Raw genomic sequence first — 230,686 nt, 5'->3', positions numbered from 1 at the left:
CTGGGCTTCGGCCTCAACGCCCTGACCCTTTTCGGCCTCGTCCTGGCCATCGGCATCGTCGTCGATGACGCCATCGTCGTGGTCGAGAACGTCGAGCGCAATATCGCCAACGGGCTCGAACCGGCCGCGGCCACCCGCAAGGCCATGAGCGAGGTCACCGGACCGATCATCTCCACGGCCCTGGTGCTGTGCGCGGTGTTCATTCCGACCGCCTTCATCACCGGCCTGTCGGGCCAGTTCTATCGTCAGTTCGCCCTGACCATCGCCATCTCGACGGTGATCTCGGCCTTCAACTCCCTGACCCTGTCGCCGGCCCTGGCCGCCGTGCTCCTCAAGAGTCACGACGCCCCCAAGGACCGTTTCCAGAAGATGATCGACGCGGCCCTGGGCTGGCTGTTCAACCCGTTCAACCGCTTCTTCGCCAAGGCTTCCAACGGCTATGTCAACGGTGTGGCCAAGAGCCTGGGCAAGTCGACCGCCGGCCTGGTGGTCTACGGCATCCTGCTGATCCTGACGGTCTTCGCCTTCAGCAAGACCCCGGGCGGCTTCGTGCCCCAGCAGGACAAGGCCTATGTGGTCGCCGTCGTGCAATTGCCCGACGCGGCCTCACTGGACCGCACCGAAGCGGTCGTTCGGCAGATGGGCGACATCGCCTTGAAGGTTCCGGGTGTCAAGCATGCCATCGCCTTCCCCGGCCTGTCGGTGAACGGTCTGATCAACAGCCCCAACTCGGGCGCGATCTTCTTCGCCCTCGACGAGTTCAAGGACCGTCGCGGCAAGGCGGAATCGGCCGGCGCCATCGTCGGCGCGCTGAACCAGAAGTTCGGCGCCATCCCCGACGCGCAGATCGCGGTCTTCCCGCCGCCTTCGGTTCAGGGCCTGGGCACCATCGGCGGCTTCCGCATGCAGATCGTCGACAAGGCGGGCCTGGGTTCGGACGAGCTGTACAAGGCCACTCAGAACCTGATGGACAAGGCGCGGCAAGACCCCGCCCTGGCCGGCGTGTTCTCCAGCTATCAGGTCGGCGTGCCGAAGATCCAGGCCGACATCGACCGCGAAAAGGCCCGAGCCTCGGGCGTGTCGCTGACCGACCTCTTCGAGACCATGCAAGTCTATCTGGGCTCGCTGTACGTCAACGACTTCAACCGCTTTGGCCGCACCTACGAGGTCAACGTCCAGGCCGATCAGAAATTCCGTCTGCAACCGGAGCAGATGCTGCGCCTCCAGACGCGGAACAACGCCGGCCAGATGATCCCCTTGGGCAGCTTCGTCAGCTTCAAGGAGGCCACCGGTCCCGACCGCGAAAGCCACTACAACGGCATGCTGACCGCCGAGATCAACGGCGGCCCCTCGCCCGGCTTCTCGTCCGGCCAGGCCCAGAAGGCGCTGGAAGACCTGGCCAAGAAGGAGCTGCCCAACGGCATGGGCTATGAGTGGACCGAGCTGACCTACCAGCAGATCCTGGCCGGCAATTCGGCGGTCTACATCTTCCCGCTGTGCGTGCTGCTGGCCTTCCTGGTGCTGGTCGCCCAGTACGAAAGCTGGACCCTGCCGCTGGTGGTCATCCTGATCGTGCCGATGACCCTGCTGTCGGCCCTGGCCGGCGTGCTGCTGACCCATGGCGACAACAACATCTTCACCCAGATCGGGCTGATCGTGCTGGTGGGGCTGGCCTGCAAGAACGCCATCCTGATCGTCGAGTTCGCCAAAGAGCGAGAGGAACATGGCGACACGCCGCTGCAGGCGGTGCTGGAAGCCTGTCGTCTGCGCCTGCGGCCGATCCTGATGACATCGATCGCCTTCATCATGGGCGTGTGGCCGCTGGTCGTCAGCCACGGCGCGGGTTCGGAGATGCGCAAGGCGATGGGCGTGGCGGTGTTCTCCGGCATGCTGGGCGTCACGGTCTTCGGCCTGGTCCTGACCCCGATCTTCTACTTCGTCATCCGTCGCAACGCCGCCCGCAAGGCGGTCGAGACGACGCCCCCCCTTCCGACGACCACCGTGGAGGCGCACTGATGTCCGCCCTCGTTCAAACCCAACTGCAGAACACCGGCTATCCCCCGCGGAACGCGATGGACCCAAGCGGGGCCAAGTACAGCTCCTTTGGACCGCTTCACCTGGGTCGCCCGGCCCGGGCCCGCCATGACGGGAGGGGATCCAGAGCCATGCTCGCCCTGAAGGCGATCCTCGTCGCCGGCGTCTCGTTGCTGGCCGCCGCCTGCGCCGTCGGCCCCAACTACAAGACCCCGACCACCCCACCGGCGGTGTTCCAGAACGCCGCCGCCGACACCTTCATCGCCGCCAATCCCGAAGCCGAATGGTGGAAAGGCTTTGGCGACCCGGTGCTGGACCAGTTGGTGACCAAGGCCCTGGGCGACAATCTGGACATCGCCATCGCCGTCGCCCGGGTCGACGAGGCCCGCGCCCTGTTCAGGGACGCGCGCCTCGATCAGTTGCCCCGGGTTGCCGCCGGCGGGACCTACCAGACCAGCGACCAGCAACAGCCGGGCTCCGGCGGCCAGCGGGTCGAGAGCGACACCTACCAGGCCGGCTTCGACGCCGGCTGGGAGATCGACCTGTTCGGCCGGGTGCGGCGCGGCGTCGAGGCCGCCCGGGCCGAGAGCGGGGCGGCCCAGGCCGACCTGCGCGACGCCCAGGTGACCATCGCCGCCGAGGTGGCTCGGAACTACCTCGAACTGCGCGGCGCGCAGGCTCGCCTCGCCGTCGCGGAACGCAACCTCGGCACCCAGCGCGAGACCGTGCGCCTGACCCGCGTGCGGTTCGACGCCGGGGCCGGTAATCCCATCGACGTCGCCTCGGCGCAGGCGCGCCTCAACGCGACCGAGGCGGCAATTCCCGCTCTGATCACGGCCGAGAAGCGCGCCAACCACCGCCTGGCCGTGCTCACCGGTCAGCGGCCGGGCGCCCTGGACGCCCTCCTGGTGGCTCGCGAGACCGAGATCCGCCCCCGGATCGCGGCCCTGCCCATCGGCGACGCCGCCGATCTGCTTCGCCGCCGGCCCGACGTTCAGGCCGCCGAGCGTCGCCTGGCCGCCCAGACCGCCAGGGTGGGGGTGGCCACGGCCGACCTCTTCCCGCGTGTTCGAGTGACCGGCTTCGTCGGCTTCTTGTCGGGCTCATCCTCGACCTTCGGCGATAGCGCCAGCCAGGCCTGGTCGCTCGCGCCCAGCGTCACCTGGCCGGCTCTGGACCTCGGCGGCGCTCATGCGCGGCTCAAGGCGCAAGAGGCCCGCGGCGACGCCTCGCTGGCCGCCTATGACCAGACAGTGCTGCGGGCGCTGGAAGACCTGGAAAACGCCCTGGTTTCCTACCGTGAGCGGCAGGCCCAGCTGAAAAGCCTGGTCGACCAGTCCGCCGCCTCGCGCCGCGCGGCCGAACTGGCGCGCATCCAGTACAAGGAAGGCGGCATCGACTTCCTGGTGCTGCTGGACGCCGAACGCACCCTTCTGGCCGCCGAGGACGCCCTCAGCGTCGCCGAGACCAGCGTCAACACCGATGTAGTGGCCCTCTACAAGGCGCTGGGCGGCGGCTGGACGAAGGCGGCCGTGTAGAGAAAGCAGCGGCGGTTACGGTAACGCTCCGTTCACCGCCGCTGGCGCTCACTGTCCACGCGTCCATCCGTCGCAAGGGCTGCAGTATTGTGGCGGCGGAACAGCGGGACTAGGTTCAAGGTCAGGTCGGGGGACCTTTTCCATGAGTAAGTGTCGCGATGGCGTTTGATGTCTCCCAGACCGAAACTCTCGCTACGGCGGGAACCGAAGACCTCCAATTCTATCTCAATGCAGATGGCCGGGCCGGCGCGACCGTCAACGGCAAACCGAGCCTGACTGTTGAAACGGCAGGGCTGACCCTGGTCGGCTTCGCGCCTGGCTGGTCTGCGGCCCTCGGCCAGTCCTACACCCTGACCTATGGCTTCCGCTCGACGGCGCCTGACACCATGCCCGACGACGCAGCCGGGTTCTCGCGTTTCAACACCGCTCAGATCCAGCAGGCGGAACTGGCCCTGACGTCGTGGTCGGACGTCGCCAACATCACCTTCATCCGGGTCGGTGCGGGCTCGACCGGAGAGGCGGCCTATTCGAACCAGGCTTCGATCCTGTTCGGCAACTATTCCAGCGGCGTGGAGGGCGCTGTCGCCTTCGCCTACCTTCCGGGTAACCCGGCGGTCACAGCGCGCTCGGGCGATGTCTGGGTCAACACCACGCTGGACTACAACGTCACCCCCGCGGCCAGCAACTACGGCGGCTCGGTCCTTGTCCATGAGCTGGGCCACGCCATCGGCTTGAGCCACCCCTCCGACTATGACGCGGTCGACGGGGCCAGCTTCAGCTATGACGCGGACGCCGACTACTATCAGGACTCCCGCCAATATACGGTGATGAGCTATTTCAGCGAGCGCAACACCGGCGCCAGCTATGGCGGCCGCTTCGCGTCCGCTCCACAGCTCGACGACATAGCGGCCGCGCAGGCGGAGTACGGGGTCAACACGACCACCCGCACCGGCGACACGATCTACGGCTTCAACTCGAACGCCGGCCGATCCTGGTTTGAGGCCACGACAGCCTCCACCAAGGTGATCTTCGCCGTCTGGGACGCGGGCGGAAAGGACACCCTCGACTTCTCGGGCTACTCCAACAGCCAGATCATCGATCTTCGGCAAGGCCATTTCTCGGACGTGGGTGGTCTGGTCGGCAATGTCGCCGTGGCCATGGGCGCCGTCATCGAGGATGCGCGCGGCGGTTCCGGCGTCGACACCATAACCGGCAACGCCTCGGCCAACTGGCTGCGTGGCGAAGCGGGGAACGACACCCTCAACGGCCTGGCCGGCGACGATCGCCTGGACGGCAATGACGGCAACGACACGATCACGGGCGGTGATGGCTTCGACCAGATCAACGGCAATGTCGGCGCCGACTACGGCTATGGCGGCAATGGCGCGGACTGGGTTGTCGGCGGCCAAAACAACGACCAGCTGTTCGGCGACGCCGGCGATGACATCGTCTACGGCAACCTCGGCAACGATGTCTGCTATGGCGGCGTCGGGAATGACATCGTCCGCGGCGGCCAGGGTGACGATGTCCTGTCAGGCGACGAAGGCAATGACTGGCTGGCCGGCGACCGCGGCGCCGACAACATCACCGGCGGGGCCGGGGCGGATATCTTCTACAGCTTCTCCGGCGCCGGCTCTGATCTGATCACCGACTTCAACCGCGCCCAGGGTGACCGCATTCAGCTGGATGCCGGGCAGGCCCACAGCGTCTACCAGAGCGGGACGAGCGCCATCATCGACCTGGGCGGCGGCGACCTGATCATCCTTGCCGGGGTCAACATCTCGGCCCTGACCGGTGACTGGCTGATCGGCGGCTAGTAGGGCGCGTCGCCGACGATCGTCACGCGCTCGACGATCCGCTCCTGCGGCCAGTAGTCGAGGATGGCGTAGTGCTGGGTGGCGCGGTTATCCCAGAAGACGATCGCGTTCGGCGTCCAGCGGAAGCGGACCTGATATTCCGGCGTCTTCACACGATCCAGCAGGTCGGCCAGCAGGGTCCTGGCTTCGTCCTCGGGCAGGCCCAGGATGCGGGTCGTGAAGACCTTGTTGACGAACAGGTGCTTCTCGCCGGTCTCCGGATGGGTGCGGATCACCGGATGGACCATCAGCGGATAGGCGGCGCGCAGCTCGTCGCGCTTGGCCTGGTCGACGCGGTAGCCATAGCTCTGGATGATGTCGTGCTCGGCGGTCAGGTCGGCCAGCTTGTCCTTCAGGGCCTGAGGCAGATCGCGATAGATGGCGGCGGTGTCGGCGAACAGGGTGTCGCCGCCCAGCGGCGGCAGATGCCGCGCCCGCAGCACGCCGCCCATCGACGGTGCGGCGCGGAAGGTGACATCGGTGTGCCACTTGTTGGCGACCCGCACGAGCGGCACGATCTCCTCGCGCAGCTTCATGCCATCGGCGGCCTCGATGTGCAGGATTTCCGGAAAGCCCGGCACATGGCTGGTGACCGGATGGCCCTCCAGATCGCCGAAATACCGACCGAAGCGAACATGGTCCTCGTGGCTGATGTCCTGGTCGCGGAAGAATATCACCTTGTGGCGCAGCAGAGCGGCGCGGATCGCCGCGATAACCTCGAGCGTCAGTGGCTGGCGTAGATCGAGCCCGGAAATCTCGGCGCCCAGCACCGTGCTGACGGGGGTGACGGTCAGACCCGCATAGTCGGGGGTCTCATCGGCGACGATAGGCGCGTGCGCGTTCATGGCGTCCTCCCATTGGACAGGCATCAGGCGCCGTCCGTCCGCGCGGGCGGCTTTCATTGCCCCTACCCTACGCGCGAGGTTTTCAGGCTCAACGGAGTTTTTCTCCCGCCCCTGTCAGAGGCCCAGGACAGGCCGGCTTATGGCTGCGGGTGTGACAGGCGTTCCGAGGCGGTGCACCGGGCCGCCACTCTGGGCTATATCGGCGCCGTGCCTCACTAGTCGGCCGCTGACGGAAGCCCCACCATGATCCGCGTCTTTGTCAGCGCCTCGGCCGCCGAGCCCTTCGCCGCCGCGCCCCTGTCGCGACGGCTGGAACCCCTGCTGTCGGCAACCTTCGAGGGTGGCTTCATCCCCGGCGTCAACAGGTTCGACTGGAGCAGCCTGGGACCAGACGCCCGTATGGCGGGGCCGTTCATGTCGCCCGCCTGGCGGTCCGTCGCCGCGGCGGGACGGTTCGAGCGTCTGCCGACGACCTATCATGGCTTCGCCCGGCGGGTGGCCGCGGCGCGCTATGCGGCGGGGCTGTTCATGGTCACGCCACCAGACGCCGAAGGCCTCTGTTCGTTCGGCCCGACCATCGATTTTCCGCCGACGGCGCTGGAGCGGTGCGCGATCAGGATCGGCGTGATCAACCCGTCCCTGCCCCGGCTGCCTGGATCGCCGACGACGCCCGTCAGCGTCTTCGACGAACTCATCGAACTCGACACCCCGCTGGTGGAATATGTCGTGCGCGCGCCAGGGTCCGTCGAGACACGGATCATCGACCATGTCGCGGCGCTGATCCCCAACGGCGCGACGGTGCAGGCTGGCATCGGGCGACTAGGCGACGCCCTCTGGGCGGGTCTGGCCGGCAAGGAGGGCCTGTCGCTTCACAGCGGCATGATCTGCGATCCGGTCGCCGCGCTGATCCGCCAGGGCGTCTTTGCACGGGTGACCACGGGCAGCCTGCTGGGGTCGCGCGCCTTCTACGCCGAGGCCGCTGATCTCCCGGGCGTCGTCATGGCCCCCGCGCTGGAGACGCATGACGTCGCCCGCCTGGCCCTGATCCCGACCTTCGTCGCCGTCAATTCGGCCATCGAGGTTGATCTGCGGGGCCAGGTGAACGCCGAATGGGTGGATGGCGAAGCGATCTCGGGTCCCGGCGGCCTGCCCGACTTCATCGGCGGCGCGCGGCGCTCGCTTGGCGGGCTGCCGATCATAGCCCTGGGCTCCACCGCCAAAGGCGGCGCGATCAGCCGGATCGTTCCACACCTGGATGTTCCGCCGACCCTTCCCGCCTCTGAGGTCGGGATCGTGGTGACCGAACACGGCGCGGTCGACCTGCGAGCGCTACAAGGCGAGGCGCGCGCCATGGCGTTGATCGAGATCGCCGCCCCCGACCACCGGGCGGCCCTGCGTCAGACGTGGCGACGCGGCGTCTGACTACATGTCCAGCACGAAGGCGCCGTCATCGTCCGCATCGTTTGTCGCGACCTGGGCCGCCGAGCGCCTGGAGCCATGCAGGTCGGTGTTGGACAGATCCGTATCCCCCAGATCGACCTCGCGAAGATCGGCGTAGCGCAGATTGGCCTTGGCCAGTTGGGTGGGCTTTTCGCGATCGACCTTGAAGGGCAGCGCGCTCAGGAGCGCCCTTCGAAGATCGGCCTGTTTGAGGTTCGCGCCCAGAAGACTGGCGCCGCGCAGGTCGGCTTCGCGCAGGATGGCGCCGCGCAGATCGGCGCCGTCCAGCAGCGCCCCCTGCAGTGAAATCCGCCGAAGATCCATTCCGGCCAGACACGCATTTCTGGCGCTGACCGCCGTCAGGAAGGCGCCCGCCATGTCGGCGATGGGTCGCAGGTCCTCGCCGTCCAGCACGGCGGGTTCGCCCGACTTGCCGCCGCTGGTCACCCACTCTCGGTGCGCCGCCAGCTTGACGAAGATAAGGGCGGCGCGTGCGGCGGCGTCCGCTCCCGGGTCGCACAGGCAGCGATCCATGACCGCGCCCATCGTCCGGGCCTGGGCCAGATCCACGCGCGTCAGCACCGCATCGCTGAAGTCGGCGCTCTCCAGATTGGCGCCGCGCACGTCGACATCGTCGATCACAGCCCCGCGCAGACTGGCGTTCTTGAGATTGGCGCCGACAAGTTTCGCGCCGCGCATCGAGCATTCGGAAAAGTCCGCCGCCGCCGCGGACACGTCGTCCAGGCGAGACCTGTCGAGGACCGCGCCCGAGACATTGGCCCCGTCCAGCTGACCGGCCGAGACCTTGTGGCGAATGAGCGCGAACTTGGTTTCCTCATCAGAGATGGCGATCCGACCCGCCCTCAGATCGGCCTGGGTCATGTTGGCGTGAGAGAGGTTGGCCCCCTTCAGCCGCGCGCCCCGCATGTCGGCCTGGACCAGAGAGGCGCCGACGAAACTGCTGCCCTGCAGATCCGCGCCGAACAGACAGGCCCGGGCCAGCCGCGCCCGATCAAACTTGCAGCGAACCAGGGTGCTGCCGGTCAGATCTGCGTCAGCCAGATCGCGCCCGGAAAGATCGATATCCTCCATGATCGCAAAGCGCAGCACCAGTCGCCGACCACCCGGCTTTCGCGCGACGAACCACTCATGCGCGGCGACCATCAGATGGGCCTCACGCTGGTTGACGCGAATGCGCTCAAGCTGTTTGGCCGGCTTCAAAGCCACAGGTGCGGTCTCTCTCGAGCGGCGAAGGCCGGACTCGTCTGAGCCTCACAGTTAAGCTCAAACCGTTTATTTTCGGTCGACCGCAGGCATGTCCGCGGACCGGCGAAGGTTACGCGAAATCAACTGGCGCGGCGCCCGCTCAAACTGAGAACATGACCTCATGATTCTCGAAGGAAAAAACCAACCCCGGAAGAAGCGCCGCCAGCCGATCGGCGCGCGGATCAAGTCGCGTCGCAAGGCGTTGGGCCTAACCCTGCAGGAACTGGCCGATCGATCGGGCCTGTCCAAGCCCTTCCTGTCACAGGCAGAACGCGACCTCACCACGCCGTCGCTGATGTCGATGCTTGGCCTGGCCAAGGGTCTCCAGGTCGAGGTCTCCTATTTCATGGAAATCCCGCAGGCCCAGGACATGGTGCGCCGCGCCGACGAGCCGGCCGAAATCGCCGTGGACTCGCCGGTGGCCTATTTCGACCTCTCCTCAGCCCTCCCAGATCGCAAGCTGGACGCGGTTCTGATGCGCATTCCGCCCGGCCACTGCTTTCCGGTCGACACCCGCAATGGCGAGCACTTCCGCTATGTGCTGGAGGGCGAGCTCTATGCCCGGGCCGGCGACATCCACACCCTGCTCAAGGCCGGCGACAGCATGCACTTCGACGCCCGCGCGCCCCACACGGTGGAGAACCGCACGGACAAGGAAGCCGTCCTGCTCTATGTCGGCACGCCCAGCGTTTTGCAGCGGGGCGCGCCGGCAGAGCCAGCCTAGTCGATCCCCAGGTCAATATCCCCAATGGGCATGCCGGGCGGGGTTTCGGGCTTCAGCTTGGTCTCGCCCAACACGCGGGCCAGCTCGTCGCCGTCCTTGAGCAGGGCCGCCAGACGCAGATTCAGCGCGCGGTCGGAGGCGTCGCTACCCGGCGCTGCCTTGAGGCGCGCGGCCAGGTCCGAGAGCTTCAGATCGATCTCGGCCGCAGCCTGGGGCGAGCGTTTCACGTCACGCGCAGCGGCGACCAGGTTCAAAACCGTGCGCCACCGGACCCGGCGAGCGACCTCGGCCTGACGTCCCGGGGCCGGCGCGAAGACCGTCGCCAGCAGCGTATCGACCACCTCGCCAACACCGGGCTGGGCGGGATCTCGGCGATGCTGGTCGACCAGCCGCGTCAGGCGGTCGGGCGCTAGCAGCGGATCCAGGGTCACGCCGGCAGCCACATCGGCGGCCACCAGCGGATCGAACACCGGGCCGCCCATCCCAGCGAACAGCTCGATGACATGCTGGCGATCGGTCTCGCCCGATTGCCCGCCCGACAGCAGGGGGAGCAGGTTTTCCGGCGTGTCCAGCTCGGCCGGCGCCAGGGTCGCCATCAAGGCGGCCAGCGCCGCGCGCTGCCTGTCAGGCGCGACCAGCGGCGCAACCTGACCCGCGTCGCCCTTGACCGCATAGCTGAACTCGACGCCCGCCACCTGCTTGACCGCAGCTTCAACCTGATAGCGATGCAGCAGGTAGATCGGCACATATTTGCGCTTCAGGGTCTCGACCGTTTCGCCAGTCTTCAGGGCGTTCAGACCGAACTGGTCGATGGCCACCCGGCGCACGCCGATCATCCGCCGCAGTTCGGCGACCGAGTCCGCGCCATCATCCCACAGCGCGCCCCAGGGCTGGCCGGAATTGGGGCCCCGCGCGTCGCTGTCCGTGATGTAGCGGAGCTTTGCCGCCGCCGCCTTGGCCGCCAGGGTCTCCTTGGGCGCATCGCCATACAGCCAGTCGACCGTGAACATGTCCCAGGCGCCGACCCCCACGCCATAGGCGTCCGACAGGTCGATCCGGCCGTCCGTCACCTTCACGCGCGGCGCAGGATAGTCCATCACCGAGGCGCGGTCCTGGGTCGAGGCCGCGAAATTGTGCGCAAAGCCCAGCGAGTGGCCGACTTCGTGGGCCGACAGCTGCCGCAGACGCGCCAGTGAGACCTGGATCGGATCGTTGGGACCGCCCTGGCCGTTCTGGTCGGCCCCGACCAGACCTTCGAAGATCATCATGTCCTGGCGCACGCGCAGCGCGCCCAGGATCACCGAGCCCTTGAGGATCTCGCCGGTGCGCGGATCGGAAACCGACTGGCCCATCGACCAGCCCCGGGTGGCGCGGTCGACCCAGTTGATGACGCTGTAGCGCACGTCCAGAGGGTCGACACCTTCGGGCAGGACCTCGACGCGATAGGCGTCCTTGAAGCCCGCCGCCTCGAAGGCCTTGGCCCACCACGCCGCGCCCTCGACCAGAGCGGTGCGGATCGGCTCGGGCGCGGCGCGATCGACATAGAAGATGATGGGCTTCTTGACCGGCGAGAGCGCCGCCGTCGGATCGGTCTTTTCCAGACGGAACCGGCGCGCCCAGCGACCGACAATATCGTCGCCCAGCGGCACCGCGTAGTCGAGACCGATCACGCCCCAGGTGCCCGTGCGCGGATCGAAGGCGCGCGGGACGAAGCCGGGCTCGGGAAGCTTCACCAGCGAGTGCCGGACGATCAGCGTGATCTGCTTGGCGTCGGGGGCGATGTTGCGCGTTTCGGGACCGGGCGTATCCGAAGCGAAGGTCTGGCGAGCCTCGAACTCTATATTCTCGGGAAAGACCTTCACCGCCGAGGGGTCGGCGACGGAGAGATCAGAGACCAGCTTGAAGCCGTTCTCCCCAGCCTGCTTCAGGGCGTCGGCGGCGCCGATCACGTCGCGGGTCAGGAAGCTGGAGATATCCACGAGGATCCGGCCGTCCGACGTGTCGCTGACCACGTCTCCGGCCCAGACCGTCGAGACGGCGAAGGACTCGCGGGCCGCGATCTGTTCGGCGGCAGGCGCGCCGACAGCGGTGAACTTGGGGTTCTCGTACTCGGCGATGACCTTCTTGCCGATGCGGCGGAAGACCAGAACCTGGGTGTCACCCAGAGCCGCGCGGTCAAGGCCCACGGGAGCCGAACCCAGACCGGTTTTCAACGCCACGACATAAAGGAACCGGCCACTGACGCCATCGGCGTCAGGCTTTGGCAGGGACAACAGGATGCGACCCTTGGCCTTGTCGATATGCACGGGCAGCAGGCCGTCCTGGCGCGCGGTACCGGCCAGGGCGGCTTCGGAGGCCGGAGCCTTGTCCTTCGGGGCGGCTAGAACCGGCGTGGCGGCTGACAGAAGCAGAGCCGCCGCGAGCGCGGCGCGGCTGACGGTTCCAAGCATGTAAGACGCCCCCAAGCGTACTGGCCGGTCGCGCGGGCGACTCCCGCGCCATCTCCCGGCGGAGGCGACCTTTTCATCGGCTTTCGCAGAACGCCAGTGGGCGCGCCGATTTTTGACGCTCGCCCCGCACCTTCGCCCGGGATCGAGGCGGGGCGCCTACTGGGTGTCAGCCCGGCGCGCCCGCACGGCGCGCTGACCGTCGAGATTCATGAAATAGCTGCCCATCGACGCCTTGCGGATTTCGGCCCTGGAACCCTTCTTCGGATCCTTGGAAATCGACTGATCATCGACCTGCTTCCAGACGGCGCCGTCGGCCAGCACGACCGTCCAGCGCCCGTCGGGGCTCTGGCGCGCGCTGACAACCTCGCCAATAACCCGGTCAACCTCGGTCTTCTCTTCGCTGCGGTCGAGGATGGCCAGGGCCGACAGATCCAGACCAAAGGCCTGGCGACGCGCGGCGCGGGCCTCCTGACGGTCGACGATGATCACCTCGCCGGTCTTCTCGGCCTTGTTCACCTGACCGACGGCGGCGTCATAGCAGGCCAGTCGCTCGGCGTCGGTGGTGATGGCGCGGCAGTCGAAGAGGGCTTTCAGCACCGCAGGGGTGGCCGACTTGGGCGCGTCAGCTGCGGTCGCGGCCAAGGGAACGACGAGGGCCGCGACCCCGACAAGCTTGAACCAGGTTTTCATGCGACCCCACAATTTGAACTGCTGCATTGGAAGCGCCGACGGGACGCCCCGCAAGAGGGCGCTGGCATTTCAGGTCGTCTTGGCCGCCTCGCGCACCAGCCAGCCGGTCAGGGACAGCCGCTTGGCGGCGGCATAGGACGCGACCGGCGCCACCGAATGGGCGCGAGGCACGCGGAACAGGGTCAGGACGTTGAAGCCTGGCTTGAAGCCTCGCTCGATCTGACCGTCAGTGTCGTGGAACAGCAACTGCCCGCCCCAGTCCGGTCGCCAGTCACGGGTGAAGCCCAGGGTGAAGGCGGCCAGGCGATCGTCGCTCTTGTGGCTGTCGTCATGCAGGGTCAGGAAGTCGCCCGGCCGATAGTTGGACGCCTGGGCCCGGACCCCGCCGACCGGGTCGCCGCCGATCACCGCCTGGCCAAAGTCCAGAAAGGTCCGGCTCTGCAGGAATTCGGTCGCTCGGTGAATGGGCGCGGTCGGGTCGCGGCCATACTCGTCCTGCAAGGCATAGGACAGGTGGACGAACGAGAACCCCCTGGAGGCCCGTTTCAAGGCGCCTTGCAGGAACTGTCGGACCTGAGCCTCGCCGAATTTCTGGATCACCTGGGGACTGATCACCAGGGTTTCGGAAGTCTCGTCGGGCGCCACGACGTTCCAGGTCAGGCCCGCCATGATCCTGGCGATCCCCTCGGCGTCGACGGGATCCAGAAAGACCGGGATCTGGACGACCCCATCCCTTTCATAAACAGCCGCGAACGGCGCGGGATCGAGCGCCGGATTGATCCGGATCAGAGAGGGAGTCGTCATGGAACGAACCGGCGCAAAGCGGATCTCCGGCGCCGGAACGGGCCTGAACGCCCGTTTCGTAACAGATCGCCATTCTGCGGTTCAACCCGCGACATGCCGGAAGGGCGATCAAAAAGTTTGATCGATCAAGCTCAGCAACCGACAGAACTGCTCCTGCCAAAGCGCCCAATTGGCCTGCGGATCGAAGTTGGCTGAGATTCGACGTTAACAACCGCGGCCAGACCTTAACGAAAAGATTACAGAACTTTCAGACGCCGTGGATGATTTTAGCCTGAAACACCTGTTGGATCGCCGAAAACATGTCGGAATGGTGACGGTTTTTCATCATTGCCAATCTGTAATATTTAAGAATAGCGATAAGTATACTATTCCCCATTTCACGTCCGTTCAGGTAGAAATTCGGGCAGGATGCCCATTCACAGCAATCAGATGCGTCACTTTTGCTACACAGCCGACCAATTGTTGCTGCGCCGCATTGCGAAAGATTGACCAAGGTTCATCAACCGTCACTCTCACGTCCAACACGCACCGGCAGCGGTGCGCGTTGGGGGCGTCACGACTTGGCTCAAACCGAGACGGCGCAAAAATATGTTGGAGGTTTGATGTTTAACGCTTTGTCCACCAGGAAGCGCCTGCTGGCGACCACAGTGCTGTGCGGCGCGATCGCGCCGCTGGCGATGGCCATGCCCGCTTTCGCGCAGACCGCGCCTGCCACTGAAGAAGCCGCGCAGGTCGAAGAAATCGTCGTCACCGGCTCGCGCATCGCGCGTCCTGACCTGGTGTCGAGCAGCCCCGTCGCGACGGTCGGTGAGAAGGAGCTCGAGCAATCGGGCATCGTCAACACCGAGAACCTGCTGAACACCCTGCCGCAAGCCGTGCCCGGCATCACCTCGTCGGTGAACAACGGCAGCAACGGCACCGCCACGGTCAACCTGCGCGGCCTCGGCTCCAACCGCACCCTGGTGCTGGTTGACGGCAAGCGTCAGACCCCCACCACCCAGGCCGGCAGCGTCGACCTGAACCTGATCCCGCCCGCGCTGATCAAGCGCATCGAAGTGGTGTCGGGCGGCGGCTCGGCCGTTTACGGTTCGGACGCCGTGGCCGGCGTCGTCAACTTCATCCTGAAGAACGACTTCGAAGGCATGGAGCTGTCGGCTGGCTATCAGGCCACCGACGATGGCGAAGCCCCGGTCTACTCGGCCGACCTGACCTTCGGCGCCAACTTTGCTGATCGCAAGGGCAACGTGGTTCTGAGCCTCGGCTACAACAAGCGCGAAGCTCTGACCCAGGGCGAGCGCGGTGGCATGCTGGGCCGCGCCTGGGGCGACAACGCCACCCGCACCGGCCTGGTGCCCAGCGGTTCGGGCGCAATCGAGCCCGGCGCCGTCGGCGCATTTGTCTCAGGCAAGTTCCTGACCCTGCCGGGCGTCGCCAACAACGCCGCCAACACCGGTATCTTCCTGAACGATGGCAACATCCGCCTCTACAACGCGGCGAACGACTCCTACAACTTCGCGCCGGTCAACTATATGCAGACCCCGCAGGAGCGTTTCTCGGTCACGTCGCTGGCCAGCTACGAGATCAAGCCGGGCCTGACCGCCTTCGCCAAGGGTAACTTCGTCAGCAGCCGGGTCGTCACACAGCTGGCTCCGACGCCCGCCGGCAACCGGATCTTCCGCTTCAGCCTCGACAACAACCCCTTCCTGACCGCCGCGGCCAAGACCGCGCTGAACAGCCTGGGTTCGAGCACGGCCTATACGATCCCGACCAGCAGCGCCTGGACCGCCGGCACCTTCACGGACGCCGACGCTGACGGCGACGGCGTCTTCGACACCGTCACCGGCGTGTTCAACAAGCGCCTCAGCGACGTTGGCCCGCGTATCGCGGACTTCAACTTCACTGGCTTCCAGGTCCAGATGGGCCTTCGTGGCGACATTGAAGCCATCAACGGCGGCTTCGAAACCTACTTCCAGTATGGCAACACCCACGGCAGCCAGTCGCTGCTGGGCGACACCAGCCTGGCGCGCATCCAGCAGGGTCTGCTGCTGAACGCCGCTGGCACCGGCTGTCTGGATCCGTCGGGCGGTTGCGTTCCGGTCAACATCTTCGGCAACGGCACGATGTCGGCGGCTGCGGCCAACTTCATCAAGACCCGCATCAACTCGTCGCAGGACTACGAGCAACTGTACGCCGGCCTTACCTTCAACGGTGACACGGCCAACATGTTCTCGCTGCCGGCGGGCCCGATCGGCTTCGCCGTCGGCGCCGAGTATCGCGCCGAAGATTTCGTCTTCAACCCCAGCCAGGATCTGGCTGTCGGCAACCTGACCGGCTTCAACGCCAGCCCGCCCGTCTCCGGCCGCTTCGACGTGTACGAAGCCTATGCCGAAGTGCTGGTGCCGCTGCTGAAGGATCTGCCCTTCGTCCAGTCGCTGGACCTGGAACTGGCCGGCCGCGTGTCGGACTACACCACCCAGCCCTCGCCGGTTGAAACCTACAAGGTGGCCGGCACCTGGAAGCCCTTCGACGACCTGATGCTGCGCGCATCGTACAACAAGGCGATCCGCGCTCCGTCGGTCGGCGAACTGTACGCGCCGCAAAGCAACGGCTTCCCGACCGCGACGGATAACTGCTCGGCTCGCGCCGCGCCGAACGCCGCTACGCGTCAGGCCTGCATCAACTCGGGCGTCGCGGCCAACCTGGTCGGCGTGATCAACGCCAACCAGCAGACCCAGACGCTGAACGGCGGCAACCCGAACCTGGCGCCGGAAGAAGCCAAGACCTACACCTACGGCTTCGCCTATACGCCGTCGTGGCTGCCGAACTTCTCGGTCACGGGCGACTATTTCTCGATCGAGATCACGGACGCCATCGCCAGCTTCGGCGGTAGCGCCGCCAACGTCATGAACGTCTGCTACGGCGCGGTCGTTAACGGCAACCCGAGCTCGCCGTACTGCCAGGCCATCAACCGCCTCGCCAACGGCTCGATCGACTACATCTCGCTGACGGCCCAGAACGTCGCCACGATCAAGACCGAAGGCTTCGACATCGGCGTCACCTACCGCACCACCCTGGAAGACCTGGGTATGCCGGATTGGGGCTCGCTGTCGTTCCGCGCCCTGTACACCAACACCTGGGAGTACACGACGACCCCGGACGAGATCTCGGCTCCGATCAAGTGCGCCGACAAGTTCGGCACGCGTTGCGGCAACCCGATCCCGCGCCACAAGCTGCGTTCGGCTGTGAACTGGAAGATGAACCAGTTCGGCCTGAATCTGGTGTGGAGCCACCTGGACGATGTGAACGACGACGCCCCGGCGACCCGTTACACCGTCGAGCGTATCGGCGCGAAGAACTACTGGGACCTGTCGGCCGACTGGGAAGTCAGCGACAACCTCGCCTTCACCGGCGGCGTCAAGAACCTGACCCAGGAAGCCTACCCGATCCTGGGCGGCAACGCCTCGCCGTCGAACAGCGGCTATCCGGCCACCTACAACGTTTTCGGCCGCGAATTCTTCCTGAACGCGCGTCTGCGCTACTAAGACCTGACCCCGCCGAGCGTTTCGGCGCTCGGCGGGGAAAGCGCTGGAGAAGCAAGATCAGGCCCGTCCCGGCACGCCGGGGCGGGCCTTTTCGTCTGCGGAACCCGGTATGCGAAAAAACATCCTCCATTGATTGCGCGGACGGCGGATTTCCGGTCTGGCTTCGTCAGACATCATGAGCCGGCGCGGATCGGCCGCTTGTTCTGGACGGGAACCCCTTCGATGACTCGACATAAAGTGATGGCCAGCGCGGCTCTTGCGCTGGTGATGGCCGTCAGCGGCGCGACCTTCGCTTTCGCCGAGATCACCCCGCCCGCCAAGGCCTTCGCCCAGCCGGTCGGCAGCGACTATTTCCTGGCCGACTACACCGCCTACGAAGCCTATCTGAAGACCCTGGCCGGCCAGTCCGATCGCATGAAGCTGGTCGATATCGGCAAGACGGAAGAAGGCCGCACCCAGTGGATGGCGATCGTCTCGTCGCCCGCCAATCTGGCCAAGCTGGACCACTACCAGACCATCGCGCGCCGCCTGGCCAAGGCCGAGGGCGTCAATCGCGACGAGGCCGAGAAGCTGGCCGCGGAGGGCAAGGCCGTGGTCTGGATCGACGCGGGCATGCACGCCAACGAGACCGTGACCTCGCAGGGTCAGATCCAGGTGCTGCACAGGATGCTGACCCAGACCGATCCGGAGACGATGCGCCTGCTGGACGATGTCATCATCCTGTTCGCCCACGACAATCCGGACGGCATGGAGCTGATCTCGGACTGGTATATGCGGAGCGAGGATCCGAAGAAGCGCGAGTTCGGCTCGATCCCGCGCCTGTATCAGAAGTATATCGGCCACGATAACAACCGCGACAGCTTCATGGCCCAGATGGCCGAGACGACCAACGTCAACCGCCAGCTGTTCCGCGAGTGGTTCCCGCAGATCGTCTACAACCAGCACCAGACCGCGCCCAACGGCATGGTGGTGTTCGTGCCGCCGTTCCGCGATCCCGCCAATTACAACTACGACCCGCTGGTCATGACCACCCTGCAGGAGGTGGGCATGGCGATGCACAGCCGCCTGGTGGCCGAGGACAAGCCCGGCTCCAGCGCCCGCAGCGCCGCCCCCTACTCCACCTGGCACAACGGGATGGAGCGCTCGATCGCCTATTTCCACAACTCGGTGGGCCTGCTGACCGAGATCACCGGCGGGCCCACGCCCATGCCGCTGAACCTGGTGCCCGACGCCCAACTACCCAGCAACGACCGGCCCATGCCCGCCCCGCCGCAGATGTGGCATTTGCAGCAGACCCTGGACTACCAGTGGAGCCTGAACCGCGCGGTGCTGGACTACGCCTCACGCAACCGCGAAAGGCTGCTGTTCAACATCTGGAAGATGGGCGCCAACGGCATCGCCAAAGGCAGCCAGGACAGCTGGACGCTCAGCCCCAGCAAGATTGACGCCCTGAAGGACGCGGCCAAGGACAAGCCGTTCGAGGGCCGTGGCGGCTCGGTCGATCCGACGCTCTACAAGACCGTGCTGCAGGCCCCGGCCCTGCGCGATCCGCGCGGCTATATCCTGCCCGCCGACCAGGCCGACCTGCCCACGGTGGTGGCGTTCCTGAACGCCCTGATCAAGGCCGGCGTGGATGTCGAACAGGCCGACAAGGCTTTCACGGTGGCGGGCAAAACCTATCCGACGGGCTCCTATGTGGTGAAGACCGCCCAGGCCTATCGCCCGCACGTGATGGACATGTTCGAGCCCCAGGATCACCCGCACGACACCGAGTATCCCGGCGGCCCGCCCAAGGCCCCCTACGATGTCACGGGCTACACCCTGGCCTATCAGATGGGGGTGAAGTTCGACCGCATCCTCGACGGCTTCGAGGCGCCGACCACGCGCGTGCCCGACCTGATCACCGTCAAACCTGGCGCGATCCGGGGCTCGGGCAAGGCGGGCTGGCTGATCAGCCATGAGACCAACAACAGCTTCACCCTGACCAACCGCCTGCTGAAGGCCGGGGCCAGCGTCCAGTGGCTGAAGGATGGCGGCAAGGCCGGCAAGACCAGCTTTGGCCCCGGCGCGATCTGGGTGCCCGCCTCGCCCGCTGCTCAAGCCGTGCTGACCGCCAGCGTCAAGGATCTGGGCATCGACGCCTGGGCGGTCGGCTCCAAGCCCGCCAGCGCCGCACTGCCGCTCAAGCCTGTGCGGATCGGTCTGGTCGACGTCTATGGCGGCTCGATGCCGTCAGGCTGGAACCGCTGGATGTTCGAGAAGTTCGAGGCGCCCTTCACGGTCGTCTATCCGCAGCGCCTGGACGCCGGCGACCTGAACAAGGACTTCGACGTCCTGGTCTTCGCCGACGGCGTGTTCCCGGCGCCCGCGGGGGGACCATTCCGCGCCGGTCGCGGCGGGTCTCAGCCCAAGCCGGAAGATATTCCGGAAGAATACCGCGCCTGGCTGGGCCAGGTGACCGACGCCCGGACGTTGCCCCAGGTCGAGGCGTTCGCCAGGGCCGGCGGCACGGTAGTGGCCATCGGCGCCTCGACGCGTCTGGCCACGGCCCTGGGCGCGCCTGTCGATGTGGCCACGGCCCGAAGGGAGAACGGCGAACTGAAGGCCCTGCCCAACAAGGACCTCTACATCCCTGGCTCGGTGCTGCGCGCCCGGGTCGATAATCGCCAGCCCCTGGCCTATGGCCTGCCCGATCAGGTCGACTTGTTCTTCGACCGCAGCCCGACCTTCACGCTGAAGTCGGACGCGACGGGCGTATCGAGGGTGTCATGGTTCGACAGCGACGCCCCGCTGCGCAGCGGCTGGGCCGTGGGTCAGGAGAAGCTGAAGGGCTCGACCGCGATCCTTGATGTCGATGTGGGCCGAGGGAAGCTGTTCGCCATGGGGCCCGAGATCACCCAGCGCGCCCAGTCCTATGGGACCTTCAAGTTCCTGTTCAACGGCCTGCTCTATGGCCCGGCGATCGCCGCCACGCGCTGATGACGAGATGCCGGCGGCGCACGGCGCCGCCGGCATCTTTCCCTGTATTGCAATCCCGCTGCCGATTGATGCGCGGCGGTTACAAATTGGCGATGCGGCAGCCTTGTTCGCGCCACGACCATCCGCGACACCGGCTTACCGCCCAGCTTGACCGAGGCGGCCGCCGGATCGCCCCAAGATCACCCCATGAGCCACACCGTTCAGATCGCCCGGCCCGCCATTGTCCTGCTGGTCGAGGACGATCACGACCTTCGACGCGAGATGGCCGGCTATCTGCAAGCGCAGGGCTATGAGGTTCGCCAGGCCGCCACAGCGGCCCAGGCCCGCGACCTTCTCGAACGGCAGTCGGTCGACGTGGCGGTGCTGGACGTCAATCTGCCAGGCGAGGACGGCCTCTCGCTTTGCCGTCGCCTGGCCGTCGAGGGAGGTCCCGCGATCCTGATGCTCAGCGCCCTGGGCGATCCCGTGGATCGCATCCTGGGTCTGGAGATCGGAGCCGATGACTATGTGGTCAAGCCGATCCCGCCACGCGAACTGCTGGCCCGCGTCAAGGCGCTGATGCGCCGACGATCGGCCGGCGCGCAGGGGAGCAACCGATCGGCCTATGCCTTCGCCGGCTTTCGCCTGGATCTGGCGGCCCGTCAGCTGACCGCGCCCAACGGCATGCTGCTGCTGCTCACCCGGGGCGAACTGTCCATCCTGGCGACCCTGCTGGAAAACGCACGATCGGTGGTGACCCGCGAGGCGCTGCTGGGCGTCATCAAGGGCGAGGAGCCGGAGGTCGTCGGCCGCGGCGTCGACCTTCATATCAGCCGCCTGCGCCGCAAGATCGAGGCCCAGACCGACCACGAGATCATCAAGACGCATCGGGGCGTCGGCTATGTGCTGGACGCCATGGTGGTGCGACAATGAGGGTTCCGTTCAAGCTTCGCTGGCCCAGCCCTCCCCTGGCCGTGCAGATCGTGGCGCTGCTGCTGGCCGGGATCGTCGTCGCCCAGCTGGTCACCCTGGTCCTGACCCTGCTCCTGCCTCCAGCTCCGCCGGCGCAGCACAGCCTGGCCGACATCGCGGCCGGCCTGCGTGGCGCGCCTGTCGCGACCCAGGGCGCCAAGCCGCTGCTGCGCGCCAGCGACAGCCAGCCGCCCAGTCTGCAAAGTCCCGGATGGTTCGTGCCGGAGTCCGCTCAAGCCGACCTGGCCCGGATGATGAACGTCGACCCGGACGATGTGCGACTGCTGTTCTACGCCCCCCTGCCCTTCGCCGGTCCCCCGACCAGGACCCTGACCAACGTCGAGCGCGCTAAGCCGCCCGCCCCGCGATCCGGATTGGCCGACGCCCTGCGGTCAGCCATCGCGCCCCGCGCCGCCGCCCAGACCGCATCGCCGCCCCCCTTCGCCGCGCCGCCGCCCGGTTTCCCAGCCCGCTCGGCGGGCGGCGCTTTACCTATGATCGGCTTTCCCGCCAGAGCCATGCGTGCGCCGGTGGCCCTGCGTCATGGCGACAGGATCCCCGGCCCCTCTGGGCCAATGGGCCAGCGGCCGCCAGTCTGGGCTTCGCGCTTCCCCCCCGCCTCCGCAGGCGGTGTTCGCCCACGCCCGTTTACGATGGGCGGCCCGATGGCCCCCCCGCCAGCCCGTCCAAGGATGGTCATGCCGATGGCCGGACTGGCTCGCCCGTCCATGCCGGGCCTGATGGGTCCGGTGCGGTCACCCGGCGACGGCTTTGTCGCGGCCACGCCCATCTTGTTCAGTGTGTCGACGAACTTCCCGCCCACGCACAGCGACCCGGCGCCGGCGACAGGTCCCTCCATTCGACCGACCACCCGTGAGACGATAGCCGCGCCAGCCCCCCTGACGGCGCAAGCTGCGCCAGCAGCGGAAGTCACGATCACCCGCGCGCCGGTGGTGGCGGCGGCCGCCGCGGCCCGAGCCGCCCTTCCCAAGGCCGATCCCGGTCGCCCGATCGCCGCCCCGGAGCCGCGCGGCCTGTTCGGTCTCGCCCCGGCGCCCTATGTCGAGGGCGACTTCATCGCCGCCTATCGCGTCGCGCCTGATCGCTGGGTGACCCTGCGCACCCAGCCCGAGGCCTTCCCCAACAGCTGGCAGAAGCGGCTGATGCTGTGGTTTGCCCTGTCGTTTGCGATCGTCGCGCCACTAGGCTGGATCTTCGCCCGCCGCCTGGCCGCGCCGCTGACCGATTTCGCCCGCGCCGCCGAGCGCCTGGGTCGCGAGCCGACCGCCGATGTCGCAACCCTGAGCGGCCCGGCGGAGGTGGGCCAGGCCGCCCGCGCCTTCAACCAGATGCAGGGGCGGCTGCGGCGCTATGTCGAGGATCGCACCGGCATGATCGGCGCCATCTCGCATGACCTGCGCACGCCCCTGGCCCGCCTTCGCTTTCGCATCGAGCGCGCTTCGCCCACCTTGCGCCGGGAGATGGCCCGGGATCTGGATCAGATGGAGGCGATGATCACCTCGGTCCTGACCTTCATGCGCGACAACGCCGAAGCCGGCGAGCGCCAGCGGGTCGACCTGCGCTCCATTATCGAATGCGCCGTCGACGACGCCGAGGTCGTCGGCGCCCAGGTCAGTCTGGAACCGGGCGCGCCGGCCGAGGTGGAGGTCGATGTGCTGAGCGTGCAGCGCGTGTTCGCCAACCTGATCGACAACGCCATCAAGTACGGCGATCAGGCCCAGGTGCGACTGTTCGCTGAGCGCAGCGAGGTTGTCGCCGAAATCACCGACCGGGGTCCTGGTCTGGTCGACAGCGATCTGGACCGCGTGTTCCTGCCCTTCTACCGCAGCGCCGAGGCGCGCAACTCAACGCGGCAGGGCGTGGGGCTTGGCCTGTCGACCTCGCGTTCGACCATCCGCGCCCACGGCGGTGACATCCGCCTGCGTCGGGGTCAGACGGGTCTGGTCGCCGAGGTCCGCCTGCCGATGGCGGTAAAGGTTTCGTCCTAGAGCATTTTCCGACGAAGTGGACGCCGGTTCGTCGTCAGAAAATGCGTCAAAACAAAAGACTAGAGCATTTCACCGATCCAATTGGATCGGAAAATGCTCTAGGCGCTGCGCTTGAACGGCGCCGCCGGGCAATGCTGGGCCAGGAACTCGCCGTGGCTGGGCAGCGCGGCGACCTGAGCCTTCAGGATCGGCGCCGACTGGTCCAGCGTCTGCTTGATCACTGAATAGGGCGCGGCGTCGACCAGTTGCTGATAGCGGTCGGGACGGATGCCCATGCCTTCCATGATCGACTGCCAGCTGGGCGCGCGGAACATGTCGTCGACACCGTCGCGCAGGACGGCGCTGGACTTGAACAGCTCGACCCGCTCACGCAGGCTCTCGGGCGGGGTGAGCTTCTGGTAGTCGCGCCAGAACGGCGTGTCGTTCCGCTGGGTCGTGTAATAGTGCAGCACGATGAAGTCGCGGATCTCCTCGTAGTCCATCGCCATGCGCCGGTTGTATTCGGCGGCCAGGCCGGGATCGAAAGCCTTGTCCGGGAAATAGCGCAGCAGGAAGTCCATGCCGCGATAGATCAGGTGCAGGGCGGTCGATTCCAGCGGTTCGATGAAGCCCCCGGCCAGACCGATGGCCACGACGTTGTTGCGGAACAGGCGCTTTCGCATCCCGGTCTTGAACGGAATGATGTTGGGGCCCAGCAGCACATCGCCCTCGATCTGGCTAAGCAGGGTGGCGGTGGCTTCGTCTTCGCTGATGTACTTGCTGCAGAACACATAGCCATTGCCCGCCCGGTGCTGCAGCGGAATGCGCCAGCGCCAGCCGGCGTCCTGGGCCTGGGCCAGGGTGTAGGGATGCGGATCCTTGACGTTCTCGGTCTGGGCGACGACGGCGCGGTCGCACATCAGTACGTCCGACCAGTCCAGATATTCCTCGTCGAGGGTCTTGCCGATCAGCAGCGCCCGGAAGCCCGAACAGTCGATGAAGAGATCGCCCGAGACCTCGGTCCCGTTCTTCATGATCACCTTCTCGACGAAGCCGTCGGGACGGGAGACCACATCGGTGACGATGCCCTCGGTGCGCTTGACGCCCCGCGTCTCGGCAAAGTCGCGCAGGTACTGGGCGACCAGCTTGGCGTCGATATGAAGAGCGTAGCTGGCCCCGCTCAGCAGGGTCTTCTGGGCGCGGAACGGCGGGATGAACTTCCACTGGTCGGCCATCACCGTGGCCGGAGCGAAGTCCTGCAGGGCCGAAGGGTGGCCATTGGCCTTGGCGCGCAGCCAGCACTGGTAGAACTCGTGCCGGCCGATGGGCCCGCCGATCTGGCCGAAGGGGTGATAGTAGGTCTCGCCCTTGTTGCGCCAGTTCTCGAAGCGGATGGCCAGCTTGAAGCTGGCCTGGGTCTTCTGGATGAAGTCCTGCTCGTCGATCCCCAGGCTGCGGATCAACTGCAGGAACGGCGGGATGGTCGATTCCCCTACGCCAATCGTCCCGATCTCCTCGGACTCGATCAGCTCCACCTCGACGCCGGTCTTGTGGAAGTAGTGGCTGGCCATGGCCGCGCAGATCCAGCCGGCGCTGCCGCCGCCGACGATCACGACCTTGCGGATCCCGTTCTGATTGGCGTCCTGCATGTCCGTCCCCACTCTTTTCTTGTCTCTTACTGGGCCGCCATCGGGGCCGGCCTGGCATATTGCTCGAGGAAGGCCCCATGCGTCGGCGCGGCCTCGACCGCCGCCTTCACCGCCTTGCGCATCTCGGCCATGCCCCGACGCAGCGACTCGACGTCCAGGCCGTCGATGCTGGGATCCCAGGTCCTGGGCAGGATGTCGAAGCCCGTATAGATCGCCAGCCAGCTGGCCGGCTGGAACATTTCCCAGCGGTAGCGGATGAAGTGGCCGCGCTCGCGGAACATCTCGATCTTGTGCTTGAGGGTGTCCGGAATTTCCACCGCCTGGCAGTCGCGCCAGAACGCCGTGTCGTCCCTCTGGGTGGCCTTGTAGTGCAGGATGATGAAGTCGCGGACGCGCTCCATTTCCAGCTTCGACATGTCGTTGAACTCGTCGAGCACGCCCTGATTGAAGCCACGATCCGGGAAGAGCTGCTTGATCTTCTCGATGCCGGTCTCAATCAGGGCGATACTCGTGCTCTCCAGCGGCTCGAGAAATCCCGCCGCCAGGCCCAGGGCGACGCAGTTCTTGTTCCAGGCCTTCAGACGGCGGCCCGGCGTGAAGCGGATCTGACGCGGCTCATGCAGCAGCGGATCGGGCACGGCCCCCTTCAGCTCGGCCATGGCGTCGTCGTCGCTGATGTGGCGGCTGGAATAGACGTAGCCGTTGCCATAGCGGTGCTGCAGCGGGATCCGCCAGCGCCAGCCGGCGGTCTGGGCCGAGACATCAGTATAGGGCGGCGGCTCTCCGCTGCCCTCGCTCTGCACGGCCAGGGCGCGGTCGCACAGCAGCCACGGGCTCCAGTCCTCGTAGCCGGTGTGCAGCGCCTCTTCGATCAGCAGACCCCGGAACCCCGAGCAGTCGATGAACAGTTCGCCTTCAACCGTGGCGCCGTTGTCCAGATCGACCGAGGCGATGAAGCCGTCCTCGGGACGCAGATTGACCTTGTTGATCCGGGCGTCGATGCGTTTGACCCCGGCCTTCTCGGCGACCTCGCGCATCAGCTTGGCGAACAGGCTGGCGTCGAAATGCAGGGCCCAGTCGAAGACCGACAGGGTGGACGGCGGGCTGCGGGACGGCTGGGTGAACTTGCCGCCCTTGGCCAGCGAGACGCCCAGGGAATATTCGCCGATCGCGGCTGTCTCGCCCAGGGCCCTCAGGCGCAGCCAGTAATGATGGAACGGCACGCCCCGGAGGTCCTGACCGAACAGGCCGAACGGGTGGATAAAGGACGAGCCAGGCTTGAGCCAGTCCTTGAAGCGGATGCCCAGCTTGCAGGTGGCGCCGGTGGCCCGCATCACGTCGAGGTCACTGAGACCCAGATTCTGGTAGAAGTTTCGGATCGTCGGAATGGTCGCTTCGCCCACGCCGACCGTGCCGATTTCGGAGCTTTCGATCAGGGTGATCTTCAGGGGCGAGCCCTGGAAATGACGCTGCAGACTGGCCGCCGCCATCCAGCCGGCCGTACCGCCGCCAACGATCACGACGCTGCGAATACGGTTGTCAGTCATGGGCTGGTCCAAGATCGCCCTCCCGAAGCGCATTCAGATAAGTCCGGTGGATATTGAGGCTATCGCCTGGCATCCGTCTCGGACAGGTCCGCCTCCAAAAAAGAGCCGCCGTGACGCGGGGGGTCACGGCGGCCGCAGGAGGTGAGCCTAGAGGTTACCAGCGCGCCCGAAGGCCGACGGTGTAGCGGGGTTCAAACTCGTTCTGCTTGATGTATTGGGTCTTACCCGCCGCGAACTTGGCGTAGTAATCCTCAATCTCGCCGGTCACGTTCGAACCGTTGAAGTAAACCGTGACGTTGTCGCGAACATTGTAGCTGACATTCACATCAACATATCCCGTGCTGTCTTGATAGATCGGGATGTTGTTGCTCATCACTTCGGCCAGACGATCTGTACGATAGTTGTAGGCGACGCGCGCCTGCAGCTTCTCGTCCTGATACCAACCCACCAGGTTGAACTGGTGCTTGGAGTTGTCGACGAAGGTCAGCTTCTTGCCGTCGAGACCCGTCCGCGATTCCTTGCTGGGCGAGTTGGTGTAGTTGGTGTCCACGCCGAAGTTCGACAGGAAGCCAGCCTCGGGCAGGATATCGCTCATCGCCAGCTTGGCGCCGACTTCCAGACCCTTCACCTCGCCGCCATCGCCCTGGATAGGCAGGGTGACGTTGACGGTGCGACGGATCACGCCGTCCTGATCGGGGAAGCGGCCCGTGGTGGTGCCGCCGGTCACGAAGCTGTCGATCTTCAGCTTGAAGGCCGAGATGTTCAGCATCGAGGCGCGACCGAAATAGTACTCGACGGCGCCGTCGAAGTTCTGCGAGCGCCACGGATCCAGGTTCGGGTTGCCGTCGGCGTTGGCGCTGGTCACGCAACGGACGTTCGGCAGGGCCGCGCCACAGTCGGAGGTGTTGATCTTCAGACCGCCGCCATAGCTGCCCAGGTCGAGGGGCTGCATGGTCTTGGAGTAGGCGGCGCGGATCTTGAAGTGCTCACCCAGGTCGTAGGTGAGGTTCACCGAAGGCAGCCAGTCGGTGTACTTGCGCTTGGTGACATTGTCGCCCGCGTCGGCGTTGGTGTCGCCGTAGTTGCGGGTGTCGCCGGTGAGGTTCTGCTTCACCGTCAGTTCGGTCTCGATGACGCGCAGGCCGACATTGCCCGACAGGCCGCCCATTTCGAAGTTGGCGGCGCCGAAGGCGCTCTGCTCGCTGAGCGTCACGTCATAGGTCTGGCCGGGAATCTGGACGCGGATGGCGCCGCCGAAGACCTTCTTGTGGAAGGCTTCAGCATCGTCGAAGTCGCGTGGGTCGATCGCCCAGAAGCCGGGAATGCCGCTGGTGACACCACCCAGGTCATCGACCCAGATCACGTTGTTGTAGGTGTCCAGACGCGTCGGCTGGTTGACGGTATAACCTTGGAACACCTGCAGGCCGGTGACCGGATCGGGCACGAATTCGCCCGCCTGGCACTGGTTCTGGTTCATGACGACGTCGATGGCCTTCCACTGGGCCTCGCAGCCGCCGGCCGGAACCGGCAGGCCGTTGGCCTGGACCGCGCCGGGCGAGCCGCCGTAGAAGCCCGAGAAGAGGTGGAACTGCTCGACCTCGACCGAACGCTTGCTCTGGCGAACGCCGGCGTCGACCTTGGTGATGAAGCCCAGGAACTTGTCGTCGAACCGGTAGTGACCATCGGCGCGGAACACGTTCATGTCCGACTCGATTTCATTATTGCCTTCCGACGAGAAGGCCCCGATCGCATAGCTATCCTTGTTAGCCATGTAGTCCTTGAGGCTCTTGCCCGCGCCCAGACCACCGGCCAGCGGGCGGTCGAAGCCCGACCACACCGCCTTGTCGCCGCTGATGTTGTAGTGCAGCTGCGGGTTGGCGCCGTAGCCCAGCGGGTTCGGATCCAGATAGCAACCGCCGGCGCTGCCCGATATTGCGTTGGTGCGGCGTGAAACGGGGAACTTGTCGCAGATGGCCTTGGGATAGAACGTGCCCCGGGTGCGGTCAGCCGCATCGCGGAACAGGTTGAAGCGACCGTCACCATAGCGCCAGTTGCTCAGGTCGCCCTGGGCCTGGCCGTTCATGCTCAGACGATCGCCGTCCGCGCGAATGGCGCGCGCTTCGAAGCTGAACGGACCGTCGTTGTCGTAGTTGAGTTCGAGGTTGTAGTTTTTGGTCTTCGACTTGGTCGTGCGGTTGACGGTGAAGGAGTTCACCCACCACGCATTGATGTCGTATTCGTCGACCGCCACCCAGTTGCCGATGCCGACAGGCGACGAAGCCGTGGGCGTATTCCAGGTGCCGAAGGCGCCGCCGTCCCAGCGGTTGGAGATGTTGAGACCGACAGCGCGGTTGTATTCTTCAAGCTCGGCGTAGAAGCCCTCGGCGATCAGGGTGAAGCCCTCGCCCAGGTCGGCCTCGAAGGCGACATTGACGCCCAGGCGGTCGCGTTCGACCACGCGGTTGAAGCTCTCATAGCCGTGGGGCGAGATGTAGCTGTTGGGGAAGTTGCCGCCCCAATCGTTGTTGCCCGACAAGCCGACGGTGCCCGAATAGTTGTTGCCCAGGTTCGACTTGCTCTTGGCGGCCGAGACCATCAGGCCGACGCGGTCGTTGCGCCAGTTGAGGACGCCGTTGACCAGGTAGTCGTTTTCCTTGGTGCGATCACCACGCTGCGCTTCGGCCGCGCCGGTGAAGGTCAGGCCCTCGCCGAACTGGAACGGGCGACGCGTGCGCAGGTCGATCGTGCCCGAGATGCCCGAGAGAGCGTTGGTCGGGCTGGTGGACTTGTAGACCAGCACCTGGTTCATCAGCTGCGAGGGGACGTCCAACAGGTCCGGCTTGGCCTCGCCCATGTTGCCGGCGCTCAGATACTGCTCGCCGTTCAGCAGGGTGATGACCTGTTTGAGGCCGCGGATATTGACGTTCTTGCCTTCGCCCGCGTCGCGCTGGATCTGGATGCCCGAGATGCGCTGCAGGGAGTCGGCGATGGTGACGTCCGGCAGCTTGCCGATGTCTTCCGCCGAGATCGCATCGACGATCGACGCCTGCGTGCGCTTGACGTCCACCGATTTGATCTGAGATCCGCGAACCCCGGTGACGACCACTTCTTCGACGGTGGTGTCCTGGGCGAATGCGCCGGTGGTCAGAGCCACCTGCGAGGCGCCGGCCAGCAAGGCCACCGCCAGGCCGCGCGTAAGCACGGCTTTCCTACGTTGATTAGTCAAATTCCTAGCTCCCCAACTAACGTTTTTATTTGATCGTCCGCCCCGTTCCTGGGCGCGTCGTCTACGCGACGCATTCCAGGACCGATTGAGCGCTTTCAGGCCCGCGAACTGTCTGTCCGCGATGTCCGTTCTTGACGGCGACCCCCAGCGCCCGGGCTGTCGATTCCGGCCCAACGCCGTTATCGGTTGAGCCCAACATCATCAAATGTCCCGACCAAGTCAACAAGAATGTCAACGTTGTCATTCCTGCCGCACAAGGCTTTTACCCGCCCCGGGCCAACCTGCCCAAACGCGGTCCAGGCTCTGAAATGAGCCCGCCGACCGTCCCGCCACCTCGAATATCCAGGAAAAATCTCCGGATTTACCCCATTTACGCTTTCCGAAACCCCTTTTCGCGCCCCGATGGTAACGCTCCCAATGGCTTTTCAGGAACGACTCCCTCAAGGCTGAACGCCCCCGGAATCAGGCAATGGGACGCGAATTCATGTCCCAAAAATGTCTCGCAAAATGACCCGATATGACCTGATTTTGTCCTAGTGCATGACAAGCCGGACACCGTGAGCTATGGCTTGCATGACGCGTCGCCTTGCCCCTGCCACCTTCACCGTGGTGGAGTCTGGTCAGTAAGAACGCGGAACCGGGTGTAGAAACGTAATGGCGACGATCCACGATGTGGCCGAGCGGGCGGATGTCTCGCCCAAGACGGTCTCTCGCGTGCTCAACGATCATGAGAGCGTCAGCGCCAAGACGCGCGAGCGCGTCCGCGCGGCCATGCAGGACCTGGGCTACCAGCCCAGCGCCGTGGCGCGCAGCCTGCGCTCGCAGACCTCGTCCTCGGTGGGGGTGCTGATGGGCGATCCCAGCGGCGGCTATCACACCAAGGTTCACCACGCCCTGCTGCTGGCCTGCGTCGAGACCGGCCGCCACCTGACGGTCGACCTGTTCGACGGCCCGGTCGCCGGCTGGCAGGACCGGATCCGCGCCTTCGTCGCCGACGGCGGCGTGCGCGAGATGATCCTGCTGCCGCCCGAATGCGACTTTGGGCCGCTGAAAGAGCTGATGCGCGAGCTGGAGGTCCGCTGCGTGCTGATCTCGCCGACTAGCCCAGACCCGTTCTTTCCCGCCATCGCAATGGATGATCGCGCCGCCGCCCGCGAGGTGGTCGAGCACCTGTTCAGCCTGGGCCACACCCGGATCGGCCACATCTCGGGCCATCCCGACCACGCCGCCAGCACCCATCGCCGCAACGGCTTCTTCGAGGCCTATGCCGCTCGAGGCCTGCCCCGTCCCGCGCCGGAGCTGATCGCCGACGGCGAGTTCACCTTCAAGACCGGCGCCGAGGCGGCCAGGGTCCTGCTCGACATCGACGAGCCGCCAACCGCGATCTTCGCCGCCAATGACGACATGGCCGCCGCCACCTGCATGGAGGCCCAGCGCCGCGGCCTGCGCATTCCGGACGATATCTCGGTGGTCGGTTTCGACGACGCGCCGATCGCCGGGGTGATCTGGCCGACCCTGACCACTATTCGCCAGCCCTTCGAACAGATGGCGCTGCGGGCCCTGCAGACCTTCAGCGCCTGGAACGCCAACGAGGTCGCCGGCAAGGCCGCCGCGCCGTTCCTGGCCCAGCACAGCCTGGTCGTGCGCGAATCGACCGGCCCCGTGCGCAGCGACGGACCGCCGAAGCGAAAGACCTGATCCCCTTCGCCGCCGAGCCGACAACGGCCGGCGGCCCAGACAAACGAGTACGGAGGAAACATGAACCGGCAGACATTCCAGGGCCTGGCCCTGGCGCTGATGATCGGCGCGTCCGCGACGGCGCTGAACGCTCAGGCCCAGACGGCGGCTTCGGCGAGCGCCGCCGCCCAGCCCTGGCTCAACCCCAAGCTCGATCCCGACACGCGGGCCGACCTGGTGGTCAAGGCCATGACCCAGGACGAGAAGCTGACCCTGGTGTTCGGCTATTTCGGCGCCGACATGAAGCCGAAGTACGAGCGCATCGAGGGCGCCCTGCCCGGCTCGGCCGGTTACGTGAAGGGCATCCCCCGCCTGGGCATCCCCGAGCAGTGGGAGACCGACGCCGGCGTCGGCGTGGCCACGCAAGGCAGCGCCAAAGAGTTTCGCGAACGCACCGCCCTGCCCTCGGGCATGGCCACCACCGCAAGCTGGAACCCCGAGCTGGCCTATAAGGGCGGCGCGATGATCGGCTCGGAGGCCCGCAATTCCGGCTTCAACGTCATGCTGGCCGGCGGCGTCAATCTGGTTCGCGAGCCGCGCAACGGCCGCAACTTCGAGTATGGCGGCGAGGATCCGCTGCTGGCTGGCACGATGGTCGCCGCCCAGATCAAGGGCATCCAGTCCAACAATATCGTCTCGACGATCAAGCACTACGCCCTGAACAATCAGGAGACCGGCCGCTTCGTCCTCAGCGCCAATATCGACGAGCCCTCGGCCCGGATGTCCGACCTGCTGGCCTTCCAGTTCGCCATGGAGCAGTCCGATCCGCACTCGGTGATGTGCGCCTATAACCGCGTCAACAGCGTCTATGCCTGCGAGAACGACTGGCTGCTGAACACGGTCCTGAAGAAGGACTGGGGCTTCAAGGGCTATGTGATGAGCGACTGGGGCGCGGTGCATTCCGGCTCCAAGGCGGTCAATGCGGGCCTGGACCAGCAGTCCGCCGGCCGCGCCTTCGACAGGCAGGACTTCCTGGGCTCGGTGCTGAAGGCCGACCTGGCCAGCGGCGCCGTCAGCGGCGCGCGCCTGGACGACATGGCCCGCCGCATCACCCGCGCCCTGTTCGCCAGCGGCGCAGTCGACCATCCGGTCAAGATCGCGCCCATCGACCTGAAGGCCAACGGCCTGGTCAGCCAGGCCGACGCCGAGGAAGGCATGGTCCTGCTGAAGAACGAGGGCGGCCTCCTGCCCCTGGCCAAAACCGCGAAGACCATCGCCGTGATCGGCGCCCATGCCGATGTCGGCGTGCTGTCGGGCGGCGGCTCCTCGCAGGTCTATCCGGCCGGCGGCCGCGCCGTGCAGGGCCTGCTGCCCGCGACCTGGCCGGGCCCGGTGATCTATTACCCCTCCTCGCCGCTGAAGGCGCTGCAGGCCCGCTTCCCGAACGCCAAGGTGACCTTCGCCGACGGCAAGGACCCGGCCGCCGCCGCCAAGCTGGCCGCGGCCAGCGACCTGGCCATCGTCTTCGCCGACCAGTGGACCACCGAGTCCGAAGACGTCTGGACCCTGAACCTGCCCAAGGACCAGGACGCCACCATCGCCGCCGTCGCCAAGGCCAACGCCAAAACGGTGGTCGTGCTGGAAACCGGCGGCCCCGTGGTCATGCCCTGGCTGAACGAGGTCGGCGCCGTGCTGCAGGCCTGGTTCCCCGGCACGAACGGCGGCGAAGCCATCGCCCGCGTGCTGACCGGCGAGGTCGACGCCTCGGGCCGCCTGCCCGTGACCTTCCCCCGGGACGTCACCCAACTGCCCCGCCCGAAGCTGGACGGCGATCCCAAGACGCCCGACGCCCTGTTCGACGTCGACTACACGATCGAAGGCGCGGCGGTCGGCTACAAGTGGTTCGACCTCAAGAAGCACGACCCCCTGTTCCCGTTCGGCTACGGCCTGTCCTACACGCAGTTTGCCTATTCGAACCTGAAGACGGCCGACGCCAACGGTGTTCTGACCGTCAGCTTCGACGTCAAGAACGTCGGCGCGCGCACCGGCAAGGACGTGCCCCAGGTCTATGTCGCGCCCAAGGCCGGAGGCTGGGAAGCGCCCCAGCGTCTGGGCGGTTTCCGCAAGGTCGAGCTCGCGCCCGGCGCCAGCGCCTCGGTCACGGTGACGGTCGACCCGCGCCTGCTGTCGACGTGGGACGGCAAGGCCAACGGCTGGTCGATCGCCGCCGGCGACTATGCGGTCTCGGTCGGCGCCTCCTCGCGCGCCCAGTCGCTGACCTCGACCGTGTCGCTGAAGGCCCAGGCCCTGCCGGTCTCGCCGCTGGCGAAATAGACGGCGTCACTTGCTCTCTTCTCCCTTCCCCCTTTGATGGGGGAAGGGTTGGGGATGGGGGTGACAGCGGTTTAGGATGGGGCTCCGACGGTGTGAAATCGTCCGGCGGGGTCACCCCCATCCCCGCCCTTCCCCCCATCCAAGGGGGAAGGGAGAAGCACGGCTTCTCAGCCTCACGCGATTACTCGCTGAGTTTAGTGGGGAGGCGCGAAGCGGCCGGGGCGAACCCGGATGACCGTGATGTGTTGTGTGCGTTTCGGCTCGACCTGTCCGCTTCGCAGAAGCTGTTCTTGCGTGAGGATTGGGCCAAGCGAGCGTCTTTCAGCTCTGATACCCAAGAGCCCCCGTACGGGCGCGCACCAAGGTCGATCGGCTAACCGTCTCGACCCCCGACGATGCGCGATAGGCGGGTTTACGATCCCTCGCCCTGTTGCTCCGCGCTGTCTCTCCGACGAGCCTTCCGGTGGTCCCGGATCTATCCAACGAACAGACCACCTTCGTCCTCGCCGCGTGACCGCGCGGCCCCGCTCAGCTCCATCCCCATCGCCGCTGTTGGGCCGGATCCAGGCGCCTCCCCCTGCGACGGGGACAGCTGTGATTATGCGGGCGGTTTGAGCTCCGAGGATTGGCGCGATCAACTATTTTACAAGTGGTTGATTGGGCTGGAGTTTATTTCCGAAAGAACGGGGATATAGCGCCGCCAATCCCCACACCTTCCGTCATTCCCACCCTTGTGGCGGGAACCCCTCGTTCCGTTCGCACGTGAAGCGCCAGCGAAGTGCGCGCGCACTTCGCCCCTCCCGCACCTGCGGCGGACAGAGGGGTTCCCGCCACAAGGGCGGGAATGACGGTGATTTATTGGAGAGGCGTCCCGCCCGCCTTCGCGCCGAAGGGAGCCATCCTTAAATCTCACGGCGAGACGATCGCCGGTCTGTCCAGGTTGCTCAAGGACGGCCCTGCGGGCCGCCGCGGAGCGGCCGGTCGAAGACCGGTCCTTGACCAACCTGGTCAGACCGGCACGCTGCAGCCTCTAGGAGATTTAAGGATGAGCGGGACGCGGGGCGTCCGCTTGTTGGCAATGAGCCAGAGGCAGCTTTCGACCCCAGTCGGACCTTTGTGGTTCAAAGGTCGAGAAGGCGAGATGCGCCAGGAACGGACGCTAGCGCACCGACAGGTAAGCACCGAGTACCGCTCACCAACCCGTGCCCGGTCGCGCGTCGCAGATCGAGAACCGAGTCGATCAGTGCACCTGAAAACAGCGCGCCTAGAGCTCCCTCGGAACCTGCTGTGATTTTGCCTCGATGAGCGCTTCAGCAATGGGCGACGCATCCGCTGATGCCATGAGCATCGCCAAAACACTCTTCTGCTCATTTTCAGATAGTTTAAAAAATTTGTTTGCAATGTTTTTGAACTCGTAGAGAGAAAATTCCGGCCCGCCAGCTTTTTCTATAGCTACCAAGTCTATAATTTCATCTAACAATTCACTCCGCGCAGATTTTCCCAAACTAAGCTCGTAGGCGCCGGATAGCGCATTATCAGACATTAACGGGTTACCGCTCGACCGCCTTGCGCGCAGCACCGTTGGAGCATTCGCAGCCGCCCGCGCCCGCTGCTCAAGGCGGTCAACCTTCGCTGCTAGATCGTTCAACATCTGATCCCTGCTATCCTTACTTCCCACGAGCGCTTTCCGCCCTCGCGCGTGGGTCAGCGGATTGGACAGTTCATATCTGTCCCCAAGGATCACAGCGAACTGCAAGACCAGATATGCACGCAGAGCATCGACTGAGTGGTAATCGCCAGAGTCAAAGAAGTGAGCAACGTGCTGGCCGTTGTCGAACGGTAGGTCGGTGCCGTCTTGCGCGATGTGGATGACAGGCTTCTCAATGGCGTGTCGAATTCCAAGTTCGTAGAATACGTTCGGATTGAGAAAAGTTAGGTCGGCGATGCAGATGGTCGCCTCCTCGATCCCCTTAAAAATCGCCGCCGTGATCATCGGGTTCGTGACAATCTTGTCCGCGCGGTCAGGAGCGGCGAACCCTGCCTCTTCACAAGCCGGGATCACCGCGTTGTGGAAAACCCAATCAGCGTGGCGCCGCGCTGCCGAACCGGGTGCTCCAATGGGCGTGATGACGAAACACGTGGGCTTGGACTCGTCAGCCTTCTTGTCGATCATTACACCCTCATCCGCGCCAAACTTCACTATGACGGGAATTCGGAGCATGACAAACTCGTGGCGACAGCTCGACCACTGAGGCTATCCCTCCAAGGGGCGTCAAAACGCCGGTCTCTATAAAGTCCTACTGCAAGGCCTACGCGCTGGTAGTGGCATAGCGGTTGTTACCTCACTGGATGAGGTGAGCTCCCCTCCGCAGCCCCTACGCCCACCTACGCCTTCATCCCCGCCAGGATCGAGCGGTCGATCGAGGCGATGTCGCTGACCCCGGTCAGGGCCATGGCCACGCGCATCTCTTTCTCGATCAGGTCCAGCAATTGGCTCACGCCCGGCCCACCGCGCGCGGCCAGGGCATAGACATAGGCCCGGCCCAGCAGCACGCCCCTGGCGCCCAGGGCCAGCATCCGCACCACGTCGAGGCCCGAGCGCACGCCGCCGTCGGCCAGCACGGTCAGCCGGTCGCCCACCGCCTCGGCGATGGCCGGCAGGGCCCGGGTCGAGGACAGCACGCCGTCCAGCTGTCGGCCGCCGTGGTTGGAGACCACGATGCCGTCGGCTCCAATATCGGCGGCGGCCCTGGCGTCGTCGGGATCCAGCACGCCCTTGATGATCAGCGGGCCCTTCCAGAGCTCGCGGATCCATTCCAGATCCTTCCAGGTGATCGAGGGATCGAAATTGGCCCCCAGCCAGCCCATGAAGTCTTCCAGCCCCGACCGGTCGCCCAGCACCGGCGCGACATTGCCCAGAGTGTGGGGGCGGCCCATCACCCCGACGTCCCAGGCCCAGGCCGGCTTGCCCACTGCCTGCAGCATCCGCCGGGTGGCGGCGTTGGGGCCGCTCATGCCCGAATGGGCGTCGCGATAGCGCGCGCCGGGCACCGGCATGTCGACGGTGAAGACCAGGGCCGTGGCCCCGGCGTCGCGGGCCCGCACCAGCAGGTCGCGCATGAAGCCGCGATCGCGCAGCACATACAGCTGGAACCAGATCGGCGCGCTGGAGGCCCGGGCCACTTCGTCGACGTCGCAGACCGACACGGTGGACAGGCAGAACGGCACGCCCTTGGCGGCGGCGGCGCGGGCGGCCTGAACCTCGCCGCGACGGGCGTACATGCCGGTCAGGCCGACCGGGGCCAGGGCCACCGGCAGGGCCTGCCGCACGCCGAACAGGGTGGTCGAGGGATCGACGCCCGAGACGTCCTTCAGCACCCTTTGGCGCAGGCTGATCCGGGCAAGATCGGAGACATTGCGGGCCAGGGTGGTCTCGGCATAGGCGCCGCCGTCGACATAGTCGAACAGGAAACGCGGCAGCCGGCGGCGCGCCGCCTCGCGAAAGTCCGTGGTCGAGGAGACGATCATGGACGCGCCCTGCTGGAAGCCCACCGAGTCATGCTGGTCGCGCGCTGTCGCATATCGCCGATCATGATCCAAGCCGGCCGGTATGGCGACTCGGCGGACGCCAGCGTCTAGTAAGGGCGGTCGATCTCCATCCTGGCCCTGAAGGCGCAGTCATGAAACTTCTCCGTTACGGTCCGCGCGGCGCGGAAAAGCCTGGCCTGCTCGACGCCGATGGCCAGATCCGCGACCTGTCAGGCCATATCGCCGACATCACCGGCGCCGAACTGTCGCCGGCCCGCCTCAAGGCCCTGGCCGCCATTGATCCTGTCTCGCTGCCTCGGGTCGAGGGCTCGCCGCGCTATGGCGTGCCGGTCACGGGCGTCAGCAAGTTCATCGCCGTGGGCCTGAACTTCGCCGACCACGCCGCCGAGTCGAACCTGCCGATCCCCGAGGAGCCGGTGCTGTTCACCAAGGCCGTCAGCTGCCTGACCGGTCCCAATGATCCGGTGATGCTGCCGCGCGGTTCTGAAAAGACCGACTGGGAGGTCGAGCTGGGCGTCGTGATCGGCTCGCGCGCCCGCTACGTCGACGAGGCCTCGGCGCTGGACCATGTGGCCGGCTATGTGCTGATCAACGACGTGTCGGAACGCGCCTTCCAGCTCGAGCGCGGCGGCACCTGGGACAAGGGCAAGGGCTGCGACACCTTTGGTCCGGTCGGTCCGTGGCTGGTCACGTCGGACGAGGTCGGCGACCCGCAGGACCTGGCCATGTGGCTGGACGTCAACGGCCAGCGCAAGCAGGACGGCTCGTCGAAGACCATGATCTTTCCGGTCCGCAAGCTGGTCGCCTACATCAGCGAGTTCATGACGCTGGAACCCGGTGATCTCATCACCACCGGCACCCCGCCGGGCGTGGGCATGGGTCAAAAGCCGGAAGCGGTCTATCTGAAGGCCGGCGACGAGATCCGCCTGGGCATCGACAGGCTGGGCGAGCAGCGCCAGATCGTCGTGGCCTGGGCCCGGGACGGCGTCTCCTAGACGCTCGGGGACCCGCAGAACGCCGCCTGCGACATATTATCCACCCCATTGCGGTGAGGGCCGGCGCAAAGCAAAACTTGGTTATCGATAGGTCCCCACCGTCGATACCTGCTGGCCGGGGATGCCTGATTTCCCCGGCCGGCTCCCCCCTTCCCCCACTTCAGATCCTCGCCCCCGCCCTGTAAACGGCGATGGTGGTGACGGCGACTGTCGAAAAGGCTTGGCGCTCTCCATTTGTAGGATAATAGGTCGATAAAGAGTCAGGGAGCTGCGGCGTGAGCATCATCAGGGTCGGGATCGTCGGGGTCGGCAAGATCGCGCGCGACCAGCATATCCCCGCCATAGCGGCCGATCCGGGCCTGGAGCTGGTCGCCATCGCCAGCCGCAGCCGGCCGGATGTGGGCGTCCCCGCCTTCGAGACGCTGGAGGAGATGCTTCACAGCGGGATCGCCCTGGACGCCGTCGCCCTGTGCACCCCGCCCCAGGCGCGGCGCGAGACGGCGCTGACGGCCCTGCGGGCCGGCAAGCACGTCTTCCTGGAAAAGCCGCCCGGCGCGACCGTGGGCGAGGTCGGCGACCTCTCCGTCCTGGCCGCCGAGCGGGGCGTGACCCTGTTCGCCAGCTGGCACTCGCGCTTCGCCGCCGGGGTTCCGGCCGCCAAAGCCTGGCTGGCCGCCCGCACGATCCGCAGCGTCGATATCCAGTGGCGCGAGGATGTGCGCCGCTGGCACCCCGGCCAGACCTGGATCTGGGAAGCCGGCGGCCTGGGCGTCTTCGATCCCGGCATCAACGCCCTGTCGATCCTGACCGAGATCATGCCCCGCGAGGTGTTCGTCACCGACGCGCGGCTTCAGGTTCCGGAAAACGTCCAGTCGCCGGTCGCGGCGCACCTGGCCATGACCGATATCGACGGCACGGCGATCACCGCCGATTTCGACTTCCTGCAGACCGGCCCGCAGACCTGGGACATCACGGTCGTCGCCGATGAAGGCGTGCTGAAGCTGTCCAGCGGCGGGGCCGTCATCGAGATCGACGGCCAGCCGGTGGTCCAGGCGGCGGACGCGGAATATCCGGGGCTGTACGCGCGGTTCGGCGACCTGATCCGGGCAGGCCGTTCAGAGGCTGATGTGCGCCCGCTGGCCCTGGTGGCCGACGCCTTCCTGGTCGGGACGCGGGAGCTGGTCGAGGCGTTTATCGAATAGGCGTCGCGACCGGGACGCCGCTCAGTTCACCTGCCGCGCCCGACCCTCCCAGTACGGCGCGCGCAGTTCGCGGCGCAGGATTTTGCCCGACGGATTGCGCGGCAGGGCGTCGATGAAGTCGATGCTCTTGGGCGCCTTGAAGCCCGCGATGCGGGTGCGGGCGAACGCGATGATGCTGTCGGGATCGCGCGGCGCGCCGGGCTTGAGGGCCACCACCGCCTTGACCGCCTCGCCCCACTTGTCGTCGGGCACGCCGATGACGGCCACCTCGGCCACGTGCGGATGGCCATAGACGGCGCTTTCCACCTCGGCCGGATAGATGTTCTCGCCGCCCGAGATGATCATGTCCTTAACCCGGTCGTGGATGAACAGATAGCCGTCCTCGTCCAGATAGCCGGCGTCGCCGGTGCGCAGCCAGCCGTCGGCGTCGATGGTCTTGGCCGTGGCCTCCTCCAGCTTCCAGTAGCCGGCCATGTTGGCGCCGGAGCGTACAGCCACCTCGCCCACGGTGTTGGGCGGCAGGCTGGCGCCGGCCTCGTCGATGACCTTCAGCTCGACCCCCGGCATCGGCAGGCCGGCCGAGCGCATGCGCTTGTTGCCGGCCGGGTCATGGTCCTCAGGCGGCAGATAGACCACCGTGCCGGTGGTCTCGGTCATGCCGTACTGCTGGACAAAGCCGCAGCCGAACACCTCCATGCACTCGCGCAGCAGGTCCAGCGGGATGGGCGCGGCGCCGTACAGGATGTGTGAAAGCCGCGAATAGTCGACCTCGCGGGCCCGGGGCTGGCGCACCACGATCTGCAGGGCCGCAGGCACCATGAACATCTTCGAGATCCGGTCGTGCTCGATATAGTCCAGCACCTTGAACGGATCGAACTCGCGCGCCACCACGCCCTTGGCGCCGTTCAGCAGGCCGACCAGCCCCCAGCCGGTGCCGCCGATATGGGCCACAGGCATGGCCACCAGGCTGACGTCTTCCGGACCCCACTGGTTCCAGTCCAACGGGTTCTCGGCGGCCAGCTTGCGCATGGACAGCAGGTTGTCATGGGTCAGCATCGCGCCCTTGGGACGGCCCGTGGTGCCCGACGTATAGAGCTGGATGGCGATATCGGAGATCTTGATCGGGACGACCGGATCGCTGTCGGGCTGGGCGTCGCGCCAGGCTTCGAACGTGCGGTGGGCGTCGCCCGCGACGGGTTCCATGACCACCACCTCGGGTCGCCAGGCCAGTTCGGCGGCGACGCTCTCGATCTGGTCGACCAGTTCGGGGCCGACGAAAACCAGCCTGGCGTCGCTGTCGCCGACGATATAGGCGACCTCCGGCGGGGCCAGCCGCCAGCCGATGGGCGCGGTGACCACGCCGGCCTTGGCCGCGCCGAACAGAAGCTCGAAATAGAGGTCGCTGTTCTTGCCCACATAGGCGATCCGGTCGCCGGTCTTCAGGCCCGCCGCCAGCAGGGCGTTGGCGACCCGGCTGGTCTTGCGGTCGAAGTCGGCGAAGGTGGTGTCGCGGCCCTCGAAACTCAGGGCCACGGCGTCGGGCCGGGCCTCGGCGTGATAGCGGGCGACGTCGCCCAGGGTCGGCATGCGGTCAAAGTCTACGGCTGACATACGCCCTGATCTCCCTTTGGCCCGTCGCGCGGCGTGTGAATCCACCGCTTCCGATCAGGTCAAACAGATGTTGGGGCGTCTTTACGCGCAGGTAAAGCCATGCCGTTGCGGCAAGGGCTTCACAAAATCCTAGAACCAGGCCCTCACGCCGAACACCACGCTGGTCTGACCCGTCCGGTCGCCGGCCGCGCGGGCCAGATCAGCGGCGTCGCCGAAGGTGCGGTGGCGTAGCACACCGACATAGGGCGCGAACTCACGGCGGATCTCGTAGCGCAGGCGCAGCCCCAGTTCGGCGTCGCTCCCGCTCTCGGCCAGGCTGGTCTCGACCTTGGACTGCAGGATCAGCCGCGTGGTCAGGCGCAGGTCATGCGCAGCCTCGATCCGGGCCGAAAGGTCTCCGCGAGCAGACAGGAAGGCGGCCGCCCGGGTCTCGATCCAGTAGGGCGCGACGCCCTCGACGCCCAGGGTGGCGTAGGTTCGGCCCTTCGGTTCGACATCCACCCGCAAACCGGCCTCGAGATCGAAATAGGGACCGATCGGCCGGGCGCGCAGGGCCTGCAGCTCGGCGCTCTCCCAGCCATGGCCGTCGACATGCTCGCCGCGCGCCTTGACCACCCACTTGCCGAAGTCGTCGCCAAACCAGCCCTCGCCCTCGAAGGCCGTGGCGTCAGGGCCCTGGCCCGAGCGGCGCTCGGCCTGGTCGGCCAGGACCATCCAGTAGCTGCCCCCGCCATGCTCCTGGCGCAGCACCGCCCGGGCCGAGGCCATCCGGGCGGGATCGTAGAAGCGCTCGGCGGCGTGGTCGGTCGGGACCGGCGGCGCCGTGGCGGCGACGGCCGGCGCGGCCATGGCCGACATGTCGTGGCCCGCATGAGGATCGGCCATCTTTGACATGTCGTGACCCGCATGCGGATCGACCGGCGCAGCCTGCTCGACCTGCGCCGGCGGCGTCATCTGGTGATGCTCGTGTTGCATCAGGGCCAGGGCCATCAGAAGCGCCGCGCTCATGCCGGGACTCCGTCGAGCGGCCGCACCGTGACGACGTTGAACATCCCCGCATGCATGTGCATCAGCATGTGGCAGTGAAAGGCCCAGTCACCGGGCTCGTCGGCGGTCAGGTCAAAGGCCACCTTGCCGCCGGGCGCGACATTGACCGTGTGCTTGCGCGGCTGGTGACCGTCATGGCCGTTCACCACCTCAAAGAAGTGGCCGTGCAGATGGATCGGGTGGGCCATCATCGAGTCATTGACCAGCAGCACCCGCACCCGCTCGTCGCGGCGGAAAGCGATGGGCTTCTTCAGCGGGCCGAAGGCCTCGCCGTCAAAGGCCCACATGAAGCGCTCCATATTGCCGGTCAGGTGGATCTCGACCGTGCGGCAGGGCGGACGCAGATCGGGATTGGGGTCCAGCGCGAAGAGGTCGGTATAGAGCAGCACCTTGTGGCCGACGTCTTCCAGACCCTGCGGCGGCTCGCCCAGGCGATCCATCGGCATGGGCGAGAGCGTCTGGACACCGGGGCTGAGCTTTACGCCCGGCGCATTGGCGCCGTCGCGCATGTCCATGCTCATCCCCGACATGTCGTGGCCGGCGTGGGCGGACATGTCCATGCCCATATCCTTCATCGTCGCCAGCGGCCGCTGGCGCAGCGGCGGGACCGGCGCGCTCAGGCCCGGCTGCGGGGCCAGGGTCCCACGCGCCATCCCCGAGCGATCAGAAGCCTCGGCCACCAGGGTGAAGGCGCGATCCTCGGTCGGCTGGACGATCACGTCATAGGTCTCGGCCGGCGAGATCTGGAACTCCTCGACGCTGACCGGCCGCACGTTCTGGCCATCGGCCTGGACCACGCTCATCGTCAGGCCCGGGATGCGGACGTTGAAGATCGTCATCGCCCCGGCGTTGACGAACCTTAGCCGCACCCGCTCGCCGGGCGCGAACAGTCCTGTCCAGTTATCCGCCGAACCCTGGCCATTGATCAGGTAGCGATAGACCGAGCCCGTGACGTCGAGGATGTCGGTCGGGTCCATCCGCATCTTCGACCATTCGACGCGGTCCTTCAGCGACTGGTCGCGGCCGGCCAGCAGGCCCGCCACCGTCTGCTTGCGGTCATTGAAATAGCCGGCGTGAGCCTTCAGCTTTCGCATCAACTGGTGCGGATGCAGGAAACTGTAGTCCGACAGCACCACCACGTGCTCGCGGTCGTAGGCCACAGGATCGGACGCCGCCGGATCGATGACGATGGGGCCATAGACCCCCTCCTGCTCCTGCATGCCCGAATGGCTATGGTACCAGTAGGTCCCCGCCTGCCGGACCCTGAACTCGTAGACAAAAGTCTCGCCCGGCCTGATCCCCGGAAAGCTGACGCCCGGCACGCCGTCCATCTGGAACGGCACCAGCAGGCCGTGCCAGTGGATCGAGGTATCCTCGGAGAGCGCATTGGTCACCGACAGCCGGACGTGCTGGCCTTCCTTCAGGCGGATCAGCGGTCCCGGCACGGTTCCGTTAACGGCCATGGCATGGCCCGCCTTGCCGTCGACCGTCATGGGCGCATGGCCGATGGTCAGGCGGATGTCCTCGCCGCTCAGCACCTCGGGCGCCTTGCCGGTTCCGGCCCGCGCCCAGGTTGGCAGCAGCGCGCCAAGGCCTGCTCCCGTCGCGGCGGCGAGCATCTGGCGGCGGTCGAGGGCCTGCATAACGATCACGTCTCCGGTTTGGGGCCCAGACGGCGCGCGCCCGGCTCCCCACCTGCTGACACTTGGGATATCACCTGCGCCATGTCCAGAAGCACACCCGCCACCCTAGCCCTGGCCAAGGCCGGGGTCGCGTTCGACCTGACGACGTATGACTACGACCCCAGCTCGGAACGGGTCGGTCTGCAGGCCGCCGAAGCCCTGGGCGAGGATCCCGCACGCGTGCTCAAGACCCTGGTCGTGCTGCTCGACGGCAAGCCGGCCTGCGTGGTGCTGCCCTCAGACCGGGAGGTCAGCATGAAGAAGCTGGCCGCCGCCCTGGGCGGCAAGTCGGCGGCGATGATGCCCGTGCCCGACGCCGAGCGGATCACCGGTTACAAGGTCGGCGGCGTCAGCCCCTTCGGCCAGAAAAAGCGCCTGCCCACGGCGGTCGAGGAAGCGGCCCTGGCCCAGCCCTATGTGTTCGTGAACGGCGGCCAGCGCGGCCTGCAGATGCGTCTGGCGCCCGCCGATCTGGTCGCGGCGCTGGGGGCGAAGGCGGCGTCGATCGTGGCCTGAACGGGGTCGCTTGAAATCCCGCGCGCTTCTCGCCTATAAGCCCCGCTCCCGTCCTGGTGCGGTTGGGTAGCTCAGATGGTTAGAGCGGTGGATTCATAACCCACAGGTCGGCGGTTCGATCCCGCCTCCAACCACCAGGACGGAGTTCCACACACGCTGATTTTCTCGGGCCTTGTTCGCCCGTTGCGCTGGACGGCGCGGGCGCTCAGGTAGACCTGATGGGCCGGCGCCGATGTCGCGCAAAGTCGACTTTTTCGGGATTCATCCGTGAACGACCATCCCGATCTAGCCGCCCTCGACAAGCTCAAGACCCGAATCCAGGGGCTGCGCGCCAAGACCACCGACAACGGCTGCACCGAAGGCGAGGCTCTGTCAGCCGCCGCCAAGGTCGCCGAGTTGCTCGATCGCTACGACCTGTCGCTGACCGATGTCGAAATCCGTGAAGCGGCGTGTGAGCGGCGCGACTATGAGACCCATCGCAACAAGCGCATTCCGCTGGACGATTGCATCGGCGCGATCGCGGACTTCTGCGATTGCCGGGTCTGGCGCGAGAAAAACCCGGCCGGTGAGGCGCGATATGTCTTCTTTGGCCTGAGATCCGATATCGAGGCGGCGCACTACCTGACCGAACTGATCGATATCGCCGTCCGCTCCGAGCTTGGCCGCTACAAGACCAGCGCCGACTATCAGCGGTTCCGGCACAAGGAGCGACACATCGCCAACGCGTCCTTCACCCTGGGCATGGTCGCGTCCATCGCCGCCAAGCTGACGGCGATGAAGGCGCGGCGCGACCAGGCCAACCACGGCGCCGGGCGTGATCTTGCTGTCCTCAAGGCGTCGGTCGTCGACGCCGAACTCGACAAGCTCGATCTGAAGCTCAGGACCGTGCGCCGCGCGACCCGCATGGTGTCGCCAGAGGCCTACGACGCCGGCGGCGCGGCGGGCGCGTCCCTGGCCATCCCGCAATCCGGCAAACGCGACATCTCATAGCGACAGGCCGGAAACCCGCGAGAAGGCGCCTCGGCGATCACGGGCCCCGGGCGATGGCAGCGCAGGCGGGCTCGATGTCGAGTGACACCGAGCCCGGTCCATCGCGGCAACGCTAGAAGCTGTAGGACAGGCCGAACCGGTAGGATCGGCCGTAGGTTTCAGCCTCCGCGAAGCGGTTGCGGGTCTTGTAGTAATAGTAGTCGGTGGCGTCGTTGAGGTTGTTACCCTCGGCGAAAACCTCAACCTTGTTGAAGCGATAGGCCAGGCGGGCGCTGACAGTGCTGACCTCATCGAAGAAGATGTCGCTGTTGCCCGAAGCGTCGCCGGTGTTCAGTTCCAGCAGGTAGGCCGAGCGGTAGGTGTAGGCCACGCGGGCTGAGAAGCCGTACTTCTCGTAATAAACCTGAGCGCTGGCCAGCCGCTTGGACTGGTTGGGCAGCTGGATCTGAGCGGTGCGGCCAGGCACGTCCATCTTGCCATCGACCAGGGTGGCGTTGAAGTTCACACCCAGGCCGTCCATCGGTGACGGCAGGAAGGTCAGCGGCTTCTGGACGTTGAACTCCAGCCCCGTGACCTGAGCCTTGTCGCCATTGGTCACCTGGGTGACGTCGGCATTGACCAGGGCCACGCCGCCGAAGGTGCCGCTGCGGGTCACGGTCGACGAGAAGATCGGATTTTCGATGCGCTTGTGGAAGAAGCCCAGCGAAATGCCGCCTTCGCCCGGGAAATAGTATTCCAGCGAGGCGTCGAAGTTCAGCGCCTTCTGGGGCTGCAGGGCGGGATTGCCCAGCGACACTTCATTGTCGGCGGCGCTGACGGCCAGGGTCGGCGCCAGGTCGGCATAGTTGGGGCGGCCGAGCGCCGTGGTCACCGCGCCTCGCGCCATCAGGGTGGGCGCGAAATTGTACTTCACGTTCAGGCTCGGGAAGTAGTCCGTGTACTCGTATGCGCCGAACTGGTTGTAGGTATCGTTGATCGTGGTGGTCGGCGTGATGCCGATGGCGGCGGTCTTGCCCTCGGTATGCTCGACGCGCACGCCGGGAATGACCGTCAGGTCGCCGCGGGTGATGCTGGCCATGCCGTAGCCGGCGGTGATCTTCTCGACGACCTTGAAGTCAGACCCCAGCGTCTCGACCAACCGGTCCGAAGCGGAGTCGGTGAACAGGCCGCGGTTGGCTTCGAAATAGGCCTTGGCCAGCGCGTAGTCGATGTTGGGCCCGAACGTCAGGCGACCGTCGAAAATGGTGGGTATCGTCCGGCCGGTTTCACCGACCAGGGTCTCGCCATTGCCGCGCGTGAAGACGTGGCCGGTGGCGTCGGTGAACTTGTCGCGCTTCAGGTACTTTGCGCCGACCTTGAGGTAGCTGTCCTCGCCCCAGGCCTCGATCGGGAGCTTGTAGTCAGCCCGAACCTGATTGAGATCTTCCTCGGCGTTGCGGCTGACCTGTTTGTACTGGCGCAGGTTGTAGGTGCTGGGCGACAGGGCCGAAGCGCCCGCGACGAAGGTCCTCTGCAGGCCCGCCGTGCCAGTGAACACGCCGGTCAGGGCGCCGGTCGAGCGGTAGTCGAACTCGTCGCGGATCGGGTCCTTCTTGTGCGACAGGGCGTGCGTGCCCTGCAGGGTCAGGACGCCCTCGCCGACCTTGAAGTCGCCGCCAAGGGCCAGGGTGGTGGTGTCGGTGATCTCGTTGCGGGCGCGCACCAGATGGCGGGCCGTGGTGGAGATGATCGTCCCGCCGTCCGCGGTCAGGCCCGTGTAGTTGGCGGCCGCGCTGGGGAAGAAGAAGCGGAAGCGATCGCGCGTCTCGTTGTCGTCGAACTTCGAATACATGAAGCGGGCGTACAGCTTGACGTCATCGGTCGGACGCCAGTCGAAATTGGCCACCGCCCCGGTGCGCTTGCGGATGGCCGGGCTGTAGGAGCGCATGTCCAGCTCGGCGGGCAGATCGACGCCATTGACGATCTGGCGGCTGCTGGCCAGCACGTCGTCAGAGACAGACGGGCGCTTGGAATAGTTGCCGGCCAGGACCAGGCCGAACTGGCGGTCGGGACCAAACTTGCCGCCAACCGAGATATCGCCTTCGGTAGACTTGGCGTCGGTCGCCTCGAACGTGCCGCGCACGACCCGGGCGCTGAAGATGTTCTTGGACTTGTCGAAAGCCGTCAGGGTGTTGATGTCGACCTGGCCGGCGATGGCGTTGGCGTCCAGATCCGGCGTCAGCGACTTGATGACCGTCACCGAGCCGATCAGCGCCGAGGGGATGTCGTCCAGCTTGACGTTGCGCGATTCCGGCTCGGGCGCTGACGCGGTCTGGTTGTTGATCGTGACGTTGGCGAGGTTGGGCTCGATGCCGCGGATGATCAGGTAGCGACCTTCACCCTTGTCGGTGGCGACCGACACGCCCGACAGGCGGCGGACGGCTTCGGCGACATTCTGGTCGGGCAGCTTGCCCACGTCGTTGGCGGAGACAACTTCCACCGCGCTGACGGCGTCACGCTTCTTGAGAAGCGAGTCGCGGTCCGAAGCGCGCTGGCCGGTGACCACCACTTCTTCCACGGTCGTCGTCTGAGCGGCGGCCATGGACGGCGCCACGATGCAGGACGTCAGCAGCAGCGCGCCCAGCAGATTCCCGGATGCTTTGATCATCACCCTCCCCTTCCTAGTTCCCGACTCCGCAACGGCGCCATTGGGCGCTCTGGGTCGTTGAGGGGACATTACGAACGAATTTTCTAATTTGCAAACAAATTGGAAAATTCCGTGCAATGGCGGATTGGAAAGCAGCCTTCAGATCATGCGTCGCCGTCCGGGGGCCAGCCGATCTCGGCCCGCAGGCCGCCCAGGGCCGAGCGGTTCATCCGCAGCCCCCCGCCCGACGCCTCGGCCAGATCTCGGACGATCGCCAGGCCCAGTCCGTGCCCGGGCCCGGCCTCATCCAGCCGCCCGCCCCGCGCCAGCGCCGCTTCGGCGCGCCCGTCATCGATGCCGGGGCCGTCGTCCTCGACGCAGAGAACCACGCCCTGCGCCGTCGCCTCACCGCCGATGCGGACCTGACGGCGGCCGAAGCGGGCGGCGTTCTCGATCAGGGCGCCCAGCATCTCAGTGAGCATGTCCTCTGAGGCCGGAACCCGAAGGGCCCCGTCGATCTCGATGTCGAACATCAGCCGCTCGCCGTCGGCGGTGCGTTCGAGGACATCGACCAGACGCTCGACCACGGCCAGCGGCGCGGTCTCTTCCGCAAAGGCGGCCTCGCGGGCGGCGGCGGCGCGGGCGCGAGCCAGCTCGGCTTCGAGCGCCGCGCCAACGGCGGCGATGGCGGTATCGAGGCCGTCAGCGGCCTCGATGGCGCCGGCCGCCCGCGCCCGCCGGCTCTGGGCCGAGAGGGCCGAGAGCGGGGTCTTGAGGCTGTGGGCCAGATCGCCCGCCCGGCGGCGTGCGCGGGCCAGGTCGGCCTCCCGCGCCTCGGCCAGGGCGTTGATCGCGTCGGCCAGGGGCGCGATCTCGCGGGGATGATTATCGGAGAGCCTCGCCGAAGGACTGCGGCGCAGACGAGCCAGATCGTCCTTCACCCGCGCCAGCGGCGCCAGGCCAAGACCCACCTGCACGGCGGCGGCGGCCGAAAGCACGACCCACAGGCCCAGAAGGAACACCGCCAGGTCGCGACCAAACTCCCGACGGGCCAGTCGCAGGGCCTTCTCGTCGCTGGCCACCTGAATCAGCACCGCCGGCCCGTTGCGGTCGGGCCGGATACTGCGCTCCACCAGCAGGATGCGGTCATCGAACGGCCCGGCGGCAATGCGGGTCGACCAGGCGTCGGACTCCGAATGCGCCGGAGGCTTCAGGGTCTGGTCCCAGAGCGATATGGAGCGTTCCGCGCCTTTCGGCGTCGAGACCTGCCAGTAGAGCCCCCCGGCGGCCTTGCGCAGTCGGACGTCGCCGGGAGCCGTCTCGATCAGCGGCGCGCCGTCGACGCCGACGCTGACCTTGGCCGCCAGGGCCTGTCCCATCCGGGTCAGCTCCACGGTCTCGCGGCGCTCGATGTGGCGTTCGAACAGCCAGGTCATGGCCAGCCAGGACACCGCCAGCGCCGCCAGGATGGCCAGCATGCCACCGGCCATCAGCCGCCAGCGGAGCGAGCCGCCTTTCACGCCCCCCTCCTCATGCGGCAGCGCCGGATAGGATGTAGCCGAAGCCCCGACGGGTCTCGATCACGTCGGCCCCGACCTTGCGACGCAGGCGCGTGACCAGGGCCTCGATGGCGTTGGCGTCGCCACTCTCGGCCGCGCCATACAGCTGCTCGGCCAGCTCGCCCGCCGACACCGCGCGGCCAGGCTGGTGCGCCAGGCAGTCGAGCAGCCTGAACTCCAGGGGCGAGAGCCGGACCGGCGCGCCGTCCAGGGTGGCCGACATCCGGCGGGTGTCCAGCGCCAGCCGGCCGATTTCGATCAGCGGCGACACACGGCCTGCGGCCCGTCGCACCAGCCCCCGCGCGCGGGCCAGCAGCTCGCCCATCTCGAAGGGCTTGGCCAGATAGTCGTCGGCGCCGGCCTCGATGCCCTCGACCTTCTCGGTCCAGTCCCCGCGCGCCGACAGGATCAGCACCGGAAAGGCCAGACCCTCGGCCCGCCAGCGACGCAGCACCGACAGGCCGTCCAGGCGCGGCAGACCCAGGTCCAGCACGACGACGGCATAGTCCTCGACGCTGCCCTTGAACGAGGCCTCCTCGCCGTCCTTGGCCAAATCCACGACGAAGCCGCCCGCGCCGAGCGCGCGGGCCAGGTCGGGTCCAACGACCGGATCATCCTCGACGACGAGCGCGCGCAATCAGTCTTCCTCGAGCTTGAGGGTCGCGCCGGTCTTGGCGTCCAGTTCCAGTTCCAGCACCCGGCCGTTCCTGGCCAGGATCTTCAGGTCGTATTTCAGCTTGCCGTTGTCCTCTTCCAGCTCGACCTCGATCACCTCCCCCGGCGCGCGCTGCTCGGCGATGGCCAGGATCTTGGTCAGGGGCAGGACTTCGCCGCGCGCCAGAGCGGCGCGAGCGGCGTCGTGATCATGCTTCTTGTCGCCGGCCTGGGCCGCGCCGGCGAACATCGCCAGAGCAAGCGGCAGGGTCAGAAGTGTGAGGCGGAGCGGTTTGAGGGTCTGGGTCATGGGCCTGAAGATTCCATGGCCATCCTGACACGCCGCTGACGCACCGCAACGCCTCGTCGTCAGGACGCTTGCCCCAAAGGGGATCCGGCCCCACGCGGGACGGCGGGATGGCGGCGGATCGAGACGCGGAGGATGGATTATGCCCTAGGCCGCGATCCGCGCCGCCCCGCCCATGGCCCGCCAGCGCTCGCGCTTGGCCAGCGCCCGTTCCAGGGTGATGCGCTTGACGGGCAGCCCCTTGCGCAGCTTGACCCAGGTGGTCTCGCTGATGCCCAGCACGTCGAACAGGTAGCGGTCAGTGATGGCCGGCAGGCTGGCGCGGAGATCGGCGAACTCCTCGCGGGTGATGGTGATCAGATCAGGCATGGGCGAGGCGTCCTTTGGCGCGCGGGATCGCGATCCGCCCGAGCCAGGCGGATCGTTCGGTGTCGCAGAGCTTAAAGACGAAAAACGTCACAGGGATGCGACGGGACGCAGCTCGTGAAGCAAGGCCGTCTGAATCTGCGGTGTCACGGCCAGCACTGTACCGTTCATTATGTCCAGCCGATTGCCGAGTGTGTCTGTCACGACACCTCCGGCCTCGCGGACGATCACGGCGCCGGCCGCCATGTCCCAGGCGCTGACGCTCTGCTCCCAGTAGGCGTCGAACCGGCCGCAGGCCACATAGGCCATGTCGACGGCTCCGGCCCCCAGCCGGCGAACGCCCGAGACCTGGTGGGTCAGGCGTTGCATCTCGGCGTGAAACTGCTCCTGGCGCGGCTTGCCCATGAACGGGATGCCGACGCCGAGGATGGCCTGGGTGAGGCCTTCGCGTTTCGAAACCCTGATCGGCGCGTCGTTGAGAAAGGCGCCGCCGCCCAGCTCGGCCCGGAACAGCTCGTCCAGCATCGGCACATAGGTCACGCCGGCGACGATCTCGCCGTCGCGCTGCAGGGCGATGTTCACCGCCCAGATCGGCAGGCCGATCAGGAAGTTGGCGGTACCGTCCAGCGGGTCGCAGATCCAGGTGTTGGACGCGTCGGCGCCGACCGTCACCCCGCCCTCCTCGCCCAGGAAGCCATAGTCTGGATAGGCCTCGGCGAGGATCGACTTCACCGTCTGCTCGGCGCGGACGTCGGCGATGGTGAAGGGATCGGCGGGGCCGTTCTTGTGCTTGATCTCAAGCGTCGAGAGTTCGGCGAAGTCGAGCTTCAGGCGGTCTCCGGCGGCGCGGGCCGCGCGGATCATGGTCTGCATCAGTTCGGAAGGCTGGCTCACGCGATCAGTCTCTCAGCTTTGTGCGCCACAGGCTGGTGGCGAGGGTCAGGGACAGGACCGAGGCGCCGATCCAGAACAGGATGGCCGGTCCGAAGTCGTAGTGGCGCACGCCATCGACGACGCGCATGCCCTTGTCGATCAGCGCGCCGCTGACCTGCTCCTGGATGGCGGCGCCGATATAGCTGAACACCCCGATCAGCCCCATGGCCGCGCCGGCGACACGCTTTGGGCAGATGTCGGTGGCGAAGAGGCCGCCCAGCGAGGTGACCAACGCGGTCATGCCAAGCCCAAACAGGATCATCCCGGTGATCAGCACCGGCGCGGTGTTGGGGCCATAGAAGATCAGGCCTAGGCCGATCAACTCAAGCACGCCGAACAGCAGGTTGGCCGGCGGGCGACGGGCGTTGAACAGCTTGTCGGAGATGAAGCCGTAGCCGATCGCCCCGGCGATACCGGCCAGGGTGCTGAGCATCAGCATGCCGCCGGCCTGGGTCAGGGAGAATCCGCGCGCTTCCTGCAGGTACAGCACGCCCCAGCTGTTGATGGCGTAGCGGGTCACGTAGATCAGGGCGCTGGAGAGGGCGAGCGCCCAGACGGCGGGGATCTTCAGGATGGTCAGCTGGGTCTTGAAGACATTGCCGGCCTCGACTGTCTTCTCGACCCTGTCGCCCTGCCAGTGATCCTTGCGCCAGTCTGCGACGGGCGGCAGGCCCATGGTTTGCGGACGGTCCTGGATCCACAGATAACTGCCGGCCACCACCAGCATGCCGATAGCCGCCGGCCCCCAAAAGCCGTAGCGCCAGCCCAGCAGGCCGACCAGACCGCCGACCCCGACGAAGGTCAGGCCCTCGCCGATGGAATGGGCCGTGCTCCAGATACCGTAGTAGCGGCCTCGCTCGCGGTTGGAGAACCACTGGGTCATAGACACCACGCCGGCGGGCGCGCCGAAGCTCTGGAACCAGCCGTTCAGGCCCCACAGCACCGCCGACAGGGCGACCGTGGTCGAAAAGCCCATGCCGATATTGCAGATCGCCGAGATCAGGATGCTGAAGGCGAAGAACCGCTTCATGTTGGCGTGATCAGCCAGGAAGCCATTGGTCAACTTGCCAAAGGCATAGGTGTAGAACAGGGCCGAGCCGATCAAACCCAGCTCGGTGGGCGTGAAGACCCCCGCGTCGATCAGGGGCTTCTTCACCATCCCCAACGCCAGGCGGCAGGTATAGGACAGGCCGTAGCCGATGGTGATGGCCACCATGATCCGGAACCGGTGACGCTTGTAGAGCGTGTCGATGGCGCCCTGGTCGCTCAGAAGCGGCGCGTCAGGGCCGGGCGCGAAGAACTTGAGCATCGTCGGGTCGTCTCCCAGGTCCTCACCGCGCTCGAGGCGTGGCGATCGGCCGTTCTGGAACAGGCTATTTCATTTTGATTCTGATTGGAAGATTTTTTCTATATTGGGAGGAGTTTGGAATGCGTAGCGCGCAGCGCTACGGATTACTTGTCAAATGTAGCGACAGACACTACACTTCAGACATGATCCAAAGCTGGAAGGGCAAATACGCCGAGGCCGTCTTCACCGGTCATGCGCCGAAGGGCTTTCCCAGCGATCTGCTCAAAGCCGCTCGCCGTCGCCTCCAGGCCCTCGACGCAGCCACGACCGTAGAGGACTTGCGAACGCCGCCGGGCAACCGGCTGCATCAACTGACCGCCGACCGAAACGGCCAATGGTCGATCAGCATCAACGACCAGTTCCGCGTGTGCTTCGTATGGGGACCAAGCGGCCCCGAGACTGTGGAGATCGTCGATTATCACTGATGGCGTCGTGCCATCGGTTTCGGGCGTCGGGCCCACCGAGGATGAGATGACTGTTCGAGACTACACCACCTTCACCTCTCCCCTCCCCCACCCGGGGGAGCACCTGCGGGAGGACTATCTGCCGGCGTTCAACCTGTCAGCCGGGGCGCTCGCCAAGGCCATGGGTCTGAAGGACCGCAGCCGGATCGAACAGCTGGTGCGCGAGCAACGCGCCATCACCGCCGACACAGCGCTGCGTCTGGGCAAGGTTTTCGGCACCTCGGCCGAATACTGGATGAACCTGCAGGCCCAGCACGACCTGTCGCGCGACGCCATCGCGGCGCGCGAGGCCTTGGCCGCGATCAAACCGCTGGCCGCCGCATAAAAGAAGAGCCCCGGACGTCGTCGTCCGAGGCTCGAGTTGGCGCACGCAGGAGGCGCTGTGGTTCGGGGGAGGCCCGAAGGGATTACCGCATGGTCGGGATGACGAAGCTCTGGTCCAGCACCGCGCCGCCCTTGGGCCAGCGCTGGGTGACGGTCTTGGTGCGGGTGTAGAACCGCACGCCATCCATGCCGTACTGGTTCAGGTCGCCGAAGCCCGAGCGCTTCCAGCCGCCGAAGCTGTGATAGGCCACGGGCACCGGGATCGGCACGTTGATGCCGACCATCCCGACCTCGACCTGGTCGGCGAACTCGCGGGCGGCGTCGCCGTTGCGGGTGAAGATCGCCACGCCGTTGCCGTACTGGTGGCGGGAGGCAAGAGCGATGCCCTCCTCCAGGCTTTCGGCGCGGACCATCTGCAGCACGGGGCCGAAGATCTCGTCCCTGTAGGACTGCATGGTCGGCTTGACGTGATCGAACAGGGTCGGGCCGACGAAGAAGCCCTCTTCATGGCCTTGCAGCGTGAAGCCGCGACCGTCGACGACCAGCTCGGAGCCCTCGTCGACACCCATCTGGATGTAGCTTTCGATGCGGGCCTTATGGGCGGCGCTGACCACGGGGCCGTAGTGGGCGTCCTTGTCGGTGCTGACGCCGACGCGCAGGCCCCCGATCGCGGCGACCAGCTTTTCGCGGAGGGCCAGCGCGGTCTTGTCGCCGACCGGCACGATCACCGGCAGGGCCATGCAGCGCTCGCCGGCCGAGCCATAGGCCGCGCCGATGATGTCGGCTGTGGCCTGGTCGAGGTCGGCGTCGGGCAGGACGATCCCGTGGTTCTTGGCCCCGCCCATGGCCTGAACGCGCTTGCCGTTGGCGCCGGCCCGCTGGAACACCGACTGGGCGATGTCGGAGCTGCCGACGAAGCTGACGGCCTTGATGGTGGGGTGGTCGAGAATGGCCTCAACGCAGTCCTTGTCGCCGTGAACGACGTTGAGAATGCCGGCCGGCAGACCGGCTTCCATCATCAACTCGGCCAGGCGCACCGGCACGGACGGATCGCGCTCGGACGGCTTGAGGATGAAGGCGTTGCCGCAGGCGATGGCCGGACCCATCATCCACATCGGTATCATGGCCGGGAAGTTGAACGGGGTGATGCCCGCCACGACGCCCAGCGCCTGGCGCATCGAATAGACGTCGATGCCGGGGCCGGCGCCGGTGGTGTATTCGCCCTTCAGCAGATGCGGGATGCCACAGGCGAACTCGATGACTTCGAGGCCGCGCATGATGTCGCCCTTGCTGTCAGCGATGACCTTGCCGTGCTCGGCCGACAGCATTTCCGCCAGCTCGTCCATGTTGGCGTTGAGCAGCCGCACGAAGTCGAACATCACCCGCGCGCGGCGCTGGGGATTAGTCGCGGCCCAGGCCGGCTGCGCGGCCGCCGCGTTGGCGATGGCGGCGTCCAGCTCGTCCTTCGACGCCAGCGCCACCTTGGCCTGCACCTTGCCGGTGTTGGGATCGAAGACGTCGCCGAAACGGCCGGACGTACCCTCGACGGCGACGCCGCCGATGAAGTGGGGGATCGTGCGCATGACGCGCTCCTTCTCGGTGATGGGCGGATCAGGCCTTGCGGGCGATCCAGTCGTGGGCCGGGTCGTTGCGAAAGATCCACTGGCGGTGCGGACCAGCCATGACGTTGAGGTAGTAGAGGTCGTAGCCATGCGGGGCCCCGACCGGGTGGTAGCCGCGCGGCACCATCACCACGTCGCCGTCCTGCACGCAGACCGTCTCGTCGAGACTGCGGTCGTCAGTGTAGACGCGCTGGAAGGCAAAGCCCTGCGGCGGGTTCAGGCGGTGATAATAGGTCTCCTCCAGCGCGGTTTCCTCGCCTTCGGTCGCCGTATCGTGCTTGTGCGGCGGATAGCTGGACCAGTGGCCGCCGGGGGTGATGACCTCGACCACCAGCAGGCCGTCGGCCGGGGCGGTCTCGGGCAGGATGTTGCGCACGTGGCGGACATTGCTCCCCTTGCCCCGCACTTCGCGCGGCATGTCGGACGCCGCGATCAGCCGGGCCGCGCCGCCGGACTTGCCGGGGGCGGTACAGAGAGCCAGCTCGACATCGGTCACGGCCGTCACCGCGAACGGCGTCGCGGCGGGGACGTAGACGGCGCCGGGCGCGGCGTCCTCGAACACGCTGGCGCGGCCGCCGATCTGGCCGAACGACACGCTCCCGCCGGTAACCTCGGCCGCGCCGCTCATGATCACGATGCAGGTCTCGCGCGCGGGCTCGGAGCCGTCATGGGTCTGCCCGGCCGCCAGCTTGACGACCTGGAAGCCGACATGGCTCCAGCCGGCGGACTGGGGGGTGACTTCGAGGACGGAGCCGAGAGCGTCGGGCGCGTGCGGGCGGACGAGAAGGTTGGTCATCGCTAGGCCGCCTTCAGCCCAGCCGCCGCCGCTTCGCGTTTCAGGGTCGCCAGGCCGATCTCGCCATACTCGCGCGGGTTGGCGACCGCCGGATCCTGCTCGGCCTCGACGATGATCCAGCCCGAGTAATCGATCTCGGCCAGGGCCTGCATCACGGCCGCATAGTCCAGATAGCCGTCGCCGGGCACGGTGAACATGCCGGCCAGGACGCCGTCCAGGAAGCTGCCGCCCTGGCGCGAAATCACCTTGCGGAACACCTCGCTGCGGATGTCCTTGCAGTGCACGTGGGCGACGCGGTGCGGATAGCTTCGGATCATCTGCACCGGATCCAGCCCGCCCAGCGCCGCGTGGCCGGTGTCGACCGTCAGGCCCACGGACGGACCGGTATTGGCCAGGAAGGCTTCCAGGTCTTCGGGGCGTTCAACGACAGTACCCAGGTGATGGTGGTAGGCGAATTTGAGACCCTGGCTCTGGATGTAGTCGGCCACCTTGGTCAGGCGCGCGCCGAACTCCTTCCAGCCCGCCGCGTCGAGGCGCGGGGTGGCCGACAGGGCCGTGCCACGCTCGCCATGGATGGCGTTGCTGGTCTCGGCGTGGACAAAGACCGTCGAGCCCATGGCCTTGAGCAGGGCCAGGTGCTTCTGCAGCGCCGCGATCTCGTCGTCGGCCGACTGGACCAGCAGATTGCCGCTGTACCAACCGCCCACCAGGGCCAGGCCATAGCTGTCGAGCAGGGGTTTCAGCACCGCCGGATCGCGGGGGAAAACCCCGCCCAGTTCGACGCCGGCGAAGCCGATGGCCTGGCAGTCAGACAGCACCGTCTCCAGCGGGGTGTCGCCGCCCAGTTCGGGCATGTCGTCATTGATCCAGGCGATGGGGCTCACACCGAAACGGATGGTCATGGCGTCAGTCTCCCGTACGCTGTTGCTTGATCTTGTCTTCGTAGTCAGCGCGGGCCGCATTGACGGCCGGACGCACCGAGACTTCCGGCACCGCCACGTCCCACCAGGCGCCGCCTTGGGTGGTCGGCATCGGGTCGGTGTCGATGACGACGACATAGGTCCGGTCGCTGGCCTTGGCGCGTTGCAGCGCGGCCTCGAGTTCGGCCAGGTTCGCCACCTTCTCAGACCGCGCGCCCAGGCTCCTGGCATGGGCGGCGAAGTCGATGTCGGGCAGGGTCTGGTGAAGCGTATCGGCCAGCAGGTTGTTGAACGGCGCGCCGCCGGTCGCGGCCTGCAGCCGGTTGATGCAGGCGTAGCCGCGGTTATCCAGGACGGTGACGATCAGCTTGGTCCCGAGCATCACCGAGGTGGCGAGCTCGGAATTCATCATCAGATAGCTGCCGTCGCCGACCATGACGTGGGTCTCGCGATCGGGGGCGGCCATCTTGACGCCCACGGCGCCGGCGATCTCGTAGCCCATGCACGAGAAGCCGTATTCGACGTGGTAGCCACCCGCGACCCTGGTCCGCCAAAGCTTGTGCAGCTCGCCCGGCAGGCCGCCGGCGGCGCAGACCACGACCGCGTCGTCCGAGGCCGCGCGCCACACCGCGCCCAGCACCTGGGCGTCGGTCGGCAGGGGGCGAGCATCGGCCTTGGTGGCCTCGTCGAAGATGGCGTTCCAGCCGGCGATGCGGCCGGCGGTTTCGTCGGCCCAGGCGGTAGGAGCCTTCCAACCGTCGAGGCGCTCGGCGAGCGCCGCGATCACCGCGCCGGCGTCGCCGACCACGCTGGTCGCGCCGTGCTTGTGAGCGTCGTGCGGGGCCACATTGACCTGGACCAGCTTGCGGCCTTCGGCCCCGAACAGGGCCCGCGAGCCAGTAGTGAAATCCTGCAGGCGCGTGCCGATCCCGATGATAAGGTCGGCGGCCTCGGCGGCGGCATTGGCGGGCGAGGAGCCCGTCACGCCGACGCTGCCCAGGTTGCGCGGATGATCCCAGACCACAGCGCCCTTGCCGCCTTGGGTCTCGGCGACGGGAATGCCGGTGTCATAGGCCAATGCCGCCAAGGCTGTCTCGGCCCGGCTGTAGAGCACCCCGCCCCCGGCCACGATCAGCGGCCGCTGGACGGCCTTGATCATCGCGATCAGGTCGTTCAGCTCGCGCGGATCAGGTTGCGGCCGGCGAATGCGCCAGACACGCCTGTCGAAGAAGGCTTGCGGATAGTCGAAGGCTTCGGCCTGGACGTCCTGACAGAAGGCCAGGGTCGCCGGACCGCAAGTGGCCGGGTCCAGCATGGTCGCCAGGGCGCGCGGCAGGCAGTCCAGGAGCTGCTCGGGTCGGACGATGCGGTCGAAATAGCGCGACACCGGCTTGAAGCAGTCATTGGCGCTGATCGTGCCGTCGCCGAAGTCCTCGACCTGCTGCAGAACGGGATCAGGCCGGCGGCTGGCATAGACGTCGCCGGGCAGGAACAGCACCGGCAGGCGGTTCACATGGGCCAGGGCGGCGGCGGTGACCATGTTGGTCGCGCCGGGGCCGATCGAGCTGGTGCAGACCATGGCCCGCTCGCGCCGCGACTGCTTGGCGAAGGCGATGGCGGCGTGGGCCATGCCCTGCTCGTTGTGAGCGCGGTAGGTCGGCAGCACGTCGCGAACGCCGTGCAGGGCCTCGCCCAGACCGGCGACATTGCCGTGGCCGAAGATCGCCCAGACGCCGGCGAAGTATGGAACCTCGCCCGAGGCGGTCTCGACATACTGTTGCGAGAGCCAGCGGACAGTCGCCTGGGCGGCGGTGAGACGGTTGGTAGCCATTACGCGGCCTTCTCGACGGAACCCCGCAGGCGACGCCAGGCGTCGACCAGCACCTTGAACTTGCCGGCCAGGGCGGCGACAGCGGCGGCATCGTCCATCCGGTTGCTCAGCCACTCGCGAGCCACGTCGTAGAAGATGGTCCGGCCGACGGCGAAGCCCTTGATGATCGGGAACGGCGCAGCGACCTCGAACGAGGCCAAAAGCTCGGCTTCCGGCGCCGACAGGCCCAGCAACACCACGCCGCGACACAAGGGGTCGTTCTCGTTGACGGCGGCCGAGATCTCGCGCCAGGCGGCGGGGTCGGAAACCGGCTCCAGCTTCCACCAGTCGGGGCGGATGCCCAGCGAATAGAGCCGGCGAATGGCGCGCGCGACGGTGTGGATGTCGCTGTCCATGTCGCGCGGCAGGATGACCTCGACCAGCAGCTCATGGCGGGTCTTGCGGCAGGCGTCGAACAGGCGAAGCAGCTGGCGCTCCTGCTGCTCGCGCAGGCCCCGCTCATCGTCGGGATGGTAAAAGACCAGGCATTTGACGACGTGGTTCAGCGGCCACTCGGCCAGCTCTGTCGCCACGTCGGCCGAGCTCTCGAACGCCAGCGGCCGCGACTTGGGCAGCTCGATCGGGCGGCCGATCCAGTAGTCGTGCTCGGCGGCTTCCGCGAGCGCCTCGAAGCCGAAGCGGCCGTCCAGCAGCACGCCGAACCGGTCGCTGCCCCCACCTGTAGCAGAGGCCACGACCTCGACGGCCTTCAGCGCCAGGGTCTTGAAGTGGGGGATGCGCGTGGGGTCGGCGCCGGTCTCGGCGATCAGGTCCTCGAACTGGCTGCGGTGATCCATGGCCAGTACGGTCAGCTCGTCATAGACGCGCTCGCGGGTGGTGGCCCAGTGGGTGTGCTCCAGGTCCCTGTCCTCGCGCAGGCGGAACGGCCGCTCACGCTCGCCCAGGAACTGCTCCAGCTCGATCCAGGTCGGCATGGCCGGGGCGCAGCCGTGGCGCGAGACAACGATCGCCCCGCAGGCATTGCCCCATTCACAGCAGGTCTCGACGCTCTCGTGACGCAGCCAGCCGCGCAGAAAGCCGGCCATGAAGGCGTCCCCCGCCCCCAGCACGTTGAACACTTCGACCTTGAAGCCGCGGGCGCTGACGCCGTCATCCAGGTGATCGGGAATGGCGCCCGGGAAGGCCACGCAGCCCTCGGGGCCGCGCTTGCAGACCAGCAGGGCGTCGCTGCCTTTTCGGATCTCGCGCAGGGCGGCGATGGTGTCGGTCGAGCCGCCCAGGATGTGGATCTCTTCTTCCGTCCCGACGATCAGGTCGCAGAGGGTCAGCACCTCCTGCAGCTTGCGGGTGACGTCCTGGTTCTCGACGAAGCGGTTCTCGCCGGCGTCCTTGCCGGTCAGGCCCCACAGCACGGGGCGATAATCGATATCAAAGGCCACCCGGCCGCCGGCCGCCTTGACCACGCGCGCCGCCTTCAGGCTGGCGGCGTAGACATTGGGTTGCGACAGGTGGGTGCCGTTGATCAGCACGGCGCCGGCCCTGGCGAACCACGCCGGATCGACGTCGCCCTCCTCCAGCGCCATGTCGGCGCAGTTCTCGCGATAGAAGATCAGCGGGAAATTGACCCGGTCGCGGATGCCCAGAATAACCAGGGCCGTCAGGCGCTCGGGGTCCGACAGCACGCCGGCCACGTCGACGCCTTCGCGCTCCAGCTGCTCACGGATGAAACGGCCCATGTGATCGGCGCCCACCCGCGTCAGCAGGCCGGTCTTTAGGCCCAGACGCGCGCCGCCCGAGGCGGTGTTGGTCGGACTGCCGCCCAGATACTTGGCGAAGGACGCCATGTCCTCCAGCCGACCGCCGAGCTGCTGCCCGTACAGGTCGACGCTGGAACGGCCCACGGCGATCAGATCCAGAGATTTCGTGTCCTGAGCCATGCCGCTTCCACGTCACTGAGCCGATCTGCGCCGGCGATATGTAACGCATATTCCAACATTGGAACGGATGCAATATCCATTTCATTTTGTCGGAAAAATGGAACGGGCCGTTCACGCGCCCTTTTTGGCCCGTCCCTTTTGCCTTGAGCTTTCGAACGCAAAACCGATCACCAGGGCCTGGGCCAGGCAGATCGATGCGGCCAGCGAGCGGAAGGTCCGCACCTCTGATTCCCGCACATGCAGGACGATGGTGGCCGGCTTGGCGATGGGGCTGACGGGGCTGTCGCTGATCGACAGGATCGACGCGCCGCGCGCGGCCGCCATCTCGACCGCCTGGATCGTTTCCTCGGCATAGGGGTGATAGCTGACCGCGATCAGCACATCCTTGGGACCAATCGTCTGGACCTGCTGCTTGGTCAGACCCGCCACGCCGTCGATGAACAGGGTCCGCTTGTTCACCTGTTGCAGCGAGTAGGCCAGGTACGAGGCGACCGGGAACGAGCGCCGGAAGCCGACCACATAGACCGTCTCGGCCTTGTCGATCAGCTTCACGGCCCTGGCCATGTCGTCTTCGCTGACGGTCTGGGCCAGGTTCTGAAGGGCGATGGTGTTGCCTTCGACGAACTCGGCCAGCACGTCGGCGCCGCCGTCGGGCTTCCTGGCGACAGCTTCATTGAAATGCCGCACCCGCTCGCCATACCCCAGGGCCGCGTGGCCCGAGAGCAGGCCGTCGCGGAACAGGCGCTGCATCTGGCTGGCGCCGGGATAGCCGAAGGTCTTGGCGAAGCGGACGATGGCCGAGGGCTGCACGCCGCACCGCTCGGAAATCACCGCCAGGGTCTCCAGCGCCATCTCGTTGGGCTCGTCCAGCACATAGCGGGCGATCTGCTGCAGCCGCTTGCTGAGCAGATCATAGCGCTCGAGGATCGCGGCGCGCAGTTCCTCGACCGAAGTGGGGGCCGTCGTCATCGCTTCGCTCATTCGGTCCTCGATATGATCGCTTCGAGTTTAGAATATCCGTTCCGCGCCCGAACACAAACGCACGAGCCTTGTCCATTTGTTCCACTTTTCATCTGGAAGGAATTTTTGTTCCATATTAGACAGGGATGGAACACGGCCGTTCGCATGCGCCGTCGGGAGCGGGACGATGACCAAGGTGGCGCAGCTGGGCGCGGGACGAATGGGGGCGGTCCATGCCCGCAACGCCGCCGCCAATCCGAGGCTGAGCCTCGTCGCCCTGATTGATCCCCGCCCCGACGTCGCCGGCCCGCTGGCGAGCGAACTTGGCGCGAGACAGGCCAGCTTTGACGAGGTGCTGGCCGATCCCGAGATCGAAGGGATCATCGTGGCCAGCTCGACCGACGCACACCTGGATAACGCGCTTTCCGCCCTCCGGGCCGGCAAGGCGGTCTTCTGCGAGAAGCCGCTGGATCTGGACCTTGCCCGCCTGCTGGCCAATTCCGGGGCGCTGGAAAAAGCCGAGGGCAAGCTGTTCGTGGCTTTCAACCGCCGCTTCGACCCGCACTATCGGGCCCTGAAGGCCCGGATCGAAAGCGGCGCCATCGGCGTGCTGGAGAGCCTGCACATCGTCAACCACGACCCGGCCACGCCGCCGCCGGCCTTCATCCCGACCAGCGGCGGCCTGTTCAAGGACTTCACCATCCACGACTTCGACCTGGCCCCGTGGCTGATGGGCGAAGCGCCGGTGGAGGTGTTCGCCTGGGCCAGCTGCCTGATCGATCCCGAGATCGGCCGCCTGGGCGATGTCGACACCGCCAAGGTGATCCTGAAGACCGCCACCGGCCGCCTGTGCATGATCAGCAACAGCCGCCGCACCGGCTATGGCTATGACCAGCGCATCGAGGCCTTCGGCTCCAGGGGCGCGGCGCGGGTCGACAATGTCACCAACAGCGCCGTGTCGATATGGGGCGAGGCTGGGGCGCAGGCCGACCGGTTCCCCTTCGCCTTCATCGACCGCTATGCCGGGGCTTACGCCGCCGAGATGGACCACTTCGCCGACATCCTGGAAGGCAAGGCCCGGCCGGAAACTGGCTTCGCCGCCAGCGTCGCCTCCCTCGCCCTGGCCGAAGCCGCCGCCCGCTCGGCGGCGACCGGCGCGCCCGTCACACTCTGAGTCCCGAGGACACCATGCAAGACATCGCCATTTTGGGCGCCGGCCGCATCGGCCGCATCCACGCCAAGAACGCCGCCAGCCAGCCCGGCCTGCGCCTGAAGTATGTCGTCGACCCTGTCGCCGCGGCCGCCGAAAGCCTGGCCGCCGAGACCGGCGCCAGCGTCGTTGATCTCGACACCGCCCTGAACGACCCGTCGGTGGCCGGGGTCATCGTCGCCAGCTCGACCGACACCCATCTGGACTACAGTCTCAAGGCCATAGCCGCCGGCAAGGCGGTGTTCTGCGAGAAGCCGATCGACCAGGACCTGGCCCGCGCCCGCTCGGCAGTGGGCGAGTTGGGCGGCAAGGGCGTGAAGCTGTTTCTCGGCTTCAACCGCCGTTTCGACCCCAATTTCCAGAGCCTGAAAGCCCGCCTCAGCGGCGGCATCGTCGGCGCGCTGGAGACGGTGCACATCACCAGCCACGACCCGGCCCCGCCGCCGGTGGCCTACGTCAAGGTGTCGGGCGGCCTGTTCAAGGACATGGCCATCCACGACTTCGACATGGCCCGCTGGCTGCTCGACGAGCCGGTGACCGAGGTGTTCGCCGCCGCCAGCTGCCTGGTCGATCCCGAGATCGGCAAGGCTGGCGACATCGACACCGCCAAGATCCTGCTGCGCACCGGCTCGGGCAAGATCTGCATGATCAGCAACAGCCGCCGCAGCGGCTATGGCTATGACCAGCGCATCGAGGCCTTCGGCTCCAAAGGGCTGGTGCGGGCCGACAACGTGATGGAGAGCACGGTGTCGGTCTGGAGCGAAGCGGGCGCGTCCAGCGACGCCTTCCAGAACTTCTTCCTGGACCGCTACGCCGAAGCCTATCGCCGCGAGATGGCGCACTTCGCCGAGATCATCCGGGGCGAGGCCTTGCCGTCCGTGGGATATGTGGACGGGGTGGAGGCCCTGGCCCTGGCCGAGGCGGCCAGCCAGTCGGCCAAGAGCGGGGCGGTCGTGAAGCTCTAGAACCCTTCTCTCCGTTCCGCCGGGGGAGAGAAAGAAATACAAACGGCGGCTCTCTCGCGAGGGCCGCCGTTTTCACGTCCGGAAGGCTCCAGGTCTCAGCTCGCATCCGTCCCGTAATAACCCCGCCCCGCCTCGCGGCGCTTCAGCCGCTTCAGCTCGCCCGGATCGCTGAGCTTGTCCCAGGTCTTCACGCCGTTCTTCAGGTCGGCGGGACGCAGCACCAGCGGCGCCCATACCGCCTCGCCCAGCACGTCGTGCAGGGTGTAGGTCAGCACCGGATCGGCACCCATCTGGAAGCTCATCACCCCGACATTGACGCTGCGGGCCCAGACGTCGCGGACGCGGATCTCCGGCTCCTGACGCAGGAACTTCACCGCCGGCATCTGGGCCAAAGGCGAGCTGCAGAAGTCATAGATGTCGTAACCGCCGACGCCTGAGCGCGGCACGCAATTCAGCTCCCCCATGTGCGAATCGCCGGAGATGCAGACCACCCCGCCGATGGCCTGGTCGCGGATGAAGTCGAAGATCTCGTCGCGCTCGGTCATGTAGACGCCCCAGGAGTCGCCGCCGGACTCCTTCTCGGCGCTGGACCAGCCGCCGCCCGAGACGAGGATCTTGAACGGCGCCGTGCTGGCCTTCAGCTCGCGCTTCAGCCAGGCCTTCTGGTCGGCGCCCAGCATGGTCTTGCCGCGCCCGTCGGGCAGGGTGGTGGCGTCGCGGTGATAGCGGCCGTCGAGGAAGAAGAAGTCCACCCCGCCATAGGCCTGCCTGAAATAGATCCCCGGCTTGCCAGGCTCGCCATACGCCGGATTGGCCCAGTACGCCTTGAACAGCTCCAGCGACTGGACCTTGATCGGATTGGCGCCGTCGGAATCGTTGAAGCCGAAGTCGTGGTCGTCCCAGATGGCAAGCTGCGGGGTCGAACGCAGCAGCGGCTGCAGGGCCTCCACCGCCCGGCCGCGCCGGTAGAGGTCGGCGATGTTCTCGGGCTGGTCGCTGTCGGCGTAGATGTTGTCGCCCAGCCAGAAGAACAGGTCCGGCTCCAGCGCCTTGACCGTGGTGAAGATGCGCTGCTCGGGATCGAACTGCAGGCGGCAGCACGAACCAAAGGCGACGCGAAACTCGGCCGGGCCAGCGGGCGCCGTGCGGGCCCGGTGAGGGATCGGCTGGTGGCGGTCCAGTTCGCCCGCATAGCGTAGGCGGTAATAGTAAGCGGTGTCGGGATCCAGCCCCTCGGCCCGAAGGGTGACGCAGAAGTCGCCGTCCTTCGAAGCCGCCGCCCTGGCCGTCACCACCGCGCCCGTGAAGTCGCGGCGTTTGCAGACCTCCAGCACCACCTCGAAGGCGCCGCTGGCTCGCGTCCAGATCGTCAGGTGACCCGGCCCCGGCGCCCCGACCATCGGGCCCTCCAGAGCCCGGGGATAGCCCAGCACGGCGGCGAGAGCCGGGGCCGAGATTACGGCGAAGGCGGCGGCGGCCGTGCTGGCCAGCATCGAGCGACGGCTGAGGCGCGGGAGGGTCATGGAGCTTCCTAGTGCTGGATGGGCGAGGTCAGCTTGCCGCCGACGATCTTCTGGAAGGTCTCCAGCGGACAGACCGTGGGCTCGCCCTTAACCCCGCAACCGGGGATCGGAAAATAGGCATAGGCCGGCGGGTTCGAGGCCGTCAGAGGCTGCAGCTCGCGCAGCTGGTCCATGCTCTGGGCCGTATAGAAGGCCCGCACGAAAGCCTTGCCGCCGCCATCGCGCAGCAGTTCGAACCCCATGGCGCCGCCGGGGGGCGGATCGTCGCGGGGATAGTCGGCGATGGTGAAGTGAGCATCCAGGAAAGCGCGCAGGGCGGCGATGTTGGTGTCGTGGCCGACCAGCAGGGTCAGCTTGCCGGTTCCGGCCTCACCGTTCAGGGCCGACAGAATGCGCCTGGCCACCGGCGCGGCGTAGCGCTGGGCCACATAGGGCGAGCCGACCTCATAGTGGAACTTGACCGGGTGGAAGCGCAGCATCGCCTGGATGTCGGCCCTGGAGGCGCGGCCCCAGCCCACCTCTTCCATCGGCTTGCCCTCGACATATTCCAGCAGAACGGTCTGGCCGGCGGTCGAGGCGATGGACAGCGCGCCTTCCAGGTCGGCGCTGTCGCCGACATTGGCCTTCAGGCTCGAGGGGCGCTGGGCGATCCCGCAGCCGGCCTTGGTGGCGGGGTCGCAGCCCAGCACCTTCTGCAGGACCGCGAAATCGGCGGCGTGAATCCGGGCCTCGTTGGCGACGCCGGGCTTCAACCGCTGCGAGGCCTTCAGGGCCAGGTCGCCGTCCATGCCTTCGCTGGGATGGAAGACCGGGTCGTCGGCTTCGGTCTTGGGGTGATCGACGGCCAGGCCGCAGCCGGGCTGCAGACCATCGACAAAGGACTCGGCCGTACGGATCGCCCGCGACTTGCCGCTGGCCCAGATGACGATGTCGCCGGCCGACGCGCAGCCTTCGCGCGGTATCAGACCCCGCGCACCCAGGAAGGTGCGATTGTGGCGTCCCATGAGCCGCGCGCCATCGGCGCCGTGCTGGGTCAGCTCACCATAGGGCGTGGTCCAGTTGGACCAGGGCTGGGCCGTCGTGCCGGCTGGGGTGGCGGGAGACTTGGTCGGCGGGCGGACGCTGTGGCGCATCAACATGACCATGCGCTCCAGCTTCAGATCGCCCGTAGGACCGCCATTGGGCGCGGCCGCGACGGGGCTGGAGAAAACAGGCGCGGCGATCATCGCGGCCGCCATCAAAGCGTATCGAAGTGTCGCCATAAAGCCTCCCTCGCCGCTAACCCACGGCCTGCTGATTGACGAGACGATACGAACGAATATTCTATTTTACAACTCAAATGGAATTTTCAGTGCGAAATCGACCGAGAGCGGCCTGATCGTCAGCGTGGCGTCAGCGCCGCACCACTAGGCCAGTCGCACATCAAAGATGCGACACAGGGGGACACACCATGATCCATCGCCGCCAACATCTCGCCGCCGCCAGCATACTGGCGCTGATGGCCTTCGCCGGTCAGGCATCCGCCCAGACCGCCGCCGCGCCGGTCGCCAGCGTCGCCCCGATCGGCGCGACCGCGCCCACCGCTCAGGGCGGCGCCAATGCGGCCGCCCTGCTCTACAACAGGATTGACCCGAGCAAGAGCGTCATCGCCGCGACGGGCGAGCTGGGCGGGCTGGAGTTCCACGGCCTGGACGGCGCCCGCAAGGCCGCCCTGCCCGGCGGCGAAACCTATGGCGTCGATGTGCGCGACAACCTGATTGCTGTGCTGGACCGCAAGGAAGGCCGCATCCGCCTGTCGCGCTACGACTTCGCCACCGGCCAGGCCCGCGACGTCGAGGCGCGTCCGCTTATGCTGGGCTATGCCGGCGAAGGCCTGTGCCTGCATCAGAGCCCGCGCGACGGATCGCTGTACGCCTTCGCCCTGGGCGGCGACGGCCAGCTGGACCAGTGGCTGCTGTATCCGACCGCCGACGGCAAGCTGGACGGCCGCCTGGTGCGCCGCCTGCACCTGTCTTCGGAAGCCAAGTACTGCGTCGCCGACGACACCTCGGGCGCCCTCTATGTCGCCCAGCAGGCGGTCGGCATCTGGCGCTATGACGCCGATCCCGAAGCCGAGGCCGTGGCCACAGTGGTCGACATCAACCGCCTGGGCCGCATCAAGGGCGAGGTCGGCGGCCTGGCTATTCTGAACGGCGGGACCCAGGGCAACTATCTGGTCGCGGTCAATGCCGACGCCGGCGACTACAACGTCTATGACCGCAACGCCGACGACCGGTTCCTGGGCGCCTTCCGCATTCAGGCCAACGGCGCCGACGCCATCGAGGGCCCGTCTGGCCTGTTCGGCGTGCGCGCCCCCATTGGCCAGGGCCTGCCGGCCGGCGCCCTGCTGGTCACTGACGACCGCAAGGTCGGGGCCAACACCCAGGTGCTGTCCTGGCAGGACGTCGCCGCCGCCCTGAAGGTCTCGCCCGGCCAGGCGGCGCCCCAGGCGGCGCCCAGCAAGCTCGCCCTGGTCCAGGCCACCATGGAAACCCAGCCCGTCGAGCACGGCGGCGACGCCGCAGACGATCCGGCGATCTTCGTCCACCCTACCGATCCGACCAAGCACGCCATCATCGTCACCGACAAGAAGGGCGGACTGCTGGTCCATGACCTGTCAGGCAAGCCGCTGCAGTACCTGCCCGACGGCAAGATGAACAATGTCGACCTGCGCGGCGGCTTCAGGCTGGGCGGCAAGACCGTAACCCTGGTCGTGGCCAGCGACCGCACCCGCAAGGCCATCGCGATCTACACCATCGACCCCGACACCCGGCAGCTGACCAGCGTCGCCGACGGCGTGCAGGCGACCGGCCTCTCCGACCCCTATGGCCTGTGCATGTATCGCAACCGCAAGGGCGCGACCTTCGTGTTCATCAGCGATCCCGATGGCGGCGTGCGCCAGTGGAAGCTGGTCGCCACCCCCGCCGGCAAGGTCCGCGCCGAGCAGGTCCGCGACCTGAAGTTCGACACCCAGACCGAAGGCTGCGTCGCCGACGACGAGACCGGCGCCCTCTACATCGCCGAAGAGGACATCGCCCTGTGGAAGCTGGGCGCGGAACCCTCCACCGGAGCGGCCCGCAAGTCCGTCGTCCGCGTGGTCGACAACCCCGCCCTGAAGGACGACCTGGAAGGCGTGGGCCTGTACGCCCAGCCCGGCGGCAAGGGCTATCTGGTGGTCTCCAGCCAGGGCAACAACAGCTACGCGATCTTCAGGCGCGAGGGTGACAACGCCTATGTCGGCAGCTTCGCGGTGATCGCCGACGGCGCCACCGGCATCGACGGCGTCTCGGAAACCGACGGCCTGGAGGTGACCAGCGCCTCGCTGGGCACAGGCCTGGAAGCCGGGGCCTTCGTCGCCCAGGACGGCCGCAACGTCTCGCCGCCCGAGAAGCAGAACTTCAAGCTGGTGCCGTGGTCGGCGATCGCGGGCAAGCTGGGACTGCGCTGAACGGAGGCGTCCAGCGCGAGCTGACAACCAGGACTGTTGCAATCGAGTTTCGACCTTTGACCGGCCCAGTGGGTCAAAGGTCGAAACATCGTCTGCCAGGGACGCAACGCCCCGAGTTTCAAAGACCTATTCTCTGATGTGGCGCGTGCGCGTGAAAGCCACGATCCAGGCCCCGGCCGTAAAGACGAGAAGGGCAAGCAGCGGCGCTAGCGGTGTCGAGCCCGACGGGCTTCTCGGCTCAAAAACGGGCAGCCGGTCGAAATCGGCGCGCTGAAACGGTCGCTCGTTGAAAAGGTAGGGGTAGTAGAAGTCCTGCAGGCGACGATGGAACCTTGCGACGCTGTCCTGGTAAGCCAGATGCGCCGGAAGGTCGCTATCGGCGGCGCGGTGGACGAGGGTCTGGGCCGCGGCGGCCGGGGAAAGCCAGCCGAGGCGTTCCGTCCAGGTTTGGCGCGCGGCCAGACTCGACCGGTAGGCGGCGACCTGCCCGGCCACGCTGTCATCGCCCATCTCGTGCATGGCGTAGTACCATTTCCAGTGGAAGCGGCCGCTGACCGGCGGCGTGTCCTTCCACTCCGGATGCTTGGCCCTGAAGGGTCCCATGATCGCCTCGCGCGGAATGTCCCAGGCGCGGTGGACGGCCTCGCGCTGGGCCAGGGTCAGGTCGACGCCGCGACCGACCGGCACGGTCCGTGACAGCACCGCGTTGCCAAGGGCGGGAACCAGCAGGACCAGCACGATCCAGCATCCGACCAGGGTAGCGGCATTGAAGGCCGAGCGACGCCCCCAGGCTCCAACCAGCAGGCCAAGACCCGTCCAGAAGGCGACATAGAGCACGGCGACCAGGCCGAACGTCGCGACACCAGCAATGGGCGCCTGGGCGATCATCGCGCCGATCAGGAACGGCGCCAGCAGGGCCAAGAGCACCAGCCCCAGCCTCAGCCCGGCGCGCTGCAGCCAGAGCTTGCCAGGCTTGGCCGGCAAGGCGTTCAGCACGCGCAAACGGCCAGCCTCCCGCTCGCCGGAAACCAGGTCGTGCATCAGCGCAATCACCGCCAGCGGCGCCAGATAGATCAGCACGAAGGCGAAGTCGAACGGCCCTGGCAGGGCCAGTTCGGGATTGACCGTCTCGGTTTCGTACAGCTGGGCCTGGAGGCCAAGGAGACGGACTCGCAGCACATAGGGCTGGATATCGCGCTGACCCAGGGCGGCGAAGGCCAGACTGGGAGGACGGTCCGAGGTCAACAAGAACGTATAGTAGGCGGCATTGCCCGCCTCGCTGTCGGGCTTGCCATATTGCTTGGCGACGGCGGCGAGGTCGCGGTTTTGCGCGGCCGCCACCCTGTCGATGACGGCGTTCTGGCGCGCGGTGGCCGCAAGCCCCGCACAGACAGCCACCATGGAAAGGGTAAGCAGCAAAACCAGGGCGGCGGCGCTGACCCGCGACCGAAGCAGCAGCCGCAGTTCATATCGAAGACGGATCATCGGGCGTCCTTGCGAAGACGGCGGGCGACGGGCGCGCACAAGGCCAGCAGCACCGCCAGCCAGATGGCGAGAATGGCCAGATTGGCGGCCACGCGGCCGCCGGCGAGGCTCAGCCTGTCCGGCGCGACATAGGTGAAGCTGGGCACGCGCTTCCAGTTGTCGGCAGCGATGCGCGGATCCTCCCCGGCGTTCTGGTTGGGGATTTGCTCGACCTGCATGCGGTTGAGCGCCTGTACGAAGGCGTAGCGATAGCGCTCGACCTGATTGAGGAAGTCCTGGTGGCTCTCGGTGTCCGTACCCGCCAGACTCATGGAGGCCTGGCGCAGGGCGATCACGGGGCTGACCGCGCCGAAGCCGCGCACAAACCTGTTCTGCGCCTGCTCGCGCGCGAAGGCCTCGCGGGCGTAACGGTCGAAAAGCTGGCTGGTCAGGCGCTCGCCCTCCATGCCGACCAGACCGCCCCACTGCACCGGCAGATCCTCGACGCGCTGAACGCCGTACCTGGCCAAGGTCTTGGCCTTGAAGGCCGCGAAATAGGGGTCGTCGGGATTGTGGCTGTCGCCGATCTTTTTGAGATCCTCGTGGATGGCGACGTCCGTCTCGATCCTGGTCGGCGTCGCCAGGCGCGCCGCGACTTCCGGCAGGGTGCGGGGGAGCAGCACCACCAGAACCATCCAGATCGACACCAGAACGATCAGGGCGTCACGCGACCGGCGCGCCAGGGCCGAGATCAAGACTGCGGCCACCGCCCAGATCGCCAGATAGAGCCCATAGCCCAGCAACAGCAGCAGAGCCGGTCCGGGCGGCGCCCAGCCCACCAGCGCGGCGATCAGCAGCGCCAGGGCCGCCGGCGCCAGGATCAGTCCGACCACGCCCCCATAGGCCGCCAACTTGCCCATCAGCATCTCGCTTGGCGCCAGGCCCTGAGCGGCCATCAGGCGCAGCGTGCCGCGCTCGCGCTCGCCAGCCACCGCGCCATAGGCCAGAAAGATCACCAGCAGCGGCGCGAGGGTCTGCAACACGAAGGCCGGCGTCAGTTCGCCAAACCGCAGCAGCAGGGACGACTGCCGCGCCTCACTGAAATTGGCGCTGTTCTGCCGATGGCCTTCCAGGAAAACCGTGTGGCCCGTGAAGCTGTCGACGCCGCGGTCGAAGAAGGCCAGGGCCGACAGCGGCCGGAAAACGAACTGACCGTAGTGGACCATGCGATGCGGATGACGGTCGGGCTGCGCGTCGAACTGCTGGTCCGAACTGACCTGATGGTGTTGGCGGGTCGCCTCGATGGCGTTGCGCTGTTCAACCCCCAGGATGGCGGCGCTGACCAGCAACGCGGCCAGGATCGCTCCGGCCACCGTCGACACCCGGTTGCGGACCAGGGCGCGCCATTCCTCGCGCGCCACCCGCCCGATCAGACTTGGCCGCCCGCTCACGCCGCCGCCCCGACCTGGACATAGCGCTGGTGAAGGGCGCGAAGGTCGAAGCGATCAGGTCCCTCGGCGGTGAGCTCGACCTCGATATGCCCGTTGGCCAGGAAGCCGATGCGATCGGCAACCTCCGAGGCGCCCAGAAGGTCGTGGGTCACCATCAGGGTCGCCACGCCGCGCTCGCGCGCGGTCTGCAGCAGACGATTGAAGTCGGCGACGGCGCGCGGATCCAGGCCAGAGGTTGGCTCGTCCAGCAGCAGCACGGGCACGCGTCTGGCGATGGCCAGGGCGATGGCCACTTTCTGGCGCATCCCCTTGGAGAAGCCGCCCAGCCGGCGGTCCCAGGCGTCGCGGGTCAGACCGACGGCGTCGAGGGCCTCTTCGATCAAGGTCCGCTCGGTGTCGGCTCGCGCCAGGGTCAACAGATAGTCGATGTTTTCGCGCGCGGTCAGGTGCTCATAGAGCGCGACATTCTCAGGCACATAGGCGATGCGCGAGCGCGCCGCCGTCGGGTCCGCGCCGACCTCGACACCGCATACCCGGGCCGCTCCCGCCGTCGGACTAGCCAAGCCCAGAAACAGGTTGAGGGTCGTGGACTTGCCCGCGCCATTGCCGCCGAGCAGGGCGTAGATCTCTCCCGCCCGCACCGAGAAGGTCAGGTCCCGAAGGACCAGTTGGCTCCCATAGCGCTGCTCGAGGCCCACGGCCTCCAGCGCAGCGGCGGATGTCATGGTCAAGACTCGGACCCCCTCATTCAAAAACGCAAAGGCGCTTGCCAAGCCGCGCCCACCCGAATTAGTACGTTATAACGTAACATCACTATTGAGAGTCAATCGCGGATTGATGGGTTGGTGTGGTTTCGGGGGAACGACATGAGTTTCGTGGATTTTCGGGTCGCATTGCTCGCGGGTTGCGCGGCGGCCGCGCTGTCGACAACGCCCGCGGCGGCAGAGACTGATCCCGACAGCGCGCGCGTCGAGGACGTCACCGTCACGGCGCGGCGAGCCAATGCCAGCATCAATGGGCTGGACGTCTCGCCCCTGAAATTGCCGCAGAGCGTGCGCGTTCTGGATCGAGATCTGATCGATCAGACCGGCCTGGCCAACCTCTCGGATCTGTTCGATCTCGCCGGAGGGATGGCGCGCCAGAACAGCTTCGGCGGCGCCTGGGACGCCTATGCGATCCGGGGCTTCTCGGGCGACATCAACCAGGGACCCGACCTGCTGGTCAATCGTTTCACCGCCAATCGCGGCTTCAATCCGCGTCGCGACACCGCCACGGTCGAGACCTTCCAGGTGCTCAAGGGGCCGGCTTCGGCTCTGTCCGGCAAGGGCGAACCCGGCGGCTCGATCAACATCGTCACCAAGGCCCCGCTGCGCCACGCCCACACCTCGGCCGAGTTGGGCTATGGCAGCTTCGACACCCGGCGCGCGGCGGGTGATCTGGGTGGCCCGGTGAGCGACACGGTCTCGGTGCGGCTGGTCGGCGCTTATCAGACCACGGACGGCTTCCGCGACCATGTCGGCAGCGACCGACTGGTGCTGGCCCCGTCCCTCGCCTGGGATCCGACCGACAAGGCCCACCTCCTCTATCAGTTCGAAGCGATGGACGTGCATTTCGTCCACGACCGGGGCCTGGTGGCCGTGAACGGCGACGGCAAGGCCCTGCCCCGCGACCGCTTCCTAGGCGAGCCCAATGACGGCAAGATCCACCAGCAAAGCCTGCAGCATCAGGCTTCGGCCGCGTTCGACCTCGCCGAGGGCGTTTCGCTCGAGGGCGGCGTTCAGTATCGCGACGGCTTCTTCAAGGGCCAGTCGACCCACAACTCGGCCCTGGTCGGGACCCAGCTGCGACGTCAGCTGCGGGTTCACGACTATGACTGGCAGGACCTGTCGGGCCGCCTGGAGCTGAGCGTCAAGCGCCAGATGATGGGCGTCGAGCATCAGATGCGGCTGGGGGGCGACGCCTTCAGCTATGACCAGCGGCGGGTCTTCCTGCGCTTCAGCCCGACGGCGGCCACGCCCTACGCCATCGACATCTTCAATCCGGTCTATGGCCAGTCCAAGCCGGTGGCGACGATGAACCAGAACATGCTGGAGAAACTGCGCGGCCAGAGCCTCTATGCGCAGGATCTCATCACGGCGGGCCAGTTCACCGTCCTGGTGGGCCTGCGTCATGACTGGATCCAGCAAACCAACACCAACTATCGCAACAACACGGTCGGCAAGCAGAGCCCGTCGCGCACCTCGCCCCGCGCCGCCCTGACCTGGTCGCCGTCAGACACGATCTCGGCCTATGTCAGCTGGGGCCAATCCTTCCGCTACAATCAGGGGACCGACGCCACCAGCGCCGCCTTCGCATCTGAAGAGGGCGAGGCCTTCGAGGGCGGCGTCAAATACGCCCTGCTTGACGGCAGGCTCACCGGCACAGCCTCGGCCTTCCGCATCGACAAGAGCAATATCCTGGTCAACGACCCCGCCAATGCCGGCTTCTCGATCGCGGTCGGCGAGGCGCGCAGCCAGGGCGTGGAGTTCGACGCCAACCTGCGGGTCAACGACCAGCTGACGCTCACCGGGGTCTACGCCTTCACCGACACAGAGATCACCAAGGACACCCGCGCGGGTTTCGTTGGCAGCGCTCTGAGCAACATCCCGCGCCAGTCGGCGGCGGTCTATGCGCACTGGCAAACGGCCCAGCAGGGTCCTAGCGCGATCGGTGTCGGCGGCGGGCTGGTCTATGTCGGCAAGCGGCCGGGCGACGACGTCAATTCCGGCTTCAAACTGCCCGACTACGTCACCGCGCGGCTGAACCTGAGCTATCAGGCGACCCAAGGGCTGTCGCTGCACTTGAACGCCGAGAACCTGCTGGACGCGTACTATCTTGAAAGTTCCTACAGCAACCTCTGGATCACACCGGGCGCCCCGCGGACGGTCACGATCCAGGCGAAGTGGAAAATGTGACGCCGCCCTGAGTTCGCGGCGACCTTGATAGGCAGCCACGCGCCAGACTTGGCCCCCTTGGCGACGGACACCGCGTCCATCGCCAAGGGGGCCAAGGATTCAGGCCTCCCGAACCGCCACCATCACGAATTCCCCCACAGCCGAACGGCTGCGGACGCCGCTCAGCAGCCCCTCCGCCCAGAACTCGACCTCGACGGTCATCGAGCGCGTCCCTGTCCTGGTGACTCTGGGGACCAGCTCGACGAGATCGCCGCCGGCCACCGGCACGGCGAAGTCCACCCGTTGCGAGGCCGCCATCACCACGACCTTTCGGCTGTGCCGCGTGGCGGCGATGAAGGCGGCCTTGCCCATCATCGCCAGGGCTTCGCCACCAAACAGGGTGCCGTAGTGGTTCGTACGGTTTGGAAAGACCATCTCGACCATCCGCAGATCCTCACCCGTAGGTTCAGCGTCCGCCAGGGGCGGCAGGTCGCGCGACGGAAGATCTCCGTCGCGCAGCGCCACCATCTGGAACAGGCCCTTGGCGCACAGCCGGCGTTCCCCCGTCAGCAGCGCCTCGGCCAGCAGGCTGACCTCGACGGTGAGCGAGCGACGCCCCACCCGTGTGACGCGCCCTTCAGCTTCAACCATCTCGCCCTGGCGCGCCGGAGCGGCGAAGTCGATCCGCTCGCAGGACGCCGTGACGAAGGGCGCCCGCCCATGCCGTGAGGCGGCGATGAAGGCCACCTTGTCCATGTGCGCGAGCGCGACGCCGCCAAACAGCGTGCCGTGATGATTGACGTCGGTCGGGAAGACGATGTCCACAAGCCGGGTAACGGGGCCGGTCAAGCCGCCGCTTCCGTGGAACGGAACCGCCTGGCGGCCTCGACCATGTTCGCCACGGCCGTCCTGGTTTCGGGCCACTTGCGGGTCTTCAGACCGCAGTCAGGATTGACCCACAACTGCCCGCTCGACAGCCGCTCGCTCGCGGCCGAAAGCAGGGTGATCATCTCTTCGACCGTCGGCACGCGGGGGGAATGGATATCGTAGACGCCCGGGCCGATCTGGGCCGGGTACCGGTCGACCACAAAGGCGTCCAGCAGCTCCATCTTCGACCGCGCGGTCTCGATCGAGATCACGTCGGCGTCCATCGCCCCGATGGCGGCGATGATGTCGTTGAACTCGGAATAGCACATATGGGTGTGGATCTGGGTGTGATCGGCGACGCCCGAGGCGGTCAGGCGGAAGCATTCGACCGCCCAGGACAGATAGGTGTCCCAGTCGGCGCGGCGCAGCGGCAGGCCTTCGCGCAGGGCGGCTTCGTCGATCTGGATGATCCTGGCCCCGGCCGCTTCCAGGTCGACCACCTCGTCACGAATGGCCAGCGCGATCTGGCGACAGGCCAGGGCGCGCGGGACGTCGTCCCGGACGAACGACCAGTTCAAGATTGTCACCGGCCCGGTCAGCATGCCCTTCATCGGCCTGGACGTCAGGCCTTGCGCATAGGTCCACCAGCCGACGGTCATCGGCTTGGGACGCGAGACGTCGCCAAACAGGATCGGCGGCCGCACACAGCGCGAGCCGTAGGACTGCACCCAGCCATGCTGTGTGAAGACAAAGCCGGCCAATTGTTCGCCGAAATACTGCACCATGTCGTTGCGCTCGAACTCGCCATGGACGAGCACGTCGAGGCCGACCTCTTCCTGCCAGGCGATGGCCCGAGCGGTCTCCTCGCGAAGGAACGCTTGATAGCCGGCGTCGTCCAGGACGCCTTTGCCGTGGGCCGAGCGGGCCTTGCGCACCCCTTCGGTCTGCGGAAAGGAGCCGATGGTGGTGGTGGGCAGCGCCGGCAGGTTCAGACGATCCGCTTGCAAGGCCTGACGGTCGCCATAGTCCAGGCCTCGCCTTGCCATGGCGTCGGTCACTCCAGCCAGGCGCGCGGCGACGGCGGCGTCGTGGATCTTCGGTGAGGTGCGGCGCGCCTGGGCGGCCGTTGCGCTGGCTTCGAGTTGGGCGGCGACGACGGCGCGGCCGCCGTTCAGGGCCTGGGCCAGGACCGCCAGTTCCTCGATCTTCTGCACCGCGAAGGCCAGCCATTGGCGCACCTGCGGATCGATGGCGCTCTCAAGGGTCAGGTCGATGGGCGCGTGCAGCAGCGAACACGACGGGGCCAGGATGACCCGGTCAGAGCCGCGCTGGGCGACGGCAGGCTCCAGCCGATCCAGCAGGGCCGGAAGGTCGGCGCGCCACACGTTGCGGCCATCGACCACGCCCAGCGACAGGACCAGGCTCTCGCGGCTGGCGGCCAGGGCCGTCTCGAGTTCCTCCGGCGCGCGGACGAGGTCCAGATGCACGCCTTCGACCGGGAGGTTCAGGGCGGTGTGAAGGTTGTCGCCATAGCCGCCGAAATAGCTGGTCAGCATCAGGCGCAGGCTGGGGACCGCGTGGGTGAGGGCGCCATAGGCGCGGCGGATCTCGTTCCGCTCGAAAGCCGTCAGGTCCAGGGCCAGACACGGCTCGTCGAACTGCACCCAGTCAGCGCCGGCGGCGGCCAGGCCCTGAAGCACCTCGGCATAGATCGGCAGCAAGGCCGACAGGAGGGACAGCGGCGCGAAGCCCTCGTCCCTGGTCTTGGCCAACTTAAGGAAGGTGACGGGCCCCAGCAGGACCGGACGGGTCTGCACCCCGAGGGCCCTGGCCTCCAGGAACTCGTCGATGGGCTTGGTCGAGCTCAGGGCGAAGGTCTGCCCCCGTGATACCTCCGGAGCCAGATAGTGATAGTTGGTGTCGAACCATTTGGTCATCTCCAGCGCCGGGACGCCCCCCTCCCCTGGCCCGGCGTCATGACCGTGACCGCAGCCGGGGCCGCAGGCCTCCTGGGCGGTCGCGCCCTGCGCGCCGCGCGCCATGGCGAAGTAGGTGGCGGTGTCGACTTCGCCGCCGTCCCAGCCATAGGCGTCCGGGATCGCGCCGACCATCACGGCGGTGTCCAGCACGTGGTCGTAGAGCGAAAAGTCGTTGCTGGGCACGTGGGCCACACCCAGGGCGGCCTGGCGCATCCAGGCCTGGGCGCGCAAGGCCAGGGCGGTGTCCAGGAGCGCCCGGGCGTCGGTCTGGCCGGCCCAATGGCCCTCCAGGGCGAACTTCAGTTCGCGCTTGGCGCCGATGCGGGGAAAGCCAAGGTTGGCGACGGTAACGGTCATTTCAAAAGCCTCTGCCGGTGTTGTGGCGGAGGCTGGCCGGGACGCGCGCGAACGCGCGCACGGATCATCGCGGTCCGGACGCACCTTCCATGCGACCAGACCGGACACCCCGCCGGAGGACGTTATCTGTCGGGGCAGGTCTCCTGGCTCACGGGTCATCACCCCTGCCCTGGCCTTCCCGACACGCCACCGATCCAGCTCGGCGCGTCAGTGACACTCAATGGACAGCGGCTCACCGCTCACAGTTGCGGGGGCAGCGCCGGCCTCGGGGTTTCACGCCCTCACCGACTTCCCTCTTAGCTCCGGACGCGCGAACGCCCGCAGACCACGACACGCGTAAAGGACGCCCGAAGGCGATCGGCGTCAAGAGGGATATAAGGATATCCTTATATGTTTTTTCGCTAGCCGGGCGCGCCTGTTGTTCAGGGGCGCTGGAGACGTCGCCGACGATGGGATCGTGCGGTCCGCATCTTCCGGATCCAGCGGCGGCGCTATCCGTCGACCGCCTCAGGGATCCTGGCCGCCTGCTGCGCGGCATCCTTCTCGAACACAAAATCGGTGTAGCCGTTCTCGGCGGCCAGCCGACACGCTTCGGTGTAGCGCTGGAAGCCGCCGGTATACATGCTCAGCCCGCGCGGTTTGCCGCTGATGTTGCCGCCCACGTACCAGGTGTTGGCCTTGGAAACGAGCGTCAGCCCGGCGAGACCGTAGACGGTCTCCATCCACGCCTGCTCGGCCCCTTGGGTCGGCTCGATGCTGGCCAGGCCCTGCTGGCGCATGTGGGTGATCGCGTCGGCGATCCAGTCGATGTTCTGCTGGTCCAGAGTGATGATGTTGGCCAGCGCCGCCGGACCGTTCGGCCCGCAGACCAGGAACAGGTTCGGGAACGACGAGATCATCAGACCCAGGTACGACGTGGCGCCGTCGCGCCACTTGTCGCGCAGTTGCACCCCGCCCCGGCCCACCACGTCGAAGTTCAGGAGCGCGCCAGTCAGACCGTCATAGCCGGTGGCGAAGATCAGCGTGTCCAGCTCCACCTCGCCGGTGGCCGTGAGCAGGCCAGCCGGGGTGATCCTGATGATCGGGCTTTCCAGGCAGTCGTGCAGGGTCACGTGCGGTAGGTTGAAGGTCTCATAGTAGTGGGTGTCGAGACACGGACGGCGCGCGAAGATCGGGTAGCCACGCGGCTTCAGCTTCTCGGCGGTCACAGGATCGGCGACGACCTCGCTGATCTTTCCACGGACGAACTCGGCGACCTGTTCATTGGCCTCGGCATTGACCAGAAGGTCCGAGAACGTGCCCAGGAAGGACAGGCCGCCCCGCGCCCAGGAATCCTCCATGAGCGCGCGGCGCTGCTCGGAGGTGACGCTGAAGAACGGCCGGGTTGATTGCGGACGAACGCCGCCGAGCGGGCTGTTGCGGGCGACCTGGCGGATACCCGCATAGTTGCGCTTGAGTTCGGCGACGTAATCCGGCTCCAGAGCCACGTTGCGCATCGGCAGGGTGAAGCTGGGGGTGCGCTGGAAAACCGTCAGTGTTCCGGCGGTCCTGGCGACCTCCGGCACGATCTGAATGCCTGTCGACCCCGTGCCGACCAGGCCGACCCGCTTGCCTTCGAAGCTGACCGGCGTATGCGGCCACTTGGCCGCAAGCAGGATTTCGCCCTTGAAGTCCTCGGCGCCGTCGAACGGAACACCCTTGGGGATCGACAGCGGGCCGGACGCCATCACGCAGTAGGTCGCTTCGAAGACGCGGCCATCGTCGGTGGTGACGCGCCAGACATTGGCGTCCTCGTCATAGGCCGCGCCCGTGACCCAGGTCTCGAACAGGAAATGGCGACGCAGGTCCAGGCGATCGGCGACGAAGTTGGCGTACGCCAGGATTTCCGTCTGGGCGGCGAACTGTTCGCTCCATGTCCATTCCTGCTCGATTTCCGGAGAGAACGAGTAGCAGTAGTCCAGGCTCATCAGGTCGCAGCGAGCGCCCGGATAGCGGTTCCAGTACCAGACGCCGCCGACGTCGCCGCCGGCTTCGACGCCCCTGACGCTCAGGCCCATGCCGCTCAGCTTGTGCACGGCGTACATGCCGCCAAAGCCGGCGCCGATCACGAGCGCGTCGATGCGGGTCGGCTGTTGGCTTGGGGTCGGCTGCGGCAACGCGGTCATGGCGATCTCCCTGATGGACGTCACCTTGTTGCGGCCGTGACCCAAGCCGTGCCAGTGGCGGGGTCCTTGGCGCGCGAACATCACGGATGTGTCTGTTGGAAGGCTGTGCTCGCACGCCTTGATCTGAATCCCGGACCTGACGCATGGCTTGGCGCGCCGATCTGTGACCGCGGCCCAGGGGCGCCGCGAGAGGAGACACATGAACGACGAGACCACTGCGGCGACAGCCCTCAGCGAACCGCCTTCGCGCCTGACGCGCTTCGAGGCGCAGACGGGCTCTCCCCGCCAGACCCTGAAGGCCGACAGACGCCTGTGCGTCGGGCCGCCCGGCAATGTCTTCGTCTTCGGCGGCGTGCTTTTCGGCTCGGCCCTGGCGGCGCTGGAAGACCATCTCCAGCGCCCGGTCATCTGGTCGACGATCCAGTTCCTCGGTCCCCTCCGCCCCGGCGAAGTCCTGGAACTGAACGTCGAGGTCCCCGGGCCCGGACGGACGATCTCGCAGGCGCGCGTCGTCGGGCGCGTGGGCGATCGGGAAATCTTCCTGGCCTCGGCGGCGCTGGGCGTGCGCGACGAGCCGTTGGACCATGCCTGGGATCGCGCTCCGGAGGTTCCCCCGCCCGAGGCCTGCGAGACGGCGAAGCTTTGGCCTCATGGCCAGGAGTCCGGCACGCTTCTGGAAACCCTGGAGATGCGCATCGCGCCCGGCGCGTTCGCGGAAGCCGAGCCGACCGGAAGGCTGGCCGACAGCGGACGAGTGGTCTTCTGGATGCGGGCGCGCCAGGACCTTCCGATGGATATCAGCGTGCTGGCCCTGTTCGCGGACTTCACGCCCTATGCGCTCAGCAAGGCGCTCGGCGGCGGCCTGGGCGGCGTCAGTCTGGACAATACCTTGCGGGTGGTGCGTCGCGCCGAGACCGACTGGATCCTCTGCGACGCCAGGATCCAGGGCATCCGCTCGGGCTTCGCCCACGGCGACATCCGCCTGTTCGCCCGGACTGGCGAGCTCATGGCGATCGGCGGCCAGTCGATGAACGCCTGGCCGCCTCGCCCGCGCTGACGGCTAGGCGGTCTCGTCCGCCAGGGCGATAGCGGTTCGGTAGTCGGCCTTGCCGCTCTCGTGCCGAGGCACGGTGTCCACCAGAACGAAGCGCTTGGGGTGCTTGTAGGCCGACAGCGTCTGGGTCAAACCCGCCCTCACCCGGGCCTCGTCGAACAGGCCGTCCGGCTTGAGAATCGCCACGACGATCTTGCCCCACTTCTCGTCGGGTTGCCCGACGACAAGGACGTCGGCCACGCCCGGCTGAAGCTTCAGGGCCTCCTCAACCTCCTCGGGAAAGACCTTCTCGCCGCCGGTGTTGATCGACAGGTTGCCCCGTCCGATCAGGGTGAACTGGTTGGGCGGCATCCAGCGCGCGAAGTCTCCGGGCACGGCATAGCGCACGCCGTCGATCGTCCGGTAGGTGGCGGCGGTCTTCTCGGGATCGCCGAAATAGCCATTGGCCATCGCCCCGCTGCGGGCGATGAAGCCCTCGGACGGACGGTCCTTCGGCATCACCGTCCCCGTGTCGGGATCGATCAGCACCGTCAGGGGCGCGGCGTCGAAGACGCCGGTCTCCGGGATCTTGCCGGCCCTGGCGACCGAATAGCCGAGACCCGAGGCTTCCGACGCGCCCAGGATGTCGACGAGCGCGATGTTGGGCATGTGTCGCAACAGGCCCTCCTTGACCTCCTTTGACCAGGTCAGCCCTGCCGAACTGATCGCCCTCATGCTGGACAGGTCATAGACGCCCGGCGCATCGTCCAGCGCCTTGAGCATGGGCTTTGCGAAGACGTCGCCGACGATCGAGACCCGCGTGGCGCGATGCGTCTCGACCTCGCGCCAGAGCTGGGCGGCGTCGAACCGGTCGCCGGACAGGATGATCGCCGTCCCGCCGTTCAGCAGGTCGCCCATGGCCGAGTTGCTGCCCGATCCGTGCATCAGAGGACATGCCGGAATGATGCGGCTGTCGGTGGCGCGCACACCCTCGACATGCTCGTCCATCGACTGCGGCGCGCGCGCGATCAGCGGCGACTCCAGCTGAACGCGACGCGATTGGTCGGTCGACCAATGGACGCCCTTCGGCTTGCCGGTCGTGCCGCCCGTGTAGAGCAGATAGCCGTCGTCGCCCGAACGGGTGATGTCCAGCGGCTGGCCATCGCCCGTCCGCGCCAGGGTCTCGTAGGACAGCGCGCCTTCGGGGGCGGCCTCGGGTGACCGCTCGTTCTCGATGCGCACCCAGGCGCGAACGTCCGGCAGGCGGGCTTGCAGCGGCTCCAGCATCGCGTCGAAGTCCGACTGGTAGAACAACGCCTCCGCGTTGCAGTCATTCAGCACGTAGGCGATCTCGTCGGCCGTGTAGCGATAGTTGAGATTGACGGTGAGCAGGCGGGCCTTCACGCCGGCCACGAGGAACTCCAGATAGGCGGGATGGTTGCGGCACAGGATGCCGATCCGCGCATCGGGTTCGAGGCCCAGATCGACCATGGCTTTTGCCAGGTTGTTGGTGCGGCGATCGAACTCGCCCCATGTGACAACCACATCGCGCCAGATCAGGGCAGGACGATCGGCCGGGACGGCGCGCGCCACCGCGTCGAAGATGTCTCCATAGTTCCAGTGCACGGCGGCCTCCCGAGGTCTCTTTCCCCGAAGGTCTATGGGCCGGAGGGATCGCCGCCGCGCCGACCACCTCGCCCGGCCAATAAATCACGTGGGTGATGCGCGCGATCACGGCGCGAACTTTGATGCGCCCACCGATCGCCCACGACTAGTCGTTGCGAAAACCTGATCGGGCCCCCGAAACGCGATGCTTCGGGACGCCCCATTCGCATCCGGAGGATCGCAGTGTCCGCTTCCCTGCTCTTCGCGCCGACGACCGTTGCGGGCCTAGCGCTTCGAAATCGCGTGGTCATGTCACCGATGACCCGCCGCTTCTCGCCCGCCGGCGTCCCGACCCAGGCTGTCGGCGACTACTACCGCCGCCGCGCCGAGGCCGGCGTCGGCGTGATCATCACGGAAGGCGTCGCCATCGACCATCCGGCGGCCGTCGACCATCCGGACATCCCCAACTTCCATGGCGCGGCGCTTGAAGAATGGAAGACGATCGCGGCGTCGGTAAAGGCCGCGGGCGCGGCGTTCATCCCGCAGCTCTGGCACATGGGCGGCCACCGGTCGATGACGGCGGGCCCGCCCAATCCCGACACCCCCTCGCTCTCGCCTTCGGGCCTCTACGAGCCTGGAACCCGCTTCGGCGCGCCGGCGACGGAGGCCGAGATCGAGGCCGCGATCGAGGCCTATGCCCAGGCCGCGCGCGACGCCGTATCGATCGGGGCCAGCGGCGTCGAGATCCACGGCGCCCACGGCTATCTGATCGACCAGTTCCTGTGGGCGGCGACCAACCTGCGCGGCGACCGCTATGGCGGCGGCATGACCGATCGGCTGCGCTTCGCCCTTGACGTCATCAAGGCCTGCCGGACCGCGGTGGGACCGGACTTCCCGATCTTCTTTCGCTACTCCCAGTTCAAGCAGGTCGACTACAAGGCCCGACTTTGCCAGTCACCCGAAGAGCTGGCGGCCTTCCTCCAGCCCCTGGCCGACGCGGGGGTCGACGTCTTCGACTGCTCCCAGCGCCGCTTCTGGGAGCCGGAGTTCGAGGGCTCGCCGCTCAATCTGGCCGGCTGGACCAAGATGCTGACCGGCAAGCCGACCATGACCGTGGGCTCGGTCGGCCTGGACGGCGACGTCGTCGCCAGCTTGCGGGAAGGCGTCGATGTCATCGGCGCGTCCTCCCTCGACCAGCTCGACGGGATGCTGGAGCGCGGCGATTTCGATCTGGTCGGGGTGGGCCGCGCCCTGCTGGCCGACCCGCGATGGGTGGAAAAGGTCCGCGACGGCGAGACGAACGAACTGGTCGGCTTCACGCGCGCTGCGCTCGAGACCCTCGTCTGATCCATCACCCATGTGATTAGCGCCGTCGGCGACGATCAAATGCCCGCCCCTCCAGAGGGCTGGCGTTTGGTGCCCTGAGGAGGACTTCAATTCATGCCGCAACTGGCCATGGTCACCGGGGCCGCCCAAGGCATCGGGCGCGCCATCGTCGAGCGCCTCGGCGCTGACGGCTTTGACATTCTGGCGCTGGACGCGGACGAGACCCAGCTTGCGCGGTCCGCGAACGACTGGCGCGAGGCCGGGCTGACTGTCCGGACCGCCGTCGCCGACTGTTGTGATCGCGTCGCGGTCACCAAGGCGCTCGACGGCGTCGAGGCGCTAAGCGTCCTGGTCAACAACGCCGGGATCAGCGGCGCCCTTGACCCGATCGGCCAGGTGGATCGCGCCAGCTGCGACCGGGTGATGAGCATCAACCTGCTGGCGACGATCAAGGTCGCCCAGGAAGCCGTCCGCCGCATGCCGAACGGCGGCAGCATCATCAACATCGCCTCGCGCGGCTATCTCGGCGGGGCCGGCGCCGCCCACTACGTGGCGTCCAAGGCCGCCGTCGTGTCGCTGACCCGGGCGATGGCGATCGAGCTGCGCTGGCGCGGCGTCCGTGTGAACGCGGTCGCGCCCGGCATGGTCGACACCCGGATGATCGACGGCTTCGGGGACATGCTGGGCGCGCTGAAGAGGCTGGAACCGACCGGAGCTCCAGCCGATCCGGCCGAGATCGCCGCGATCGTCAGCGTCCTGGCCGGTCCCGATGCCAGCTTCGTCAATGGTCAGGTCCTGATGGCCGATGGCGGGAAATCCCTGGGGATGCCGCCGCTATGATGGCCTCGAACTCTCTCACCCTGGTCATTGGTCGCGGGCCGGTCGTCGACTCGATCGTCGAACGCCTGGACCGCGATACGCCGGGCGGTGTCGTGGCGCTGACCCGGCCGGACGCGGCGGCGGTTGTGGCCCTTGGGCATGGCCTGGCCGCTGCGGTCATCGTCGCGCCGCCGGGCCCGCCGCCTTGCCTGTTTCTGGACATCACTGACGAACGACTTGATGCCCAGCTGGCCGATTTTCTGGATGTCTTCGAATGCCTGGGCGCCCTGCTCGGCCGCCTGGACCCCGACGGCGCGATCGTGCTGGTCGGTGACCGGGGCTATCTCGGCGCCTGGGGGGCTGCAGACGCCCGCGCCTTCTCGGGGGCCCATGTCGCGCTGATGAGGTGCGTGACCCTCGAGGGATTTGGCGCGGGCCATCGCGCCAACTGCATCGCACTGGATCTGGCCGAAGACGGGACGAGCACGGCCCCGGGCGAGATCGCAAATCTGGCCGCCTATCTGGTCGCTCCCGAGAGCCAGGCCATCAACGGCGAGATCATTCTGGCCAATCGCGGTCGCAGCCTTCGCATACGCGAGGCCAAGGATCGCCGCGCGGACTTCGCCGCGACCGCCTCCAGCAAAGGATCCACCCTATGACCTTCACCGTCGAGATCATCGGCAAGGAACGCTGTCTGCTGGGCGAGTCGCCGCTGTGGGACGCCGAGGCGGGCCTGCTCTACTGGGTCGACAGCATCGCGCCGGCCATCTGGCGCTATGACCCGTTCACGGGCGAGCAGTCGTCGATCCCGGCGCCCAAGCCCATCGGCAGCGTGGTTCTGGGCCGCCCCGGTGAACTGATCGCCGGCCTCGCTGACGGGGTCTATCGGGTCCAGCTGGACACCGGCGTCTTCACGCCGATCGCCCTGCCCGACACCCTGGCGCCGATCGAACGCTTCAACGACGGCAAGGCCGATCGCCAGGGTCGCTTCGTCACCGGAACGATGGCGATGCACAACGAGACGGGACGGATCGGCAAGCTTTATCGCTTCTCGGCCGGCGGCTCCTGGGAGGTCCTCCCCACCGAGCCGATCGAGATCGCCAACAGCACCTGCTTCAGCCCCAGCGGCGACACGCTCTATTTCGCTGACAGCCTGCGCCACATGCTCTGGGCGTTCAGCTATGACGCCAAGACCGGCGCACTGGGTCAGAAGCGCGACTTCTTTGACACCACAGACTTCAGCAGCGCCCCGGACGGCGCAACGGTCGACGCCGAAGGCTATATCTGGCTGGCCCTGGTGCAGGCCCAGAAGCTGATCCGCATTTCGCCGGACGGCCGCCTGGATCGGGTCGTCGAAAGCCCCGCGCCCTTCTGCTCGTGCCCGGCCTTCGGCGGCGAAGACCTCGACATCCTCTACGTGACCTCGATCTCCGACAGCGGCGGACGCCTCAAGAGCGACGTCGACGCGTCCGGCCGACTGATGGCGTTCCACGGTCTTGGCGTGCGCGGCATCGCCGAGACCCGTTGTTTCCTCTGACCCGCGGTGAACCATGAACCTTGACCTGACCCCGGAGCAGTCCGCCTTCCGAGACGAGGTGCGCGCCTTCTTCGCCGAAAACGTCCCCGAGTCCTTCAAGAGCCGTGTCCGCGCGGGCATGCGCCTGGAACCCGAGGAGTTCACGCGGTGGCAGAAGCTTCTGCATGCGCGCGGCTGGGGCGCCCCATCCTGGCCGAAGGAATATGGCGGCACGGGCTGGGACCCGACGCAGCTCTACATCTTCGAAACCGAAGCCTCGCGCGCCGACGCCCCCGTACAATTCCACCAGGGCCTGGAACTGATCGGTCCGATCATCTTCACATTCGGCAGCTCCGAACAGAAGGCCAGGTACCTGCCGGCCATCGTGTCGGGCGACGACTGGTGGTGCCAGGGCTATTCCGAGCCCAACTCCGGCTCCGACCTGGCTTCGCTGTCGACCCGCGCCGTGCGGGACGGCAATGAGTATGTGATCAACGGCCAGAAGGCCTGGACCAGCTACGCCCATGTGGCCAACCGGATGTTCCTGCTGGCCCGCACCGACCCGGACGCCCGCAAGCAGGCCGGCATTTCGCTATTCCTGATCGATATCGACACGCCGGGCGTGACGATCCGTCCCGTCGTCACGATGGACGAGATCCACCACACCAACGAGGTCTTCCTCGACAATGTGCGTGTTCCGCCCTCGGCCCTGCTGGGCGAGGAAGGCATGGGCTGGAGCTACGGCAAGGTCCTGCTGGACCGCGAGCGCGGCGTCACCGCCGCAACCACCATGCGCCTGGCCCAACAGCTGCGCGGCGCCCGCAAGGTCGCGGCGGAGACCGTCGTCGGCGGGCGGAGCCTGCTCGACGATCCCCGCGTCGCCGACCGTCTGGCTCAGTTCGAGCTGGAAGTGATGGCCCTGGAAGCCATGGTCATGCGGACCATGGCCGAGGCGACCTCTGGCCAGGATTCCGGCCCCCGGGCCTCGATGATCAAGATCCGCTGGTCCGAACTCCTGCAGCAGATCACCGAGTATTGGGTCGAGTTACAGGGCTACGGCGCCATGGCCTTCGCGCCGCTCGGTCCGTTCGAGGCGCCCGAGGCCTGGCCGGCCAAGGGGATGATCTATTCCCGGGTCACCAGCATCTATGGCGGCTCGAACGAAATCCAACGCAACATCATCGCCCGTCGGGCGCTCGGTCTCTGAGGTCCCCATGAACTTCGATCTCTATGAAGAGCAGCAGCTCCTGAAGGATAGCGCCTGGCGCTACGGCGCCGACCACGGCGACTTTGCCGCCTGGCGCGCCCGGGCCGATCGCGGTGAGGCCTACGACGCGGCCAGCTGGCGGCGCATCGCCGATCTGGGCTGGCTGGCCCTGAACGTCCCCGAGGAGGACGGCGGCCTGGGCGCCGGCCCAGTGGAAACCATGGTCGTGGCCGAGGCGACGGGCCGCTACCTGATGCTCGAGCCGTTTGTCTCGACCGGCGTCATCGCGCCGGTCCTGCTCGCCGCCGCCAGCGAGGGCGTCCGCGCGGACCTGACGTCGAGACTGATCGAGGGCAAGGTGGTGGTCAGCCTGGCCGACGCGGAACCTGGCGGCCGCTTCGACCTCAACCGCATCGCCACCCGCGCTGAAGCGGTGGAAGGCGGCTTCCGGCTCACCGGCGAGAAAAGCCACGCCCTGGACGGCGGCTCGGCCGACTGGTTCATCGTTCCCGCCCGGACGGCCGGTGCGGACGACAGCGCGGACGGCGTGAGCCTCTTCCTGGTCCCGGCCGACGCGGCGGGCCTGACGGTCATGCGCAGCCGCGCCATGGATAACCGCCACAACGCCAGCCTGAAACTGGATGGCGTCCTGGCGCCCGTCGAAACCCTGATCGGCGGCCTGGGCGAGGGCTTCCCGCTGCTGCGTGACGCCCTCGACCGTGGCGTGGTCGCGCGTCTGGCCGAAGCTGTCGGGGCCATGGACGCCGTCCGCGAGATGACCCTGGAATACCTGAAGACCCGCAAGCAGTTCGGCCAGACGCTCGGCGCGTTTCAGGCGCTGCAGCATCGCGCGGTCGACATGGCGATCGCCTGCGAGGAAGCCCGCTCGATGATGTACCTGGCGACCATCGCCCTGTCAGGAGCCCCCGCCGACCGCCGCAAGGTGATCTCGGCGGCCAAGGCCCGCGTCGGCCAGACCAGCCTCTATGTGGGACGTCAGGCCGTGCAACTTCACGGTGGCGTCGGCTTTACCGAGGAGCTGGCGGTGGCCCACTACCTCAAGCGCCTGATCATGATCGACATGGCGTTCGGCAATGCCGACCACCATCGGACAGAACTGGCCACCCATCTGAAGCCGGGCGCGATCGCCGCCTGAATCGAAAGCGCGCCGGGGGCTTGATCCGCCCTCCCCCGGCGCGCGCCAAATCTGTGAGTGTGAGAGCCCTTGCCGGCGTCGGATGATCTCATCCGACGCCGTGGCTTTCAGGACAGCGCGGTGGCCAGACCGCCATCGACGGTGAGCATCTGGCCCGTGACGAAGTCGCTGTCGTCGCAAGCCAAGTAGCGGACCGCCTTGGCGATGTCCTCGGTCGTGCCCAGCCGCCCCAGCGGGGTCTGGCCGATCCGCATGGCGATGCGGTCCTCCGAAACCACCCGCCGCACACCCTCGGTGTCCACCGTGGACGGCGCCACGGCGTTGACGCGGATGTTGGAGGCTCCCAACTCGGCGGCCGCCGCGCGCGTGGCCCCCGCCACGGCGGCCTTGACGCCGCAGTAGGCGATGCCGTTCGGGATACCCAGAAGCGCGCTGACCGACGCGATGTTGATGATCGAGCCACCGCCCGAGGCGGCCATCAGCGGGGCCGCGGCCTGCATGCCCCAGATCACGCCCGAGAAGCCCACGCCGACCATGCGGTCCAGGCTTTCCGGCCGGATGGCGGCCAGGGGCTCATAGACGTTCCACATGGCGTTGTTCACCAGGACGTCGAAGCGGCCGTACTGCTCATGGATCGAGCCCAGGGTCGCGGTCACCGCCTCGCGATCGGAGACGTCGCAGCCCAGTCCCACGGCCTGCCCGCCAGCGGCGATGATCTCGTCGGCGGCCGCCTGGGCCCAGTGCGCCTTCAGATCCAGCAGGGCGACCACCGCCCCTTCGGCGGCGAGCATGGCTGCGGTCGCCCGTCCCAAGCCCCTCGAAGCGCCCGTCACCGCGGCGACCCGTCCTTTTAGGCGACCACCCATCGTTTCCTCCTGCAGCATTTTTCGACCGGCGAAGAGCCCGATCGGTCTTGGGCTTCATGACTAGCCCGCCCTTCCCCACCCGCCCGCGCCTGCGCCCCACGAACCGAAAACATCACCGACGTGATGCGCGCGCAAAAAAAGACGGCGGTCTTTCGACCGCCGCCAGGTGTCCGAGGAGTTTCAGGGAGGACTAGAAGGTTTTCTGGAGCGACACGCCGATGATGCGCGGCTCGGTGAAGACCGCGTTGGCGACCTGACCGAGCGCTTCGTCCATCAGGAACACGTCGGTGATCGAGCGCTTGTTGAAGACGTTTTTCACATAGCCCTCGATCTCCAGGCCGCGCTCATCATTGACCAGGCGGAGGGAGAGGTTGGCGTTCGCCCAGCCCTTGATCTGATCCACCGAGGTGTTGAAGACCCGGGCGTGGGACTTGCCCTGGCGGTAGTAGTCGCCACGCACGGTGCCTTCCCAGCCATCGAGGACGTCGAAGGAGTACTGAGCGCCGATCGAGGCCGTCCAGTTCGGCGAGCCCGGCAGTTCATTGCCTTTCAGCTTGGCCGCCACGCCGTCGGTGGGCGTCACGCCGAACGAAGTCGCGAAGCTGCCCGAGCAAGCGCCCAGTAGCGCCGCCGGGTTGCCAGAGACACCGGCGACGGTCGCCGCGCCCGGCGCCTGCTGGATAACCGCCAGCAGGTTGGCCAAGGCGGCCGTCGGCACCACGCAGCCTGCAGCGCCCGAGGTCTTGACCAGGGTCAGGTTCGGATTGCCGCCAGTGCGGTTCATCGGGTCTATCGATTCACCGTTCTTGATCTTGGTGTCGAGCAGACCCAGCGTGCCGTTCATCCGGAAGCGCTTGACCGGTTCCCAGACGGCTTCCAGTTCGACGCCCTTGATTTCGGCGTCGATGTTTTCGGTCACCGAGATCCGATTCACGAACTTCGAGATCTGATAGCCCTTGTAGTCGTAGAAGAAGGCCGAACCGTTCAGGATCAGAGCGCCGCCCAGCAGGGTGTTCTTCGCGCCCAGCTCGAAGGCGTTGACATATTCCGGCTCGTAGAAGGGCCGCAGGGTCGCGACCTGACCGATGTTGTTGGGACCACCGCCCTTATAGCCGCGCGAATAGAAGGCGTAGACCAGGGTGTCGTCGGTGAAGCCGAGCTCCGGCTTCCAGTCGAAACCCGCCCGACCGGTGAACTTCTTGAACCGCGCCGTCAGTTCAGACGGCGCGCCCGGCGTCAGTCCGCTGCCCGGCGTCAGGAGTTTGACGGGAAAGTTGTCCAGCGTCTTCTTGTCGTCGGTATAGCGCAGGCCGGCCGTGAACTTCAGCGCCGGCGTGGCCTCGTAATAGACCTCGCCGAACAGGGCGTTCGAGTTCAGGTGGTAGGGCTGGAAGCTCAGATAGTTGCCATGACCCTGGCCGGTCGGCACGCGGTTCGGATCGATATAGACGCAGGTCCCGCCCGGGGCGCAGGTCGCGCCGCCATTGGCCAAGTTCGCCGCATAGGTGAAGGCGTTCGACATGATGTAGAACGACTGGACCACGTCGTAGCGCAGGGCCAGGCCGCCGAGGCTGAAGTTCAGGGGGCCGTCAAAGCTGGACTGCAGGCGCAGCTCCTGACTCCACTGGCGCGAGGGCGTGGTGATGCGGTCCGACACCGACATCCGGTTGGAGGCCCCCAGCTGGGGATCGTTCACCAGGCCTCCGGGCGCCAGGGTGGTGTTGTTGAACACCGTCGAAGCCTGGAAGCGGTTCATCTCCTGGCGCGCGTCCAGTTCACCGTCGTAGTACGACGTCAGCGAGTTGAACTGCAGATTGTCATTGATGTCCCACGCGACGTTCAGCGTGAACACGTCTTCTTCGGCCCGGTAATAGGGGTTCATGGCAGAGTCGATGACGTCCAGGCCTTTGGGCTGGGTTCCGCCATAGACGTCGCCACTGGTCAGACCGCGCGCGAAGCCGATGATGCCGTACAGGGTGGCCAGCGAGTTGGGCGTGCCATAGGCGGCGGCATTGTACACCGAAGCGTCAGCGCAACCGGCGCTCAGGAACCCGCGAACCGTGGCGTTGGTGATCGCGGTATTGCCCACCGAGCTTGGGCCATTGTCGCGCGTGCAAAGACCCTTGCCCGTACGCAGACGGGAGTCCTGTTCCTTGAAGTGCTGCCAGACGAAGTTGGCGTCGACGGTCGAGGTCGGGCGCCAGCGCAGGCTGGCCCGGAAGGAGTAGAGGTCGCGATCATCGACCTTGTTGCCGGTCCCCAGGTTGTCGACGAAACCGCCGCGATTCAGGGTCGCGCCGGCCAGGCGCAGGTCCAGCTTGTCGGCGACCAGCGGGATGTTGATCATGCCTCTAAGCTTGCGGCCGTCATAGTTGCTGACGTCGGCCCGCAGCATGCCCTCGAACTCGCCGGTAGGCTTGGCGCTCAGGACGTTGACCACACCGCCGGTGGCGTTGCGCCCGTAGAGCGTGCCTTGCGGACCGCGCAGGACTTCCACGCGCTCGACATCGAAGAACTCGGCTTCGAACAAGCGGTTGGACGTCAGCGGCGCGCCATTGAAGTGGACGCCCGTGGAGCTGTCGCCCGTCACGGCCGTCTGCTTGGTGCCGATGCCGCGGATCTGGAAATTGTACCCGCTGTAGAAGCTCTTGGCGAAGGTGACATTCGGAATCGCCAACTGCAGGTTCGGGCCGCCGTCGATCTTCTGACGACGAAGCATGTCGCCCGAGAACGCCGAAACCGCGATCGGCACATCCTGCAGCTTTTCCTCGCGTCGCTGTGCGGTAACGACCAGTTCGTCAATGATCACGCCGTCCTGGGGCGGCGGCGCGGAGGCGGTCTGGGCCGCCACGGGCAGCGCCAAAACCAACGAGAGCGTCGAGGCGCCGGCCAGCAGGGCCGTACGCCGCAAGGTCTGCGAGATCACCATTTGTTTCCCCCAATAAGCTTCCGCGCGGCGCGGGCTCATCTGTGATTGTTGCGACGCGGCAGAAGCGTCGCCTTAGGGAGCCGCGACCAGCCCGATCCGACCAGCCTGGGAAGTCGTGACTTTCGAATATCGCAAACGAGATATTTGAATTCCAGGCCCGCCGGTGTTGAGCATGCGCCTTCAGACGAGAGCTCGCAGCTTTCAGATCCCGCGTCGATGGGGCTCAGACCCGACATGCCGGTTGGTGGCGAGAGATATCACATATGTGCTGGAAGGCTGGACGGCTGGGGAAGGCGGCGGTCTAAAGGCGAGTAGTGGCAGAGTTGGCCCATCGCGACCTGGAACCGTTCAATGCGCCGAGAACCGATCAAATCCGCCGCGCGCACCTTGGAAATCCTCGAGCTTTTCCAGGAGCAGCGTTCACCTCTGCGGCTGACCTACATATTCGAGAAGCTGGGCTATCCGCAGTCGAGCACGACCACCCTGCTCAAGAGCATGGTGGTTCTGGGCTACCTGAACTACGACCGCGCCTCTCGCACCTATTTTCCCACCCCGCGCGTCGCCGCCCTGGGCGACTGGGTCAACCATCACCTGTTCGGCTCGGGGGATCTTGAACGCCTGGTCGGGAGCATCTTCGAGCAGACCAACGAGACGGTGGTGATCTCGTCGCAAAACGACATCTTCATCCAGCATTTGCGGATCGTGCAGCCCAGTCATCCGCACAAGATCGCGATGACGGAGGGCAGCATGAGGGTGCTTCCGCACTCCGCGGCGGGCCTGGTCCTGATGAGCCGGATGCCCGGCAAAGCCGTCGACAAGCTGAGCCGGCATATCAACGCCTATCTCGGCGGAACGAGTGATCGGATCGACATCGGCCAGCTGCAGGAGCAATTGGCCTGGGTGCGGCGCGAAGGCTACAGCCTGCTGGCCGCATTCCCCTTTCCCAATGCGGCGGCGATCGCCATGCCGCTGCCGGCCGCGCCGCATGGCGTTCAGCTGACTCTGGGCGTCGGCGGCCTCAACAGTCGCATCGCCCGAAACAAGAGCGAGATCGTGGCGATCATGAACGCGGGCGTGGCCGAATACGCCGAAAGCCTCAGGCACTATTCAGCGCCCGAGGCTTGAGCCGCGCCCTAGACGACCTCGACGGACGGGTCGAGATGGTGACGATAGGTCTCGCGCAGCTTTGACTTCAGGAGCTTGCCCGTCGCGGTGTGCGGCAGGGAGTCGACGATCACCACGTCATCGGGCACCTGCCAGCGCGCCACGCGCGAGGCGAGGAACTTCAGGATGTCGTCCTTGTCGGGGACGGTCTCCGGAGCCGGCACCACGATCAGCAACGGACGCTCCTGCCATTTGGGATGCGGCACGCCGATGACCGCCGCTTCGCGAACGTCGGGGTGGGCGATGGCGACGTTCTCCAGATCGACCGACGAGATCCACTCGCCCCCCGACTTGATGACATCCTTCGAACGGTCGGTCAGCTGCAGGTAGCCATTGGGGTGGATCTTGGCCACATCGCCGGTGGCGAACCAGCCGTCCCCGGTAATGGCCGGCGTTTCGGCCTTGAAGTAGCTTCGCACGACCCAGGGCCCCCGAACCTGCAGGTCGCCCACCACCAGACCGTCATGCGGCGCGACCACGCCGTCGGCGTCGACGATCCTGAGCTCTACGCCATAGATGGCGCGCCCCTGCAGGGCCTGGACGTCGTAACGCGCCTGACGATCAAGGAAGGTGTGCTCGGGCAGCGGCGTCCCGATGGTCGCCAGCGGGCTGGTCTCGGTCATGCCCCAGGCGTGGATGACATAGACGCCCAGCATGTAGTCGAAGCGCTCGATCAGGCTGCGCGGCGCCGCCGAGCCGCCGACCAGGATCCGCTCCAGCGCCAGTCCCGCCAGGTCCAGATCCTCGCGATGGGCGGCCACATAGTCCAGGAAGCCCAGCCAGACAGTCGGCACCCCCAGGCTGAAGGTGCAGCGTTCCGCCCGCATCAAGTTGAACAGACTTTCGCCGTCGACCGCTGCGCCGGGCAGCACCAGCTTGGCGCCGCACATGGCCGCGCTGAACGGAATCCCCCAGGCGTTGACGTGGAACAGCGGCGTCACCAACAGGATGCTGTCGCGGCGCGAGATCGCCATGCCGTCCGCGCCGGTCGCCACGAAAGCGTGCAGCACCAGCGAGCGGTGGCTGTAGAGCACGCCCTTGGGATCGCCGGTGGTTCCCGAGGTGTAGCAGAGGATCGCGCCGGCGTTCTCGGGGACGACGGTCCAGGGCGCATCTTCGGGCTCGGACGCGAGAAGGTCCTCATAGGCGATCAGATTGGGCAGACGCAGGGGCGGCATGTCCTGCGCGCTGGACAGGCAGACATAGGCTTCAACCTGCGGCGCCTGGTCGACCAGGGTCTCCAGCAAGGCCCCGAACGCCGGGTCGAAGAACACGATGCGGTTTTCGGCGTGCCGAAGGATGAAGGCGATCTGCTCGGGGAAGAGCCGGGGATTGACGGTGTTCAGGATCCCGCCCGCGCCCGTCGCGCCGTAGTAGAGCTCAAGGTGAAGCGCGCTGTTGAGCGCCAGGCTGGCGACACGATCGCCTTCGTTCAACCCTCGGCGCCGCAGGGCGGAAGCCAGTTGGCGCGCCCGGACCGCAAGGCGCGCATAGTTGCTTCGGGTGACGCCTCCAGGCTCCCTGGAGATGATCTCGACCTCGCCATGAAAACGCGCCGCGTGATCAAGGAGCGAGGACAGCGTCAGAGGCGTATCCTGCATCAAGCCGAGCATGGCGTTTCCTGTGTCCGATGGTCTTTGCGGCGGACCTTAGGGACGGATGGCGCGTCGCCGGGACGCGGCCCGGTCCACAGGCGTCTTTTCACATACGCGATACTGGATGGAGCGATCGCAGCGCGGCTTTAACCTTTTCGCGGGGCATGCTGTTGTTGCCCATGGCGGACGCTTTGGCGTGCGTCGGACCGGAAAGAACCGCTCAAAGCGGACTGCGACACGCAACCGGTTGGAGGAAATATGGGAACGGGAACGACCCGCCGGCCGACGCACGCGCCGACGACCGGCCAAGCCATTGGCTCTGGATTGACGCTCCGGCGCGGCGTGGCGCAATTGAAGCTGGACTGTCCGCCGCCCTGCAGTTGGGACGCGGCGCACGCCCGCGCCTTCATCGAAAAAATCACCGCGTTCGGCGAGGACCCCGAGGTCTGCGCCATCGTTCTCCACGGCCGTCGCCTGTTCAACGACGTGCTCGCCGCCCAGACCGCGCCCGACGACGCCCGCTCGGCCGTCTATGCCGCAGTCTCGGGCTCGACCAAGCCGATCATCGCCGCCCTCTCGGGCCCTGTCACGGGCTCGGGCCTGGAACTGGCCCTGGCCTGCGCCGCGCGGGTCGCCTTGCCGAATGCCGCCTTCTCGAATCTGGCGCGCAGCGAAGGCCACCTTCCCGCAGCCGAGACCCTGATCCGTCTGGCGCGATTGATCCAGGTCGAACGCGCCGCCGACCTGGCCGTCTTCAACGCGGTCTGGGACAGCAAGGCTGCGGTCGAACACGGCCTGATCGATCTTGTGGCCGCCCGCGATCTCGTCCAGGTCGCCGAGAAGCTCGCCTCCAGCTTCGGGAGCGAACGCAGGATCGCGCTCACCGCCGAGCCGGAGGTCATCGCCGCCAAGATATACGGCCTTCGCGCCAAGGTGCGCCGCGAGGCTCCCCAGCAGACGGCGCCGATGACCTTGCTGCGCGCACTGGAACTGGCCTGGCAGACGCCCGCCCGCCGCGCGCGCGCCGAGATCGATCGTTTGGACGAGACCTTCGCGGCCTCCCCCGAAGCCCGGGCTCTGACCTATGCCGAACACGGCCAGTCCGCCCTGACGCGCCGCTCCCTACCGGCCGAACTCGCGCACGAGCTCGCCTGGCCTCTCTTGCGGGAAGCCATCCATCTGCTGGACGAGGGCGCCACGCCCGGCCAGATCGACCGCGAGCTTCAGAAGTTCGGCTTCCGCGTCGCTCCCTTCCTGCGTTCGGATCGCGAGGGACTGGAAACGGTGTTCCGGCGTCAGACCGGCCCGACCAATGGCGAGGACTGGATCACCTATTCGCCGACCCTCGATCTCATGATCGACGAAGGCCGTGTCGGTGGACCCGATGCGCCGGGCTGGTATCGCCACGGCAGCGATAACCGCTACACCTTTGAGCCAGAGGTCGAGCGGCTCCTGAAAGCCTCGGCGACCTTCCAGCGTTGCGCCCGCGCACCGGTCAGCGACGAGGTCGTGGTCGATCGCTGCCTGACCGCAGCGATCAACGGAACCGCCCATGCGCTCGAAGCGCATCCGGACCTTTCGCCCAACCTGGTCGACGCCATCTGGACCCAGCAGCTGGGCTTTCCGAAATGGCGCGGCGGTCCCCTCTATATGGCGCGGACCCAGGCCTGCGATCCGCTCGCCAGCCTTGAGCGCTGGGCCAGGGTGCGCAACACGGCGGGCGTCGCCGCTCCGCTGCTGCGTCGGATCATCGCCAACGCCTGAGGCGGTCACCAACGCAAAAGCAGCGTCACCGTGTGACGCTGCTTTCTTGTTCATGCGAATAGCTTGTGCGCCGGCGCCCGGCCTCGACCGGACGCCGATCTCCGTTAGCGCCCCTGGAACACCGGGGGTCGCTTCTCGATGAAGGCCTTGACCGCCTCCTTGGCGTCCTCGCTTTTAGACAGCTTGAGCGTGTTGCCCTGTTCGTAGCGATAGCCGTCGCGAAGGCTCAGATTGTCGATGACATTGAGACTGTCCTTGGCCGCGGCGACAGCCATAGGGCTCTTGCTGGCGATTTCCCTGGCGATCGCGCGGGCGTAGTCCAGATACTCCTCATGCGGCAGCGCCGCCTCGATCAGGCCCCGGCGATACATCTCCTCGGCCGGCACGCGCCAGCCCGTCAGCACCATGCGGCGCGCGAGGGAATGGGGAATGAAACGCAGCGCGTGCTTGGCGCCGCCGGCCAGACCCACGTCGATCTCGGGAAGACCGAAAACCGCCCGGTCAGAGGCCACGATGATGTCGCAGCTGGCCACGATGCCCAGGCCCGCGCCCAGCGCCGCGCCATTGACCGCCACGACGACGGGCTTGCTGCACTCGACCATCGACCAGCTCATTTCACGCGCCATGCGCTGGCGGGCGAACGCGGTGCCGGCCGGGGCGTCGGGACCAGGGCGGTTCTTCAGGTCGGCGCCCGCGCAGAAGGTCTTGCCCTCGCCCGTCAACAGAACCGCGCGAACATCAGCGCTCTCGTTGAACGCATCGAACGCCGCCGTAAGCTCCAGCATCATGTCGACACTCGCCGAATTGACCGGCGGATTGGCCAGCGTCACCGTCGCCACGAAGTCTTCGACCTCAATCTTCAAGCACGACATCATTTGCTCCTTGCCCAGTCATCGGTCACGGACCGTTTCCCGGACTTGGTAGCCCCTCTCGACTCCGGGCCTTAGTCCGGTCGGGCAGTGCGCATCACATCACATAGGCGATATTCGACAGGCGCGCGGACGCCGGCATGGCCCGCCGGAGGGCCCTGCTAGGCTTAGCCAAATCCGTTGCGGCGGCCCCTGCATGACACCGAGTACAGCATGAACTCCAAGACGCAGTCGCGAGTGGTTCTGGTCACCGGCGGCGCCGACGGGATCGGCTGGGCGGCTTGCCGGCGCTTCGCCCAGGCCGGCGACCGGGTGCTGATCGCCGACCGCAACCTCGACCGCGCCCTGGAACGCGCCGCGAGCCTGGGCGCGGACCACCACGCCATCGCGATGGACGTCTCCTCTGAAGCCCAGATTCGCGAGGGCTTCGAATGGGTGCGTCGTGAATTCGGGCGGCTCGACGTTCTGGTCAACAACGCCGGCGTGACCGACCCCCAGCCGACCGCGACCCTGGACCAGACGGCAGAAGAGGTCGCACGGCTGCAGTCGATCAATGTCACGGGCGCGTTCCTGGCCGCGCGGGAGGCGGGACGTCTCATGACCGCCCAGGGCCATGGCGCGATCATCAACCTGGCCTCCGGCGCGGGACTTGTCGCCCTGGCCAAGCGCACCAGCTACAGCGCCAGCAAGGCGGCCGTGATCTCGCTGACCCGCACCCTGGCCTGCGAATGGGCGGCTCAGGGTGTTCGCGTCAACGCGGTGCTGCCCGGCTACACGCGCACCCAGATGGTGCAGGACCAGATCGACGCCGGCCTTCTGGACCCGTCAACGGTGCTCGCCCGCATTCCTCTGGGGCGCATGGGCGAGCCCGAGGAGATGGCCGAGGGTGTCTTTTTTCTCGCCAGCGAGGCGGCCAGCTACATCGTGGGCGCGACACTGGTCGTGGACGGCGCCTACACGGTCTATGGCGGGGCCGGCCCGGCTTCGGGGTCGCCCGCGCCCAGCGCTCCGGCGCGGTCCCCCCGCGTCAGCGCGATCACCGGCGGCGGACGCGGGATCGGCCGCTGCGTCGTGGACCTGTTTCACGCCGCTGGGGATCGGCTGCTCGTGATCGAGCGCGACACTGAGAGCGCCAAGGCGCTGGCCGAAGCGCTGGGTGAGGGGCATCTCGTCGTCCAGGCCGACATCACCGACATCCCTGCGGTCGAGGCGGCCTTCGCCCGGGCCACGGCCCGCTGGGGACGCCTGGACGTTCTGGTCAACAACGCCGGCGCCGCCGACGTGTTCAAGCCCACCCTGGATCAGACCGTCGAGGACTTCACCAGCGTCTACGACCTCAATTTCAGCGGGCCCCTGGCGACGGCCAAGGCGGCGGCGCGCGCGATGGGTCAAGGTGGCGTCATCGTCAATCTCGGCTCGATCGCGGGCCTGGGCGCCCTGCCCCGCCGCAACGCCTACTGCGCGGCCAAGGCGGCCGTGACGATGATGACCCGCAGCCTGGCGTGCGAATGGGCCTCCGCCGGCATCCGTGTGAACACGGTCGCACCCGGCTATATCGAGACCCCCGCCGTTCTGGCCCTCAAGTCCGCGGGGCGAGCGCGGTTCGACTCCATCAAGCGCCGCGCGCCCATCGGTCGCCTCGGAGACCCCATGGAGGTCGCCCGGACCATCGCGTTCCTGGCCTCGCCCGCCGCCGGCTACGTCACGGGCGCCACGCTCAGCGTCGATGGCGGCTGGGCCGCTTTCGGCGACGCCGGCGACGCCAGCGACATCCCGTAACCGCCAGTTCATTTCACGAAAGTTCGTCATGTCAGACCAACCCAATCTCCAGCAACTCTGGGACAGCGAGCAGATCCGCCAGTGCCTGTATCGCTATTGCCGGGGAATCGATCGCATGGATGAGGCGGCCCTGCGCTCCGTGGCCTGGCCGGAAGGCCCTGACCAGCACGGCGCGTTCAAAGGCACGGCGTCGGAATTCGTCGACTGGGCGCTGACGGTCCTGCCTCACGTCGAGCGCGGGGTGCACCAGGTGCACAACGTCATGATCGCCTTCGAAGATGCGTCCACGGCCGCGGTCGAGTCCGTGTTCACCGCCCTGCACCGGCAGTCCGATGACGACGGGTCGCTGGTCGTCCTGCACATGTGCGGCCGCTACCTGGACCGGTTCGAAAAGCGTAATGGCGACTGGCGTATCGCCGCCCGTCAGGTCGTCTTCGACTGGATCGAAAAGTCCGCGCCGACACCCGGCGCTCATCCTGATCGGTTCGGCGCCCGCACGCCCGTGGGCGGCCGTTTCCCCGACGATCCCCTCTACGCGTTCCTGGGTCGAAACGGCTAGCGAGTGGCGAGCGCGGCTCTTGCCGCGCTCGCATTCCTGGCCCTAGCCCGGGTTGCGCGCCGTGAAGTGGCACCCTTCGTAGCCCGCCGCCGCGACCCCGGCGCAGACCTCGGCGTAGCGGTTGAGGCCGCCGGCGAAGACGAAGAAGCCGCGCGGCTTACCCTCGATATTCGTCCCGGTGTACCAGGTGTCCGCCTTCACATAGAGGGTGCGATCCGCGATCTCGCAGACGGTCTGGCCCCAACGCGCTTGCGCGTCGGCCGTGGCCTCCACGGTCGCCAGGCCCTGGCGGCGCATGTGCAGGATGCAGTCCACCACCCAGTCGACGTTCATCTCGTCCAGCCGAATGTAGTTGGCCAGAATCGACGGACCGCTTGGGCCGCCGATGATGAACAGGTTCGGGAAGCCGTGCATCAGAAGCGCCAGGTAGGATTTTGGCCCATCGCGCCAGGCTTCACTGAGCTTCAGCCCGTCGCGGCCCGTGATGTCGATGGCCAGCATCGGGCCGGTCAGGGCGTCATAGCCTGTGGCCATGATGATCACGTCCAGCGCGATCTCGCGCCTTGCCGTCCGCAAACCCGCCGGGGTGAATTCGACGATCGGTTCCTCGAAGCAGTCCACCAGCGAGACGTGCGGCGCGTTGAACGTCTCGTAATACTGGGTGTCGAGACAGGGTCTGCGCGCATAGATCGGATAGCCGCGCGGCTTGAGCTTCTCGGCCGTCACCGGGTCCTTGACCGTCTGGCCGATCTTGTCGCGCACGAAGTCGGCGACGATCTCGTTGGCCGCGGCGTTGGTCAGAAGATCAGAGAACAGGCCCAGAAACTGCAGTGCGCCCTTGGCCCAGGCCTCCTCCATGAGTTCATTGCGCTCCTCGACGGTGACGCTGAACAGCGGGCGGGTCGAGAGCGGCCGGACACCACCGGTGAAGGTGGTGCGCGCCACCGCCCGCAGGCCGGCCATGTTCGCCTTCAACTGCGCGGCGTAGTCCCCCGAAATGGCAGCGTTGCGCATGGGGAGCGTGAAGCTCGGCGTGCGCTGGAAGACCGTAAGCGACTGGCAGGTCTCGGCGACCACGGGCGCGATCTGGATGCCGGAAGAGCCGGTGCCCACCAGGCCCACCCGCTTGCCCCGGAAATCGACCTCGTGATGGGGCCATTTGCCCGAGCGATAGAGCTCGCCTTCGAACCGGTCGGAGCCTGGAATGTCGACGGGCTTGGGCAAGGACAGCGGCCCGGTGGCCATGATCAGGTATTCGGATTCGAACTGGTCGCCCTGCTGGGTGGTCAGGGTCCAGACGCGCCGCTCATCATCGAAGGCGATGGTTTCCACCCGCGTGTCGAAAAGGTAGGCGGGTCTGAGGTCCAGGTGATCGGCGACAAAGTTGGCGTAGGCCAGGATCTCGGAGCCGGCCGCGAAGGTTTCGCTCCAGGTCCAGGCTTGCTCGATCGCGTCGGAAAAGGCGTAGCTATAGTCGATGCTCGTGACGTCGCACCGGGCGCCCGGGTAGCGGTTCCAGTACCAGGTGCCGCCGACGTCGCCGCCCGCTTCCAGGCCAAGCACCGACAGGCCTTCGCTCCGGAGTCGATGAACCGCGTACAGCCCGCCAAAGCCGGCGCCCACGACAATGGCGTCGGTGCGGCGCGCCTGCGCCCGGCGTGGATCAGCGGTCGTGATGGTCATTGCGGAGCGGCCCTACCAGCGAGGAGGCTACTGGTCGGCGTGGCGCACTCCGTTCTCAAGCCCGGCGCGCGTGCATCGGAACAAGATCACATAGGCGATATTGAGCGGCTGCGGCGACGCCGGGGGCCCCGTGGTCTGACACCCCCATAGCCTAGCGACCTGGAAAGCAACGAGCAGGTCCATGGCTGAACAGACATCTATCGGATCCCCGTCCGAGCAACCGGCGTGGTCCGCAGGCTATCGACGCTACGCCCTGGTGCTGTTGATGCTGATTTACGCGCTCAACATGCTCGATCGGCAGATCGTCACGATCCTGGCCGAACCGATGAAGTCTGATCTGAACCTCGCCGACTGGCAGATCGGCGCGGTCAGCGGCCTGGCCTTCGCGCTCTTCTACTCGGCGGTAGGCCTGCCGGTGGCGCGCCTGGCCGACCGCGGGGACCGCGTTCGACTGATCGCTGTCTCCTTGGCCATCTGGAGCGCATTTACCGCCGTCTGCGGTCTGGCTCGCTCTTTCCCGCAACTCATTCTGGCGCGGATCGGGGTCGGGATCGGCGAGGCCGGCTGTACGCCAGCGGCCCATTCGCTGATTTCCGAGTTCACACCGCGCGCCAAACTGGCCTCGGCCCTGGCTTTCTATTCCCTGGGCATTCCCCTCGGCTCGCTGTTGGGCCTGGCGGTGGGCGGCCTCATCGTAGACAGCCTTGGCTGGCGCGCGGCCTTCATGGCCGCCGGATTGCCTGGGTTGGGTGTGGCGGTCATCGCCGTTGTCACCCTGCGCGAGCCGCGTCGCCTGCGCCCTGCGCTCGCCATGCAGACCAACGGTCTGCGGTCCTTCATGGACGCGTTCGCCGAGCTGAAGCGCAAGCCCGCGTTCTGGCTGATCGCCTTCGCCGCCGCGCTGACGTCGTTTTCCTACTACGGTCAGTCCACCTTCTTCGGATCGCTGTTTCTTCGCAATCACGGCGAGGCGCTTACGCAGCTGGGGGCGAAGCTTGGGCTGGGGCCTGCGGGCCTGGCCGGTCTGGCCCTCGGGCTCATCATCGGACTCGGCGCCGGCGCGGGTACGGTGATCGGCGGCCGGCTGGCCGACCGCGCCGCGCGCGGCGGCATCGCCGGCTATGCTCGACAGCCGATGTTTGTCCTGCTGGCGTCCACGCCGTTCCTGGGCCTGATGCCCTTCGCGCCAAACCTTGCGCTGGCGCTGGCCGCCCTGATGGTCGGCGTGTTCCTGCACGCGATGGCCTACGGGCCGACTTTCGCCTCGGTCCAGGTTCTGGCAAGCGCCAACGTCCGCGCGACCGCCTCGGCGATACTGTTTTTCCTGACAAGCTTGATTGGTCTGGGGCTTGGGCCTCTAGCCGTCGGATCGGCCAGTGATCTCCTCAGCCCGACATTCGGGCCGGTCCAAAGTCTGAACATCGCCTGCGCGGGCGCTTCGATCACCATGTTGGCGTCGGTCATCTGTTTTGGCCTGGCGGCGAAGCGCATGGCGGCCGAACCGGCGGTCGCGGCCACGCCGGCCATGGCCAAGGCCTGACCTAGCGTTGCGTTCAGCCGTGACCGGATGACTGCACGAGGCCGGGACGAAACGAAGCGCCTCAAGAGGCAAAGGCCGCTACCCGCCCGGGTGCAGCCCCGGCGCTTCCTGGCCCGTGCGGGTGACATATTCCGTGTAGCCGCCACCGTACTGGTGGACGCCCTCGGGCGTCAGTTCCAGCACGCGGTTGCTCAGGGCCGCCAGGAAATGGCGGTCGTGCGAGACGAACAGCATGGTGCCCTCGAAGTCAGCCAGGGCCGCGACCAGCATCTCCTTAGTGGCCATGTCGAGGTGGTTGGTCGGCTCGTCCAGCACCAGCAGGTTGGGCGGATCGAACAGCATCTTGGCCATGACCAGGCGCGCCTTTTCGCCGCCCGACAGGACGCGACAGGGCTTTTCGACATCGTCGCCGGAGAAACCGAAGCAGCCCGCCAGGGTGCGCAGCGCGCCCTGGCCCGCCTGCGGGAACGAGCTCTCCAGAGACTCGAAGATCGTCTCCTCGCCGTCCAGCAGGTCCATGGAGTGCTGGGCGAAATAGCCCATCCTGACGCTAGCGCCGATATTGACTACGCCCTGGTCGGGCTTGGTGTCGCCGGCCACGAGTTTCAACAGCGTCGATTTGCCGGCGCCGTTGGCGCCTAGCACGCACCACCGCTCCTTGCGGCGCACCAGGAAATCCAGGCCGTCATAGATCGGCTGGGCACCATAGCCCTTGTGGACATTGCGCAGGCTGATCACGTCCTCGCCTGACCGCGGCGGGTTCTTGAACTCGAACTGGACCGACTGGCGACGGCGCGGCGCCTCGACGCGGTCGATCTTGTCGAGCTTCTTGACCCGGCTCTGGACCTGGGCGGCGTGCGACGCGCGCGCCTTGAACTTCTCGATGAAGTTGATTTCCTTGGCCAGCATGGCCTGCTGGCGCTCGTACTGCGCCTGGCGTTGCGCCTCGCTGAGCGCGCGCTGCTGGTCATAGAAGTCGAGATCGCCCGAATAGGTGATCAGGGAGCCGGCGTCGATCTCCACCACCTTGCCGATGATGCGGTTCATGAACGCGCGGTCGTGCGAGGTCATCAGCAGCGCGCCGTCATAGTTCTTGAGGAAGGCCTCAAGCCAGATCAGGCTTTCCAGGTCCAGGTGGTTGCTGGGTTCGTCCAGCAGCATGCCGTCGGGCCGCATCAGCAGAATGCGGGCCAGCGCCACGCGCATCTTCCAGCCGCCCGACAGCAGACCGACATCGCCGTCCATGCGTTCCTGGCTGAAGCTCAGGCCGGCCAGCACCTCGCGCGCCCGCGCGTCCAGGGCATAGCCGTCCAGTTCCTGGAAGCGTTCCAGCACCTCGCCATAGCGCTCGAGGATCGTGTCCATTTCGTCGGCCTTGTCCGGATCGACCATGGCCGCCTCGAGCCTGGCCATTTCGCTGGCCAGCGCGCTGACGGGGCCGACGCCGTCCATCACCGCGGCGACCGCGCTCTGGCCCGACATCTCGCCGACATCCTGGCTGAAATAGCCGATCGTCATGCCGGCATCGATCGCGACCAGTCCGTCATCGGGCTGCTCCTGCCCGGTGATCATGCGGAACAGCGTTGTCTTCCCGGCGCCGTTGGGGCCGACAAGCCCGACCTTTTCACCCTTCTGGATGCCCATCGAGGCTTCGATGAACAGGAGCTGGTGGCCGTTCTGCTTGGAGATATTGTCGAGGCGGATCATGGGGGGCTGCTAACCCGAGCGGAAGGAGAACGCCAGCCCCATGCTGCGGACAATCGCCTGCAGCGTCACTATGGAACCGTTCCGGATTCCGGAGGTTCACCGCCGGCGGCGCGCATGCGTTCGGCGCATGACCAGGCCTCTTGCGCTCGGACCCGATGAGCCTCGTCCCGTCTTCGGATGATACGAACAGGCGGGCCGGGTGGTCGGCGTCGAAACACCATGGCGGGTCCCCCTCACGGAAGTTTGCTGGAAAATCGTATGGCGCTCATCCAGGACCTGGACATCCAAGGTTTGACCCGTGAAGCGGGTCGCCCCACTGTCCGCAGGTTGGCAGACTTGGTGGAAAACATGTCGGGGATGATTCAGGTCGTTTCGCCGCCGCGAAAACGTACGAACTCCACCAGACGCTGCTAGCGCCGCCCGCGCCATGCCAGAGCACGGCCAGCAGATCGGACAGACGCCAGACTGGCTTCCGCATGAGCGCCCGATGCTGCCGGGCTCGCCATCCACACCTGATTTCCCGACCGGCTTCCGGATCGTACACGGCCTGATCAGCCTGTTGATCGGCGTCACCGGCTCGCTGGGCGCGGCGCTCGTCCAGGTCAATCTGCCCGCCATCCAGGGCTCGCTAGGCCTGAGCCCCACCCAGGGCGCCTGGCTGACCACGATCTACCTGATGACCAACATCTCGATGAACCTCCTGCTGGTGAAGTACCGCCAGCAGTTCGGCATCCGCCGGTTCGCCCTGGTTTTCCTGGGCGTCTACACGGTAGCGGCGTTCGCCCATCTGGCGCTCGACAACTTCGCCATGGCCCTGGTTCTGCGGGCGATCAGCGGCGTGGGAGCCGCCGCCCTGACGGCGCTGGCCATGTTCTACATGCTGCAGGCCTTTCCGGCCTCGTTCCGCATCGGCGCCCTGGTTTTGGGTGTCGGTGTTTCACAGCTCGGCGCGCCGCTGGCGCGGGTGATTTCAACCGGATTGCTCGACGCGGCCTACTGGCAGGGACTCTACGCGCTGGAGGCCAGCCTGGCCGCCGCCTCTCTGGCCGCCGTCCTCCTGTTTCGTCTCCCCCAGGGCGTCCGTATCCATGTGTTCGAGGGCATCGACGCGCTGACCTTCGCCCTTCTGGGCGGAGGCCTCGGCCTGGTCGTCGCCATGCTGGGCCTGGGCCGCATCCTCTGGTGGTTCGAGACGCCATGGCTAGGCTGGTGTCTGGTGGTCGCCGTGATCATGCTGGTGGCGGGCAGCCTCATCGAGCACGGCCGGACGCACCCGCTGATCGACACGCGCTGGGTCGCCACGGGCGCCTTCCTGCGCTTCTGTCTGAACGTCGCCCTGGTGAGGGTGATCCTGTCGGAACAGACCGTCGGGGCTGCCGGCCTGATGCAGGCCCTGGGCCTGGCTCAGGAACAACAGCGCCTGCTCTACGGCGTCGTTCTTGCGGCGACGGCCGCAGGCATCGTGCTGAGCGCCATGACCCTCAATCAGAAGACCCTGGCGCCGCAGTTCCTGCTGTCGATCGTGCTGATCGCCGTCGCCGCCTTCATGGACGCGGGCTCTACGCTCCAGACAGGTCCTGGCCAGCTCTTCGTCAGTCAGGCCCTGCTGGCCTTCGCCGCGGCCATGTTCCTGGGTCCATCTTTCATGTTCGGCATCGGCCAGCTTCTGAACAGGGGCCTGGGCTCGATCATCACCTTCTCCGTCATGTTCGGCGTGGCCCAGAGCCTGGGCGGCCTGTTCGGCGCGGCCATGCTCGGGACCTTCCAGACCGTAAGGGCGCAACAACACGCCGTCGGGCTGGCAGAACGCCTGACCGGCGCCGATCCCACCGTCGCGGCGACACTGCAGAGCTACGCCGGGGTCTACGCCTCGACCCAGGCCGACCCCGCACTTCGCGCCGCCGACGCCGGCGCTCTGCTGACCCAGCAGGTGACACAGCAGGCCAACATCCTGGCCTTCAATGACGTCTTCCTGGTGATCGGCGTGATCGCCCTGGTCCAGTTCTTCTACGCCGGCTTCCTCTTCGCCCGACTGGCCATGCGCATGAAGGCCGCGGCAAACACCGCGCCCCAGACCGCCGGCCCCAACGTTCCCACCCGAGAGACCGCATGACCGACGCGCCCTCCCCGCCGCCAGGCCCCGCGACCCAACCCGCGCCTCAGCCGGAAGACCGCGCCGCCGCGGCCGCGCCGCCGCCCGTCAGGCCCAAGCCGCCCAGCGTACGGGCGATCATCGTCACCGTGATCGTTACCTTGGCGCTGGTGTCGCTGATCCTGTTCTTCTGGAAACTGCCGCCTTTCGCAGGGTCGGTCGAGCGAACCGACAACGCCTATATCCGTGGGCAGGTGACGGTGGTCGCGCCCCAACTCAGCGGCTACGTGGTCCGGGTCATGGCCCAGGACTTTCAGACGGTGGGCAAGGGGCAGCCGCTGTTCGAGATCGACAAGCGCATCTATGCCCAGCGCGTGGATCAGGCGCGCGCCACAGTGGCCGCCCGCGAAGCCGATCTGGCCAATTCGACCCAGGCCCGCGCCTCACGTGAAGCGGCCGTACTCAGCCGCGAGGCCGATATCGGCGCGGCCCAGGCGCAGGTCGAGCGGGCCCGCGCCGACCTGGATCGCGTCGCCGAACTCGCCACTGACGGCTCGGTTTCCCTGCGTGAGCGCGACCAGGCCCGCGCCGCCTTGCGGGCGGCCGAGGCGACCCTTTCGTCGGCCCGCGCCGGCCGTGAGATCGCCCGCCAGGACGTTCGGTCGGTCGGCGTTTCACGTCAGGGCCTGGAAGCGGCCGTCGCCGCCGCCCGGGCCGCGCTGCGGCTGGCCGAGATCGACATGACCAACACCGTCGTCGTCGCGCCCGCTGATGGCCAACTGGGCCAGGTCGGGGTTCGCCAGGGCCAGTGGGTCACCGCCGGCAGCCAGCTTGTCTCCCTGGTGCCGCCGCAGCGCTGGGTCATCGCCAACTTCAAGGAGCGCCAGTCAGGTCGCATGCGTCCCGGCCAGAAGGCCGAGATCACCGTCGACGCCCTGGGCGACCAGCGCTTCGCGGGCCGGGTCGAACAGGTCTCCCCCGCCACGGGCTCGGAATTCAGCATCCTGCCGCCCCAGAACGCGACGGGCAACTTCACCAAGATCGCCCAGCGCCTGCCGGTGCGCATCGTTCTGAATACCGGCCAACCCGACCTCGCCCGTCTGCGTCCGGGCATGTCGGTCCAGGCCGAGGTCGACACCAGCTCGAAAGACCGCCCGTGATGCGCCGCGCCCTGATCTGCATGGCCGGCGTGAGCGTCCTGGTGGCGTGCGCGACGCCCGGCCCCAGAACGTCATCGCCTGACGCGGCCGCCATCGTGCCGCCCGCAGGCTGGCGCGCCGAGGCGACCCTCTCGAACGATGCCGTCGCCGCCGATTGGTGGAAGACGTTCGGCGATCCCCATTTATCGGAACTTGTCGCGGCGGCCCTGGCGTACAACGCCGATCTTGGCGCGGCCGAGGCCCGGGTGCGCGAAGCCGAGGCTCAGAGCCGGCTGGCCAGCGCGGCGCTGCTGCCCTCCGTCAGCCTGACGGCGGGGGTTCAAAAGGCGCGCGACCTCAACGCCTTTGGCCAACCGTCCGTCACACTCGCGGCGCAGCCCCAGTTGCAGATCGCCTACGAGGTCGATCTGTGGGGCCGTCTGCGCGCCGCCGACGCCGCCGGCCGGGCCAATCTGCAGGCCAGCCGTGACGCTCGCGACGCCGCGCGACTTTCCGTATCGGCCGCCGTGGCGCGATCCTATGTGGCGCTGCTCTCGCTGGACGCTCAGTTGGCCACCGCGCGCGCAGCCCTGACCTCGCGCCAGGAGGCCGCCACCCGCGCGCGCCGACGAGCGCGCGAAGGCGTGACCTCCGACCTCGAACTGCGCCAGGCCGAAGGGGAGCTGGAAGCCTCCGCCCAGCGCGTCCCGGCTCTTGAACTGGCGATCCGGCGCCAGGAGTCGGCGCTGACCCTGCTTGTCGGGCAGACCTCCCAATCCGTGGCGCGGGGAACGCTGGGTGCGCTGTCCATCCCTCAGCCAACCGCACCATTGCCCTCCTCGCTTCTGGTCCGTCGCCCCGACATCGCCCAGGCCGAGGCCGTGCTCGCCGCGGCCGACGCCAACCTTGCCTCGGCGCGCGCGGCCTTCCTGCCTCAGGTGCGCCTTTCGGCGGCCGGTGGCGGCCTCTTTGTCGAGCATCTGGACCCCCTGACCGTCTGGAGCCTCGGCGCCAGCGCCCTGGCGCCGATCTTCGACGGTGGTCGTTTGCGCGCCCAGTCCAACGCGGCCACGGCCCGCCGCGACCAGGCCGCCTTCGGCTATCGCAAAGCCGCTCTCACCGCGTTTGGCGAGGTCGAGAGCGCGCTGGAGGGGACCGGCCGTCTGGCCGAACAGGAAGAAGCGGCCGTTCGACAGCGCGCCGCCGCCGCCTCGGCCCTGGATCATGCCCGCAAGCGCTACCAGGCCGGCTACGTCGCCTATCTGGAGGAGCTCGACGCCCAGCGCGGACTGCTTGCGACCGAGACAGTCCTGTCCCAGGTCCGTGAGGCGCGGCTGCAGAACGCCGTGGCGCTCTATCAGGCTCTCGGCGGCGGCTGGGCCGTTGGACCGCCCAAAGACTGACCGTCTCCTCTCCTCGACTGCCTGGCTGTGCTGCTCGGCGTCGAGCGAACGATGGTGACCCGCGCTGCCGCCTTCAGCCCCGGGGAACTTGTGGGGCCTCTAGGTTCCCGGTCCGAACCGCGCGATCAGGTCATAGGCCTCGCCCGGGAACACCTGCCGCACGCGTGTGACGTGTTCGCCGGCGCGCCAGGTGCGGCGGTCGACGACCAGGCAGGCGGCGCCTTCGTCAAGGTCGAGCAGGGCGGCGACGTCGGCGTCGGCGTTGACGGCGCTGATCCGGCTTTCGGCCTCGGTCCAGGCGACATGGTCCAACAGCCAGGCGCCCGGCGGGGTCGCCGACAGGTCGGCGGTCGCGGCGTCCGGCGCGGTCTTCAGGCTGATCAGGCGGCGCTCCAGCGCGAAGGGTCGGCCGCCGGCGTCGTGGACGCCTTCCAGCGCCAGAAGCTTGCCGCCCGCCGCGAGTTCGCGCTCGTCGGCGTTTCCGCGCTCGGCGCTGCGCACATGGCTCGACAGCAGGCGGAAGGCGTAGGTCTCGCCGCGCGACAGGATGGCCGACTGGATGTCGGGGATGTTCAGCACCGGCGCATGCACCCGGGGCCGGGCCACGAACGAGCCGGCCCGCTTGCGGCGCACGATCAGCCCGGCCTCGACCAGGGCCGCCATCGCCTTGCTGACCGTCATGCGGGCGCAGCCGTACTGGGCCATCAGCTCGGTCTCGAACGGCACGCGGTGGCCCGGCGGCCATTCGCCCGAGCGGATGCGGTCCTCGATATCGCCGCGGATGCGCTGGTGCAGCGGGGCCGAGCTCACGCCAGCAGAGCCTTCAGGGTCTGGCGATAGCGGGCGGCGACCGCTTCGCGGGCGTGGTGGCGACCGCCCTCGACCACCTGGCGGCCCTGGCGCCAGACGGTGTCGACGGCGCCGTGGCGGCCGGCGAAGACCAGGCTGTCGATCAGGGCATCGCCCTCGCGCCCGATCAGGGCGGGATGCTCAGCGTCCAGGGTGATGAAGTCGGCCGCCGCGCCGCGCTTCAGCCCGCCTCGCCCCGCGCCAAGCGCCTGGGCGCCGCCCGCGCAGGCGCCGCGCCACAGCTCGCCGCCGGTCGAGCGCCGAGGTCCGCCGGCCAGCACGTTGCGGGCGCGTCGGGTCAGGCGCTGGGCGTATTCAAGGGCCCGGACTTCCTCGGCAGCGTCGATCAGGATGTTGGAGTCGGTGCCCAGGCCGAAACTCCCGCCGGCCGCCAGATAATCGTGGGTCGGAAAAACGCCATCGCCCAGATTGGCCTCGGTGACCGGGCACAGGCCGGCCACGGCACCGCTCTTGGCCAGGCGCTCGGTCTCCATGGCGTTGATATGGGTGGCGTGGATCAGGCACCAGCGCTTGTCGACGGGCGTGTGGTTCATCAGCCAACGGACCGGACGCTGGCCGGTGGCGGCCAGGCAGTCGTCGACCTCTTTAGTCTGCTCGGCGACGTGCATGTGGATCGGGCCGTCGCCGGCCAGGGGCAGGATGGCGTCCAGCTCCTCAGCGGTCACCGCCCGCAGGCTGTGGGGCGCGATCCCGACCACCGCGTCAGGCGTTCCGGCGACGATCTCGCGGCAGCGCTCCACCAAGCGCGCGAAGCCGTCGACATCGTGGATGAAGCGTTTCTGCCCATCCGTGGGCGGCGCGCCGCCGAAGTTGGAATGGGCGTAGAACACCGGCAGCAGGGTCAGGCCGATGCCCGTCTCGTCCGCAGCCGCCGCGATGCGCACAGCCATCTCGGCAGGGTCGTCATAGAACCCGCCCGAAGGGTCGTGGTGCAGATAGTGGAACTCGCCCACGCGGGTGAAGCCGCCCTCCAGCATCTCGATCTGGCCCATGGCGGCGATGGTCTGGACGTCGTCGGGGGTGAGGCGTCCGAGGAAGCGGTACATCACCTCGCGCCAGGTCCAGAAGTTGTCGCCCGTGTCGCCCCGCGCCTCGGCCAGGCCCGCCATGGCCCGCTGGAAGGCGTGGCTGTGAACATTGCCCAGCCCCGGCAGGGCCGCGCCGACGCCGATGGCGTCGCCGGCCGGGACGTCGGTGTCGATGCGGGCGATGCGGCCTTCTAACAGGGTCAGCCTGACGCCGCGTGCCCAGCCGTCGGCCAACAGAGCGCTCTGGCACCACACCACCGTCGATCCCGCGCCCCCATGGGCTTGGGCGGGATTCTCCGCTTCGGTCACTGGACAAACCTCATCGTTCGCAAATATGTCTATACATATTGAAGCGCCCCGCAAGGTCCCGGCGCGCGTCCTGGGAGGGAGCTCATGCGCTGTGATCGGGTATGGATCAATGCCCGTCTCGCCACGCTGGATCCTGCCCACGAAGGCCTGGGGGAGGTCGACCATGGCGTGATCGCCGCGCTGGGCGGCCGCATCGCCTATGCCGGCGCAAAGGCCGACGCCCCCGCCTTTGAAGCCGCCGAAATCATCGACTGCGAGGGCCGCTGGATCACCCCCGGCCTGATCGATCCGCACACCCATCTGGTGTTCGCCGGCGACCGCGCCCACGAGTTCGAGCTGCGTCTGGCCGGCGCATCCTACGAAGAGATCGCCCGGGCCGGCGGCGGCATCGTCTCGACCATGACCGCCACCCGCGCGGCGTCTGAAGACGATCTGGTCCTCGCCGCCCTGCACCGCCTGGACGCCCTGATCGCCGAGGGCGTGACCACGGTCGAGATCAAGTCCGGCTATGGCCTGTCGCTGGAACATGAGCTGAAGAGCCTGCGCGCCGCCCGAGCCCTGGCCGACTGCCGTTCAATCGATATCCGCACCACCCTGCTGGGCGCCCACGCCCTGCCGCCGGAGTTCAAGGGCGACCCGGAGGCCTATATCGATCTCGTCTGCAAGCAGATGATCCCCGCCGTTGCGGACGCGAAGCTGGCCGAGGCGGTCGACGTGTTCTGCGAAGGCATCGGTTTCACCCCCGCCCAGACGCGGCGGGTGTTCCAGGCGGCCCACGCCCGGGGCCTGAAGATCAAGGTCCATGCCGAGCAGCTGTCCAACCAGAACGGCGCGGCCCTGGCCGCCGAGTTCTGGGCGCTGTCAGCCGACCATCTGGAGCACCTGGATCAGTCCGGCGTCGAGGCGATGGCCGCCGCCGGCATGGTCGCCACCCTGCTGCCGGGCGCCTTCTATTTCACGCGGGAACACAGGCTGCCGCCCATCGACGCCCTGCGCGCCGCCGGCGTGCCGATGGCTCTGGCCACCGACTGCAACCCCGGCACCTCGCCCCTGACCTCGCCGCTGCTTGTGATGAACATGGCCGCCACCCTGTTTCGCATGACGGTCGAGGAATGCGTCGCCGGCGCCACCCGCGAGGCCGCCCGGGCGCTGGGCCTGCTGGCCGACCGGGGGACCCTGCAGGCCGGCAAGGCCTGTGACCTCGCCATCTGGGACATCGAGCGTCCCGCCGAGCTTGTCTATCGCATGGGCTTCAACCCGCTCCATGCCCGCGTCTGGAAGGGTCATTGACCATGGTTGTGCTGCATCCCGGCGAAGTCTTCCTGATGGAGTGGAAGAAGGTCTATCGCGGCGCGCACGCCAGACTGCACGACGGCGCCTGGCCGGTGATCGAGGAAAGCGCCAGTGCGGTCGAACGCATCCTGGCCCGGGGCGAGCCGGTCTATGGGATCAATACCGGCTTTGGAAAACTGGCCAGCGTCCGCATCGGCGACGAGGACCTGGAGACGCTCCAGCGCAACATCGTCCTGTCCCACGCCGCCGGCACGGGCGAGCCGTCGCCGGTTCCCGTGATCCGGCTGATGATGGCCCTGAAGCTGGCGAGCCTGGCCCAGGGCGCCTCGGGCGTGCGGGCCGCGACGGTCAGGCTGCTGGAGGCGATGCTTGTCCAGAACCTGACGCCCGTGATCCCCTGCCAGGGCTCGGTCGGCGCCTCAGGCGATCTGGCGCCGCTGGCCCACATGGCCGCGACCATGATCGGGGTCGGCGAGATCTTCATCGACGGCGTCCGCGTCCCGGCCGCCCAGGCCCTGGAAGACGCCGGCCTGACGCCGCTGGTGCTGGGTCCCAAGGAGGGCCTGGCCCTGCTGAACGGCACCCAGTTCTCCAACGCCAACGCCCTGGCCGCCCTGTTCGAGGCCGAGCTGCTGTTCCAGTCCGCCCTGATCACCGGCGCCCTGTCGACCGAGGCCGCCAAGGGCTCGGACACCCCCTTCGATCCGCGCATCCACCTGCTGCGCCGCCATGTCGGCCAGATCGAGACGGCCGCCGCCCTGCGCGGCCTGATGGCCGGCTCGGCCATCCGCGCCTCGCATCTGAAGGAGGACGAGCGGGTCCAGGATCCCTACTGCCTGCGCTGCCAGCCCCAGGTGATGGGCGCGGCGCTGGACGTGCTGAAACAGGCGGCGACCACCCTGGCCACCGAGGCCAACGGCGTGTCGGACAATCCACTGATCTTCCCAAGCGACGTGGAGGGCGGCGACGAGGCCCTGTCCGGCGGCAACTTCCACGCCGAGCCGGTAGCCTTCGCGGCCGACATGATCGCCCTGGCCGTCTGCGAGATCGGCTCGATCGCCGAGCGTCGCATCGCCATGCTGGTCGACCCAGCCCTGTCGGGCCTGCCGGCCTTCCTGACGCCCAAGCCGGGCCTCAACTCCGGCTTCATGATCCCGCAGGTCACGGCGGCGGCCCTGGTGTCGGAGAACAAGCAGAAGGCCTATCCGGCCAGCGTCGACTCCATCCCCACCTCGGCCAATCAGGAAGACCACGTCTCGATGGCCGCCCACGGCGCGCGGCGCCTGCTGGCCATGGTCGAGAGCGCCACGGCGGTGATCGCCATCGAGCTGCTGGCGGCGGCCCAGGGCTGCGACTTCCATGCGCCGCTGAAGTCCAGCGAGGTGCTGGAGGCGGTGCGGGGGCTGGTGCGCAAGCAGGTTCCGCACCTGGACGACGACCGGCACTTTCACCCGGACATGGAGGCCGCCAACCGGCTGGTCCGCTCCGGCGCGGTGATCGCGGCGGCGAGCGATCTGCCGGGGGTGGTGTGATGTCCCGCCAATTCCCGCTCTCCCCGGCGAAGGCCGGGGCCCAGATTCAGCCTGAGCATTTGGGGATGACGCGCCTTCCGACCCAGCCAGAACAACTCCCGCTCGGGGTTCGATCTGGGCCCCGGCCTTCGCCGGGGAGAGCGGAGTTTTGGGCATGACAGCGCCAAGCTGGCTCGCCGTCCATAGCGGCCACGCCCCGCTGATCGTCAGCCTGCCGCACACCGGAACCGAGATCCCGCCGGAGATCGAGGCCCGCCTCGTCTCGCCCTGGCTGGCCCGCAAGGACGCCGACTGGTGGGTCGACCGGCTCTATGATTTCGCGACCGACCTGGGCGCCACCGTGATCCGCACGGCGATCTCGCGAACGGTGATCGACGTCAACCGCGACCCGTCCGGCGCCTCGCTCTATCCGGGCCAGACGACGACCGAGCTTTGCCCGACCACGACCTTCGACGGCGAGCCGCTGTATCGCGACGGCCTGGCGCCGGACGACGCCGAGATAAGCCGCCGACGCGTCGCCTATTTCGAGCCCTACCATGCGGCGCTGACTGACGAGATCGCCCGGCTGCGGCAAAGCCATGACCGCGTTGTGCTCTACGAGGCCCACTCGATCCGCTCGCTCGTGCCGCGCCTGTTCGACGGCCCGCTGCCGCAGTTCAATCTCGGGACCAACAGCGGCGGCAGCTGCGACCCCGCCCTGACGGCGGCGGTCGAGGCGGCTTGCGACGCATCAAGCCTGAGCCGCGTTACCAACGGTCGCTTCAAGGGCGGCTGGACCACGCGCCACTACGGCCAGCCGTCGGAGGGCGTCCACGCCCTCCAGATGGAGCTGGCCTGCCGGGGCTACATGGACGACCCGGCCGAAGCGCCGACGCCCAACACATGGCCCGCCCCTTATCGTCCCGACCAGGCCGCGCCGATGCGCGCGGTGCTGGGCGAGGTTCTTTCCGCCTGCATCGCCTTCGCCAGGGATCCCGCATGACCCGCATCGACAACAGCCGCGTCATCCGCGCCGCCACCGGAACCGAGCTGACCGCCAAGTCGTGGCTGACCGAAGCGCCCCTGCGTATGCTGATGAACAACCTGCATCCCGACGTCGCCGAGCGGCCCGAGGAGCTGGTGGTCTATGGCGGCATCGGCCGCGCCGCGCGCGACTGGGAAAGCTTCGACAGGATCGTCGAGACCCTGCGCCGGCTGGAGGACGACGAGACCCTGCTGGTCCAGTCGGGCAAGCCGGTCGGCGTGTTCAAGACCCATGCAGACGCGCCCCGGGTGCTGATCGCCAATTCCAACCTCGTCCCCCGCTGGGCGACCTGGGAGCATTTCAACGAACTGGATCGCAAGGGCCTGGCCATGTACGGCCAGATGACCGCCGGCTCGTGGATCTATATCGGCGCCCAGGGCATCGTTCAGGGCACCTATGAGACCTTCGTCGAGATGGGGCGCCAGCACCATGGCGGCGACCTGTCGGGCAAGTGGCTGCTGACGGCGGGCCTGGGCGGCATGGGCGGAGCCCAGCCGCTGGCCGCGGTGATGGCCGGAGCCTCGTGCCTGGCCATCGAGTGCCAGCCTTCGCGGATCGAGATGCGGCTGCGCACCGGCTATCTGGACCGGTCGACCGACAGCCTCGACGAGGCCCTGGCCTGGATCGCGCAGGCCAAGAGCCCGATCTCGGTCGGTCTGCTGGGCAACGCCGCCGAGCTGCTGCCGGCGATGTTCCAGCGCGGCGTCCGGCCCGACCTGCTGACCGACCAGACCAGCGCCCATGATCCGATCAACGGCTATCTGCCCGCCGGCTGGACGATCAAGCAGTGGGCGACCGCAAAGGAGCGCGACCCGGAAAGCGTCAACCGCGCCGCCCGCGCCTCGATGGCCGTGCACGTCCAGGCCATGCTCGACTTCCAGGCCGCCGGGGTCCCGACCGTCGACTATGGCAACAACATCCGCCAGATGGCGCTGGAGGAAGGCGTGACCAACGCCTTCGACTTCCCGGGCTTCGTGCCGGCCTATATCCGCCCGCTGTTCTGCCGGGGCATCGGCCCGTTCCGCTGGGCGGCGCTGTCGGGCGATCCGGAGGACATCGCCAGGACCGACGCCAAGGTCAAGGAACTGATCCCCGACAATCGCCACCTGCATCACTGGCTCGACATGGCGGCCGAGAGGATCAAGTTCCAGGGCCTGCCGGCGCGGATCTGCTGGGTGGGCCTGGGCGATCGCCATCGCCTCGGCCTGGCCTTCAACGCGATGGTCGCCAGCGGGGAGCTGAAGGCTCCCATCGTCATCGGCCGCGATCATCTGGATAGCGGTTCGGTCGCCTCGCCCAATCGCGAGACCGAGGCGATGCGCGATGGCTCGGACGCGGTGTCGGACTGGCCGCTGCTGAACGCCCTGCTCAACACCGCCTCGGGCGCCACCTGGGTGTCGCTGCACCATGGCGGCGGGGTGGGCATGGGCTTCTCGCAGCACGCCGGCATGGTCATCGTCGCCGACGGCACCGAGGCGGCGGCGCGGCGCTTGGCGCGGGTGCTGTGGAATGACCCGGCCAGCGGGGTCATGCGCCACGCCGACGCGGGGTATGAGATCGCAGTCGATTGCGCCCGGGAGAAGGGGTTGGACCTGCCGGGGATTCTGTAAATTGCAAACCCCGCTCTCCCCGGCGAAGGCCGGGGCCCAGATCGAACCCAGAGAGGCTGGTATTTGGGCTGGGGCAGAAGGCGCATCATCCCCAGACGCTCAGGCTGAATCTGGGCCCCGGCCTTCGCCGGGGAGAGCGGAGATTATTTGCCCCCCTCCAGCATCTTCGCCGCCTCCGCCGCGCTGAGCTTGTTCGCATCCCGGTCCACGGCGTAGTTGGCCGCCTGCATCCGCTTCACATCTATGCTTCCCGCCAGCGGCGACAGCGCTTCGGTCAGCCGCCGGTCCCCGGCCCGCTTGGGCGAGACCAGGATCACCGCGTCATAGGGCGGCAGAGCGCCCTTCGGATCGCCCAGCAGCACCAGGTCATCGGCCGCGATCCGGCCGTCGCTGGAAAAGGCCGAGATCACGTCGGCCTCGCCCGAGGCCAGGGCGCGGTACATGAAGGTGGGCTGGAACTGGCGGCGGGCCTTGAAGCTCAGGCCATAGGCGGTCTCGACGCTCTTCCATTCGGGGCGGGAGAAGAACTCCAGGTCGCCGCCCATGGTCAGGCCGCCGCCCTTGGCGGCGAGATCGGCCAGGGTCCTGATCCCCAGCCGCTCGGCGGTGTCGCGGCGCATGGCCAGGGCGTAGGCGTTCTCGAAGCCCAGAGGGGCCAGCAGCACGACGCCGTCCCTCTCCTTCAGACCGGTGCGCAGCTGGTCCAGCACCGCCTGCCGGCCGGGGTTGTCCTTGCGACCCAGCACATTGGCCCAGAGGGTGCCCGAATAGTCGACATAGGCGTCGATCTCGCCGGCCGCCAAAGCGCGATAGGCGACGGCCGAACCGAGGTTGATCCGTCGCTCAACCCGGGCGCCGCCCGCCTCCAGCCGGCCGGCCATCAGCTCGGCCAGCACATATTGCTCGGAGAAGTTCTTGGCCCCGATCACGTAGCTGGGCTGGCCCCGGCTCAACGCCACGCCGGCCAGGGGCGTCAGCGCTGCGACGAGGCCGAGGGCCAGACCGGCCAAGCCGGCGATCCAGCGACCAGGGGCCCGGCGGCCGACGCCGCTCTCGATAAGGCCCAGCAGTTGGTCGACCACCATGGCCAGAACCGCCGAAGCCGCGCAGCCGACCAGCACCGCCACCCAGTCCTCGGTCTGCAGGCCCGAGAAGATGTAGTCGCCCAGCGAGGTCTGGCCGACCGGGGTCGAGAGGGTGGCCGCGCCGATGGTCCACACCGCCGCCGTCCGCACCCCGGCCATGATCACCGGCAGGGCCAGGGGCAGCTCCACCCGCCAAAGCCGCTGGCGGTCGGTCATGCCGACGCCGCGCGCCGCCTCGACCACGGCCGGATCCACCCCGGTCAGGCCCGCCGCCGTGTTCCGCAGGATCGGCAGCATCGAATAGAGGGTCAGGGCCAGCAGCGACGGCAGGAAGCCCAGGGCCGAAAAACCGTGGCCCAGCATCCGCTCGCTCAGGCCCGACAGCAGCAGCAGCAGCGGGAAGAACAGGGCCAGCAGGGCCAGGCTGGGAATGGTCTGCACCAGCCCCGCCAGCGACAGCGACACCCAGCGCAGGCGGGGATGGCGCGCCGCCAGCACGCCCAGCGGCAGGGCGATCAGCAAGCCCAGGGCCAGGGCGGCGGCCGACAGGGCTACGTGCCAGCCCAGTCGCTCGGGCAGCAGGGTCAGGGCCTGATGCAGGCGATCATCCATGGGTCGCCCCCCCTTGCGAGAGCCTCGCCAACTTCTCGGCCTGACGGCGCGGGGCGTCGATCAGGGCGGCGACGCGGGGGTCGGCGTGACCGCCGGACAGCAGGGCGGCGGGTGTGTCGTCGGCGATGATCTCTCCGCCTCGCTTTCCGGCCGCCATGACCACGATCCGGTCGGCGGTCAGCAGGGCCTCGCCGACATCGTGGGTGACCATCACCGTGGTCAGGCCCAGCGCGTCATGCAGACGCCGGACATCTTCGGCCAAGGCGACGCGGGTCACGGGGTCGAGGGCGCCGAACGGCTCGTCCATCAACAGGATCGACGGCTCGGCGGCCAGGGCCCGGGCGACGCCCACCCGCTGGCGCTGACCGCCCGACAGCTCGGCCGGCAGACGCGCGACGATGTCGCGGGGCAGCGCGACCAGATCGAGCAGCGTGTCGACCCGCCCGGCGATCCTGTCGGCCGGCCAGTCGAGCAGGCTGGGGGTGATGCCGATATTCTGGGCCACCGTCATGTGGGGAAACAGGCCCACCTCCTGGAAGACATAGCCGATGCGGCGTCGCAGGGCCGGGCCGGGCTGCCCGGCCACATCCTGGCCGTCGATCAGCACGCGCCCGTTGGTCGGGACGATCAGGGCGTTGATGGTCTTGAGCAGGGTGGTCTTGCCCGCCCCCGATCCGCCGACCAGGGCCACGAACTGGCCCCGGGCGATCGACAGGCTGGCGCCCGTCAGCACCGGGGCGCCGTCGTAGGTCTTGCCGATCTGGTCAAGGGTGATGGTGGTCATGCGGTCTCCGGCGGCGCGCCCTACCCTCGCGCGGATCGGGGCCGAGGCAAAGCCCGGGTGCGACAAGGCGGCGCGCGGCGAATGTCGCAGTGGCGAGGAACCGACTCACTCTCGATCCTGTTGAGGGTTAATCGGAGATCACAGATGGCCTCGCCCCTGCAGTCCGCCCCCTTCGACGCCCGCCGCGCCAGGCGCCGCGCCAGCCATTGGCCGCTGGGCCTGTCGGTGCTGGTCATGACCGTGGCCAATGCGGCCCTGTGGTATGCGATCTACGCCCTGACCCACGGCGTGTTCGCCCTGGATCCGCGGTTCTTCGCAGGGCTTTGACCGTCACTGTCGGACACGGCTCGGCGCCCTCGCGCTTTCGCTACGATGGTGTGGGAAGGGTCGCGGAGCGTCCGGACGACGTCCGGATGAGAGATAGAGATTACCGTTTCGACGAAGCCGTCCGCTCCGCGTGGTCGTTATCCGTCAGCGTCCCGTCAGGTGGCCCTGTTCAGGCCTTACCGGGAGCTGTTCCGCCAGGTTTCCCGAGCAGAGCAGCGGTCGAGGCGGGCGAGCCAATCTAATGACTAATGAACACACCCGTCTGTCCTCATCCACGCCCACGGCGGGCGGGTCCGGCCAGCAACCAGATCCCCGGACCGGTCGAGTATCCCCCTCGACCCCAGTCCCGCTCGATCACCCCCCGCCGCCGCAATGGTCGCTGGCCTTGCGCCCTTCCCGTGCGACGAGGTGAGACAAGAATACGGGCGGTTTCAGCGCGTCTGATGGGCGCGCTCCGTTTACTTTCAGCGCGTTGATTTTGCTAGACTCTAGCCAGAACTGTTCGGGGACAGAGGACAGCCTATCCCCGTGCTCAAACCTTCGACCGCCGCTTCCTGAGATAGGCGTCGATTCGAGCCTCTTCCTCACGACTTGCCCAAAACGCATAGACAAAGGCGATACCGAGCCCTGCCGTTAGCAGCACGCCCAGCGACATCAGCGCAATGTGGAGCCAGACCGAGAACGGGTCATCAACGATGCGACCATGACTGCTGTAGGCGCCCGTGGTTATCGCGTGAAACGTCATCCGCGCGCCAAGGCCCGCAGCGCCAAGCGAAACGATAGCCCACAAGCCGGTTTGAAGGCGCTTTCTGGTCGATAAACTCATGCGGAAAACCCTGGGCCGTCGGCCTTAAGAACCCATTGCTCATGCTCACCCGAGCATCCACCCAGCCCCGCCCCAAACCTGGGCCTTGTTTTGGCCCAGCCGGGATGAGCCTATTGTCGCTCAGGGCTGAACGGTCCGATTTCTCGCATCGACCGGATCGGTGCGCGGCGGTGGAGGCGTAGGTGGCGTTCTGGAAACGGCGCAAGTCGATTTCCAATCTCGCGATCGACCAGGTGGCCGCGTTCTACGCGCAGCTGGCCGAGGGCGCGATGGTCGCCGACGCGAGCGGCCGCCTTCTGATGGTCAATGCCGAGGCCGCGCGCATTCACGGCGCGACGCACCTGAAGATCGGCCCCGAAGACTACGCCAGGGCCTATTCGCTGCGCACCCTGGACGGCGCGCCGCATCCGCCCGCCGACCTGCCGCTGGCCCGCGCCGTGCGGGGCGAGGTGGTCAGCGAGGCGCGCTGGCGCATCGTGCGGCCCGACGGGGTTTCGGTGCTGGCGATCGGCGGCGCCTCTCCGGTCCGTGACGAGGCCGGCGTCCAGATCGGCGCGGTGCTGACGGTCCGGGACGACACCGCCCGCGATGTGGCCGAGCAGGAGCTGCGCCGGCTGAACCTGGGCCTGCAGGCCGAGATCAAGGCCCGGGCCGCCGAGCTGAGCCGCGCCTGGGAACTGAGCGCCGACTTCCTGGCCATCTGCGGGCTGGACGGGCTGATGACCGCCTGCAATCCGGTCTGGAGCCGCCGCCTGGGCTTTGACGAGACGACACTGTTCATCACCCCCTTCTGGGACCTGGCGCCGCTGGAGGACCAGGAGCACGCGGCCGCCAACTTCGCCGTGACGCGGGGCCGCAAGGCGCCGGTGGACTTCACCAGTCGGGTGGTGGGCCTGGAGGGCCGGGTCTTCACCGTGCACTGGACCCTGGTGGCCGAGAAGGACCGCATCTACATCTCGGGCCGCGACGCCACGCTGGAAACCAGCACCGCCGCCGAGCTGGAAGACGCCCACGCCGCCCTGCGCCAGGCCCAGAAGATGGAGGCCATCGGCCAGCTGACCGGCGGGGTGGCCCACGATTTCAACAACCTGCTGACCGTGATCCGCTCCAGCGTCGACCTGCTGCGCCGTCCCGACCTGGATGAGCGCCGGCGACGGCGCTATATCGACGCGATCGGCGAGACGGCCGACCGAGCCGCGCAACTGACCGCCCAGCTGCTGGCCTTCGCCCGCCGCCAGCCCCTGAAGATGGACGTGTTCGACGCCGTCGACAGCGTCCAGCGGCTGCAGGCCATGCTGCAGACCCTGGTGGGGGCCAATATCGCGCTGGAGGTCGAGTCGGCGTGCGAGACCTGCGCGGTGGAGGCCGACCGCGGCCAGTACGAGACGGCCCTGATCAACATGGCGGTCAACGCCCGCGACGCCATGGGCGGGCGCGGCCGACTGTCGATCCAGGTGTCCACCTCCGACGTGATCCCCGGCGGGCGGGCCGCCTCGGCGGTGTCCGGGCGCTTCATCGTGGTGGCCCTGACCGACACCGGGCCCGGCATCGCCGCCAGCCAGATGGAGCGGATCTTCGAGCCGTTCTACACCACCAAGGCCGTCGGCAAGGGCACGGGCCTGGGGCTGAGCCAGGTCTATGGCTTCGCCAGGCAGTCGGGCGGCGACGTGCGGGTCGGCAGCCTGCCGGGCCAGGGGGCCACCTTCTCGCTCTACCTGCCGGCCACGGCCAAGCGCCTGGCCGAGAAGGCCGCCCCGTTGGAGTCTACCGAGACCGTGGCGCCCCAGCGCCATCGCGTGCTGATGGCCGAGGACAATGTCGAGGTCGGGGCCTTTGGCCATCAACTGCTGACCGACCTTGGCTACACCGTCACCCTGGCCCGCAGCGCCGTCCAGGCCCAGGCGCTGCTGGAGGTCGATCCCGACGCGTTCGACGTGGTGTTCACCGACGTGGTCATGCCCGGCGAGATCAACGGCCTGCAACTGGCCAAGCGGCTGCGCGAGACCCGTCCCGACCTGCCGGTCATCCTGACCAGCGGCTACAGTGACGCCCTGGCCAACAGCGAAGGCCAGGGGTTCGACCTGCTGCAGAAACCCTATTCGATGGAAGCCCTGTCGCGGATCATCCAGCAGGGCGGACGGCCGACGGGCGCGGAGTGAGGGCTGGCGCGCTGCGCCCAATCCGAGTCCGAGCCATTCCTCGGCCACGGCGAGGTCCTTGATAAAGGCGCTCATCCAGCATTGTGCGCCCCCCGCCAGAGCTCCGTCCTGGCGCCGGCGACGGGCTTGGTCGGCAAAGGGCTATTCCCGTCATTTCAGAGTGGGCTTTCACCGAGACCGGCAATGTCTCGCCGTCGCGATCTGAAGGCCACCGTGCTCGAACTGCTTCTCGACCGCGCGCGTCGCCGACGACGGTATCCTGCAAACCTACGCGCGGTCAGCCCCTTGAAATACGGTCGCCAGAACGCGAGACTCTCGCGCCTGCGCATGGAAACCGAGATGAGCCCTTCTGGAACGATGTTCGCGCGGCGGGCTTTGCTGATGGGATCCGCGGCGCTGACCGTCAGCAGCGGGTCGACGCCTGCCCTCGCCCGTCCGCGAGCCCGATCCTTGGACGGCGACGGCGCCTGGGTTCCGTCGGAAGACCTGGTTGAGGCGCTTCCACGCTTCATGCGCATCGCCGGGGTCCCCGGCGTCGCCATTGCCGTCATAGACCGCGGAAAGCTCGCCTGGAGCCGCGGCTTCGGCGTGAAAAACGTGCTCACCCGCGACCCGGTGCGGGAGGACACGTTGTTTGAAGCGGCGTCGATGACCAAGCCGGTCTTCGCCTATGTCGTGATGCGGCTGGTCGATGAAAAGCGCCTCGACCTCGACACGCCGCTCGTCGCCTACCGCCGGCCTGAGAATCTGGGGAATGACCCGAATCTGGAACGGATCACGGCCCGGCATGTGCTGGCGCATTCGACCGGCTTGCCCAACTGGGCTTCCGCGCCGCTCGTCACCAGTCAAACGCCTGGATCGCGTTACACCTATTCGGGCGAAGCCTTCATCTGGCTGCAGTTGGTGGTCGAGACGATCATGGGAATGGGCCTTGGCAGCGTGATGCAGGCCAGGCTGTTCGGCCCGGCGGGAATGTCTCACAGCACCTTCGGCTGGGACGAACAGATCGCCCGGTCGGCGGTCTTTGGCCATTCCGAGCCTCCGGAAGGCGAGCAGGCGCTTCCCCCCCAGCCCACGCGCGAGCTGGGCGACCGGCTGCTTCGGGTCGCGTCGCGGTGGCGCAAGCCGATCGCGTCATGGACCTATGAGGATTCGATCGCGGCGATGCGCGAGACCGCTCCAGAGACGGCGCCGTCGACCCACGACCTGCTGGTCAATTCGGCGGGCGGGCTCCTGACGACGGCGTCCGACTATGCGAAGTTCATGCTGCTGATGATGGACCGGCCGGGGCGGGCGGACTGGGAGATCAGCGATGCGACCCGGCGGGCGATGCTGACCCCCCAGCTCGACGTACGCGGGCGCGACATTTCGCGCGGCCTGGGTTGGGAGCTGGAACAATCCTCAGCGGGCCCGCTGTTCCAGCACAGCGGCAGCAATTACGGGATCTTCAAAACGCTGGGCGTCGGCGACGCACGCCGCGGGCGCGCGATCGTCGTCTTCACCAATGCCGCGAACGGAAATGCGCTTGCGGCCCTGATCGTTCGGCAGGCCACCGGGATCGACCGGCTGAAGTCCTTGATCTAGTCGGCGCTCTGAAATCCACTCTCGAACAGACCTGCAACCGGTCCGCTTTCGGCGCCGCAAATCTCATGGCCAGCAGCGATGCATCCCCTTGTTCCAGGGCGGGAATGACGGAGTGTTGGGGTAGAAACAGAAGCCAGACCAGACGCTCAGAGCCAATCCCTAGATCGGCATCCGCATGATCTCTTGATAGGCCGAGATCACCTGGTCGCGCACGGCCATCACCGTCTCAAGGCTGGCCTCGGCCGACGAGATGGCCGTGACCACGTCGATCAGTTCGGCCTTGCCGGCCACCTGCTCGGCGACCTTCATTTCGGCGGCCCGGGAGGTCTGGGTGACGTCGGTCATGGCCGACTTCAGCAGGTCGCCGAAGTCCATGCCCTTGGCGGCGGAAGCGCCGCCGCCGATCGAGCCGACCGACATGGCGCCTTGCGAAGCATAGGCCTTGGCGGCGGCGAGCGCGGTGATCATCGGTCAGCCCCTATTTGCGCAGCATGTCGAGGGTGCGCGACTGCATGGCGCGCGCGGTCTCGATGACATTGAGATTGGCTTCGTAGGCGCGCTGCGCCTCTTTCATGTCCAGCGCCTCGACCAGCGAATTGACGTTGGGCAGCTTGACATAGCCCTTGGCGTCGGCGGCCGGATTGCCCGGGTCGTACTCGTTCTTGAAAGCGCTCTGGTCGTCCTCGACGCGCAGCATCTGCACGCCCTCGGCGCCCTCGATCTTGGTCGGCTTGAACACCGGCACCTGGCGGCGGTACGGGTCGCCGCCGGGGGTGCGGGCGGTGGAATTGGCGTTGGCGATGTTCTCGGCGATGACCCGCATGCGACCCTGCTGGGCGCGCAGGGCCGAGGTGGCCACGGCCATGGTCGACAGCGAGTTGGACTTGATCTCGGGCATCTGATCCCTCCTCAGCCATTAACCTTGCGGGCGGCCATGCGCAGCATGGTCAGGGACTTCTGGTAGAAGCCGACGGCGGCGTCGTAGTTCATGCGCGCGTCGGACATCTTGAGCATCTGGTCCTCGAGGCTCACGGCGTTGCCGTCGAGGGTGGTTTCCGAATCGGCGCCCGCCGTGGCCCGCCAGGCGCTGGGGGCGTTGGACGGCCCCATGTGCGAGGCCGAGGTCGCGATCATCGCGACGCCGCCGGCCGGGACGGCCCGGCCGCCGCGATAGGGCTGCTGGCTGGCGCCCTGGTTCATCAGCGAGGCCTGAAAGCTGTAGGCCTTCAGGTCGCGCGGCTGATAGCCGGGCGTGCTGGCGTTGGCCACGTTCTGGGCGATGACCTTCTGCCGCTCGGACAGATAGCCAAGCCGGCTCTTGAGCATGCCAAAAAGGGGAATGTCATCGGGACCCATGGCGATCATGGTGAAGAAACAGGGTTAATCGGCCATTAAGGAGCCTCAGGCACACCAGTGACAGCGGGGTGTTTCGCCTGCGCCATCTTGTCTCGCATAGCGGATCGATCCGGGCGTCATGAACATCCTCGAATTCATCCGCGCCATCGCCGCCCTGGCCGTCACCCTGGGCCTGATCGGCCTGGCCGCCTACGCCCTGCGCCGCTTCGGGCCCGACGCCCTGACGCGGCTGGTCACCTCGCGCCAGATCCGCCGGCTGCGGGTGGTCGAGAGCCTGGCCCTGGACCCCACGCGACGCCTGGTGATCTTCAGCCTGGACGGCGAAGAGCGCCTGATGCTGCTGGGCGAAGGCAAGCTGCTGGACTGGGGCCCCAAGCCCGTCGCCGCCTCGCCCTCCCCCGCCGTTCCCGCCCCGGAGCCCGTGATCTGATGCGCGGCCTGATCAAGTCCGTCACCGGCGCCAATCCGCAGGACCTGCGCCGCGCCGCGATCATCTCGGTGCTGGTCGCCTTGGGCACGACGATCCTGCCGGCCGCCGCCTTCGCCTCGTCGGCGATCAATGTGAACCTGGGCACCGGCGCGGGCCTGTCCGAGCGCGTCGTCCAGATGGTCGGACTGCTGACGGTGCTGTCGCTGGCGCCGTCGATCGTGATCATGACCACCTCGTTCGTGCGCATCGTGGTGGTGCTGGGCTTGCTTCGCACCGCCATCGGCGTGCAGCAGAGCCCGCCCAATCCCGTGATCATCAGCCTGGCCCTGTTCCTGACGGCCATCGTCATGGGCCCGACCTTCGAGCGGTCCTACGACCTGGGCGTCAAGCCGCTGCTGGACAAGCAGATGGAGCTGCCCGAGGCCTTCGACGCCGCCGGTGGTCCGGTCAAGGAGTTCATGCTCAAGCAGGTGGATCGCGACGACCTGGCCCTGTTCGTGCGCTTGTCGAAGATCCCCACGCCCAAGACCGCCGCCGACACCCCGCTGAAGGTGGTGACCCCGGCCTTCATGATTTCCGAGCTGAAGCGGGCCTTCGAGATCGGCTTCCTGCTGTTCATCCCGTTCCTGGTCATCGACCTGGTGGTAGCCAGCGTGCTGATGAGCATGGGCATGATGATGCTGCCGCCCGCGACGATCAGTCTGCCGTTCAAGCTGATCTTCTTCGTGCTGGTGGACGGCTGGCGACTCGTTGCAGGCAGTCTTGTTGAGAGTTTCCAGCGCGGCGCTGGAGGTTAAGGTCCGGCTATGAGCGTTTTTGTCCTCGGTTCGATCAATCTGGACGCCGTCGCGCGGGTCGATGACCTGCCACGTCCGGGCGAGACGGTGGCCGGTCTGTCGCTGGAGCTGTTTCCCGGCGGCAAGGGCGGCAACCAGGCCGTGGCCGCCGCGCGGATGGGCGCTCCCACCCGGCTGATGGGCGCGGTGGGCCGTGAAGACGCCGGTCCCGGGCTGAAGACCAAGCTGGCCGGCTATGGCGTGCAGGTCGCCGATGTTCTGGAGTTGCAGGGCGTTCCCACCGGCCAGGCCCATGTCTGGGTGGCGACCAGCGGCGAGAACATGATCGTGGTGACCAGCGGCGCCAATGCCGCCATCACGCCGCAGCACGTGACCGCCAGCCCGCTGGAGGGCCAGCGGATCCTGCTCAGCCAGATGGAAACCCCGGCCCAGGCGATCGAGGCCCTGTTCCGGGCCGGCGCCGCCAAGGGCGCCCTGCGCATGCTGAACGCCGCCCCCGCCCTGCCCCAGGGCGCGGCGCTGTTTCCGCTGACCGACATCCTGATCCTCAACCAGACCGAACTGGCGACCTACGCCAAGCTCGACGCCGAGCCGGTGCGGCTGGAAGAGGTGTCGCGCGCGTCGCGCAAGCTGATGAGCCGTCCCGACCAGGTGGTGATCGTCACCCTGGGCGCGGCGGGCGTGGCCTGCATCCGACGCGACGAGGCCTTCCTGATCGAAGGACGCAAGGTCAAGGCCGTCGACACCACCGGCGCCGGCGACTGTTTCTGCGGCGCCCTGGCGGCCTGCCTGGCGATCAATATGGACCTGCGCGAAGCCGTCGAAATGGCCAACGCCGCCGCCGCCCTGTCGGTGCAGAAGTCAGGCGCCGCGCCGTCCATGCCCAGCAAGCGCGAGGTCGAGGCGTTTCTGGAGGGGTGAATTTTACGCCGCTCTCCCCGGCGAAAGCCGGGGCCCAGATTCAGCCTGAGCGTTTTGGAGTGACGCGCCTTCCGCCCTTGCCCGATCGCGCACCTCTCAGGGTTCGATCTGGGCCCCGGCCTTCGCCGGGGAGAGCGGGCTTTTAAGATCAGCCCCGCGCGGGTGTCACGCCTCAGCGAAAACCAAATGCCGCCCAGACCAACAAGATCAAAGCTGCCGGCGCCAAGGTGACGAGCGTGGAAAATGCCAGGCCCAGCCGAAAAACCAGCGGCCTGACCGGCGCGGTGTTTTCCACCCGTCCAGCCGACCAGAGCCATTCGCTGATCCAGCCCAAGGTGTAGGCCACATTGACCGCCACAGCATAGCCGCCGACGAGTACGAGCAAGAGCGTGGGCTCTAGAACATCCCCGCCAGGAGGTGTGAAACGGCCGCCGATGGCAAACATGACAGCGATCGAAGCGAAGCCGGCCACCGCCATGACGGCGTTGAAGGGAATTCTACGGAGCTCCCACCATATGATGGCTGACCAGGGCGACGACATGTTTTCTCCTAGTCACGCAGCAACTCGCGTGATGGAGGAAGACTAGCCGAGCTTGAACTAAAGGAAAATCTGCATGCGGCCTGAGACCAGATCCGCGACTAGGCCGCGCGGATGCCGCTGAAGCCATGATCCGACGCCGAGCCGATGACCGCGTCATAGCCGAGGATCATGTCGACGTCCTTGCCGTTGCTGGCCAGCGGCAGGCGCAGCCACAGGATCGACATGTGCGGCGCGCCGCGCCAGGCCATGCTGTGAACGCCGACGCCCGGACGGCGGCCGTCGACCACCTTGTCCAGTTCCTTGCGCCAGTAGTCGCCGGCGGCGGTGTTGTAGACTTCCGACAGGCCCTTGCCTGTGATCTCGCGGCCATACACGCCGTAGAGGCCCGTGCCGGCGAGACGCAGGCGATAGTCGCGCGGCTCATTGACCACGTCGATCAGGCTGACGGTCGGCAGCATGCGCTTGATGCCGAGCGGATTCAGATCCGCACGCGCCGGGAGGGCTGCCCCCCGTCGGAGTGACGCCCAGTAGGCGAACATCTCCTGGTGAGCGCGGGCCGCCGAGGCCGATGCGCTCAACTGCGCGTTCATCTTCAGATTCCTTAACAAGCCGTTGGAATCACGACGATTCACTATCGCTTAAGGAACGAATCGCGGGCAAGCGAAAACAGCGCCGCCAGCCAAGATTTCGGTGAAGAGTCAATCAACAAGCGAAGCGCCCGCTCTCCGGTCTGGAGAACGGGCGTCGATGATTTTCACGCCGCCGTGACGGCAAGCGCTTGATCCGACTCGGCTATTTGCCGCCGCGCGGCGGCTTGCGACCGCCCTGACCCAGGCCCATCGACTTGGCGAGCTCCGAGCGCGCCTTGGCGTAGTTGGGCGCGACCATCGGGTAGTCCTTGGGCAGGTTCCACTTGGCCCGGTACTCTTCGGGACTCATGTCGTACTTGGTGCGCAGGTGGCGCTTGAGCGACTTGAACTTGCGGCCGTCCTCCAAGCACACGAGGTGGTCGGGCGCGATCGAGCGCCGGACCGGCACCGCCGGCTCCTTGGGCGCGGCGGGCAGCGCCTCGGCGGGACCGCCGATCGCCGCCAGGGCGTCGTGAACCTGCCGGATCAGCGCCGGGACATCGGTTGCCGTCACGGTGTTGTTGCCGACATAGGCCGAGACGATGCCCGCCGTCATGTCGAGGAGGTCCGATTGGTCGTCCATATGATCTAACCCACCACGATTTGCTTGTTCTTTTCTGATTCCGAAATCAGTTGTCGCGTGAATATCGACAATAGCCGCCCACGGCAATATCCGGAAATGAACAATACACACCAATGCCTCTGTCGCGACGGCGCATTGGGGTTGAGCTCCTCAATGCGCGGCAACAATTGGGCGAATGCGTTCAATGATATTTGAGTTAACGACCAAAGTCGCGTGATAGCGCTAGCATTGCCGCACGCTGGGGCACCGAATATTCGTCCACGGCCGCCTCGTCACCCTCGCGGATCGCCTTCAGCAGGGCCGGCGTAAGGGCCGAGGACAGCGACCAGTTCCAGTAGCGCAGCACGGTCTGGGCGCGATCGACGGCGATCATGTCGAACACCGCCATCACCCGCTCCAGCGCTGGAACCATGGCGCCGGTCGAGTCGACCTCGGGGCGGCGCAGGCCGCGCCACAGGGCCTTGATCGCCGTGCGCGGCAGGCCGGTGGCCTTGCACAGGATCGCCAGCGGCTCGCCGCCCGGATCGGTGAAGATCTTGGCGCCAGTCATCGGCTTGAGGCCCGAGAGGTAGGAGATCTCTTCGGCCACGTCGCGGGTCATGCCGGTCTGGGCGGCGGCGACGGCGTCGTCGAGACTGTCGAACGGGCTCTTGGCGATGGCGGCGCGGTTGCGCTGGCGACGCTCGATGAACTGCAGGGCCTTGCGCGACATCGGGTCCTGCCAGCCCTCTTCCGAGGCCAGGGCGAAGAGGTCGCCGACCGCGTCCTGCAGGATCTCCCGCGAGACGGCGAAGCGCTGCAGGATCAGCTTGCGAGCGTCGGCGTCGGCCCACCAGAACATCACATAGGCATGGCTGGGCCGCAGCTCGGCCCGGCGCAGCAGCAGCGGGATCAGGCGCGGATTGTCGCGCGACATGGCCACCACCGTCTCGACGGTGTGATGGCCGAACTTCACCAGCTCGTTGCGCAGCAGCACCTCGACGACCGACGCCTCGCCGGCCTCGACCAGGGCGTCGGCGACCATCTCGCCCACGCCGCGGCGCTGGGCGATCATCCGGCGATGCTCGGTGGTCGCGTTGCGGGCGCAATCGATCAGGTCGGCGTCGCCCAGCGTCGGGGAGTTTTCCAGCAGCGCGCGAGCCACAGAGATCTCGTCGCGCAGGATAAGGCGGATCAGGGTGCCCGGCATCTCGACCAGATTGGCCAGGCGGCGCGCGACCTTCTCGCGCTCCTCGGTGACCGCGTCGCGCAGCATCTCGACCAGCAGGTCGGCGGTCATGGCCCGTTCAAAGGCGTTGACCCGGCTGGCGGGCAGACAGACCACGTCGGCCAGGCGCTTGAGCAGCGCCGCGCGCGAGCGCGCCGGGGGCCTGGGAGCCTCGGCTTGCGGAAACGGGGCGATGGGCGCGGGTTCGCTCATGGTGATCCTGACGGTCAAATCAGCCGTCATGCCGACCTGATCAGAACCTCATTAACGTCCGATGAGCAGGGCGGTTCGGCGTGCGCGCCACGATGACGCCGAACCGCGACCAAACTGCGTCAGCTAAAGGGATGCGGACCCCATTTGGGCCAGATATCGGGCAGGTCGGTCGAGACCTTGTCCGGATAGACCGGGGTGCGCTTCTCCAGGAACGAGGTCACCCCCTCCTTGGCGTCGGCGGCGGCGCCGCGCGCCTGGATGGCCCGGCTGTCGGCCTTGTGGGCCTCCATCGGATGGTCGGCGCCGGCCATGCGCCACAGCAGCTGGCGGGTCAGGGCGATAGAGACCGGCGCGCTGTTGTCCGCGATCTCGCGGGCCAGGGCCCGGGCGGCGGGCAGCAGGTCTTCGGGCGCGTGCAGCGAGCGGACGAGGCCGCGATCCAGCGCTTCCTGCGCGCCGAACACCCGGCCGGTATAGCACCACTCCAGCGCCGTCTGCATGCCGACCAGGCGCGGCAGGAACCAGGACGAGGCGGCCTCGGGATTGATGCCGCGCCGGGCGAACACGAAGCCGAACTTGGCGTCGGTCGAGGCCAGGCGGATGTCCATCGGCAGTTGCATGGTCACGCCCACGCCCACGGCCGCGCCGTTCACGGCGGCGATGATCGGCTTCAGGCTGTCATACATGCGCAGGGTGCAGCGGCCGCCGCCGTCGCGATAGATATCGCCGACCTTGCCCTCTTCCCGCTCCAGCGCCTGGGGCGAGGTGCGGTCGAAGGTGGCCCCGCCGGCGCCCAGGTCGGCCCCGGCGCAGAATGCCCTACCCGCTCCGGTGACGATCACCACCTTCACCGCGTCATCGGCGTCGGTGACGTCGAACACCTCGATCAGGTCCTTCATCATCCGGGCGGTGAAGGCGTTCATCCGCTCGGGCCGGTTCAGGGTGATCGTCGCGATCCCGTCCTCGACGTCATAGAGCAGGGTCTCGAAGGTGGGCTGCGACATGGGTGTTCCTCCTGATTTTCACGCAGTCAAACATGCGTATGAATTGGGGGCAACGCTCCTTCTCCCCAGACTTGCGCGCGACACGCCCGATCGCGCCTTGACGATATATAACAGTGCTTATACATCATCACGGATGTCATCGCCTTCACCCACGCTGGGCACCCTGCTGCACCACCTGATCGAACTGCTGGATGGCGACGTGCAGGCGGCCTACACCACCGCCGGCCTGGCCTGGCGACCGCGCTACACGCCGGTTCTGCGAGGCCTGATGAGCCTGGGGCCGGCGTCGATCAAGGCGCTGGCGCTGAAGATCGGCATCAGCCATTCGGCCGTCAGCCAGACGGTCGCGCAGATGGGCAAGGACGACCTGGTCGAGCTGAAGCCGGGCGCCGACGCCCGCGAGCGCATCGTGGCCCTGACGCCCAAGGCGCAGGCCATGGTCCCGGCCCTTCAACGCCAGTGGGCCGCAGTCAACGCCGCCGCCGACGCCCTGGACGCCGAGCTTTCGGCCCCGCTGTCCGGGGTCATCCGGGAAGCGATCACCGCCCTGAGCCACCAGCCGTTCAGCCAGCGAATCCTGGCGCAGGCACAGACGCTTTCCGCGCCGAACCACGCCTCGCCTCCCCCTTCAAGCACGCTTACCCTTGAGTACCCGACATCATGAAGATCGATATGACACGCTGGACCCATCCCCTCGAGCTGGGCGAGCGTCGGTTCCTGCACCCCGGACCGCTGCGCTGGCTCAGGGCCCTCGGCTGGGCCGTGGCGCTGTTCTTCCTGATCGCCCTGACGTCGCTGTCGACGGGCGAAGCCCTGGGCAAGGCCTTGCCCAAGACGTCCGGCGCGGCGCAGCTGGCGGCCAATATCGTGGCGGTGCTGGTGGGGCTGGGGGTCTACGCCCTGGCGGTGCGACTGGCCGAGGGACGCTGGCCGTCCGAGATCGCCTGGCGGCCCGCCCTGCCGCAACTGGGCTTGGGCCTGCTGATCGGCGCGGCGATGTTCGCCACCGTGATGGCCGTCATGGCCGCGTTCGGACTCTATGACATCCGGTCGCTCGGCGCCGCGCCCGCCTGGATCGCCATCGGCAAGGCCGTTCAGTCCGGCGTGGTCGAGGAGATCATGATCCGCGCCATCCTGCTGCGCCTGACCTGGCGGGCGTTCGGCCCCTGGGTGGCCTTCGCGATCTCCGCCGCCCTGTTCGGCTTTGGCCACCTTCCCAATCCGAACGCGACCGTGTTCGCGGCGATCGCCATCGCGCTGGAGGCCGGGATCATGCTGGGCGCCTTCTATGCGCTGACGGGTCGGGTCTGGATGTCGATCGGCGTGCACGCGGCCTGGAACTTCACCCAGGGCTATGTGTTCGGCGCCGCCGTGTCGGGAGGTGATTTCGGCCCGGCGATGGCGTCAAGCACGGCGCGCCCGGGTTTCCCCGAATGGCTGACCGGCGGCGCCTTTGGCCCCGAGGCCTCGCTGCCGGCCCTGGTGGTCTGCACCACCATCGGCCTGGGCGTCACCTGGATGGCCTGGCGCGCTGGCCAGTTCGCCAAGCCGGCGGCCGTCTAGCATCGCTCCCCTCCGGATGGCGCGACGCTATCCGGAGGGGCTGTGCTCTGCCCCCGCTTGACCCTCAGCTTGCTGATCGCATGCACGAAGGTGTTGGGCGCGATCGCTCGATCTGACGGCTGTCGACCGTCAGGTCTCTACAACGCCCGCTGGGCCATTGGCGCGAGTGACGGGCGGGCGGTCAGGCCGCCCGCGATGTCACCGCTGGAATTTGCTGTAGGGCACGAACTCGCCCAGGCCGACATAGGCGACCGGACGCCTCTGTGACCACCCGGCGGCCCAGAACACGGCGAGAGAGTCCTGCTTGCACAGCTGGGCGCTGGGCCCATGCCGGGTGACCATGTCTCGCGTCAGGACCTTTGCGCCGGCCTGGGGCCGGTTCACATAGAGCTGGCCGCTGGGCGTCCGATAGACGAGCGCGGTCTTGTCGACGATATCCGTCGCGACGACGCTGCGCGCATCAATGCAGTCGACGGGGCGACCGGCCTCGCGACCTTCGATCACCCTCGCCAGGCTGCGCTCTCCCCGCTGATCTGTCGCCTCACCGGCGAAGGCGTTGGAAGACGCCGCAAGAACCACGACCGCCAGCACACCATGAAGCCCTGAACGCATATCGACCGCTCCTCTTCCGCTACGGAGACCGGCGGCGTCCGCCGCCAGGAAGAGGTTACTTTCCCCCCGTTGCACGCAACGGTCAACGAGGGGAAAGCAGACGATCAATGGTAGAGCTTCGCGGCGCCTGACTTCAGCCCCGCTTGACCATCAGCTTGCTGATCGCATGCACAAAGTTGTTGGGCGCGATCTCGATCTCGCCGGTCGCCTTCAGGTCCGGGAAGCGGGCCAGGATCTGGCGATAGGCTTCCTCCAGCTGGATCTGGGCCACGCGCTTGCCGATGCAGGTGTGGGGGCCATAGCCGAAGGCGATGTGCTTGCCGGCGTTGGGACGGCGCACGTCCAGTTGGTCGGGATCGGGGAACACCTCCGGATCGCGATTGGCCGCGCCGTAATACATGATGACCTTCTCGCCTTCGCGGATCATCTGGCCGTTCAGCTCGACATCGGCCGTCGCCGTGCGGCGCATGTAGATCACCGGGCTGACCATGCGGATGAACTCGTCGACCGCGCCGCCCAGCAGGCCCGGATTGTCGATCAGCAGCTGCTTCTGGTCCGGGAACTCGGTCAGCAGCTTCATCGCGCCCGACAGGGTGTTGCGGGTGGTGTCATTGCCCGCGAAAACGATCAGCAGCCAGGAGCCATCGAGATACTCATCGGCCAGCAGGGCGCCGTCGACCTGGGCCCGGGCAATGGCGGTCAGCAGGTCTTCCTTGGGATCCTCGCGCCGCTTGAGCAGCATCATCCGGCCGTAGTCGAACATCTCCTCGACGTTGTTGTTGAAGTCCATGACGAACTGCATGAGCTCCAGCGTCGGGGTGATCGGGGCGGCGGCCTGCTGCACGGCCAGGTCCTGGGCGCGCTCCAGATAGTGCATCCACTTCAGGAACCGGGGGCGATCCTCGGGCGGCACGCCCAGGATCTCGCACAGGGTGAAGAGCGGCAGCACGCTGGAGAAATGCTCGACCATGTCGATGGTCGCCCCGCCTTCCAGCAGCGGCTCCATGGCGTCCAGCAGTCGGGTGACCTCGCCCTTCACGGCCTCGGTGATGCCGCGCAGATAGGACGGGGTGAAATAGGGCATGTGCTCGCGACGCAGCTGCAGGTGATGCGGCGCGTCCATGTTGATCATCGTGTCCATCGACGCCCGGAACAGCAGGGCGTGACGGCGGTCGGGCGGGCCCATGGCCATCAGGATGCCGCCGCGCTGCGAGGAATAGGTGGCAGGGTCGCCGTTGACCGCCATCACGTCCTCATGGCGCGTCACCGCCCAGAAGCCGGGGCCGCCATAGGGCTCGGGGTGCCACATCACTGGCGCCTCGACGCGCATCCGGGCGTAGTCGGCGAAGGGCTGACCCTTGGAGAAGCGGAAGATGTCGGCGAGGTCCACGTCCGGCAGGGTCGGATAGGTGGTTTCCGCTCCCGGGCCGGCCTTGCCGTCCACCACTGTCTGGCTGATCAGATCCACGCACATTCTCCCGGGAACATTGTTCTTCGAGCCAAAGATAGCGGTTAAACATGGCGCGCCAACGGCGCCGCGACGGCAACTGACGCAAGGTGAGGCTTTGCGTTCAGTCCAGACCCGCGCATGGTGAGTGAACGTCGATCATGCGGACACAAGCAGACGGCCCCGAGCCCTCCTGAATGGAGGGATCGAAACAAGAAAATGGAGCGCGCCCAAGCGCGCTCAGGGAGGAAGCGATGAGCGCGATCATCGAGGCGGACTATATCGTCGTCGGAGCCGGTTCAGCGGGCTGCGTGCTGGCCGCGCGGCTGTCGGAAAACGGTCGCTTCAAGGTGCTGCTGCTGGAAGCCGGCGGCGATGACCGGCCGACCAAGAACCTGTCGCAGTTCGCCTCCAACCTGATGATCCACATCCCGGTCGGCTACGCCCAGACCCTGAAGGATCCCAAGGTCAACTGGCTGTACACCACCGAGCCCGACCCCGGCACCGGCGGGCGCCAGCATGTGTGGCCGCGCGGCAAGGTGCTGGGCGGCTCGTCCTCGATCAACGCCATGCTGTATGTGCGCGGCCAGCAGGCCGACTATGATGGCTGGCGGCAGCTGGGCTGCGAGGGCTGGGCCTGGGATGACGTCCTGCCCTGGTTCCGCAAGTCGCAGAACCAGGAACGCGGCGCCTGCGACCTGCACGCCACGGGCGGTCCGCTCAACGTCTCGGACATGCGCGACGGCAATGTCATTTCCGAGGCCCTGATCGACGCCTGCGACCAGGCCGGCATCCCCCGCTATGACGACCTGAACGGCCAGGATCAGGAAGGCGTCACCTGGTACCAGGTGACCCAGAAGAACGGCGCGCGCTGCTCGGCCGCGGTCGCCTATCTGCATCCGGCCATGAAGCGCGCCAACCTGCGGGTCGAAACCAACGCCCTGGCCAGCCGGGTGATCTTCGAAGGCAAGCGCGCGGCCGGCGTTGAGTTCGTCCAGAACGGCGTCAAGCGCACGGCGACGGCGCGCGCCGAGGTGATCCTGGCAGGCGGGGCGGTGAACTCGCCGCAGCTGCTGCAACTGTCGGGCATCGGCAACGGCGAGCTGCTGCGCCAGCATGGGATCGCGGTGATCTCCAACGCGCCCGGCGTCGGCGAGAACCTGCAGGATCACTATCTGACCGGCGTTCGCTATCGCCTGAAAGCCGGCGCTCCGTCGATCAACGCTATGAGCAAGGGCGGTCCGCTGGCCGCCGAGGCCCTGAAATATGTGCTGTTCCGCAAGGGTCTGCTGACCCTGTCGGCGGCCCACGTCGCGGCGTTCTGCAAATCCCGCCCGGACCTCGCGGGACCCGACATCCAGTTCCACATCCTGCCAGCCACGATGGATCTGGAGAAACTGTTCAACGAGCAGAAGATGGAGCTGGAAGACGCGCCGGGCATGACCATCGCCCCCTGCCAGCTGCGTCCGGAAAGCCGGGGCTGGATCCGCATCAAGTCGGCCGATCCGTCGGACTATCCGGCGATCTTCGCCAACTACCTGTCCGATCCGCTGGACCAGGAAGTCGCCATCGCCGGCCTGAAATGGGCGCGCAAGATCGGCTCCCAGCCGGCCATCGCCAAATATGTGGACCACGAGATGAACCCGGGTCCGGGCTTCGAAACCGATGAGATGCTGCTGGAATACGCCCGCGCCTCGGGCTCGACCCTGTATCACCCGGTCGGCACCTGCGCGATGGGGACAGGGCCGATGGCCGTGGTCGACGCCCAGCTGCGCGTACGCGGCGTGGACGGCCTGAGGGTGGTCGACGCCTCGGTGATGCCGCGCCTGGTCTCGGGCAACACCAACGCCCCCACCATCATGATCGGCGAAAAGGGCGCGGCCATGATCCTGCAGGACGCCAAGACCCCGGTCGCGGCTTAAGGAAACTCCATCCCATGCACCCCTTTCTCCACGCCCAGACGCAACCGCAAAAGCCCGCCTACATCATGGCCGGTTCGGGCGAGGTCGTGACCTATGGCCAGCTGGACGCGCGCTCGAACCAGGGCGCCCAGCTGTTCCGGTCGCTGGGCCTGCAGGCCGGCGACGTCATCGCCATCCTGATGGACAACAACGCCCGCTTCTTCGAGATCACCTGGGCCGCCCAACGGGCCGGGCTCTATTATGTGTGCGTCTCGACCAAGCTGACGGCGGCCGAGACCCAGTACATTCTGCAGGACTGCGGGGCCAAGGTGTTCATCACCTCGACGGCCATGGGCGCGTTGATCGACGAGATACCCGCCCTGGTTCCGGGCCTTAGGCTCTATGCGGTGGGCGGCGTCCACGGCGCCTATGCCGACTTCGAGGCGGCCCGCGCGGCCATGCCCGACACGCCGATCAGCGACGAGAGCGCGGGGTCGGACATGCTGTATTCGTCGGGCACCACCGGTCGACCCAAGGGCGTCAAGCCGGCCCTGAACGGCGGGCCGATCGACGCGCCCAACGCCCTGCAGATGATGGCCCAGGGCCTGTTCGGCTTCAGTGGCGACAGCGTCTATCTGTCCCCCGCCCCGCTCTATCACGCAGCCCCGCTGCGCTGGTGCATGAGCGTGCACAAGCTGGGCGGCACGGTGATCGTGATGGAGAAGTTCGATCCCGAGACGGCGCTGGCCTTGATCGAAAAGTACAAGGTCACCTGCGGCCAGTTTGTGCCGACCCACTTCGTGCGGATGCTGAAACTGCCCGAAGAGACGCGCGCCAAGTACGACGTCTCGTCGATGAAGTCGGCCGTCCACGCCGCCGCGCCCTGCCCGGTCCCGGTCAAGGAACAGATGATCGCCTGGTGGGGTCCGGTGATCTTCGAATACTACGCCGGCACGGAAGGCAACGGCTTCTGCTGGATCAATTCGCAGAACTGGCTGACCCACAAGGGCAGCGTCGGCCAGGCCGTGCTGGGGGAGCTGCGCATCTGCGACGAGGACGGCAATCCCGTTCCGCCGCGCACCGAGGGCGCGGTCTATTTCGCCAACGGCCCGGCGGTCGCCTATCACAACGCCCCGGAAAAGACCGCCGAGAGCTACAACCAGCACGGCTGGACCACCCTGGGCGACGTGGGCTGGGTCGACGAGGAGGGCTATCTCTACCTCACCGACCGCAAGAGCTTCATGATCATCAGCGGCGGGGTGAACATCTATCCGCAGGAGATCGAGAACCTGCTGATCACCCACCCCAAGGTGGCCGACGCCGCCGTGGTGGGCGCGCCGTGCGACGAGATGGGCGAAAAGGTCGTGGCGGTGATCCAGCCCCTGGCCTGGACCGAGGATCACTCTGACCTCGCCGACGAACTGATGGCCTTCGCCCGCGCCAATCTCAGCCACGTGAAGTCACCCCGCCGGATCGACTTCATGCAGGAACTGCCCCGCCATGCGACCGGCAAGCTCTACAAGCGGCTGATCCGGGATGCGTACTGGGCCGATGGCGGGAAGCGGATCGCCTGAAGACGGCCTGTCGGAAAGTTATACGCAGATTTGAGATTTGCGTATAACTTGCCCTCATGATCGAGCGCCTGCCCCTTTCAGCCCACACCAGCTACGCGGAGCTGATGGAGCGGCTGCGTCTGGCGCGGTTTGGCGAGTATCCGTCTGGCTCGACCTTCACCTCGAAGACCGTGAAGGGGCGGCTCTACTGGTACGTCCAGATGCCGACAGGCGGCGCGCGCAGTCGGCGGCAGGTCTATGTCGGTCCCGACAATGAAGCCCTGCGTGAACGCATCGCCCGTCATGGCGAGCATCGCGCCGATGTGGACGACCGTCGTCGGCTGGTCGCGGCGATCATCGCGTCCGGCGCGCCCCGCCCTGACCGCACCAGCGCCGAGATCACCCAGGCTCTGGCGCAGGCCGGCGCCTTTCGCCTGCGCGCCATGCTGATCGGCACGGTGGCCTTCCAGACCTATTCGGCCCATCTGGGCGTTCGGTTGCCGATCTCCAGCCTGGCGACCATGGATCTGGATATCGCCCAGGACTTCGGGATAGCCTCCAACCTGGACGACACGCTGGACAAGCCCCTGCTGGAACTGTTGCGCGACCTTGATCCGCGCTTCGCGCCGGTCAGCTATGCGTTCGACGCCAGGAAGACGACCAGCTACTCGCTGGGCGAACGCTATCGGGTCGATGTCCTGACCACAAATCGCGGGGCTCCGCGGGACGCGCCGTCCTATCTGCCCACACTGGGCAGTGACGCCGTGCCCCTGCCCTATATGGACTTCCTGCTGCGTGACCCTGTCGAGACGGCAGTGCTGTATGGCGGCGGCGTCCTCGTGAACACGCCGGCTCCCGCGCGGTATGCCGTTCACAAGCTGATCGTCAGCCGTGACCGCAAGGTCAATCCGGAGAAGGGTCTCAAGGATCGCGTCCAGGCCACGCAACTGATCCACGCCCTCTCGGCCGACGATCCCTTCGCCCTGCGCGAGGCCTATGCCGAGGCGCGCGGACGGGGCGAGGCGTGGCGCAAGCTGCTGGATGAGGCCGTCAGCCTGTTGCCACAGACCGCCCGGGTCGCGCTCGACGCGTGACAGCCGCCGCGCGGGCCGCTACGACTTTCAAAACAACTGTTTGAAGGGAGCAAGCGATGCGTGAAGTCGCCTATGCGGATGTCACCAGCCTGGTCGGCCAGGAAATCGGTGTTTCGGACTGGGTCGAGATCAGCCAGGAGCGGGTCAACCAGTTCGCCGAAGCCACCGGCGACCACCAGTGGATCCATGTCGATGTCGAACGCGCCACCAGGGAGATCGGCGGCCCCATTGCCCACGGCTATCTGACCCTGTCACTGATCCCGCTGCTGGGCGCCGGCATTCTGCGGGTCACCGGCGTGACGCGCGGCATCAACTATGGCTGCGACAAGGTCCGCTTCACCGGCATGGTCCGGGTCGGCAAGCGCGTGCGCATGCGTCAGAAGCTGCTGAGCGCCGAGGCCAAGTCCGGCGGCCTGCAGATGAAGAACGAATGCACCATCGAGATCGAAGGCGAGGAGCGCCCCGCCTGCGTGGCCGAGACCATCTCGATCATCTACGGCTGACCCTGAGCTTGGCCGAAATCGAGGCTTAAACGTCATTTCCCTTGGCGGCCGCCCGCGATATCGGGCGGGGCCGCCGCCAGGGGATTTTTCATGCTCGAACTGCGTCCCAACTGCGAACTCTGTGATCGGGATCTGCCACCGGACTCCGGGGACGCCCTGATCTGCAGCTACGAATGCACCTACTGCTCGGACTGCGCCAACCGCGTCCTCGAGAATGTTTGCCCGACCTGCGGCGGCGGCCTGTCGCCGCGCCCTGTCCGCCCTAAACACGCCTACCGCGCGCCGGCGCTGTCGCTGGGCCTTGGCTTTCATCCGGCCAGCGAATCGCGCAGGCATACCCGCTGGAGCGGTGGCGAGATCGCCGCCATGACCGCGCGGCTCAAGGCCGTCCCGCCGAGGGAGCGCTGAACCATGACCAAGCAGCACGACTACACCAGCCTCGTCGAATGGACCGGCGACCGCGGCCAGGGCACCCGAACCTATCGCGGCTACGACCGCACCTGGGAAATCCGCACCCCGGGCAAGCCGGTGGTCGCCTGTTCCAACGACCCGTTGCTGGGAGGCGACCCAACCCTGCACAATCCCGAGGACCTGTTGCTGTCTTCGCTCAGCGCCTGCCACATGCTCTGGTATCTGCATCTGGCGTCCAGCGCGGGGATCGTCGTGCGCGGCTATCGCGATGCGCCGGTCGGAGTCGGCGAGAGCACGCCGGACGGGGCCGGCCGTTTCCTTCGCGCCACGCTGAAACCCCATATCATTGTCGAACAGGGCGCGGACCTCGCGCGGGCCGAGGCGATCCACCACGAGATCCACAAGGTCTGCTTCATCGCCCGCTCGGTGAGCTTTCCGGTCGATTATGCCGCGACCTATGAGCATGCGGACTAGGTCAATGACTGCGGTCTTCTAGCCCTGGCGCATCGCATGCAGTGCGGCGGCCGTGGCGGGATCGGCGGGCAGGAAGGTCTCGATCGTCAGCTCCGACACCGTGACGTCCAGCGGCCCGCTGAAGGTCATGGTGGTGGTGAGGAACGACAGCTCGCCCTGCGGCGTCATCAGCCTCAGCGGCGTGGCGATCATGCCCTCGCCGCCCCGCGGATGGGCCTCGCCGCCGGGATAGGCCGACAGTTCCCGGATCAGGTCGGCCAGCCCGGCGTCACCCGTGTCGGCCAGCTCACGGCGCAGACGCGACAGGATGTGGCCGCGCAGTTCAGCCAGATTGGCGATGCGGGGCGCGACGCCGTCCGGATGCAGGCTCAGCCGCAGCACATTGACGGGTCCTTGCAGCAGCCCGGGATCGACACCGTCCATCAACAGCCCCACCGACGCGTTGTGGGTCAGCAGGGTCCAGCGCCGATCGATGGCCAGGGCCGGAAACGGCATGTGAGCTTCCAGCAGCGCGTCGATGGCGACCTTCGCGGCCTCCAGCCCCGGATCATCCAGAGACCGCTCGGGAAAGACCGGCGCGAAGCCCGCGGCCAGCAGCAGGGCGTTGCGCTCGCGCAGCGGCACGCCCAATCCCTCGGCCAGACGTAGCACCATATCGCGACTGGGCGCGGCCCGACCGGTCTCCAGGAACGACAGGTGCCGCGTCGAGATCTCGGCCTCGCAGGCGAGGTCCAGTTGACTGAGCCGACGCTTCTGGCGCCAGTCGCGCAGCCGCTCGCCGATGGTGGGGACGGTGGTGGTCATCAGCGCAGGCTAGGTCGAGCCTGGCCGACGCGCCATTACCTCCGGCGTAATCAACCCCACACCGCAAACGAAAAACGGCCCCGGGATCGCTCCCGAGGCCGCTCGTCAGTCAGGTCGGAACCAGACCTTACTTCTTGATGGCGTCGCCGATCTTGTCCTGGGCCTGGCCGACCTTGTTCTGGACGTCGCCCTTGGCCTTCTGGGCCATGCCTTCGCCCTCGAGGCGTTCATTGCCGGTGGCCTTGCCGACGGCTTCCTTGGTTGCGCCGACGCCCTTGTCGATAGCGCCTTCAACACGATTGGTGCTCATGGCTGTGCTCCTGTTGGGGTGAATGTCACCACAAGAACGGGCCCGCGGACGTGAAGTTCCGAGGCTTCCGCTAACGCCCCACGCCCATGGCGGCGGCCGAGACCGCGGCCGAGGCGGCTGTCGCGCCCTGGACCATCGGTTCGATCCCGGTGGACTTCGCGGCCACGGTCAGGATCGACGGCCTGTCGAGCAGAGCGATGGTCTCGCGGATGTATTTGGCGTGGGTGACGATGCCGATTTCCAGCCGCTCGCCCGACAGCTCGACCTGCTGGGTCAGGATGCCGGCGATGAACTGCACTTCCTGCGACTCCGTCGCGCCCGGCCGGCGGCGCGCGCCTTCGGCCATGAATACCGGGCCGCCCGAATTGCCGGGGAACACCGAGAAATCCATCAGGAAGGTCGGAAAGGCCGTGGCCGGGGCCAGCGGATACGAGGCCACCCGGCCCGACCGCAGAATGGGAAAGCCGGCCGGATTGGCCGACAGGCCGCGCGGAAAACCCAGGGCCATCATCTCGTCGCCGGGACCCAGCTTGTACTGGCTGAAGGTGTCGTCCTTGGCCAGCCAGGCGAGCGGGATCGCCGCCTTGGCGAATTCCGGCGGCGCCTCGACCACGAGGGCGGCGACATCGCGGCCCGCGTGCTTGACCCACAGGGGATGGTCGCCGTCGCGGATCTTCAGGGTCTGGGGGTCGTAGCGCCAGACGCCGTCACTGGCCTGGAGGCGATAGCCGATCTTGGCCGAGAACGACGGCATGCGGTCGAAGACGTGAGCGGCGGTGATCAGGATGGTGCGGGGTTTGCCGTCGGGGTCGGTGTCGGCGATCAGGAAGCCGGTGCCGACCGTTCGCGAGCCGTCCTTGAGCGGCTGCTCAAGCTGGACCGTCGCCTGGATCAGATCGACGGACAGGTCGTAAACCATCGTCGCCCCTACTCTTTTACTACCCCCGCTCGGCGCACATCGGCGCGCTTCGCCAGATCAGTTTGACCAGACGGGGCATGGCCCGCAAGCTGGCGATCTGACGCAGAGATCGTTTACGAGTTGGTGGGGGAAATAAGCATCATGAACCGACGTCAGATGATGACGAGCGCGGCCGCCGTGCTTACTTCCAGTCCAGTTTTCATTCCCGGAATTTCCATGTCCGCTTCCAAAGCCGCTAGCCCCGTCCCGCCCGTCGCCAAGAAGGAGCCCAAGCGCATCGAGCAGCTGGGCCGGGTTCGGACCGACGACTATGCGTGGATGAAGGACGACAACTGGCAGAAGGTCCTGCGCGACCCGTCGCTGATCAAGGCCGACGTCAAGGAACACCTGACCGCCGAGAACGCCTACACCAAGGCCATGCTGGCCTCGACCGAGGCGCTGCAGACGGCGATGTTCGAGGAGATGAAGGGCCGCATCAAGCAGGATGACGCCTCCGTCCCCGCCCCCGACGGCCGGTGGGAATACTACACCCGCTTCGAGGCCGGCGCGCAGCACCCGATCCACGCCCGCAAGCCCAAGGGCGGCGGCGCAGAGCAGATCCTTCTGGACGAAGAGGCCGAGAGCAAGGGCAAGGCCTTCTATCAGGTCGGCGCCGCCAGCCATTCGCCCGACCACAAGCTCTACGCCTTCGCGGTCGATGAGCAGGGCTCGGAAGTCTATCGCATCCACGTCAAGGACCTGGCCACCGGCGCGGTGCTGGAGAGCCCGGTCGAAAGCACCACCGGCGACTTCTGCTTCTCGCCCGACAGCCAGTGGCTGTTCTGGACTTTCCGGGACGACAACGGCCGCCCCGCCCGCATCCACCGCCGCCCGGCGCGCGGCGGCGCCAAGGACGACGTGCTGATCTATGACGAGCCCGACGAAGGCTTCTTCATCGGCGTCGGCACGGTATCGTCGGAGAAGTTCATCGTCATCAGCTGCGGCAACCAGGAGACCAGCGAGACCCTGCTGATCCCGGCCAGCGACCCGACCGCCAAGCCCGCGGTGGTCGAGCCGCGCCAGGTGGGCCTGCGCTACGAGCTGGACCACTGGAACGACCACTTCGTGATCCGCACCAACGCCGACGGCGCCGTCGACTGGAAGCTGGTCACCGCGCCCGAGGCCACGCCCGGCAAGGCCCACTGGAAGGACTGGGTCGCTCACAAGCCCGGCGCCCTGATCGTGGGCATGATCGCCTTCAAGAACCACTTCGCGCGGCTGGAAAAGGTGGACGCGGTCAACCGCATCGTCATCACAGCGAAAGCGGGCCAAGAGCACGTCGTCGACTTCGACGAGGCGGCCTATGCGCTGAGCCTGGAGGGCGGCTACGAGTACGACACCGCCACGGTGCGCTTCGTCTACAACTCGATGACCACGCCCCGGCAGTGGTTCGACTATGACATGGCGACGCGCGAGCGGACCCTGCGCAAGACCCAGGAAATCCCCTCGGGCCACGATCCCAGCCAGTATGAAACCCGCCGCCTCAACGCCAGGGCGTCAGATGGCGCCGAAGTGCCGATCTTCATCCTGATGAAGAAGGGAACAAAGCTGGACGGCTCGGCCCCGCTGCTGCTGTACGGCTACGGCAGCTACGGCGTCTCGATGGAGGCCAGCTTCTCGATCCGCAATTTCAGCCTGGTCGACCGCGGCTGGATCTGGGCCACGGCCTGCCCGCGCGGCGGCTCGGAAAAGGGCTGGAGCTGGTTCCTGGACGGCAAGAAGGACAAGAAGAAGAACACCTTCACCGACTTCATCGCCTGCGCCGAACATCTGCATGGGGCCGGCTATGGCAAGCCCGCCAACACGGTGGCCTATGGCGGCTCGGCCGGCGGTCTGCTGATGGGGGCGATCACCAACATGCGGCCCGACCTGTTCGCCGGGATCATCGCGGCGGTGCCGTTCGTCGACGTGGTCAACACCATGAGCGACGTCACCCTGCCGCTGACCCCGCCCGAATGGCCCGAATGGGGCAATCCGCTGGAGGACGCGGCGGCCTATGACTACATCGCCAGCTACAGCCCCTATGACAATGTCGAGGCCAAGCCCTATCCGGCGGTGCTGGCCACGGGCGGCCTGTCGGACCCGCGCGTCACCTACTGGGAGCCCGAGAAGTGGGCGGCCAAGCTGCGGCCGGCCTCGACCAGCGGCAAGCCCGTCCTCTTGAAGATCAACATGGACGCCGGCCATGGCGGAGCCTCGGGCCGGTTCGACTTCCTCAAGGAGATCGCCCTGGACTACGCCTTCGCGGTCTGGGCCGTCGACAAGGGCTGGGAGGCCTGAACTTGCTCACCATCCGTCCCTCCACCGACGCCGACGTGCCGGCCATCACCGAGATCTATGGCTGGAACGTCCTGAACGGCCTGGGCACGTTCGAGGAAGACCCGCCGGCGCAGGATGAGATGGCGCGCCGCCGCGCGGCCTTCCTGGAGCGCGGCCTGCCCTATCTGGTCGCCGAGCAGGACGGCGTTGTGCTGGGCTATGCCTATGCCGGCCCGTTCCGCCTGCGCGCGGCCTATCGCTACACGGTCGAGGACAGCGTCTATGTCTCGCCCGACGCCGTGGGCAAGGGCGTGGGCAAGGCCCTGCTGGGCGCCCTGATCGCGCAGTGCGAGGCGATGGGCCTGCGTCAGATGGTCGCGGTGATCGGCGACAGTGGAAATGCCCCCTCCATCGGCCTGCACGCGGCGATGGGCTTCGAAAAGCAGGGGGTTTTCCCCGCAATGGGCTTCAAATTTGGCCGATGGGTCGATCTGGTGTGGATGCAGCGCCCTCTGAACGGCGGCGGAGCCCGAAATCCAGATGCGCAGGGATTGGCGCTGAGCGGTGTCTAGACCCTCGATCTGAGTAGTTCGCGCTCAGGCCTGCAAGCGGATTTAACTATTGTTCCGCTAAACCTCAGGACGGATAGGAACAGATAGAATCAGGGGTACGGCTTGGCTTCGCCGATCCATCCAGAATCGAGATCTGGCGGCACAGCCCTGATACAGGCCTACGTGCCGATCGCGCGCGGCTATCTGATCGCCTCGGGTATCTACTATTGCCTCATCAGCCTGTCGCACCCGTTCTTTGAAACCGGCGTCAATCTGATCATCATCGGCGGGCTGTCTGTTGTCGGGGCGATCTACGGACCGACCGCGTGGCGCATCCTGGCCAAGCCCGGGGTCAGCCCCCGGCGCCTGGAAGCGCTGGTGCTGGGCATGAACCTCATCTTCCTGGCCAATGTCACGATCTATCTGAGCATCCATTTCGAGCCGCAAAAGCTCGTCTATTTCGTGCTGATGGCCCTGGTGTTCGGCACCTCGTCCCCCACCCGCCGCGTGGCCTTTCTCAGCGTCAGCCTCTCGGTGGCCGGCCTGATCTGGATGGCGCGCGAAGCCCCCGGCGACCTGGTCAATCAATATGTGTTCGTGGGCCTGGCCGGCACCTTCGCCGCGATCGGCATGTCCAGCCTGATGCGCGGCGCGGTCAGTCGGGAAGTTCGCGCCCGACTCGCCAGCGACGCCCTGAACGCTGACCTTCAGCGGGAGCTGAACGAGAACCGGCGCTTGCAGGCCAAGGCCGAGGCCCTGGCGATCGCCGCACAGACCGCCAACCGCGCCAAGACCGACTTCCTGGCCACCATGAGCCACGAGATCCGCACCCCGCTGAACGGCGTCCTGGGCATGGCCCAGATCATGGAAGCCGGCGCGCTCGACCCGGAACAGCGCCGCCGCCTGGGCACCATCACCAACTCGGGCCAGTCCTTGCTGGGCGTGATCAACGCCATTCTCGACATTTCGCGCATCGAAGCGGGCCGGATGGAGATCATCCCCGCGCCGTTCGCGCTGGACGGCGTGCTGGCGGCCCTGCGGCAACTCTATGGCGGCCTGGCGCGGGAAAAGGGCCTGGACTTCTCACTGGACATCACGCCGACGGCCCGAGGCTGGCGCCTGGGCGACGCCGAGCGCCTGCGCCAGGTGCTGAGCAACCTGATCTCCAACGCCATCAAGTTCACCGAAAGCGGCCAAGTGCGCGTGGCGGTCGCCGGCGACGCCGACACCGTGACTTTTTGCATCGAAGACAGCGGTGTCGGAATCCCCGAAAGCCATCGCGACCTGGTCTTTGGCAAATTCGCCCAGCTGGACAGCTCCAGCACCCGTCGCGCCGGCGGCGCTGGCCTGGGTCTGGCGATCTGCAAGGAGCTGGTGGGGCTGATGGGCGGCGCAATCGACTTTGCCCCCCTCCCCGGCGGGGGCACGCGCTTCAGGTTCTCCACCGCCATGCCCGAGGTCGAGGCGGTCGCCAGCGCGCCAGCCAGCCTTCCCGCCACGGCCTACGTCGAAGAGGCCCCGCCCCGGATCCTGGTCGTCGACGACAACGACACCAACCGCACCGTTCTGCTGACCCTGCTGGGCCATCTGGGCGTCCATGGACAGTCCGCCGTCGATGGTCGCGAAGCGGTGGCCATGTGGGAGCTTGAGCCCTGGGACGCCATCCTGATGGACATCCACATGCCGGGCATGGACGGCATCGAGGCCAGCCGGGCGATCCGCGAGCGCGAGCGCCAGACGGGTCGCCCCCGCACGCCGATCATCGCCGTGACGGCCAGCGTGCTGACCCACGAGCGAACACTCTATGCCGATGCGGGCATGGACGGCCTGATCCCCAAGCCGATCGAAGTGGCGAAACTTGTCGAGACCATGACGCGGATCTTCGCGCAGCCCGCGCCGGAAGAAAACCGGGCCTCGGCCTAGACACGCTCCCGCGAGCGCTTTGGGCCGTCTTCGGCGGTCAGGCGGCCGGACAACGCGCAACAAAAAAGGGCCGGCCTCTCGGCCAGCCCTTCTTCAGTATATGTCGAAAGGCCTAGGCCTTGCGGGCGCGGGGCGCCTTGGCGGGGCTCTTGGCCTTGCGGCCGCCCTGACCCAGGCCCAGGGCCTTGGCCATGGCCGAGCGGGCTTCGCTGTAGGCCGGCGCGGTGGTGGGGTAGTCGTTGGGCAAGCCCCACTTGGCCTTGTATTCGGCGACGGTCATGCCGTGCGTGGTCAGGTGGCGCTTCAGCGTCTTGTAGGGCTTGCCGTCCTCGAAGCTGATCAGGGCGTCCGGCGTGATGCTCTTGCGAATCTGCGCCGAAGTAGCCTTCGTAACGGCCTCAACAACCGGAGCTTCCGGCGAACCAATACCAGCAAGGGCGTCATGCGTGGCGCGAATCAGAGCCGGAAGATCGGATACCGGCGTGATGTTATTCGCGACATAGTTGGCCACGATTTCCGCAGTCAACTCGATGAGCGAGGCTTTGTCTTCCACGATGACGTCTCCAATCAGGCTTTGATTTGGAAATACACCCCCTACGTTGGAATACAAGTAGTGATTGGATCAAACGGCGGTCGAGATCGCTTATTCAGACGGCCTTTTCTGTTCCGGTCCGCGAAATAAAGATCGATGGTCGGTAAATCGCGATCACGACCACCCCCACGACGGCCACGCTTGGCTCAAATGTAACAGAGTTCGAGCCAAGCTCTGGGCTAGACCAGTGACTCAACTTTCGACATTGAGAATCGATACATGCGCGCTTTGCGGGCAGGCCGGCTCCATCGCCCGCGACGGCGCAAGGCGGCGGAGGCCGCGATGCGTTTGACGTGATGAAGAAGTGGCTGGGGAACTAGGACTCGAACCTAGAACGACGGTACCAAAAACCGCTGTGTTACCATTACACCATTCCCCAGCAGGAACGGCGAAACCCTGTAGGGCTCGGCGAGGCGGTGGAGATAGCGCAGGAGTCGGATGGATGCAACGGCGCTTTCAACTTCTTTTTCGAGCGCCACAATTGACCCTTGCGAGGGGGCGATCCCGCCTCTATAAGCCGCCCTCCAAGTCGGAGTGTGGCTCAGTCTGGTAGAGCACTGCGTTCGGGACGCAGGGGTCGCAGGTTCAAATCCTGCCACTCCGACCATCTTCTCCCGTTTATAAATCCCTTTGTTTCCAACAGATTCGCGCTCAGCGCGGTCGGGTTGCATGCTGTTCATTTGTACGGCGACGCGACAGCCGTTAGCTTGCGCCTGAATTGGTGACGGGATCTTCGATGAAGCAGTTCTTCCTGACCGTGGCTGGCGTATTCGTCGGCCTGGTGTTGTTCGTGGTCGGCGTCCCCTTCCTGCTGATCGTGATGGCCGCCGGCGCCGCGCGCCCGGCGCCGGTTCCCGCCCATTCCGTGCTGCATCTGGACCTGCGCGGCGGCCTGACCGACCAGGCCGCCCAGAACCCCTTCGCGGCGTTCGGGGGCGGCGGAAACTCCGTCATGTCGGTGATCGAGACCCTGCGGCGCGCCGAGAACGACGACAAGGTCAAGGCCCTGCTGGTTCGCCTGCCCGAGGGCGGCATCGCGCCGGCCACCGCCGACGAACTTCGCCTGGCCTTCAAGCACTTCCGCTCGGTCGGCAAGAAGCCGATCTACGCCCACAGCCAGGGGCTGTATCCCTCGGGCATGGTGACTTCGACCTACATGCTGGGCGCGGCGTCCAGCGAGTACTGGATGCAGCCCGACAGCAGCTTCCAGGCCGTCGGCGTGGCCAGCGAGGCGATGTTCTTCAAGCGCTTCTTCGACAAGTACGGCGTCAAGGCCGACTATGAGCAGCGCTACGAGTACAAGAACGCGGTCAATCCCTACCTCTATAGTGACTACACGCCGGCGCACCGCGAGTCGTCGCTGTCATGGATGGGCTCGGTCTACCGCACCGCCCTGACCACGGCCGCCGCCGACCGCATGAAGAACCCCGCCGTGCTGATCCGCGACCTTGAGGCCGGCCCCTACAGCGCCCAGGAAGCCCAGGCCAAGGGCCTGATCGACCGGGTCGGCCAGGTCAACGATATCCAGACCCTGGCCCTGTCGCGCGCCGGCAAGGGCGCCAAGCTGATCGATTTCGACGACTACGCCACGCGCTCCAAGCGGCCGGCGTCCAAGACCGGACCGGCCATCGCCGTGATCGGCGCCGAGGGTCCGATCGTCACCGGAACCAGCGGCTCGGCCTCGCCCTTCGGCGGCGACTCCACCGTCTATTCCGACGACGTGGCCAAGGCGCTGTACGACGCCGCAGCCGACAAGGACGTCAAGGCCATCGTCTTCCGCGTCTCCTCCCCCGGCGGCTCCGACACCGCGTCGGAACAAATCCTGGCCGCCGTGAAGGCCGCCAAGGCCGCGGGCAAGCCGGTGGTGGTCAGCATGGGCACCTATGCCGCCTCGGGCGGCTACTGGATCAGCAGCGGCGCATCCTCGATCATCGCCGAGCCCACCACCCTGACCGGCTCGATCGGCGTCTATGGCGGCAAGTTCGCGATTGGCGAGGCCCTGTCACGCTTCGGCGTCGACACCCGCGAGGTGCATGTGGGCGGCGACTATGCCGGCGCCTTCGGTTCGGGCGACGGCTTCACCAACGAGCAGCGCGCCAAGTTCGCCGGCTGGATGGACCGTATCTATGCCGGCTTCATCACCCGCGTCGCCGAGGGCCGCAAGCTGCCGCCCGAGCGCGTGCGCGAGATCGCCAAGGGCCGGGTCTGGACCGGCGAGCAGGCCAAGCAACTGGGCCTGGTCGACGAACTGGGCGGCTTCTACCAGGCGGTCGACAAGGCCAAGAGCCTGGCCAATCTGACGGGCGACGTGCGCCTCAAGCGCATGGACGGCGGCCAGTCGCCGTTCGAGGCCATCGAGCGCGCCCTGGGCATCAGTTCGACCTCGATGCGCACCCTGGCGGCCTCGGCCTGGATCCTGGGCGATCCGCGCTCGCAGGCCATTCTCGACGAACTGGCCACGGCCCGGCTGCGCGCCGCGCCGGGCGGCGCCTCGGTGCTGGCCGACACGCCGATCCGGTAAGCCGCGGCCGACAAGGGACGAAACGAGGGCCGCCCGGCATCGCTGGGCGGCCCTTTTTCTTGGGCCGTCTTGAGCGGCTAAGGACACCGCAGGACCTGCTGTGGAGGCGGCGCTGCGCCTAGCCCGCCTCAGCGTCGCCGGATCCTGCTACCGGCGCGCTCCGCCAGGCATGGGCGACTTGCCGTTCGGGAACGCCTTCAGCACGACACGGCGCTGGCCCGCACGGCCCATGAAGGCCCCATACCTGCCCTCAGCGTCCACAGGCGCGCCGCAGTTGGCCCAGCGGCGGAGATTGGTTCCAGACCGTCGGCGGCGATCCGGGGCGTCCCCACACCGCCAGGACGGCGCGAGACCCCAGGATCAACATGCGGGGCGCCGTCAGGTCGGCCAGCCCGCGTGCCCAGGCGCATGGCCGTCAGTCTTAGCGGATGAACCCGCCCATGAGAGCGGCCCCAGGAGAAACGGCCAGGCTCCTTTTGAAGGCTGTCGCCAATTCTGGTCGAGGAACCGACAAAAAGAAAATGCCGGCGCTTTCGCGCCGGCATTCCCAAAGTCATCGAAGAGTAGAGCTTCGATTAGAAGGCGTAACGGACGCCGAGGTAAGCACGACGCGGTTGGACCCAGTTGTTGGCTTGACCAAACTTGTAGATGCCGTCGCCGGCTTCCAGCTTCATCTCGTCGGTTGCCGATTGCTTGTTCAGCACGTTGAAGACGTCGAGGAAGAACTCGGCCTTACCGATCGGCAGGTCGCGCACATACTTCAGACGCATGTCGAAGGTGTAGTACGACGGAGCCGTTTCGCTGCCGACCTTGCCGGCCTGCAGGTACGTGTCGGTGACGCCGCCGAAGTTATAGGCATCGTCCATCGGCGCGAAGTAACGGCCGCTGATCAGCTGCGACGGCGTATACAGGGTGCCGCTGTTCCAGTTGAACACGCCGCTGGCCTGCAGACCGAAGTCGAAGTCATACGAGCCATAAGCCTTGAACTGGTGCTTGATGTTGCCCGGCTGCTTTCCGTAGACGTTCGGAGCGCGCGGATCGAGCGCAACCCAGTCGCCCTGGAAGTCGGCGTTGCTGTCCGAGTTCGAGTTACCCTCGGCCTTGTTGTGGGTGTACGAAGCCTGACCTTGCCAGTTCGTGGTCTTGAACTTGGTGACGGTGAATTCGAAGCCCGTGTAGTTACGCTCGCCACCCGGCAGGGTGCCCAGGACGTAGTTCGCGTTCGGCTTGCTGGTGTAGCCGAAGTACGAATACGGCAGGTAGAACGCCGAACCCGGGGCGGCGTAGCCTTCGGGAGCGGTGGCGACCGTCAGGGTAGGATCCGAGTACAGCGCCAGGTCGAAGTCTTCGAGGATGTCGCGGGTCTCGCGGTGCGTCAGGGTCGCCGACACGCCGATGCTCGAACCGAAGGTCGTCGAACCACCGATCATGAACTCGTTCGTGTACGGGGTCTTGGTGTTCGGCGAGAACAGGGCGTCAGGCGTGGTCGCGCCACCGCGGGTGCGGAACGTGACCCATTGGCCGCCGATGAAGACCTGCTCTTCGTCGACAGGACCCGTCAGGGCGCCGGCGAAGTCCGACATGTTGTTACGAACGGGATCGTAATAACGGCCGGCGAAGGCGAACAGCTTGCTGCGGCCGTTGCCGAACAGGTCGTAAACGACGTTCACGCGGGGCGCGATTTCCCAGTCGAAGGTCGCCGACTTCGAACCGTCGGACGCGAAGTGTTCCCACTTCTCGGCGCGAACGCCGGCGCCGATGGTCAGTTGGTTCCAGGTCCAGGTGTCCTGGGCGTACAGGGTCTGGCCTTCGCTCTTCACCGAGTAGGGCGCGTTGACCGTGCGCAGGGCGCGGTAAACGTTGACGTTGCCGTAGGGGTTACCCGCGGTGCTGGTGAAGCGGTAGGCGTTCAGTTCCGCAACCGACACGGTGCCATCGGCGTTGGTGTCGACAGCCGCGCGAGCCGTGGCGTTGGCGTTGATCGCGGCGATAACGCGGGGGTTATCCGCCTGAACGATCGAACGGGCGGTCACGGCCGGAGGAGCAACGCCACCCTGGGAAAGACCGGTGTAGTCGGCATAGGACTTGCCGGCATAGGCCGAGGCCAGCGAGGCGTAGGTCGCGCCGCCCGGGACCGAGCCGTTTTCTTCGTAGGTGTTGGTCGAGTTGGTGTAGCCGGCCTTGAAGGTGTGGCTGCCGAACGACGTGTCCAGATAGTACTCGGCGGTCAGGCCGTACTCTTCACGGTCACGATGCTGTTCCAGGTTCGAACCGAAACCGCCCAGCTGGCGCTGCGCGAGCGTGGCGCCGGCATTGCTCTGGAAGGTGACGTTGTCGCGAACGGTCTGGTCAGCGGCGCTGCGGGTAAACTCGCCCTTGTGGTTGTAGTAATAGGCGTTGGTCTGCAGGTCGCCCCAGGTGCGAGCGTACTCGATCTTGTAGTTGTCGCCGCCCTGCTTGGTCGAACGGTCGCGATTGTTCAGGACCGCCGAATCCGACGAACCGGTGAGCTCGGTCGGGTCGTTGAAGAACGAGCCGGTCAGACGGTCGTTGTCGGTGATCTGCCAGGTGGCCTTGAAGAAGGCGTACTTGTCGTCGCGCTCGACCGAGCGGCGGACAGCGCCCGAGGTCGGGTCGAGGACTTCGTCTTCGCGGTGCTTCTTCTGGTACGAACCGAAGACCCACAGGCGATCCTTGATGACCGGGCCGCCGAGGGTGAAGGCGGTGTCATAGGTCTTGAAGCCGCCCGACGTGGCGTGCTTGTCCTTGGAGACCAGGCTGTCGTTCTGCAGGTAGTAGTTGACCGAACCGTGCCACTCGTTGGAGCCCGACTTGGTGACAACGCGCGAAACCAGGCCCGAACCACCAGCGAATTCGACCGGCACGCCGCCGACGATCACTTGTTGTTCCTGGATGATTTCCGAGTTGAAGTTGGCGCCGAAGGTGCCGGCGGTCGGGTCGGTGACGTCGACGCCGTCGAGGTAGTAGACGTTGTCGGTCGAAGCGCCGGTGGTGCCGCCGACGTCGGAGTAGTTGATGCCCGAACGCGACGAGGGGTTGCCGCCGGTCGAAGGCTTCACGCCCGGAACCAGTTGCAGGTAGCTCTGATAGTTACGGCCGGTCGGGAGCGATTCCACGACGTCCAGGGTCAGGGTGGTGCCGACGGTCGCCGAGGTGACGTCAACGGCGGCCAGCGAGACGCCGGTCACGATGATTTCTTCGACGGCGTTCGCATCGGCGACGGCGGCCAGGGCGTAACCGACGCTGAGGTCCTTGCCGCTGACAACGGCGACGTTGCTGGCGGTGTACTCGTTGAAGCCGGAGGCCGAAACGGTGACCGAATAGTTGGTCGACGGGTCCAGGCCGGCCAGGCGGGCGCGGCCGTCAGTGCCGGTCACGGCGGACTTGGACACCAGGCTGTCGGGCGAACGCACGACCACGGTGGCGCCCGACAGGGGCGCGCCATTGGAGCCGGTGACGGCGACGCGCAGCGCGCCGGTCTGTTGGGCGCTGGCGATGGTCGGAATGGCGGTGGCGACGGCCGTGATGGCCAGCGGCGTCGCGATCGACGCCAGACCTGCCAGCAGCGTCGACGTCAACAGACGTGCGCGAACGCTACCCTTCGTGGAATTCATGTTCATCTTATCCCCTCTAGCATGGTGCAGCGCTACGGCCGGACTGGCCCCTGAAGAAACGTTTCGTCCGGCGTGCGCGGAAATCCGCGCGAAGTGCACCACGAGATTACTGGTGTCCCGGAAAACATTTCCCCGGTTGGCGGGGACGTTAGGAGCCATGACAGTTTTGGGTCAATTGTCATTACAGGCCGGTAACCCACATCGCTCAACGCTGTCGCATAAACGCAACACGGGGGCCCCATTTTCGCCAAAGACGGTCGGGCCATTCGACGCACCAAGCTGAGCCGCAGACCAAGTCTCCCCTAAAAGCTTGGTTTTATGGATAAATTCAACCGGTCAGCGCTCAATGAACATTGCTATCCCAAGGTTGTAGAGGACGGTAAAATCCACCTCGCCAATCTTGACAATACAGAAACACATTCCAGATATCTGCCGAAATATCGGTGTTTTCCACCCCTCTATTCGTCAATTACCGGATATCGATTTCGGCTAATGATCGTTTCGAGGGCACGTTCGGGCCCCAATGCCCGTTGCCACGGCGCCCGGCTCTCGTGATGATGCCGCGCCGGCCGCGCGTTTCCGCGGCGGGCTGGTCAGCCAGTTGAGCGAGCACCCATGAGCGACTTCCGACGCGTCACAGAATCCCTTTCCGTCAGCCCGCAGGTCACGGAAGCCGATATCGCCCGGGCGGCGGATGAGGGATTCGTTCTGGTCATCAACAACCGGCCCGACGGCGAAGACCCCAGCCAGCCCTCCAGCGCCGTGATCGAGGCGGCGGCGCGCGCGGCGGGCATGGACTATGTCCACATCCCGGTGCGGGGCGGGCCCGGCCCCGACCAGGTCGAGGCCGTCCAGCGCGCCGTGGACGCCGCCGGCGGCCCTGTGCTGGCCTTCTGCCGTTCCGGGACGCGTTCGATCGTCACCTGGTCGATCGGTCAGGCGCTTTCCGGCGCGAGCGACCGCGAGACCCTGGTCCGCCAGGGCGCGGCGGCGGGTTACGATCTGTCGGGCGTCCTGCCCGGCTGACGCGACGCACAGGCGCGCTCAAGCTGCGCCATATAGAAGAGTGGCTAGAGCTGAACCCGCGCGGCCATGGGAGACTGTTCAGCCTCGCAGCTGGCCAGGACGAACTGGGCCATCACGAGACACAGCACGGCGAAGGCTGCCCGCTGAAGCCGTTTTGAGACAAAAATCGCCGCGTCCGCCACCATGGCTCGTCCTCCAAGGGTTACTGGAGGGCTCAACCGCAAGACCGGCGCCGGAGACAGCGATGATCCCCTATATTCGTGAGATCGAGTTCGAGTACGGCCGCTGCGATCAGGTTTCGCCGCTGATACGACGGGTGATCGCCCGTAATCCGGGGCCGTTCACCTTTACCGGCACCGGGGTCTATATCGTCGGCTCGGGCGAGGTGGCGGTGATCGATCCCGGCCCCGAGATCGCCGAGCATCTCGACGCCCTGCTGGCGGCGCTCAAGGGCGAGCGCGTGACCCATATCCTGGTCACACACCATCACCTGGACCACTCTCCCCTCGCCCGCCCCCTGGCCGACCTGACCGGCGCCACGATCTATGGCCGCGCCGCACCGTCCGACCATGGCGAAGCTCATGCCGGGCTCGAGGAAGGCGCCGACGGCCGCTTCAGGCCCGATGTCGAGCTGGTCGACGGCCAGGTCCTGTCCGGACCCGGCTGGACGCTGGAAGCCATCACCACGCCCGGCCACACGTCCAACCACGTCTGCTTTGGCCTGAAGGAAGAGAACGCCCTCTTCTGCGGCGATCACATCATGGGCTGGTCGACCACGGTCATCACCCCGCCCGATGGCGACATGGGCGATTATTTCGCCAGCCTGGACAAGGTGAAGGCCCGCGACTTCGACACCCTGTGGCCCACGCACGGCGCCCCGATCCGCGCGGTCACGCCCTTCATCGACGCCTATATCGCCCATCGGCGGGCGCGCGAGGCCCAGATCCTCGACGCCCTGGCCGCCGGCCACGGGCAGATCAAGGCGATGGTTCCGGTGCTGTATGCGGCGGTGGACCCGCGCCTCCACCCGGCCGCCGCCATGTCGGTGCTGGCCCACATCCAGCAGCTGGTCCGCGAAGGCCGCGTGGCCTGCGACGGGGCGCCGGATCTGGACGCCAACTACAAGCTGCGCGCCTAACCCCTGATGGCGGTCAGCAGGCCTTCGATCCGCCGGCAGTTGCGGCCCAGGTCGGCGCCGCCCTCGCGACTGATCGAACGCAGGTCGACCCGCGCGCCGGCGGCGTCGGGACGGACCCGCACCACCAGATCGTCGACCAGTCCGTACCAGTAGCTGCTGCCCGTGGCCTCCAGCCGTCCGTCCATCGGATCGTCGGTGATCAGGCTCAGACCCGAGGCCAGCACCGCCGCCTTGGCCGCCTCGTAGGCGTCGGCGGGGCTTCGCTCCATGACCAGCGGACGCGCCGCCGGGCAGGTCTCGGCATTGACGTCGGCGACGCGGCGGCCGGCGAAGACCATCGAGCCCACCGGCAGGCTGGGATCGTCCTCGACCGCCTGGGCCGAGCCCCCGCGCGCGGCCAGGGCCGCGTCGGAAAAGCCCAGGGGCGTCTTCCAGTCGGTGGCCACGTCGTGCACGGGCGGCGCCCGGCCGCCCACGGCATTGACGCCCAGCATGGCGGCGATGGTGGCGGCGGTGATCAGCAGGATCAGCAGGACCCGCTTCCACAGCTTTCCGAACCCGACCATCAGGGCGATGATCAGGCCCAGCACGCCGGTGGCGACGCTGAGATAGGCCACCTTCGGCGCCCAGTCCTGGGCCATCAGGGTGTAGCCCAGCGGCAGGTCCAGCAGGCCAAACTTCACCCCCAGCGCGCCCACGGCCACCAGCAGGCCGGGGACCAGGGCGATGACCAGGGCCAGGTCCAGATAGAGCGGCGCCCATCCAGGGGTCTGGCCGACCCTGGCGGCGGCCGCCCTGGCCTTGCGCTGATCGCGCGGCGTCAGCGGCATGGCGAAGGGCAGATCCCCGGCGACCGAGGCCACAGGCGTGGCGACGGGCGGCGCGGCGGCGTCGGGCTCGCGCAGTCTCAGGGGCTGGTCGTCCAGATCCTCGGCCGGCGGCAGGTCTTCCGCGGGCGGCAGGTCCTGGACGTCAGGCGCGACGACGAAGGTCGGCTCGATCTCGGCCGGGGCGGTTTCGACATGAACCTCCCCGGCCTCAAGCTCCCCCGCGGCGATCGCCTCCACATCGGGCGGCGTCTCCACGGGATCTGGCGCATAGATACGGGCGGCCTGCCCGCCATCAGCGGCGGCCAGGGTCGGCGCGGCGGCCACGGCGGTCGGCAGCACATAGTCCTTCAGCCGCTGGCGGATCAGCTTCTTGTCGATCTTGCCGGTGGCGCCCAGCGGGATGTCGTCGACGAACAGGACGTCGTCAGGCATCCACCACTTGGCGATCTTGCCCTGCAGGAACTCCAGGAACTCTTCCTTGGTGGCGGTCTCGCCCTCCTTCAGCTTGACCAGCAGGATCGGCCGTTCGTCCCACTTGGGATGGGGCACGCCGATCACCGCCGCCAGCGCCGCCTTGGGATGCCCCGCAGCGATATTCTCGATCTCGATGGTGCTGATCCACTCGCCGCCGGACTTCACGACGTCCTTGGCGCGGTCGGTGATCTGCATGAAGCCGTGATCGTCGATCGTGGCCACGTCACCGGTATCGAAGAACCCCTCGTCGTCGAGGATCTTGCCGCCGGCGCCGCGGAAATATTCGCCGGCGATGGTCGGCCCCTTGATCTTCAGATTGCCGAAGCTCTTGCCGTCGTGCGGCAGACGCTGGCCCGCGTCGTCCGTCAGCTTCAGCTCGACACCCAGCGGCGGCCGGCCCTGCTTGAGGCGATAGGGCATCTGCTCGTCATAGGGCAGCTTGGCCAGGTCGTCGGTCATCACCGACAGGGTCCCGACCGGCGAGGTCTCGGTCATGCCCCAGGCGTGGACCACCTCGACGTCATAGTCTTCCTGGAAGGCGCGAATGATATGCTCGGGGCAGGCCGCGCCGCCGATCACCACCTTCTTCAGGACGGGCAGTTTCAGGTCGTTGTCGCGCAGATGCTGCAGCAGCATCTGCCAGACCGTGGGCACGGCCGCCGAGAAGGTGACGCCCTCGGTCTCCAGCAGTTCGTAGATCGACGCGCCGTCCATCTTGGCGCCGGGCAGCACCATCTTGGCCCCGGTCGCGGGCGCCGAGAACGCCACGCCCCAGGCGTTGGCGTGGAACATCGGCACCACCGGCAGGATCACGTCGCGCTGCGACAGGCCCATCACGTCGGGCTGCAGGGTGATCAGGGTGTGCAGGAAGTTGGAGCGGTGCGAATACATCACCCCCTTGGGGTCGCCCGTCGTGCCCGAGGTGTAGCAGAGCCCCGCCGCCGTGCCTTCGTCGAAGCCGCCCCAGGCGCAGTCGGCGCCATGGCTGTCCAACAGGGTCTCGAAGCAGTGGACGCCCTTGAAGTGCGGGGCCTCGCCGGCGGGTTCGAAGGCCGGCATGTGTGCGCCGTCGGTGAAGACGACCACATGCTCGATGCTGGGAACCTTGGGCAGGATCGCCGCCACGATCGGCAGGAAGGTCAGGTCGGTGAACAGCACGCGGTCGCCCGCATGGTCGGCGATCCACGCGATCTGCTCGGGGAACAGGCGCGGGTTCAGGGTGTGGCAGACGGCGCCGATGCCCATGATCCCATACCAGGTCTCCATGTGGCGACCGGTGTTCCAGGCCAGGGTCGCGACCCGGTCGCCCGGCTTGATCCCCAAGGATAGCAGGGCGTTGGACACGCGCCGGGCCCGATCGCGGATGGCGCCATAGGTCGTACGCACGATCGGGCCCTCGACCGACCGCGTGACGACTTCGCGTTTACCGTGCCACTGGGCGGCGTGGTCGATGATCTTGTCGACCGTCAACGTCCCGTGCTGCATCAACCCCTGCATCGAACCCGCTCTCCCGAAGGCTTCTTGTTATGAGAATGGAAGCTACCGGGCGGGGCCCGTCGGCGCAACGCGCCGCGCGCGAAGAGCGAACGTCTTGACGCCCTCCCGGCAGCGCGCGGTTGCAACGCCCCGCCACTCGCCCCCGCGCTGATCCGTCGCAGCCCGACTCAAGGTCTGGTTTGGCTTAACAGGTTATCTTCAAGCCTTGGGCCGCTTCCCCGGCCTGGTCAGGATGATTCCTTGCGCTGGCTGCAATCCCCTTGGGCCGACGAACGGCTGGACGAGGTGGCGATGGACACCCATCGCCTGGTGCCCTCGCGCCTGATCTCGGCTGTGGTCGTCGCCTTCCTGCTGGGCCGGGCGCTGAATCCCGCGATGATGATGTCATGGCTGGCGGCTCTGGTTGTCGCCGAGGGCCTTGCCCGCCTGGTCACGCGCGGCTTCAAGCCGGGAGTCGCCGGAACGCCCGCCCGGCGCATGGGCTTTGTCCTGTGCGCTCTGCCCATCAACCTGATCTGGGGCTGGCTGGCGGCGATGCTGTGGCTGTCGCCCGGCGATATCCTGAAACTGGCGGCGGTCAGCGTCTGGGTCGGACAGATCGTCTTCACCCAGAACTATCGGCACCAGCCCTGGCCGCTGGTCGTGGTCAGCGCGGTCGTACCCCTGGCAAGCCTGTGGATCTTTCCGTTCTTCTTTTTTGACGCCCAGGGTCTTGCCGCCGACACCACGCGCTGGGGCCTGCTGCTCCTTGTGGCGAACACCATCAGCACCATGATCTCCAACCGCGCGGCCGCCCGGCGCATGGACCAGCTGACCCACGGCCTGCGTGAGGAGCGCGAGCGCGCGCTGGAGGCCACCCGCGCCAAGTCCACCTTCATCGCCGTCACCAGCCACGAACTGCGAACACCGATGAACGGCCTGCTGGGCATGGCCCACGCCCTAGCTCGCTCCGACCTCAACGCGACCCAGCGCGAGCAGATCCGCCTGATGATCAAGTCGGGCGACAATCTGATGCAGTTGCTCAACGACGTGCTGGACCTGTCGCGCATCGAGGCGGGCAAGGTCGAGCTTGTTCCAGAACCGTTCAATCTGGAGGAAGCCGTCACCGACATCGTCAACGCCTGGCGCGACGTCGCCGTGGTCAAGAACCTCGACCTGACGATCCGTTTCGACGCCGAGGTTCCAGCCTGGATCGAGGGGGACGCCCTGCGCGTGCGCCAGGTGCTGATGAACCTGATCTCAAACGCCCTGAAATTCACGGTCGAGGGAGGCGTCGACCTGCACATCTATTCGCCCCGGGCGCCGGCCAACGGCCTGCACGAGATCTTCTTCGCCGTGCGCGACACGGGGCCGGGCGTGCCGCCCGAGGCCGTGGGCCGGGTTTTCGAAAGCTTCACCCAGGCCGACGACACCATCTCGCGGCGTCATGGCGGCGCGGGCCTGGGCCTGACCATCTCGCGCGCCCTGGCCCGCCAGATGGGCGGCGACCTGACCCTGGCGCCCTGCGATACCGGCGCCTGCTTCGTCTTCAGCATCCGCGCGCCGGGCGCGGAGCCGCAGCTGGCGATCGAAGCCGCGCGCGACAACATCACCGCGATGGCCTCGGTCCGGGTGCTGATGGCCGAGGACAATGCGATCAACCAGCTGGTCGTGCAGACCATGCTGGAGGCCACCGGCCTGTCCCTGACCGTGGTCGAAAACGGCCAGGCGGCTCTGGACGCGATGACCGGCGGCAGTTTCGACTGCGTGCTGATGGACATCAACATGCCGGTGATGGACGGCATCACGGCGCTGGCGGCCATCCGCGCCGGCGCCGCGGGCGATCCCCACCTGCCGGTCATCGCCTTGACCGCTTCGACCATGGCGGGTGACCGCGAGCGCTTCCTCAAGATGGGCTTCAACGATCACCTGGGCAAACCGGTCAAACCCGAAGCCCTGATCACCGCCATCGCCCGGGCGACACGCGCCGACGCGTCCGCAACGGACGCGCTGCACGACGCGGCGTGACGTTAAGCTAGGGATTCCAAAACGTCCGCTCTCCCCGGCGAAAGCCGGGGCCCAGATTCAGCCAGAGCGTTTGGAGTTAGTGCGCCCACCGCTTCGGCCAAGATAGCCGCCTCTCCGGGTTCGATCTGGACCCCGGCTTTCGCCGGGGAGAGCGGAAGAAAGAAGAGCAAACGAGACGCGGCCCGCCAAACCTAGCCCATCGTCTCGGCCAGGGCCCGCGCCTCGTCCTCGAATGCGCTGACCGTGTCGACCCGGCGCCAGGCGATGTCGCCGGTCTGGCGCGTCAGCTGGGTCTCCAGAACCGCGACATCGGCGTCGGACGCGTCATTGACCCGGGCGGCGACCCGGGCGCGCAGCACTTCGGGCGGCGCTTCCAGCCAGACGCCCTGGAAGGCGACATCGGCGGAGGCGGCCAGCGCCTCGGCCCGCGCGCGCTCCTCGGGCTTCATGAAGACGGCGTCCAGCACCACCGAGCGGCGGGCCTTGAGGGCCAGGGCCGCGTCGCTGAACAGCTGGTCATAGACCCGCACGCTCATCTCCGGCGTATAGGCCTCGCGCGGCAGGCGCTCCAGCGACGGCACGCCCCACAGGCGCTTGCGGATCTCGTCCGTCCGAAGGACCACGGCGCCCGGAGCCGAGCCCAGGCCGGGCGCGCAGACGCGGGCGAAGGTCGACTTGCCCGAGCCCGACAGCCCCCCGGTCGCCACCAGGCTGACCGGCCTGGGCGCCAGATGTTCCAGGGCCGTGGCCAGATAGGCCCGCGCCGCTTCGTCGTCGCCGGTATAGGCCCAGACGTGGGTGCGTACGGCGGCGCGCACGCTGAGCATCAGCGGCAGGGCGGCCAGGCCGGTCCACAGGCCGTCGCCGAACGACCGCGCGGCCTCGTCGAGATAGGCGTTCAGCACCCGACCGGCCGCGTCGCGGCGACGGCGGAAATCCAGGTCCATCAGCAGGAAGGCCAGGTCGTACTGGATATCGATATCCGACAGGGTGTCGTTGAACTCGATGCAGTCGAACAGGATGGGCCGGCTGTCCTCGATCAGGATGTTCCCCAGATGCAGGTCGCCATGGCAGTGGCGGGCGAAGCCCTCGGTCGCGCGGGCGTCCAGCAGCGGGCCCAGACGCTCCAGCGCCAGATCGGTCTCGGCGATCAGGCGCTCGACGGCCAGCGCGCCCAGACGCGGGGCCAGGCCGCGCAGCAGGTTGGCGTTCGAGCGGATCGTATAGCCCAGGGCGTTCACCCCGCCGCCCTGCGGCCGCAGGGTCGCGCCAGCGTGAAAGCGCGCCACGGTGCGGCCAAGGGCGTCTTCCAGGGCGTCGTCAATGGCCCAGGGCTGGGTGGCCAGAACGCCCTGCTCGTCGAAGCGGCGCATTTCGAGAGCGTATTCGACGACCTCGCCGTCACCGTCGACCTCGATGCCGCCCCCGGCGTCACGGGTCAGTCGCCGGACGGTGCGGTAGATGTCGGGCGCGGCGGCGCGGTTGAACACCAGCTCGCGCTCCAGCGCCCAGCGCCGCAGTTCCAGGGTGGAATAGTCGAGAAAGCCGAAGTCGACGGGACGCTTCACCTTGAAGGCGGCGTCGCCGATCAGGAAAACCCGGGCGCACGAGGTTTCGATCGTGTTCTCGGCCCGCTGGGCGAACCAGGCCGCCACTTCCTGTTCGCGCGCGCTCTCAGCGTCCTTGTTCACGCCCAAAATCCTGTCGCTTCGCGCTCGCAGACCGGCGCCGGGCTCCCATAACCGAATCTCGAGCCCACGTCCTCGCCCATGGCTTGCGCCAATTCCGGATACTCGATTAACTTGCAGCCCAGTAGCGGATAGAGTTGTTGAAATGCTGATGGGCGCCGGCCTCAAGAGAGCCGAACACAAGAGAAGCGAGATCGTCGCCGCCGCGCGGACCCAGTTCCTGCTCGAAGGCTATCGCGACGCCGGCATGGAAGTGGTGGCCCGCGCCGCCAGCGTCTCGACCGCGACCCTCTATGCCTATTTCCCCGGCAAGGCCGACTTGTTCAAGGTCGTTGTTCTGGAAACCGCGCGCGACATCGCAGCCCCGGTCCGCGAAAGCGTGCTCACCCGGGGCGACGCCCGCACCCGCCTGCTGGCCTTCGCCAACGCCTATGCGGTCTTCATGACCCGTCCCCTGACCCGGGCGATGTTCCGTCTGGTGACGGCCGAGCGTCGGCGCTTCGACGAGGTGGCCGACCATTTCCTGCAGGGCGCCCGCGACGAGCTGGGCGGCGCGGCCATGGCGGTGATCGGCGATCTGGTCCAGACGCGCGAGATCGCCGTCGAAAAGCCCTCGTGGGCCGCCGGCCAGCTGATGGGCATGATCGATCACGCCACCCTGGTGCTCGGCCTCACCGCCGGCGACGAAACCCTGCCAAGCCGCCCCCTGAGCGACATCTGCGACGACGCGGTCGAGACCTTTCTGGCGCGCTACCGGGCGCCGGCGGATACTTTCACAGGCGCCGCTGCAGGCCCATTGTAAACCGTAAGCTTTGGCAATGCTGTTGAAAATTGGTGGCTGGATTCGGTGTCTTTAGAACCTGAACTACCATTCGAGTTCGTCATAAGAGGCACGGCGATAAGCCTTCAAGGCTCGTCCGATTCCAAGCGCACCTGGAAGGAAACCGTTCAAGCTGCGGCTAAGGCTGCGCTTCCAGAAGGAGCGTGGCTTCTAACGGACCCCTTGGCGGTCACCATCTACCTCTTTCCTGCAGCCGAAATGCAGGGCGATGTCGACAACCGGGTAAAGCCCATCCTGGATGCTATGGTGCGCTGCGTTTACAGCGATGACGAAATCGTTGAACGGGTTGTCGTGCAGAAGTTCGAGCCTGGGCATATATTTGCGTTTCAGGATCCGTCCGTCGCTTTGCTGGGGGCGCTCCAATCCGAAGAACCCGTCGTCTACATCAGAATTGCAGGCGACGTGCATGAGGAGCTTTCTTGATGGTATCCGCGCTAACCGAGGATGAGGTGCTTGATCGCCTTGAGCCGCGCTGGACCAACGAAGGCTATCGCTTGATCCGGCAGCCGAAGGTCGATCAGTTGCCGCCCTTTCTGCGCGGCTTCGCCCCGGACGCCATCGCCATCGGGCCGACGCAGTCTCTCGTGATCGAGATCATGCGGAGCCGCAGTCAATCAACCGATACCAAAGTGAGGCAAATCCAAAGCCTGTTCACGGGGCATCCCGATTGGCGCCTGGAAGTAATCTACGCCGCGCCCGAGGGCATTCCACTGACCACCGCGACTGACGATGAGGTTCGGTTGGCGCTGGAGGAAGCTCGACGGGTTTCAGAAATAGCGCCCCGCCCGGCGCTGCTGCTGGCCTGGTCAATCTTCGAGGCTATCGGTCGCCGGCTCGAGCCCGATCTTGCCGCTCGAAGCCTTACCCCTGGCTCGTTGATCGACGTGATGATCTCGAAAGGACGATTGCCCCAACAAGATGCGCTTTTTCTGCGTGAGATGGCCAAGGCGCGGAATGCCGTGGCTCATGGCCTGCTCGATGTGAACCCTGCGCAAGCGGATGTGCGCCGCTTGCTCGACCTTTGCGATCACTTGAGCCGCACTCAGGCAACGCAACTTTCGTGAGCGCGCGGCTCCCTACGGAAACAGCCGCTTGGTCGTCCAGCCCTCGCCGACGCGGTCATAGACCAGCCGTTCGTGCAGGCGGAACGGGCGGTCGCGCCAGAACTCGATGACCTGCGGAACCACGCGATAGCCCGACCAGTGCGGCGGGCGCGGCACCTTGCCGAGGCCAAACTTCAGGCCCATCTCGGCGACGCGCTTTTCCAGGGCCAGGCGATCGGGCAGAGGCCGCGACTGGTCGCTGGCCCAGGCGCCCAACTGGCTGTGACGGGCGCGGCTGGAGAAATAGGCGTCGGCCTCTGCCTGGGTGACCGGCTCGACCACGCCGCGGATCCGCACCTGCCGGCGCAGGGACTTCCAGTGAAACAGCAACGCCGCCTTGGGCTGGCCGGTCAGCTCCACGCCCTTGGCGCTCTGGGTGTTGGTGTAGAAGACAAAGCCCCGGGCGTCGAAATCCTTCAGCAGCACCATCCGCGAATCCGGCATGCCGTCGGCGTCGACCGTCGAGACCGCCACGGCGTTGGGATCGTTGGGCTCCTTCTTGCCGGCCTCGGCCAGCCATTCGGCGAACAAATCCAGCGGGTCGTTTTCCGGCAGCAGCGGCAGGGGCGCGGCCTGGGTCACCTGGCGGACATAGTCGTCTTCGCTGGGCGAGGCGGGGATCAGGGTCTCTTCGGTCATGGAGGGGATATAGACCCGCCCGCGCATCACGGCCACCGCCGCCGAAAGTCTTAACTTAACCCGGCGTTGACCAAGTCCCGGCAGGGTCGGCCCGATGTCTCCGCGGCCCGCCTCCTCCCTGACCCTTTCCGCCGCACGCGCCCTGCTGGGCGTCGCGCCCGGCGCGGGCGAGCGCGAGCTGCGCGGCGCCTATCGGGAAGCGGCCAAGCGGGCCCACCCCGATCGTCCCGGCGGCGACGCGGCCCTGTTCCGCGACGTGCTGGCCGCCTATCGCCTGCTGCAGGATCAGCCGCCGCCCCGACCGATCCATTTCCCGCCGGCCTGCGCGACGCCCGCCGCCGAGGTCTTCCAGCAGGCGACCCTGGAAATCGATGTCGCCACAGCGGTCGGCGGAGGGTCGATGGATCTGGCCATCGACGGTCGTCAGCTGCGCCTGAAACTGCCCGCCGGCCTGCGCGTCGACGACAAGGTCCGGGTCGACGGCGTCACCTTCGTGGTCCGCCACAAGGGCGCCCGCGAGGCCCTGATCCGGGGCGATGACCTGTGGCTGACCGGCAAGATCGACAAGCGCGTCCTGGCCGAGGGCGGCCGGGTCGAGCTCGACACCGCGCTGGGCCCCCGCCTGGCCTGGATCTCGACCAAGGCCGCCTCGCGCGGTCTGGTCCGCCTTCCCGGCCAGGGCCTGCCACCGCGCGGACCGCATGCGGCCGGCGACCTCTTCCTGCGCCTGGAGGCCGTCACCTCCAGCGCCGAAAGCGCGGCCCGTTCGCTGCTCAAGCGCTTCGCGGCCGCCTGGGCGGCCTGAGACCTCCCGAAGAAACACATCGCGCGCGATTTATTTCGGGCGACGGCCTTGAATTTATATCGTGCACGATTAAATCGTTTACATAGTCATTCGCAAGGAGCGACCCCATGAGCACTCTCTATGAAGCCCGCGCCACCGTCGTCGGCGGCCGTGAAGGCCATGTCCGCAGCGACGACGGCCTGCTGGACCTGCAGCTTTCGATGCCCAAGGCCCTGGGCGGCAAGGAAACCGGCTCCAATCCCGAGCAGCTTTTCGCCGCCGGCTACGCCGCCTGTTTCCAGAGCGCCATGGGTCTGGTGGCCCGCCAGCAGAAGCTTGCCATGACCGGCTCGCAGGTCACGGGCGTCGTGGGGCTGTTGCCGCAAGAGGTCGGCTTCAAGCTTGAAGTCACCCTGGAAGTCGAAACCCAGGGCCTGTCGCAGGCCGACGCCGAGACCCTGGTTGCGACGGCCCACAAGGTCTGCCCCTATTCCAACGCCACCCGTGGCAATATCGACGTCACCCTTGTCGTAAAGGCCGCATGAGCCAGACCAACACCAAGTCCGCATCCGCTCCGGTCGAGGCCCTGCGCCTCGACCGTCAGCTGTGCTTTGCCCTGTATGGCGCGGCCAACCGCGTCACGCGGCTTTACCGCCCGCTGCTCGACGCCCTGGGCCTGACCTATCCGCAGTATCTGGCCATGCTGGTGCTGTGGGAGGCCAGCCCGCGCACCGTCGGCGCCCTGGGCGAAGCGCTGGATCTCGACTCCAGCACCCTGACTCCGCTGCTGAAACGTCTGGAGGCCGGCGGCCTGATCGCCCGCGCCCGCGATCCCAAGGACGAGCGCCGCGTGATCGTGAGCTTGACCGAAGCGGGCCTGACCCTGCGCGACAGGGCCGTCTCGATCCCGGAACAGATCTTCTGCCAGGTTGGCCTGCCGCTCGACGAACTGACGGCCCTGCGCGACAAGCTGAAGACCGTGGCGGTCTAACGCCAACCAGGCTCGATCAGGGCTGGTCCGACAGGGCGTAGATGCGCTCACAGGCCACCCACTTCTCGCCGGGCGCCGCCCAGGGCAGGGCCTGCTGGAAGGTCCACATCAGCGTCTCCCAGGCCTGGACCTGCGGATCGGCCGCGTCGGCCGCCGCCTTGGCCGCCTCGGAAAACGCTTCCCCGACCTCCATGATCATGAAAAGCCGGTTGCCGGTCAGGAAGATCTCCAGCGTCTCGATCCCCGCCGCGCGGATCGAGGCGTTGATCGCCGGCGGCGGACCGCCCGGCGCGTGCCATTGGCGATAGCGGGCGATCAGGGCGGGGTCGTCCTTCAGATCGAGCGCATAGCAAAGCCGCCGGGTGGTCATCGCGCCTGATTCCAAGTGTTCATTTTCATATTTGACGACAATATTCATATATGATGTGCTGTCGCCAGACAAACGGGGCCCGGTCAACGGCGCGCCAGCGAGGAAACACCATGGAGACCGGTCCAAGATCCCGGGCGGCGCTGCCGCTCGTCCTGATCACCGCCCTGTTCTTCCTGTGGGGCGTCGCCAACAATCTCAACGACGTCCTGATCCCGCAATTCAAGAAGACCTTCACCCTGAACGATTGGCAATCGGGTCTGGTCCAGTCGGCCTTCTATATGGGCTATTTTGTCCTGGCCCTGCCGGCCGGCATGGTCATGCGCCGGTTTGGCTACAAGGCGGCCGTCGTGCTGGGTCTGGTACTGTATGGCTCCGGCGCGCTGCTGTTCTGGCCGGCCGCCGAGGCGCGGCAGTATTCCGGGTTCCTGGCCGCCCTGTTCGTGATCGCCAGCGGCCTGGCGTTCCTGGAGACCTCGGCCAATCCGCTGATGACGGTGCTGGGCGATCCGGCGAAGTCGGAGCAGCGCCTGAACTTCGTCCAGGCCTTCAACCCCGCCGGATCGATCGCAGGCATCTTCATCGGCCGCGAGTTCATCCTGTCGGGCCACGAGCCGACGGCGGCCGAGCTGGCGGCCATGAGTCCTTCGGCCCTGGAACAGTTCCGGGTCGCCGAGGCCCATTCGGTGCAGACGCCCTATCTGGTCCTGGCGGGCGTGGTGCTGATCCTGGCCGCCATCGTCGCCCTGGTCCGCTTTCCCGCCCAGGCCAACCGCCCGCCGGCCGACGCCGATGAAGGCTCGGTGGTGGGTGACTTCCCCCGGCTGCTGGCCCGCCCGCGCTTCGTATCCGGCGTCGCGGCCCAGTTCTTCTATGTCGGCGCCCAGGTCGGGGTGTGGAGCTACATGATCCGCTACGCCCAGATCGAGGCGCCCGGCATGGGGGAGAAGGCGGCGGCCGGCGTGCTGATCCTCTCACTGTGGGCGCTGCTGGCCGGGCGGTTCATCGGCACGGCGCTGATGAGCGTGGTCGCACCGTGGCGGCTGATGGCCCTCTATGCGGCGATCAATCTGGCGCTGGTCGCGGTGGCCGTGATGGTCGGCGGCAGGACGGGCCTCTACGCCCTGGCGGCGACCAGCTTCTTCATGTCGATCATGTATCCGACCATCTTCGCCACGGCGGTGAAGGGTCTGGGCCCGCTGACCAAGACCGGTTCGTCGTTCATGGTCATGGCCATCATCGGCGGCGCGGTGCTGACGCCGCTGATGGGCTGGATCGCGCACATCGCGTCGATGCGGATCGCCATGGGCGCGCCCGCCGTCTGCTTCCTGGTGGTCGGCCTCTACGCCCTGTCGGCCGGCAAGGCCGCCGCCGCGCGATGATCGACGCGCATCAGCATTTCTGGCGGATCGGCGACTGCGCCTGGCCGCCCCCTGACCTGGACGCAATCCATCGCGACGTCGCGCCGGCCGAGCTGAAGGCCGTCGGCCAGCCTCTGGGACTGGCGGGTTCGGTGCTGGTGCAATCCCAGCCCACCGACCGCGACACCGCGTGGCTGCTGGACCTGGCCGACGCCGAGCCTCTGGTGCTGGCCGTGGTCGGCTGGACCGATCTGGCGGCGCACGACGCCCCGGCCCGGATCGCGGCCCTGGCCGCCCGGCCCAAGCTTCGCGGCCTGCGGCCCATGCTGCAGGACCTGGCCGACGACTGGATCCTCGACCCCGCGCTGGAGCCGGCGATCGCGGCGATGGTCGGGCATGGCCTGACCTTCGACGCCCTGGTCCTGCCGCGCCACCTGCCCCAGCTGCTGACGTTCGCGCGGCGCTGGCCGGACTTGTCCATCGTCATCGACCATGGCGGCAAGCCCGCCATCGCCGTCGGCGGGCTGGATCCCTGGCGCGCCGACATGGCCGCCCTCGCCGCTCTTCCGAACGTCTTCTGCAAGCTGTCAGGCCTGCTGACCGAGGCGTCGCCCCGACAGCCGCCGGAAGCCCTGGCGCCCTATGTCGTCCATCTGATCGAGATCTTCGGACCGTCGCGCCTGATGTGGGGCAGCGACTGGCCCGTCCTGAATCTGGCTGGCGATTACGCCAACTGGCTCGCCCTTGCCCGCCGCCTGAGCGGCCTCACCCAGCCCGACGATCTGGCCGCCTTGTTCGGCGAGACGGCGCGGCGATTCTATCGTCTATAGAAACCCATGGCCGAGCCCGAAGACACCGACCGCAAGTACCGCGCCCCCGCCCTGGAAAAGGGCCTGGACGTGCTCGAACTGCTGGCGGCGCACCGCACGCCCCTGACCCTGTCGCAGATTTCCGCCGCCTTGGACCGCTCGGTCAGCGAGCTGTTCCGCATGGTGCAGGTGCTGGAGTTCCGCGGCTATGTCGGCCCCGCCCCGACCGGCGAAGGTCTGGTGCTGACCAACAAGCTGTTCGCCCTGGGCATGACCCGCGCGCCGGCCAAGGACCTGCTGGAAGCGGCCCTGCCGCAGATGCGCAAGCTGTCGGTCGTCATCGGCCAGTCGGTGCACATGGCCGTGGTCAGCGCGGACCAGATGGTGGTCGTCGCCCGTATCGAGGCGCCCGGCGACCTGGGCTTTTCCGTGCGCGTCGGCTACCGGCGGCCGCTGGTCGAGGCGACCTCGGGCCTGGTGCTCTACGCCTTCCAGCCCGACAAAATCCGGGCCGACTGGCGCGCGCGGCTGAAGCCCGCCGCCGGGGAACTCTGGAGTGATTTCGAGACCCGGGCGACCACCGCCCGCAAGGTCGGCTATGTCCGCGCCGACAGCGCCGTGGCCCGGCAGATCACCGACCTGTCCGCCCCGATCATGGGCGCCGAGGGCGTCGCCGCCGCCCTGACCGTACCCTACGCCCAGACCCCGACCGCCATCGCGATCCCCGACACCATCGCCGCCATCCAGGCGACGGCGCGCGACATCTCCGCCGAGCTTGGCTCTAGTTGAGCGGAAGCTCGAACGGCGTCGCCGGCAGGCGGTTGAAGCCATAGAGGTTGAGGATCGGGCTCTCGGCCCAGGCGAAGCGCACCTTGACCGGCGCGGGGCCGTCGGTCGCCGCGATCCTGATGTCGGCGCCCTGGACCGTCGCATCGACAAACCGGCAGGCCGCCGTCGCGTCACAAAGCTCGAAGCCGCCCGGTCGCCCCGCGCCAAACACCACCAGCGGCTGGTCGAAGGTCACCACCAGCGCCCCGCCGTCGCGGCGCGCCGACAGGGGCGCGGGACCGGCGGCGTTTAGGGCCGTCTCGCCATAGGCCAGCTTGCGGGCCAGCAGGGCCAGGCGCGCGCCGACCTGCTGCTTGTTGGTGGGATGGATGTCGTAGATGTCGCCCAGGTCGACCGCCGAGGCCATGCCCACCCTGGGATCGGCCGCCGTCGTGCGTCGCTGGACATCGCGCAGGGCCGCCCATCCGGACTCGACGGGAACCGACCTGTAGGCGCCGAAACTGGCCAGCTGCACCATCAGGAAGGGGGCTTCGGGCGCGCCAAATTCCCGTCGCCAGTCGGCGATCATGGCCGGCATCAGGCGGGCATATTCCGCTGCTTCGGTGACATTGGCCTCGCCCTGGTACCAGGCGAACCCCTTTAGGCCATAGGGCGCCAGCGGTGCGATCATGCCGTTGTGAAGGGTCGACAAGCCACTCGCCCCCAGCCACGGCGCGTGCGGCGGCAGGCCGCTTTTGTCCAGAGTCGTCGAGACCCTGTAGCGCCAGGCGCCGTCCAGCGGGACGAACTGGCCATCGGCCAGCTTCACGCCCTTCTGCGCCGCCGGCCCCCACGCCCCGCCCCCGCCGCCGGTGTCGACGACGCGCAGGGCGATCACATTGCGACCGGCCTTGAGCGCGCCCCGCGCCAGGGCATAGTCGCGCGGCGTATCCCAACCCTCTTTCGAACCGACCTGCCGGCCGTTGACGAAGGTGGTGTCGATGTCGTCCACCGGGCCCAGCGACAGGGTCGCGGCCTGCGCGGCCTGTTTGGCGGTCAAGGTGACGGCGCCCCGCAGCCAGATCACACCATCGAAAGTCGCCAGCTCGGGCGCGGCTTCCCAGAAGGCCTCGGCCGGCAGGCTGGACCAGGCGCGGTCGTCGAAATCGGGGCGTTTCCAGTCCTTGGCTTGCGGCTCAACACGCGCCGACCAGCGCTCCATCATCGCGGCCCAGCTGGCCATGCCGGCTTCGGGTGAGCGGGCATATTCCGACAGGATCGCCAGGCCGTCGTCATAGTTGCCCAGCGCCGTCAGGCCCTCGCGGCTGATCCAGTCCTGGATGATCGAACCGCCCCAGGTGGCGTCGATCAGGCCAACCGGCGCGCCGGTGGTCTTCTTGATGTCGCGGCCCATGAAGAAGCAGGCCGCGGCGAAATTGGCGGCGCTCTCCGGACTGGCGACCCGCCAGACGGCTTCCCTGGACAGGGTGGAGGTCGGGGCCGGCAGGCTGACGCGGCCGGTCTGCAACAGGCGAATGTTGGGATCGGTCGCGCCGGCGGTCTCGTTGTCGCCGTTCATGATCCGGCGCAGCGGCATCTCCATGTTCGACTGGCCCGAACACAGCCAGACGTCGCCCATCAGCAGGTCGGTGAGAGTCTGGCGCTCTTCACCGGATCGGACCATCAGGGTCAGGGGCGCGCCGGGCTCGCGGGCCGGCAGCGCGGCGGACCAGCGGCCCTGGGCGTCGGCCGTGGCCGAGGCTGTCGCGCCGGACAGATCGATCTCGACCCCGGCGCCGGGCTGGGCCGCGCCCCATACCCGGATCGGCTGGCCGCGTTGCAGGACCGCATGGTCGGTGAAGACCGGCGCCAGCAGGGGCGCGGCCGAGGCGGCGGTGGCCAGGGCGGCGAACGCGGCGGTCAGGAGGAAACGCTTCAAGTCCTGCATCCTATTCCTTGTCATCCCGGCCGTACCCCGGCGAAGGCCGGGGGAGCGCCGGGACCCAGGGGCCACTGCAACGCGGTTGCCCCTGGGTCCCGGACAGCCTCTGCGAGGCTTCCGGGATGACAAACTGTTTTTGCTGCTACTGCGCCTTCGCCGGACACACCGCCCCGGCCGGATCGGTCGTCAGCTTGACGCCCTGCAGGGTGACCGTCAGCGCCCCCGCCGTCGACAACGCGAACGGCTCGGCCACCTTGGTCACATCCGCGCCCGCCGCCGCGAAGCACTTGAGCGGCACCTTCAGGCTCCGCCACTCGCCCACGGACGCGGCGGCCAGCACCGGCGAGACGTCCAGTTTGCCCCCGCCGATGGACAGGCTGACCGGCGCGGAGGGCGCCGCATCGACGCGGTAGTCGATCAGCAGGCCCATCTCGGCATTGGTCTGGAATGTCAGGTCGATCGCGCCGTCGCCGGTGATCGCCGCCGTCGCCGGCGCGCTTCCGGAGAACACGATCTGGCGACCCGCCTCCTGCACGCCGCCGGCGTCCACCGGCCGGATCTGCACCGCCGTGGTCGGCGACAGCTTGAAGCCGAACGGCGCGGGCGTCTTGCCGGCCACGAAGTAGTTGGAGACGTTCAGCGAAGCCGCTGTGACGCCCGAGACTTCCGACAGTTTCGGCAGCCGCACCCTGTCGCGATAGGTCAGGCCAAAGCCATAGGCGAACAGCGGATCATAGCGTTTGTCGCCGCGATTGAGCGAGGTCTGGGCCGCGCTCTTGGGCCAGCTGAACGACAGCTTGCCGTGGAAGTCGGCGCGCGGCTTGCCGGCCGCATCACCCACGATCACGTCGGCGATCCCGCCGCCTTCCGAGCCCGGCAGCCAGGCGCTGACAAAGGCGTCCGAGGCGTTCAGCTCCGGGTTCACCCACAGCGGGCGGCCCGTCAGGAACACCGCCACCACCGGCACGCCGGCGGCCTTGAGGCGCTTGAGCAGGGCCAGATCGGTCTTATCGCCGGCCTGGTATTCCAGGGTCTTCAGGTCGCCCACGCCCTCGGCATAGGGCGTCTCGCCAAACACCACCACGGCCACATCGGGCTTGGTCTCGAACTTGCCGTCGACGTTCAGCGAGGCCTTGCCGCCGCCGGCCTCGACCGCCTCCTTCAGGCCCGACCAGATCGACTGGGCGTTGGGGAAGTCGCTGTTCTTGTTGTCGGTGCCTTGCCACGACAGGGTCCAGCCGCCCGACTGACGGCCGATGTCGTCGGCGCCCGAGCCCGCGACCAGCACACTGGCGCTCGACTTGATCGGCAGCACGCCGTTGTTCTTCAGCAGCACCAGCGACTTGCGCACCGCCTCGCGGGCCAGGGCCCGATGCTCGGCATTGCCCATCACCCCGTCGCGGTCTTCCCAAGGCCGGGCGGTCTGGAAGAGGCCCAGCTTGGCCTTGACCCGCAGGATGCGGCGCACGGCGTCGTCGACCCGGGCCTGCGAGATCTCGCCGGACTTGACCTGGGCCAGGGTGTTGTCGAACAGGGCCTTCCAGCTGTCGGGGGCCATGTACATGTCCAGGCCCGCATTGGCGGCCTGGGGGCAGTTGGTGGGGACGCAGCCGGCCACCTGGCCATGACCGTTCCAGTCACCGATCACGAAGCCGTCGAAGCCCATCCGGCCCTTCAGCACATCGGTCAGCAGGGTCTTGTTGCCGTGCATCTTGATCCCGTTCCAGCTGTTGAACGAGGCCATCACGGTCATGGCGCCGGCATTGATGGCCGGCACATAGCCCTGGGCGTGGACAGCGATCAGTTCGCTTTCCGGGATCTTCGCGTCGCCCTGATCGACACCCCTCTCGGTGCCGCCGTCGGCCAGGAAGTGCTTGGCGCTGGCCGCCACGTGGCCCTTCTGCAGCACCTGGCCTTCGCTGACCGCGCCCTGCAGGCCCAGGATCATCTGGTCGGCATACTGACGGACGATCTGCGGGTCCTCGGAATAGCCCTCATAGGTCCGGCCCCAGCGGTCGTCGCGCGGCACGGTCAGGGTGGGTCCGAAGGCCCAGTCAAAGCCTGACACCGCTGTCTCGCGCGCCGTAGCCAAGCCGATCCGGCGGATGAGCTCGGCGTCCCGGGTCGCGCCCAGGCCGATATTGTGCGGGAACAGGGTCGCGCCCACGACATTGCCGTTGCCGTGCACGGCGTCGATGCCGAACATCAGCGGGATGTTGGTCCCGCCGCGCGTGGCGGCCGCCTCGCGGAAGGCGCGGACCGTGGCCACCCACGGCTCCTTGGCCGAGCGGTCGGGCGCGTTCAGCGGCGGCGAGCTGCCGCCCGCCAGGATCGAGCCCAGGGGGTAGGTCTTCAGATCTTCAGGCTTGATGGCCGAGGTGTCGGCCTGGATCATCTGGCCGACCTTCTCCTCCAGCGTCATCTTCGCCAGCAGGCCGTCGACAAAGGCTTCGGTCGCCGCGTCCACCAGCCCCTGGCTCTTGGCCGCCGGCCACCGGGCGGGATCGGCGGTCGCCTTGTCGGTCGGGGCGAAGACGGGTTGGGCCACGGCCACGCCCGTCAGGAGGGTCGTCGCCATCAGAGCGACGATAAGGGTCCTGGTGTTCATGCTCCCGCTTCTCTTTTTCTGGCGTCGCGCGCCTATTGGTACCGGTATCGCAAAACTCGCCGGCGTTTTATACACGGACTAATTTATGCGATAAATCGATGAAAATGATTTCATGGGAGGAATCAATGGGGGTTACCAAACAAGCGCTGCTGGCTGGCGCGGTCTTTGCCACGGCCTTGGGCGGCGCCGGCGTCCGGGCGGAAACCCTCGTCCTTTCCTCGTCTGACAAGTCGCTGTTGATAACGCTGTCAGACGAGAATGGGCAACCCCGCTTCGCGGTGACCCATCGCGGCAAGGCCCTGCTGAAACCGTCTCCGCTGGGGCTTGTGCTCGACAAGGGCGGCGCGCTGTCGGCCGGCCTGACCATCAAGGCGTCGAGAACCGCCAGCGTTGATCAGACCTATGATCTGGTGGTCGGCAAGACCCGCACGGTGCGCGAGCGCTACAACGAACTGACGGTCGATTTCGCCGAGCCCGGCCCGGACGGCCGGAAGCTGACGGTGATCGCCCGCGCCTATGACGACGGCGTCGCCTTTCGCTATGCGCTGCCCGACCAGCCGGGCCTGGCCGGCGTGGTGATCCGCAACGAGGAGACCCGCTTCGACTTCGCCGCCGACGACCGCTGCTGGGCGCTGAACCTGGGCAAGTTCGGCTCATCGCACGAAGGCGAGTACGACCCGGTTCAGGCCAGCAGCTTCCGCGAGCACAACCTGCTGGAACTGCCCGTGGTCTGCCAGACGCCGGACGGCGCGACCTTCGCCCTCGCCGAGGCCGACCTGAAAAACTATGCCGGCCTCTATCTGACGGGCCGCGGCGACGGCGGGCTGGGTCTGAAAGCCAAGCTCTCGCCGCGCCTGGAGGATGGCGCGGTCGCGGTCCGCACCCGGATCGGGACCGACACCGTCTCGTCCTGGCGGGTGGTGATGGTCGGCGACCAGCCCGGCGACCTGGTCTCATCCAACCTGATGACCAGCCTCAACCCGCCGACCGCCCTGACCGACACCTCGTGGATCAAGCCGGGCAAGGCCGCCTGGGACTGGTGGAACGGCTCGGTGGTGGCGGGCGTCGACAAGCCCGGCATGGATACGGCGACGATGAAGGGCTTCATCGACTTCGCCGCCGCCAACAAGCTGGAATACATGCTGATCGACGACGGCTGGTACGTCGGCTCCGGCCAGGCGCCCGTGGTGCTGCCGGGCACGGATGTCACCCGGCCCATCCCCCGGATCGACATGCCGGGCCTGATCGCCTACGCGGCCGAACGCGGCGTCGGGATCATGCTCTGGGTTCACTGGAAGGCGCTGGACGACCAGATGGACGAGGCCCTGGCCACCTACGAAAAGTGGGGCGTCAAGGGGATCAAGGTCGACTTCATGGACCGCGACGACCAGGCCATGGTCGACTACTACCACCGCCTGCTGACCAAGACCGGCCAGCACCGCCTGATGCTCGACCTGCACGGCGCCTATCGCCCCACGGGGCTGGTCCGCACCTGGCCGCACTACATGACCCAGGAGGGTGTCATGGGGGCGGAGTTCAACAAGTGGAGCGGGCGTCTCACCGCCACCCACAATGTCACCCTGCCCTTCACCCGCATGCTGCTGGGACCGATGGACTACACGCCCGGCGGCTTCCGCAACGTGACGCCGCAAGCGTTCCAGCACCAGTTCATCCTGCCCGTGGTCAAGACCACCCGCGGCCAGGCCCTGGCCATGTACGTGGTCTATGACAGCCCGCTGTCGATGGTGTCGGACAGTCCCGTGACCTACGCCGCCTCGCCTGCGGGGCTGGACTTCATCAGCGCCACGCCCGCCAGTTGGGACGAGACGCGGGTGCTGTCGGGGCAGATCGGCCAGTCCATCGTCATGGCCCGCCGCAAGGGTCGCGAGTGGTGGGTCGGGGCCATGACCAATGAAGCTGGTCGCGCGGTGAAGGTCCCTCTGGACTTCATCGGCGCGGGCGCGTTCAGCGCCGACATCCGCGAGGACGGCGCCGCGCCGACCGAGCTGAAGCCGACCGTCCGCGTGGTTTCGGCCAGCAATGTCCTGACCCTGAAGCTGGCTCCCAGCGGCGGCGGCGTGATCCGCCTCAGCCCCGCCAACTAGGAGACCGACCATGGCCTTTACGCGACGTGGCGTCATCAGCGCCGCCGCCGGTCTCACGGCCTCACCCGCCCTCGCTGGCGCCAGGGGGCCTTTCACCGGCAGCTGGGAGTCCCTGGCCGGCGGCTATCAGACGCCCGACTGGTTCCGTGACGCCAAGCTGGGGATCTGGTCGCACTGGGGGCCGCAATGCGTGCCGGAGTTCGGCGACTGGTACGGCCGCCAGATGTATCAGCAGGGCAACCTCGTCTACGAGCACCACCTGAAGACCTGGGGCCACCCGACCGACTTCGGCTTCATGGAGTTCATCCCGCGCTGGAAGGCCGAGGCCTGGGATCCCGACGCCCTGATGAAGACCTATGTGAAGGCCGGGGCCCGCTACTTCATGTCGATGGCCAACCACCACGACAATCTCGACATGTTCGACAGCCGCCACCATGCCTGGAACACCACGCGGGTCGGCCCGAAACGCGACATCGTCGGGACCTGGGAGCGGGTGGCCCGCGAGCACGGCCTGAAGTTCGGCGTCTCCAACCACGGCGCCCATGCCTGGCACTGGTGGCAGACGGCCTATGGCTATGACGCCGAGGGACCCCGCAAGGGCCAGCGCTATGACGCCTTCCGCCTGACCAGGGCCAATGGCCACGGCAAGTGGTGGCAGGGGCTGGACCCGCAGGACCTCTATACCGGCCGAAACATGGTCATTCCCGATGGCGTCGACAGCATCGCCGCCGCCAATGCCTGGCATGACCGGCACGACGGGGAATGGATCGAGACACCGCCCGCCAACAACCCGGCCTTCACCCGCAACTGGCTGGACCGGCAGAACGATCTGGTCGACCGCTACCGGCCTGACCTCGTCTATTTCGACAACTATGGCCTGCCTCTGGGCCAGGCCGGGCTGGACGCCACGGCCCACTATTACAACCGCGCGGTCCAGTGGCATGGCGCCGCCGGCGTGGTGGCCACCGGCAAGAAGCTGTCGCCCCTGCAGCGGCGGGCCATTGTCGAGGACGTGGAGCGTGGCTTCTCCGACCGCCTGCGCGATGAGCCCTGGCAGACCGACACCTGCATCGGCAGCTGGCACTATGACCGCCCCCTGTACGAACGCGACGGCTACAAGTCGGGCCGCGAGGTGATCCAGCGACTGATCGACGTGGTCAGCAAGAACGGCTGCCTGCTGCTGTCCATCCCCCAGCGCGGCGACGGCTCGATCGACGACCGGGAAGAAAAGGTGCTGGCCGACATGGCCGGCTGGATCGCCGTCAATGGCGAGGCGATCTACGCCACCCGGCCCTGGCGGATCTTCGGCGAGGGTCCGACCAAGCTGGTCGAAGGCATGCAGAACGAGGGCGGCGCCAAGCCGTTCGAGGCGGCCGATATCCGCTTCACCGGGAAGGCGGGCGCGCTCTACGCCCTGCCGATGGCCTGGCCGGAGGCGCCGTTGCTGATCGCCAGCCTGGCGACCGGCGGGCCGACCAGCGCGGGTGACGTCCGGCGCGTGGAACTGCTGGGCGGCGGCGAGCCCCTGCCCTTCACGCGCGGCGCGTCAGGGCTGCGGGTGGACCTGCCGGACCGGCGGCCGACCTTCACGCCGGCGCTGAAGATCAGCGGACCCGGGCTGGTTTAGGCGGCTTGCGGGGCGTTGGCGGTCGGCGAGTCGACGTCGCGAGGGGCGGAGAAGGGTGGAAAGCGGGCGTAGACCCTCGGGCCAATATAGTAGGATAGTGGGCCTCTATTGGCGAAAGGCGCGGCGTTGAGTTCGGAGATTTCACATGAGAACAAGCGCCCGAGATGCGGCTTTTCTAGCGGCGCTTTCCGTCCTCGCTTTTGCAATCACGCTGGCGATTTTGACGGTCTACGCCCCGCGAGCGTATGGCCTGCTCCAGCTTTCTAGTTCGCTCTGGCTCTCTGGTGCAATTTCGGTTGTGCTTGGCCCACTGCTGACCCTGCTGAGCGTCATGCTGAGGCTATCGCCTTCAACTGCATCAAACGCAGTGCGCCGCCGTCAGCGTATCATTTTGCTGCATTTGGCGGTTGGCACCCTAGGCGTTGGTGGCGGCATTTGGATCTTGGTCGAGAGCTACGCCAAGGTAGCCAATCTTCTTTTTGAAGTAACCGCTGTGCACTACGCGGCAATCTCGCTGGTTCTCAGCGTATCGGCAATTAGTCTCGCCGTGTCTCTGGCCCTGCTGCCACGAAGGTCCGACTAGGGTCGAAAGCACCCTTTGGTATCCCTCCCGAAAGCGGACGCCCCGCGTCCCGCTCATCCTTAAATCTCTTGGAGGCTGCAGCGTGCCGGTCTGTCCAGGTTGGTCAAGGACCGGTCTTCGACCGGCCGCTCCGCGGCGGCGCGGAGCGCCGTCCTTGAACAACCTGGACAGACCGGCGATCGTCTCGCCGTGAGATTTAAGGATGGCCCCTTCGGCGCGAAGGGGGACGGGAGGCCCAGATCGAACCCTTCTCCCAGAGGGAGAAGGAGGGGCCCGCGCCTCAGGCGTGGGAGGATGAGGGGTTTGCGAAGCCCTTCCGGACAGGGCTGGGCCTTCGGGCGCCAGGACGGCTGACGGTGTAACCCCTCACCCTCCCACGCAAGCGTGGGTCCCTCACCCTCCCTCTGGGAGAGGGCTGGTCGTATGGGGATACGCCGCGCTCAACCCCCATTCTTCCCAGAGCAAACTCCAGCCCAATCAACCACTTGTGAAAAACTTGATCGCGCCAATCAGACGCGCCGAAACCGCCCGCATAATCAATCTCACCTGACAGCACGGGAAGGGCGCACGTACGGCGACCGTTGCGACTGTCAGGGGTGATCGAGCGGGCAGCTCAATCGATGGCGGGTGGAGTACATTGCGCTCTGGGCGCCAACCTCGTGGTGTTTCCTTGGCGGCGGTCGGCCTTGCAGCACAGAAACGACAGGAGCCACGAGGGTCGAAGCGGCGCGAGGCATGGGCTGAAATCGCCCGTGCGGTCCGGACGGAGCCAGCCAGCTCCTCCGCCCGCCGGAGGCCGAATGTCGGGAGCGGGTTAAAACCCCGCGCCTCGAAGGCTTCCGTCTGAAGATCACGCGGAGCGTTCGTCTTCGTCGAAACGGTATTCACGACTCACTCATCCGGGCGAGGCCCGGACGCTCCGCGACCCTTCCCACATCTTCAGCGGCGATCCGCGTGAAGCGGCGAAGCCGTGCGCGAAAGAGAACGCCCATGAAAAAAGGGGCGGACACGAAGTCCGCCCCCTCTCAGGTCGCGGCCGTTGACGCGCGCGGGACCAAAAGCGTCCCGCCGGTTCGGCCGTCGTCTTGGTTTAGCGGAACAGGCTGAGGATCGACGAGCTCGAGGAGTTCGCGATCGACAGCGCCTGGATGCCCAGCTGCTGCTTGGTTTGCAGCGACTGCAGCTTGGCGCTTTCCTTGGCCAGGTCGGCGTCAACCAGGTTGCCCACGCCGGCGTCGAGGCTGTCTTGCAGCTTGCCGACGAAGGTCAGGTGGGTGTCCAGGCCGGTCGAGCTGGTGCCCAGCGACGCCAGCTTGTTGGTCGCGGTGCCCAGGGCCGTCGAGACCGTGGTGATCATGGTCTTGGCGGCGGCGGCGTCGGCGAAGGTCGAGGTGGCCGACAGACCGATGCCGGCCAGGGTCAGGGTCTTGGCGCTGACCGTGAAGCCCGAACCGTCCGAGTTGGCCAGGAAGGTCAGCTTGGTGGTCGTGCCATCGGCGATGCTGACGCCATTGAACTTGGCGTTCGTGGCGGCCTTGGTCACCTGATCGCGCAGGGATTCAAAGTCGGCCTTCAGCGCGCTGAAGCTGGCGGTGTTCAGCGAGGTGTCGGAAGCGGCGAGAGCCTTTTCCTTCATCTTGCCGAGCAGGTCGGTGATGGTGTCACCGGCGGCCAGGGCCACGTCGATGGTCGACTGGCCGCGTTGCAGCGAGTCCTTCACCGAATTCATCGAAGAGGCGGTCGCGGACTGGTTCTTGGCGGTGGCCCAGATCGCGCCGTTGTCCTTGGCGCTCGCCACCTTCTTGCCGGTGGAGATGCGTTGTTGGACTTGGGCGGTTTCCTGGTTGGTGGAGTTCAGGTTCTGCAGAGCGATAAGAGCGCCCTGGTTCGTGTTGATGCTGTTCAGCGCCATTACGAAGATTCCTTTTCGGAGGTCTCCGGCGTCGTTTTGACTACCGGCGGGCATTTTGCCCGACGATTAGTATCCAACAGCAGTCTTTCCATTTGATTTAAGACATAGTGACGCATACTTAATACACGCGAGATATTCATTAATCCTAACAGGAAGATAATCTGCCCCTGAGAGTCATTTATGAGTCTAGTTAGACTCGCGAATTACCCAAACGGGCCGGGGAGTCTTGAGCCGGCGTTAAAGCGGGATTCACCAGAATCGACGTCTCAGCTTGGGGCGCGGCAATGCTCAGTTATGAACGCCACGAAGGCTCGACCGCCTGGGCGATGTGATTTTTCATTCCGGCCAGACGCCGCGCCACACCGGCGCGGTCGCCTCGTCTGCTCCCACCACCCTGATCGCCTCGGAGACGATCGGGGTGATGGGTCTGCAGGGCCCCTTCAGCCGCCGCGACAGGGCGACGGCGGCCCTATCGCTTGCGCATCACCACCACCGGCTGGCCGGCATAGTCCACGGTGGCGTCGACGGTCTCGAAGTCGGTCGGCTTGGCGCGGCCGCCGATGAAGCGGACCTTGATCACCCGCTTGTCGAGCATGCCCCTGAACGAGCCCGAACGCGCCCCGATGGTCAGGCGGCCGCTGGCGTCGTCATAGGCGATCGGAATGCGGCTCCAGGCGCCGCGCTCGTAGCCGTTGCTGAGGCCGTCGTCCTCATACAGTTCGAACTGGCCGTCCTTGCCCGCATAGACGACCAGGGTGATCGGCGCGTCCGGCTTCTCGCCGACATACTGCTGGACCACGGTGGTCGGCACGATCGAACCGGCCTTCACGAACAGCGGCATGCGCGACAGGGGCGCGGCGGCCTTGATGGTCTGGCCGCCGGCGTGGCGCTGGCCGGTCTCGAAGTCGTACCAGGTCGCCCCGGCCGGCAGATAGACCTCGCGCGAGCGGGCCTTGAACGACGTCACCGGGGCGACCAGGAACTCGCGGCCGAACAGGTACTGGTCGTCGATATTGCGGACCTTCAGGTCTGTCGGGAAATCCATGACCAGGCCGCGCATCAGGCTGCCGTCGCGGTGATAACTATCCGCTGCTAGCGTGTAGATATAGGGCATCAGCCGGTAGCGAAGCTCGTCGTACCAGGCCAGCGACTGATAGACCTCGGTGCCCTCGTCGGCGAGGTTGTAGATCTCGCGGAACGGAAACTCGCCGTGGCTGCGGAACAGCGGGCTGAAGGCGCCGAACTGGAACCAGCGCAGGTTCAGCTCCTGCCATTCGGCCCAGTGGGCGGGGTCCTTGTTTGTGTAGCGGTTCTCGACCGAGAAGCCGCCGATGTCGGTGGTCCAGTTGGGAATGCCCGACATCGACAGGTTCACGCCCGCCGAGATCTGGTCGCGGAAATCGTCCCAGCGCGCCACCACGTCGCCGCTCCACACCGCCGAGGCATGGCGTTGCAGGCCGCCAAAGCCCGAGCGGGTCAGGATGAACGGCCGCACATCGGGGTTCAGGGCGCGCTCGCCCTCATAGACGCCCTGGGTGTGAACCAGCGAATAGCTGTTGAAGTACTCCGCGCCGGGGCCAAGCGCCGTCGGGCTCATGCGCAAGGTGCGCTCGGCCACGTCGAGATTGGAGTGCATGTCCGGCTCGGAGGCGTCCATCCACCAGGCGTCGACGCCCAGCCCCTTCAGATTGTCCTTCACCTGCCGCCAGTAGATGGCGCGGGCCTCGGCCGGATAGGGATCATAGAACGAGTTCTTGAAGCCCGGTCCCACCCAGTCGATCGCGCCCTGTTCGACATTGCGGCGATACATGAAGCCCTTGGCGTCCAGCTCCTTGTAGTTCTCCGTCGTCGGATAGAACTTGGGCCAGATCGAGATCATGAAGTGGGCGTTCAGGCCATGGATCTCGTCGACCATGGCCTTGGGATCGGGAAAGCGCGTCTCGTCGAACCTGTGGGTGCCCCACTCCGGGTCCTTCCAGTAGCGCCAGTCCATGACGATGTTGTCGAGCGGCAGCTTGCGCTTGCGGTATTCCTTGACCACCCCGACGATCTGGTCGGCGGTCTCATAGCGCTGGCGGCTCTGCCAGAAGCCGTAAGCCCAGCGTGGCATCATCACCGACGCGCCGGTCAGGTCGCGATAGCCCGAGATCACCTGGTCCAGGTCATCCCCGCCCACGAAATAATAGTCGATCGCCTTGCCGACTTCCGACGTCAGGTACAGCGAGTGACGGTCGGCCTTGGCCATCGGATCATTGTGCAGCAGGCCGATATAGCCGCCGTCCGGGTTCCACTCGACCCGGACCTTGTGCTTCTTGCCCGGTGTCAGGGCGGCGCTGAAATTGTGGTACCAGGGGTTCCAGTTCTGCCGCCAGCGGTCGATCACCAGCTTGCCGTCGATGAACACCTTGGCGTAGTCGCTGGAATAGAGCTGGAAGGTGTGGACGCCGGCCTTGTCGGTCTGGATCTGGCCTTCCCAGACCACCTTCTGGTCCTTCATCGGGGCTTTGGTCGCCGGATCGACGGCTTCCGACGGCCAGTTGGGCAGGTCCTTCAGGAAGCGATAGTCGATGTCCTTCTCGACCCGGCTGACCATCAGCTTGCCGCCGACAGAGTAGCTGGCCGTAAAGCCGCCCGGCTTGCCGCTGGCGTCGAAGATCTTCAGGTCGCGCGAAGCCACGTCATAGGGGATCGGATTGCCGAACCGGGTGATCGCATTGTTGTCCCACAGCAGGCCGTAGCCCTTGCTGGACAGCAGCATCGGCACCGCCACGGCGCGGTTATACTGCAGCAGTTGCACGTCCTGGCCGTTATAGTTCATCTGGCCGTTCTGGTGCTGGCCCAGGCCGTAGAAGGCCTCGTCGGTGCCAGGATTGAACTGCTGGCGAACCTCGTAGAAGTCCTGCCCCTCGACCTTGACCGGGATGAAGGCGCCGCGGTCGCGTTCGCTGAGCACCAGCTTGCCGGCGGCGTCGCGGAAGTCGACCGTGCCGTCCCGCAGCGATATCGTGGCCGAGGCCTTGGCCGCCTTGAGCACCACGCTGTCGCCCGACTGGGTGACCGTGAAGCCGCCGGTCGCCGGGCTGGCCGTCACCATCAGGCTGGCCGGCGTGGCCAGGCTGTCGGTCGGGGTCGCGGTGACATGGATGATGCGGTCGCCCATCACCTGCAGCCGCACCTTTTTCGCCGGCCCAGAGGCGGGGCTGACGATCACGCCGTCGGCGGTCTTCTCGAATCCGGCCTCCAGCGCCAGGGCCGAGGTCGAGGCCGTCAGGGCCAGGGCGAAGGCTAGGCTTGCCGATGTCAGTTTGAATGCGCGCATCACTGGATTCCCCGTCTGGGCTTGTTCTTGTGTCATGGCTTAGTAGGTGGCGAGCTTGACCCGCAGCACCTGCGGCAGGGTCGTCAGGTTCAGGCCGTAGTCGGTCTGATCACCGTTCCACAGGCGTTCGAACACCCACTGGCCGTTCTCGTAGTGGCCCTCCTCGACCCGGGCCATCATCATCCGCTCGCCCTTGGCGGAGCCGAAGCTGACGCGCGCGCGGTAGCCGGTGACCAGGAATTCGTTGGGCGACAACTGGGCGATCAGGGCGCCGCCATCGGGAATCTCGCGCCCCGGCTGCTTCTCGGCCTTGCCCATCCAGGGCTGGTCCATCGAGCCGAACTGCCATTCGCCGTAGGAGACCGTGGCCGCCCACCGCTCGCCCAGCTTCAGAGTCTCGGCCTTGCGGTCATCGGCTTCGCCCACGCCCCAGACATTGCCCTCATAGGACAGCCTGGCCCATTCACGGACCATCGGGGCCAGCAGGCGGTAGTGAACGGCGAAGTTCTCCACCGCCACGGCGTCGACCGTCTTGGCGCCGAGCGGGTAGTTGGAATAGCCCGTGTAATCCAGGCCGAACGGCGCGAAGCCCAGGCCGTGAGCGCCCAGCACGTCGTAGAAGAAGCGCGCGAAGCCCTTGTCGTCACCGATCTCGGGCACGAACAGAGCGTTGTCGGGTCGGCCGTACTGTTCCAGCGTCTTTCGGACATTGGCGCTCTCGCGCATGTAGATATCCGGCGCCAGGGCGTCGATCGACGGCGCCGCCGCCTTCCAGATGTCCAGCACGTTCCAGGTCGGGCCGCCGCTCGAATAGGTCAGCGGATCCTGCCAGTTGAAGGGATCACGCAGCGCCGCATTGACGTACATCGGCAGGTCCAGCTCGCGCTTGCCGGCCTGGGCCACCTGATCGACGAAACGGCCGATGTGCCAGGCGTGGAAGAACTCGTCGGCGTCCTTGCCGAACACCGCCTTCCAGGTTCCCGGCTGCTTCTTCATCGCCTTGACCAGCGGCGCCGGCACGGGGCCGTCGAACAGCTTCTGGGCGGTCGGTGAAAAGTCGCGAACCGCGCCGTAGGTCCCGACCTCGTTCTCGGGCTGGACCATGATCACGGTGTGGTCGGGATCGGCGGTCTTCAGATGCCGCATCAGCGCCACGAACGCCTTGCGGTCGGCCTCCAGCGTGGCCGGGAAGTGCGGCGACAGCGAGTTCTTGACCTCGCCCTTGGCGTTGATCACCCGCGGGAAGCGCTTGTTGTCCAGCTTGACCCATTCAGGCGCGTAGCTGGGACCGTTGTTCTTCCAGGTTCCGAACCACAGGATGACCAGCTTCACGTCGTTGTCGCGGGCCTGCTTGAGCAGCAGGTCCAGATACGAGAAGTCGAACTGACCCTCGACCGCCTCGATCTGCTCCCAGGCGATCGGAACCTCGACGGTGTTGGCCCGCAGCGCTTTCACGGCCGGCCAGACCTTGGGCATCTGCGAGGGCCAGGCGCTGGAATTATTGACCTGCACGCCCAGCATCAGGAACGGCGCGCCGTCCACCATCAGGGCGTGGCGACCGTCCTTCTGCACCAGGCGCGGCAGGTCGCGATCGGCCGATTGGGCGACGCCGGACAGCGCGGTCGCGGCCAGCAGGGCGACGCCACAGACGGCGGCGCGGAGGGTGGTGAACCCGGTCATCGTTTCTTCCCTTGCCGGCCGATCGGCGCGCCTTTCGTTGAAGTGAAGGCCGCGATCTTGTTACCGCTATCAATCTTATGTGTCGGATAGGCGCTTCGACCACCGCCGAAAGCCATCTTCCCCAGAGGTGGAAAAATCCGCGCATCGCCGCAGGAGACGATGCGCGGAGAAAGGACCGCGCGGCTTCGGGGAGAATGAACCCACGCGTCACGCGACGGGTCCGCAGGAGCCCCCGCGCAACGCCCTTGAACGGAAGACCGTTCGAGAGCGCTACAGCCCAAAACTATAGTCATACAATTATACCCGACAAGCGAAATGATAGCGCTATCAATTGTGGCGGGACGGGTCAGGAAGGCGCTCATGCCAGCGGTTCCAGCGCCGGCGCACTGCAGTAGCGGGCGATGAACTCGGATTGCCGGGGCGCGGCTTCGACGGCCTGGCGCACCGCGTCGCGACGCCTGCGCAGGCCCTCGACAAGTTCAGCCTCCGGGATCAGATCGGCGCGCGGATCATGGGCGGTCGGCACGATCCCCTGCCCCAGATAGATCGCCAGCCAGCTGGGCTCCATGAACGAGGTGTCGGCGCCCAGCATCACCCTGCCGGTCTCACGAAACGTCTCGATCTGGCGCGCCAGGGTGTCGGGAACCTCGACCGACCGGCAGTAGCGCCAGAACTCGGAATCGTCGCGCTGGCTGGTGCGATAGTGCAGCACCAGGAAGTCGCGGATGTATTCCACCTCGTCGGCGCTCAGGCGATTGAACGTCTCGGCCAGGCCGGGGTCGAAGTCGCGGTCGGGGAAGTACTCCAGCAGCCGCCCGACGCCGTTCTGGATCAGGTGGATGCTGGTGCTCTCCAGTGGCTCCAGGAACCCCGACGACAGGCCGATGGCGACGCAGTTCCGGTTCCACACCTTGCGCCGCCGACCCGTGACGAAGCGCAGCGAATTCAGACCCGCCCGAGCCTTGCCGCCGATATTGGCCAGCAGGGTTTCTGCGGCCTGATCCTCGCTGATGAAGCTGTCGCAGAACACATAGCCATTGCCGGTGCGGTGCTGCAGCGGGATTTTCCACTGCCAGCCCGCCGCGCGAGCGGTGGCCGTGGTGTAGGGTTCCAGCCCGCCATCACTGTCGCAGGGGACGGCCAGGGCGCGATTGACCGGCAGCCAGTGCGACCAGTCCTCATAGCCGGTCTTCAGGGCGCCCTCGATCAGCAGCCCCCGGAAACCCGAGCAGTCGATGAACAGATCGCCCTCGACGACCTTGCCGCCTTCCAGCTGTACGGACTGGATGAAGCCGTCCGCCGGCCGCAGGGCGACATCGACGACCTTGCCCTCGGTGCGGACCACGCCCCGCGCTTCGGCGTAGCGCCGCAGGAAGCGGGCATAGAGGCCGGCGTCGAACTGGAAGGCGTAGGAGAAGCTCGAATAGATCGAGCGCGGATCGGGGATGGGCGGTCGAAACCGCCCCGCCATCGCCATCATGGCGGCCAGGGAATAGGCTTCGTGGCTGGTCGGATCCCCCGCCGCCCGCAACCGGCGCCAGTGATGATGCGGCGAGACGCCGTCTATCGCCGGGCCATAGTCGCCGAAGCCGTGGAAATAGCGCGCGCCGACCTGGCCCCAGTCCCGGAATTCGATGCCCAGCTTGAATGTCGCCTGGGTGGCCTTGATGAACTCGATCTCGTCGATGCCCAGCACGGCGTTGAACTGGCGGATCGGCGGAATGGTCGCCTCGCCCACGCCGACCGTGGCGATCTGGTCGCTCTCGATCAGCTCGATCTGCAGGGGGCGTTTCTCGAAGAAGCGCGCGATCCCCGCGGCCGCGATCCAGCCGGCCGTACCGCCACCGACGATGACGATCTTGCGGATGCGGTTGTCGGTCATTCAGGCTCCCCCGCAACGAAAGGCCCGCGCCCCGTGATCAAGGCGCGGGCGCTCCGAGATGAACGCTCGGGCCTTAGAAGGTCAAACGCAGTTGGGCGTTGTAGCGGCGACCCGTCACGAACCAGGCGCGGCCCTTGAAGCCGATGTTCTGCTGCATCAGCTGCTTGTACTGGGCGTCCGAGAGGTTCTGGGCCTCGACGCCCAGGCTGACCTGCTCGTTGAACTTGTAGAAGAACGACGCATCCAGCTGACCATAGTCGTCGGCCCAGGTGGGCAGGGCCCAGTTCTGATCGTAGTTACCCGTGGCCTTGTTGAAGCCGTTGCTGCCGCGAGTGCCGTTGACGTTGACGGCCTGCAGGTACTTCGAGCGCCAGTTGTAGGCGAGGCGAGCCGAGATCGGGCCTTTCTCGTACATCAGGGCGACGTTGTAGGTGTGCTTGGACAGGTTGGTCAGGGGCAACTCGCCATAGGTCGAGCCGTCGGTGTCGATGCCAAGCTGGTTCAGGGCCAGGGTGGCCTGCTGGCCGGTCGTGACATTGGACGGCAGCTTGTAGAGGGTCTGGCTGCTGTCGACGTAGGTGTAGTTGGCCTGCAGGCCCAACCCCGACAGCGCGCCCGGCAGGAAGTCGAAGAACTGGCTGTAGGCCACTTCGATACCGTCAGCCTTGCCCTTCGCGCCATTGACCGGGGCCGTGGTCGAGAACTGGTAGATCGTCCCGTTCGTGGCTGGGTAAGGCACGTTGTAGAGCGTGTTGGTGACCACATCGGACAGCTTCTTGTGGAACACCGCCGCGGTCAGCGAGCCGGTCGGAGCGAAGTACCATTCCAGCGTGGCGTCGAACTGGTCCGACTTGGTCGGCTCCAGATAGGGGTTGCCGCTGCCGGTGCCGGTCAGGTCGAAGCGCGCGGCCGCGCCCGTGCCCGAGACCGCGACGTCGAGCGTCGTATAGGCCTGAAGCTGGCTGAAGTCCGGACGGGCCAGGGCGCGGGCCGCCGCGAAGCGCGCCTGCAGATTGTCGCGAAGCTTCACCCGCAGGTTCAAGCTGGGCAGGACGTTGGTGTAGTCGTTCGAATAGGTTCCCTCGGCTGAGATCCGCACGAAGGTCGGAACGGCGCCGGCCGGGATCGAGGGATCCAGGGTCGGGGTCTGGGCGCCGACGAACGAGCCCGTGGCCTCGGCGCGGGTCTTGACCACGCGGACGCCGATCGTGCCGTCGATCGGATAGGCCAGATCATCCCAGCCGAACCGGGCCTGGGCGTAGCCGGCATAGGTGTTCTCGCCCTGCAGGTTGATCGCGCCGGCGCCGTAGCTGGCGGGCGACCACGTGTAGCCCTTGTCGCTGAAGCTGTTGTCGGCGCGGAAGGCGTGCAGCTTGGCGTAGCTGGCGGGCCAGCCGTTGGCCAGATCCAGCCCCGGGAACACCACCGGCGACGGGAGATCGGCCTGGCCGTTGAAGAAGTTGGGGAAGGTGTGAAGCGTGTTGCTGGCCTTGTAGTCGTTCAGATAGGCCAGATCGGGCATGTACCAGCCCAGCATCCAGGTCTGGCTGAGGGCCTGCCAGTTGTAGGGCGTGTTCTTGTTCTCGGCGTCGCGGTCGGTGAAGCGGGCGCCAAAGCGCAGCGACTTGATCACGCCGCCTTCGTCGAACGCATAGTCCACATCGCCGCGCCACGCCCACTCATGACCCACACTCTGGTCGAAGTGGTCCATGGTGAAGGCCCAGTAGTAGTTGCTGGGGTTGGACATATAGGCGTTGTCGACGCCGATCCGGGGCAGCTTGCCCGTCAGGTCGATCGTCTCGCTGGGGATCAGCAGGCCGGTCGCGACGGTCGAGTCGAAGCCCACCGTGGTGCTGCGCACATACTGCAGGTCGGTCTTGATCGTCAGCTTGTCGTCGGGGTTCCAGGTCGTGGACCACGACACGTCGGTGGTGCGCGACTTGCGGTTGGCGGCGCGGACGTCGTCATTGAACGGCATGCCGCCGTCGGCCGGGTCGGTCAGCACGCCCTTCTTCAGCACGCCCCTGTCGTCATACTGGCCGTTGGTGATCACCAGGTTCCCGGGCGAGCCGATCTGCGAGAAGATCGCGTTTTCGCCCCACGCCATGTCGTATTGCGAGTTGAACCAGGTCAGGGCGGTCTCGACCTTGTCGTTCGGGCGCCATTGCAGGGCGCCGTAAGCCCCCACGCGCTTGCGGTCGAAATTCAGCGTGCGCCACTGCAGGCCGTTGGGCGCCCACACCGTCTTGCCAGTGGTGTTCCAGGGATTGGACGCATCGGCCAGGTGCGGGAAATAGGGTTCCTGCTGGATGGCGTCGGTGCGGGTCGAGCTCTTGGAATAGGCGACGTCGAACAGGGCGCCGATCTCGCCGATCGGGGTGTCCCAGCGGTTGCTGAACAGCAGCGAGGCGGACGGCTTGCCCTTGCCCTTGCGCAGCTCGCCGTAGCCCAGGGCCGCGGACGCCGCCAGCTTCATGCCCTTGTGGTTGAACGGCATCTGGGTCCGCAGATTGACGAGACCGCCGATGGCGCCTTCGATCTGTTCGGCCGAGGGGTTCTTGTAGATGTCGACGCCGGCCATCAGCTCCGGCGGCACGTCCTCAAAGCTCAGGCTGCGACCGCCGTTGGCGGTGAAGCTGTCACGGCCGTTCAGCTCGGAGCGAACATAGGTCAGGCCGCGGATGTTGACGCCCGAGCCCTCGACCGAGAAGTGCTCGGGATCGCCGCGCGACATGGTGTGGTCGATAGTGACGCCGACGATGCGCTGCAGCACTTCGGTGACCGAGCGGTCGGGCAGCTTGCCGATGTCGTCGGCGCTGACGCCGTCGATGATTTCCAGCGCGTTTTGCTTGATCTTTTGCGCCGACATGATCGCCGCGCGCTGGCCGGTGACGACCACCTCCTCGACGGCCGTGTCCTGCGCGAACGCCGACGGCGCGGCCGCGCACAGAACCAGCGCCGAAGCGCCCGCGAGCATCAGATGGCGATGTGACTTGGTGAGGCTTTGCATGCCTGTTTCCTTCCCCCGTTTCCCGATCCGCCCCGGCCTTCTTGGCGCCGATGACGTGCGTTTCCTCAAGTCGGATCGCGCGATCTGATCCGACCTATAATCGTATAATTAGCACCTTCAAGTCGCACTTGATAGCGCTATCATTTCATCTGTAAACGAGGTTTCTGCGCCACACTCCAGCCAGACGGCGCTTTCGGACACATCAGCAGGGCAGCCGCGACGTGGGTTTGCGATAATCCAAATAATACTATAAATGAGCGCAAGAGGCGTTCGAGAGCCGAATCCAGCCGGCGATAGGGATGGTTATGAGTGATGGTAACGCGGGCAAGCGCCTGCGCAGCGGCGGGTCTTACGGCAAGCTGGATCGCGATGGCTTCATCCATCGAAGCTGGATGAAGAGCCAGGGACTGCCCGACGACGTGTTCGACGGCCGTCCCGTGATCGGTATCTGCAATACCTGGTCCGAGATCACCCCCTGCAACGCCGGCCTGCGCGACATCGCCGAGCACGTGAAGCGCGGCGTCTGGGAAGCCGGCGGCCTGCCGCTGGAGTTCCCGGCCATCAGCCTGGGCGAGACCCAGATGCGGCCGACGGCGATGCTGTTCCGCAACCTGCTGGCCATGGATGTCGAGGAGTCGATCCGGGGCAATCCGATCGACGGCGTCGTGCTGCTGGGCGGCTGCGACAAGACCACGCCGGGCCAGATGATGGGCGCGGCCAGCGTCGACCTGCCGACCATCGTCGTCTCGTCCGGTCCGATGCTGAACGGCAAGTTCCGCGGCAAGGACATCGGTTCGGGCACCGACGTCTGGAAGTTCTCCGAGGCCGTCAGGGCCGGCGAGATGACCCTGCCGGAATTCATGTCGGCCGAGAGCGGCATGAGCCGCTCGCCCGGCACCTGCATGACCATGGGCACCGCCTCGACCATGGCCTCGATCGTCGAAGCCATGGGCATGAGCCTGCCCTACAACGCCACCATCCCCGCCGTGGACGCCCGCCGCCGGGCCATGTCGCACGAGACCGGCCGCACCATCGTCCGCATGGTCCATGAGGGCCGGACCATGTCGCAGGTCGCCACCCGCGCTTCGTTCGAGAACGCCCTGCGCGTCCATGCCGCCATCGGCGGCTCGACCAACGCCGTCGTCCACCTGCTGGCCCTGGCCGGACGGCTGGGCGTGGAACTGACCCTAGAGGACTTTGACGTCCTGTCGCGGGATGTGCCGCTGCTGGTCGACCTGCAGCCCTCGGGGCGCTTCCTGATGGAAGACCTGCACTATGCCGGCGGCCTGCCCGCGGTGATGAAGGCGCTGGAGCCCTTCCTCGACCCGACCGCCCCCACGGTCGCCGGTGCCCCCATCGGCGCTCAGTACGAGAAAGCGGAGGTCTGGAACACCGAGGTGATCCGCCCGCTCGACGCGCCGGTGAAGGCCGACAGCGGCATCTGGGTGCTGCGCGGCAACCTGGCTCCCGGCGGCGCGGTCATGAAGCCCAGCGCGGCCAGCCCTCACCTGCTGAGCCATCGCGGCAAGGCGGTGGTCTTCGAGTCCATCGAAGACTTCCGCGCCCGTATCGACTCGCCCGACCTGGATGTCGACGAGACCTCGATCCTGGTTCTGAAGGGCTGTGGCCCCAAGGGCTATCCGGGCATGCCGGAAGTGGGCAACATGCCACTGCCGACGAAGCTGCTGGAGAAGGGCGTCAAGGACATGGTCCGCATCAGCGACGCCCGCATGAGCGGCACGGCCTTCGGCGCCGTCATCCTGCATGTCTCGCCCGAGGCCAATGCCGGCGGCCCCCTGGCCATCGTCCGCAACGGCGACGAGATCGTGTTCGACGGCCCCAGCCGCAGCCTGAACCTGCAGATCTCGGACGCCGAGATGGAAGCCCGACTGGCGGTCTGGCGCGCCAACCCGCCGCCGCCCGTGGCGACGCGCGGCTATGCCAAGCTCTATATCGACCACGTTCTTCAGGCCGACAAAGGCTGCGACCTGGACTTCCTGGTCGGGGCCTCCGGCTCGGTCGTCACCCGCGAAAGCCACTGATGGACCCGTCGATCTCCATCTTCGGCGACTGGGGCACCTCGCGGCTTCGGCTCTATCTTCGCCAGGGCAAGAGCGTGCTGGATCGCCGGGATGGCCCCGGGGTCAGCGCGCTGACGCAATCGCCGGAACAGACCTTCCTCGATCTGGTCGGCGACTGGCGCGAGGCGCGGCCCTCCGGTGCGATCCTGTGCGGTATGGTCGGCTCGCGCATCGGCTGGGAGGAAGCCCCCTACGCCCCCTGCCCGGCCACCGCCAATGACCTGCGCGAACGGGTGCTGAAGATCGAGGCCGACGGCCTGCCGGTGTCGATCATCCCGGGCCTGTCGTGCGTCAATCCGCTGGGTGGACCCGACGTGATGCGCGGCGAGGAGACCCAGATCCTGGGCGCCCTCGAACTGGATCCCACCCTGAAGACCGGCCGCCATCTGCTGGTCCTGCCCGGCACCCACAGCAAGTGGACCGTGGTCGAAGACGGCGCGATCACCGGCTTTCTTACGGCTCCGGTCGGCGAAGCCTTCGCCCTGCTGCGCCAGCACTCGACCCTGGCGGCCGGCGTCGCCGCCGATGTGCAGGGCTCGGCCGGGGGCTTCGCCATGGGTCTGGCGCGGATCACGGAAAAGGGCCCGGCCCTGCTGCCGCACCTCCTGTTCGAGACCCGCGCCCGGCAGTTGCTCGACGCCCTGCCCGCCGCCGACGCCATGGGTTTCCTGTCGGGCCTGCTGATCGGCGCCGACGCGGCCGCCGCCCGCCAGTGGTTCGGCGCGCTGGGGCAGGTGACCCTGGTCGGCGCCCCGACCCTGAATGATTTCTACGGTCAGGCCATAGCCGCCCAGGGCGGCCGCACCGTGGCCGTCGATGGCGACGCCGCCGTGCTGGCCGGCCTCTCCGCCTTGTCGCCCTCCAAGAGTAACGAGTCCCATGTCCTCGCCTGAAACGGTCACCGCTCCCCCGCCCATCGTGGCGATCCTGCGCGGCGTGAAGCCCGATGAGGTCGTGGCCATCGCCAAGGCCCTGGTCGACGCCGGCATTCGCGCCATCGAGGTGCCGCTCAACTCGCCCGAGCCGCTGGAGAGCATCAAGCGCCTGTGCGCCGCCTATGGCGATGTCGCCCTGTGCGGCGCCGGCACCGTGCTGACGCCCCGGGCGGTCGATGACGTGGCGGCGGCCGGCGGCAAGCTGATCGTCACGCCCAACACCGATCCCGAGGTTATCGCCCGAGCCGTCGCGCTGGGCCTGACCGCCATGCCCGGCTTCGCCACGCCGTCGGAAGCCTTCGCCGCCGTCAAGGCCGGCGCCAGGGCGCTGAAGCTCTATCCGGCCAGCAGCTTTGGCCCCAGCCACATCAAGGCGGTCAAGGACGTGCTGCCCAAGGAAATCCTGGTCTATGCCGTCGGCGGCGTGGGCGCGGCGAATCTGGAGCCCTGGCTGAAGGCCGGCGTTGCCGGCATCGGCGTCGGGGGGGAACTCTATCGGCCCGGCGATACGCCCGAGCAGGTCGGCCAGAAGGCCGCAGCCCTGATCGCGGCCTGGAATGCGCAGACCTAGTCGGAGCTCCGCCTGGCCAAGAACAACCGCCCCTCGAAAGGCGTCAATATCGTGAGCCGAGTGTCGTCGGCCGCACCGGGCGGCTGACGACAATTCAAGATTGGTCACACAACTGCGGGAGAGCCGTGTATTCGTTGACGCACCGACTGTTCCTGGCCTGAGCGAACCACGCTAAACAGGACCGATTCAGATCGCGCCGACTCACAGGAAAGAACACTAGCCGATGCGCACCCAGCCTGGCCTCAGTTTGACCTACGGTCTGGTCGAGGCGCTGGGTCAGGCTATTGTCACCGGCGAATATGTCACCGTTGGCTTCCCCACCGAGGGTGAGCTCTCCAAGCAGTTCGGGGCCAGCCGCACGGTCACCCGCGAAGCGGTCAAGATGCTGACCGCCAAGGGCCTGCTCAGCGCCCGTCCGCGCCACGGCACGGTGGTCGAGCCGGAGTCCGACTGGAACCTGCTGGACCCCGACGTCCTGCGCTGGCTGCTGGAACGCAAGTTCAGCCTTCGCCTGCTGGCCGAGTTCACCGAGATGCGCCTGGGTATCGAGCCCGCCGCCGCGGCGCTCGCCGCTCGCAACGCCGACGAGGCGGGGCTGGAGGAAATCCGCAAGGGCCTGCGCCGCATGAAGGCCGCCGCCCAGGGCGAGGACGACGCCCTGTCGGCCGACATCGCCTTCCACATCTCGATCCTGAACGCGACCAAGAACCCATTCTATCGCGAGCTGCACGAGCTGGTGAATACCGCCCTGCGCATCTCGATCCGGTTCACCAACCGCATCAAGGGCCGCACCGCCAGCATCCCCTCGCACGAGGACGTGGCCGAGGCGATCATAGCGCGCGACGCCGACCGCGCCTCGACCGCCATGCGGCTGATCATCGTCGACGTGCTGGAACTGATCCGCGCCGCATCGCCGTCCACCGAGTCCGAAGCCGCTCGCCGCGAGGCCTGAAGACCGGGCTTGCCGCCCTCGCAATGCGCGATAGATTGACAACGTTGTCAGAAACAGGACGGACCGGCCCCGAGCACGGACCGCCGATGAGGGACGCCCGCCTTGACCTATGTCGCCGCCGCCAATCGCTATGACGCCATGCCCTATCGCCGAACGGGCCGAAGCGGCCTGGATCTGCCGGCCATCTCGCTGGGCCTCTGGCAGAACTTCGGCGGCGAGGACGTGTTCGAGACCGGTCGCGCCATCCTGCGCCGCGCCTTCGATCTGGGCGTCACGCACTTCGATCTCGCCAACAATTACGGCCCGCCCTACGGCTCGGCGGAAGAGAACTTCGGCCGCGTCCTGGCGAGCGACTTCAAGGCCCACCGCGACGAGCTGGTCATCTCCACCAAGGCCGGCTGGGACATGTGGCCGGGCCCCTATGGCGGCATCGGCGGCTCGCGCAAATATCTGATCGCCAGCTGCGACCAGAGCCTCAAGCGCATGGGGCTGGACTATGTCGACATCTTCTATTCTCATCGGGTCGATCCGACGACGCCGCTGGAAGAGACCATGGGCGCGCTGGCCCATCTGCATCGCACCGGCAAGGCGCTCTATGTCGGCATCTCTTCGTACTCACCCGAACTGACCCGCCAGGCCCACGCCATCCTCAGGGCCGAGGGCGTGCCGCTGCTGATCCACCAGCCGTCCTATTCGATGCTCAATCGCTGGATCGAGGACGCCCTGCTGGACGAACTGGAAACCCTGGGCGTCGGCTGCATCGCCTTCTCGCCGCTGGCCCAGGGCCTGCTGACCAGCAAGTACCTGAACGGCGTGCCGTCCGACTCCCGCGTGGCGAAGGGCGGCTCGTTCGGCGATCACCTGCTGAGCGCCGACAACCTGGAGCGCATCAAGGGGCTGAACGCCATCGCCCAGGCGCGCGGCCAGACCCTGGCCCAGATGGCGATCGCCTGGGTGTTGCGCGACCCGCGCGTCACCTCGGCCCTGGTCGGCGCCCGCACGGTGGCGCAGCTGGAAGACTCGCTGGCCGCCCTCAACGCCCTGGCCTTCTCGACCGAGGAGCTGGCCGCCATCGACCGTCACGCCTCCGAGGGCGGGATCGATCTGTGGAAAGTCTCGTCAGGCCTCGAACCCGGCGATCTGCCCCCGAAATAGGGACAGCCTGGCCGATACGCTTGCTCGTGGCCGCGCCTTGCCTAAAGATCAAAGCATGGACAAGGGGGCGATCCTGTCGGTCGAGACGTCCATCGACCTGAGTCGACTCACCGAGCGTGAGCGCGAATGCCTGCGCCTCGTCGATCGCCACATGAGCTCCAAGGAGATCGCCCGCGAACTGGGCCTCTCCAAGCACACGGTGGACTGGCATCTGGACAAGGCCCGCAAGCGCCTGGGCGCGCCTGACCGCTACGCGGCCGCGCGCCTGGCCAGCGACCGGATCTCGCCGCCCGCCTCCGATACCCCCCCTCCGATCGGATCAGGGTCCCATCCGTCGCGGCTAGGCGACGCTCTCTCCTCGCGGTCAGCTGACCGCATCGAGGAAGGAGCGTTCAGTGACCGAGTTGAACCCACACCAGAAGGACGCGGTCGGCCGGGTGGCCTATCTGCACGAGGACATTCAGCGCTTCCGGCAGAGCTGGCCCGCGCTGAACTCGCCCCCGGACCAGACACCGCCGTTCACCTGGGGCCAGTTGGAGCGACAGCTTTGCAGCCTGTCGGCGACGCCGGACAGCGCGGCCATGGTTCGCGACCTGGTGACGGCGACCCGCAAGCAGGCGCCGTTCAAGCCGGCCGAGATGGTGCTGCGCGAGATCCTGTGCATCGCCAGCGCGGTGATGGACGAGACCTTCCCGTCCTCGGATCCCGAGGCTTCTTCTCCCTGTACGGAGGAGGGCCCAATGCGCTGACAGCCCTCCACCGACTGGGGTTCATCGTCGCCGTGATGATCGTGACCGCCCTGGCGTTCGGATCGATCCTGGCGGGCCTTAGAGCCCTCGAAGAACTGTTCTGAGCATCGCCTCGCCGTCGGCGAGGCCCGTCAATCCCGACAATCCCAATCCCGCAACGCGCCGACACCGCTCGGCGCGAGGAGACCGCTCATGCTCAAGCAACGCCGCCAGGCCGCCGAAACCGTCGCCGAGGCCCTGTTCGCCGCCGAAAAAGCCATCGACGCCGCGATCGCCCGCACCGCCAATCTCGCGGGCCTGATGCCGACCAGTCGTGAAGACGCCAATCTCTCGGCCCTGATCGGCCAGGACGCCCTGATGGGCGCCATCGACACCATGCAAGCCCTGGGCCTGGCCCGGCAGAACATCGTCGACACCCACAAGCGCCTGTCGGTCGCCCAGCGCGATATCGGCCTGGCCGCGGTGTCTTTCGGCAGCGGCGGCGAAAAGCCCCCGACGCCAGAGGGCCGACTGGCCGATGGCCGGCTGGAGGTCGTCAAGCCCGTCCGGGCCGCCTAGGGCCGCCGGCCCGGTCGCGCAGGGCGACCGGGCTAGCCTTCCGCGCTGCGGCGCCGCAGGTTCCATCGATGGAATTTCACGCGCTCTACCAGTGGGCCAGCCTTCTGGCCCTTGTCGTGTCGTGCGGCATCGCCGCCTGGCGGGGCGGCGGGCCGGAGCGGTGGGCGGCCGCCGCCATGGCCCTGGCCTGGCTGGGCAGCGCCTTCGCCCAGCGGAGCCTCCAGCTGTGGGGTCCCCAGACCGGAGTCATGATCATCGACGGGCTGCTGCTAGCGGCCCTGGTGGCGATCGCGCTGAGATCGGACCGCTGGTGGCCGATGTGGGCCAGCGGCTTCCATGGCCTGGGGGTGCTGCTGCATCTGGCCGTGATCATCGACGCGGACATCTGGGGCCGGGCCTATTATGTGGCCGGAGCGATCTTCAGCTATCTGACGATGCTGGCCCTGCTGCTGGGAAGTCTTTTCCGTTTGAAGCAGACCACCAAGGCGCGCTAGCCCGACTGACGCCGCGTCACGGAAGACAGTCCGGCGGTTTTCTGGTCCGCTCCCGTCAGCTTGGACCCCACAAGCTTGGACCCCACAAGCCTGGACCAGGGCCGACCGCGATGATCACCCTCTATCACTGCCGGGACGCCCGGTCCTTTCGCCCCCTCTGGGCGCTGGAAGAGCTTGGCCTCGCCTACGACCTCAAGCTCCTGCCCTTCCCGCCAAGGTTCCTGGGGCGGGAGTTCCTCGACGAAAACCCGCTGGGCACCATCCCGCTTCTGATCGACGGCGACACCCGGATGACCGAATCCGCGGCGATGATCGAATATCTGTCGATGCGCCACGGCGAGGGACGCCTGTCGGTGCGCCCCGAAGAGCCCGGCTATGGCGCCTATCTGAACGGCCTGCATTTCGGCGAGGCCACCCTGACCTTTCCCCAGACCCTGGTGCTGCGCTATTCGCGCCTCGAACCCGAGGAACGGCGCAATCCCCAGGTCGCCGCCGACTATGCCCGCTGGTTCCTGTCGCGACTGAAGGGGCTGGACCTGATCCTGAAGGACCACGCCTTCGCCGCCGCCGACCGCTTCACGGGCGCGGATATCTCGATCGCCTACGCCCTGCTGCTGGCCACATCCCTGGGTCTTGCGGAGGATTTCCCCCCGGATGTCGCGGCCTATTGGGCCCGGATGCGCGCTCGCGAAGGGTTCAATCGGGCCCTGGCCGCCCAGTCCGGCGCCGCGCCGACGCTCTAACCCGGCCCCCCATATCGTCTTACGATCATTTAACTCAGCGACCAGCGCTTTGTCGGCTAGAAGGCCTTGAAGGCTTTCTGGGACATCGGGGACGATCGTGGTTTACGGGATCAAGGGGCGCGTCATGCGTTCGAGCGCGCTGGTTTTGGTCCTGGGCATGGGCGCTCTGGCGCTTGCCGGCTGCGGCGGCGACAAGAAGCCCAAGGCGGCCAAGCCGCCCGCCGGGGCGACCGCGACCCAGACGGTCAGCATCGCCACCGTCGTCTCGCAGTCGGTGCCTCGCCAGATCAACGCCACCGGCACCATCTCGCCGTGGGAAGAGGTCGTTGTCGGCGCCGAAACGGGCGGCCTGACGGCCATCTCGGTCAATGCCGAGGAAGGCGACACCGTCCAGGCCGGCCAGGTCCTGGTCAAGCTCAACGACACCCTGCTCTCGGCCCAGCTGCGCCAGCAGGACGCCGGCGTCGCCAGCGCCAAAGCCACACTGGCCGAGGCCGAAGCCGCCCTGCGCCGCTCGCGCGAGCTCCAGGCCAAGGGCTACCTGTCGCAGGCCTCGCTGGACACCAGCCTGGCCAGGCAGCAGACCGCCGCCGCCCAGGTCGCCTCGGCCCAGGCCGCGCGTGGCGAGACCGCCGCCCGCTTGGCCCAGACCGCCATCCGCGCTCCGGTGGCGGGCCTGATCAGCCGTCGCAACGTGACCAAGGGCCAGATTGTCAGCACGGGCGCGGAAGTCTTCCGCATCGTGCGTGACAGCCGCCTGGAACTGGACGCCGAAATCCCCGAGACCGATCTGGCCCTGGTGAAGGCGGGCATGACCGCCACCATCATCTCCGACAAGGTCGGCCAGACCACGGGTCGCGTTCGCATCGTCACGCCAGAGGTGGATGGCCAGACCCGACTTGGCGTCGCGCGCGTGGCGCTGACCAGCATGGGTGGCTTCCGCACCGGCATGTTCGCCCGCGCCACCATTCAGGCCGGCGACCAGCCCGCCCTGACCGTTCCCAGCGCCGCGGTGCTGTATCGCGAGAATCGCCCCGGCGTGTTCGTGCTGGACGCCAAGAACCATGCCCGGTTCCGCCGCATCGCCATCGTGGCCGCCACCGCCGACAAGATCGCCGCCACCGGACTGACCGCCGGCGAGCGGGTCGTTGTCGAGGGCGCCGGCTTCCTGGGCGAGGGCGACGCGGTGCGGATCGGCAGCGCCGTTCCGACGGCCTCGGCCGCCGCCAAGTCGGCCCGCTAGGAGCCTGGCGCCATGAACAACATCTCCTCCTGGGCGATCCGAAACCCGATCCCCGTCATCCTGCTGTTCCTGCTGCTGACCATCGCCGGGATTTCCGGCTTCCGCAGCATGCGGATCAACAACAATCCCGACGTCGACCTGCCGTTCGTCGTCGTCACGGCCGCGCGCCCCGGCGCCGCGCCCAGCGAGCTGGAAACCCAGGTCACCCGCCTGATCGAGGACTCGGTCGCGGGCCTGGGCCAGGTTCGCCACATCAATTCCACCATCACCGACGGCGTCTCCTCGACCTTCATCGAGTTCGAGCTGGGCGTCGACCACGAGCGCGTCACCAACGACGTCCGCAACGCCATGTCCGGCCTGCGGGGCGACCTGCCCCAGGACATGCAGGAGCCCAACGTCACCCGGATCGACATCTCCGGCGATCCGCTGATCACCTATGTGGTCAAAGCCCCGACCCTGACGCCTGAACAGCGCAGCTGGTTCGTCGACAACGAGGTCAGCCGCACCCTGCTGGCGATCAAGGGCGTCGGCGAGGTCAATCGCCGGGGCGGCGTCGATCGCGAGATCGAGGTGGCCCTGGATCCCGACCGCCTGGCCGCGCGCGGAGTCACCGCCGCCCAGGTCAGCCAGGCCCTGGTGTCCAGCAACGCCGATCTGCCCGGCGGCCGGGTGACCATTTCGGGCTCCGAGCGCGCCATCCGCACCCTGGGCGCGGCCGGCTCGATCGATCAGCTGCGCGAAACCCGCGTGCCCTTGTCAGCCGGCGGAACCGTACGCCTGGGCGACCTGGGCACGGTCGAGGACCGCTGGGCCGAGCCCCGCTCGCGCGCCCGCTATGACGGTCAGGAAGTGGTGACCTTCAACATGGTCCGCTCGCGCGGCGCCAGCGAGGTCCAGACCGCGGAGAAAATCCGCAAGGCCGTCGAGAAGCTCGACAAAGCCCATCCGGAAGTCGAGATCGACGAGATCACTTCGGAAGTGAAATATATCGAGGACAGCTATCTGGCCTCGATGGAGGCGCTGATCCTCGGCGCCGTGCTGGCCGTTCTGGTGGTGCTGCTGTTCCTGCGCGACTGGCGGGCGACCTTCCTGGCGGCCGTCGCCATCCCGATGTCGCTGCTGCCGACCTTCGCCCTGATGGCGCCGCTGAACCAGTCGCTGAACAGCATCACCCTGCTGGCCCTGTCGCTGACCGTGGGCATCCTCGTCGACGACGCCATCGTCGAGATCGAGAACATGGTCCGCCACATGCGGGGCGGCAAGACGCCCTATGCGGCGGCCATGGAAGCGGCCGACGAGATCGGCCTGGCGGTCGTGGCCACCACCTTCACCATCGTGGCGGTGTTCGCGCCGGTCGGCTTCATGCCGGGCATCATCGGCCAGTTCTTCAAGGCCTTCGCCCTGGCCGCCTGTGTCTCGGTGCTCTTCTCGCTGGTCGTGGCCCGCCTGCTGACGCCGCTGATGGGCGCCTACATGCTCAAGGCCAACAGCAAGCACGAGGACGCCGACCCGTTCTGGATGGCGCCCTACCTGAAAAGCCTGACCTGGGGTCTGAACAATCGCTGGAAGGTCCTGGCGATGGGCGTGCCCATGATGCTGATCTCCGGCTTCCTGGCGACCAAGCTGCCGTTCGAGTTCTCGCCGGCCGCCGACCGGGGCCGTGCGCCGTTCTCGGTCCAGCTGCCGCCCGGCGCGACGCTGGATGAGACCGACGCCATCGTTCAGCGCATGACCCGCGAACTGCGGGCCCGTCCCGAAGTGGTCGGTGTCTATGCATCGATCGGCGGCAACAATGCCGTCAATACGGCCACCCTGAACGCCGATCTCGTTCCCAAGGGCAAGCGCATGGGCCAGCAGGAATTCAGCCGCCTGATGGTCGACCAGTTCGCCGCCATTCCGGGCGCGCGGATCGGCGCGGGCTCCAACAGCGGCGGCGGTCCCAGCGACGGCTCCAGCTTCACCCTGCGCCTGCTCAGCGACAACGGTCCCGCCCTCGAAGCCGCCGCCCGCAAGGTCGAGGCCGACATGCGCAACGTTCCGGGCCTGGCGCATGTGGTCAACACCGCCGCCATCGCCCGTCCCGAGATCGTGGTCTCGCCGCGCCCCGACCAGGCCGCCCGCGCCGGCGTCTCGGCCGGCGTGATCTCGCAGGCCGTGCGCGTCGCCACCATCGGCGACGTCGACCAGAACCTGCCCAAGTACAATCTGGGCGACCGGCAGGTGCCGATCCGTCTGCGCCTGACCCAGGACGCCCGCGAGGACATGGCCATTCTGCAGACCCTGCAGGTGCCCAGCGCCAACGGCGCCGTGCCGCTGAACGCCGTGGCGGACGTGCGCTTCGGCGCCGGCCCCTCGCAGATCAGCCGTCAGGACCGCTCGCGGGTCGCCACCATCACCGCCGAACTCGACGGCATCGTGGTGGGCGAGGCCAGCCAGCGCGTGCATGCCCTGGCCTCGGTCAAGAACCTGCCGACCGGCGTTACCGAGGTGGCCGCCGGCGACGCCGAGTTCATCCAGGAGATGGTCACCGGCTTCGCCGCCGCCCTGATCACCGGCATCCTGCTGATGTATGTGGTGCTGGTGCTGCTGTTCCGCAGTTTCGCCCACCCGATCACCATCATGGTCGCCCTGCCCCTGGCCATCGGCGGCGCCTTCGCCCTGCTGGTGCTGGTGGGGTCCAGCTTCTCGATCTCGACCCTGATCGGCATCCTGATGCTGATGGGGATCGCGGCCAAGAACTCGATCCTGCTGGTCGAGTACGCGATCGTGGCCATGCAGAACGGCATGACCAAGCGCGAGGCGATCATCGACGCGGCGCACAAGCGGGCCCGGCCCATCCTGATGACCACGGTCGCCATGGGCGTGGGCATGCTGCCGGTCGCGGTCGGGTTCGGAGCCGATGTCGAGTTCCGCGCCCCGATGGCGATCGCCGTCATCGGCGGCCTGATCACCTCGACCCTGCTGTCGCTGCTGTACGTGCCGGTCGTCTTCGTCCTGATGGACGGCCTGAAGGCGCGTTCCGAACGGTTGATGCATCGCGTGTTCGGCGGCAGCGCCCACACGGCTCACCCGCCGGCGGGCAAGTCCACCCTGATCGACGGCTAGGGACGATCCGCGCTGTGAACCTAGATCGCGGTTCGCAGCGCGGACGCCACCGTCGGCGCCAGCCGCTCGGCGATCACCCGCGCGCCGGCGGCGTTGGGATGGATGCCGTCGCGCTGCATCAGGCGCTGGGCCCCGACCACGCCGGTGACGAAGTCCGGATGGAAGACCACGCCGGTCTCGCGCGCCAGGGCCGGATAGAGGCCGGTGAAGTCGCGGGCATAGGACGCCCCGATCAGCGGCGGCGCCCGCACGCCGGCCAGCACCACGCGGATGCGGCGGGCCTTCAGCTTCTCGATGATGCGCTTCAGATTGGCCTTGGTCCGCGAGGGATCGGCGCCCTGCAGCAGGTCGTTGCCTCCCAGGGCCACCACGCAGACTGCGGTGTCGGCGCCGACGCTGAAGTCGACCCGCGCCAGACCGCCACCGCTGGTGTCGCCCGAGACACCCGCCCCGCGCACAGCCGCCCGCACGCCCATCCGGTCGAGGGCGCTCTGCAGCTGCGCCGGCAGGGCGTCGCGCGCGGGCAGGCCCAGGCCGGCGGTGATCGAGTCGCCCAGAACGGTGACGATCGGAGGCTTCTCCGCCGCATTCGCACCGGTCGAAACGGCGAGCATCGCGCCAAATCCAAAAATGGTCCCGCGTCGGCTGGGTCCAGGCCGTGTGAAGATCGTCATGAGTCCCTATGTGGGGTTGGGGTTCGCAAACTTAACGCACGAAACAAGGAAACTTCATGTCCGCCGATGTAGCGCCGCTCGCCCTTTCGTCGGTGACCCTGACCCTGCCCTCCTCCGCGGGCCCTGTGAATATCCTGCGCGGCGTCGATCTGCATGTGGCGGCAGGTGAGCGCGTGGCGATCATCGGGCCATCCGGTTCGGGCAAGTCGTCGCTGATTTCCGTGGCCGCCGGGCTTGAGCGCCCGACCTCGGGAACCGTCAATCTGTTCGGTCAGGATCTGGCAAAACTGGATGAAGACGGCCGCGCCCGCCTGCGCCGAGGCCGCGCGGCCCTGGTGTTCCAGAGCTTCCATCTGCTGCCCAACATGACCGCCGAGGAAAACGTCGCCGCGCCGCTGGAGATCGCCCGCGCGCCCAACGCCCTGCCCACGGCTCGCGACTGGCTGGCCAAGGTTGGGCTGTCCTCGCGCCTGACCCACTATCCCCACCAGTTGTCGGGCGGCGAGCAGCAGCGCGTGGCCCTGGCCCGGGCGCTGGCGGCGCGGCCTATCCTGCTGTTCGCCGACGAGCCCACCGGCAATCTCGACAGCCGCAACGCCGGCTCGGTGGTCGACCTGATGTTCGACCTGCTGGCCGAGTGCGGCGCGGCCCTGGTGATGGTCACCCATGACCCGGTGCTGGCCCAGCGCGCCGACCGCATCGTCCGCATGGCCGACGGCAAGGTTGTTGAGGCCGCTGCGTGAGCGCCCTTTCCTTCCGTCTCGCCGCCCGTGAACTGCGATCCGGCGTCCGGGGCTTTGGCATCTTCCTGGCCTGTCTGGCGCTGGGCGTCGCCGCCATCGCGGCGGCCAGCTCGACGGCCGAGGCCTTCCGCCGGGGCCTGGCCTCGCAGGCGCGCGAGATCCTGGGCGGCGATATTTCGACCTCGGTCGAGAACCGCGACTTCACCCCGCAGGAACGCGCCGCCTTCGCCCGGCTGGGCACGGTGTCCTACACCGCCCGCGTCCGGGTGATGGCCCAAGCGCCATCAGGGGAACGCCGGCTGGTCGACCTGCGCGGCGCCGACGCCGCCTATCCCCTGGCCGGCAAGGTCGAGCTGGAGGGCGCGGCTAGCCTGGCGCAGGCTCTTGCCGTGCGCGATGGCCTGCCGGGCGCGGCGGTCGAACCGGCCCTGCTGGATCGTCTGGGCCTGAAGATCGGCGACACATTCGAGGCCGGTCCCCTGACCCTGGTGGTTCGCGCCGTGATGATCCGCCAGCCCGACAGCGTGGCGCGCGGCTTCGTGCTGGGCCCGCGCGTGGTGGTGCGTCGCGACCTGCTGGACCCGACGGGCCTGCTGGCGCCGGGCCTGCCGTCCGATCAGGCCGCCCGCATCACGGTGCGCGACGGGGTCGATCCCGTCGTCGCCGGCAAGCAGCTGGAAAAGACCTTCGGCGAGGCCGGCCTTGGCGTGCGCGACCGCTCCAACGCCGCGCCCGGCGCGCGCAAGCTGATCGACCAGCTGGAATATTTCCTGGGCTTCATCGGTCTGGCCTCGCTGGTGGCCGGCGGCCTGGGCGTGGCGGGCGCGGTTTCGGCCTATCTGGCGACGCGCGAGCCCTCCATCGCGGTGCTCAAGGCGCTGGGCGCCGACGGGGCCCTGATCCGCAACACCTATCTGATCCAGATCGGCCTGCTGGCTGGCCTGGGCGTGCTGATCGGGCTGGTGATCGGCGCGATCGTGCCGCTGATCCTGGGCCAGATCGCCGGCAGCGCCCTGCCGATCCCGGCCCTGTTCGCGGTCTATCCCCTGCCCCTGGTCAAGGCCGGCGCCTTCGGCCTGCTGGCGGCGGCGGCCTTTTCGCTGATCCCCCTGGCCCGCGCCCGCGCCACCCCGCCCTCGGCCCTGTTCCGCCGCGCCCTGGGCGTCCGCGCGCCGTTCGGACTGGAGACGATCGGCGCCGCTGTCAGCGGCCTGGGCCTGGCCGCCCTGGCCGTCGCCACCGCCCCGACGCCCATCGCGGCCGGGATCATGATCGCCGGCGTCGCCGTCGCCTTCGCCGCCCTGTGGGCGCTTGGCCTGCTGGCCGCCTGGCTGGCCGGCAAGGTCCGGGGTCTGGCGCGCGGTCCGATCCGCATCGGCCTGGCCAATCTGGCCGGACCCCGCTCGGCCGCCCGCACCGCCACCCCGGCCATCGGCCTGGGTGTCGCCCTGCTGGCCTGCGTGGTGCTGATCCAGTCGGCCCTCTTGGCCCAGGTCCGCGAGGTCGCGCCTAAGAGCGCCCCGGCCATGGTCTTCACCGAGATCCCCGGCGACGAGGTCGCCGCCTTCGACGCCGAGGTGTTCCGCGCCGCGGGCCGTCTGGACGACCAGAGCTATCTGCGCATCCCGTTCGCCACCGGCCGCATCGTGGCCCTCAAGGGCAAGCCCATCGACCTGCAGGCCATCAAGGCCTCCGAACGCTGGGCCTTTGACAGCGACGTGAACCTGTCCGTCCTCGACGCCGAGCCGAAGGACGCCGGCATCGTCGAAGGCCGCTGGTGGCCGGCCGGCTATGCGGGCCCGCCGCAGGTGGCCATGGAGGTCGAACTGGCGCAGGGCGCGGGTCTGAAGGCCGGCGACACCATCACCCTGTCGGTGCTGGGCCGCGATCTGGAGGCCAGGGTCGCGGTGCTGCGCAAGGTCGAGTTCGGCGGCTTTGGCCCCAACTTCTCGATCATCCTGGACCCGAAAAGTCTGGAAGGCGCGGTGCTGCGCAATATCGCCATCGCCAAGATGGACCGGCCGGCCGAGGCCCGCCTGACCCGCGCCCTGGGCAAAAGCTTTCCGGCGGTCAACGTCATCAGCGTGCGCGAGCAGCTGGAGGCCGCCGCCGGCCTGTTCGACCGCCTGGCCCTGGCCATTCGCGGCGCGGCGGCCGTGGCCGGGCTGGCGGGCCTGCTGGTGCTGGCCGGCGCCATCGCGGCCGGAGCCAGGGCCCGGGCGCGCGAGGCGGCGACGCTGAAGGTGCTGGGCGGCACCCGCACCCAGATCCTGTCGGCCTATGTCGTCGAATATGGCGCGGTCGGCCTGATCGCCGGCGCGGCCGGGGTTCTGCTGGGCCTCTCGGCCGCCTGGCCCGTGGTGGTGCTGGTGTTCAAGGCGCAGTGGAGCATCGACTGGGCCGGCGTGATGGCCCTGCTGGCCGGAGCTGCGGGCCTATCGGCGGTCGGCGGCTTGCTGGCCGCGGCCCAGGCGCTGTCGCGGCGGCCCGCGCCCGTGCTGAGGGCCGACTGACCACGGGGAAGCTCGACCTGTCGCAACAATAGTCTAGCCTTGGGATCAGACCCGTCCGCCAAAGAACGCGGAACGCTTTCGAGCGTTACCGTCAGGTCCCTGGGAGAACTCCATGTCGCGCCTTCGTCACCCCGCAGCGCTTACGGTCCTCGCCCTCGCGGCGCTGGCCGCCTGTAGCCAGAGCGAGTCCCAGACCGCCGCCACCGGTTATGGCCCCAACCCAGCTCTGCCCGCGCCGACCAAGACGCTGTTTCCGACGGTCAAGGTCTCGCCCGTCAACCGCTGGGCCAATGGCGCGACGCCTGTCGCCGCCCAGGGCTTCCAGGTGCAGGCCTTCGCCTCGGGCCTGGATCATCCGCGCTGGCTGCTGGTGCTGCCCAATGGCGATGTGCTGGTCGCCGAAACCAACGGCCCGCCCAAGGAAAAGAAGAAGGGCTTCGATATCCGGGCCTGGGCCGAAAAGCAGATCATGGGCAAGGCCGGCGCCACCGTGCCCAGCGCCAATCGCATCTCCCTGCTGCGCGACGCTGACGGCGACGGCGTGGCCGAGATCAAGACGCCGTTCCTGACCGGCCTGAACTCGCCCTTCGGCATGGCCCTGGTCGGCGACACGCTCTACGTGGCCAATACCGACGCCGTGGTCGCCTTCCCCTATCAGACCGGCGCGACCAGCATCGCCGCTCCGGCGCGCAAGATCGCCGACCTGCCCGCCGGGCCGATCAACCACCATTGGACCAAGAGCCTGATCGCCAGTCCGGACGGCTCGAAGCTGTATGCGGGCGTCGGCTCCAACAGCAATGTCGGAGAGAACGGCATGGCGGCCGAGGAGCGCCGCGCGGGTATTCTTGAGGTCGATATCGCCACCGGCGCCAGCCGGGTCTATGCCTCGGGCATTCGTAATCCTGTCGGCGTCGGCTGGAACCCGGTCACCGGCCAGCTCTGGACCGCCGTCAACGAGCGCGACGAGATCGGCAACGACCTGGTGCCCGACTACATGACCTCGGTGCAGGACGGCGGCTTCTATGGCTGGCCCTACAGCTATTACGGCCAGACGGTGGACACCCGCGTGAAGCCGCCTCGCCCCGACCTCGTCGCCAAGGCGATCAAGCCCGACTACGCCCTGGGCGCCCACACCGCCTCGCTGGGCCTGACCTTCTATGAGGGCGCGACCTTCCCCGAGCGCTATCGCGGCGGCGTGTTCATCGGCCAGCACGGCTCATGGAACCGCAAGCCCCAGTCCGGCTACAAGGTGGTGTTCATCCCCTTCCAGAACGGCAAGCCGGCTGGCCAACCCGAGGACTTCCTGACCGGCTTCCTCAACGCCAAGGGCGAAGCTCAGGGACGTCCGGTCGGTGTGGAGGTCGACAAGGCCGGCGCCCTGCTCCTGGCTGACGATGTGGGCAATGTGATCTGGCGGGTCAGCGCGGCGCGCTAAGTCGGCCTTACTTGCACAACAAGACTGACTGGCGGTAAGCTGGCCTATCTCTGATGAGGTCTGCCATGAAGATCGAACGCCTGCCGCCCGTCGTCACTTCGCTGGGTCACACCAATCACCCCTATATGACCGGGGCCTGGACGCCGCAGCACGAGGAGGTCAACGCTTGGGACCTGGAGGTGCTGGAGGGCGCGATCCCGACCGACATCGACGGCGTCTATCTGCGCAATACCGAGAACCCCGTCCACGCCCCGCTGGGCCGCTATCACCCGTTCGACGGTGACGGCATGGTCCACCAGATCGAATTCAAAGGTGGCCAGGCGACCTATCGCAACCGCTTCATCCGCACGCGCGGCTTCCAGGCCGAGCAGGAAGTCGGAGAGAGCCTGTGGGGCGGGCTCGCCGACGGGCCCGGAACCTCCAAGCGCCCCGGCTTCGGCGCGCATGGCGGCCTGAAAGATACGGCCAGCACCGACATCGTCGTCCATGGTGGCGAGGCCATCGCCACCTTCTACCAGTGCGGCGAGGCTTACCGCCTGGATCCGCTGACCCTGGAAAATCTCGGCGTCGCCGCCTGGGCGCCGCTGGACGGCGTTTCGGCCCACCCCAAGGTCGACGAAGAGACCGGCGAGCTGCTGTTCTTCAACTACTCCAAGCACGCGCCCTACATGCACTACGGGGTGGTCGACTCTTCCGGCAAGCGGACGACCTATCAGGCCATCGACCTGCCCGGCCCGCGCCTGCCGCACGACATGGCCTTCACCAAGAACTATTCGATCCTCAACGACCTGCCGGTGTTCTGGGATCAGAACCTGCTGGAGCGCGACATCCATGCCGTGCGCCTGCACAAGGGTGTGCCCTCGCGGTTCGGGATCGTGCCGCGCCATGGCGGCCCGGTGCAATGGTTCGAGGCCGCGCCGACCTATGTGCTGCACTGGCTCAATGCGTATGAGGACGGCGACGAGATCGTCCTCGACGGCTACTTCCAGGAAAACCCCACCCCGCGCCCGCTGGAAGACGCCCCCGACGGTCACGGCCACCTGATGGCCTATCTGGACGAGCACAGCTTCCGGCCCAAGCTGCACCGCTGGCGTTTCAACCTGAAAACCGGCGAGACCACCGAGGGCCATCTGGACGAACGCATCCTCGAGTTCGGGATGTTCAACCAGCAATATGCCGGCAAGCCCTATCGCTATGCCTATTCCACCACCGCCAAGCCCGGCTGGTTCCTGTTCAACGGCTTCGTCAAGCACGACCTGGAAACCGGCGAGAGCTGGTCGATCCAGCTGCCTGAAGGCCGCTACGCCAGCGAGGCCCCGTTCGCGCCGCGCGTCGGGGCGACCTCGGAAGATGATGGCTACCTGGTCAGCTTCATCATCGACGAGAACCGGGGCACGTCAGAGTGCGTGCTGGTCGACGCCAAGCGCTTCGAGGTCGTCTGCCGGATCGCCCTGCCGCACAAGCTGAGCAGCGGGACGCATAGCGTCTGGGCGGGGCGGGCGATGCTGCGGGCGTAACCATTCTTGTCATCCCGGCCGTAGCGCAGCGGAGAGCCGGGACCCAGGGGCCAACGCAATGCGGCTGCCCCTGGGTCCCAGATAGCCTCTGCGAGGCTTCCGGGATGACAAGCTATTTTGCAGGTTCGATTTTCTTCGGAAACCACGGAACGAACCCCGACGTCCGCTGCACATAGGCCTCGTAGTCCGGCCGCTTGCGGCGCATCCGGCCCTCGACCGTCGGCACGCCGCTCCACTTGGTCAGCAAGAAGGTCATCAGCACCGGGGCCGGCAGGGTCCAGGCGCCCAGGCCTGTGCCGGCGGCGATCAGGTAGAGACCCCACCAGACGCAGGCGTCACCAAAATAGTTGGGATGGCGGGTATAGCGCCACAGGCCCTTGTCCATGACCTTGCCGGCGTTTTCCGGCTTGGCCTTGAAGGCGGTCAGCTGGGCGTCGCCGATGGTCTCGAACAGGATGCCGACCACCGCGATGGCGCCGCCCACAAAGGCCAGCGGCCCCAGCGGCGCGGCCGAGCCGTGGCCCAGCTGCACCGGCAGGGCGATCACGAACTGCAGGGCGTATTGCAGGGCGAAGACCAGCAGCAGGGACGCCTTGGCGAAGCTCCATTTCCGCTCGCTCTCGGCATGGGCCATCATCGTCACATAGCGACGATCCGGTCCGTTCTTGCGCCAGCGCCACAGCAGGTAGCCGCCCAGCCGCAGCGCCCAGACGGCGCAAAGGATCAGCAGCAGGTTGCCGTGCGGCGTCGGCCCCATCTGCAGCCACGAGGTCAGGGCGATCAGGCCCATGCCCAGGCCCCACCAGCTGTCGACGAAACTGACATCCTTCAGCTTCAGGCCGATCAGCCACAGCACGACGAAGGCGGCGGCCGAGACGGCGGCGTTGATGGCGAGAAGTTGGAGGATCGGGTTCATGGACGTCCGGATGTTGTGTTCGAACAGATACGAAAGGCGGCGGCGAAAAGATCCTCCCCCTGAAGGGGGAGGACTTGAGATCTAGGTCCCCACCACGAAACTCACCGTGGTGGTCGTGGATCCGCCGATGTTCAGGGTCTGCACCGTCTTGGCGCCCTCGACCTGGCAGTCGCCGGCCGTGCCAGTCACCTGCTTGAAGGCGTCCAGGGTCATGCGCACGCCGGTCGCGCCGACCGGATGGCCCGCGCCGATCAGACCGCCGGACGGATTGATCGGCAGCCTGCCGCCCATGGCGATATCGCCGGCCTCGATGGCCTTCCAGCTTTCGCCGGGCGCGGTCAGGCCCAGATGGTCGATGGCCATGTATTCGGTGGCGGTGAAGCAGTCGTGGGTCTCGACAGCGTCGACGCCCGAAACGTCCGGCGCGATCCCGGCCCGGGCGCGGGCGTCGAGGATGGCGCGCCGAACCTGCGGAAAGACGTAAGGCTCATTGCGGCTGTTCTCGATCTTGCGGGCATAGCTGATCGGGGCCGAGCGATGGCCCCAGCCCTTGATCCGGGGGATGCTGTCCAGCGCGATCCCGCGCTTGTCGGCATAGGCCCTGGCGCGTTCGGCCGAGGCCAGGAACACCACCGCCGTGCCATCCGTGACCTGGCCGCAGTCCTGCTTGCGGGTGCGCCCCTCGACCACCGGGTTGGTCTCGTCGTTCTCGGTAAAGGCCTCGGGCCCGAACCGCCAGTCGCGGGTTTGGGCGTTGGGATTGCGGCGGCCGTTGGCGAAATTGATCTCCGAGATCGCCATCAGGTGCTCGTACTTCAGCCCGTAGCGGCGGTCATATTCCTCGGCGAGGTCCGAAAAGGCCGCCGGCCACAGGAAGCGGGCGTCCTGGAACTCGTGCCCCGCCCAGGCGGCGCTGCCCAGGTTCTCGGCCGCCTTCTGGCCTGGAACATTGCGCATCTGCTCGATGCCGACCACGCAGGCCAGATCATAGCGCCCGGCCTCGATCTCGGCGGTGGCGGCCAGAATGGCCACGCTGCCCGAGGCGCAGGCAGCCTCGTGGCGGGCCGTCGGCAGGCCGTCAAACGCTGGATGCACCTGACCGAACATGCCACCCAGCAGACCCTGCCCCGCGAACAGCTCGCCGGCGAAATTGCCGACATGGCCGGTCTCGATCTCCTCGGGGTCCAGCTGCGTGGCGGCCAGCCCCTCGCCCACCGCCTCGGCGAAGGCGTCGGCCATGTCGCGGCCCTGACGGCTCCAATTGGTTGAGAAGTCGCTCTGCCACCCGCCCAGAACATAGACCAAGGCCGCCTCCCATGCCGCTCGCCAGTCAGTCTGACTATACAAGTGACTTCGGCGGAGTCCATGCCCGGCGTTGACAGCCCGCCGCGCGGCGCCGCACCAAGCGCCATGGTCTCAACCGCACCAGCCGCCCCCCGGCTCCCGACGCTCGTCCGCAAGAGCTCGGCGGCCCGTGCGCTGAACCTGATCGGCGACCGCTGGACCCTGCTGCTGCTCTATGCCGCCTTCATGGGCGTCAAGCGCTTCGACGGCTTCATCGCCATGACCGGCATGGCCCGCTCGCTGCTGGTCGACCGTCTGGGACGGCTGGAGGCGGCCGGCGTGCTGGAAAAGCGCCCTTACCAGCTTCGACCCGTTCGCCACGAGTACTGCCTGACCGCCATGGGCAAGGACCTCTATGACTCGGCCCTGATGCTGCTGGGCTGGGAGATGCGCTGGCGGCTCGACCCGGACTGCCCCTCGCACCAGATTATCCACACACCCTGCGGACAGCCCCTGCGCCCGGTCCTGGTCTGCCAGGCCTGCGCCGCCCCGGTGAAGGTGCGCGACATCGCCCTAACGCCCGGTCCGGGCGCCGGTCTGGAGCCCGCGCCCCGCGCCCGTCACTCACGGCGGGCCAGCGACACCCAGGGCGCCGGCGGCGCGCCGCTGCATCCGATGCTGGAACGTTCGATCGAGGTGCTGGGCGACCGCTGGACCGCCCATCTGGTCGCCGCCAGCTTCTATGGTCTGACCCGGTTCAAGGACCTGCAGGCCGAACTGAAGGTGGCCAGCAATATCCTCACCGACCGGCTGTCACGCCTGGTCGAGCGCGGCATGCTGGAAAAGCGCCTGTACCAGACCCGTCCCGAACGCTGGGAATACCGGCTGACCCAGGAGGGACGCGACTTCTTCCCCCTGATCGCCGCCCTGATGGCCTGGGGCGACCGCTGGCTGTCGGGCGAAGCCGGCCCGCCGGAAATCCTGACCCATACCTGCGGCGCCCGCCTGGTTCCCGTCGTGCGTTGCGGGGCCTGTGACGGCGCGGTGAACGTCAGGACGACCACGATTGCGAGGCTTTCGCCCCCCTAGCGCCGCAACAGGCCGCGGATCAGGAACCGAGTTTCACCAGGCCGAGCTTGTAGAGCCACATCAAGGCGCGAACCCGGGTCGGGTCGATGCCCTGGGCCCCCCTGATGAGGGCGCTGACCGTGCCGGGCTGCGCGGCCGCCTGCCGGAGAAGCTCGACGATGGTGTCTCGCGGCAGGGTCACGGGATCGACAACATAGCGCGCCACGCCGAGCTCGAGGAAGGTCTCGATCGCTTCAGCCCGCTCCAGATGCACCTCGACGGTCAAGGTCTCGTCCAGGCTGCCGGTGGGATAGTGGGCGAACAGATCAAAGGGGTCGGGCCGGCCCGGCCACGGCGCTGGCGGCCGCGAGCCCGCCGCCCGACGGAGCTCCCCCAGACCATCAATCATCTCGACATAGCGCCCCAGGATGACCGGCCAGTCATAGCTTTCTCGCGCCCCCGCCGCCCCGGCCGCCCCAAGCTTTTCCCTCAGGTCGCGGCTGTCAGCCAGGGCGATCACCCGATCGGTCAGCACCGCCAGGTCCACGACCGTCGCCATGCTCACCCGGCCGATATAGTAGTCGTAGGTGTCGCGATCCAAGGCATAGTTCAACGCCAGGTCCGCCCCGGCTCCGGCAGCGGGCAAGGTCACAGGAACACGATAGCCGTCGATCCCGTCGCGGACCGTGTCCTTGTAGCCATCCCAGTCGCTGACCAGCACCGGAATACCGGCGGCCATCGCCTCGATCGGCGTCAGGCCGAACGTTTCCTGGATATTGTCGGAAAGGGACACGAAGACATCCGCCGCCTTCCAGGCCTTGTCATACAGATCGCTGTCCTGGCCATCGATCTGGAGAAACCTGACGCTCGGCGCCAGGAACCGCCGGGCCTGCTCAAAGGCTTTGGCCACACCCGGCGTAGGATAGACGCCCGCCTCAATGCACACCAGACTCTTGCCTGTTCGTCGGCAGCCTTCTTCCAGGGCCTGATAAAAGACAGCGGGATTGGCCTTGGCGTGGAAGGTCATGCGCCCGGCGAAAAGGAACGTCACCTCGTCTGGGGAAAGACCCAGAATGTTACGGCCAACGGAGCGCTGGATATCGTCTCGTGCGAAATCCGCAACGTTCACGCCAAGCGGAATGACCGGCAGCGCCACTGGATTGAACCGTGTGGCGCCGGTCTGCTCCGAGAACCAGGCCCTGAGTTCATCCTGGAGTTTTCTGACAACAGAGAGGGCAGCTGCGGACGTACAGATTAGCGCGTCCCAGGGCTGAAACGGCGGCAGGATCAGTTGCGCGATCTGGTCCATAGCGCCTGCCGAGGACAAGCTATGCGTCACTCCAATCAAGCTGTAGGCGGCTGGACCTTGCGTATTTCGCGCATGGGCAAAAGGCGCTGTTGGCGGCGTTGGAACATAGACGGCGCCAAGCTCTTGCAGAGCTCGATCTCCCGGCGGAGACGTCCAATGCAAGGCCCCCTCGAAGCCATCGCCACGAAGCTGCTGTTGCATTGTGGGGCCAATTGTCCGCGCGCCGAAGCCATAGACCTCGTCAGCCTTCCAACGCCGCGCCACGCCCTTCATGAACGTTTTGCCGGCGCTTTGCCGCCCCATGATCTTGGTGTCGGTCGAATAGCTGTCGCCCGCGAAATAGATCGCGAAATTCATCTTGCTCATCGAAGACCACCGCTACGACCGGACCCAAGGCGGCGCACCCCAAGCCGGTAGCTGAAGGCGCAACGCCCGGCCTAACTAGGAAAAGTCGCTGTCCCTGTCGATGGACTCGCGCGCGCCTACCGTCCCACCATCGCCAGCCCCGCCTCGCTGTAGCGCGCGCCCTCGACAGCCGTTTCGGGCACGGCGGCGGCGATGCGCGACAGGTCCTCGGCCGACAGGGTCACGTCGACCGCGCCGACATTCTCTTCGACGCGGGAGATCTTGGTGGTGCCGGGGATCGGGGCGATGTCCGGTCCCTGATGCAGCAGCCACGCCAGGGCCAGTTGGGCGGGGGTGATCCCCTTTTCGCCGGCGATCAGGGTCAGGGCCTCGACCAGTGACAGGTTCCTGGCCAGGGCCTCGCCCTGGAAGCGCGGCAGGCCGCGACGGAAATCGTCCCTGGCCAGGCCCGCGTCGGTGGTGAGCGTCCCGGTCAGGAAACCGCGACCCAGCGGGCTGTAGGGCACAAGCCCGATGCCCAGTTCGCGGATCGTCGGCAGGATCTCGGCCTCGACGCCGCGCGTCCACAGCGAATACTCGCTCTGCAGGGCCGCGACAGGCTGCACGGCGTGGGCCTTGCGGATGGTGTCGGCGCCCGCTTCCGAGAGGCCGAAGTGCTTGACCTTGCCCTCCGCAATCAGGTCCCTGACCGTGCCGGCGACATCTTCGATGGGCACATTGGGGTCGACGCGGTGCTGGTAGAGCAGGTCGATGACCTCGACGCCCAGGCGCTTCAGCGAGGCCTCGGCGACCTCCCGGATATGTTCAGGACGGCTGTCGACGCCGACCATCCGGGCCGTGCCGCCGGCCGCTTCCGGGGCGGCGATCTTGAAACCGAACTTGGTGGCGATCACGACCTTGTCGCGAAAGGGCTTCAGCCCCTCGCCGACCAGCTCTTCGTTGACGAAGGGGCCATAGACCTCGGCCGTGTCGAAGAAGGTGACGCCCAGTTCGACCGCGCGCGCCAGCACCTTGAAGGTCTCGGCCTTTTCCGGGGCCGGGCCATAGGCCCAGCTCATCCCCATGCAGCCCAGGCCGATGGCCGAGACTTCCAGACCGTCGCCGAGTTTCCGAGTCTTCATGAGGCTGCTCCTGATGTCGTGGGTTCTCCAACATAGGCAGCCGACACCCCCTTGAGGAGGCCCCTTCCCGCGTTACCGCCCCCCCGCGGCGCGGCGTCCGTCAGCGCCGATCGATCAGGCCCCGCGCATCGCCCCAGAACCGCGCCGCGGCGTTCGGATCGAAGTGATGCTCGGCGGCCTCGGCGTCGACGCCCTCGGTCTGCGCCCTCGTCGCGGTCGGGACCCAGCCATGAGCCAGCAGCAGAACCAGGAAGCCCGCCACATAGCCGACCGGCACGAACCAGCCCTGTTTCAGCCAGCCGCCCACAGAGCGCGCCTCGGGAAACAGGTTGGACACCGCTACACCGGCCGAGGAGCCAAACCACATCATCGACCCGCCAAAGCCGACGGCAAAGGCCAGAACCCCCCAGTCATAGCCGCCCTGCTTGAGCGCCAGGGCCGTCAGCGGGATATTGTCGAACACCGCCGACAGGAAACCGAGCCCCAGCGCGCTGGGCCAGGAGGCCGGCGGCAGCGAGTCGACCGGCATCAGCGAGGCCAGGCCGACCAGACACACCAGGAAGGCCGCGCCGCGTCCCGCCTCGGGCATGACCGACCAATCGGGTTTGCGAAGGATCTGGGTGATCAGGATCGCGCCCCACAGGCCCAGGCCCAGCCAGGGCGCGACGCCCTGCTGGCTTGGGAAATAGGCGTTGCCGACGAAATTGGTCCCCAGCAGCGCGGCCAGCAGCAGCAACACGACCAGCATCCGCAAGCCATCGATGGGCGGGGCGTCACCCGGAACATGGGCGGTGATCGGCTGATGCCGATGCTGGGCCGCCGCCGCGAAGCCCGCGACGACGACGAAGGCCACGCCGGACGCGATGAAGGCCTTGAGCACCGCCAGCGGCGAAACGCCCGCGATCCACATCATGGTGGTGGTGGTGTCGCCGATCACGCTGCCGGCGCCGCCCGCGTTCGAACAGGCGACGATGGCCGCCAGGAAGCCCAGGCTGACCCGCCCGGCATAGACCTTGCGGGCGATCACCGCCCCGATCACGGCGGCGGCGATATTGTCGAGGATCGTCGACATCACGAAGACGATCAGCAGCAGCGCCGCGCCACCCAGCCAGTTGTCCGGCAGCAGCCGCGGCATGAAGTCCGGGACGCGGCTCAGCTCGAACTGATTGGCGAGCACCGCAAAGCCCAGCAACAGCAGTAGCAGATTGCTGAGAATGACCCACTCATGGCCCAGGTGCAGACCAAGGCCCGCCCAGCCGACCCCGTGCGCGAAACCCGAATAGGCCAGCTTGTAGGCGATCGTCGCCAGCAGCCCCGTCACCGCCACCATCAGCGTACGCTTGTGAAGCAGGGCGACCCCCGCCAGCGTCAGGCCAAAGATATAGAACTCAACCGGCGTGTTCAGCATCAGCTTTCCCCCAAAAGCGTGAATAGCCGGGAGACCTAGCAGAGCTTGGTGACGCGCATGAGACTGAGCCGAGACGGTCTTGTGAGTCCTGATCTATATTTGCCGAAGCTCTGGGCAAATTGGCCGGAAGCCTGCCCGGAACGCATCAGGCCTTCTTGACGAACTCGACGCGCAGGACGAGGCCGCGCACCTTTTCGACATTGGCCTCGATCTCGTCGGTGTCGCCGGTCAGGCGGATGTTCTTGACCAGCGTGCCGCGCTTCAGGGTGACGCCGCCCGAGCCCTTGACCTTGAGGTCCTTGATCAGGGTCACGTTGTCGCCGTCGGCCAGGATCGTGCCGTTGCTGTCGCGGGTTTCGTCCGACATGGGGAAGTCCTTACATTGGATAGGGGCTTCCTAAAGAGCCCGGCCATCCGGCGCAAGGCAGAGCTAACCCTTGCGGCCCAGCGGGTGCTTGGATTTGACCACCCGGGCCAGATGGTCGCCCGCCACGTGGGTGTAGATCTGGGTCGTGCCGATATCGGCATGGCCCAGCAGGGTCTGGATCACCCGCAGGTCGGCGCCGCCCTCTAGCAGATGGGTGGCGAAGGCGTGGCGCAGAACGTGAGGACTGACCTTCTCGCGGTCGATGCCGGCGGCGATGGCGGCGTCTTCCAGCAGTTGCGAGACCCGCCTGGCGGTCAGTCGGCCCGACGCGCCGCGCGAGGGGAACAGCCACGGACTGTCTTTGACGCCTTTTGGCAGAAATTGCGGCCTTACCTCCAAATACGCCTTCACCGCCGTTCGTGCGGGAGGATTCAGCGGGGCCAGCCTTTCCTTGCCGCCCTTGCCCTTGACGGTCAGGAAGGCCGGATCGCGGGCTAGGGCGTTGAGCGGCAGGGACAGCAGTTCCGAGATGCGCAGACCCGAGGCGTAGAGCAGCTCGATCATGCAGGCGAGGCGCAGCCCCTGACCGCCGTCCTTGCCGGCCGCCGCCGCGATCAGGGCGTCGACCTCGCCGCGTGACAGCACCTTGGGCAGGGGGCGGCCGGCCTTGGGCGCCGCCACCCGGCGCGAAGGATCGTCGGTTCGCCAACCCTCTTCCAGCACGAAGCGATAGAACTGCCGCACGGCCGAGCGCCGACGGGCGGCGGTGGCAGGCGACAGGCCCCTCATGCCCAGGTCCTGGAAATAGGCCTCGATGGTCTCGGCCGAGGCGACGTCGAGATCGCCGCCGACGCGGGACAGGTAGCCCCGCGCGTCCTCCAGATCCTTGCCGTAGGCCGTCAGGGTGTTGCGCGCGGCGGCCCGCTCGACGGCCATCATCTCGAGGAAGGCGTCGACCCAGCCGGCGGCGCTCATTTGGTCAGCTGCAGGATCAGAAGGCCCTCGACCACCACGGCGCGGGCGTCCGCCATCAGGCCGACGCGGGCCAGGCCGCGCGCGATCCGGGCGCGGTCGGCGGGCGCCGGACCCGCCGCGCCGGCCTCAGCGGCGACCGACAGGGCCAGCAGCGCGGTCTCGCCCTTGAGGCCAGCCGCCGCCGCGTCGTCGATCAGCACCAGTCTGGCCGTCGAGCCGGCGGACTTGCCCACATCGAAATTGGCGAACTGGCCGCGCGCCTCGGGGCTCATCGCGCCGCCCAGCGAGGCCAGCAGCAGGGCCGCCGGCTGGGCCGGCGACTTGGCGCCGTTCTGGGCCCCGCGCTCGACCAGTCGGTCCAGGGTCTGGCTGTCGGGCTTGCCCGAGGCGGCCGAGATCATGGCGTCCAGCAAAGCCAGGTCGGTGATCGTCGCGCCGGGGATCTGGTCCTGGGTCAGGCGCGAGCGGATCAGCTGGGCCGTGGCCAGATCGCCCGCCGCCAGGGCCGCCCGGGCGAACAGCACGGGGTCGCGCAGCGGCGCATCGGCGCGGGCCAGGATGGTGATCGACGGCGCAGCGGTCCTGGCGGAGTCGACAAAGGCGAGCAGCCCCTTGGCCTGGCGCAGGAAGGCCAGGTCCGAGGTCTCCTGCGCCGTCAGGTCCAGCCCGGCCAGGGGCGGCGGCGGACCGGGGGGCTTGATCGCCGGTTTCACGGCGGGCGACGCCGTGGCCGAGGCCGCCGCGATATCCAGCCCCAGCTTGCGCGACACTGCGTAATTGATCCCGTTGCGCAGGTTGGCCGCGCCCGGCGCCGTACCGCTCAGCAACGCGCCCATCAGGCGCGCATAGTCGGCGTCCCCCCCACCTTGCTTTGGGGTCTGTTGCTGGGCCAGGGAGAAGGTCAGCTGGGCGGCGTCGGCCTGGTCGGCGCGCGCCTGGCAGAAGGCGCGAAGCCGCAGCCAGTAGCCAGCCCCGCGATCCACGGTCAGGGCCTCGCCGATCCGGCACGCCTTGTCGTCATCGCTCCGGATCAGGGCCGCCTCCGCCGCCGCCAGGGACAGAGCGGCGCTGTTGGCTACGCCGGGCGCGCGGTCGAGCACCGCGTCGGCGCCGGTCGCCTCGCCCAGGGAGATCAAAGCCATGGCCCGCGCCGCGCCGAGATCGGGGTCATTGCCCACGCCCGTCGGCCCGTTGGCGCCGGTCGCCAGCACCCGACGCGCCAGGTCGGCGAAGGCGGGCGACAGCGGCTTGGCGGCCAGTCTGGGCAACACATCGCGGGCGATGTCGGGGGCGGTGTCCTTCCAGAGGTCGGGACCCAGGTCGGTCTGGGCGGCGGCGGTCGAGAACAGGTCCGGCGGCGCAAGGGACTGCACCTGAACCTGGGCCAGGGCCGGAACGGCGACTCCTGTCAGCGGGGCGGCCAGAAGCACGGCGAAGAACGGGGCGACTGCCCGGCGAGGAAACGAACGCATGCGAGAGATCATGCTCCAGTTATGACGCAACGCCATCTTCAGCGAAACTTGGGTTCAGCGAAACTTGGCGCTTGGGCCGAGCCTCGTGTAAACCCGCGTCCGCATCATGACCGTCGATCACGCCGCCTCGATTGAGCCCCTGCGCCACCGCACCATCGTGCTGGTCGGCCTGATGGGCGTTGGGAAGTCCAGCGTGGGCCGCCGCCTGGCCCAGGCGCTGGACATGCCGTTCCGCGACGCCGACAACGAGGTCGAGGACGCCGCCGGCCGCTCGATCCCCGAAATCTTCGCCGAACTGGGCGAGGCGGCCTTTCGCGACGGCGAGCGCCGCGTGATCGCCCGCCTGCTGGAAGAGCCGCCGCACGTGCTGGCCACCGGCGGCGGGGCCTTCATCAATGACGAGACCCGGTCGCTGATCAACGAGCATGCCATCTCGGTATGGCTGAAAGCCGATATCGAGCTTCTGGCCCGTCGCGTGGGCCGCAAGGACAGCCGGCCCCTGCTCAAGAACCGAGATCCGGTCGAGGTGCTGACCGAACTGGCGCAAGTCCGCTATCCGGCCTACGCCCAGGCCCATGTTCATGTTCAGACCGGCGACACGCCGCACGCCGTGGCGGTGGAAGCCGTGATCAGCGCCCTGCGCGATCGTCTGGACCAGGAGTCTTTCAAACCATGATCCGCACCGTTCCCGTGGGCCTGGGCGATCGCGCCTATGACGTGCGGATCGGCACGGGCCTGATCGACCGCGCCGGCGACCACATCGCGCCGCTGCTCAAGCGCAAGCGCACCGCCATCGTCACCGACTCCATCGTCGGCGAGCACCATGGCGAGCGGCTGTCGGTGTCGCTGGAAAAGGCCGGTATCGCGGTCGACATGATCGTCATGCCGCCCGGCGAGGAGACCAAGAGCTTCGAGGGCCTGGCCGATCTCTCTGACCGCCTGCTGCATCTGGGCCTCGAGCGCGGCGACATGATCGTGGCGTTCGGCGGCGGCGTGATCGGCGATCTAGCCGGCTTCGCGGCCTCGATCTACAAGCGCGGCATCGACTTCATCCAGGTCCCGACGACGCTGCTGGCCCAGGTCGACAGCTCGGTGGGCGGCAAGACCGCCATCGACACCCCGCGCGGCAAGAACCTGATCGGCGCGTTCCACCAGCCGCGCCTGGTGCTGGCCGACCTCGACGTGCTGGCCACCCTGCCCGCCCGCGAAATGGCCTGCGGCTATGCCGAGGTGATCAAGTACGGCCTGCTGGGCGACTTCGCCTTCTTCGAATGGCTGGAAGCCAATGTCCACGCCGTGCTGGAGCGCGACACCGCCGCCCTGGTTCGCGCCGTAGGGCGCTCGGTCGAAATGAAAGCCGAGATCGTCGCCGAGGACGAGAAAGAAGCCGGCCGGCGCGCTCTGCTGAACCTGGGGCACACGTTCGGCCACGCGATCGAGGCCGAGATGGGCTTTGGCGATGCGCTGAAACACGGCGAGGCCGTCGGCGTGGGCATGGCCCAGGCCTTCCGGTTCTCGGCGCGGCAAGGCCTGTGCCCCAGCCAGGACGCCCTCCGCGCCGAAGCCGCCATCAAGGCCGCCGGCCTGCCGACGCGGATGAGCGATGTGCGCGCAGAGCCCTTCAACGCCGACGCCCTGGTCGCCCATTGCGGCCAGGACAAGAAGGCCGAAGGCGGGACCCTGACCTTCATTCTCGTGCGCGGGATCGGCGACGCGTTCGTGGCCAAGGACGTGGACCGCGCGGCGCTGAAGACGTTTTTGATCGAGGACGGCGCGGCGGGTTAGCGCTTCACGATCTCCAGCAACGCCTCATTGATCCGGCTCTGCCAGCCGGGCCCCTGAGCCTTGAAGTGATCTACGACAGCTTGGTCCAGTCGAATGGAAACCGGGGCCTTGGTCTGAGCCTTCTGAGGCCCGCGCACCTTCGCCGCCGTCTTGGGAAATGCGGCCAGGACGTGGGCAGGCAGGCTTTCCGGACCCTTGGCCCGCCCGAAATCTGCAGCCGTCCATTCGGGGTTTTCGAGGTCGGTCGGCTTACGCGACATAACGCTTCATCTCCTTGCGATGCGCGCGACGCAGGCTAATGGCCCGCAATACGCCCTCGCGATCGGTAAACACCAGACAGTGGGCCACCGCGTCGATCAGGCCAAAGGCTCGATAGCGGATTTCGCCATAGTCTTGGCGATCGTCCTCGATGACGGCCTGGATCATCATCTCGTCGGCCCCCTCAAGAGAAACCCCATGCTTGGCAAGGTTGGCTTCGTTCTTGGCAGGGTCGAACTGCATGTTTTTCGTATATACGATTTAAGGCGACACCTCAACCTGATCGTATATACAGTAGTTGAGGAGCGCGGCTCTGGTGACCGTTGTCATTGACATCCGCCCCTCGCCTCCCCATCTCCCAGTCACCAGAGACGGCCAGACCGCCGCTGGACGCCTGAACGCAGGCCTCTAGACCCCGACGCTGACACAGCCCGGGGCGACGTTGAAAATCCCCGCAACGCCTCTTTCCACGACGAGCCCCTGAAGGGTTCGCGGCAAGAGCGCCGGGGCTTTCCCAAGAGATCCGCGTCTGACGACGCTCGCGCCACACGGCGCGTCCCATCGAGCCCCCGGTCATCGCCTCACAACTGATGGCGCCGGAAGAGGCTCAAATCCCCCAGAAAGCTACCATGACTACGACCACCCAAACCCAGACCCTGCCCACCGTCACCGCTCTGCCCACCGTCTACGTGACCGAGGCCGACCACGAGATCCTGTCCAACCTGGCGCAGGCCCTCGCCGGCCGCGCCGCCGGCAGCCGCGTACTGGCCGGCGAGATGGCCCGCGCCGTGATCGTCGACGCCGGCGAAGCGCCCTACCCGTTCGCTGGCCTCGGCTCGACCGTCGAGTATCAGGATCTCGCCAGCGGCCAGGTTCGCCGCCTACGCCTGAGCCTGCCGCGCGACGCCAGTATCGACGAGGGCCGGATCTCGGTGCTGACCCCGGTCGGCGCCGCCCTGATCGGCATGACCGCCGGCGAAACCTTCCACTGGACCGATAGCGAAGGCCGCCCGCGCGGGGTGCGAGTCATTGGTGTCGAGGACGGCGCCGGCGCTTAGGCCTTCAGCGTGAAACGATGAACTGTTCCAGCTTGCCCAGGGTTTGCAGCCCCAGCTCCACGGCGCCGAAACCCTTGGCCTCCTGGAACTCGGCGGTCGTGCTGAACACCATGCCCAGCGTGACCTTTGTGGCCCCGTCCTGATCCTCGAACGCGGCCCAGGCGTCGGCATGTTTGGGGCCGTTTTCACCCCAGAGAAGCGCGTAGCCGATCCGCGTCTCGGGCTGGACGGCGACATAGCGATGGTGGTTCGGAAAGACCGTGCCATCGGGCGCGATCATGTCAAACAGCCACTCTCCGCCGGCGCGCAGATCGATCCTTGCGGTGCGGCAGGAAAATCCGTCAGGCCCCCACCATTGCGGCAGGGTTTCAGGGTTCATCCAGGCGCCCCAGACGACAAATCGCGGCGCCTTTATCACCCGTTGCAGCACCATGGTTCGCTCGGCTACGCCCGCCAGATTGTCGAGACCGGCGCTGAACCCCTGGCGGTAGCCGGCCTCCATATCCTCGGCCAGCGAGGAGAGCTGCACAGTAACCCTCAGCCGGCTATGCGGGCCGGCGGCCGACACCTCGGCGGTGACCAGCGCCGCAGACAGGGTCACGCCTTCCGACGAGATGACCTCGTAGTTCACGCTGCGCGTCTCGGACTGCAGGACCAGCCAGCCGTTCTCGCAGCGGATGTCCGGCTGGCCTTCAACCTTGCATAACGAGATTTCGCGGCCGCCCACCCGGGTGTCGGCCTCCAGGAACTCCACCGTCACCGAGGGCGCGGGCGGCGCCCATACGGCCCGCGCCGCCGGGTCGGTCCAGACCTTCCAAAGCACCGAGGCCGGAGCGGCCACCTCCCGCTCGAAGGTCAGGGTGGCGAAGCGGCCTTGGCGGTCATCCCGCACCGCGCCGATCATCCCGTCGGCCGCAAGATTCTGTGTCACGTCTCATTCTCCTTCATCACAGCCATCACAAAGGCGTCCAGGCGGTCGAGCCGGCCCTCCCAACTGGCCCGCTGCTCGTCCATCCAGGTCCGCAAAGGGTCCATCGCCTCGGGCACGAAAGCGCAGGTGCGTATCCGTCCGTCCTTCGACGTGGCGATCAGTCCGGCCGCCTCCAGCACGGAAAGGTGCCGCATCACCGTGGGCAAGCGCAGCCCGGTGGGACCGGCCAGATCCGTCACCTTGGCCGGCCCTGCGGCGAGCCGGGTCAGGATCAACCGACGGGTCGGATCAGCCAGCGCGTGGAAGCGCCGTGAAAGATCGGGGTCATGCTTAGCCATTCAGCTAACTATGGCGTCATGCGCGGATTTGAAAAGCGAAAACTTCGTCGATTCACTAAGTTTTCCATTGGACCGCCCTGGCGTAGAACACCGCCATGATCACCGCCCTCCTCGGCCTCGCGCCCATCGTCATCGGCCTGCTGGCGATCTCGGCCCTGTTTTCGGCGGCCGAGACCTCGCTCACCGCCGCCAGCCGGGCGCGGATGCACCAGCTGGAGCGCGAGGGCGACAAGCCCGCCAAGCGGGTCAACAAGTTGCTCTCCGACCAGGAGACGATGATCGGGGCGGTGCTGCTGGGCAACAACCTGGTCAACATCCTGGCCTCGGCCCTGGCGACCACGGTGCTGACCACCGCCATCCCCGGCCCCTGGGGCGTGGCCGTGGCCACCGCGACCATGACCGTGCTGGTGCTGGTCTTCGCCGAGGTGCTGCCCAAGACCCTGGCGATCCTGAAGTCCGACGACGTGGCGCGGTTCCTGTCGGGGCCCACCCTGCTGGTCGTGCGCCTGTTTGGCCCGATCATCTACGCCATCCAGTGGATCGTGCGGCGCACCCTGCGCCTGTTCGGCGTCAAGCTGGACATGGCCGTCGACGTGCTGGCCGCCCACGAGGAAATCCGCGGCGCGGTCGAGTACCACCACTCCGAAGGCCTGGTCGAAAGCGGCGACCGGCGGATGCTGGGCGGGGTGCTGGACCTGTCGGACATGGACGTCTCCGAGATCATGGTCCACCGCAAGTCGATGGTCATGTGCGACGCCGACCTGCCGCCGCGCGAGCTGGTGGCCGAGGCGCTGGAGGCCCAGCACACGCGAATCCCGCTGTATCGCGACGATCCGGACAACATCATCGGCGTGCTGCACGCCCGCGATCTGCTGCGCGCCCTGGCCGTGTCGGAAGGCGGGATCGACGCCCTCGACATCGCCGCCATCCTGCGCGAGCCGTGGTTCATTCCCGACACCACCAACCTGAAGGACCAGCTCAACGCCTTCCTCAAGCGCAAGAGCCACTTCGCCCTGGTCGTCGACGAATACGGCGCCCTGCAGGGCCTGGTGACCCTGGAAGACATCCTGGAAGAGATCGTCGGCGAGATCGACGACGAGCACGACACCAGCGTCGAGGGCGTGCGCGCCCAGGTGGACGGTTCGGTGCATGTCGACGGCGACGTGACGGTGCGCGACCTGAACCGCGCCATGGACTGGGACCTGCCGGAAGACGAGGCGGTCACCATCGCCGGCCTGGTGATCCACGAGGCCCAGACCATTCCCGAGCCGGGCCAGACCTTCATCTTCTACCAGCACCGCTTCCAGATCCTGCGTCGCCAGAGGAATCAGGTCACGGCCCTGCGCATCAGCGCCAAGCTGGACGAAGGCGTGAATTTCTGACCGCCAACAGGAACCAGCGCCGACCGCGCGCGTTTCAAGCCCCGTTCGGGCGTGGGCGGGAGAGCCAGTTGCAACACTTGGTTTGGACGGCGCTCGCGGGCTCGGCGAAAAGTCGGCTGATCGCCCAAGGGTTGCGCGACGGCGGCTTAACCTGTGATAGCGTGAGCTCAAGCCCTTGCGCGGGGCCTTCCATGCGCCTTTCGGAGCTCACGATATGAAGTCCTTGTCCGCCCTGAAGGTCCTGGTGGTCGAAGACGAGGCTCTGGTCTCCATGCTGGTCGAGGACATGCTCAGCGACCTGGGCTGTACGGTCATCGGCCCCGCGGCCGAGATCGAGGAAGCCCTGCGTCTGGCCGGTTCGTCCGATATCGATGCGGCCCTGCTGGACGTCAATCTGGGCGGCCGTCCGATCTTCCCGGTCGCCGACGCCCTGAAGGCGCGCGGCGTGCCCTTCGCCTTCGCCAGCGGCTACGGCGAGGCGGGCCTGTCGGAAGGCCATCGCGGCGCGCTTGTCCTGCAAAAGCCCTTCCGCGAAGCCGACCTGCGCCGCGTGCTCGAAGAACTGGCCGCCCAGACGGCTTGATGGCTACAGCCTAGTCCAGGTCGCGCGGTCCGAAGCTGTCGGGCAGCAGGCTCCAGAACGGCGCGCGCTTCGTCGCAACGCCGTCCTGAACCGACACGATCTCGCAATCCTCTGCGGCGAACTCGGCGATTCGCTGCCGACAGGCGCCGCAAGGCTGCACCACCGCATTCGAGCCGGCGGCGATCAGCACCCTGGCGATTCGCCGTGAGCCGGCTGTGACCATGGCGCCGATCGCGGTCTGCTCGGCGCAGGTGCCCGACGGGTAGGCCGCGTTCTCGACATTGACGCCCAGATGCACGGCCCCATGCTCGTCGATCACGGCGGCGGCGACGGTAAAGTTCGAATAGCGGGCATAGGACCGCGCCAGCAGCGCCGGCAGGGCGGCGGCGGTCTCGGTTTCGATCGTCCGGGCGGTGTCGTCGGCGCTCATGCCATCCCTCTTTCGGGAGCGCGACGCCGAAGAGAGGACCAGACTCCGGCCCCGCCACGCTCCAAACCGTGAATCAGGGCTCAAAAACCCTGCCCGACCTGATCGCGCCGGGGGCAGAGGCAATCAGTCGCGGGGCCGTCGCGCAAGCCCCGTCGTGACGATTGGCGTCAGCTTTCGCCCGGCGCCGTCGCGATGATCGAAAGGGCGTGCACCTGCCCGGCCATTTCCTCGGCCAGCACGTGGTAGACCATGCGCTGTCGGGCCACGCGGGCCTTGCCCGCAAAGGCCTGGGCCTCGATCACGAGGTTGAAATGGCTCTCGCCCGCGCCGGTGTGACCGGCATGGCCCTGGTGGCGGTCGCTCTCGTCCTTCAGGTCCAGCCTGGAAGGCGAAAAAGCCGCTTCGAGCTTGCCTCGAATGATGTCTGATACGCTGCCCATGCCCCTCTCTCGCATGTCAATCCTTGAACGGAAATAGCTGCGGCTTACTCTAGGGGGCATGGCCCAAGAGTTTGAATACCGCCCCAAGTTTTTCGACATCCGCGTTCGCCCCCCCAAGGAGGGCGAGAGCGCGCAGCCTGACGTGCTGGGCCTCAAGCCGGGCGAAAAGCGTTGCGACCATCCCGACTGCCGGCTGGCCGGATCGGCCAGGGCGCCCAAGGCGCGCAACATGCCCAACGAGCACTACTGGTTCTGCCAGAAGCACGCGGCTGAATATAACAAGAACTGGAACTTCTTCGCCGGCATGAACGAAGCCCAGATCCGCGCCGAGCAGGAGACCGAAAAGGTCACCGGCGGCCGCCCGACCTGGAGCTTCAAGGCCGACAGCCGTTCGCGCGAGGCCGCCGCCATGGCCGCCCGCGACGCCCGCCACATCGCCGACCCCTTCGGCCTGTTCCGGGCCCAGCAGCGCAAGGCCGAGGCCGACCGCGCCGCCGCCGACCGCCATCTGGGCAAGCTGGAACGCGTGGCCCTGGCCGACCTCGACCTGGACGGCGGCGCCGACGCTGCCACGATCCGCGCCAAGTACAAGGAACTGCTCAAGCGCTGCCACCCCGACGTGAACGGCGGCGACCGCAGCGCCGAGCACAAGCTGCAGCGGGTGATCAAGGCCTACAAGACGCTGCAAAAAGCCGGTCTGACCACCTGAAGCCTGCCTCTTGCGGCAGACCCCGGCTGCCGCCATTCTCCGCCCCGCGCTCGCCGGGACGGGCGCGAGGGACAGCCGCATCATGACCGACCCCGATTCGGGGCCCAGCCTCGCCACCGCGCCGACGCCGGTGACGCCGACGCCGTTCGGCAAGCCCTGGAGCATCTGGTTCTGGGGCAATCTGACCTCGGCCGCCGGCGCGGCCCTGGCCCTGGCGCCCTTCCATACCGCCCAGGCCTTCAGGTCGCCGCTTGATCCGTC

181 protein-coding genes, 3 tRNA genes, 6 pseudogenes and 1 riboswitch (2 of these 191 only partly in view) are annotated in these 230,686 nt (G+C 67.2%); of the genes and pseudogenes, 101 read left to right on the top strand and 89 right to left on the bottom strand.

Annotation, left to right across the window (positions count from 1 at the left end):
- The 3 genes from ACW17V_RS05045 to ACW17V_RS05035 all read left to right on the top strand — a co-directional run.
- Window positions 1–2,016, top strand: the 3' portion of a protein-coding gene (locus tag ACW17V_RS05045; protein WP_492107782.1) for an efflux RND transporter permease subunit. The gene continues 1,164 nt to the left of window position 1, outside the view; the window shows 2,016 of its 3,180 coding nt (coding positions 1,165–3,180); the start codon falls outside the window, past its left edge; its stop codon occupies window positions 2,014–2,016.
- Window positions 2,017–2,165: 149 nt separating this feature from the next.
- On the top strand, window positions 2,166–3,572 hold the full coding sequence (locus tag ACW17V_RS05040; protein ID WP_492107781.1) for an efflux transporter outer membrane subunit: 1,407 nt from the start codon (window positions 2,166–2,168) through the stop codon (window positions 3,570–3,572).
- 158 nt (window positions 3,573–3,730) lie between these two features.
- Window positions 3,731–5,389, top strand: coding sequence for a M10 family metallopeptidase C-terminal domain-containing protein (locus ACW17V_RS05035; protein ID WP_492107780.1), 1,659 nt, complete (start codon window positions 3,731–3,733; stop codon window positions 5,387–5,389).
- Here the strand turns inward: ACW17V_RS05035 and ACW17V_RS05030 are convergent.
- Window positions 5,386–6,273 (bottom strand): TauD/TfdA dioxygenase family protein, encoded by an 888-nt coding sequence (locus ACW17V_RS05030; RefSeq protein WP_492107779.1) that lies wholly within the window; start codon window positions 6,271–6,273, stop codon window positions 5,386–5,388. The genes ACW17V_RS05035 and ACW17V_RS05030 overlap by 4 nt on opposite strands.
- A 243-nt stretch (window positions 6,274–6,516) precedes the next feature.
- Here ACW17V_RS05030 and ACW17V_RS05025 point away from each other — a divergent pair, with 243 nt between their 5' ends.
- Window positions 6,517–7,695 carry an acetyl-CoA hydrolase/transferase family protein gene (locus tag ACW17V_RS05025; protein WP_492107778.1) on the top strand — a complete coding sequence of 393 codons (1,179 nt, stop codon included), beginning with the start codon at window positions 6,517–6,519 and terminating at the stop codon, window positions 7,693–7,695.
- On the opposite strand, the gene ACW17V_RS05020 is transcribed toward ACW17V_RS05025, so the two are convergent.
- Window positions 7,696–8,940: a pentapeptide repeat-containing protein gene (locus ACW17V_RS05020; protein WP_492107777.1), complete on the bottom strand. Its 1,245-nt coding sequence runs from the start codon at window positions 8,938–8,940 to the stop codon at window positions 7,696–7,698.
- Between the two features lie 160 nt (window positions 8,941–9,100).
- Between ACW17V_RS05020 and ACW17V_RS05015 the strand changes: the two genes are divergently transcribed.
- The gene (locus ACW17V_RS05015) at window positions 9,101–9,703 is read left to right on the top strand and encodes a helix-turn-helix domain-containing protein (protein WP_492107776.1); all 603 of its coding nucleotides are present in this window, start codon (window positions 9,101–9,103) and stop codon (window positions 9,701–9,703) included.
- On the opposite strand, the gene ACW17V_RS05010 is transcribed toward ACW17V_RS05015, so the two are convergent.
- The 3 genes from ACW17V_RS05010 to ACW17V_RS05000 all read right to left on the bottom strand — a co-directional run bounded on the left by ACW17V_RS05010 (window position 9,700) and on the right by ACW17V_RS05000 (window position 13,647).
- A complete protein-coding gene (locus ACW17V_RS05010; protein WP_492107775.1) occupies window positions 9,700–12,153 on the bottom strand; it encodes a zinc-dependent metalloprotease in 2,454 nt (817 codons plus the stop codon). The genes ACW17V_RS05015 and ACW17V_RS05010 overlap by 4 nt on opposite strands.
- 156 nt (window positions 12,154–12,309) lie before the next feature.
- Complete coding sequence (locus ACW17V_RS05005) at window positions 12,310–12,870, bottom strand: hypothetical protein (protein WP_492107774.1); 561 nt, start codon at window positions 12,868–12,870, stop codon at window positions 12,310–12,312.
- A 42-nt stretch (window positions 12,871–12,912) separates the two neighbouring features.
- Window positions 12,913–13,647: a 2OG-Fe(II) oxygenase family protein gene (locus ACW17V_RS05000; RefSeq protein WP_492107773.1), complete on the bottom strand. Its 735-nt coding sequence runs from the start codon at window positions 13,645–13,647 to the stop codon at window positions 12,913–12,915.
- Between the two features lie 602 nt (window positions 13,648–14,249).
- On the opposite strand from ACW17V_RS05000, the gene ACW17V_RS04995 reads away from it, so the two are divergent.
- From ACW17V_RS04995 to ACW17V_RS04980, 4 genes are all read left to right on the top strand, one after another.
- The gene (locus tag ACW17V_RS04995; protein ID WP_492107772.1) at window positions 14,250–17,189 is read left to right on the top strand and encodes a TonB-dependent receptor domain-containing protein; all 2,940 of its coding nucleotides are present in this window, start codon (window positions 14,250–14,252) and stop codon (window positions 17,187–17,189) included.
- A 222-nt stretch (window positions 17,190–17,411) separates the two neighbouring features.
- On the top strand, window positions 17,412–20,168 hold the full coding sequence (locus ACW17V_RS04990; protein ID WP_492107771.1) for a M14 family metallopeptidase: 2,757 nt from the start codon (window positions 17,412–17,414) through the stop codon (window positions 20,166–20,168).
- 186 nt (window positions 20,169–20,354) lie between these two features.
- A complete protein-coding gene (locus tag ACW17V_RS04985) occupies window positions 20,355–21,080 on the top strand; it encodes a response regulator (protein WP_492107770.1) in 726 nt (241 codons plus the stop codon).
- The gene (locus tag ACW17V_RS04980) at window positions 21,077–23,128 is read left to right on the top strand and encodes an ATP-binding protein (RefSeq protein ID WP_492107769.1); all 2,052 of its coding nucleotides are present in this window, start codon (window positions 21,077–21,079) and stop codon (window positions 23,126–23,128) included. Before ACW17V_RS04985 ends, ACW17V_RS04980 begins: the two co-directional genes overlap by 4 nt.
- Window positions 23,129–23,226: 98 nt before the next feature.
- Here the strand turns inward: ACW17V_RS04980 and ACW17V_RS04975 are convergent, their stop codons facing one another.
- From ACW17V_RS04975 to ACW17V_RS04965, 3 genes are all read right to left on the bottom strand, one after another.
- Entirely contained in the window at window positions 23,227–24,756 is a 1,530-nt protein-coding gene (locus ACW17V_RS04975; protein WP_492107768.1) for a tryptophan halogenase family protein, read from the bottom strand.
- Between the two features lie 26 nt (window positions 24,757–24,782).
- Entirely contained in the window at window positions 24,783–26,303 is a 1,521-nt protein-coding gene (locus tag ACW17V_RS04970; protein ID WP_492107767.1) for a tryptophan halogenase family protein, read from the bottom strand.
- Window positions 26,304–26,457: 154 nt separating this feature from the next.
- Complete coding sequence (locus ACW17V_RS04965; RefSeq protein ID WP_492107766.1) at window positions 26,458–29,529, bottom strand: TonB-dependent receptor; 3,072 nt, start codon at window positions 29,527–29,529, stop codon at window positions 26,458–26,460.
- Between the two features lie 654 nt (window positions 29,530–30,183).
- Here ACW17V_RS04965 and ACW17V_RS04960 point away from each other — a divergent pair.
- Together ACW17V_RS04960 and ACW17V_RS04955 are read left to right on the top strand one after the other, a co-directional pair.
- Complete coding sequence (locus ACW17V_RS04960; protein WP_492107765.1) at window positions 30,184–31,227, top strand: LacI family DNA-binding transcriptional regulator; 1,044 nt, start codon at window positions 30,184–30,186, stop codon at window positions 31,225–31,227.
- Between the two features lie 60 nt (window positions 31,228–31,287).
- Window positions 31,288–33,540 (top strand): glycoside hydrolase family 3 C-terminal domain-containing protein, encoded by a 2,253-nt coding sequence (locus ACW17V_RS04955; RefSeq protein ID WP_492107764.1) that lies wholly within the window; start codon window positions 31,288–31,290, stop codon window positions 33,538–33,540.
- 1,264 nt (window positions 33,541–34,804) lie between these two features.
- On the opposite strand, the gene ACW17V_RS04950 is transcribed toward ACW17V_RS04955, so the two are convergent.
- Entirely contained in the window at window positions 34,805–35,713 is a 909-nt protein-coding gene (locus tag ACW17V_RS04950; protein WP_492107763.1) for a hypothetical protein, read from the bottom strand.
- Between the two features lie 212 nt (window positions 35,714–35,925).
- Complete coding sequence (gene lldD / locus ACW17V_RS04945; protein ID WP_492107762.1) at window positions 35,926–37,068, bottom strand: FMN-dependent L-lactate dehydrogenase LldD; 1,143 nt, start codon at window positions 37,066–37,068, stop codon at window positions 35,926–35,928.
- A gap of 152 nt (window positions 37,069–37,220) precedes the next feature.
- Between lldD and ACW17V_RS04940 the strand changes: the two genes are divergently transcribed.
- Both ACW17V_RS04940 and ACW17V_RS04935 read left to right on the top strand, forming a co-directional pair.
- A complete protein-coding gene (locus tag ACW17V_RS04940) occupies window positions 37,221–38,084 on the top strand; it encodes a 2,4-didehydro-3-deoxy-L-rhamnonate hydrolase (RefSeq protein WP_492107761.1) in 864 nt (287 codons plus the stop codon).
- 281 nt (window positions 38,085–38,365) lie between these two features.
- Window positions 38,366–39,286, top strand: coding sequence for a Gfo/Idh/MocA family protein (locus tag ACW17V_RS04935; protein ID WP_492108739.1), 921 nt, complete (start codon window positions 38,366–38,368; stop codon window positions 39,284–39,286).
- A 21-nt stretch (window positions 39,287–39,307) separates the two neighbouring features.
- Here ACW17V_RS04935 and ACW17V_RS04930 read toward each other — a convergent pair whose 3' ends face one another.
- The 3 genes from ACW17V_RS04930 to ACW17V_RS04920 all read right to left on the bottom strand — a co-directional run bounded on the left by ACW17V_RS04930 (window position 39,308) and on the right by ACW17V_RS04920 (window position 43,587).
- Complete coding sequence (locus ACW17V_RS04930; protein WP_492107760.1) at window positions 39,308–40,897, bottom strand: fatty acid--CoA ligase; 1,590 nt, start codon at window positions 40,895–40,897, stop codon at window positions 39,308–39,310.
- Between the two features lie 129 nt (window positions 40,898–41,026).
- The gene (locus ACW17V_RS04925; protein WP_492107759.1) at window positions 41,027–41,905 is read right to left on the bottom strand and encodes a copper resistance protein B; all 879 of its coding nucleotides are present in this window, start codon (window positions 41,903–41,905) and stop codon (window positions 41,027–41,029) included.
- A complete protein-coding gene (locus ACW17V_RS04920; RefSeq protein ID WP_492107758.1) occupies window positions 41,902–43,587 on the bottom strand; it encodes a copper resistance system multicopper oxidase in 1,686 nt (561 codons plus the stop codon). The genes ACW17V_RS04925 and ACW17V_RS04920 overlap by 4 nt, the downstream gene beginning before the upstream one ends.
- 81 nt (window positions 43,588–43,668) lie before the next feature.
- On the opposite strand from ACW17V_RS04920, the gene ybaK reads away from it, so the two are divergent.
- From ybaK to ACW17V_RS04905, 3 genes are all read left to right on the top strand, one after another.
- The gene (gene ybaK / locus ACW17V_RS04915; RefSeq protein ID WP_492107757.1) at window positions 43,669–44,142 is read left to right on the top strand and encodes a Cys-tRNA(Pro) deacylase; all 474 of its coding nucleotides are present in this window, start codon (window positions 43,669–43,671) and stop codon (window positions 44,140–44,142) included.
- Window positions 44,143–44,202: 60 nt separating this feature from the next.
- Window positions 44,203–44,279 (top strand) — tRNA-Met (locus ACW17V_RS04910).
- Between the two features lie 130 nt (window positions 44,280–44,409).
- Window positions 44,410–45,132 (top strand): DUF2786 domain-containing protein, encoded by a 723-nt coding sequence (locus ACW17V_RS04905; protein ID WP_492107756.1) that lies wholly within the window; start codon window positions 44,410–44,412, stop codon window positions 45,130–45,132.
- A gap of 112 nt (window positions 45,133–45,244) precedes the next feature.
- On the opposite strand, the gene ACW17V_RS04900 is transcribed toward ACW17V_RS04905, so the two are convergent.
- The 7 genes from ACW17V_RS04900 to ACW17V_RS04870 all read right to left on the bottom strand — a co-directional run bounded on the left by ACW17V_RS04900 (window position 45,245) and on the right by ACW17V_RS04870 (window position 52,886).
- Window positions 45,245–47,779, bottom strand: a complete 2,535-nt coding sequence (locus ACW17V_RS04900; RefSeq protein WP_492107755.1) for a TonB-dependent receptor — start codon at window positions 47,777–47,779, stop codon at window positions 45,245–45,247.
- A 143-nt stretch (window positions 47,780–47,922) separates the two neighbouring features.
- Window positions 47,923–49,278, bottom strand: coding sequence for an ATP-binding protein (locus ACW17V_RS04895; RefSeq protein ID WP_492107754.1), 1,356 nt, complete (start codon window positions 49,276–49,278; stop codon window positions 47,923–47,925).
- 10 nt (window positions 49,279–49,288) lie between these two features.
- Window positions 49,289–49,954, bottom strand: a complete 666-nt coding sequence (locus tag ACW17V_RS04890; protein ID WP_492107753.1) for a response regulator transcription factor — start codon at window positions 49,952–49,954, stop codon at window positions 49,289–49,291.
- On the bottom strand, window positions 49,955–50,281 hold the full coding sequence (locus ACW17V_RS04885; protein WP_492107752.1) for a PepSY domain-containing protein: 327 nt from the start codon (window positions 50,279–50,281) through the stop codon (window positions 49,955–49,957).
- Between the two features lie 144 nt (window positions 50,282–50,425).
- Entirely contained in the window at window positions 50,426–50,647 is a 222-nt protein-coding gene (locus tag ACW17V_RS04880) for a hypothetical protein (protein ID WP_492107751.1), read from the bottom strand.
- Window positions 50,648–50,734: 87 nt separating this feature from the next.
- A complete protein-coding gene (locus ACW17V_RS04875) occupies window positions 50,735–51,538 on the bottom strand; it encodes an inositol monophosphatase family protein (protein ID WP_492107750.1) in 804 nt (267 codons plus the stop codon).
- 4 nt (window positions 51,539–51,542) lie between these two features.
- The gene (locus tag ACW17V_RS04870) at window positions 51,543–52,886 is read right to left on the bottom strand and encodes an MFS transporter (protein ID WP_492107749.1); all 1,344 of its coding nucleotides are present in this window, start codon (window positions 52,884–52,886) and stop codon (window positions 51,543–51,545) included.
- Window positions 52,887–53,005: 119 nt separating this feature from the next.
- Here ACW17V_RS04870 and ACW17V_RS04865 point away from each other — a divergent pair, with 119 nt between their 5' ends.
- Both ACW17V_RS04865 and ACW17V_RS04860 read left to right on the top strand, forming a co-directional pair.
- Window positions 53,006–53,350, top strand: coding sequence for a type II toxin-antitoxin system RelE/ParE family toxin (locus ACW17V_RS04865; protein WP_492107748.1), 345 nt, complete (start codon window positions 53,006–53,008; stop codon window positions 53,348–53,350).
- A 46-nt stretch (window positions 53,351–53,396) separates the two neighbouring features.
- Window positions 53,397–53,714, top strand: a complete 318-nt coding sequence (locus ACW17V_RS04860) for a HigA family addiction module antitoxin (RefSeq protein ID WP_492107747.1) — start codon at window positions 53,397–53,399, stop codon at window positions 53,712–53,714.
- A gap of 82 nt (window positions 53,715–53,796) precedes the next feature.
- Here ACW17V_RS04860 and ACW17V_RS04855 read toward each other — a convergent pair whose 3' ends face one another.
- The 6 genes from ACW17V_RS04855 to ACW17V_RS04830 all read right to left on the bottom strand — a co-directional run bounded on the left by ACW17V_RS04855 (window position 53,797) and on the right by ACW17V_RS04830 (window position 61,800).
- The gene (locus tag ACW17V_RS04855) at window positions 53,797–55,296 is read right to left on the bottom strand and encodes a CoA-acylating methylmalonate-semialdehyde dehydrogenase (protein ID WP_492107746.1); all 1,500 of its coding nucleotides are present in this window, start codon (window positions 55,294–55,296) and stop codon (window positions 53,797–53,799) included.
- A 28-nt stretch (window positions 55,297–55,324) separates the two neighbouring features.
- On the bottom strand, window positions 55,325–56,131 hold the full coding sequence (gene iolB, locus ACW17V_RS04850; RefSeq protein ID WP_492107745.1) for a 5-deoxy-glucuronate isomerase: 807 nt from the start codon (window positions 56,129–56,131) through the stop codon (window positions 55,325–55,327).
- Between the two features lie 2 nt (window positions 56,132–56,133).
- Window positions 56,134–57,033 carry a myo-inosose-2 dehydratase gene (iolE, locus tag ACW17V_RS04845; RefSeq protein ID WP_492107744.1) on the bottom strand — a complete coding sequence of 300 codons (900 nt, stop codon included), beginning with the start codon at window positions 57,031–57,033 and terminating at the stop codon, window positions 56,134–56,136.
- Between the two features lie 4 nt (window positions 57,034–57,037).
- On the bottom strand, window positions 57,038–58,882 hold the full coding sequence (gene iolD / locus ACW17V_RS04840) for a 3D-(3,5/4)-trihydroxycyclohexane-1,2-dione acylhydrolase (decyclizing) (RefSeq protein WP_492107743.1): 1,845 nt from the start codon (window positions 58,880–58,882) through the stop codon (window positions 57,038–57,040).
- On the bottom strand, window positions 58,882–60,819 hold the full coding sequence (locus tag ACW17V_RS04835) for a bifunctional 5-dehydro-2-deoxygluconokinase/5-dehydro-2-deoxyphosphogluconate aldolase (protein WP_492107742.1): 1,938 nt from the start codon (window positions 60,817–60,819) through the stop codon (window positions 58,882–58,884). Before ACW17V_RS04835 ends, iolD begins: the two co-directional genes overlap by 1 nt.
- A 111-nt stretch (window positions 60,820–60,930) precedes the next feature.
- Window positions 60,931–61,800, bottom strand: coding sequence for a MurR/RpiR family transcriptional regulator (locus ACW17V_RS04830; RefSeq protein ID WP_492107741.1), 870 nt, complete (start codon window positions 61,798–61,800; stop codon window positions 60,931–60,933).
- Window positions 61,801–61,966: 166 nt separating this feature from the next.
- On the opposite strand from ACW17V_RS04830, the gene iolG (ACW17V_RS04825) reads away from it, so the two are divergent.
- The gene (gene iolG / locus ACW17V_RS04825; RefSeq protein ID WP_492107740.1) at window positions 61,967–62,953 is read left to right on the top strand and encodes an inositol 2-dehydrogenase; all 987 of its coding nucleotides are present in this window, start codon (window positions 61,967–61,969) and stop codon (window positions 62,951–62,953) included.
- Between the two features lie 14 nt (window positions 62,954–62,967).
- Window positions 62,968–63,954: an inositol 2-dehydrogenase gene (gene iolG, locus ACW17V_RS04820; RefSeq protein ID WP_492107739.1), complete on the top strand. Its 987-nt coding sequence runs from the start codon at window positions 62,968–62,970 to the stop codon at window positions 63,952–63,954.
- A gap of 95 nt (window positions 63,955–64,049) precedes the next feature.
- Here iolG (ACW17V_RS04820) and ACW17V_RS04815 read toward each other — a convergent pair whose 3' ends face one another.
- Entirely contained in the window at window positions 64,050–65,477 is a 1,428-nt protein-coding gene (locus ACW17V_RS04815) for an alkaline phosphatase D family protein (protein WP_492107738.1), read from the bottom strand.
- Window positions 65,478–65,485: 8 nt separating this feature from the next.
- Window positions 65,486–66,715: a histidine-type phosphatase gene (locus ACW17V_RS04810; protein WP_492107737.1), complete on the bottom strand. Its 1,230-nt coding sequence runs from the start codon at window positions 66,713–66,715 to the stop codon at window positions 65,486–65,488.
- Between the two features lie 212 nt (window positions 66,716–66,927).
- On the opposite strand from ACW17V_RS04810, the gene ACW17V_RS04805 reads away from it, so the two are divergent.
- Window positions 66,928–68,964, top strand: a complete 2,037-nt coding sequence (locus tag ACW17V_RS04805) for a phytase (protein WP_492107736.1) — start codon at window positions 66,928–66,930, stop codon at window positions 68,962–68,964.
- Between the two features lie 126 nt (window positions 68,965–69,090).
- Here the strand turns inward: ACW17V_RS04805 and ACW17V_RS04800 are convergent, their stop codons facing one another.
- Genes ACW17V_RS04800 through ACW17V_RS04790 form a run of 3 tightly spaced genes read right to left on the bottom strand, consistent with a single transcriptional unit; the run spans window position 69,091 to window position 72,604 of the window.
- The gene (locus ACW17V_RS04800; protein ID WP_492107735.1) at window positions 69,091–70,449 is read right to left on the bottom strand and encodes an ABC transporter permease; all 1,359 of its coding nucleotides are present in this window, start codon (window positions 70,447–70,449) and stop codon (window positions 69,091–69,093) included.
- Window positions 70,446–71,879 carry an ABC transporter permease gene (locus ACW17V_RS04795; protein ID WP_492107734.1) on the bottom strand — a complete coding sequence of 478 codons (1,434 nt, stop codon included), beginning with the start codon at window positions 71,877–71,879 and terminating at the stop codon, window positions 70,446–70,448. The genes ACW17V_RS04800 and ACW17V_RS04795 overlap by 4 nt, the downstream gene beginning before the upstream one ends.
- Window positions 71,876–72,604: an ABC transporter ATP-binding protein gene (locus ACW17V_RS04790; RefSeq protein ID WP_492107733.1), complete on the bottom strand. Its 729-nt coding sequence runs from the start codon at window positions 72,602–72,604 to the stop codon at window positions 71,876–71,878. The genes ACW17V_RS04795 and ACW17V_RS04790 overlap by 4 nt, the downstream gene beginning before the upstream one ends.
- A 141-nt stretch (window positions 72,605–72,745) precedes the next feature.
- Between ACW17V_RS04790 and ACW17V_RS04785 the strand changes: the two genes are divergently transcribed.
- Entirely contained in the window at window positions 72,746–74,833 is a 2,088-nt protein-coding gene (locus ACW17V_RS04785) for a TonB-dependent siderophore receptor (RefSeq protein ID WP_492107732.1), read from the top strand.
- Window positions 74,834–74,932: 99 nt separating this feature from the next.
- On the opposite strand, the gene ACW17V_RS04780 is transcribed toward ACW17V_RS04785, so the two are convergent.
- From ACW17V_RS04780 to ACW17V_RS04770, 3 genes are all read right to left on the bottom strand, one after another.
- The gene (locus ACW17V_RS04780) at window positions 74,933–75,661 is read right to left on the bottom strand and encodes an acyl-CoA thioesterase (RefSeq protein ID WP_492107731.1); all 729 of its coding nucleotides are present in this window, start codon (window positions 75,659–75,661) and stop codon (window positions 74,933–74,935) included.
- Window positions 75,658–78,015 carry a 5-methyltetrahydropteroyltriglutamate--homocysteine S-methyltransferase gene (gene metE, locus ACW17V_RS04775; RefSeq protein ID WP_492107730.1) on the bottom strand — a complete coding sequence of 786 codons (2,358 nt, stop codon included), beginning with the start codon at window positions 78,013–78,015 and terminating at the stop codon, window positions 75,658–75,660. The genes ACW17V_RS04780 and metE overlap by 4 nt, the downstream gene beginning before the upstream one ends.
- A gap of 116 nt (window positions 78,016–78,131) precedes the next feature.
- A riboswitch (cobalamin riboswitch) is annotated at window positions 78,132–78,360 on the bottom strand.
- Window positions 78,361–78,506: 146 nt separating this feature from the next.
- Window positions 78,507–80,180, bottom strand: coding sequence for a flavin-containing monooxygenase (locus ACW17V_RS04770; protein WP_492107729.1), 1,674 nt, complete (start codon window positions 80,178–80,180; stop codon window positions 78,507–78,509).
- Between the two features lie 199 nt (window positions 80,181–80,379).
- Here ACW17V_RS04770 and ACW17V_RS04765 point away from each other — a divergent pair, with 199 nt between their 5' ends.
- Window positions 80,380–81,237 (top strand): acyl-CoA thioesterase, encoded by an 858-nt coding sequence (locus ACW17V_RS04765; protein WP_492107728.1) that lies wholly within the window; start codon window positions 80,380–80,382, stop codon window positions 81,235–81,237.
- 3 nt (window positions 81,238–81,240) lie between these two features.
- On the opposite strand, the gene ACW17V_RS04760 is transcribed toward ACW17V_RS04765, so the two are convergent.
- Window positions 81,241–82,839 (bottom strand): acyl-CoA synthetase, encoded by a 1,599-nt coding sequence (locus tag ACW17V_RS04760; protein WP_492107727.1) that lies wholly within the window; start codon window positions 82,837–82,839, stop codon window positions 81,241–81,243.
- Between the two features lie 222 nt (window positions 82,840–83,061).
- On the opposite strand from ACW17V_RS04760, the gene ACW17V_RS04755 reads away from it, so the two are divergent.
- The 6 genes and pseudogenes from ACW17V_RS04755 to ACW17V_RS04730 all read left to right on the top strand — a co-directional run bounded on the left by ACW17V_RS04755 (window position 83,062) and on the right by ACW17V_RS04730 (window position 88,842).
- Window positions 83,062–84,165 carry an NADH:flavin oxidoreductase gene (locus ACW17V_RS04755; RefSeq protein WP_492107726.1) on the top strand — a complete coding sequence of 368 codons (1,104 nt, stop codon included), beginning with the start codon at window positions 83,062–83,064 and terminating at the stop codon, window positions 84,163–84,165.
- 74 nt (window positions 84,166–84,239) lie between these two features.
- Window positions 84,240–84,984: pseudogene (locus tag ACW17V_RS04750) on the top strand (SDR family NAD(P)-dependent oxidoreductase).
- Window positions 84,981–85,622 carry an SDR family oxidoreductase gene (locus ACW17V_RS04745; protein WP_492107725.1) on the top strand — a complete coding sequence of 214 codons (642 nt, stop codon included), beginning with the start codon at window positions 84,981–84,983 and terminating at the stop codon, window positions 85,620–85,622. Before ACW17V_RS04750 ends, ACW17V_RS04745 begins: the two are co-directional and overlap by 4 nt.
- Complete coding sequence (locus ACW17V_RS04740; protein ID WP_492107724.1) at window positions 85,619–86,500, top strand: SMP-30/gluconolactonase/LRE family protein; 882 nt, start codon at window positions 85,619–85,621, stop codon at window positions 86,498–86,500. Before ACW17V_RS04745 ends, ACW17V_RS04740 begins: the two co-directional genes overlap by 4 nt.
- Window positions 86,501–86,513: 13 nt before the next feature.
- Window positions 86,514–87,686, top strand: a complete 1,173-nt coding sequence (locus tag ACW17V_RS04735; protein ID WP_492107723.1) for an acyl-CoA dehydrogenase family protein — start codon at window positions 86,514–86,516, stop codon at window positions 87,684–87,686.
- 7 nt (window positions 87,687–87,693) lie between these two features.
- Window positions 87,694–88,842 carry an acyl-CoA dehydrogenase family protein gene (locus ACW17V_RS04730; RefSeq protein WP_492107722.1) on the top strand — a complete coding sequence of 383 codons (1,149 nt, stop codon included), beginning with the start codon at window positions 87,694–87,696 and terminating at the stop codon, window positions 88,840–88,842.
- A 107-nt stretch (window positions 88,843–88,949) separates the two neighbouring features.
- On the opposite strand, the gene ACW17V_RS04725 is transcribed toward ACW17V_RS04730, so the two are convergent.
- On the bottom strand, window positions 88,950–89,726 hold the full coding sequence (locus tag ACW17V_RS04725) for an SDR family NAD(P)-dependent oxidoreductase (RefSeq protein ID WP_492107721.1): 777 nt from the start codon (window positions 89,724–89,726) through the stop codon (window positions 88,950–88,952).
- 172 nt (window positions 89,727–89,898) lie between these two features.
- Window positions 89,899–92,792: pseudogene (locus ACW17V_RS04720) on the bottom strand (TonB-dependent receptor).
- A 196-nt stretch (window positions 92,793–92,988) separates the two neighbouring features.
- On the opposite strand from ACW17V_RS04720, the gene ACW17V_RS04715 reads away from it, so the two are divergent.
- On the top strand, window positions 92,989–93,762 hold the full coding sequence (locus ACW17V_RS04715) for an IclR family transcriptional regulator (RefSeq protein ID WP_492107720.1): 774 nt from the start codon (window positions 92,989–92,991) through the stop codon (window positions 93,760–93,762).
- Between the two features lie 8 nt (window positions 93,763–93,770).
- On the opposite strand, the gene ACW17V_RS04710 is transcribed toward ACW17V_RS04715, so the two are convergent.
- Window positions 93,771–95,414 carry a long-chain fatty acid--CoA ligase gene (locus ACW17V_RS04710; RefSeq protein WP_492107719.1) on the bottom strand — a complete coding sequence of 548 codons (1,644 nt, stop codon included), beginning with the start codon at window positions 95,412–95,414 and terminating at the stop codon, window positions 93,771–93,773.
- Between the two features lie 240 nt (window positions 95,415–95,654).
- Between ACW17V_RS04710 and ACW17V_RS04705 the strand changes: the two genes are divergently transcribed.
- Window positions 95,655–97,160 (top strand): enoyl-CoA hydratase/isomerase family protein, encoded by a 1,506-nt coding sequence (locus ACW17V_RS04705; protein ID WP_492107718.1) that lies wholly within the window; start codon window positions 95,655–95,657, stop codon window positions 97,158–97,160.
- Window positions 97,161–97,264: 104 nt separating this feature from the next.
- Here the strand turns inward: ACW17V_RS04705 and ACW17V_RS04700 are convergent, their stop codons facing one another.
- The gene (locus ACW17V_RS04700; protein WP_492107717.1) at window positions 97,265–98,035 is read right to left on the bottom strand and encodes an enoyl-CoA hydratase/isomerase family protein; all 771 of its coding nucleotides are present in this window, start codon (window positions 98,033–98,035) and stop codon (window positions 97,265–97,267) included.
- A gap of 207 nt (window positions 98,036–98,242) precedes the next feature.
- On the opposite strand from ACW17V_RS04700, the gene ACW17V_RS04695 reads away from it, so the two are divergent.
- Complete coding sequence (locus ACW17V_RS04695) at window positions 98,243–99,808, top strand: glucose 1-dehydrogenase (RefSeq protein ID WP_492107716.1); 1,566 nt, start codon at window positions 98,243–98,245, stop codon at window positions 99,806–99,808.
- 28 nt (window positions 99,809–99,836) lie between these two features.
- On the top strand, window positions 99,837–100,367 hold the full coding sequence (locus ACW17V_RS04690; RefSeq protein ID WP_492107715.1) for a nuclear transport factor 2 family protein: 531 nt from the start codon (window positions 99,837–99,839) through the stop codon (window positions 100,365–100,367).
- Window positions 100,368–100,409: 42 nt separating this feature from the next.
- Here ACW17V_RS04690 and ACW17V_RS04685 read toward each other — a convergent pair whose 3' ends face one another.
- Window positions 100,410–102,050: a flavin-containing monooxygenase gene (locus ACW17V_RS04685; RefSeq protein ID WP_492107714.1), complete on the bottom strand. Its 1,641-nt coding sequence runs from the start codon at window positions 102,048–102,050 to the stop codon at window positions 100,410–100,412.
- A gap of 220 nt (window positions 102,051–102,270) precedes the next feature.
- On the opposite strand from ACW17V_RS04685, the pseudogene ACW17V_RS04680 reads away from it, so the two are divergent.
- A pseudogene (locus ACW17V_RS04680) lies at window positions 102,271–103,590 on the top strand (spinster family MFS transporter); the annotation flags it as partial.
- Between the two features lie 78 nt (window positions 103,591–103,668).
- On the opposite strand, the gene ACW17V_RS04675 reads toward ACW17V_RS04680, so the two are convergent.
- The gene (locus ACW17V_RS04675; protein ID WP_492107713.1) at window positions 103,669–105,297 is read right to left on the bottom strand and encodes an ABC-F family ATP-binding cassette domain-containing protein; all 1,629 of its coding nucleotides are present in this window, start codon (window positions 105,295–105,297) and stop codon (window positions 103,669–103,671) included.
- A gap of 427 nt (window positions 105,298–105,724) precedes the next feature.
- Between ACW17V_RS04675 and ACW17V_RS04670 the strand changes: the two genes are divergently transcribed.
- From ACW17V_RS04670 to ACW17V_RS04660, 3 genes are read left to right on the top strand one after another with little or no spacing between them, the layout of a single operon-like run.
- Complete coding sequence (locus ACW17V_RS04670; protein ID WP_492107712.1) at window positions 105,725–107,410, top strand: MFS transporter; 1,686 nt, start codon at window positions 105,725–105,727, stop codon at window positions 107,408–107,410.
- The gene (locus tag ACW17V_RS04665; RefSeq protein ID WP_492107711.1) at window positions 107,407–108,549 is read left to right on the top strand and encodes an HlyD family secretion protein; all 1,143 of its coding nucleotides are present in this window, start codon (window positions 107,407–107,409) and stop codon (window positions 108,547–108,549) included. Before ACW17V_RS04670 ends, ACW17V_RS04665 begins: the two co-directional genes overlap by 4 nt.
- Window positions 108,549–109,931 carry an efflux transporter outer membrane subunit gene (locus ACW17V_RS04660; protein WP_492107710.1) on the top strand — a complete coding sequence of 461 codons (1,383 nt, stop codon included), beginning with the start codon at window positions 108,549–108,551 and terminating at the stop codon, window positions 109,929–109,931. The genes ACW17V_RS04665 and ACW17V_RS04660 overlap by 1 nt, the downstream gene beginning before the upstream one ends.
- A 99-nt stretch (window positions 109,932–110,030) precedes the next feature.
- Here the strand turns inward: ACW17V_RS04660 and hutC are convergent, their stop codons facing one another.
- Together hutC and ACW17V_RS04650 are read right to left on the bottom strand one after the other, a co-directional pair.
- On the bottom strand, window positions 110,031–110,741 hold the full coding sequence (gene hutC / locus ACW17V_RS04655) for a histidine utilization transcriptional repressor HutC (protein WP_492107709.1): 711 nt from the start codon (window positions 110,739–110,741) through the stop codon (window positions 110,031–110,033).
- A complete protein-coding gene (locus tag ACW17V_RS04650; RefSeq protein WP_492107708.1) occupies window positions 110,738–112,138 on the bottom strand; it encodes a formimidoylglutamate deiminase in 1,401 nt (466 codons plus the stop codon). The genes hutC and ACW17V_RS04650 overlap by 4 nt, the downstream gene beginning before the upstream one ends.
- An 84-nt stretch (window positions 112,139–112,222) precedes the next feature.
- On the opposite strand from ACW17V_RS04650, the gene hutI reads away from it, so the two are divergent.
- From hutI to hutU, 4 genes are all read left to right on the top strand, one after another.
- Entirely contained in the window at window positions 112,223–113,428 is a 1,206-nt protein-coding gene (hutI, locus tag ACW17V_RS04645) for an imidazolonepropionase (RefSeq protein ID WP_492107707.1), read from the top strand.
- 2 nt (window positions 113,429–113,430) lie between these two features.
- The gene (gene hutH / locus ACW17V_RS04640) at window positions 113,431–114,963 is read left to right on the top strand and encodes a histidine ammonia-lyase (protein ID WP_492108738.1); all 1,533 of its coding nucleotides are present in this window, start codon (window positions 113,431–113,433) and stop codon (window positions 114,961–114,963) included.
- A 154-nt stretch (window positions 114,964–115,117) separates the two neighbouring features.
- Complete coding sequence (gene hutG / locus ACW17V_RS04635) at window positions 115,118–115,945, top strand: N-formylglutamate deformylase (protein WP_492107706.1); 828 nt, start codon at window positions 115,118–115,120, stop codon at window positions 115,943–115,945.
- Complete coding sequence (gene hutU, locus ACW17V_RS04630) at window positions 115,942–117,597, top strand: urocanate hydratase (protein WP_492107705.1); 1,656 nt, start codon at window positions 115,942–115,944, stop codon at window positions 117,595–117,597. Before hutG ends, hutU begins: the two co-directional genes overlap by 4 nt.
- Window positions 117,598–117,740: 143 nt before the next feature.
- Here the strand turns inward: hutU and ACW17V_RS04625 are convergent, their stop codons facing one another.
- Complete coding sequence (locus ACW17V_RS04625; protein ID WP_492107704.1) at window positions 117,741–119,294, bottom strand: glycine betaine ABC transporter substrate-binding protein; 1,554 nt, start codon at window positions 119,292–119,294, stop codon at window positions 117,741–117,743.
- Window positions 119,287–120,078: an ATP-binding cassette domain-containing protein gene (locus tag ACW17V_RS04620; RefSeq protein ID WP_492107703.1), complete on the bottom strand. Its 792-nt coding sequence runs from the start codon at window positions 120,076–120,078 to the stop codon at window positions 119,287–119,289. The genes ACW17V_RS04625 and ACW17V_RS04620 overlap by 8 nt, the downstream gene beginning before the upstream one ends.
- A 144-nt stretch (window positions 120,079–120,222) precedes the next feature.
- On the opposite strand from ACW17V_RS04620, the gene ACW17V_RS04615 reads away from it, so the two are divergent.
- On the top strand, window positions 120,223–120,405 hold the full coding sequence (locus ACW17V_RS04615; RefSeq protein WP_492107702.1) for a hypothetical protein: 183 nt from the start codon (window positions 120,223–120,225) through the stop codon (window positions 120,403–120,405).
- Window positions 120,406–120,937: 532 nt separating this feature from the next.
- On the opposite strand, the gene ACW17V_RS04610 is transcribed toward ACW17V_RS04615, so the two are convergent.
- A complete protein-coding gene (locus ACW17V_RS04610) occupies window positions 120,938–121,231 on the bottom strand; it encodes a hypothetical protein (RefSeq protein ID WP_492107701.1) in 294 nt (97 codons plus the stop codon).
- A 1,019-nt stretch (window positions 121,232–122,250) separates the two neighbouring features.
- Between ACW17V_RS04610 and ACW17V_RS04605 the strand changes: the two are divergent.
- From ACW17V_RS04605 to ACW17V_RS04595, 3 genes and pseudogenes are all read left to right on the top strand, one after another.
- Window positions 122,251–122,335 (top strand): annotated as a pseudogene (locus ACW17V_RS04605) (hypothetical protein); the annotation flags it as partial.
- Window positions 122,329–123,390 (top strand): ATP-binding protein, encoded by a 1,062-nt coding sequence (locus tag ACW17V_RS04600; protein WP_492108737.1) that lies wholly within the window; start codon window positions 122,329–122,331, stop codon window positions 123,388–123,390. The pseudogene ACW17V_RS04605 and the gene ACW17V_RS04600, both read left to right, overlap by 7 nt.
- Before the next feature lie 183 nt (window positions 123,391–123,573).
- Window positions 123,574–124,974 (top strand): serine hydrolase domain-containing protein, encoded by a 1,401-nt coding sequence (locus tag ACW17V_RS04595; RefSeq protein WP_492107700.1) that lies wholly within the window; start codon window positions 123,574–123,576, stop codon window positions 124,972–124,974.
- Between the two features lie 159 nt (window positions 124,975–125,133).
- Here the strand turns inward: ACW17V_RS04595 and fliE are convergent, their stop codons facing one another.
- Genes fliE through flgB form a run of 3 tightly spaced genes read right to left on the bottom strand, consistent with a single transcriptional unit; the run spans window position 125,134 to window position 126,330 of the window.
- On the bottom strand, window positions 125,134–125,442 hold the full coding sequence (gene fliE / locus ACW17V_RS04590) for a flagellar hook-basal body complex protein FliE (protein WP_492107699.1): 309 nt from the start codon (window positions 125,440–125,442) through the stop codon (window positions 125,134–125,136).
- 10 nt (window positions 125,443–125,452) lie between these two features.
- Window positions 125,453–125,872, bottom strand: a complete 420-nt coding sequence (gene flgC, locus ACW17V_RS04585) for a flagellar basal body rod protein FlgC (protein WP_492107698.1) — start codon at window positions 125,870–125,872, stop codon at window positions 125,453–125,455.
- Window positions 125,873–125,883: 11 nt separating this feature from the next.
- The gene (flgB, locus tag ACW17V_RS04580; protein WP_492107697.1) at window positions 125,884–126,330 is read right to left on the bottom strand and encodes a flagellar basal body rod protein FlgB; all 447 of its coding nucleotides are present in this window, start codon (window positions 126,328–126,330) and stop codon (window positions 125,884–125,886) included.
- A 118-nt stretch (window positions 126,331–126,448) separates the two neighbouring features.
- On the opposite strand from flgB, the gene ACW17V_RS04575 reads away from it, so the two are divergent.
- The 3 genes from ACW17V_RS04575 to ACW17V_RS04565 are packed head-to-tail and all read left to right on the top strand — an operon-like array spanning window position 126,449 to window position 128,478.
- Window positions 126,449–126,760, top strand: coding sequence for a hypothetical protein (locus ACW17V_RS04575; RefSeq protein WP_492108736.1), 312 nt, complete (start codon window positions 126,449–126,451; stop codon window positions 126,758–126,760).
- Complete coding sequence (fliP, locus tag ACW17V_RS04570; protein WP_492108735.1) at window positions 126,757–127,557, top strand: flagellar type III secretion system pore protein FliP; 801 nt, start codon at window positions 126,757–126,759, stop codon at window positions 127,555–127,557. The genes ACW17V_RS04575 and fliP overlap by 4 nt, the downstream gene beginning before the upstream one ends.
- Before the next feature lie 9 nt (window positions 127,558–127,566).
- Window positions 127,567–128,478, top strand: a complete 912-nt coding sequence (locus tag ACW17V_RS04565; protein WP_492107696.1) for a ribokinase — start codon at window positions 127,567–127,569, stop codon at window positions 128,476–128,478.
- Between the two features lie 172 nt (window positions 128,479–128,650).
- Here the strand turns inward: ACW17V_RS04565 and ACW17V_RS04560 are convergent, their stop codons facing one another.
- The 5 genes from ACW17V_RS04560 to ACW17V_RS04540 all read right to left on the bottom strand — a co-directional run bounded on the left by ACW17V_RS04560 (window position 128,651) and on the right by ACW17V_RS04540 (window position 132,655).
- A complete protein-coding gene (locus ACW17V_RS04560) occupies window positions 128,651–129,019 on the bottom strand; it encodes a hypothetical protein (RefSeq protein WP_492107695.1) in 369 nt (122 codons plus the stop codon).
- 98 nt (window positions 129,020–129,117) lie between these two features.
- Entirely contained in the window at window positions 129,118–129,615 is a 498-nt protein-coding gene (gene mopJ / locus ACW17V_RS04555; RefSeq protein WP_492108734.1) for a motility/cell cycle regulatory protein MopJ, read from the bottom strand.
- Window positions 129,616–129,811: 196 nt separating this feature from the next.
- Entirely contained in the window at window positions 129,812–130,231 is a 420-nt protein-coding gene (locus tag ACW17V_RS04550) for a Ros/MucR family transcriptional regulator (RefSeq protein ID WP_492107694.1), read from the bottom strand.
- Between the two features lie 196 nt (window positions 130,232–130,427).
- On the bottom strand, window positions 130,428–131,651 hold the full coding sequence (locus tag ACW17V_RS04545) for a DUF2336 domain-containing protein (protein ID WP_492107693.1): 1,224 nt from the start codon (window positions 131,649–131,651) through the stop codon (window positions 130,428–130,430).
- A gap of 119 nt (window positions 131,652–131,770) precedes the next feature.
- The gene (locus ACW17V_RS04540) at window positions 131,771–132,655 is read right to left on the bottom strand and encodes a crotonase/enoyl-CoA hydratase family protein (RefSeq protein ID WP_492107692.1); all 885 of its coding nucleotides are present in this window, start codon (window positions 132,653–132,655) and stop codon (window positions 131,771–131,773) included.
- A gap of 133 nt (window positions 132,656–132,788) precedes the next feature.
- Between ACW17V_RS04540 and ACW17V_RS04535 the strand changes: the two genes are divergently transcribed.
- Together ACW17V_RS04535 and ACW17V_RS04530 are read left to right on the top strand one after the other, a co-directional pair.
- A complete protein-coding gene (locus ACW17V_RS04535) occupies window positions 132,789–133,319 on the top strand; it encodes a MarR family winged helix-turn-helix transcriptional regulator (RefSeq protein ID WP_492107691.1) in 531 nt (176 codons plus the stop codon).
- A gap of 8 nt (window positions 133,320–133,327) precedes the next feature.
- Window positions 133,328–134,218 (top strand): CPBP family intramembrane glutamic endopeptidase, encoded by an 891-nt coding sequence (locus ACW17V_RS04530; protein WP_492107690.1) that lies wholly within the window; start codon window positions 133,328–133,330, stop codon window positions 134,216–134,218.
- 198 nt (window positions 134,219–134,416) lie between these two features.
- Here the strand turns inward: ACW17V_RS04530 and ACW17V_RS04525 are convergent, their stop codons facing one another.
- Complete coding sequence (locus tag ACW17V_RS04525; protein WP_492107689.1) at window positions 134,417–134,830, bottom strand: hypothetical protein; 414 nt, start codon at window positions 134,828–134,830, stop codon at window positions 134,417–134,419.
- 133 nt (window positions 134,831–134,963) lie between these two features.
- A complete protein-coding gene (locus ACW17V_RS04520; RefSeq protein ID WP_492107688.1) occupies window positions 134,964–136,298 on the bottom strand; it encodes a cytochrome P450 in 1,335 nt (444 codons plus the stop codon).
- A gap of 233 nt (window positions 136,299–136,531) precedes the next feature.
- Here ACW17V_RS04520 and ACW17V_RS04515 point away from each other — a divergent pair, with 233 nt between their 5' ends.
- From ACW17V_RS04515 to ACW17V_RS04490, 6 genes are all read left to right on the top strand, one after another.
- The gene (locus ACW17V_RS04515; protein ID WP_492107687.1) at window positions 136,532–138,199 is read left to right on the top strand and encodes a GMC family oxidoreductase; all 1,668 of its coding nucleotides are present in this window, start codon (window positions 136,532–136,534) and stop codon (window positions 138,197–138,199) included.
- A 14-nt stretch (window positions 138,200–138,213) separates the two neighbouring features.
- A complete protein-coding gene (locus ACW17V_RS04510; protein WP_492107686.1) occupies window positions 138,214–139,752 on the top strand; it encodes an acyl-CoA synthetase in 1,539 nt (512 codons plus the stop codon).
- A gap of 56 nt (window positions 139,753–139,808) precedes the next feature.
- The gene (locus tag ACW17V_RS04505) at window positions 139,809–140,825 is read left to right on the top strand and encodes a nucleotidyltransferase family protein (RefSeq protein WP_492107685.1); all 1,017 of its coding nucleotides are present in this window, start codon (window positions 139,809–139,811) and stop codon (window positions 140,823–140,825) included.
- 56 nt (window positions 140,826–140,881) lie between these two features.
- On the top strand, window positions 140,882–141,328 hold the full coding sequence (locus tag ACW17V_RS04500; RefSeq protein ID WP_492107684.1) for a MaoC family dehydratase: 447 nt from the start codon (window positions 140,882–140,884) through the stop codon (window positions 141,326–141,328).
- 90 nt (window positions 141,329–141,418) lie between these two features.
- The gene (locus tag ACW17V_RS04495) at window positions 141,419–141,736 is read left to right on the top strand and encodes a DUF1272 domain-containing protein (protein WP_492107683.1); all 318 of its coding nucleotides are present in this window, start codon (window positions 141,419–141,421) and stop codon (window positions 141,734–141,736) included.
- A 3-nt stretch (window positions 141,737–141,739) separates the two neighbouring features.
- The gene (locus ACW17V_RS04490; RefSeq protein WP_492107682.1) at window positions 141,740–142,213 is read left to right on the top strand and encodes an OsmC family protein; all 474 of its coding nucleotides are present in this window, start codon (window positions 141,740–141,742) and stop codon (window positions 142,211–142,213) included.
- 18 nt (window positions 142,214–142,231) lie between these two features.
- Here ACW17V_RS04490 and ACW17V_RS04485 read toward each other — a convergent pair whose 3' ends face one another.
- The 3 genes from ACW17V_RS04485 to ACW17V_RS04475 form a co-directional block, all read right to left on the bottom strand.
- Entirely contained in the window at window positions 142,232–143,017 is a 786-nt protein-coding gene (locus ACW17V_RS04485) for a helix-turn-helix domain-containing protein (RefSeq protein ID WP_492107681.1), read from the bottom strand.
- Between the two features lie 127 nt (window positions 143,018–143,144).
- A complete protein-coding gene (locus tag ACW17V_RS04480; RefSeq protein ID WP_492107680.1) occupies window positions 143,145–143,327 on the bottom strand; it encodes a CsbD family protein in 183 nt (60 codons plus the stop codon).
- Between the two features lie 70 nt (window positions 143,328–143,397).
- A complete protein-coding gene (locus ACW17V_RS04475; RefSeq protein WP_492107679.1) occupies window positions 143,398–144,246 on the bottom strand; it encodes a trypsin-like serine peptidase in 849 nt (282 codons plus the stop codon).
- A 141-nt stretch (window positions 144,247–144,387) separates the two neighbouring features.
- On the opposite strand from ACW17V_RS04475, the gene ACW17V_RS04470 reads away from it, so the two are divergent.
- The 3 genes from ACW17V_RS04470 (at window position 144,388) to ACW17V_RS04460 (ending at window position 149,018) form a co-directional block, all read left to right on the top strand.
- A complete protein-coding gene (locus ACW17V_RS04470; RefSeq protein WP_492107678.1) occupies window positions 144,388–146,565 on the top strand; it encodes a S9 family peptidase in 2,178 nt (725 codons plus the stop codon).
- 2 nt (window positions 146,566–146,567) lie between these two features.
- Window positions 146,568–147,116, top strand: a complete 549-nt coding sequence (locus ACW17V_RS04465; RefSeq protein WP_492107677.1) for a GNAT family N-acetyltransferase — start codon at window positions 146,568–146,570, stop codon at window positions 147,114–147,116.
- A 102-nt stretch (window positions 147,117–147,218) separates the two neighbouring features.
- Window positions 147,219–149,018: an ATP-binding protein gene (locus ACW17V_RS04460; protein WP_492107676.1), complete on the top strand. Its 1,800-nt coding sequence runs from the start codon at window positions 147,219–147,221 to the stop codon at window positions 149,016–149,018.
- Window positions 149,019–149,130: 112 nt separating this feature from the next.
- Here ACW17V_RS04460 and ACW17V_RS04455 read toward each other — a convergent pair whose 3' ends face one another.
- Together ACW17V_RS04455 and ACW17V_RS04450 are read right to left on the bottom strand one after the other, a co-directional pair.
- Window positions 149,131–149,571, bottom strand: a complete 441-nt coding sequence (locus ACW17V_RS04455) for a Ros/MucR family transcriptional regulator (protein ID WP_419320360.1) — start codon at window positions 149,569–149,571, stop codon at window positions 149,131–149,133.
- Between the two features lie 344 nt (window positions 149,572–149,915).
- Window positions 149,916–149,989 (bottom strand) — tRNA-Gln (locus ACW17V_RS04450).
- 151 nt (window positions 149,990–150,140) lie between these two features.
- Between ACW17V_RS04450 and ACW17V_RS04445 the strand changes: the two genes are divergently transcribed.
- Both ACW17V_RS04445 and sppA read left to right on the top strand, forming a co-directional pair.
- Window positions 150,141–150,217 (top strand) — tRNA-Pro (locus ACW17V_RS04445).
- A gap of 129 nt (window positions 150,218–150,346) precedes the next feature.
- Window positions 150,347–152,131 carry a signal peptide peptidase SppA gene (sppA, locus tag ACW17V_RS04440; RefSeq protein ID WP_492107675.1) on the top strand — a complete coding sequence of 595 codons (1,785 nt, stop codon included), beginning with the start codon at window positions 150,347–150,349 and terminating at the stop codon, window positions 152,129–152,131.
- A 575-nt stretch (window positions 152,132–152,706) separates the two neighbouring features.
- Here sppA and ACW17V_RS04435 read toward each other — a convergent pair.
- Window positions 152,707–155,730 carry a TonB-dependent receptor domain-containing protein gene (locus tag ACW17V_RS04435; protein ID WP_492107674.1) on the bottom strand — a complete coding sequence of 1,008 codons (3,024 nt, stop codon included), beginning with the start codon at window positions 155,728–155,730 and terminating at the stop codon, window positions 152,707–152,709.
- Window positions 155,731–156,381: 651 nt separating this feature from the next.
- On the opposite strand from ACW17V_RS04435, the gene ACW17V_RS04430 reads away from it, so the two are divergent.
- Window positions 156,382–156,792 (top strand): TIGR01244 family sulfur transferase, encoded by a 411-nt coding sequence (locus ACW17V_RS04430; protein WP_492107673.1) that lies wholly within the window; start codon window positions 156,382–156,384, stop codon window positions 156,790–156,792.
- A 44-nt stretch (window positions 156,793–156,836) separates the two neighbouring features.
- Here the strand turns inward: ACW17V_RS04430 and ACW17V_RS04425 are convergent, their stop codons facing one another.
- On the bottom strand, window positions 156,837–156,977 hold the full coding sequence (locus ACW17V_RS04425; RefSeq protein WP_492107672.1) for a hypothetical protein: 141 nt from the start codon (window positions 156,975–156,977) through the stop codon (window positions 156,837–156,839).
- 59 nt (window positions 156,978–157,036) lie between these two features.
- Here ACW17V_RS04425 and ACW17V_RS04420 point away from each other — a divergent pair, with 59 nt between their 5' ends.
- The gene (locus ACW17V_RS04420; RefSeq protein WP_492107671.1) at window positions 157,037–157,930 is read left to right on the top strand and encodes an MBL fold metallo-hydrolase; all 894 of its coding nucleotides are present in this window, start codon (window positions 157,037–157,039) and stop codon (window positions 157,928–157,930) included.
- Here ACW17V_RS04420 and ACW17V_RS04415 read toward each other — a convergent pair.
- On the bottom strand, window positions 157,927–160,731 hold the full coding sequence (locus tag ACW17V_RS04415; RefSeq protein WP_492107670.1) for a long-chain-fatty-acid--CoA ligase: 2,805 nt from the start codon (window positions 160,729–160,731) through the stop codon (window positions 157,927–157,929). The two genes, ACW17V_RS04420 and ACW17V_RS04415, sit on opposite strands and share 4 nt — an antisense overlap.
- Window positions 160,732–160,971: 240 nt before the next feature.
- On the opposite strand from ACW17V_RS04415, the gene ACW17V_RS04410 reads away from it, so the two are divergent.
- On the top strand, window positions 160,972–162,738 hold the full coding sequence (locus ACW17V_RS04410; protein WP_492107669.1) for a response regulator: 1,767 nt from the start codon (window positions 160,972–160,974) through the stop codon (window positions 162,736–162,738).
- A gap of 191 nt (window positions 162,739–162,929) precedes the next feature.
- Here ACW17V_RS04410 and ACW17V_RS04405 read toward each other — a convergent pair whose 3' ends face one another.
- Window positions 162,930–164,429, bottom strand: coding sequence for a bifunctional aminoglycoside phosphotransferase/ATP-binding protein (locus ACW17V_RS04405; RefSeq protein WP_492107668.1), 1,500 nt, complete (start codon window positions 164,427–164,429; stop codon window positions 162,930–162,932).
- A 142-nt stretch (window positions 164,430–164,571) separates the two neighbouring features.
- Between ACW17V_RS04405 and ACW17V_RS04400 the strand changes: the two genes are divergently transcribed.
- From ACW17V_RS04400 to ACW17V_RS04390, 3 genes are read left to right on the top strand one after another with little or no spacing between them, the layout of a single operon-like run.
- Window positions 164,572–165,228, top strand: coding sequence for a TetR/AcrR family transcriptional regulator (locus ACW17V_RS04400; RefSeq protein ID WP_492107667.1), 657 nt, complete (start codon window positions 164,572–164,574; stop codon window positions 165,226–165,228).
- Window positions 165,229–165,273: 45 nt separating this feature from the next.
- Window positions 165,274–165,690 (top strand): RusA family crossover junction endodeoxyribonuclease, encoded by a 417-nt coding sequence (locus tag ACW17V_RS04395; protein ID WP_492107666.1) that lies wholly within the window; start codon window positions 165,274–165,276, stop codon window positions 165,688–165,690.
- Window positions 165,690–166,331 (top strand): hypothetical protein, encoded by a 642-nt coding sequence (locus tag ACW17V_RS04390; protein WP_492108733.1) that lies wholly within the window; start codon window positions 165,690–165,692, stop codon window positions 166,329–166,331. Before ACW17V_RS04395 ends, ACW17V_RS04390 begins: the two co-directional genes overlap by 1 nt.
- Before the next feature lie 12 nt (window positions 166,332–166,343).
- Here the strand turns inward: ACW17V_RS04390 and pdxH are convergent, their stop codons facing one another.
- Complete coding sequence (gene pdxH, locus ACW17V_RS04385; protein ID WP_492107665.1) at window positions 166,344–167,009, bottom strand: pyridoxamine 5'-phosphate oxidase; 666 nt, start codon at window positions 167,007–167,009, stop codon at window positions 166,344–166,346.
- A gap of 94 nt (window positions 167,010–167,103) precedes the next feature.
- On the opposite strand from pdxH, the gene ACW17V_RS04380 reads away from it, so the two are divergent.
- The 3 genes from ACW17V_RS04380 (at window position 167,104) to ACW17V_RS04370 (ending at window position 168,784) form a co-directional block, all read left to right on the top strand.
- Entirely contained in the window at window positions 167,104–167,814 is a 711-nt protein-coding gene (locus tag ACW17V_RS04380) for a DnaJ domain-containing protein (RefSeq protein ID WP_492107664.1), read from the top strand.
- Window positions 167,815–167,921: 107 nt separating this feature from the next.
- Complete coding sequence (locus ACW17V_RS04375) at window positions 167,922–168,338, top strand: organic hydroperoxide resistance protein (RefSeq protein ID WP_492107663.1); 417 nt, start codon at window positions 167,922–167,924, stop codon at window positions 168,336–168,338.
- Window positions 168,335–168,784: a MarR family winged helix-turn-helix transcriptional regulator gene (locus ACW17V_RS04370; protein ID WP_492107662.1), complete on the top strand. Its 450-nt coding sequence runs from the start codon at window positions 168,335–168,337 to the stop codon at window positions 168,782–168,784. Before ACW17V_RS04375 ends, ACW17V_RS04370 begins: the two co-directional genes overlap by 4 nt.
- A gap of 16 nt (window positions 168,785–168,800) precedes the next feature.
- On the opposite strand, the gene ACW17V_RS04365 is transcribed toward ACW17V_RS04370, so the two are convergent.
- Entirely contained in the window at window positions 168,801–169,154 is a 354-nt protein-coding gene (locus ACW17V_RS04365) for an L-rhamnose mutarotase (protein ID WP_492107661.1), read from the bottom strand.
- Window positions 169,155–169,264: 110 nt separating this feature from the next.
- On the opposite strand from ACW17V_RS04365, the gene fucP reads away from it, so the two are divergent.
- Genes fucP through ACW17V_RS04350 form a run of 3 tightly spaced genes read left to right on the top strand, consistent with a single transcriptional unit; the run spans window position 169,265 to window position 172,110 of the window.
- Window positions 169,265–170,533 carry an L-fucose:H+ symporter permease gene (gene fucP / locus ACW17V_RS04360; RefSeq protein WP_492107660.1) on the top strand — a complete coding sequence of 423 codons (1,269 nt, stop codon included), beginning with the start codon at window positions 169,265–169,267 and terminating at the stop codon, window positions 170,531–170,533.
- Window positions 170,530–171,342, top strand: a complete 813-nt coding sequence (locus ACW17V_RS04355; protein ID WP_492107659.1) for an amidohydrolase family protein — start codon at window positions 170,530–170,532, stop codon at window positions 171,340–171,342. Before fucP ends, ACW17V_RS04355 begins: the two co-directional genes overlap by 4 nt.
- Before the next feature lie 6 nt (window positions 171,343–171,348).
- The gene (locus tag ACW17V_RS04350) at window positions 171,349–172,110 is read left to right on the top strand and encodes an IclR family transcriptional regulator (protein ID WP_492107658.1); all 762 of its coding nucleotides are present in this window, start codon (window positions 171,349–171,351) and stop codon (window positions 172,108–172,110) included.
- Here ACW17V_RS04350 and ACW17V_RS04345 read toward each other — a convergent pair.
- Complete coding sequence (locus ACW17V_RS04345; RefSeq protein ID WP_492107657.1) at window positions 172,103–174,028, bottom strand: sialate O-acetylesterase; 1,926 nt, start codon at window positions 174,026–174,028, stop codon at window positions 172,103–172,105. The two genes, ACW17V_RS04350 and ACW17V_RS04345, sit on opposite strands and share 8 nt — an antisense overlap.
- A gap of 145 nt (window positions 174,029–174,173) precedes the next feature.
- The gene (locus ACW17V_RS04340; RefSeq protein ID WP_492107656.1) at window positions 174,174–176,639 is read right to left on the bottom strand and encodes a glycoside hydrolase family 3 protein; all 2,466 of its coding nucleotides are present in this window, start codon (window positions 176,637–176,639) and stop codon (window positions 174,174–174,176) included.
- A 125-nt stretch (window positions 176,640–176,764) separates the two neighbouring features.
- Between ACW17V_RS04340 and ACW17V_RS04335 the strand changes: the two genes are divergently transcribed.
- The 3 genes from ACW17V_RS04335 to ACW17V_RS04325 all read left to right on the top strand — a co-directional run bounded on the left by ACW17V_RS04335 (window position 176,765) and on the right by ACW17V_RS04325 (window position 180,954).
- Window positions 176,765–178,744 carry a glycoside hydrolase family 97 protein gene (locus tag ACW17V_RS04335; protein ID WP_492107655.1) on the top strand — a complete coding sequence of 660 codons (1,980 nt, stop codon included), beginning with the start codon at window positions 176,765–176,767 and terminating at the stop codon, window positions 178,742–178,744.
- Between the two features lie 10 nt (window positions 178,745–178,754).
- Window positions 178,755–180,371 (top strand): alpha-L-fucosidase, encoded by a 1,617-nt coding sequence (locus tag ACW17V_RS04330; RefSeq protein ID WP_492107654.1) that lies wholly within the window; start codon window positions 178,755–178,757, stop codon window positions 180,369–180,371.
- Between the two features lie 145 nt (window positions 180,372–180,516).
- On the top strand, window positions 180,517–180,954 hold the full coding sequence (locus ACW17V_RS04325; protein ID WP_492107653.1) for a hypothetical protein: 438 nt from the start codon (window positions 180,517–180,519) through the stop codon (window positions 180,952–180,954).
- Between the two features lie 1,090 nt (window positions 180,955–182,044).
- Here ACW17V_RS04325 and ACW17V_RS04320 read toward each other — a convergent pair.
- The 5 genes from ACW17V_RS04320 to ACW17V_RS04300 all read right to left on the bottom strand — a co-directional run bounded on the left by ACW17V_RS04320 (window position 182,045) and on the right by ACW17V_RS04300 (window position 192,757).
- Window positions 182,045–182,866 carry a flagellin gene (locus ACW17V_RS04320; RefSeq protein WP_492107652.1) on the bottom strand — a complete coding sequence of 274 codons (822 nt, stop codon included), beginning with the start codon at window positions 182,864–182,866 and terminating at the stop codon, window positions 182,045–182,047.
- A gap of 469 nt (window positions 182,867–183,335) precedes the next feature.
- Complete coding sequence (locus tag ACW17V_RS04315; protein WP_492107651.1) at window positions 183,336–186,185, bottom strand: TIM-barrel domain-containing protein; 2,850 nt, start codon at window positions 186,183–186,185, stop codon at window positions 183,336–183,338.
- 39 nt (window positions 186,186–186,224) lie between these two features.
- The gene (locus tag ACW17V_RS04310) at window positions 186,225–187,865 is read right to left on the bottom strand and encodes a DUF5597 domain-containing protein (RefSeq protein WP_492107650.1); all 1,641 of its coding nucleotides are present in this window, start codon (window positions 187,863–187,865) and stop codon (window positions 186,225–186,227) included.
- A 358-nt stretch (window positions 187,866–188,223) separates the two neighbouring features.
- A complete protein-coding gene (locus ACW17V_RS04305) occupies window positions 188,224–189,747 on the bottom strand; it encodes a tryptophan halogenase family protein (protein WP_492107649.1) in 1,524 nt (507 codons plus the stop codon).
- A gap of 73 nt (window positions 189,748–189,820) precedes the next feature.
- The gene (locus ACW17V_RS04300; protein WP_492107648.1) at window positions 189,821–192,757 is read right to left on the bottom strand and encodes a TonB-dependent receptor; all 2,937 of its coding nucleotides are present in this window, start codon (window positions 192,755–192,757) and stop codon (window positions 189,821–189,823) included.
- Between the two features lie 305 nt (window positions 192,758–193,062).
- Between ACW17V_RS04300 and ACW17V_RS04295 the strand changes: the two genes are divergently transcribed.
- The 12 genes and pseudogenes from ACW17V_RS04295 (at window position 193,063) to ACW17V_RS04240 (ending at window position 205,343) form a co-directional block, all read left to right on the top strand.
- Complete coding sequence (locus ACW17V_RS04295; protein ID WP_492107647.1) at window positions 193,063–194,799, top strand: IlvD/Edd family dehydratase; 1,737 nt, start codon at window positions 193,063–193,065, stop codon at window positions 194,797–194,799.
- Window positions 194,799–195,731: a 2-dehydro-3-deoxygalactonokinase gene (locus ACW17V_RS04290; RefSeq protein ID WP_492107646.1), complete on the top strand. Its 933-nt coding sequence runs from the start codon at window positions 194,799–194,801 to the stop codon at window positions 195,729–195,731. The genes ACW17V_RS04295 and ACW17V_RS04290 overlap by 1 nt, the downstream gene beginning before the upstream one ends.
- Window positions 195,718–196,344, top strand: a complete 627-nt coding sequence (locus tag ACW17V_RS04285) for a 2-dehydro-3-deoxy-6-phosphogalactonate aldolase (protein WP_492107645.1) — start codon at window positions 195,718–195,720, stop codon at window positions 196,342–196,344. Before ACW17V_RS04290 ends, ACW17V_RS04285 begins: the two co-directional genes overlap by 14 nt.
- A 223-nt stretch (window positions 196,345–196,567) precedes the next feature.
- Window positions 196,568–197,296 carry a FadR/GntR family transcriptional regulator gene (locus ACW17V_RS04280; RefSeq protein WP_492107644.1) on the top strand — a complete coding sequence of 243 codons (729 nt, stop codon included), beginning with the start codon at window positions 196,568–196,570 and terminating at the stop codon, window positions 197,294–197,296.
- A gap of 138 nt (window positions 197,297–197,434) precedes the next feature.
- Entirely contained in the window at window positions 197,435–198,451 is a 1,017-nt protein-coding gene (gene mgrA, locus ACW17V_RS04275) for an L-glyceraldehyde 3-phosphate reductase (RefSeq protein WP_492108732.1), read from the top strand.
- A gap of 55 nt (window positions 198,452–198,506) precedes the next feature.
- Window positions 198,507–198,662: pseudogene (locus ACW17V_RS04270) on the top strand (helix-turn-helix domain-containing protein); the annotation flags it as partial.
- Window positions 198,663–198,846: 184 nt separating this feature from the next.
- A complete protein-coding gene (locus ACW17V_RS04265; protein ID WP_492107643.1) occupies window positions 198,847–199,200 on the top strand; it encodes a hypothetical protein in 354 nt (117 codons plus the stop codon).
- A 192-nt stretch (window positions 199,201–199,392) separates the two neighbouring features.
- Complete coding sequence (locus ACW17V_RS04260) at window positions 199,393–199,758, top strand: hypothetical protein (protein WP_492107642.1); 366 nt, start codon at window positions 199,393–199,395, stop codon at window positions 199,756–199,758.
- A 68-nt stretch (window positions 199,759–199,826) separates the two neighbouring features.
- The gene (locus ACW17V_RS04255; protein ID WP_492107641.1) at window positions 199,827–200,252 is read left to right on the top strand and encodes a hypothetical protein; all 426 of its coding nucleotides are present in this window, start codon (window positions 199,827–199,829) and stop codon (window positions 200,250–200,252) included.
- Window positions 200,253–200,362: 110 nt separating this feature from the next.
- Window positions 200,363–200,995 carry a glutathione S-transferase family protein gene (locus tag ACW17V_RS04250; RefSeq protein WP_492107640.1) on the top strand — a complete coding sequence of 211 codons (633 nt, stop codon included), beginning with the start codon at window positions 200,363–200,365 and terminating at the stop codon, window positions 200,993–200,995.
- 124 nt (window positions 200,996–201,119) lie between these two features.
- Window positions 201,120–202,238 (top strand): efflux RND transporter periplasmic adaptor subunit, encoded by a 1,119-nt coding sequence (locus tag ACW17V_RS04245; protein ID WP_492107639.1) that lies wholly within the window; start codon window positions 201,120–201,122, stop codon window positions 202,236–202,238.
- Between the two features lie 12 nt (window positions 202,239–202,250).
- Window positions 202,251–205,343 carry an efflux RND transporter permease subunit gene (locus ACW17V_RS04240; RefSeq protein ID WP_492107638.1) on the top strand — a complete coding sequence of 1,031 codons (3,093 nt, stop codon included), beginning with the start codon at window positions 202,251–202,253 and terminating at the stop codon, window positions 205,341–205,343.
- A 20-nt stretch (window positions 205,344–205,363) separates the two neighbouring features.
- Here ACW17V_RS04240 and ACW17V_RS04235 read toward each other — a convergent pair whose 3' ends face one another.
- Window positions 205,364–205,957 (bottom strand): arylesterase, encoded by a 594-nt coding sequence (locus tag ACW17V_RS04235; RefSeq protein ID WP_492107637.1) that lies wholly within the window; start codon window positions 205,955–205,957, stop codon window positions 205,364–205,366.
- Window positions 205,958–206,073: 116 nt separating this feature from the next.
- Between ACW17V_RS04235 and ACW17V_RS04230 the strand changes: the two genes are divergently transcribed.
- From ACW17V_RS04230 to ACW17V_RS04210, 5 genes and pseudogenes are all read left to right on the top strand, one after another.
- Window positions 206,074–206,760: an ABC transporter ATP-binding protein gene (locus ACW17V_RS04230; RefSeq protein WP_492107636.1), complete on the top strand. Its 687-nt coding sequence runs from the start codon at window positions 206,074–206,076 to the stop codon at window positions 206,758–206,760.
- Entirely contained in the window at window positions 206,757–209,273 is a 2,517-nt protein-coding gene (locus tag ACW17V_RS04225; RefSeq protein WP_492107635.1) for an ABC transporter permease, read from the top strand. Before ACW17V_RS04230 ends, ACW17V_RS04225 begins: the two co-directional genes overlap by 4 nt.
- A 112-nt stretch (window positions 209,274–209,385) precedes the next feature.
- On the top strand, window positions 209,386–210,708 hold the full coding sequence (locus ACW17V_RS04220; RefSeq protein WP_492107634.1) for a PQQ-dependent sugar dehydrogenase: 1,323 nt from the start codon (window positions 209,386–209,388) through the stop codon (window positions 210,706–210,708).
- A gap of 65 nt (window positions 210,709–210,773) precedes the next feature.
- Window positions 210,774–212,225 carry a carotenoid oxygenase family protein gene (locus ACW17V_RS04215; RefSeq protein ID WP_492107633.1) on the top strand — a complete coding sequence of 484 codons (1,452 nt, stop codon included), beginning with the start codon at window positions 210,774–210,776 and terminating at the stop codon, window positions 212,223–212,225.
- Window positions 212,188–212,307, top strand: a pseudogene (locus ACW17V_RS04210) (hypothetical protein); the annotation flags it as partial. The gene ACW17V_RS04215 and the pseudogene ACW17V_RS04210, both read left to right, overlap by 38 nt.
- Before the next feature lie 30 nt (window positions 212,308–212,337).
- Here ACW17V_RS04210 and ACW17V_RS04205 read toward each other — a convergent pair.
- Window positions 212,338–213,141, bottom strand: a complete 804-nt coding sequence (locus ACW17V_RS04205) for a DUF1295 domain-containing protein (protein WP_492107632.1) — start codon at window positions 213,139–213,141, stop codon at window positions 212,338–212,340.
- Between the two features lie 81 nt (window positions 213,142–213,222).
- The gene (locus ACW17V_RS04200) at window positions 213,223–214,446 is read right to left on the bottom strand and encodes an acetyl-CoA acetyltransferase (protein WP_492107631.1); all 1,224 of its coding nucleotides are present in this window, start codon (window positions 214,444–214,446) and stop codon (window positions 213,223–213,225) included.
- Window positions 214,447–214,551: 105 nt separating this feature from the next.
- Here ACW17V_RS04200 and ACW17V_RS04195 point away from each other — a divergent pair, with 105 nt between their 5' ends.
- Window positions 214,552–215,514: a winged helix-turn-helix transcriptional regulator gene (locus tag ACW17V_RS04195; protein ID WP_492108731.1), complete on the top strand. Its 963-nt coding sequence runs from the start codon at window positions 214,552–214,554 to the stop codon at window positions 215,512–215,514.
- A gap of 19 nt (window positions 215,515–215,533) precedes the next feature.
- Here the strand turns inward: ACW17V_RS04195 and ACW17V_RS04190 are convergent, their stop codons facing one another.
- The 6 genes from ACW17V_RS04190 to ACW17V_RS04165 all read right to left on the bottom strand — a co-directional run bounded on the left by ACW17V_RS04190 (window position 215,534) and on the right by ACW17V_RS04165 (window position 222,511).
- Entirely contained in the window at window positions 215,534–217,168 is a 1,635-nt protein-coding gene (locus ACW17V_RS04190; protein WP_492107630.1) for a glycosyltransferase family 4 protein, read from the bottom strand.
- 116 nt (window positions 217,169–217,284) lie between these two features.
- Complete coding sequence (locus ACW17V_RS04185) at window positions 217,285–218,289, bottom strand: aldo/keto reductase (protein WP_492107629.1); 1,005 nt, start codon at window positions 218,287–218,289, stop codon at window positions 217,285–217,287.
- A gap of 100 nt (window positions 218,290–218,389) precedes the next feature.
- On the bottom strand, window positions 218,390–219,697 hold the full coding sequence (locus tag ACW17V_RS04180) for a hypothetical protein (protein WP_492107628.1): 1,308 nt from the start codon (window positions 219,695–219,697) through the stop codon (window positions 218,390–218,392).
- 145 nt (window positions 219,698–219,842) lie between these two features.
- Complete coding sequence (locus tag ACW17V_RS04175) at window positions 219,843–220,064, bottom strand: alkylphosphonate utilization protein (protein ID WP_056440777.1); 222 nt, start codon at window positions 220,062–220,064, stop codon at window positions 219,843–219,845.
- Between the two features lie 63 nt (window positions 220,065–220,127).
- Window positions 220,128–221,039: a site-specific tyrosine recombinase XerD gene (locus tag ACW17V_RS04170; protein WP_492107627.1), complete on the bottom strand. Its 912-nt coding sequence runs from the start codon at window positions 221,037–221,039 to the stop codon at window positions 220,128–220,130.
- Entirely contained in the window at window positions 221,036–222,511 is a 1,476-nt protein-coding gene (locus tag ACW17V_RS04165) for a hypothetical protein (RefSeq protein WP_492107626.1), read from the bottom strand. Before ACW17V_RS04165 ends, ACW17V_RS04170 begins: the two co-directional genes overlap by 4 nt.
- Before the next feature lie 106 nt (window positions 222,512–222,617).
- Here ACW17V_RS04165 and ACW17V_RS04160 point away from each other — a divergent pair, with 106 nt between their 5' ends.
- Both ACW17V_RS04160 and aroB read left to right on the top strand, forming a co-directional pair.
- On the top strand, window positions 222,618–223,187 hold the full coding sequence (locus tag ACW17V_RS04160) for a shikimate kinase (protein WP_492107625.1): 570 nt from the start codon (window positions 222,618–222,620) through the stop codon (window positions 223,185–223,187).
- On the top strand, window positions 223,184–224,296 hold the full coding sequence (gene aroB / locus ACW17V_RS04155) for a 3-dehydroquinate synthase (protein WP_492107624.1): 1,113 nt from the start codon (window positions 223,184–223,186) through the stop codon (window positions 224,294–224,296). Before ACW17V_RS04160 ends, aroB begins: the two co-directional genes overlap by 4 nt.
- Here the strand turns inward: aroB and ACW17V_RS04150 are convergent.
- Window positions 224,293–224,556 (bottom strand): BrnA antitoxin family protein, encoded by a 264-nt coding sequence (locus ACW17V_RS04150; RefSeq protein ID WP_492107623.1) that lies wholly within the window; start codon window positions 224,554–224,556, stop codon window positions 224,293–224,295. The genes aroB and ACW17V_RS04150 overlap by 4 nt on opposite strands.
- Complete coding sequence (locus tag ACW17V_RS04145) at window positions 224,546–224,797, bottom strand: BrnT family toxin (RefSeq protein WP_492107622.1); 252 nt, start codon at window positions 224,795–224,797, stop codon at window positions 224,546–224,548. The genes ACW17V_RS04150 and ACW17V_RS04145 overlap by 11 nt, the downstream gene beginning before the upstream one ends.
- Window positions 224,798–225,183: 386 nt before the next feature.
- On the opposite strand from ACW17V_RS04145, the gene ACW17V_RS04140 reads away from it, so the two are divergent.
- A complete protein-coding gene (locus tag ACW17V_RS04140; RefSeq protein WP_492107621.1) occupies window positions 225,184–225,612 on the top strand; it encodes a GreA/GreB family elongation factor in 429 nt (142 codons plus the stop codon).
- Between the two features lie 4 nt (window positions 225,613–225,616).
- Here the strand turns inward: ACW17V_RS04140 and ACW17V_RS04135 are convergent, their stop codons facing one another.
- Together ACW17V_RS04135 and ACW17V_RS04130 are read right to left on the bottom strand one after the other, a co-directional pair.
- On the bottom strand, window positions 225,617–226,543 hold the full coding sequence (locus tag ACW17V_RS04135; protein WP_492107620.1) for an SRPBCC family protein: 927 nt from the start codon (window positions 226,541–226,543) through the stop codon (window positions 225,617–225,619).
- On the bottom strand, window positions 226,540–226,881 hold the full coding sequence (locus ACW17V_RS04130) for an ArsR/SmtB family transcription factor (RefSeq protein ID WP_492107619.1): 342 nt from the start codon (window positions 226,879–226,881) through the stop codon (window positions 226,540–226,542). Before ACW17V_RS04130 ends, ACW17V_RS04135 begins: the two co-directional genes overlap by 4 nt.
- A gap of 95 nt (window positions 226,882–226,976) precedes the next feature.
- Between ACW17V_RS04130 and ACW17V_RS04125 the strand changes: the two genes are divergently transcribed.
- Window positions 226,977–228,263, top strand: coding sequence for an HlyC/CorC family transporter (locus tag ACW17V_RS04125; protein ID WP_492107618.1), 1,287 nt, complete (start codon window positions 226,977–226,979; stop codon window positions 228,261–228,263).
- Between the two features lie 214 nt (window positions 228,264–228,477).
- Window positions 228,478–228,846, top strand: coding sequence for a response regulator (locus ACW17V_RS04120; RefSeq protein ID WP_492107617.1), 369 nt, complete (start codon window positions 228,478–228,480; stop codon window positions 228,844–228,846).
- Between the two features lie 10 nt (window positions 228,847–228,856).
- Here the strand turns inward: ACW17V_RS04120 and cdd are convergent, their stop codons facing one another.
- Both cdd and ACW17V_RS04110 read right to left on the bottom strand, forming a co-directional pair.
- Complete coding sequence (cdd, locus tag ACW17V_RS04115; RefSeq protein ID WP_492107616.1) at window positions 228,857–229,276, bottom strand: cytidine deaminase; 420 nt, start codon at window positions 229,274–229,276, stop codon at window positions 228,857–228,859.
- A gap of 167 nt (window positions 229,277–229,443) precedes the next feature.
- Entirely contained in the window at window positions 229,444–229,716 is a 273-nt protein-coding gene (locus ACW17V_RS04110) for a BolA family protein (protein WP_492107615.1), read from the bottom strand.
- A 58-nt stretch (window positions 229,717–229,774) separates the two neighbouring features.
- On the opposite strand from ACW17V_RS04110, the gene ACW17V_RS04105 reads away from it, so the two are divergent.
- On the top strand, window positions 229,775–230,425 hold the full coding sequence (locus tag ACW17V_RS04105) for a J domain-containing protein (RefSeq protein WP_492107614.1): 651 nt from the start codon (window positions 229,775–229,777) through the stop codon (window positions 230,423–230,425).
- 82 nt (window positions 230,426–230,507) lie between these two features.
- A protein-coding gene (locus tag ACW17V_RS04100; RefSeq protein ID WP_492107613.1) for a hypothetical protein crosses the window boundary here: on the top strand, window positions 230,508–230,686 show its beginning. It continues 262 nt past the right edge of the window; only the first 179 of its 441 coding nucleotides appear in the window; it begins with the start codon at window positions 230,508–230,510; the stop codon falls past the right edge of the window.

The organism is Caulobacter sp. FV2ye17ST (assembly GCF_058680955.1).
Note: the sequence above shows the minus strand (reverse complement) of the source record. Positions and strands in the feature narration are given on the sequence as shown.

Bases quoted from the DNA above. Each gene is read 5' to 3' on its own strand.
- ACW17V_RS05040 (WP_492107781.1), top strand. From the start codon at position 2,166: ATGCTCGCCCTGAAGGCGATCCTCGTCGCCGGCGTCTCGTTGCTGGCC.
- ACW17V_RS05035 (WP_492107780.1), top strand. From the start codon at position 3,731: ATGGCGTTTGATGTCTCCCAGACCGAAACTCTCGCTACGGCGGGAACC.
- ACW17V_RS05030 (WP_492107779.1), bottom strand. From the start codon at position 6,273: ATGAACGCGCACGCGCCTATCGTCGCCGATGAGACCCCCGACTATGCG.
- ACW17V_RS05025 (WP_492107778.1), top strand. From the start codon at position 6,517: ATGATCCGCGTCTTTGTCAGCGCCTCGGCCGCCGAGCCCTTCGCCGCC.
- ACW17V_RS05015 (WP_492107776.1), top strand. From the start codon at position 9,101: ATGATTCTCGAAGGAAAAAACCAACCCCGGAAGAAGCGCCGCCAGCCG.
- ACW17V_RS05010 (WP_492107775.1), bottom strand. From the start codon at position 12,153: ATGCTTGGAACCGTCAGCCGCGCCGCGCTCGCGGCGGCTCTGCTTCTG.
- ACW17V_RS05005 (WP_492107774.1), bottom strand. From the start codon at position 12,870: ATGCAGCAGTTCAAATTGTGGGGTCGCATGAAAACCTGGTTCAAGCTT.
- ACW17V_RS05000 (WP_492107773.1), bottom strand. From the start codon at position 13,647: ATGACGACTCCCTCTCTGATCCGGATCAATCCGGCGCTCGATCCCGCG.
- ACW17V_RS04995 (WP_492107772.1), top strand. From the start codon at position 14,250: ATGTTTAACGCTTTGTCCACCAGGAAGCGCCTGCTGGCGACCACAGTG.
- ACW17V_RS04990 (WP_492107771.1), top strand. From the start codon at position 17,412: ATGACTCGACATAAAGTGATGGCCAGCGCGGCTCTTGCGCTGGTGATG.
- ACW17V_RS04985 (WP_492107770.1), top strand. From the start codon at position 20,355: ATGAGCCACACCGTTCAGATCGCCCGGCCCGCCATTGTCCTGCTGGTC.
- ACW17V_RS04980 (WP_492107769.1), top strand. From the start codon at position 21,077: ATGAGGGTTCCGTTCAAGCTTCGCTGGCCCAGCCCTCCCCTGGCCGTG.
- ACW17V_RS04975 (WP_492107768.1), bottom strand. From the start codon at position 24,756: ATGCAGGACGCCAATCAGAACGGGATCCGCAAGGTCGTGATCGTCGGC.
- ACW17V_RS04970 (WP_492107767.1), bottom strand. From the start codon at position 26,303: ATGACTGACAACCGTATTCGCAGCGTCGTGATCGTTGGCGGCGGTACG.
- ACW17V_RS04960 (WP_492107765.1), top strand. From the start codon at position 30,184: ATGGCGACGATCCACGATGTGGCCGAGCGGGCGGATGTCTCGCCCAAG.
- ACW17V_RS04955 (WP_492107764.1), top strand. From the start codon at position 31,288: ATGAACCGGCAGACATTCCAGGGCCTGGCCCTGGCGCTGATGATCGGC.
- ACW17V_RS04950 (WP_492107763.1), bottom strand. From the start codon at position 35,713: ATGATCGACAAGAAGGCTGACGAGTCCAAGCCCACGTGTTTCGTCATC.
- lldD (WP_492107762.1), bottom strand. From the start codon at position 37,068: ATGATCGTCTCCTCGACCACGGACTTTCGCGAGGCGGCGCGCCGCCGG.
- ACW17V_RS04940 (WP_492107761.1), top strand. From the start codon at position 37,221: ATGAAACTTCTCCGTTACGGTCCGCGCGGCGCGGAAAAGCCTGGCCTG.
- ACW17V_RS04930 (WP_492107760.1), bottom strand. From the start codon at position 40,897: ATGTCAGCCGTAGACTTTGACCGCATGCCGACCCTGGGCGACGTCGCC.
- ACW17V_RS04925 (WP_492107759.1), bottom strand. From the start codon at position 41,905: ATGAGCGCGGCGCTTCTGATGGCCCTGGCCCTGATGCAACACGAGCAT.
- ACW17V_RS04920 (WP_492107758.1), bottom strand. From the start codon at position 43,587: ATGCAGGCCCTCGACCGCCGCCAGATGCTCGCCGCCGCGACGGGAGCA.
- ybaK (WP_492107757.1), top strand. From the start codon at position 43,669: ATGTCCAGAAGCACACCCGCCACCCTAGCCCTGGCCAAGGCCGGGGTC.
- ACW17V_RS04900 (WP_492107755.1), bottom strand. From the start codon at position 47,779: ATGATCAAAGCATCCGGGAATCTGCTGGGCGCGCTGCTGCTGACGTCC.
- ACW17V_RS04885 (WP_492107752.1), bottom strand. From the start codon at position 50,281: ATGACCCAGACCCTCAAACCGCTCCGCCTCACACTTCTGACCCTGCCG.
- ACW17V_RS04880 (WP_492107751.1), bottom strand. From the start codon at position 50,647: ATGCCTGATCTGATCACCATCACCCGCGAGGAGTTCGCCGATCTCCGC.
- ACW17V_RS04870 (WP_492107749.1), bottom strand. From the start codon at position 52,886: ATGCTCAAGTTCTTCGCGCCCGGCCCTGACGCGCCGCTTCTGAGCGAC.
- ACW17V_RS04865 (WP_492107748.1), top strand. From the start codon at position 53,006: ATGCGTAGCGCGCAGCGCTACGGATTACTTGTCAAATGTAGCGACAGA.
- ACW17V_RS04860 (WP_492107747.1), top strand. From the start codon at position 53,397: ATGACTGTTCGAGACTACACCACCTTCACCTCTCCCCTCCCCCACCCG.
- ACW17V_RS04855 (WP_492107746.1), bottom strand. From the start codon at position 55,296: ATGCGCACGATCCCCCACTTCATCGGCGGCGTCGCCGTCGAGGGTACG.
- iolB (WP_492107745.1), bottom strand. From the start codon at position 56,131: ATGACCAACCTTCTCGTCCGCCCGCACGCGCCCGACGCTCTCGGCTCC.
- iolE (WP_492107744.1), bottom strand. From the start codon at position 57,033: ATGACCATCCGTTTCGGTGTGAGCCCCATCGCCTGGATCAATGACGAC.
- iolD (WP_492107743.1), bottom strand. From the start codon at position 58,882: ATGGCTACCAACCGTCTCACCGCCGCCCAGGCGACTGTCCGCTGGCTC.
- ACW17V_RS04835 (WP_492107742.1), bottom strand. From the start codon at position 60,819: ATGGCTCAGGACACGAAATCTCTGGATCTGATCGCCGTGGGCCGTTCC.
- ACW17V_RS04830 (WP_492107741.1), bottom strand. From the start codon at position 61,800: ATGAGCGAAGCGATGACGACGGCCCCCACTTCGGTCGAGGAACTGCGC.
- iolG (WP_492107740.1), top strand. From the start codon at position 61,967: ATGACCAAGGTGGCGCAGCTGGGCGCGGGACGAATGGGGGCGGTCCAT.
- iolG (WP_492107739.1), top strand. From the start codon at position 62,968: ATGCAAGACATCGCCATTTTGGGCGCCGGCCGCATCGGCCGCATCCAC.
- ACW17V_RS04815 (WP_492107738.1), bottom strand. From the start codon at position 65,477: ATGACCCTCCCGCGCCTCAGCCGTCGCTCGATGCTGGCCAGCACGGCC.
- ACW17V_RS04810 (WP_492107737.1), bottom strand. From the start codon at position 66,715: ATGGCGGCCGCGATGATCGCCGCGCCTGTTTTCTCCAGCCCCGTCGCG.
- ACW17V_RS04805 (WP_492107736.1), top strand. From the start codon at position 66,928: ATGATCCATCGCCGCCAACATCTCGCCGCCGCCAGCATACTGGCGCTG.
- ACW17V_RS04800 (WP_492107735.1), bottom strand. From the start codon at position 70,449: ATGATCCGTCTTCGATATGAACTGCGGCTGCTGCTTCGGTCGCGGGTC.
- ACW17V_RS04790 (WP_492107733.1), bottom strand. From the start codon at position 72,604: ATGACATCCGCCGCTGCGCTGGAGGCCGTGGGCCTCGAGCAGCGCTAT.
- ACW17V_RS04785 (WP_492107732.1), top strand. From the start codon at position 72,746: ATGAGTTTCGTGGATTTTCGGGTCGCATTGCTCGCGGGTTGCGCGGCG.
- metE (WP_492107730.1), bottom strand. From the start codon at position 78,015: ATGACCGTTACCGTCGCCAACCTTGGCTTTCCCCGCATCGGCGCCAAG.
- ACW17V_RS04770 (WP_492107729.1), bottom strand. From the start codon at position 80,180: ATGACCGCGTTGCCGCAGCCGACCCCAAGCCAACAGCCGACCCGCATC.
- ACW17V_RS04765 (WP_492107728.1), top strand. From the start codon at position 80,380: ATGAACGACGAGACCACTGCGGCGACAGCCCTCAGCGAACCGCCTTCG.
- ACW17V_RS04745 (WP_492107725.1), top strand. From the start codon at position 84,981: ATGATGGCCTCGAACTCTCTCACCCTGGTCATTGGTCGCGGGCCGGTC.
- ACW17V_RS04740 (WP_492107724.1), top strand. From the start codon at position 85,619: ATGACCTTCACCGTCGAGATCATCGGCAAGGAACGCTGTCTGCTGGGC.
- ACW17V_RS04735 (WP_492107723.1), top strand. From the start codon at position 86,514: ATGAACCTTGACCTGACCCCGGAGCAGTCCGCCTTCCGAGACGAGGTG.
- ACW17V_RS04730 (WP_492107722.1), top strand. From the start codon at position 87,694: ATGAACTTCGATCTCTATGAAGAGCAGCAGCTCCTGAAGGATAGCGCC.
- ACW17V_RS04725 (WP_492107721.1), bottom strand. From the start codon at position 89,726: ATGCTGCAGGAGGAAACGATGGGTGGTCGCCTAAAAGGACGGGTCGCC.
- ACW17V_RS04715 (WP_492107720.1), top strand. From the start codon at position 92,989: ATGCGCCGAGAACCGATCAAATCCGCCGCGCGCACCTTGGAAATCCTC.
- ACW17V_RS04710 (WP_492107719.1), bottom strand. From the start codon at position 95,414: ATGCTCGGCTTGATGCAGGATACGCCTCTGACGCTGTCCTCGCTCCTT.
- ACW17V_RS04705 (WP_492107718.1), top strand. From the start codon at position 95,655: ATGGGAACGGGAACGACCCGCCGGCCGACGCACGCGCCGACGACCGGC.
- ACW17V_RS04700 (WP_492107717.1), bottom strand. From the start codon at position 98,035: ATGATGTCGTGCTTGAAGATTGAGGTCGAAGACTTCGTGGCGACGGTG.
- ACW17V_RS04695 (WP_492107716.1), top strand. From the start codon at position 98,243: ATGAACTCCAAGACGCAGTCGCGAGTGGTTCTGGTCACCGGCGGCGCC.
- ACW17V_RS04690 (WP_492107715.1), top strand. From the start codon at position 99,837: ATGTCAGACCAACCCAATCTCCAGCAACTCTGGGACAGCGAGCAGATC.
- ACW17V_RS04685 (WP_492107714.1), bottom strand. From the start codon at position 102,050: ATGACCATCACGACCGCTGATCCACGCCGGGCGCAGGCGCGCCGCACC.
- ACW17V_RS04675 (WP_492107713.1), bottom strand. From the start codon at position 105,297: ATGATCCGCCTCGACAATATCTCCAAGCAGAACGGCCACCAGCTCCTG.
- ACW17V_RS04670 (WP_492107712.1), top strand. From the start codon at position 105,725: ATGCCAGAGCACGGCCAGCAGATCGGACAGACGCCAGACTGGCTTCCG.
- ACW17V_RS04665 (WP_492107711.1), top strand. From the start codon at position 107,407: ATGACCGACGCGCCCTCCCCGCCGCCAGGCCCCGCGACCCAACCCGCG.
- ACW17V_RS04660 (WP_492107710.1), top strand. From the start codon at position 108,549: ATGCGCCGCGCCCTGATCTGCATGGCCGGCGTGAGCGTCCTGGTGGCG.
- hutI (WP_492107707.1), top strand. From the start codon at position 112,223: ATGCGCTGTGATCGGGTATGGATCAATGCCCGTCTCGCCACGCTGGAT.
- hutH (WP_492108738.1), top strand. From the start codon at position 113,431: ATGGTTGTGCTGCATCCCGGCGAAGTCTTCCTGATGGAGTGGAAGAAG.
- hutG (WP_492107706.1), top strand. From the start codon at position 115,118: ATGACAGCGCCAAGCTGGCTCGCCGTCCATAGCGGCCACGCCCCGCTG.
- hutU (WP_492107705.1), top strand. From the start codon at position 115,942: ATGACCCGCATCGACAACAGCCGCGTCATCCGCGCCGCCACCGGAACC.
- ACW17V_RS04625 (WP_492107704.1), bottom strand. From the start codon at position 119,294: ATGGATGATCGCCTGCATCAGGCCCTGACCCTGCTGCCCGAGCGACTG.
- ACW17V_RS04620 (WP_492107703.1), bottom strand. From the start codon at position 120,078: ATGACCACCATCACCCTTGACCAGATCGGCAAGACCTACGACGGCGCC.
- ACW17V_RS04615 (WP_492107702.1), top strand. From the start codon at position 120,223: ATGGCCTCGCCCCTGCAGTCCGCCCCCTTCGACGCCCGCCGCGCCAGG.
- ACW17V_RS04610 (WP_492107701.1), bottom strand. From the start codon at position 121,231: ATGAGTTTATCGACCAGAAAGCGCCTTCAAACCGGCTTGTGGGCTATC.
- ACW17V_RS04595 (WP_492107700.1), top strand. From the start codon at position 123,574: ATGTCTCGCCGTCGCGATCTGAAGGCCACCGTGCTCGAACTGCTTCTC.
- fliE (WP_492107699.1), bottom strand. From the start codon at position 125,442: ATGATCACCGCGCTCGCCGCCGCCAAGGCCTATGCTTCGCAAGGCGCC.
- flgC (WP_492107698.1), bottom strand. From the start codon at position 125,872: ATGCCCGAGATCAAGTCCAACTCGCTGTCGACCATGGCCGTGGCCACC.
- flgB (WP_492107697.1), bottom strand. From the start codon at position 126,330: ATGGGTCCCGATGACATTCCCCTTTTTGGCATGCTCAAGAGCCGGCTT.
- ACW17V_RS04575 (WP_492108736.1), top strand. From the start codon at position 126,449: ATGAACATCCTCGAATTCATCCGCGCCATCGCCGCCCTGGCCGTCACC.
- ACW17V_RS04565 (WP_492107696.1), top strand. From the start codon at position 127,567: ATGAGCGTTTTTGTCCTCGGTTCGATCAATCTGGACGCCGTCGCGCGG.
- ACW17V_RS04560 (WP_492107695.1), bottom strand. From the start codon at position 129,019: ATGTCGTCGCCCTGGTCAGCCATCATATGGTGGGAGCTCCGTAGAATT.
- ACW17V_RS04550 (WP_492107694.1), bottom strand. From the start codon at position 130,231: ATGGACGACCAATCGGACCTCCTCGACATGACGGCGGGCATCGTCTCG.
- ACW17V_RS04545 (WP_492107693.1), bottom strand. From the start codon at position 131,651: ATGAGCGAACCCGCGCCCATCGCCCCGTTTCCGCAAGCCGAGGCTCCC.
- ACW17V_RS04540 (WP_492107692.1), bottom strand. From the start codon at position 132,655: ATGTCGCAGCCCACCTTCGAGACCCTGCTCTATGACGTCGAGGACGGG.
- ACW17V_RS04535 (WP_492107691.1), top strand. From the start codon at position 132,789: ATGTCATCGCCTTCACCCACGCTGGGCACCCTGCTGCACCACCTGATC.
- ACW17V_RS04530 (WP_492107690.1), top strand. From the start codon at position 133,328: ATGACACGCTGGACCCATCCCCTCGAGCTGGGCGAGCGTCGGTTCCTG.
- ACW17V_RS04525 (WP_492107689.1), bottom strand. From the start codon at position 134,830: ATGCGTTCAGGGCTTCATGGTGTGCTGGCGGTCGTGGTTCTTGCGGCG.
- ACW17V_RS04515 (WP_492107687.1), top strand. From the start codon at position 136,532: ATGAGCGCGATCATCGAGGCGGACTATATCGTCGTCGGAGCCGGTTCA.
- ACW17V_RS04510 (WP_492107686.1), top strand. From the start codon at position 138,214: ATGCACCCCTTTCTCCACGCCCAGACGCAACCGCAAAAGCCCGCCTAC.
- ACW17V_RS04505 (WP_492107685.1), top strand. From the start codon at position 139,809: ATGATCGAGCGCCTGCCCCTTTCAGCCCACACCAGCTACGCGGAGCTG.
- ACW17V_RS04500 (WP_492107684.1), top strand. From the start codon at position 140,882: ATGCGTGAAGTCGCCTATGCGGATGTCACCAGCCTGGTCGGCCAGGAA.
- ACW17V_RS04495 (WP_492107683.1), top strand. From the start codon at position 141,419: ATGCTCGAACTGCGTCCCAACTGCGAACTCTGTGATCGGGATCTGCCA.
- ACW17V_RS04490 (WP_492107682.1), top strand. From the start codon at position 141,740: ATGACCAAGCAGCACGACTACACCAGCCTCGTCGAATGGACCGGCGAC.
- ACW17V_RS04485 (WP_492107681.1), bottom strand. From the start codon at position 143,017: ATGACCACCACCGTCCCCACCATCGGCGAGCGGCTGCGCGACTGGCGC.
- ACW17V_RS04480 (WP_492107680.1), bottom strand. From the start codon at position 143,327: ATGAGCACCAATCGTGTTGAAGGCGCTATCGACAAGGGCGTCGGCGCA.
- ACW17V_RS04475 (WP_492107679.1), bottom strand. From the start codon at position 144,246: ATGGTTTACGACCTGTCCGTCGATCTGATCCAGGCGACGGTCCAGCTT.
- ACW17V_RS04470 (WP_492107678.1), top strand. From the start codon at position 144,388: ATGAACCGACGTCAGATGATGACGAGCGCGGCCGCCGTGCTTACTTCC.
- sppA (WP_492107675.1), top strand. From the start codon at position 150,347: ATGAAGCAGTTCTTCCTGACCGTGGCTGGCGTATTCGTCGGCCTGGTG.
- ACW17V_RS04430 (WP_492107673.1), top strand. From the start codon at position 156,382: ATGAGCGACTTCCGACGCGTCACAGAATCCCTTTCCGTCAGCCCGCAG.
- ACW17V_RS04425 (WP_492107672.1), bottom strand. From the start codon at position 156,977: ATGGTGGCGGACGCGGCGATTTTTGTCTCAAAACGGCTTCAGCGGGCA.
- ACW17V_RS04420 (WP_492107671.1), top strand. From the start codon at position 157,037: ATGATCCCCTATATTCGTGAGATCGAGTTCGAGTACGGCCGCTGCGAT.
- ACW17V_RS04415 (WP_492107670.1), bottom strand. From the start codon at position 160,731: ATGCAGGGGTTGATGCAGCACGGGACGTTGACGGTCGACAAGATCATC.
- ACW17V_RS04400 (WP_492107667.1), top strand. From the start codon at position 164,572: ATGCTGATGGGCGCCGGCCTCAAGAGAGCCGAACACAAGAGAAGCGAG.
- ACW17V_RS04390 (WP_492108733.1), top strand. From the start codon at position 165,690: ATGGTATCCGCGCTAACCGAGGATGAGGTGCTTGATCGCCTTGAGCCG.
- pdxH (WP_492107665.1), bottom strand. From the start codon at position 167,009: ATGACCGAAGAGACCCTGATCCCCGCCTCGCCCAGCGAAGACGACTAT.
- ACW17V_RS04380 (WP_492107664.1), top strand. From the start codon at position 167,104: ATGTCTCCGCGGCCCGCCTCCTCCCTGACCCTTTCCGCCGCACGCGCC.
- ACW17V_RS04375 (WP_492107663.1), top strand. From the start codon at position 167,922: ATGAGCACTCTCTATGAAGCCCGCGCCACCGTCGTCGGCGGCCGTGAA.
- ACW17V_RS04370 (WP_492107662.1), top strand. From the start codon at position 168,335: ATGAGCCAGACCAACACCAAGTCCGCATCCGCTCCGGTCGAGGCCCTG.
- ACW17V_RS04365 (WP_492107661.1), bottom strand. From the start codon at position 169,154: ATGACCACCCGGCGGCTTTGCTATGCGCTCGATCTGAAGGACGACCCC.
- fucP (WP_492107660.1), top strand. From the start codon at position 169,265: ATGGAGACCGGTCCAAGATCCCGGGCGGCGCTGCCGCTCGTCCTGATC.
- ACW17V_RS04355 (WP_492107659.1), top strand. From the start codon at position 170,530: ATGATCGACGCGCATCAGCATTTCTGGCGGATCGGCGACTGCGCCTGG.
- ACW17V_RS04350 (WP_492107658.1), top strand. From the start codon at position 171,349: ATGGCCGAGCCCGAAGACACCGACCGCAAGTACCGCGCCCCCGCCCTG.
- ACW17V_RS04340 (WP_492107656.1), bottom strand. From the start codon at position 176,639: ATGAACACCAGGACCCTTATCGTCGCTCTGATGGCGACGACCCTCCTG.
- ACW17V_RS04335 (WP_492107655.1), top strand. From the start codon at position 176,765: ATGGGGGTTACCAAACAAGCGCTGCTGGCTGGCGCGGTCTTTGCCACG.
- ACW17V_RS04330 (WP_492107654.1), top strand. From the start codon at position 178,755: ATGGCCTTTACGCGACGTGGCGTCATCAGCGCCGCCGCCGGTCTCACG.
- ACW17V_RS04325 (WP_492107653.1), top strand. From the start codon at position 180,517: ATGAGAACAAGCGCCCGAGATGCGGCTTTTCTAGCGGCGCTTTCCGTC.
- ACW17V_RS04320 (WP_492107652.1), bottom strand. From the start codon at position 182,866: ATGGCGCTGAACAGCATCAACACGAACCAGGGCGCTCTTATCGCTCTG.
- ACW17V_RS04315 (WP_492107651.1), bottom strand. From the start codon at position 186,185: ATGCGCGCATTCAAACTGACATCGGCAAGCCTAGCCTTCGCCCTGGCC.
- ACW17V_RS04310 (WP_492107650.1), bottom strand. From the start codon at position 187,865: ATGACCGGGTTCACCACCCTCCGCGCCGCCGTCTGTGGCGTCGCCCTG.
- ACW17V_RS04305 (WP_492107649.1), bottom strand. From the start codon at position 189,747: ATGACCGACAACCGCATCCGCAAGATCGTCATCGTCGGTGGCGGTACG.
- ACW17V_RS04300 (WP_492107648.1), bottom strand. From the start codon at position 192,757: ATGCAAAGCCTCACCAAGTCACATCGCCATCTGATGCTCGCGGGCGCT.
- ACW17V_RS04295 (WP_492107647.1), top strand. From the start codon at position 193,063: ATGAGTGATGGTAACGCGGGCAAGCGCCTGCGCAGCGGCGGGTCTTAC.
- ACW17V_RS04290 (WP_492107646.1), top strand. From the start codon at position 194,799: ATGGACCCGTCGATCTCCATCTTCGGCGACTGGGGCACCTCGCGGCTT.
- ACW17V_RS04285 (WP_492107645.1), top strand. From the start codon at position 195,718: ATGTCCTCGCCTGAAACGGTCACCGCTCCCCCGCCCATCGTGGCGATC.
- ACW17V_RS04280 (WP_492107644.1), top strand. From the start codon at position 196,568: ATGCGCACCCAGCCTGGCCTCAGTTTGACCTACGGTCTGGTCGAGGCG.
- mgrA (WP_492108732.1), top strand. From the start codon at position 197,435: ATGCCCTATCGCCGAACGGGCCGAAGCGGCCTGGATCTGCCGGCCATC.
- ACW17V_RS04260 (WP_492107642.1), top strand. From the start codon at position 199,393: ATGCTCAAGCAACGCCGCCAGGCCGCCGAAACCGTCGCCGAGGCCCTG.
- ACW17V_RS04255 (WP_492107641.1), top strand. From the start codon at position 199,827: ATGGAATTTCACGCGCTCTACCAGTGGGCCAGCCTTCTGGCCCTTGTC.
- ACW17V_RS04250 (WP_492107640.1), top strand. From the start codon at position 200,363: ATGATCACCCTCTATCACTGCCGGGACGCCCGGTCCTTTCGCCCCCTC.
- ACW17V_RS04245 (WP_492107639.1), top strand. From the start codon at position 201,120: ATGCGTTCGAGCGCGCTGGTTTTGGTCCTGGGCATGGGCGCTCTGGCG.
- ACW17V_RS04240 (WP_492107638.1), top strand. From the start codon at position 202,251: ATGAACAACATCTCCTCCTGGGCGATCCGAAACCCGATCCCCGTCATC.
- ACW17V_RS04235 (WP_492107637.1), bottom strand. From the start codon at position 205,957: ATGCTCGCCGTTTCGACCGGTGCGAATGCGGCGGAGAAGCCTCCGATC.
- ACW17V_RS04230 (WP_492107636.1), top strand. From the start codon at position 206,074: ATGTCCGCCGATGTAGCGCCGCTCGCCCTTTCGTCGGTGACCCTGACC.
- ACW17V_RS04220 (WP_492107634.1), top strand. From the start codon at position 209,386: ATGTCGCGCCTTCGTCACCCCGCAGCGCTTACGGTCCTCGCCCTCGCG.
- ACW17V_RS04215 (WP_492107633.1), top strand. From the start codon at position 210,774: ATGAAGATCGAACGCCTGCCGCCCGTCGTCACTTCGCTGGGTCACACC.
- ACW17V_RS04205 (WP_492107632.1), bottom strand. From the start codon at position 213,141: ATGAACCCGATCCTCCAACTTCTCGCCATCAACGCCGCCGTCTCGGCC.
- ACW17V_RS04195 (WP_492108731.1), top strand. From the start codon at position 214,552: ATGGTCTCAACCGCACCAGCCGCCCCCCGGCTCCCGACGCTCGTCCGC.
- ACW17V_RS04190 (WP_492107630.1), bottom strand. From the start codon at position 217,168: ATGAGCAAGATGAATTTCGCGATCTATTTCGCGGGCGACAGCTATTCG.
- ACW17V_RS04185 (WP_492107629.1), bottom strand. From the start codon at position 218,289: ATGAAGACTCGGAAACTCGGCGACGGTCTGGAAGTCTCGGCCATCGGC.
- ACW17V_RS04180 (WP_492107628.1), bottom strand. From the start codon at position 219,697: ATGCTGAACACGCCGGTTGAGTTCTATATCTTTGGCCTGACGCTGGCG.
- ACW17V_RS04175 (WP_056440777.1), bottom strand. From the start codon at position 220,064: ATGTCGGACGAAACCCGCGACAGCAACGGCACGATCCTGGCCGACGGC.
- ACW17V_RS04170 (WP_492107627.1), bottom strand. From the start codon at position 221,039: ATGAGCGCCGCCGGCTGGGTCGACGCCTTCCTCGAGATGATGGCCGTC.
- ACW17V_RS04165 (WP_492107626.1), bottom strand. From the start codon at position 222,511: ATGCGTTCGTTTCCTCGCCGGGCAGTCGCCCCGTTCTTCGCCGTGCTT.
- ACW17V_RS04160 (WP_492107625.1), top strand. From the start codon at position 222,618: ATGACCGTCGATCACGCCGCCTCGATTGAGCCCCTGCGCCACCGCACC.
- aroB (WP_492107624.1), top strand. From the start codon at position 223,184: ATGATCCGCACCGTTCCCGTGGGCCTGGGCGATCGCGCCTATGACGTG.
- ACW17V_RS04150 (WP_492107623.1), bottom strand. From the start codon at position 224,556: ATGTCGCGTAAGCCGACCGACCTCGAAAACCCCGAATGGACGGCTGCA.
- ACW17V_RS04145 (WP_492107622.1), bottom strand. From the start codon at position 224,797: ATGCAGTTCGACCCTGCCAAGAACGAAGCCAACCTTGCCAAGCATGGG.
- ACW17V_RS04140 (WP_492107621.1), top strand. From the start codon at position 225,184: ATGACTACGACCACCCAAACCCAGACCCTGCCCACCGTCACCGCTCTG.
- ACW17V_RS04130 (WP_492107619.1), bottom strand. From the start codon at position 226,881: ATGGCTAAGCATGACCCCGATCTTTCACGGCGCTTCCACGCGCTGGCT.
- ACW17V_RS04125 (WP_492107618.1), top strand. From the start codon at position 226,977: ATGATCACCGCCCTCCTCGGCCTCGCGCCCATCGTCATCGGCCTGCTG.
- ACW17V_RS04120 (WP_492107617.1), top strand. From the start codon at position 228,478: ATGAAGTCCTTGTCCGCCCTGAAGGTCCTGGTGGTCGAAGACGAGGCT.
- cdd (WP_492107616.1), bottom strand. From the start codon at position 229,276: ATGAGCGCCGACGACACCGCCCGGACGATCGAAACCGAGACCGCCGCC.
- ACW17V_RS04110 (WP_492107615.1), bottom strand. From the start codon at position 229,716: ATGGGCAGCGTATCAGACATCATTCGAGGCAAGCTCGAAGCGGCTTTT.
- ACW17V_RS04105 (WP_492107614.1), top strand. From the start codon at position 229,775: ATGGCCCAAGAGTTTGAATACCGCCCCAAGTTTTTCGACATCCGCGTT.